Raw genomic sequence first — 230,686 nt, forward strand, 5'->3', positions numbered from 1 at the left:
CCCAACCTCCGATCGGGTACGGGAGGCGCTGTTCAGCGCCCTCGGCGCCCGGTTGGATCTGGCGGGTGCCCGCGTGCTCGATCTGTACGCGGGCTCCGGCGCGCTCGGATTGGAGGCGCTCTCGCGCGGCGCCGAGCACGCGCTGCTCATCGAAGCCGACCGCAAGGCAGCCGCGGTGGTGCGCGGCAATATCGCCGACCTCGGGCTGCCCGGCGCCGAGTTGCGGGTCGCGACCGTGGCGAGCGTGCTGCGACTGGGCGGAGCGGGCGACGTCGACGTGGTCTTCTCCGACCCGCCCTACGCGGTGGACAATTCCGCTGTGCTGGCGGACCTACGTGCCTTGGCCGAGCACGGCTGGCTGCGTCCCGGCGGCTCGGTCGTGCTGGAGCGTTCCGCGCGTTCGCCCGAAATAGCTTGGCCCGCATGTTTCGTCCCGGCCAAGTCGCGGCGGTACGGCGAAACGCGCATCGACATCGCGGAGTTCGAGCCGCAGGGGTAGACACGGCTGCGGCCACCGTGCCTTACCACGGTGGCCGGTGCTAGCGTCGGCTCATGGCAGGAGCACTGTGCCCCGGGTCCTTCGACCCCGTGACCTACGGACACCTCGACGTCTTCACCCGGGTAGCGGCCCAGTTCGACGAGGTCGTCATCACCGTCATGATCAACAAGAACAAGCAGGGCATGTTCACCGTCGAGGAGCGCATGGAGATGCTGCGCGAGGCGACCGCACACCTGAGCAACATTCGGGTGGAGTCGTGGCACGGCCTGCTCGTGGACTTCGCGCGGGAACAGGGAATCACCGCCATCGTGAAGGGTCTGCGTGACGCCGGCGACTTCGGCTATGAGCTGCAAATGGCGCAGATGAACAAGAAGCTCTCCGGTGTGGACACGTTTTTCATCGCTACCAATCCGTCCTTCAGCTACCTATCCAGCTCGCTGGTCAAGGAGGTAGCCGCATACGGTGGCGACGTCGCCGACATGCTTCCCCCGTCGGTCCACAAACGGCTCCTTGACCGCCTCGCTGAACGCAACAGCTGAGTTCGCTCGGCACCGAACTCTGCGTCCTGCGACCGGCCCCCGCAACCGCCGCCAGGCGTAACTGCTGATCGCACGTGCGTGCCTGGGCGCACCCGAACTCGAGTGGCAGCCGATGCGGGACCTGAACGCGGAGCCGGCGCCACCTGATCGGTACGGCCCAACGGCGCGGAGCGGGCGGGGGAGCTCAGAACACCAGGCGCAGCGCCAGGAAGCGCATGCCGCCGACCGCTGTGGTGACCGCCAGGATGGCGGCGGCCTGTGCGGTGTCCGCGAGGCCGGGCGCCCACGCGCCGAGTCCGGCCAGGGCCGCGGACGTGATGCCGAGACCGACCAGCGCCAGCCCGCCGCCTTCCCACTGCGCGGTGAACCAGCCCACCCGGCTCGCGGCGTGGAAGGTCAGTTGGCGGTGCAGCTCGTTGGCGATCACGGTGCTGACGATCGAGCCGACGACGTTCGCGATCAGCGGCCCGGCACCGTGTAGTGCCAAGAAAAGCAGCACGTAGGCGACGTTGCTGGATCCACCGACGAGCGCGAAGCGGATCAGCTGGGCGAAGGCGCGGTCGCCGCGAAGGTAGTGGATCAGCTGTCCGAACATGGCCGCGACCGGCTGTGTCCGCGGCGTCGGGTATGGACCGCCCCACGGCACGAAGAAGCTGGTGGCGCGCACTCCCGCCGGTCGCGGTAGTTCCAGAACAGTCATCGTCATTCCGATCGAACACGAGCCGTCGGAAGGGGTAACAGCGATGACCATCGCTTCCTTGCCCCGTCGACTCTCGGCAGGCTCCGTACGCAGGTCATATCGGGTAATCGCTGAACGGTCGGGGCCTATCGACATTGCGACGGGCAGGGGTCCATCCCTCGGGCTTCCTTGGGCCGCGATCCCGATGGCTTCGCGGTCCGGGCTGAAGATCCGGTCGATCTTCCAGAGGAACCTAACACGAAGCGGAGTCAACAGCTCCACTTGATTGTGTGGTGTGCAAGACACTGACGCGACACACCGGAAATGCATTCGGCACGAGCCGTGACGAGGGGCACACTGGGTTTCGCCGTGAGTCCGCAGGAGGGTAGTGAGCATGTATCGCGTATTCGAAGCGCTCGACGAACTGGTGGCCATCGTCGAAGAGGCGCGCGGCATCCCGCCGACGCGCAGCTGCATCGTGCCGCGCGGTGACGTACTCGAACTGCTCGACGACGTCCGTGACGCGCTGCCCGGCGAACTCGACGACGCCCAGGACGTGCTCGATCACCGGGACAAGATCGTTTCCGACGCCAGGTCATCGGCCGAGACCACGGTGCGCGGCGCCAACGAACAGGCCGACCGAACCATCGGCTCCGCCCGCGAGGAAGCCGACCGGATCCTGGCCGACGCCAAGGCCCACGCCGACCGCATGGTCGCGGAGGCGACCGCCCACGCCGACCACCTGGTCACCTCCGCGCAGGAGGCGGCCGAGCGTATGGTAGCCGATGGCAACGCCGAATTCGACGCGGTCACCGGCCGGGCGCGCATCGAGTCGGAGCGGATGATCGAGGCGGGGAAGGCGGCCTATGAGCGCTCGGTCGCGGACGGTCTCGCCGAACAGGAGCGCCTGGTCACCCAGACCGAGGTGGTGCGTGCCGCGCATGCCGAATCGGCCCGGGTGATCGATGCCGCGCACGCGGAGGCCGATCGGCTGCGCGAGGAATGCGACCACTACGTCGACTCCCGGTTGGCCGATTTCGAAGAGACGCTCACCAGCACGTTACGCACGGTCGGGCGCGGCCGTCAGCAGCTGCGGACCGGGGCGGGTGCCCCCGACTATGCCACCGAATTCCGCAGGTAGCGGCACGGACGATGATCAGCTGCGTTTGGGTGGGAACCGTGCGGTCGCGTATTGTTGAGTGGTTGCCCGTATCCCCCGATCGTGAGTGAGTTTCGTCATGCCCGCCGGTTCCGGTTCCGCGTCGCATTCCCGTTCGGCCAAGCGCCGGATGCCGGATGCGGCTTTCGTGCTGGATACCCGCAGCCTCGGCCGCAGGCCGGGGACGATGCGGGAACTGCGCCGCACGGTGACGACCGAGGAGCGGATCGGCCTGGATCTGATCGCCATCCCCGTGGGCGCGCAGGTGGAGCTCGACCTGCAATTGCAGGCGGTGTCCGAGGGCGTGCTGGTGACCGGAACGGTGACCGGCCCCACCGAGGGCGAGTGCTCGCGCTGTCTGGAGCCGTTCACCGGTGCGGTGAGCCTCCAGCTCACCGAGTTGTTCGCCTATCCGGATAGCACCACGGAGCAGACCACCGAAGACGACGAGATCTACCGCATGGTCGACGACACCATCGACCTGGAGCCCGTGGTGATCGACGCGTTCGGCCTGGAACTGCCGATCCAGCCGCTGTGCACACCGGATTGCGCCGGACTGTGCTCGGAATGCGGCGCGCGGATGGCGATTGCGGGATCTGGGCACACGCATGAGATACTTGACCCTCGCTGGGCCGGACTGGCTGGATTTGCCTCCGGATCGCCCGGCACCGGCAGCCCCGACGAGGGTGCGGCCGACCGAGACCGCTGAGCAAGACCGATCAGCCGAACCGGCAAAGCAATTAGGACAGAGGAGAAATAGTCGTGGCCGTTCCCAAGCGCCGGATGTCCCGTTCCAACACCAGGTCGCGGCGCAGTCAGTGGAAGGCTGCCGCGCCGACCCTGATCACCTGCCCGAACCGCGCCTGCGGCGAGAAGACCCTGCCGCACATCGCCTGCCCGTCCTGCGGTACGTACAAGGGCCGCCAGGTCACCGCCGCGGTCTGAGTTCGACCTTCCGTAGCGACGTGACCGACGAACCCGACTCGTCCGGTGCGCATGCGAGCCTGCTCGACGCGCTAGGTGTCGAGCTGCAGCCGGATCTGCTGCGTCTCGCGCTGACCCACCGGTCGTACGCGTATGAGAACGGCGGCCTGCCGACGAACGAACGTCTCGAGTTTCTCGGCGACTCCGTACTCGGGCTGAGCATCACCGAACGGCTGTATCGCGAACATCCCTCGAAGACCGAGGGTGAACTCGCGAAACTGCGGGCGAGCGTGGTGAACATGCGCGCGCTCGCCGAGGTCGCCCGTGGCCTCGGCGACGGCGGCCTCGGTGCGCACCTGCTGCTCGGCAAGGGCGAAGAGCTCACCGGCGGCCGGGACAAGGAGAGCATCCTCGCCGACGGCATGGAGTCGCTGCTCGGCGCCGTGCATTTGCAGCACGGCATCGAGGTGGCGCGCTCGGTGGTGCTGCGGCTGTTCGCCGAATTGCTCGAGCGGGGCCCACGGATGGGCGCCGGTTTGGACTGGAAGACCAGCCTGCAGGAACTGACCGCCGAGCGCGGTCTCGGGGTGCCCAGCTACGAGATCACCTCGACGGGACCCGACCACGACAAGGAGTTCACGGCCACCACGGTGGTCGGCGGTCGGGCCTACGGTCAGGGCATCGGCCGATCCAAGAAGGAAGCCGAACAGAAGGCCGCGGGGGCTGCCTACGAGGCGCTGACCGCCGAAGCCTGACGTGCCCGAGCTTCCTGAAGTCGAGGTCGTTCGACGTGGCCTCGCCGAGCATGTGGTCGGCCGCATCGTCGAATCGGTGGCGATCACCCATCCCCGCTCGGTGCGCCGCCATCTCGAAGGCGCTGCCGATCTCGCCGCGCGGCTGACCGGCCTGAAGGTCGCGTCGGCCGAGCGGCGCGGCAAGTTCCTCTGGCTGACCTTCGACGACCCGGAAACCGCCCTGGTAGTGCATCTCGGGATGAGTGGTCAGATGCTGATCCAGTCCGCGGACGCGCCACTGGAGAAGCACGCGCACATCCGCGCTACCTTCAGCGACGGCACGCAGCTGCGTTTCGTCGACCAGCGCACCTTCGGCGGTTGGGCGCTCGCCCCGTTGGTCGAGGTGGATGGCGCCCTGGTGCCCGAGCCCGTCGGGCACATCGCCCGCGACCCGTTGGACCCGGGTTTCGACGTCGAATCCGCGGTCGCCGCCATCCGGGCCAAGCGCAGTGAGATCAAGCGCGTCCTGCTCGATCAGGGTGTGGTCTCCGGCATCGGCAACATCTACGCCGACGAGGCGCTGTGGCGCGCCGGCCTGCACGGTGGACGGATCGCAGCGGGCTTGTCCCGGCCCGCTGTGGGCGATCTGCTGGCCCACGTGCGTGCTGTGCTGGGTGAAGCGCTCGACGCGGGCGGTACCTCCTTCGACGCGCTGTATGTGAACATCAACGGCCAGTCCGGGTATTTCGAACGGTCGCTCGCCGTCTACGGCCGGGAGGATGAGCCGTGCCGCCGCTGTGGCGCGCCGATCATCCGGGAACGGTTCATGAACCGTTCGTCGTATTCCTGCCCACGCTGCCAACCGAAGCCGCGCCGTCGCTGACCCGAGCGAGCTACCGTTTCCTCAGGGCGGTTCGGAGACTCACCCGGCCCGTGAGGAAGGAAGCATGCGAAAGCTCACCTATTACGTCGCCTCGACCATCGATGGATTCATCGCCACCGAGGAGGGTTCGGTCGACTTCTTCCCGGTCGGCGGCGATCATGGTCCCGCGATCAACGCGCAGTACCCGGAGACACTGCCGACCAAGGTGCGCGAGGCGATCGGAGTCGACCAGCGCAATCGCTATTTCGACACGGTGTTGATGGGCCGCAAGACGCACGATTTCGGCGTGCGCACCGGCACCTCGAGCCCGTACGCGCATCTGCGGCAGTTCGTGGTCTCGACCACCCTGCCGGAGAGCCCTGATCCAGCCGTCGAGCTGATCGCCGCGGACCCGGTCGAGAAGGTCAGGGCGCTCAAGCGGGAAAGCGGGCTGGGCGTCTGGCTGTGCGGGGGCGGCGAGCTGGCGCAGGTGCTGTTGCCGGAGATCGACCAGATCTTCCTCAAGTTGTATCCGATCGTGCTCGGCCGTGGCCGCCCCCTGTTCGGTGCGGGGCCACGACTACCGGAGCCGGCCAAGTTCCGGGTGATCACCAGTACCGTCTTCGAGGACGGCGTGGCCTTCGTCAAGTACAGCCGGATCGCCTAGCCCGGTGCTCGACCGGGATCCGAGCGGGACGCCGGACCGGGCCACGGTACCCGGCCCGGTGGCGGCGTTGCGGGAGATCGGCTTCTGGCTGGAACGCGCCCGAGCGCAAACCCATCGGGTCAAGGCGTACCGTCGCGCCGCCGACGTCGTCGCCGGGCTGACCGACGACGAGCGCGAGGCGCATCGGGCGGCGGGTAGCTGGCAGGAGATCGCCGGTATCGGCCCCAAGACCGCGGCGGTCATCGAGCAGGCGTACGCCGGTGCGGTACCCCACTATCTGGCTGAGCTGAGGATGGATGCGCAGCCGATCGGGGCGCCGGGCCGCCCACTGCGCGAGCGGTTGCGCGGCGATCTGCACACCCACTCGAACTGGTCGGACGGCGGCAGCCCGATCGAGGAGATGATGCGCGTCGCGGCGGCACTCGGCCACGAATATTGCGCCCTGACCGACCATTCGCCGCGCTTGACCGTGGCCAACGGCCTGTCCGCCGACCGGCTGCGCAAGCAATTGGACGTGGTCGCCGAACTCAACGAGCGGATGGCGCCGCTGCGCATCCTCACCGGCATCGAGGTCGACATCCTCGGCGACGGCACCCTCGATCAGCGGGCAGAGCTGCTCGCGCGGCTGGACATCGTGGTGGCCAGCGTGCATTCGCGGCTGCGCGACGACAGCGCGACGATGACCAAGCGCATGGCGTACGCGGTCGCCGATCCCGACGTCGACATCCTGGGACACTGCACCGGCCGCCTGATTACGGGTGGGCGCGGCACCAGACCCGAGTCGACGTTCGACGCCGAGGTGGTTTTCGAGGCATGTCGTACCTACGGCACCGCTGTCGAGATCAACAGCAGGCCCGAACGACTCGATCCCCCGTCGCGGCTGCTGCGCCTGGCTGTGGAGATGGGTTGTCATTTCGCCATCGACACCGACGCACACGCCCCGGGACAGCTCGACTGGCAGGGGTACGGATGCGAGCGCGCGCTCGCGAACGGTGTTGTGGCCGAACGGGTGATCAACACGTGGCCGCTGGAGGATCTGCTGGCGTGGACCCGTGCCGGCGCATGACCGGTGGGTTAACGGTTATCGAACAGTTCGAAGCTCGTCGTGCCGGAGCGTGATTGCCGCAGAGAATGAGTGTCACATTGCTTCTCGGGGAGTGGGATCAACTGGTGGGCGACATGCCGCTCGACACAGTTCTGACGCTGATAGGCACCGTTGCCGCGGTCATAGCTCTCGTCGTGGCGGTCGTCGGCCCGCTATGGGAATTCGTTCTGGCGGGCCGCAAACGGCTCGGCTATCGGGTGCAGATGGATACGCCGGTGACCGGCGAAATCGAGTCGAGGTTCCCCGGGGTGCTCACCCAGCTGCGTCCCTCGGTCGATGGCGCGAGCCCGGACTTGAAGGACATCTCGGTCGTCTTGGTGCGCATCGAAAACGCGGGCATCACCGGCATCGATACCGAGGACTACACAGCGCCGAGCCAACAGATCGGTCTGCACCTGCATTTTCCACAGCGCCGGGTGATCGGCATGGCGGTGAACGAACTGAGCGACCCTTCGTCGCTGGCCGACCACCTCGGTAACAACTCCGGCATCGACGTGCGCGAGGACACCGGCGGGCATATCGGCGTGATCGATCTGCCGAAAGTGCCGCTGCGCAAGGATGATCACTACAAGATCCTGGCCATCCTGCAGCGCTCCGACGGCGCGGGGGACTACCCGGAACCGGTGCTGCGTGGCGGTATCAAAGGCGGCCGGATCATCGAAACCCGCGCGGGCACTTCCCGGAGGCTTGTCGTGTTCACGATGTCTCTGGTGCTGGTGATCGGGTTGCTGCTCGTGGCGGTCTGGCGGGAGCCGTCGCCGCCGCCGCTGGAATGCGCGTCGGGGAAGCTGACCGTGACCGGGTCCTCGGCTTTCGGCCCGGTGCTCCAGGAGGCCGCCGGACAGTACCGGAAGCGCTGCACCGGAGCGGAATTCGGGTTCGACTTCGAGGGGACCGAGGCTGGTCTGGACCGCCTCGCCGAGCAGGGCGCGGGCAATCCCGGCCTGCTCGCGATCAGCGACGGCCCCAAAGGCAGCGGATACCAGGCCCTGGTGCACCGTCCACTCGCGCTGTCACTGTTCACCATGATCGCGCATCCCGACATCGGTGTCCGTGACCTGTCCCTCGCCCAGATCCGAGATCTCTACCGGGGCAAGATCGGTAACTGGCGCGAGGTGGGCGGTCCGGACCTGCCGGTGCTGCTGGTCAATCGCAATCCCGGTTCGGGTTCGCGAAACACCTTCGAGCGCAGGCTGCTCGATGGCGTACAACCGGATCGCCCGCACATCAGCTGCACGGCGCTGAAGGACACGGTCATCACCGCGCCCGCACACTGCGACGTGCAGGTCACCGCGGATATGCGCAAGGCGGTCGCGGAACTTCGTGGCGCTATCGGCTATATGGAGCTTTCGGAAGCGCTGGCCGCGGGCTCATCCACGGTCGCGATCGACGGCGTCAGCGCTGGCCGCGACGCCGCGGTGCAGCGCGCCTACCCGTTCTGGGGCGTCGAGTACGCCTACAGCAATGGGGATCTGCCGGGCGACTCGCTCGCCGCCGGCTTCCTGCACTTTCTGACCGATCAGATCGGCAAAGAGGTGCTGCGATCGCACGGCAACGCACCGTGCGCAGACCTGCCCGACCCGGGGCGCTGCCTGCCTGACCGGTGAATTTCCGTAGTCCGCTGTCGGCGACGGACGAGGCGCGGTATGCGCCGAAGCCAAGGGGGGACACAAACTGGGCCACCGGACTACCCACTGATTGCTGATTAATTGCTATTGCGCTGACTTTAGTCACCCCCGATTGGTTTGAAACGGCTCGTCTGAGGTACCTCCCAGTCGGCCCCCCTGATCATGTCGACAGCGTGACCAGGCCAACCAAGCCCCATGGACGGCGGTGCAGCAAGGTCTTCACCCCCGCCGCGGCGGCCACTTAGTTCAGTTCGGCGCCCGGTGCTCCGAGTGCTGGGTGGATGCGAGTGCTAATGGTTGTCCCTGGAAGGAGGGTCATGAGCGCGATTTCCGTGCCGATTTCCGGACAGAGGGTGTCCGATCTGCCGATGGCGTCGTCCGACTACCTGTCGGTAGACCGTTCCAGCGGTCCGTTCCGCATCGCGATGGTCGTACCACCGTATTTCGATGTGCCGCCCAAGGCCTACGGCGGTGTCGAGGCCGTGGTCGCCGATCTGGTCGACGCATTGGTGGCTCGCGGGCACGACGTGACTCTGTTCGGGGCGGGGGAGCCGGGCACCAAGGCCAAGTTCGTGCCGGTGTGGGATCGGATCATCCCCGAGCGTCTCGGCGAGCCGTTCCCCGAGGTCGTGCACGCGATCCGGGTTCGGCGCGCGATCGAGAAGGCCGTGGCCACATCGGGTATCGACCTGGTGCACGACCACACGTTCGCGGGCCCGCTCAACGCGTCCGTCTTCCAGCGTCTCGGCCTGCCCACGGTGCTGACCGTGCACGGACCGGTCGAGGACGACATCTACCGCTACTACCACGATTTGGGTGACGAGGTGGCGCTGGTCGCGATCAGCGACCGGCAGCGCGAACTCGCCGCGGGCCTGAACTGGTCCGGGCGCGTACACAATGCGCTGAACGTCGACGACTGGCCGTTCCGGGTCGAGAAGGACGACTACGCGCTGTTCCTCGGCCGGTTCAACGAGTGCAAGGCCCCGCACCTGGCGCTGGAAGCCGCGCACGCCGCCGGCATCCCGCTGGTGCTCGCGGGCAAGTGCAGCGAACGGGCCGAGCAGATCTATTTCGAGGAGAAGGTGCGGCCACTGCTGACCGACAACGACCATCTATTCGGCCTCGCCGACGCGGCGGCCAAGCGTAAGCTGCTTGCCAACGCGCGTTGCCTGTTGTTCCCGATTCGGTGGGAGGAACCGTTCGGCATGGTGATGATCGAATCCATGGTCTGTGGCACGCCGGTGGTCGCGCTGCGCGGCGGGGCGGTGTCCGAGGTGATCGTCGACGGTGTGACCGGCCGCATCTGTGCGGATCCCGCCGAGTTGCCCGCGGCTATCGAGGAGGTTCGAACGATGGACCCCTTCGCCTGCCGGGCACACGTGCAGGCGAAATTCGGCTCCGACACCCTCGGCCTCGGCTACGAGCAGGTGTATCGCCGGGTGCTGCGGTCCAAGAACCGGTTCGGCGCAGCGCCGATCGATGCGGCCGTGCCGGCCCCGGCGCCCGCCGGAATCGTGGCGAGCGGTTCGGCGTGACCGGTAGCCCACCATTGAATCCCGCCCCCCTGAATTCCGGTGAACCGACCGGGTTCGGGGGGTGCGGTTCGGTGACCCTGGTCGAGGGCGGCACGTTCTGCCTGTCGAACCGGCTCGGCGACGTGGAGCCGGGCAAGCCGCACGGGTTGTTCTTCCGCGACGCGCGCGTGCTGTCGCGCTGGGAGTTGCTGGTGAACGGTAAACCCGCCGAGCCGCTTTCGGTCCTGAGTCCCGAGGCGTTCGCCGCCAGGTTCGTGTTGCGCAGGCCGCCGCAGGCGGGCCTGGCCGACAGCACGTTGCTGGTGGTGCGCGAACGGATCGTAGCCGACGGCATGCACGAGTTGCTCACCCTGGAGAACATGGGACGCGAACCAACGGCGGTGCTGCTGGAATTGCATGTGGACGCCGATTTCGTCGACTTGTTCGCGGTGAAGGAGGGCCGTGCGGGACACGCGCGGGCGGATGTGACCGTCGCTGACGGCGAGCTGGTGCTGCACGACCATGCCGATCGCACACGCGGCATCTCGATTTCGGCGACGGTGGAACCCCAGGTGATGCCGGGCACGCTGGTGTGGCGGGTGATCGTGCCGGTCGGCGAGTGCTGGCAGACCGAGATCATTGCCCAGCCAACGGTGGGCAATCAGCGTTTCCAAGTGGTCGCCCCTGGCGAGCACTACGGCATCAGCGCGCCGGGCCGCAAGATCGAGGCGTGGCGGGACACCGCCACCGATATCATCGCGTCCGATCCGGTGCTCACCCGCGTGTTGCGCCGCACCGAAAGCGATTTGGGTGCGTTGCAGATTCATGACGAGTCCGGGGACGCCCGGCCGTTCGTCGCCGCGGGTGCGCCGTGGTTCATGACCCTGTTCGGTCGCGACAGTCTGCTCACCGCGTGGATGGCGCTGCCCTTGGAGGTCGATCTCGCGCTGGGCACACTGCATCAGCTGGCGGAACTGCAAGGGCAGGAGGTGAACCCGCTCACCGAGGAGGAGCCGGGCCGCATCATGCACGAAATGCGCCGCGGCCCGGCGGGTGGCCAGGTGCTCGGCGGCAACATCTACTACGGCAGCGCCGACGCCACACCCCTGTTCGTGATGCTGCTCGCCGAGTGCCATCGCTGGGGCGCGGATCCCGAGGCGATCCGGCAACTGCTGCCCGCCGCCGACGCCGCATTGCGCTGGATCACCGACTACGGCGATCGCGACGGCGACGGTTTCGTCGAGTACCGCCGCGCGACCGACCGCGGTCTGGTCAACCAGGGGTGGAAGGACAGCTTCGACGGAATCACCGACGCCACCGGGCATATCGCCGAGGCGCCCATCGCGCTGTGCGAGGTGCAGGGGTACGTGCACGCGGCGTTGCTGGCCCGGGCCGAGTTGGCCGACGCGTTCGACGACCCGCGGCTGTCCGGACAACTGCGGGAGCGCGCCGCGGAACTGCGCGGCAAGTTCGCCGAGCAGTTCTGGCTGCCCGAGCGCGGCTGGTACGCCGTGGCGCTGGACGGCGGCAAGCGGCAGGTCGACGCGCTGACCAGCAACGCGGCGCACTGCCTCTGGGCGGGGATCGCGAGTGACGAGCATGCGGCCGAACTGGTGCAACGCATGGCGGGCCCGGAGATGGACTCCGGATTCGGATTGCGCACGTTGGCGTCGAGTATGGGCGCCTACAATCCGATGAGTTACCACTGCGGCTCGGTCTGGCCGCACGACACGGCGATCGCGGTGGCGGGCCTGCTGCGCTACCAGCACGTGCCGGGCGCGGTGGAACTCGCGACGCAGCTGGCCGTCGGATTGCTGGACGCGGCAGCCGTGTTCGACGGGCGGTTGCCGGAGTTGTTCTGTGGTTTTCCCCGGTCGCGGTTCGCCACCCCGGTGCCCTATCCGACCTCCTGTTCACCGCAGGCGTGGGCGAGCGCGGCGCCGTTGCTGCTGGTGCGCGCGTTTCTCGGGCTCGACCCGGACGTCCCGACCCGAACCCTCACCGTGCGTCCGCACCTTCCGGACAGGTGGGGCAAGGTTTCGCTGCGCGCGTTGCGCCTCGGCGTGATCACCGTCGACCTGGAGGTGGAGGGTACCCAGATCACGGCGGCGCGCCTGCCTGACGACTGGCGATTGGTGACCCGATGACCCGGCCGGGTTGCCGAGAGCCACGAGCGGGTATGCCTGCGACGAAAGGATGTTGGCAAGCCTTCTCGCACTGACACGCAGGCATGGGAGGTGCACGATGCAGACATCGCTGGATATTCAGGACTTGTGGCGCACGCAGCACCGGGACTGTTCCGCGGAGCCCACGACCGACCTCGACCTGGATCGCGCGCTGTTTGTTCGCGGCGTGCACGCCGGTCACGGCCCGGAGTGCCGCCAATACCTCGCGGCGGCGGCGTATTGCCTCGATCATGTGGACGACCCCTGACCCGCGGCTACCCCCGGCGGATGCGTTGCGCCAGTACTTCCGCCTATCGGGGTGGTCGCTACAAGATCGCGAAGGCGACGACCAGCCCCAGCGCGAAGTGCGCGGCCGCCACGACGAGAACCTCGGCGGTGTAGGTCTCGGCGTGCAACGCCGCGCCGATGTCGATACCCAGCGCCCGCTCGATGACCCGCACCGAGACGACCTGCGCGACAATGCCCGCCAGGCCGAACACCAGCGCCGCGATCAGTCCTTCGGAGAGTTTGCCGCCACCGCCCACCGAGAAGATGGCGAGCACGACGATGAACGCCATGCTGATCATGCCCGCGGCGGCCACGATGATGGCGTTCGGCTTGCCCGACACCACCAGCTTGCGCAGCTTGCCCGGCGTGGTCAGGTCGATGGCGTAGAAGCCGACGAGCATGAGCACCAAACCGACAAGGGCGTAGAGGATGATCGCTCCCACACCCTCGCCCAGCGAGTTCCAGTACCCCGATTCGAGGGCGACCGATTCGAGGGCAACCGATTCGAGGGCGACTGCGGTCATCTTGATCCTTCCGAAATGAGTTGGCCTGCGGTCGAGCGGGATTCGTGTTCGTCTATCACGATGTTGTCTTGATCACGATGCTGTGCCGGTAACGATGCGGTGCGGGACGAAGGCGGAGCCGTCGTCGGTGATCAGGCCCGCGGTCTCCCGGATGCCGAGACCCGCGGCGGTATCGCCGACGATCCACGCCCCGAGCACCGGGCGCATGTCATCGAACTCCGGTAGCGGGTCGAGCAGTTGGTACACATAGCCCTCTTCGCCATAGACGCCGCCGGTCGCGGTTTCCAAGCCGGCGCCGACAATGGTCATGTTCGCGCCCTCGCGTCCGAGCTTCGGCTTGCGGATGTACTCGGTGAGCTCATGCGGCTCGTCGAGGTAGGCGGGCAACAGGTTCGGGTGACCGGGGTACATCTCCCACAGCACCGCGAGGATCGCCTTGTTGCTCAGCAGCGTCTTCCACAGCGGCTCGATCCACATGGTCTGCGGCAGGCTGTCCACGACGCGCTTGCCGAACTCGTCGTCGAGCGCCCATTCCCACGGGTAGAGCTTGAAGATCGACTCTATCGGCGCCTCGGCCAGGTCGACGAAACGCTCCAGCTCGGAATCGAATCCGATCTCCTCGATCGGCAGTGCGACGGTGTCGAACCCGGCCTCGGCCGCGGTCTCCTGCAGGTAGGCCGTGGTGACGTTGTCCTCGCCGGTGGCATCCGCACCGGACCAGGTGAAGTGCAGCTGCGCGGTGGGCAGCACGTCACGCAGCGCGCTCCACCGCTCGACGAGCTTCTCGTGCAGGGAGTTCCACTGGTCGCCGCCGGGATGCCGGTCGGTGAGCCAGTGCCACTGCACGATCGCGGCCTCCAGCAGCGAGGTCGGCGTATCCGCGTTGTACTCCAGCAGTTTCGCCGGCCGGCGCGCGTCGTAGCGCAGGTCGAAGCGTCCGTAGACGTGCGGGTCGGAGCGTTTCCAGGATTCGGCGATCGGGCCCCAACTCCACTCCGGCAGGCCGAAGTCGGCGAACCGCTCGGTGAGCACGATGTGTTCCACCGCGTTCAGGCACATCGAGTGCAGCAGTTCGACATCGGCCTCCAAGGCGAGGATCTCCGGCATCTCGAACTCGTAGTGGACCGATTCGTCCCAGTACGGCCGCGGCTGCCCGCTCGCGTCCCGCCCCGGGGAGCCGTAGACCAAGCCCTGGTTTTCGATGATCTGCTGCCAGCCCGGCCGCGGCGTATCCCGTACTCGACGCATCTACGACCCTCCGCCGGTGCTCTTGCTGCCCAGTCCACCACGCTGGATCGTGGTGCCGCTCTTGGTTGTGATCTCGGCGCTCTTCGGTTTGACCGTGGTGCCGCCGGTGGGGGGCTTGCCGATGGTGCCGGTGCCGCCGTAGTAGTAGCGGTACTGCGGTCCACCGCCGAGGATGATCAAGCCCGGTCCGCTGCTGTTGGTGAAGCCCGGGCGGCCGTCGCCGCAGTAAGAGTCATCGACCACGACCTCCTGACCGTTCTCGGTTTGCACGCAGTACGCCGTCACGCGATCCGGCGCGGCCAAGGCGCGATAGGCGAGGTATCCGCCGCCGACCAGACCCGCGACACCGACGATGGCGACACCGCCGATCATGACCCGCTTGCGCTTGCGCTTCTTGGCCTCTTCGGCCGCGGCGGCCGCGCGCTGTGCTTCTTCGGCACGCTTACGCGCTTTGTCTCTGGCGCGCGCCTCGGCCACCGTGGGCGGTCGTGGCTGCGTGACGCCTGGTTCTTGACGTTGCACGCTGCCGCGCCGGGGTGGGGGCGCGGTGGGCTCCTGGCCGGTCGGCGTGCCAGGCGGTACCGAGTCCGGCGTGGACCCGGTCTCCGACGGTTGCGCTGATCCGCTCGGCGCGGACGGCGGATTCGACCGGTCGGTGCCGCCGGCAGCGGGTGCCGGCCACGGATGCTGGTCGGTTGCTTCGGGCGGCGCGGTCGCAGGCGTCGGCCGGTCCTCGGACGGAAGCTCGGCGTCGTCTCGACGGTCGCCGTCACCTGGATTCCGCGAACTCACCGCTGCGCCCCCCTCCTCGCCGAATTACCACTACCGCTCCTCGAAACCCGTCAGATCACCCCGCGCGGGCTCCCAGCTTTCCACAACCAACCGCACACAACCAGGTGTATCTCCCGAACGCAAGAGTTCGAGCAAACGCTCGCACGTGGGATGCGGACCCTCCGCGACCACGTGCACCCGGCCATCGGGGGCGTTGGTCGCGCGCCCGACCAGCCCGAGTTCCAGCGCGCGCGAGCGGGTCCACCAGCGGAACCCCACGCCTTGGACCGCGCCGTGCACCCACGCGCTCAACCGGACGGCGTGGGTCATCAGGCCTCGATGTCGAACGACAGCGTTACCTTCGATCCTGCTTTCAGCGTCCGGCCCACCGTGCACACCTTGTCGATCGCGCGCTGCACGGTGACCAACAGCCGTTCGCGCTCCTGCTCGTCGAGTTCGCTGAGGTCGAGTTCGAACACCTCGTCCAGTTGCGGGTAGACCTCGTTCTCCCGGTCCGCGTCGCCGCCGACCCGGATGGTGGCATCGAAGGCGTCGCCGAGCTTGCGGGACAACGCGAAGTCGGCGCTGAGACCCGAGCAGGCGGCCAGAGCGATTTTCAGTAGCTCACCGGGGGTGAACACGCCCGGGACACCTTGCGAACCGATCAGGACCTCCGCGCCGCGGGAGCTGCGGCCGGTGTAGGCCCTGGTTCCGGTGCGCTCGACCCACAGCGTGGTCGGTTCCTGCGCGGTCGGCGCCACAGTGGCGGTGGCGGGTGTAGCGGTCTGTTCAGCCATGGGTTCGATCCTGCCATTCTCGTCGCAATCGGCTCGCGCCTGGCAACGCCGGACCCCGCCACGCCATTCCGCGGCGGTCGGTGGCCGGTGGTCGGTGGCCGGATCATTCCTGGAAGCGGTAACCCATGCCCGCCTCCGTGAGCAAGTGCTTCGGCTGGGACGGATCATCCTCCAGCTTGCGCCGCAGCTGGGCCAGGTACACCCGCAGATAGTGGGTCTCGGTCGCGTAAGCCGGGCCCCACACCTCCCGCAGCAGTTCCCGCCGCCCGACCAGCTTGCCGCGGTTGCGCACCAGCATCTCCAGCATGCCCCACTCGGTCGGGGTCAAGTGCACGACCGCACCGTGTTTGGTCACCTTCTTGGCGGCCAAGTCGACGGTGAACGACGAGGTCGCGACGACGGGCGCCGAGGAATCCCCGTCCGCGGCGCCGCGGCGGACCGCGGCACGCAGCCGCGCCAGCAGTTCGTCCATACCGAACGGCTTGGTCACGTAGTCGTCCGCGCCCGCGTCCAGTGCCTCGACCTTGTCGGCCGAGTCGGTGCGCGCGGACAGCACGATTACCGGCGCCGAAGTCCAGCCACGCAGCCCGGCGAGCACTTCGATGCCGTCTATGTCGGGCAGGCCCAGGTCGAGGATCACCACGTCGGGATGGCGGTCGGCGGCCGCGCGCAGGCCCGCGGCCCCGGTGGCCGCGGTGATCACCTCGTAGCCGCGGACCGACAGATTGATCCGCAACGCGCGCACGATCTGCGGTTCGTCATCGACTACGAGTACCTTCGTCGCGACTGCCTCGGGCGTTCTCGTCACAACCGCCGCCTCCTGTGTCGTCGGGGACACCTCATTCACCTGCGCTCGTCGTCTCGCGGGCGACCTCGCCGACCGTGTCGTCGGCCTTCGGCGCCGCGTCGGCGGGGAGGTCGACCAGCATGGTCAATCCTCCCCCGGGCGTCGGCTCGGCGTGCACCGTGCCGCCCATCGCCTCCACGAACCCACGCACCACCGAGAGGCCGAGCCCGACGCCGGTGGTGTTGTCCCGGTCGCCGAGGCGCTGAAACGGTTCGAAGAGCTGCTCCTCGGTACCGTCCGGCACGCCGGGGCCGGTGTCGACGACGGCGATCGTGACGCGGTCGCCGGCCCGGTCGCCACTGACCCGGACCGTGCTGTCGCGCGGCGCGTGCCGCAGCGCGTTGTCGATCAGGTTGGCCAGCACGCGTTCCAGCAGGCCGCTGTCGGCGCACACCGAGAGGTCGCCGACTTCGACCTCGACCCGGTTCATCGCCGCGCGCCGCAGCCCGCGGGCGCCCATTCCGACGCTCACCAGTGCGCGGTGCACCGCCTCGTCCAGGTACACCCGCCGCAGTTGCGGGGTCACCACGCCGACGGCCAGGCGTGACGAGTCGAGCAGATTGCCGACCAACGCGGTGAGCTGATCCACCGATTCCTCGATCGTCTCCAGCAGTTCGGTGGTGTCCTCCGCGGAGAATTCGATGTCGTCGCTGCGCAGGCTGGAGACCGCGGCCTTGGCTCCAGCCAGCGGGGTGCGCAGATCATGGCTGACCGCCGAGAGCAGCGCCCGCCGCAGTCGGTCGGCCTCCAGCAGCGCGGCGGCGGCGCCGGCCTCTTCGGCGAGGCGAGCTTGGCGCACCAGCGCGACGGCCTGGTTGGCCACCGCGTTGAGCACCGGGCGGTCGGCCGCCGCCAGCGGACGGCCCGTAAGCAGCAACCAGTGGTGGGCGTCGCCCGCCTCGACCACGGTGTCCGCCGCCGAGATCTGTCGCGGCGGATCGGTGCCGACCTCGGCCAGTACCCGGTCGCCCGCCACCAGCGCGACCGCACGCTGGGCGAATGTCTCCCGGATATGCTCGAGCAGCTTGGGTAGGTCCGCGCCGTACAGGATGGCGCCGGAGAACATGGTCAGCAGCTCGGCCTGCCGGGAGGCTTTGCGCGCCTGTCTGGTTCGCTTCGCGGCCAGGTCGACCAGGGCCGCCACCGCGACGGCGACGATGAGCAGCACCACCACGGTGATGAAGCTGTTCGGCTCGGCGATGGTCAGGCTGTAGCGCGGCGGTGCGAAGAACCAGTTCAACAGCACGCCGGACAGCAGCGCCGACAACGACGCGGGCACGACGCCGCCGAGCAGCGCCACCGCGACGACGCCGACCACGAAAACCGCGCTGATCGCACCGAGGTCCAGCACGCCGTCCAGGTATGTGATGCTGAACGCGCACACCAGAACCGGAACGAGCACCGCGGCCAGCCACGCGGAAACCGGTCGCCGCAGGTGCGGCGCCGGAAGCCGGAAGCCGCGGTGGGCCTGCTCGTGCGTCACCATGTGGACGTCGATCTTGCCGGACAGCTGCACCACTGTGGAGCCGATGCCCTCGTCGAACATCCGCGCCCAGCGCGAGCGCCGCGACGTGCCGAGGACCAGCTGGGTGGCATTCACCTCGCGGGCGAATTCGAGCAGGGTAGTGGGCACGTCGTCGCCGGTCACGGTGTGCAGCGAAGCGTCCAGGCTGGCCGCGAGTTCGCGCAGCCGGGTCATCCGCTCGGTGGACACCCCGGCCAGGCCGTCGCCGCGCACCACATGCACGACCACCAGGTCGGCGCTGGACTTGGTGGCGATGCGGCTGGCCCGGCGGACGATCGTCTCCGATTCCGGGCCGCCGGTCACCGCGACGACGACGCGCTCGCGTGCCTCCCAGAGTTCGGTGATCTGGTGATCGGCCCGGTACTTCGCCAGCGCGGCGTCCACCTGGTCGGCCAGCCACAGCAACGCCAGTTCGCGCAACGCGGTGAGGTTTCCCTGCCGGAAGTAGTTGCGCAAGGCCGCGTCGATTTTTTCGGCGGCGTATACGTTGCCGTGGGAAAGCCTGCGTCGCAGTGCTTCCGGCGTGATGTCGACCAGCTCCACCTGGTCTGCTTCGCGCACCACCGCGTCCGGCACGGTCTCGCGCTGCTGAATACCGGTGATCTGTTCCACGACGTCATTGAGGCTCTCCAGGTGCTGCACGTTGACCGTGGAGATCACGTCGATGCCCGCGGCGAGCAGGTCGGCCACGTCCTGCCAGCGTTTCTCGTGCGTGCTGCCGGGTGCGTTGGTGTGCGCCAGCTCATCGACCAGCACCACCGCGGGGGCCCGCCGCAGCACCGCCTCGACATCCAGTTCGGGGAAGGTGGCGCCGCGATAGGCGATCATCTTCGGCGGAATGCGCTCGATGCCCTCGAGCAGCCGCGCGGTCTTCTCCCTGCCATGCGTTTCGACCACCGCGGCCACCACGTCGCGGCCGCGTTCCAGTCGTCGGTGCGCCTCGCCCAGCATGGCGTAGGTCTTGCCGACTCCCGGCGCGGCGCCGAGGTAGATCCGCAATTGACCGCGCTTCACGCGTTCATCATCGCGCGTCGCGCCTCTCCAGCCCAGCGGCACTGCCCGGGTGCCGCGCCGGGCGCCGGCGCGGTGCGTCCGAGGTCGGCGCTCGGGTCACCGCCGCGCACCGTCCACTTCGATCGCGACGGGCTGCGAATACCGTGCCTGCTCGCGCATACCGAGAGCGCGGATGATCAGCGCGCAGCAGACGAATCCGACGACCAGCGTTATCGCCGACATGGTTGTCCTCTCTTCCCGCCCAGCGGATGACACCGGTCGCGCTGGAGTCCTCCGCCTGGCCGGCTCTCCACTTCTACCTTCGTTACGGGCGTCGACCTCGATCTTTACGGTGTGTTGACAGTTCGGTCGGCTACTTTGACGCGATACTTGCGGCATTGCCCGGTGCGTCAACGAATCGCAAATGCCGACCTCCGGCCCGTAAAGAAGTCGTCAGGAAACGGTCGAGACAGCCATGTGAACGCTTCACTCGCTCTGATGCGCCGAAGCGTGGCGCGCGGATGGAGGGTGACGAGTCATGTCGGTCGTGGTGTTCACAGTGCTCACCGTCGCGGTGTTCGCACTGTTGGGGCTCGTCCAGCGCGGGGTGGAGAAGCTGTGACCGCGAATCTGATCGGTCTGGTTCTCGCTGTGGGTGTCGCGATCTATCTGGTCGCGGCACTGCTGTTTCCCGAGAGGTTCTGAGTGAGCACGACTACCGCGGGGATCGCCTTCGTGGCCTCCCTGTTCCTGGCGCTCGCGCTGGCACACGTCCCACTGGGCGACTACATGTACCGGGTCTACAACGGCCGCAAGCATTCTCGTGCCGAGCGCCTCGTCTATCGCGCCATCGGCGCGCAGCCCGAAGTCGAGCAGACCTGGCCGGTGTACGCGCGCAGCGTGCTGGCCTTCTCGGCCGTGAGCATCCTCTTGCTGTTCTTCTTTCAGCTGGTCCAGGGCACACTGCCGCTGCACCTGAACGATCCGGCCACCGAGATGACCCCCGCGCTGGCCTGGAACACCGCGGTGAGCTTCGTGACGAACACGAACTGGCAGAACTATTCGGGTGAGACGACCCAGGGCCACCTGGTGCAGATGGCTGGGCTCGCGGTGCAGAATTTCGTCTCCGCGGCGGTCGGCATGGCGGTGGCGGTTGCGCTGGTGCGCGGGTTCGCCCGCAGGCACACCGGCGACCTCGGCAATTTCTGGGTGGACCTGGTGCGTGGCACGCTGCGCATCCTGCTGCCGATCGCGTTCGTCTTCGCCCTCGTGCTGGTGGCGGGCGGCGTGATCCAGAACTTCCACCTGCACGATCAGGTGGCGCAGACCCTGAACGGGACCCAGCAGACGATCACCGGCGGACCGGTCGCCAGTCAGGAAGCGATCAAGGAACTGGGCACCAACGGCGGCGGTTTCTACAACGCCAATTCCGCGCACCCCTTCGAGAACCCGACCAGCTGGACCAACTGGCTGGAGATCTTCCTGCTGCTGGTGATCAGCTTTTCGCTGCCGCGCACCTTCGGCCGGATGGTGGGCAGTCGCAAACAGGGCTATGCGATCGTCGCGGTGATGGGGACGATCGCACTGATCAGCGTGGCGCTGACCAACCTGTTCCAGTTGCAGCACCATGGCACCGTGCCGACGGCGATCGGTGCGTCGATGGAGGGTGTGGAACAGCGTTTCGGCGTGCCGGATTCCGCCACCTTCGCCGCCTCGACCACGCTGACCTCGACCGGGGCCGTCGACTCGTTCCACGACTCCTACACCAGCCTGGGCGGGCTGATGACGATGTTCAATATGCAGCTGGGCGAGGTCGCGCCGGGCGGCACCGGGTCGGGCCTGTACGGCATGCTGATCCTGGCGGTGATCACGGTGTTCGTGGCGGGCCTGATGGTCGGGCGCACACCGGAATACCTCGGCAAGAAGATCACGCCGCGCGAGATCAAGCTGGCCGCATCGTATTTCCTGATCAGCCCCCTGATCGTACTGGTCGGCACGGCCGCGGCGATGGCGCTGCCCGGGCAGCGGGCGAGCATGCTGAATTCCGGGCCGCACGGTCTGTCCGAAGTGCTGTACGCGTTCACTTCGGCGGCCAATAACAATGGCTCGGCGTTCGCCGGCCTGACCGGCAACACCGAGTGGTACAACACCGCGCTCGGCCTCGCGATGGTCTTCGGCCGCTTCCTGCCGATCATCTTCGTGCTCGCGCTCGCCGGTTCGCTGGCGCAGCAAGGCACCACCCCCGAATCGATCGGCACCTTGCCGACGCACCGGCCGCAATTCGTCGGCATGGTCGTCGGCGTGACGGTGATCCTGGTCGCGCTCACTTTCCTGCCCACGCTCGCGCTGGGGCCGCTCGCCGAAGGAATCCACTGACATGTCCAGTCCCGTCATCGACAACAACGCCTCCGCGGAGCCCGAATCCCAGCGGCCGCGACGGGGAAAAGGTGTCCAGGGCGGGGTCCTCGACCCCAAGATGTTGCTGACCTCGTTGCCGGACGCGGTCGGAAAGCTCGATCCACGCACCCTGTGGCGCAACCCCGTGATGCTGATCGTCGAACTGGGCGCAGTGTGGTCGACCATTCTCGCGTTGGTGGATCCGAGCTTCTTCGCCTGGGCGATCGTCGTGTGGCTGTGGCTCACGGTGATTTTCGCGAACCTTGCCGAGGCCGTCGCGGAAGGCCGGGGCAAGGCGCAGGCCGACACGCTGCGCAGAGCGAAGACCGACACGATCGCGCGGCGGCTGGTCGACTGGGCGCCGGGCGCGCGGGTGGTCGAGGAGCGGGTCGGCGCACCGCAGTTGCGTCCCGGTGATCACGTGGTGGTCGAGGCGGGCCAGGTCATCCCCGGTGACGGCGACGTGGTGGAGGGTATCGCCTCGGTGGACGAGTCGGCGATCACCGGCGAGTCGGCTCCCGTGATCCGGGAGTCCGGTGGTGACCGTTGCGCGGTCACCGGCGGCACCACCGTGCTGTCGGACCGGATCGTCGTGCGGATCACCCAGGAACCCGGCCGCAGCTTCATCGACAAGATGATCGCCCTGGTCGAGGGCGCGAGCAGGCAGAAGACGCCGAACGAGATCGCGCTGAACATCCTGCTGGCGGCGTTGACCATCATCTTCGTTTTCGCCGTCGCCACCGTGCAGCCGCTGGCGATCTTCAGCAAAGCGAACAACCCCGGGGTGGCCGACACCTCGGCACTGGACCTGCACGGCGTAACCGGCATCGTGCTGGTCGCACTGCTGGTGTGCCTGATCCCGACGACTATCGGCGCGCTGCTGTCGGCCATCGGCATCGCGGGCATGGATCGTCTGGTGCAACGCAACGTGCTCGCCATGTCCGGTCGCGCCGTCGAGGCCGCGGGCGATGTGAACACGCTGCTGCTGGACAAGACCGGCACCATCACGCTCGGCAACCGCCAGGCCGCGGACTTCGTTCCGGTCCCTGGCGTGCGCAAGGACGAGCTGGCCGACGCCGCACAACTTTCCAGCCTCGCCGACGAGACGCCGGAAGGCCGCTCCATCGTCGTCTACGCCAAGCAGGCCCACGGGCTGCGGGAGCGGACGCCGGGCGAGTTGACTCACGCGCAATGGGTCCAATTCACCGCGCAAACCCGGATGTCGGGCGTCGACCTGGACGGTCGCCAGTTGCGCAAGGGCGCGGCCAGCGCGGTCACCGAATGGGTGCGTGCCCAGGGGGGTGCGGTGCCCGAGGAACTCGGCGCGACCGTCGACGGCATCTCCGCCGCGGGCGGCACGCCGCTGGTTGTCGGCCAGGTCGTCGACGCAACGGCCAGGGTGCTCGGCGTGATCCACCTGAAGGACGTGGTGAAGCAGGGGATGCGCGAGCGGTTCGACGAGATGCGCCGGATGGGCATCCGCACCGTGATGATCACCGGCGACAACCCCTTGACCGCCAAGGCGATCGCGGACGAAGCCGGGGTAGACGACTTCCTCGCCGAGGCGACGCCGGAGGACAAGCTGGCGTTGATCAAGCAGGAGCAGGACGGTGGACGTCTGGTCGCGATGACCGGCGACGGCACCAACGACGCGCCCGCCCTGGCCCAGGCCGACGTGGGCGTGGCGATGAACACCGGCACTTCGGCGGCCAAAGAAGCGGGCAACATGGTCGATCTCGACTCCGATCCGACCAAATTGATCGAGATCGTGGAGATCGGCAAGCAGTTGCTCATCACCCGCGGCGCGCTCACCACGTTCTCCATCGCCAACGACATCGCCAAGTACTTCGCGATCATTCCCGCGTTGTTCGTGTCGCTGTTCCCGGGCCTGGACCTGCTCAACGTCATGCGTTTGGCCAGCCCGCAGTCGGCGATCCTGTCCGCGGTGATCTTCAATGCCGTCGTCATCGTCGCGCTGATCCCGCTGGCGCTGCGCGGCGTGCGCTATCGGCCGTCGAACGCCTCGAAGTTGTTGAGCCGCAATCTGACCCTGTACGGGCTCGGCGGCATCATCGCGCCGTTCCTCGGTATCAAACTCATCGACCTCGTGGTCCAATTCCTCCCTGGGATGTCCTGACATGCGTTTCTCGACTTTGATCCGGCAACATGTCGCCGCGCTGCGGGCGTTGCTCGTGCTCACGGCGATCACCGGAATCGTGTATCCGCTGGCGGTCTTCGCGGTCGCGCAGTTGCCCGGGCTTCGTACGAAGGCAGACGGCTCGCTGGTCGAGGCGAACGCCACGGCTGTGGGCTCGAGCCTGATCGGTCAGTCGTTCACCGACGTCGGCGGCACTGCTCTGGCGCAGTATTTCCAGAGTCGTCCGTCCGCCGCGGGTGACGGCTACGATCCACTGTCCACCGCAGCGAGCAACCTGGGCCCGGAGGACATCGTGGACACCGCGTCGCGCAAGAGCCTGCTGACCCAGGTGTGTGCCCGGAGCAGGGCGGTCGGCGACCGTGAGAGGGTCGACGGCAGCCGTCCGTTCTGTACGAAAGGCGGTGTGGGAGCAGTGCTCTCGGTGATCGGCCCACGTGACGCCGACGGCGAGGTTTCGCATCCGGTACAGGTGGTCACCGTGAACGAGGCGTGCCCGGCGCAGCCGTTCCTCGACACCTACCGCGGGGTGCGGGTCGAATGCGCCGAGCCCGGCCACGACTACTCGGTCGGCCGCATCGTGCCGATCCACGGCAATGCTTCCGCCCACCCGGCGGTGCCCGCCGACGCCGTCACGGCGAGCGGCAGCGGGCTGGATCCGCATATCTCCCCGGCGTATGCGGCCATCCAGGTGGCTCGTGTCGCCAGGGCGCGTAACGTTTCCGCGGAGCAGGTGCGCGCTGCGGTGGACGCACACACCACCGGCCGGACTCTGTGGTTCCTCGGCGAGCCGCGCGTCGATGTCCTTCAGCTGAACCTGGACCTGGATCACCGCTACCCGTACCGCGGCTGATCGCGGCCCTGCCGCCGCGGCCGGCGTGGGCGCTTTCACCTACTTCTGGCCCCTGTGGGTGATCGGCCCGTGGGGGGCCGTGCTCGCGTTCCGTGTGCTGGCCGGCTTCGAGAGCGGTCGTTGCGGCCGGCGCGCGAGCTGAGCTGGATTCGGCGCTGTCATTCGGAACATCCGGTGGCGAAGCGGAATTCGTTTCCTACCAGTCGCGCCGAATGGCCGGCTCAGGCGAGACCGAGGAGCGATCGTGCCACTGGTCACCGTTGCGACGCGAGGCGGAGGCCGGTCGTTCGGCGGCCTGGCTGAGTGATGTGAAGCGGTCTGGGCGTGGGCGCTCGGTCTGGGCGCGTCGCCCGGTCCTCGACTCCGAGTCCGGGGGTGCGTACAGGTTTCGCCGACGGTGCGATTCTCGAGGTGATGGCCGGGCGTCGGCGGCGTAGTCGGATCGTGGATGGGCGGGGCGGGCAGCTGCGGTTTCCGGCGCCGCCACGCCCGGATTCCTGGTTCGGGGTGCGCCCCGCGGCGCTTGTCGAGGCGGATTTCCGGACTGCTGCGGCGGATGGCCGGGCCGGAGTACCTGCAGCTCGCGGGTGATCTGGGAGGCGCTGACGCCCTTTTCGCGATAGGTCGCCGGAATATCGTGCGCCCGCAGCCAGGCGCCCGGGTCATAGCGGGCGTCGGCGTCCAGCCACGGAATGGTTTCCTCGAGCAGGTCGAGCAGATCACCGGACCCATTGCCCAGCACGGCACGGATGCTGGCGAAGACGTCGGGCTGGAAGGACCATCGCCATTCCGACGGCGGACGCGGATCGCCGATGGCGCGGCCGTGTAGGACGAGGTCCCCGGACCGGGCGATTTTGGCTCGGATCGTCCGCGTGCTGGATTCGACGAGGAGTTCGCCTGTTTCGGTGCGCGTGATCTGTTCGATCTCATCGTGGTCGTCGAGATCGGCGTCCGTATCCGGCTCGGCCCGACGCACCCACTTGGTCACGGTGTGCCAGGTGGACAGCAATGGCTGCTCGTCGGCGGCGTCGGAGCCGCCGCCCCGCAATGTCCGCGCTGTCCTGCCGGCAAGGCCGCGGTGCGCCGGGTGGTCGGCGGGTTCCGAGTGGCCGTCGGCCCCGAGTGCGGCCATCGGCACCGATCGCGTCGCCCGGCCGGTGCGCTCGTCCTGCTCATGCTCTGGGTAGTCCTCGATTTCGGATAGCCGGGATCGGCTGGGAGAATTCCCGCGAAAGGGAGCCTCGGCCCGCTCCGTGTCGTGTTCCGGATCCTGCGCCCGCAGCGTGATTTCGAACCACGCCGCGGCCAGAGCGCCGACCCCGAACGCGAGCGCGATGCCGACTTCCACCCACACATCGCTGAGCACCGCACTCTTGCTGCGCTCGCACGCGTAGAGAAACAGCAGGCTGCCCAGCACCAGCGCCGTGATGCGGGCAAGGCGGAACGCGGTGGGCTTCCCTGGTGAGGGGGCAGACATGGTGGTGCGCTCCCGAACATTCCGCTGGCGAATCAGGGGGCATCGTATGTGGCTGGGCCGCGCGGCGTCGGTGCCAATTCGAGACTGCTCGGCCTCGCCGCGGTGGTGTCGGCCGCGCACGCCCGAACGCGGACCACCGGTCGGTTCTCCCAGCGCGGTGCGCCGGACCGTTGGTGATCTGTCCTGCTCGCGTTGCGTGTGCTGACCGAGCACGGAAGACAGCGATCCGAGCCGTTCCGGCAAACTCGGGGCACATCGCAAGGCACCGGATCCCGTGCCGAGTCGATAACCTCGATAACCTATCGAGAGTGCCGAATCGCTACCCGGTCGCCGCCGTCGGCCGCAGGGACGTTGCGGCACGACCCAATAGCATGTTGGTCGCCGACGGCGCTGCCGAGCACAGGCAGGTCAACGGCCGGGCGGAATACGGAAAGGTCGTCGAATTTGCACTTGAAAAGCCTGACGTTGAAGGGCTTCAAGTCCTTTGCGTCCGCGACGACGCTGCGGTTGGAGCCCGGCATCACGTGCGTGGTCGGTCCGAACGGATCGGGCAAATCGAACGTCGTCGACGCGCTCACCTGGGTCATGGGCGAGCAGGGCGCGAAGGCGCTGCGGGGCGGCAAGATGCAGGACGTGATCTTCGCCGGCACCGCCGGACGCGCGCCGCTCGGCCGTGCCGAGGTCACGCTGACCATCGACAATTCCGACGGCGCGCTGCCGATCGACTATGCCGAGGTGTCCATCACCCGGCGGATGTTCCGCGACGGCGCCGGCGAATACGAGATCAACGGCAGTTCCTGCCGCCTGATGGACGTGCAGGAACTGCTCAGTGACTCGGGCATCGGCCGCGAGATGCATGTCATCGTCGGGCAGGGCCAGCTGTCGGCCATCCTGGAGTCGCGCCCGGAGGACCGCCGCGCGTTCGTCGAGGAGGCCGCCGGTGTGCTCAAGCACCGCAAGCGCAAGGAAAAGGCGGTCCGCAAGCTCGAGGCCATGCAGGCCAACCTGGCCCGGCTGACCGACCTCACCACAGAGTTGCGCCGCCAGCTCAAACCGCTGGGCAGACAGGCCGAGGTGGCCCGCCGGGCGCAGACCGTGCAGGCCGATCTGCGTGATGCCCGGCTGCGCCTGGCCGCAGACGACTTGGTCACCCGCCGCCGGGAACTGGAGAGCCAGCAGAGCAAAGAGGCCTACGCCCGCGAGCAGCAGATCACCGTGCAATCCGGCCTGGACGCCGCCAACGCGGCACTGGCGGAGCAGGAATTCCAGCTGTCTCGCCTGACCCCGAGCGCGGAGGCCGCCGCACAGATCTGGTTCCAGCTCTCCGCGCTGGCCGAGCGGGTCAACGCCACCATCCGGATCGCCGGCGACCGCGCGCGTCATCTGGACACGGCGATCCCGGTCGGTTCCGGTCGCGACCCCGAGCAGCTGGAAGCCGAGGCCGCCCGGGTGGAGGCCGATGAGGCCGAGCTGCGCGAAGCGGTGGAGATCGCCGTCGAGACACTGGAGGCGGCCAGGGACCAGCTGGCCGAACGCGAATACGGCGCCAAGGCCGCCGAGCAGGCGCATCTGGCCGCCGTGCGGGCGATCGCCGACCGACGCGAGGGCCTGGCCCGGCTGTCCGGCAAGGTCGACACGTTACGTGCCCGAGCCCAGTCGGTGGACGCGGAGATCGCCAGACTTTCCGCCGCCATCGCCGACGCCCGGCATCGAGGCCAGACCGCGCAGGCCGAATTCGACACGGTGCAGGCCGAACTCGCCGAACTGGACGCGGGCGAGGTGGGCTTGGACACGCAGCACGAGCACGCGGTGCAGGCACTGGAACTGGCCGATCATCGGGTCACCGAACTGCGCGAACAGGACCGCGACGCGGGCAAGCGGGTGGCGTCGCTGAGCGCGCGCATCGAAGCGCTCGGCATGAACCTGGCCCGCCGGGACGGCGTGGCCTGGCTGGTGGAGAACCGGGAACAAGGGTTGCTGGGTCCGCTCTCCGCGCTCGTGCACGTACAGGGTGGCTATGAGGCGGCGGTCGCCGCCGCCCTTGGGCCTCTCGCCGACGCCATCGCCGCCGATACCGGCACGTCCGCGCACGCCGCGATCAGCGCGCTCAAAAACGCCGACGGCGGACGCGCCGCCGTGGTATTCGGCACCGAGCAGGCCGATCGGCCGCGACTGGGCGCGCTGCCCGGCGACGCCCGATGGCTGATCGACGTGCTGGACTGCCCCGACGGCCTGCGCGGCGCGCTGACCGCGCTGACCGCGCAGATCGCCGTGGTCGATGATCTGCCCACCGCCGGTGCGGTGGTCGCGGCCCGGCCCGATGTCCGCGTCGTCACTCGCGACGGCGACCTCGCCGGAAACGGCTGGCTGCTGGGCGGTTCCGATCGCGCACCGAGCCAGCTGGAGATCCAGGCCGATATCGATGCGGCCAAGGGCGATCTGGTCGCCGCACAGCGGCGCGCCGAGGAACTCGAGGCCGCGCTGTCCGGTGCGCTGGACGAGCAGGCCGACCGCAAGGACGCCGTCGATCAGGCACTGCTCGCCCTGCACGAATCCGACCAGGCGCTGGTGGCGATCTACGAGCGGCTCGGCAGGCTCGGCCAGACCGCCCGCACCGCGCACACGGAGAGCGAGCGCCTGCTGACCCAGCGCACCGACGCGGAAACCGGCCGGGAGGAAGCGCTCACCGCACTCGCCGAGCTGGAAGATCGCCTGCGGCACGCGGAGCTCGAACAGTCCGAGGTCGATGCCGACGATGTGGGCGCGGCGGGCATCGAGTCCGCGGGTCGTGCGCGGGAGGAGGCCGCGGCCGCGCTGGCCGAGGTGCGCGCCATGGAAGTCGAAGCCAGGCTCGCCGTGCGCACCGCCGAGGAACGTGCGGAATCGGTGCGCGGTAAAGCGGATTCACTGCGACGGGCGGCGCACGCGGAACGGGAAACCCGGGCCCGCGCCGAACGCGCCCAGGCCGCGCGCAAGAAGGCTGCCGAGGTGGCCGCCGCGGTCGCGGAGTCCGGTGCGAAGATCGCCGCCGAACTGGAACAGGTGGTCGCCGAGGCAGGCACCCGCCGCGACGAGCTGGTGCGCAGGCGCTCCGAATGCGCCGCCCAGGTCGAGCAGGTCAAGGAGCGGGTGCGCGTGCTCGGAACGCAACTGGCGCAGCTCACCGACGCCGTACACCGCGACGAGGTGGCGAAGGCTCAGGCGGCGCTGCGCATCGAGCAACTGGAAGCGATCATCGCCGAACAATTCGGCATCGCGCTCGACGATCTGATCGCCGAGTACGGCCCCGATGTCCCGATGCCGCCCTCGGCGCTGGAATTGCACGAATACGAGCAGGCCACCGAGCGCGGCGAACAGGTCAGCCCGCCGGCGCCGATGCCCTTCGACCGGCAGTCCCAGGAGCGCCGCGCCAAGCGCGCCGAGAAGGACCTCGTCACCCTCGGCAAGGTGAATCCGCTTGCCCTGGAAGAGTTCGCCGCGCTGGAGGAACGCTACAACTTCCTGGCAACGCAGCTCGAGGACGTCAAGAGCGCGCGCAAAGACCTCCTGGACGTCGTCGCCGAGGTGGACGCGCGCATCCTGCAGGTGTTCACCGAGGCCTACGCCGACGTCGAGCGCGAATTCGTCGGGGTGTTCGCGAAGCTGTTTCCCGGCGGCGAGGGCAGGCTGCTGCTCACCGACCCCTCCGACATGCTCACCACCGGCATCGAGGTGGAGGCCAGGCCGCCGGGCAAGAAGGTCAAGCGGCTGTCGTTGCTGTCGGGCGGCGAGAAGTCGCTGACCGCGGTCGCGCTGCTGGTGGCCATCTTCCGTGCCCGGCCCTCGCCGTTCTACGTGATGGACGAGGTCGAGGCCGCGCTGGACGATACCAACCTGCGCCGCCTGATCGGCCTGTTCGAGCAGCTGCGCGAGAAGAGCCAGCTGATCGTCATCACCCACCAGAAGCCCACGATGGAGATCGCCGACGCCCTCTACGGCGTGAGTATGCGCGGCGACGGTATCACCCAGGTGATCTCGCAGCGGCTGCGCGGGGAGAACCTGGCTCCGGTCGGTGCGACGAGCTGATCCCGCACCTGGCCGTCGCGGCACGTACCGGGCGGGACGGTCACGGGGTAGCGGACAGCTGGGCCGACGGGCGGAAGGTCCGTGTTGTTCGGCGCATTTGCGCCACATCCGTCTCGCTTGCGCCATGAACCGATCGGGCGAGACGGCGTTGCCCGGTGCGGCGGCCGGGATGGCCACCGCACCGCACTGCTGGGCTAGAGCAGGTCGCTGACGTCGTCCGGCACGTCGACGGCGTACTTGCGCAGGATGTCCATCGAGATCACCTCGAGGGCGTTCTCGTGGGTGGCGGCCAGCACGACGGGCGCGGCGACGCCGTCTTCGTGTGCGTGCAACCACCGGACGGCGACCACGCACCAGCGGTCGCCCGGCTGCAGGCCCGGAAAATTGTTCGCCGGTCGCGGCGTGCTCAGATCGTTCCCGATGGACGCTTGATGGTCCAGGAACTCCGCCGTGACGACAGTGCAGACGGTATGACTGCCCAGATCCTCCGGCCCGGTACTGCAGCAGCCGTCCCGGTAGAAGCCGGTGAGAGGATCGGCGCCGCACTCTTCCAGCGGCCCCCCAAGCACGTTTCGATCGGTCACGTCGCCGATCCTATTGTCACTTCGCGAGAAGTTCCGCAGGACAAGAAATCTCATGGGCTGTGTCGGTGCGCCGACATCGGTCTCCGGCGCGAGCCGGGCGCTGTCGGCCGGGCGTGCGTCGTGCTCGCACGGGCGCGCCGCGACCATGCGGTGCGGCTCGGCGCCCGACCCGCGATGGTCGGTCTGCAAGGATGGTCGGCGTGAGTCCCGAAGTCTGGATCCTGATCGCTGCGGTCGCCACACTGCTGCTCGTGGTGCTGGTCGCCGGTTTCGTCCGGTACAAGCGCGGCCGCGTGACGCTGGCCCCGCCCGTGCGGGACAAGGAGGTGACCGACCGGTCCGGTGGTTACACCGCGTCCGGCGGATTCAACTTCAGCCGGGGCGGCACGGCCACCGCGCCGCCACCGGTCGAGCGCACCGACACCGAAGGCCAGCCGCACATCGGCGACGACGCCGCGATCCCGCGCGACGCGCCCAAACGGGGGATCACCAACGTTCCGCTGCCGGAGGCGGACGTCGCCGAAGCGCCTCCGGTGTCCGGCGGCGCCGCCGCCGCGACGGCGCCCGCCGAGAAGGAGGCCGGGCCCGAGGCGGAAGCGGCGCCAGAGGCGAAGGCCGAATCTCCGATAACCGAGGCGGCCCCGCCCGCGACGACCGACCAGGTGACGACACCGGAGAACGTCGCCGACACCGCCGCACCGATCATCGAACCCGGCGTCGCGGAGGCCCCCGCCGAGCCGGAGACCACCGCCGAGCCGGAGACCACCGCCGAGCCGGAGACCACCGCCGAGCCGGAGACCACCGCCGAGCCGGAGACCACCGCCGAGCCGGAGACCACCGCCGCGGACACCGGCGCTGCCGCCACGGCCGAAGTCCAGGCCCCGGACACGGCCGCGGGCGTCGAGACCGCGGCGGCGCTGGAGGAGATCGAACCCACCGAGGGCCGTCTGGTCCGCCTGCGTGGACGCCTGTCCCGGTCCCAGAACGCGGTCGGCAAGAGCCTGCTCGGCCTGCTCGGCGGTGGTGACCTCGACGACGACTCATGGGAGGAAGTCGAGGACACCCTCGTCCTGGCCGACCTCGGCACCGCGAGCACCACTGCGGTCGTCTCCCGCCTGCGCGCCGAGCTGGCGGCACGTAGTGTCCGCACCACCGAGCAGGCCCGTGCGGTCCTGCGCGACGTGCTGATCGAGCAGCTGCGGCCGGAGCTGGACCGCGCGGTGCACGCGCTGCCGCATCCGGATCACCCGTCCATCCTGCTGGTGGTCGGCGTGAACGGCACCGGGAAGACCACCACCACCGGCAAGCTCGCCCGGGTACTGGTCGCCGATGGTCGCCGGGTGCTGCTCGGCGCGGCCGACACCTTCCGCGCCGCGGCCGCCGACCAGCTGCAGACCTGGGGCGAGCGGGTCGGCGCCGACACCGTCCGTGGCCGGGAAGGCGCCGACCCCGCCGCGGTCGCGTTCGACGCGGTGGCCGCCGGTATCGAGCACGGTGTCGATGCGGTGCTCATCGACACCGCGGGCCGCTTGCACACCAAGACGGGTCTGATGGACGAGCTGGGCAAGGTCAAGCGCGTCGTGGAGAAGAAGGCCGCCGTCGACGAGGTCCTGCTGGTGCTGGACGCTACCGTCGGCCAGAACGGACTGACCCAGGCGCGGGTATTCGCCGAAGTGGTCGACATCACCGGCGTGGTGCTCACCAAGCTGGACGGGACCGCCAAGGGCGGCATCGTCTTCCAGGTGCAGCACGAATTGGGTGTGCCGGTGAAGCTGGTCGGTCTCGGTGAGGGCGCCGATGACCTGGCTCCGTTCGAGCCGGCCGCCTTCGTGGACGCGCTGTTGGGCTGATCCCGCTGATCCCCTGAAAACCTTGGCGCCCACGGCGTTCCGCGTAGTCGGCGCGCCGTGCGGCAGCAGTGCGCACCCCACCGATTCGGTGCGAGTTCTGTCACACTCCGGATGTTTGCCGACTGCTGCTCGGCGATCCCGAATTTTCCGATCGAGGACACGCTGCTCACAGGGCTGGCAAACATCCGGTGTACATCGCGAAACGTGGTAGCAACACAGCGGCGCCATGCGTTCACGCAGGCGAAACACGACAGCTCTACGGATGAAACACCGAGTGAGGAACCTTCTGTGCAGGTCCATTCGCCGGAATCGGCTGGGCCCGAGATGAGGAGGACATTAAGGTGGCATTTCCGCTTACCGGTGCGCCGGACACCGGTGATACCGCATGGATGCTGGCGAGTTCCGCGCTGGTGTTGCTGATGACACCGGGCTTGGCATTCTTCTACGGCGGCATGGTCCGATCGAAGAACGTACTCAACATGATGATGATGAGTGTCGGCGCGACGGGTCTGGTCGGCGTGCTGTGGTCGCTGTACGGATACTCGACGGCATTCGGCGACAACAAGTTCGGTGTGATCGGCGACCCCACGCAGTTCTTCGGCCTGAAGGGCTTGATCGGCGGTAACTCCGTCGCCGAAGTCAAGGACGCGGCCGGCGTGGTCACCACGCAGGCGGTGAACATTCCGCTCGCGGGCACGATCCCGGCGACGGTCTTCGTCGCCTTCCAGCTGATGTTCGCCATCATCACGGTCGCCCTCATCTCGGGTGCGGTCGCCGATCGCCTGAAGTTCAGCGCGTGGCTGCTGTTCGCCGGCATCTGGTCCACGGTGGTCTACTTCCCGGTCGCGCACTGGGTGTTCGACTTCGACGTGAAGGATGCCGAGGGCAACATCGTGCACGAGGGCGGTTGGATCGCCAACAAGCTGCTCGCGGTCGACTTCGCCGGCGGCACGGCGGTGCATATCAACGCTGGTGCGGCCGGTCTGGCGCTGGTGCTGGTGCTCGGCAAGCGCAAGGGCTGGCCGAAGACGCCGTTCCGCCCGCACAACCTGCCGTTCGTCATGCTCGGCGCCGGCCTGCTGTGGTTCGGCTGGTTCGGTTTCAACGCCGGCTCCGCGGTGACCTCCGGTGGCCTGGCCGGTTCGACCTTCCTGACCACCGCCCTCGCGACCTGCGCCGCGATGCTGGCCTGGCTGGTGGTGGAGAAGATCCGCGACGGCAAACCCACGTCGCTGGGCGCGGCCTCGGGCATCGTGGCCGGTCTGGTGGCCATCACCCCGTCGTGTTCGTCGGTGAATGTGTTCGGCGCGCTCGCCATCGGCGTGGTCGCGGGCGCCCTGTGCGCCCTCGCGGTCGGCTTGAAATTCAAGTTCGGCTTCGACGACTCGCTCGACGTGGTCGGCGTGCACCTAGTCGGCGGCGTCGTCGGCACCCTGATGGTCGGTTTCGTCGCGGCGCCCGAGACGGGTGCGGGCAAGACCGGTCTGTTGTACGGCGGCGGCATCGACCAGCTGTGGCGGCAAGCGGTGGGTGCCGGTGTGGTGCTTGCCTTCTCCTTCATCGCGACGTTGATCATTGCCTATATCGTGAAGTTCACCATTGGGCTGCGCGTGAGCGAGGAAGCAGAGTCGGTGGGCTTGGACGAGTCCGAGCACGCGGAAACCGCCTACGACTTCGCCGCTCTGGGTAGCACGGCACGTTCGGCCAAGGAGGCATGACGAACATGAAACTGATCACGGCAATCGTCAAACCGTTCACGCTCGAGGACGTCAAGTCCGGGCTCGAGCAGGCGGGCGTGTTGGGCATGACCGTCAGCGAAGTGCAGGGGTACGGCCGCCAGAAGGGGCACACCGAGGTGTACCGCGGCGCGGAGTACTCGGTCGATTTCGTGCCGAAGGTCCGGGTCGAGGTGGTAGTGGACGACGCGTCTGTCGACAAGGTCGTCGAGGTGATCGTGGAGGCCGCCCGCACCGGCAAGATCGGTGACGGCAAGGTCTGGGTCACCCCGGTGGAGTCGATCATCCGGGTGCGGACCGGCGAACGCGGCACCGACGCGCTGTAGGCGAATCTCGAGCACAGCGGCGGCCCCGCTCCCACCGGAGCTCCCGGTCGGGGCGGGGCCGCACGCGTGAAATGGGCGGTGGTTTGTGGGCAGTCAGTACGAGCGCAGTCAGTACGAGCGTGACGGTGACCCGAAGGTGACCGGAGAAGTCAACAGCAACATATCCAATGGGGCGGCGGCTCTGGTCCGCGCACGAACCCAACTGCTGCACGGCGGGCTGCCCCGCAATCCTCGGCTCGACGCGCAGTCGCTGCGACAGGCTCTGGTCGACCTCTTCGAACTCTGGCTCACCAGCAAGGGCGCGGAACTGGGCATCACCCCCGGCAGCGGTCTGGCGGTGGTGGCGGTCGGCGGTCTGGGCCGCGGCGAGATGCTGCCGTATTCGGATCTGGATCTGGTGCTGCTGCACGACGAGGTCGATCCGGCCCTGGTCGCCGCGGTCGCCGACCAGCTCTGGTACCCGCTGTGGGACGCGCACATCAAGCTCGACCACAGTGTGCGGACCGTGCCGCAGGCACTGCGCGTGGCCGCCGATGATCTCATCGCCGCGCTGGGCATGCTCGAAGCCAGGCACATCGTCGGCGACCAGGAATTGAGCAACCGGTTGATCGGTGGGGTGCGGCGGGAATGGCGCGCCGGAATCCGCACCCGCTTCGATGACCTCATCGCGCAAGCCAAGACCAGATGGGAGCGCAACGGCGACATCGCGCACCGCGCCGAGCCGGATCTGAAAAACGGGCGGGGCGGGCTGCGCGACATCCAGCTGCTCGACGCCCTGGCTATCGCTCAGCTGACCGACGCCATGCCGGGCCTCGGACCCGACGTGCCGGGCGGCGGATTGAAGCAGGCCCGCCGTCGCCTGCTGGACGTGCGCACCGAACTCCACCGGGTGGCGGGCCGTTCCCGCGATCAGCTGCGCGCGCAGGACGCCGACGAGATCGGCGCTGCCCTGCGCATCGGCGACCGCTTCGATCTGGCTCGGATGCTGAGCGATGCGGCACGCACCGTGAGCTATTCGGTGGACGTCGGGTTGCGCACCGCGGCCAACGCGCTGCCCCGGCGGGGCCTGGCGCGGCTGCGCCGGATGCCGGTGCGCAGGCCCCTCGACGAGGGTGTGGTGGAGCATGCCGGAGAGGTCGTGCTCGCTCGCGACGCGCGCCCCCAGCGCGACCCGGGACTGATCCTGCGGGTGGCGGCGGCCTCCGCGCAGACCGGGCTGCCGATGTCGGCCACGACTCTCAATCGCCTCTCGGAGGACGCGCCCGAGCTGCGCGAGCCGTGGCCCAAGGACGCGCTCAACGACCTGCTGGTCCTGCTGGGCGCGGGCCGTGGCGCCATCGCCGCGGTCGAGGCGCTGGACCGGACCGGCCTGTGGGGCAGGCTGCTGCCGGAGTGGGGTGCCGTACGCGACCTGCCACCCCGCGATGTACTGCACACCTGGACCGTCGACCGGCACCTCGTGGAGACAGTCGCCTACGCCGGCGCGATCAGCACCCGGGTGGCCCGCCCGGATCTGTTGGCCCTCGCCGCGCTGCTGCACGACATCGGCAAGGGGCGCTCGGGCGACCACAGCGTCGTCGGGGCGGAGCTGGCCACGCACATCGGCCGGCGACTGGGCCTGTGGCCCTCGGACGTACGCACGCTCAGCGCGGTCGTCCGCCACCATCTGCTGTTGCCGGATACCGCGACCCGGCGTGATCTGTCCGACCCGGAGACAGTCCGATCCGTGGTGCAGGCCCTCGACGGCGATCCCCAGCTGCTGGAACTGCTGCACACGCTGGCCGAGGCGGATTCGCTGGCCACCGGGCCCGGCGTGTGGGGTGACTGGAAGGCGTCGCTGATCGGCGAGCTGGTCCGGCGCTGCCGATTGGTCATGGCGGGCGACCAGCTGCCGACGCCGGAGCCGATCGCACCGGAACTGATCGAGAAGGCCCGTGCGGGTGGTGTGCACGTCGAGCTCGAGCCGGGGGACAGCAAATTCACCTATACGATCACCGTCATCGCGCCCGACGGTTCCGGGCTGCTCTCCGACGCCGCGGGCGTGCTGGCACTGCACTCGCTGCGCGTCCTGTCGGCCGCACTGGGGGGCGAAGGCGATTGCGCCGTCGACACTTTCGTCGTCTCGCCCAAATTCGGCGATCCGCCGGATCCAGGGCTGTTGCGGCAGGAACTGATCCGCGCCACGGCCGGAGACCTGGACGTGTCCGCGGCGCTGACCGAGCACGAGCGCGAGGCGAGCGGCGTCGGCCGGAGCCGGTACGCGCAAGCGCAGCCGCGGGTGATCTGGTCGGACACCTCGGTGCCCGGTCAAGTGATCTTGGAGTTGCGTGCCGAGGACCGGATCGGGTTGCTCAGCCGGCTGGCTGCCGAGCTGGCCCGCTGTGGTGCGGACGTCCGCTGGGCCAAGGTGGTCACGATGGGGTCGGCGGTGGTCGACAGTTTCTGCCTCGATTTGGGTCCGGAAGACAGTCCCGCGCGCCGGGAAGCGATCGAGAAGGCAATTCTCACGGTGGTGCCCAGACCTGCGCCGAAACCATCGGAAAGCGACGCTCTCAACGCCTGAAATCGGAACCGACCTGCACATAGATCCAGTGATCAATCTGTTGCTAGATATTTGCTGAATATCGGCTCCGGCTCGGAAACCGGCCCCTACGATCTAGAGCGTCCGGCTATCGCGAGCACGAGGGGAGCAGGTCGGTGGCAATTGAAGTCGTTTCGGCGTCGACGATGACAAGTGACGAGACCACGCATATGGCGCGCTGCGTCGGTGGCGATCGCTGGGTGGTTTCCTGGCTCCCCGGCCGGACAGTGACCGGACGGCAGGCGGTCACCGCCATGACGATCGCGTCCACGGTCGCCACCTCGCCCTTCCCGAGCGCGGCGGAGTGGGCCACGCTCGACGAGCTGGCGCTCGAGCTGGGGCTGACCGCCAACGAGGCGGTTTTCATGGTCGTCGAGGAGAATCACGACTATCGCAAAACGCCCAAACCGCGCCGTCGCGTGCTCGACCGGTAAGCCTCTTCGCCTCGAAGGACGCACCGCCTGCGCGATCACGCGGGCGATCCCATTACCCTGGGAGAGAATGTGACGTCCCCCGAGATCAGGAGCGCGATCGGTGTTCGAATCCCTGTCCGACCGGCTTACCGGTGCCCTCAAGGATCTGCGTGGTAAGGGGCGTCTGTCACCGGCCGATATCGACGCTACCTGTCGCGAGATCCGCCTCGCGCTGCTCGAGGCCGACGTCGCGTTGCCCGTGGTGCGCGGTTTCATCGGCCGGATCAAGGAGCGCGCCAAGGGCGCGGAGGTCTCCGCGGCGCTGAACCCGGCCCAGCAGGTCGTGAAGATCGTCAACGAGGAGCTCGTCGGCATCCTCGGTGGCGCGACCAGGCGGCTGCACCTGGCGAAGACCCCGCCGACGGTGGTCATGCTCGCCGGTCTGCAGGGTTCCGGTAAGACCACGCTCGCGGGCAAGCTGGCGAAGTTGCTCAAGGGGCAAGGCCATCAGCCGCTGCTGGTGGCCTGCGACCTGCAGCGTCCCGGCGCGGTCACCCAGCTGCAGGTGGTCGGCGAGCGCGCGGGCGTGCCCGTCTACGCGCCGCACCCCGGCACCTCGATCGGTGGCGGCGAGAACCCGCTGGGCATTTCGGCGGCAGATCCGGTGAGCGTGGCGCGCGACGGTGTCGAGCAGGCGCGGCAGAAGCAGTACGACGTCGTCATCGTCGACACCGCGGGCCGTCTCGGTATCGACGAAGAGCTGATGCGCCAGGCCGCGGGCATCCGCGACGCCGTGCAGCCGGACGAGACGCTGTTCGTGCTGGACGCGATGATCGGTCAGGACGCGGTCAACACGGCCGAGGCGTTCCGCGACGGTGTCGGCTTCACCGGCGTGGTGCTCACCAAGCTCGACGGTGACGCCCGCGGTGGCGCGGCGCTGAGCGTCCGCGAGGTCACCGGCGTGCCGATCCTGTTCGCGTCCACCGGTGAGAAGCTCGAAGACTTCGATGTCTTCCATCCGGACCGCATGGCCAGCCGCATCCTCGGCATGGGCGACGTGCTCACCCTGATCGAGCAGGCCGAACAAGTCTATGACGCCGAGCAGGCCGAGGAGGCCGCCCGGAAGATCGGCAGCGGCGAGCTCACTCTGGAAGACTTCCTCGACCAGATGCTGGCCATCCGCAAGCTGGGGCCGATCGGGAACCTGCTCGGCATGCTGCCCGGTGCGGGCCAGATGAAAGACGTGCTCGCCCAGGTCGACGACAAACAACTCGACCGCGTGCAGGCGATCATCCGCGGCATGACTCCGGCCGAACGGGAAAATCCCAAGATCATCAATGCTTCTCGTCGCCTGCGTATCGCCAACGGCTCCGGCGTTCAGGTCTCCGAGGTCAACCAGCTCGTCGACCGGTTCTTCGAGGCCAAGAAAATGATGGCGATGATGGGCCGCCAGATGGGCTTGCCCGGCTCCCGCCGCGGCAGCGCGAAGAAGGGCAAGAAAGGCAAGAAGGGCGGACGGGGCCCGACTCCGCCGAAGGTACGTGGCGGTTTCCCGGGCATGGGCGCGATGCCCGCCGGGATGCCCGACCTCTCCGGCATGCCGGCGGGGCTCGACCAGCTGCCGCCTGGTCTGGAGGGCTTCGACTTGTCGAAGCTGAAGTTCCCGAAGAATTAGACGTCGGACCGAGCGTGACCGTCGCGCGGATTCTGTGCTGCCCGCGTGCTGCGCTATCCGCGACGCGGTGACCTCGCGGTGCTCGGCCTGGCCCGATAGAGCCAGGCCGAGCACGAGGACTCGCCGCGCCTTCGCGGCGCCGGCGCAACGCCGGGTGACCGTCCCGCGGCGCGGACAGTAGGTTGGAAGCAGCCGACAATGTCCAGGAGGTTTGCTGTGCATTTGCGAGGTGTCGTTCTCCCTGGTGACGAGGTGCGTGATCTCTGGGTTCGCGATGGTCTCGTGTCTTTCGAGCCCGTGCCCGGCGCCGAAACCCTGTGCGCCTCCGGATGGATCGTGCCCGGACTGGTCGACGCGCACTGTCACGTCGGCATCCGGCACGGCGGCGGTCACGAGGACCGCGCGGGCGCCATCGCGCAGGCCGAAATCGAACGGGAGGCCGGTGCGCTGCTGCTGCGCGACGCGGGTTCGCCGATCGACACCCGGTTCATCGATGACCACGATGAACTGCCGCGCATCATCCGCGCGGGCCGCCACATCGCACGGCCGAAGCGCTACATCCGCGAGCTGGGCATCGAACTCGACGACGAACGCGACCTACCGGACATCGTCGCCGAACAGGCCCGGGTCGGCGACGGCTGGGTGAAGATCGTCGGCGACTGGATCGACCGCTCGGCCGGTGATCTGCGGCCGCTGTGGAGCGATTCGATCCTGAAAGAGGCCATCGACGCCGCGCACGCCCATGGCGCGCGCGTCACGGCGCACGTCTTCGGTGAGGACGCGCTGCCCGGGCTGATCAACGCGGGCATCGACTGCCTGGAGCACGGCACCGGCCTCACCGACGGCACCATCGAAATGATGGTCGAACGCGGCACCGCCTTGGTCCCCACCCTGGTCAATATCGACACCTTCCCCGAGATCGCCGACAGCGCGGGCAAATTCCCCGTCTACGCCGCGCATATGCGCGAGCTGCACCGTCGGGTGCGCGGCACGGTCGCCGCCGCGCACGAGGCGGGCGTGCCGATTTTCGCGGGCACCGACGCCGGCGGCTCCATCCGCCACGGGCGCATCGCCGACGAGATCGCCGCACTGGGCGCCGCGGGCCTGTCCCGGCACGACGCGCTCGGCGCGGCCTCCTGGGACGCGCGCAGCTGGCTCGGACGGCCGGCCGTCGAGCCGGGCGCATCCGCGGATTTCATTGTCTACCAGCAGGACCCACGCACCCATCCCGAAGCGCTCACCGCGCCGTACGCCGTCGTGCTGCGTGGGCGAGCGTATCGCGGGCGCGGTCCGGTCACCGGTCATCGGTAATTTGTTATCCCTGGCCTCACCTGTTCGTTCCCGAACGAGGCGTAAGGTCCAGCGTCGTGACCATTCGCCTCGGTTATCAGATACCCAACTTCAGCTACGGCAAGTCGGTACGTGAGCTGTTCCCGACAGTCATCGCGCAGGCCAGGGAGGCGGAAGCCGCCGGCTTCGACACGGCCTTCGTGATGGACCACTTCTATCAGCTGCCCGGGATCGGCACGCCCGATGAGCCGATGCTGGAGGCGTACACCGCGCTCGGCGGCCTCGCCACGGCGACGGAACGAATCCAATTGTCGGCCTTGGTAACCGGCAACACCTACCGTAATCCGGCCATGCTCGCCAAGACCGTCACCACGCTGGACGTGGTCAGCGGCGGCCGCGCGGTGCTCGGGATCGGCGCGGGCTGGTTCGAACTCGAGCACCGATCTCTCGGCTACGAATTCGGCACCTTCACCGACCGCTTCGAACGTCTCGAGGAGGCGCTGCAGATCATCCAGCCGATGCTGAACGGCCGCCGCCCCACCTTCGAGGGCAAGTGGTATCACGTCGAGAACGCGATGAACGAGCCGCGCGTGCGCGACGACGTGCCGATCCTGCTCGGTGGCAGCGGCGAGAAGAAGACCTTCCGGCTGGCCGCGCGCTTCGCGGACCATCTCAACCTCATCTGCAACGCCTCCGAGCTCCCGCGCAAGATCGACGTTCTGCGCGAGCGCTGCGCCGAAGTCGGCCGCGACCCGGGGACGTTGGAGACCAGCTACCTGTGCTTCCTGATGGTGGACGAAGACGGTGATCTGGTTCGCAAGCAGCAGCAGGACTACTTGAGCCGCATGGGTATCGACCTGTCGGCGTTGTCGCAGGCCGAGCGCAAGCAGTCCCCGGCCGACCGCCAGTTCGTCGGTACGCCGGACGAGGTTGCCGAGCAGTTGCGTACGCGCGTGCTCGACCAGGGTGTCGACGGTCTGATCGTCAACATGATCTTCCAGGGACACGAGCCGGGCGCGGTCGAACTCGCCGGACGCACGCTGGCGCCGCTGGTGGGCTGACGAGGGGGAAGCGGCCGTGAATGGCGGCGCGAGTGCTGCTGTTCCGGTGACTGCGGTTGTGGCGGGAGAGTCCGTGCTCGGGCTATAGCGCCTCGGGCGACGTGACGTGCCCGGGCGCGATTTCTGGTGCGATAGTGCCGTCTGGCAGAATGGACCATCGTCCTTCGGGGCAAGTGTCAGCCCGTCTCCGGTTCCGTACCGCGCGGCGGTCACACACTCCAAAGCGCAAAACCGGACTCGCAGACCATGCGGGTCGCCGAATTGCGTCGTGACCAACCAACGAAAGGTAGATCAGCAGTGGCTGTTCGCATCAAGCTCACCCGCCTCGGCAAGATCCGCAACCCGCAGTACCGCGTCGTCGTCGCGGACGCCCGCACCCGCCGGGACGGCCGGGCCATCGAGTCGATCGGCAAGTACCACCCGAAGGAAGAGCCCTCGCTCATCGAGATCGATTCCGAGCGCGCGCAGTACTGGCTGGGTGTCGGCGCGCAGCCGACCGAGCCGGTCCTGCAGCTGCTGAAGATCACCGGTGACTGGCAGAAGTTCAAGGGCATCGACGGCGCCGAGGGCACCCTGAAGGTCAAGCCGGCGAAGCCGTCCAAGCTGGACCTGTTCAACGCCGCGCTGGCCGCCGCCGACAACGAGCCGGTCGCCGAGGCGGTCACGCCGAAGAAGAAGGCCGCCAAGAAGGACGCCGAAGAGGGCGCCGAGGCCACCGAGGCCGCCGAGTAATGAGTCGGCGTTACCCGGCCGGTGGGTACCCGTCCCGAGCCGCCCGTGGGGCGGCCCCGACGGGGGAATCGCGTCTCGAGGTGAGGGAGCAGTGAGCGCCGTCGTCGCCGATGCCGTCGAGCATTTGGTGCGCGGTATCGTCGCCAACCCCGATGACGTCCGCGTCGAGCTGATCACCGGCCGCCGCGGGCGCACCGTCGAGGTGCACGTCCATCCCGATGACCTGGGTAAGGTGATCGGCCGCGGCGGGCGCACCGCGACCGCGCTGCGCACCCTCGTCGCCGGTATCGGCGGCCGGGGCATCCGGGTCGACGTGGTCGACACCGACCAGTAGATGGAACTCGTCGTCGGACGGGTCGCCAAAGCGCACGGTGTGCGCGGCGAGCTCGTCGTCGAGGTGCGCACCGACGAGCCCGAGGCGCGTTTCGTACCCGGTGCCACGCTGCGCGGTCGGCTGCCGCGGACCAATGACGTGCGCGACCTCACCGTGGAGTCGGCCCGGGAGCACTCGGGCCGGCTTCTGGTGTTTTTCGCCGGTGTCGCCGACCGCGCCACGGCGGACGCGCTGCGCGGCATGCTCCTGGTGATCGATAGTGCGGATCTGCCGCCGTCGGCGGACCCGGACGAGTACTACGACCACGAGCTGGAGGGGCTGGAGGTCCGGCTCACCGACGAGACCGTGGTCGGGTCGGTGCGCGAGGTATTGCACTCCGCGGCGGGCGAGCTGCTCGCCGTGCGCGCCGCCGATGACGGCCGGGAGATCCTGATCCCGTTCGTCACCGCGATCGTGCCCACCGTCTCGCTCGCCGATGGCGTGATCGTCGTCGATCCGCCCGAGGGCTTGCTCGACCCGGAATGAGCCGCTGGGAGACCCGATCGCGCGGCGCCCGCCCCGCTGGGCGCGGCGGTAGGAGACAGGCATGAAACTCGACGTCGTCACGATCTTCCCGGAATACCTGGAGCCGCTGCGTACCGCGCTGCTCGGGAAGGCGATCGACAAGGGGCTGATCTCCCTGACGGTGCACGACCTGCGGCGTTGGACGCACGACGTGCACAAGTCGGTCGATGACGCACCCTACGGGGGTGGGCCGGGCATGGTGATGAAGCCGACCGTCTGGGGAGACGCGCTCGACGAGGTCTGCCCCGACGACGCGCTGCTCGTCGTCCCTACCCCGGCCGGCGTGCCGTTCAGCCAGGCCACCGCGCACCGCTGGGCCGCCGAGCAGCATCTGGTCTTCGCCTGCGGTCGCTACGAAGGGATCGACCAGCGTGTCTTCGATGACGCCGCCCGCCGGGTGCGGGTGGCGGAGGTCAGCATCGGCGACTACGTGCTGATCGGCGGGGAGGCCGCGGTGCTGGTGATGGCCGAGGCCGTGGTCCGGCTGCTGCCCGGCGTGCTCGGCAATCAGCAGTCGCACCAAGAGGATTCGTTCTCCGACGGCCTGCTCGAGGGCCCCAGTTACACCCGGCCGGTCTCCTGGCGCGGACTCGAGGTGCCGCCGATCTTGCTCTCCGGCGATCACGCGAAGGTCGCGGCCTGGCGACGCGAGCAATCCCTCGCCCGCACGCGAGAGCGACGCCCGGACCTGCTGACCGAGCCGGACCCGGCGCGCGAACCCGGGCACTAGCTCGAAACCGCCCTGCGCGGCGCACCACATACCGACCTGAAACCGCCGCCGTTTCGAGTGCGGTCGCTGCGGTGCGTAGTCCCGCGGCCACAGGGCCGAGGTGTTCCCCGCGCACGCGCACTGTGCCTGCGTGTGTTCGATGATGTTGTGCCCAGTTGGGCGACGATGGCGTTGCGCAGTTGTGCGTTGGTTGGTGTCCGGACCGGTACGGCCGAGACCTGGAGAGGCGGGGGAGTGCGGCGCAACCGCGCGGTAGTGTCTCCGAACGTGACGACAGCGCCAGAGACTTCCAGTGCAGAGTCCGATACCGTGCTCCCGCCCGCACCGCCGCCTTCCCGCGCCGCGGCCGGAGCCAGCGTGACCCGTCGGATCGCCGACGAACTCGCGGTGCGCGAGACCCAGGTGCGTGCCGCCGTCGAGCTGCTCGACGCGGGCTCGACGGTGCCGTTCATCGCGCGCTACCGCAAGGAGGTCACCGACGGTCTGGACGACGCCCAGCTGCGCCTGCTCGATGAGCGCCTGCACTATCTGCGCGACCTCGACGAACGCCGGGCCACGATCATCGAATCGATCCGCGGCCAGGGCAAACTCGACGATGCCCTGCACCAGCAGATCCTGCTCGCTGAAACCAAGGCCCGGCTCGAGGACATCTACTTGCCCTACAAGCCGAAGCGGCGCACCAAAGCGCAGATCGCGCGCGAGGCGGGGCACGAGCCGGTGGCCGACGCGTTGATCGACGACCCGAACACCGATCCGGCGCAGTACAGCGCCGAACAGCTCGACGGGGCGCGCGCCATCCTGGTCGAGCGCTTCGCCGAGGACGCCGACCTGGTCGGCGAACTGCGTGAGCTGATGTGGACCCGCGGACAGGTCACCTCGACCGTGCGCGCGGGCAAGGAGGAGTCGGGCGCGAAGTTCGCCGACTACTTCGAATTCAGTGAGCCGTTCGGCAAGTTGCCGTCCCATCGCATTCTGGCGCTGCTGCGCGGGGAGAAGGAGGAGGTGCTCACCCTGCACCTCGAGCCGGACACCGAGGAGCCGGAGCCGGGCCTGCGCACGATCTACGAGGGCCGCATCGCCGCCCGCTTCGGCGTCGCCGACCGGGGCCGCCCCGCCGACTCCTGGCTGCTGGACACCGTGCGCTGGGCCTGGCGCACCAAATTGCAGGTGAGCCTCGGCATCGATACCCGGATGCGGCTGCGGCAGGCGGCGGAGCAGGATGCCGTCGACGTGTTCGCCGCCAACCTGCGTGATCTGCTGCTCGCCGCTCCCGCGGGCACTCGCACGACCATGGGCCTCGACCCCGGCTACCGCACCGGCGTCAAGGTCGCGGTGGTGGACGCCACCGGCAAGGTGGTCGCCACCGAGGTGATCTACCCGCACAAGCCGCAGGGGCAGACCGAGAAGTCGCTCGCGGTGCTGGGCGCGCTGGTCGCCCGGTTCGGGGTCGAGCTCATCGCGATCGGCAACGGCACCGCGTCACGGGAAACGGATGCTCTTGCCGCCGAATTGATTTCGCGAATCGCCGGATCGTCGGACCACGGGCCGAACAAGCCGACCAAAATCGTGGTGTCGGAGGCGGGCGCCTCGGTGTACTCCGCTTCGGCCTACGCCTCCCAGGAGTTGCCCGATCTGGACGTTTCGCTGCGCGGCGCGGTGTCGATCGCGCGGCGGCTGCAGGACCCACTGGCCGAGCTGGTGAAGATCGACCCGAAATCCATCGGCGTCGGCCAGTACCAGCACGACGTGTCCGAATCGCTGCTGGCCCGCTCCCTGGGCGCGGTTGTCGAGGACGCGGTGAACGCCGTCGGCGTCGACGTGAACACGGCCTCGGTGCCGCTGTTGTCGCGGGTGTCGGGGATCGCCGGTTCGGTGGCGGAAAGCATTGTGGCGCACCGGGACCGGAACGGCCCGTTCCGGAGCCGGACGGCGCTGCTCGACGTGCCGCGCTTGGGACCGAAGGCGTTCGAACAGTGCGCGGGCTTCCTGCGCATCCGCGGGGGTGATGATCCGTTGGACACCTCCGCGGTGCATCCCGAGGCGTACCCGGTGGTGCGGCGCATCCTCGAAACGACCGGCCGTCCGGTCGCGGAGATCATCGGCAACAGCCCGGTGCTGCGTGGGTTGCGCGCCGATGATTTCACCGACGACCGGTTCGGTGTCCCGACGGTCAGCGACATCATCGCGGAATTGGAGAAGCCGGGCCGCGACCCACGTCCGGAGTTCAAGACCGCGGAATTCGCCGCGGGCGTGGAGAAGGTCGCCGACCTGAAGCCGGGCATGGTGCTCGAGGGTGTTGTGACGAACGTGGCCGCGTTCGGCGCGTTCGTCGACGTGGGCGTGCACCAGGACGGGCTGGTGCATGTCTCGGCGATGTCGCACAACTTCGTCAAGGACCCGCGCGAGGTGGTCAAGTCCGGTGACGTGGTCAGAGTGAAGGTGCTCGAGGTGGACGTGGCGCGTCAGCGCATCGGCCTGTCGCTTCGCCTCGACGACGAACCAGGCGCTGCGGGCAAGGGCGGCGAGAAGCAGCGCGGCCCGAGCGGTCGATCCGGCGGCGACCAGCGGCAGAATGGCCAGAACAGGCAGCAGGGTCAAAACCGCAACCAGGGGCAGGGGCGCGGCGGAAACCAGCGCCGCAACGCGCCCCCGGCGAGCGGTGCGATGGCAGACGCGTTGCGCAGGGCGGGCTTCGGCCAGTAGTCCGGTGCGCGGTAGGGAGTAGGCGGGCATGCGACGGTGGCTGCATGAGGACGTGATCGCCCAAGGGCGGCTGCCGTTGCTGTGCCTGCTCCTCGGGTTCATCGTCGGCTTCCTGTTCATCCGGATCAGCGTGCGCCTGATCCGGGCGCGGGTGCGCTGGTGGCCGGGTAACTTGCGGGCCGGTGACACCCACATCCATCACATGGTTTTCGGGGTGATCCTGGTGCTCATGTCCGGAATCGGCATGGTCACGGTGTACCAGGACGCGGACACGGCAACGGCCGGTGGGCTCGCCGCCGCCTTCGGCGTCGGTGCCGCACTGGTGCTCGACGAATTCGCGCTGATCTTCTACCTGCGCGACGTGTACTGGGAGGAACAGGGGCGCACGTCGGTCGACGCGGTCTTCGTCGCACTGGCGGTGACCGGGTTGCTGCTGCTCGGCTTCCACCCGCTGTGGATGCTGGATATCAATGACCTTCGGCGCGATCCGAGCACCGAGGTGCGCGCCTTCGTCGTCGTGTTCGCGGTGGTGAACCTGGCGCTGGCCGCGATCGTCATCGCCAAAGGCAAGATCTGGACCGGCCTGTTCGGCATGTTCTTCCTGCCGCTACTGGTGGTCGGTGCGCTGCGGCTCAGCCGTCCGGGCGCGCCGTGGGCGCGTTGGCGTTACGCCGATCGCAGGCGGCTGATGTACCGGGCCATCGTCCGCGAACGGCGCTATCGCCGCCCGGTGATTCGCGCCAAAATCTTCGTGCAGGATCTGGTCGCCGGGAAACCGGACGTCGACCATGTCCGCAAGGCGGCGGAGGCGGAACTCACTCGCACTGTGGTACCGGCGCCACCGGCGCCACACCGCCATCACCCGCTCTGGCATGCCGACCACCACGCCACGGACTCGCCCGGTCCACCGGCTGCGCAGGATACGAATTCCGGCGAACCGAATCACTGACCGTGTGGTCGAGAACTCGCTGGACGGCGCTACCGATGCCGCATAGTGGATAGCGGCAACCGGTGCGAGACGGGGGCGGGATCGGAGCGCGGATCCCCGGCGAGGATGCGGTCATCTCAGCGTGCCTTGGCGTAGCGTGAAGAAAGCGCCGCCGCGTTTCGCTGGGCCGATTTTTCGGGGCCGCGCCGATCTGGCACAATGCTCAGGTTGCCCTGGGTGGTTGTCCGCCCGGCGCATCCCCTAATTCGGAGCATGAACCGGCCGAGCACGCGCAGTGCCGCCAGGGTCCTCTGTTCGCGCGAAACCAGAAGGATGGAAATGAACACCCTTGACTTCGTCGACGAAAAGTCGCTGCGCAGCGATATCCCCGACTTCCGGCCGGGTGACACGCTGAACGTGCATGTGAAGGTCATCGAAGGCTCGAAGGAGCGCATCCAGGTCTTCAAGGGCGTCGTGATCCGCCGCCAGGGTGGTGGCATCCGCGAGACCTTCACGGTCCGCAAGGTGTCGTTCGGTGTCGGCGTGGAGCGCACCTTCCCGGTGCACAGCCCGAACATCGACCACATCGATGTCGTGACCCGCGGTGACGTGCGCCGCGCCAAGCTCTACTACCTGCGTGAGCTGCGCGGCAAGGCCGCCAAGATCAAGGAAAAGCGCTGAATCGAGCACAAGCGCTGAGTTAGCTTTTCGGCACTACGGATTTCCTCAGGCCCGGCATCGAAGGTCAGTATCGGTGCCGGGCTAATCTGTTCGGCGTGGCAGACGAAAGTGGGTCGGTGTCGGTGTCCGAATCGGGCGACGAAGGAACGCGCGTTGGTCGGGCCAGCCGCGGGCAGAAGAAGAAGCAGCGGCCGTTCTGGCAAGAATTGCCGATCCTCATCGTGATCGCCGCGGTGATCGCCGCGCTGATGGTCACTTTCGTCGGCAGGCCGTACGTGATTCCGTCGGAGTCGATGGAGACCACGCTGCACGGGTGCGCCGGATGCACCGGTGACCGCATCTACGTGCAGAAGCTCAGCTACTACTGGGGTGATCCGCAGCCGGGTGACGTGGTCGTGTTCGTCGGCCCGCCCTCGTGGAACACCCACTACCAGTCGATCCGTTCGGACAATCCGGCCGTTCGTGGCGTGCAGAACTTCTTCTCCTTCTTCGGTCTTGTGCCGCCGGACGAGAACGACCTGGTGAAACGGGTGATCGCGGTCGGCGGCCAGACCGTACAGTGCTGCGACCCGCAGGGCCGGGTCATCGTGGACGGCAAGCCGCTCGATGAGCCGTATGCCCGATATCTCGCGCAGTACGTGCCGGGCCAGCCGTACGGCATCGGCGGTGGCCGCGAGTTCAAGCCCGTGAAGGTGCCCGAAGGGCATTTGTGGGTGATGGGTGACAACCGCAACCAGTCCGCCGACTCCCGCGCCCACATCGGCGACGAACTGCAGGGCACCATCCCCGTGGCGAACGTCCGTGGGAAGGCGGTGTTCAAGATCTGGCCGCCCGGCCGGATCGGCCCGGTGCGCTCGGAGAATCCCCAGACGAACTGATTTCCGAGTCGCTGGGTAAGAGGCGCTGGATAATTGGATTGTGGGGCAGGGTCGAGTGCCGGTGGGTAATGGTTGGCCGCCGCGCGTGGTGATGCGCAGGGCCGGTGGGCTGCGTACGCTCGAGGCGGCGTTGATCCGCAGTGGTCTCGGGCCCGTGGCCGGGGTGGACGAGGCGGGCCGCGGTCCGTGCGCGGGCCCGCTCGTGGTGGCCGCGTGCCTGCTCGCCCCGAAGGCCTATGACAAGCTGGCCGGCCTCGACGATTCCAAGAAGCTCACCGAGGCCACCCGTGAGCAGTTGTACCCGGTGATCATCCGCCTGGCGCTGGCCTACAAGGTCGTCGTCATCCCGGCCTGGGAGATCGACTCGATCGGCATCCACGTGGCGAATATCGAGGGCATGCGGCGTGCCGTCGCCGGGCTCGGCCAGGAACCCGGTTATGTGCTCACCGACGGGTTCCGGGTGCCCGGCATCCCGGTGCCCTCGCTGCCGGTGATCGGCGGCGACGGTTCAGCGGCGTGCATCGCCGCCGCCAGCATCCTGGCGAAGGTCACCCGCGATCGCATGATGGTCGAGCTGGACGCTCGATTCCCCGGCTACGGATTCGCGGTGCACAAGGGGTACAACACGCCCGAACACACGGCCGCGTTGCACCGCCTCGGGCCGAGCAGCGAGCATCGCCGCTCGTGGCGCAATGTGCGCGAGGCGGCGGGGTTGCGGCCGCTCGCGCTGGACGCCGACGAGGCGGACGCGGTGCTGGCGGGCGAGCTGGACCAGGTGCAGTCCGAGCAGCTTCAGAACGCCCGTACGGCTGGCCGAGTGGCTACCGATGCCGCGCATGCGCGATGATGTCATCACACGACGCGATGCGGCGAGAAGGAGGACGTCCCACCCGATGAGTGCCGAAGACCTCGAGAAGTACGAAACCGAGATGGAACTCTCGCTGTATCGCGAGTACAAGGACATCGTCGGTCAGTTTTCGTACGTGGTCGAGACCGAGCGCCGCTTCTACCTGGCCAATTCCGTGGAGCTGCGGCCGCAGAACGCCGATGGCGAGGTGTACTTCGAGGTGCGGATGAGCGACGCGTGGGTGTGGGACATGTACCGCCCGGCCCGGTTCGTCAAGCATGTCCGGGTGATCACCTTCAAGGATGTCAACATCGAGGAGTTGGAGAAGCCCGACCTGCGGTTGCCCGAGTAGAGCGTGGGTGGTTGTCCACAGCTGTCCGGTTATCAACAGCATTTCCGATCGGCCAGGTCGGCGGAGCTGACCCGATTCGGTCGCGGCGCACGCTGGGCGGGTGACTGATAGACAGGCGCTCGGCGCGCACGGGGAGGAATTGGCGGCGGCGTTCCTGCGCGCCGCGGGGATGGCGATTATCGCCCGTAATTGGCGGTGCCGGTACGGCGAGCTGGATCTGATCGCCCAGGACCGAGACGTGACCGCGTTCGTGGAGGTCAAAACGCGGTCGGGGCTGGGCTACGGCAGCCCGGCCGAGTCGGTCACGCTCGTCAAACAACAGCGGATCCGCCGCTTGGCGCTGTTGTGGCTGGCCGAGCAGGACGGGCCGTGGCGGCGCATTCGATTCGATGTCGTCTCTGTGCTGGTGGCGCGGGGGCGAGCACCGGTGATCGATCATCTCGAGGCGGTGTTCTGAATGGCGCTCGGCCGGGCGCATTCCGTGGCGGTCACCGGTGTGGACGGTCTGCTCGTCGAGATCGAGGCCGATATCGGCCAGGGCTTGCCGTCGGTCCACCTGGTCGGCTTGCCCGACACCGCGCTGCAGGAATCCCGCGACCGGGTGCGGTCCGCGGTAGCGAACTCGGGGGAGAAATGGCCGGACGGCCGGGTGGTCCTGGCGCTGTCTCCCGCGACGCTGCCCAAGCTCGGAAGCGTCTACGACCTCGCCCTGGCCGTCGCGGTGCTGGACGCGTCCGGCGCGGTCCCCTCCGAGCACCTCGCGAAGACGGTGCTGCTCGGCGAACTCGCGTTGGACGGGCGGGTGCGGCGGGTGCGCGGTGTCCTGCCCGCCGTGCTCGCGGCGCGCCGAGCGGGTTGGTCGACCATCGTGGTGCCGGCAGTCACCATGGCCGAGGCGGGGCTGGTGGAGGGCATCCAGGTCTTCGGGGCGAGCAGTCTGCGCGGGGTGGTGGCGTGGCTGCGCGGCGAGGGCACGCTCGCCGAGCCGGATGGCGATCTGCCCGATACGGTGCGCCAGGGTGGGGATCTCAGTGAGGTGGTCGGGCAGGACGAAGCGCGCTGGGCGCTGGAGGTGGCCGCGGCGGGCGGGCATCACTTGCTGCTCACCGGACCGCCGGGTATCGGCAAAACCATGCTGGCGCAACGTCTTCCGGGGCTGCTACCGCCGCTCACGGAGACCGAGGCGCTGGAGGTCACCGCGATCCATTCGATGGCGGGCACGCTGGCCGGCGACCACCCGCTGGTTACCGCGCCACCTTTCGTCGCCCCGCACCACTCGACCTCGGTGACCGCGATGATCGGTGGCGGCTCGGGGATCGCGCGGCCCGGTGCGGTGAGCCGGGCGCACCGCGGCGTGCTGTTTCTCGACGAGTGCGCTGAGCTCGGCACGAAGGTGCTCGAGGCGATGCGAACGCCGCTGGAGGAAGGAGAAGTGCGGATCGCCCGCCGCGACGGCGTGGCACGGTATCCGGCCCGATTCCAGCTGGTGCTGGCGGCGAACCCGTGCCCGTGCGCGCCGGCACGCGATGTCGACTGCATCTGCGCGCCGCTCGCGCGCCGCCGTTATCTGGGAAAATTGTCCGGGCCACTGATGGACCGGATCGACATCTGGGTGCGAATGCACGGCCAGTCCGGCGCCGCGTTCAGTACCGATGCCGCCGAGAGCAGCGAAGTGGTCCGCGGTCGGGTCGCTGTCGCCCGCCGCGCGGCGGCCGAGCGCTGGTGCGAAGACGGGTGGCTGACCAACGCGGAAGTTCCCGGTCACGCCTTACGCCAAAGGTTCCGCCTGCCTCGGGAATCCCTTGCTCCCGTCGAAGCTGCCCTGCGTGTCGGTCGCATGTCCGCGCGCGGGGCAGACCGAGCGATCCGGGTCGCGTGGACCATATGCGACCTGCGCGGCGCGGAAGTGCCGTCGGCGCAGGATGTGCTGGCGGCGCTGAATTTCCGTCAGCGAGGCACGCAATGAGCACCGCGCCGCGGGAGGACGGTGAGCGAAATCCTGCCCAGGCGAGTGGAGTGTCGGCGAACTTCCCTCATCCGGCCGATGGCGATTCTGATGGTCGGCGTTTGGCCTGGGTGTACCTATCACGAGTGGTGCAGGGGCCGTGTGCGCCGCTGTCGGCACTGATCGACTCCGTCGGTGTGGTGGAGGCGGCGCGTGCCGTGCGGGAGTGCGCGCTGCCCGAGCCGCTGCGTGGACCGACGGCGCAGCGGCGAGATATCGACATCGCAGCGCGGGATCTCGAGGTCATCGACCGAATCGGTGGACGCGTGGTGACGCCGGACGACCCGGAATGGCCGGCCTGGCGGATGCTCGGTCTCGCACAGCTCGAACCAGGCCGGGACCGCGACGGGGCCGTGCCACTCGTCCTGTGGGTGCGCGGTCCCCGTTCGCTGCTCGATTCCAGCGAACGCGCGGTGGCGGTGGTCGGCGCGCGGTGCAGCACCGGGTACGGCAGCCAGGTGACGGGCGAGATCGCCGGCGATCTCGCCGCGCAAGGATGGACGATCGTGTCCGGCGCGGCGTTCGGGATCGACAGCGTGGCGCATCGCGCGGCGCTGGCGGTGGCTGGCTCGACGATCGCCGTGCTGGCCTGCGGCATCGACCGGCCGTACCCGGCCCAGCATGAGCGCCTGCTGGCCGATATCGCCGAATCCGGACTGGTGGTCAGCGAATACCCGCCCGGTGTCACCGCACACAAGCACCAATTCCTCGCCCGCAATCGCCTGATCGCCGCCCTAGCCGACGGTGTACTGGTGGTGGAGGCGGGGCTGCGCAGCGGTGCCCGCAACACCGTCAAGTGGGCACGCCGCCTCGGCCGCCCCGCTCTGGCCGTCCCGGGCCCGGTGACCTCGGCGGCTTCGGTAGGTTGTCACCGGATGATCCGGGACGGCGAAGCACTCCTGGTGACTCGCGCCGAGGAAGTCGTCGACGACGCCGGTCCGCTCCGGCTGTCGCTTCCGGGGGCCGGGGGAGCGTCCGGCGATCCCGAAGATCGCCTGACCGGGGACGAAGCCTCGGTCTTCGCGGCGCTGCCGAGGATTGGCTCCCGGTTGCCGATCGAGCTCTCCCAGCAGTGCGGCCTGTCGCTCGCCACGGTCCGCGCGACGCTCCCGGCCCTCGAATTGGCGGGTCTGGTGGCCGCCGACGAGAGCGGCTGGCACCGAACGGTTCGGCGCACCTGAGCGCGCTCACCCCCGCAACTGCCGCCCGTCCGTCACGATTCGGCGCGGTGACTTGCCAACCCGGGAAGTGGTAGCGACCGTGGAGGAATGCAGGAATTGCCCGAGGATCTGGAAGCGTTGCTGGTGGAGTACGGCAGGCACCTGCGGCTCGGACGGAATCGCTCGGAGCACACGGTGCGGGCGTATCTGGGGGATGCCCGGTCGCTGCTGGAGCATCTGTATCTGCGATCGGCCGATTCGGCGCTGCGCGAACTGGACCTGTTGCTGTTGCGGTCCTGGCTGGCGCGGCAGGCGACGGCGGGCGCCGCGCGAACCACGCTGGCGCGGCGGGCGTCCTCGGCGCGTACCTTCACCGCGTGGCTCACTCGGATCGGGCGGCTGCCCGTCGACCCGGGGCTGCGGTTGGCCGCATCGAAGGCGCATCGGGTGCTCCCGGCCGTGCTCGGACCGCGGCAGGCGATCAGTGCCATGGACGCGGCGCGCTCCGGTGCCGCCCAGCACGATCCGATGGCGCTGCGAGATCGGGCTATCGTGGAATTGCTGTACGCCACCGGTATCCGGGTGAGCGAGCTGTGCGGTTTGGATATCGAGGATGTCGATCGGGAGCGCCGCGTGGTCCGCGTGCTCGGCAAGGGCAACAAGGAGCGATCCGCGCCGTTCGGCGGGCCCGCCGACGAGGCTGTCGGCGATTGGCTGCGTTATGGACGCTCAGCCTTCGCGACCGCCGAGTCGGGCCGCGCACTGCTGCTCGGCCGTCGTGGCAAGCGTCTGGATCAGCGCCAGGCCAGAACTGTTGTGCACGAGGTGGTTTCGGCTATTCCCGGCGCCCCCGATGTGGGCCCGCACGGCCTGCGGCATACGGCCGCGACTCACCTCCTCGAGGGCGGTGCCGACCTGCGTGTGGTCCAGGAACTGCTCGGCCACGCCAGCATGGCCACCACACAGCTCTACACCCACGTCTCCATCGAACGACTGCGGAAGGCACACGACCAAGCCCACCCGCGTGCCTGAGCAGGCATCGCGAGGGTGCGGCCATAGCCGATGGTGCGACTGGGGTGCGGGCTGACGTCGTGTCCTTGCCGGAGCGTCACAGCGTAGTCGTGCGCATCGGCAGCGGTTTCGTACTGCCTGCCGCCGGCCTGCCTCCTCTTGCGGTAATTTCCGACCAGCAGTCTGGTTCGGTGCATACCTGCGGAGCCGAAGTATTCGTTTATCCTCGTCTATGCACAAAACTCATTGAATTCCGCTGTGATCGGCGCGGAGAGGGCGCACCCTGGAGGCGCGAATCAGTGCCCGCAATCCACGACGTGCTCCGAGCGGGAAACAGGCGATGTCGATGTCAAGCGGACCACCGGCCCTGCATCGCGGACTGTACTCACTGGCAGGTCAGCCCGCGCGACTGCTGTCGGGCGCGGAGTCGACGCTGTCCCAGCCCACCGGCCGCGGAACGTGGCGCGAGATTCCCCTGAATGGTGACGCGCCCACCGTGACAATCGGGCGGGCGAGCGCGGCAGATATCACGGTGCCCGCCGACGCGACCGTTTCCCGTCTGCACGCCATCATCGAGCGAGTTTGCGGCTGCTGGGTCATCATCGACGACGGGCTGTCGAAAAACGGGACTTTCGTCAATGGCGAGCGTGTCGGCGGGCGCCGGAAACTCAGCTCCGGCGACAGAATTCGCTTGGGCCGATCGCTGCTCATTTTCCGAGATGGCACATCCGCCGAGGAGGAAATGACCATCGCCCTTTCTCCGCTGCTGATCCGGAATTCGCTGACCGACGCCCAAATCCAGGTTCTCGAGGCACTCTGCCGCCCATGCGGCGCGCGGAATTTGTATTCGTATCCTGCGTCGAACCGCCAGATCGCGAGCGATCTGTGCCTGACCGTCTCGACGGTCAAGACGCACCTGCGCGCACTGTTCCAAAAATTTCGCGTCCCGGCCCTGCCGCCGAATCAGAAGCGCGCCTTCTTGGTCGAACGCGCAATCGAAAGCGGCGTGATAGCAGATCACGAGCAGTAGGTGCTCCGGCTGGACGATCTCGGGCGGCACCTCCGGCCCGGCTAGATCGGGCGGAAACCCGCTCCAGCGTCGCCGCGCGCGTTCACATCGTTCAGGATGTCGGTGATGTTCACGCCGATCTCCGGACCGAGACACGGCACGCCCAAGTAGCCGTTGACCATGCCGACCAGCGTTGTCCCGACTACGACCGGCCCGCCGGAATCGCCCTCCGCGACACATGTTTGGGTCCAGGTCGCAGTGCCGTCCGTGAACGCGTCGCCATAGGCCAACCCGCAGGTCCGGCCAGTGGTCCGACCTTCTTTGCAGACGATGTCCGGGAATCGCGGGGGTCCGCCGACGCCGGTGATGGTCGTGCCACCCACAGTGTTCACCGGCGCGACCTTGCCCTGGTCGAACACGATCACGGCGTAGTCGAGATCGCTGTTGGTGTAGGCGAAGGTGCCGACCACGCCACCGTCGCGGTTGGCATCGGCGACGACCGTCGCGCCGGGGTCGCCACAGTGCCCCGCGGTGAATCCGACCAGCCGACCGCCGGAGTCGCGCCCGATCGTGGTGAGGGTGCAGATGTTCTGATTGCCGACGATGATGCCGGAGCCACCGCCCAGCACGGGCCCGGTCTCGGCGTGCGCGGCCCCTGATTGCGCCCCGAACAGCGTCGCGCCTGCGGCGAGCGCCGCGGCGGCGGCCGCGAGTTTCCTTAACATGGCCATTCGATTATTGAAGCGCACGCGTCCGTGCTTCAGGGATATATGTTCGTGCGTTTCACGAATAGATATGCACATGTCGTCCCGTGGCCGGCTCTGACGTTCGAGGGCGCTGTCGCGATCGGGCGCGCCTCGAACATAACCAGCGGGTCACGGGCGGGCTCGGAGCATGGACGGCCTCTGGAGCTCCGATTACGCTGACGAAGCGGATCGTTTGCCCACGCTACTTGCGATGGAGTGATGCCCGTGATGGCCGCCGAGCAGCGCAGTGTTGTCGGTCCGGGCTGGTCGCGCGAGGTAGTGCGGCAAATCGAGTGCGGCGCGCGCCGGTGGCTGGAAGGCCGTGGTCACCAGCGGCCGGGTTCCGGAAGCCGCGTGCGCGTCGATGCCCAGCCTGCCCGGACCCGAGCGGAGGCGGCGTGACGGTGCCGAATCCCGATTCGCCCGCCCCGTCGAAAGCGGGTAAGTCGGAAGTGGGTGAAGAGGAACTCGACTATCGCTTCACGCTCGCGAACGAACGCACCTTCTTGGCCTGGATGCGGACCTCGCTGGGTTTGGTTGCCGGTGGTGTCGCGGTGCACACGCTGGTGCAGTCGTTCCGGATCGGCGGGTTCCGGCGCGCGATCGCGTTGAGCTGTCTGGTTCTGGCAACGGTGGTCGCGGTCGGCGCGTACGTGCACTGGCGGCGCGTCGGCCTGGCCATGCGGCGGGGTGGACCTTTGCCGGACACAGTGCTGGTGCCGATCCTGTCGGCGGGTATCGCGATCGTGTCCGTGCTGGCCGGCCTGGCGGTTCTGCTGCGATGACCGCGCCACCTCTGGCCGCGGAACGGACCGCACTGGCGTGGCGGCGCACCGCGGTGGCGGCGATGGCGGTCGGCACGCTGTTTTTGCACTACGCCCTCGCCGGCGGATGGCGGCCCGCCGCAATCGCGCCCATCAGTGCCGCGTTCGCGATGCTCGTGCTGGCTGGGGCCTGCTACCTGCGCAATCGCACCTTGCGCCAAGGCCGGTACGCACACGGACACCGCTTCGTCGCCGCGTCGGCAGCGGCTGTCGTCGTCGCGGTCGCGGCGGTCGGTTTCCTCGATCCACATCCGTGAAGGGCAGGGACACAGCATGGTTGGACGACCCGTGAGGAGGACGACAATGAGCACAGCGAGTGAGCCGACCGGCTTCATCGTCGCGGACCATCGGCGTGCGGCCTGCGCGCTGCCATCAGCCGACACCGCCGAACTGGCCGATGCGGAACGCGGTTTCGTCGCTGCGCTGGATCCGGGCGTGGTCACCTCGGAAGACGGAACCGTCGTCTGGGACAACGACTCCTACGCGTTTCTCCAGGAACCCTGCCCGGCGTCGGTCCATCCCGGCCTGTGGCGACAGTCCGGGATGGTCGTGCAGCAGGGCCTGTTCGAGGTCACGGAGGGCATCTACCAGATCCGCGGGCTGGACATCTCCAATATGACACTGGTCGAAGGCAGCACCGGTGTCCTGGTGATCGATCCGCTGATCTCGGTGGAGACGGCGGCAGCGGGTCTCGCGCTCTACCGCGCACAGCGCGGCGACCGCCCGGTGACCGGCCTGATCTACACCCATTCACACGTCGACCATTTCGGCGGCGCGTGGGGGGTCACGACCGCTGACGATGTCGCGGCCGGCCGATGTCCGGTGCTGGCGCCTGCCGGTTTCCTGGAACACGCGGTGGCCGAAAACATTTACGCGGGCACCGCGATGGCGCGGCGTGCGGGGTACATGTACGGCGCGGTGCTGCCGCGCGGCCCGCTCGGCGCGGTGGGCTCGGGCCTCGGCCAGACCACCTCGGTCGGCACCGTCACGCTGATCACCCCGACGGTCGACATCACCAGGACCGGACAGGAGGAGACGGTCGACGGGATACGGATGGTCTTCCAGCTCACACCCGGCACCGAAGCGCCCGCCGAGATGAACGTCTACTTCCCCGACCGTCACGCCTTGTGTATGGCCGAGAACGCGACGCACACCATGCACAACGTGCTCACGCTGCGCGGCGCGCTGGTGCGCGACGCGCACGTCTGGGCGAAGTATCTGACCGAGGCGATCAACCTCTTCGCCCGCGAGTCCGATGTGGTCTTCGCGTCGCACCACTGGCCGACCTGGGGCACCGCGCGCCTGGTCGAGTTTCTCGCGCTGCAGCGTGATCTGTACGGGTACCTGCACGACCAAACCGTGCGGCTGCTGAACCAGGGGTACGTCGGCACGGAGATCGCCGAAATGCTGACGCTCCCACCGGCCGTCGAACAAGCGTGGCACACGCGTGGGTACTACGGATCGGTCAGTCACAACGTCAAGGCCATCTATCAGCGCTACATGGGTTGGTTCGATGGCAACCCGGCCCACCTCTGGGAGTATCCGCCGGTCGAATCCGCGCGGCGACACGTCGAATTCATGGGCGGCGCGGACGAAGTGCTGCGCAAGGCGCAGCTCTCCTACTACGAGGGGGACTTCCGGTGGGTGGCGCAGGTGCTCAACTATGTCATCTTCGCCGAGCCGGATAACGAGGCCGCGAAGGAATTGCAGGCCAGCACCTTCGAACAACTCGGGTATGGCGCGGAGAACGCGACCTGGCGCAACTTCTATCTCAGCGGAGCCTACGAGCTGCGCTACGGTTCGTTCGGCACGCCGACCAAGGCCGAATCGCCGACTGTGGCCGCGGCGCTGTCGGTCGAGCAGATCTTCGACGCCTTGGCGCTGCGCGTCGATGGTCCCAAGGCGTGGGACCATCGGCTGGTGACGGACTGGATCCTCACCGACGAGGACCGGACCCATCGGCTCGAACTGCGCAACGGATGCCTGACCCATTTCGACCGCACCCCCGGCATGACCCTTCCGGCGCCCGACGCCACGTTCACGCTGGCCAGGGCCACACTCATCCGAGTGCTGCTGGCGGGTGAGGACTTCGGCGTGGCGGCGGCCGCCGGCGACATCGTCATCGAGGGAGACGTCACCAAGCTCGCCGAACTGGTCGACATCTTCGACGCCCCGGACCCCGATTTCGCCATCGTCACGCCGTAGTAGTCCTGGCTCTTGGGCGGTGCGGTACCAAGCCCACGCCCGCTGCCGCGAGCGCGGTGGTACGCCGACCTCCACCGGCGGCAGGAGCGTCGTGCCGCGTAACCCGATCCCGCGGCGGTCCGCGTTCAGACGGATGTCGGCAACGCCGCGATGTATCTGCCCGCGACGAAGCGCTGGAGGAGCCGCACCACCGGTCCACCGAGTCGCGTGTACCAGACGGCCGGACGGGAGAACGCGATGATCAAGCCGTGCACGGTTTCGCTGTCGGAGTCGTATTCGACCGCGAACAGCTCCTCGCCGGACTCCGGATGCCCCGGCAACGTCCCATAGGCGAAACCTTGCCGGTCGGGTTCGTCCAGCACGTACACCACGCGGCACGGCGCGGCGATCCCGACCGGACCGACCCCCAGCCGCACGGTGATCGCGGTACCGGGCTCCGCCGTCGGCGTCTCGGCGAACTGGAAGATCCCGGTGCCCTTCTGCATCCGATAGGCCAGGATCTCGGTCCCCGCGTGCTCGAACAACGCGCGACCCCGGCCGATCGGACGCCGCCGCCGAAACCCGTGATACCCGCCTGGCAGCACACCCCTGGTCGCACCCACCTCGCGATAGGTGAACGGTGGCCCGTTGAGCGCATTCTCCATACGTCGATCTTCACCTCTCACGGTGCCGCCCGCCAGACGGATCGCCCTCCAGCGTCGCTGTGGGGGCTATCGGGGTGCGTTCACCGCCCGAATGCCGGATGAAAGGGGCGGTGGGGACCGACGCCGTCTCGCGCGCCTGACAGCGTCGAAGGAGCCTGACCCTGCACCTCCGCGAACAACCTCGGCTCGCGCGCCGCCGGGGAGAGTCTGCCCAGAATGTCGTCGACCATTCGTGGACGACGCGGACGCTCGCGGAAGGACCGGCTTCAGACGCACGGGAGTCAGATGGAGGAGTCCGAGCGGGTCCAGGTACTCGCGCCCGCGACGCCCGCTGCCCTCAGCACGCGCTCCCCAGTGCAGGCACGGGGTCGCGCAGCCCAGGTGACCGGACTGCAGCGTGCCGATCCGGGTGCCACGCCCGACTCGCCTGCCCACCGGAACGTCGGCGCTGACCGGCTCGTAGGTCGTGCGAAGGCCGCCGGGATGATCGATCGACACGACCGGTTTATCGGCCACGGTTGCGGCGAACACGACTATCCCGTCTCCTGCGGCCAGCACGGCCTGCCCCTCGTCTCCAGCCAGATCGACCCCACGATGCCCGGGCAGCCAGTTGTGCGCGGGTTTGTCGAAGCGTCGCACCACTGCGGGCCGCGGTTGTAGCGGCCAGCCGAACCGATTGTCGGGTGCCGCCATCGCCCTCGGCTCCATCGAGACGGCCGCGAGGATGCCGAGCCCCAGCACCGGCGCGAGACGCCGACATACCGGCATACCGTTCGACAGAGTCATCGCAGCCGAGTCGGGACTGCCGAGAAAGCTGCCCCGGTTATGGATGAGGATTCGGCCGGATGACGCGAGGAGACCTGCGATGACGGAGAGCCGGTACCAGGCTGGTCGGCTTCGGCACCGGTATCGGACTGCCGGAACCGGAGCGGCGCGCGGCGCAGCAGGCCCGGAACGGACGAAAGGCAGACCGATACCGCGCACACCCCGAGCGTGGGTTCCGCGAGGTACGAATCGGCTGCGACCGGCGGCGCCGAGACGACGCCGAGGAAGAACAACAGCGGGATGAGCAAGGTCGTCAACGCGGAGATCGGTTTCATGCCTCCTACTCTGGTGCGGCGCAGATTCCCGGGGCGGCTCGATGCGCAAAATGTGGATAACCTGACCGGCTGTGAAAATCCAGTGTTCCGCCTGGTCGAAGCCTTTGGATCGGACCGATTTAGATCTCGAGGCCCGCAGGCCGTAAACTTGGCGGGCGGTCTGTGCACGCACGGACCGACTTCGCGCGCCACCCGTGCCTGTTCGTGACGGCGCTGTCCGAGAGAGCTCAACCAGTTTTCGGGTTCTCGGCAGCGTATTCGCCGACAGGGAATCGCCGGCTGGTCCCACCCTCGCGGTCGGGTCCGACGATTTGGCGGCGCCAGGGCAGCGGATCGCCGATTCGCTGCGTCAACCGGCAAACGAAAGAGAGATACGAGAGCCATGGCTGTCGTAACCATGAAGCAGCTGCTCGACAGCGGCGCGCACTTCGGGCACCAGACGCGGCGCTGGAACCCGAAGATGAAGCGGTTCATCTTCACCGACCGCAACGGCATCTACATCATCGACCTGCAGCAGACGCTGACCTACATCGACAAGGCCTACGAGTTCGTCAAGGAGACCGTCGCCCACGGTGGCACCGTCCTGTTCGTCGGTACCAAGAAGCAGGCCCAGGAATCGATCGCGGCCGAGGCGACCCGGGTCGGGATGCCGTACGTCAACCAGCGCTGGCTCGGTGGCATGCTCACCAACTTCTCCACCGTGCACAAGCGCCTGCAGCGCCTCAAGGAGCTCGAGGCGATGGAGCAGACCGGTGGCTTCGAGGGTCGCACCAAGAAGGAAATCCTCATGCTGACGCGTGAGATGAACAAGCTGGAGCGCACCCTCGGCGGTATCCGCGACATGCAGAAGGTGCCCTCGGCCATCTGGGTCGTCGACACCAACAAGGAGCACATCGCCGTCGGCGAGGCGCGCAAGCTGAACATCCCGGTCATCGCGATCCTGGACACCAACTGCGACCCCGACCTGGTCGACTACCCCATCCCGGGTAACGACGACGCGATCCGCTCCGCTGCCTTGCTGACCAAGGTCGTCGCCTCCGCGGTGGCCGAGGGCGTGCAGGCACGCGCCGGTCTGTCCGCGGGCGACCAGAAGCCGGAAGCGGGTGCCGGCGAGCCGCTGGCCGAGTGGGAGCAGGAGCTGCTCGCGCAGGCCGCCCCCGATGCCGCCGAGACCGCGGCCGAGACCTCGGCCGAGGCCTGAGACTCGTAATCACGGTGGCGTGAGCGACGGTCCCGGAAGCGGCAGCGTGCGCGACCGCGGAGGGGGCCTGCGAAGGCCGCAATTCAGACAGTGTTTCGGCGGCGATCACGAGCGAGTGCCATCGTGGTCGCCGCTGTCAAGAACTCACACTTCCCAAAGGAGGCTCGCCGAGAATGGCGAACTACACCGCTGCCGATGTGAAGCGGCTCCGGGAGCTGACCGGCTCCGGCATGATGGACTGTAAGAACGCGCTGGCCGAGACCGACGGTGACTTCGACAAGGCCGTCGAGCTGCTGCGCATCAAGGGCGCCAAGGACGTCGGCAAGCGTGCCGAGCGGACCACCGCCGAAGGCCTCGTCGTCGCCAAGGACGGCGTCATGGTCGAGATCAACTCCGAGACCGACTTCGTTGCGAAGAACGCGGAGTTCCAGCAGTTGGCCGAGCAGGTCGTCGCCGCGGCGGCGACCGCAAAGCCCGCCGACTTGGCGACCCTGAAGGCCCTGGACCTGGGCGGCCGGACGGTCGACGAGGCCGTGCAGGCGCTCGCCGCGAAGATCGGCGAGAAGCTGGAGCTGCGCCGGGTGATCTCGCTGGACGGCCCGGTCGCCACCTACCTGCACAAGCGTGCTTCGGACCTGCCGCCCGCCGTCGGCGTGCTGGTCGAGTACACCGGTGAGGGCGACGCCGCCGCCGAGGCCGCCCGCGCCGCGGCCATGCAGGTCGCCGCGCTCAAGGCCAAGTACGTGACCCGCGACGAGGTTCCGGCCGACATCGTGGAGAACGAGCGCCGCATCGCCGAGCAGACCGCTCGCGAGGAGGGCAAGCCCGAGGCCGCGCTGCCGAAGATCACCGAAGGTCGCGTGAACGGCTTCTTCAAGGACGTCGTCCTGCTGGAGCAGTCGTCGGTCACCGATTCCAAGAAGACCGTCAAGGCTCTGCTGGACGAGGCGGGTGTCACCGTGACGCGCTTCGCTCGCTTCGAGGTCGGCGCGAACTAGTCGCCGCACCCCAGCGTGCAGGCCCCCCGACAACCGAGTGAACGCCGGTTGACGGGGGGCCTTCTGCTGCCGCTCGAACCGAATAAGGCAGGATAGGTGCCGCTCCGCCTTGTTCTACGTCGCAGGCGCTTGCCGTGAGCACCGAATCGCCGCAAGAACGACAATCCATCGCCGAAGGAGACTGCAGACCCATGATGGACCCGGGGACCGATCGCCCAGGATATCGGCGGGTGCTGCTCAAACTGGGCGGCGAGATGTTCGGCGGAGGCAAGGTCGGGCTGGATCCGGATGTCGTGCAGACGGTCGCTGAGCAGATCGCCGAGGTGGTCGCCACCGGAGTCCAGGTGGCCGTGGTGATCGGCGGCGGCAACTTCTTTCGGGGTGCCGAGCTGGAAGAGCGTGGCATGGAGCGCGCCCGCTCCGACTATATGGGCATGCTCGGCACAGTCATGAACAGCCTTGCGCTGCAAGACTTTCTGCAGCAGCAGGGGGTGGACACCCGGGTGCAGACGGCGATCACCATGGGGCAGGTCGCCGAGCCCTATCTCCCGCTGCGCGCCAAGCGGCATCTGGAGAAGGGGCGCGTGGTCATCTTCGGTGCGGGCATGGGCATGCCGTATTTCTCCACCGACACCACCGCCGCGCAACGTGCCTTGGAGATCGGCGCGGACGTGGTCCTGATGGCCAAAGCGGTCGACGGCGTGTTCACTGCCGACCCGCGCGTCGACGAGACCGCGACGATGTACTCCGAGATCACCCACAAGGAGGTCATCGAGCGCGACCTCAAGGTCGCCGACGCAACGGCCTTCAGCCTGTGCATGGACAACCAGATGCCCATTCTGGTGTTCAATTTGTTGACCAAGGGCAATATCGCCCGCGCGGTCGCCGGTGAGAAGATCGGGACATTGGTTAGGTCCTGATACCGCAGACCGCGGATCATGACATGACGACGCTGTGGAGGAAACGGTCGTGATTGAAGAAGCGCTCTTCGACGCCGAGGAGAAGATGGAAAAGGCCGTCTCGGTGGCGAAGGACGATCTCGGAACCATTCGCACGGGCCGGGCGAATCCGGGCATGTTCTCCCGGGTCGTCATCGACTACTACGGTTCGCCGACCCCGATCACCCAGGTGTCCAGCATCACGGTGCCGGAGCCGCGCATGGTCGTGATCAAGCCGTACGAGGCGAGTCAGCTCGGACCGATCGAGACCGCGATCCGCAACTCGGACCTCGGGGTCAACCCGACCAACAACGGGGACATCATCCGGATCTCGGTGCCACAGCTGACCGAGGAGCGCCGCCGCGAATTGGCCAAACAGGCCAAGGGCAAGGGGGAGGACGCCAAGGTCGCCATCCGCAACGTCCGCCGCAAGGCCATGGACGAGCTGGCGCGTATCCAGAAAGACGGCGAGGCGGGGGAGGACGAGGTGGGGCGCGCCGAGAAGGAACTCGACAAGACCACCGCCAAGTATGTCGGACAGATCGATGAACTGGTGAAGCACAAGGAAGCCGAACTGCTCGAGGTCTGACGCCGAGCGGCGGCACGAGGACCCGGTCGGAGTCCGGTTGGCGCGCGAAGCCGAGGGCCGGAGGGTGCCGCCAGGGAAACCGGCGGCATGAGCGGGCGGCTTGCGTAACCGCGCCGCGATCGTGGCCTGTGGCGCACAGCGGAGGGCCCGCCCGGGCGGGGGATGAACGGAACGACGAGTGAGCGACGGGACAATCGTGGCCGAGAACGCCGCCGCGACCGGTGCGGCCGAGGAGCCGCCGGTGAACGGTAGAGCCGATGCCAGGCAAGAGCACGCGCACCAGGCCGGCACGTCCGAACCTCTGGTCACGTCCGCGGGCGATACAGTGGCCGCCCATCCCGACCCGGCGCCGAACGGTTCGCGGGCGGGCCGCAATCTGCCGGCCGCGCTGAGCGTCGGCTTCGGACTCGGCTTATCCCTGATCGCGATCCTGCTGTTCGTGCCGAAGGTATTCATCGGCGTCGCGGCGGCCGCGGTGGGCGTGGCCACCTGGGAGGTTGCCAAGCGGCTGCGCGAAGCGGATGTGCTCGTTCCCCGGGTGCCGCTGATCGTCGGCGGACAGGCGGTGTTCTGGCTCGGCTGGCCGTACGGCGCGGGCGGCGTCACGGGTGCGTTCGCCGCCACCGCACTGATCTGCATGGCGTGGCGGTTGTTCGACCACGGTCTGCGAACCGCGCCGCGAAACTTCTTGCGCGACACCGCCATCACGGTCTTCACCCTGGCCTGGATCCCGCTGCTCGCCTCGTTCGCGACCCTGCTGCTGCTCGAGCCGGACGGCAACCTGCGAGTGCTGACGTTCATGATCCTGGTGGTCTGCTCGGATGTCGGCGGCTACGTGGCGGGCGTGCTGTTCGGCAAGCATCCGATGGTGCCCTCGATCAGCCCGAAGAAGTCCTGGGAAGGGTTCGGCGGCTCGCTGGTGTTCAGCGTGATCGGTGGTCTGCTGACGGTGACGTTGCTGCTGGACGCGAACTCGATGATCGGCGTGGTCCTCGGCGTGGGCTTGGTGCTGGTGGCGACCTGCGGTGATCTCATCGAATCGCAGATCAAGCGCGATCTCGGCATCAAGGACATGGGTACCCTGCTGCCTGGCCACGGCGGCATCATGGACCGCCTCGACTCCATGCTGCCTTCGGCGTTCTTTTCCTGGTTGGTGCTGTCCACCCTGCTCTGAGCGGTCAGCGTTGTTTGGCCCGGCGGCGCAGCTGCAGAATGCGTACACCGCCGACCGATGCCATGACCAGCGCGCCGCCGATCACCGACAGCAGCACCGTGACACCGAGCGGCAGCGAGAAGTCCCAAAAGAACAGGTGCACCTGCACCTGATCGAGATTCTGCAGGATGAAGATCAGCAACACGACCAGGATCAGGACGCCGACGACCAACCCCGTCCAGGCGTAGCCGGCCCGCGAGGACAGCGACTTCCCGGCGGCGGCCGGGCGCTCGGACGCACGGTCCGGCCGGCCTGTGCGTGGGTGCGCCAGGTCCGGGTCGGGCTCCGGCGTGTGGTCAGAGTGGGCGGACATGATTCGATCATTGCCGACCGCTATCACGGGCGCAGGGATTTCATCGCATCGAACCGGGCATGTCGGGCCGACGGCGCAGTGGTTCGCGTAGATGGGACAATGGAGCAACTATGACGGTCTCTCTGCCCCTCGTTTTCGATGCGCCGCGCCGCGGCATGCCGCCGCGTCACCTGGCCGACCTCGATGCCGACGGTAGGCGCGCGGCTGTCGAGGAGCTGGGCCTGCCGAAGTTCCGCGCCGATCAGATCGCCCGGCAGTACTACGCGCGATTGCAGGCGGATCCGGCGCGGATGACCGATCTGCCGGCCGCTGTGCGCGAGAAGATCGGCGAGGCGCTGTTCCCGCCGCTGCTGAGCGTGGTCAAGCACGTGGCATGCGATGCCGGGGAAACCCGGAAGACGTTGTGGCGCGCGGGCGATGGCACGCTCCTGGAGAGCGTTCTGATGCGCTATCCCGACCGCTCTACCCTGTGTATTTCCAGCCAGGCGGGTTGCGGCATGGCGTGCCCGTTCTGCGCCACCGGCCAGGGCGGACTGAATCGGAACCTGTCCACCGCCGAGATCGTCGACCAGGTACGCGCCGCCGCCGCCGCGCTGCGTGACGGGGAAGTGGCGGGCGGCCCGGGCCGGTTGTCCAACATCGTTTTCATGGGTATGGGCGAGCCGCTGGCCAACTACAAGCGTGTGGTCGCCGCGGTTCGCCGGATCACCTCACCCGCGCCGGACGGTCTCGGCATCTCCCAGCGCAACGTCGTGGTCTCCACGGTGGGCCTGGCCCCCGCCATCCGCAAGCTGGCCGACGAGGGATTGTCGGTCACACTGGCGGTCTCGCTGCACACCCCCGACGACGAACTTCGCGACACGCTTGTTCCGGTCAACAATCGCTGGCCGGTCGCCGAAGTGCTCGATGCCGCCCGCTACTACGCCGATACGACGGGCCGCCGCGTATCGGTCGAGTACGCGCTCATCCGCGACATCAACGACCAGCCGTGGCGCGCGGACCTGCTCGGCGCGAAGCTGCACAAGGCTCTCGGCTCCCGCGTGCACGTCAATGTCATCCCGCTCAACCCGACCCCGGGCTCGAAATGGGACGCCAGCCCCAAACCGGTCGAGCAGGAGTTCGTCCGGCGCGTGAACGCACAGGGCGTGCCCTGCACGGTCCGCGACACCCGCGGCCAGGAAATCGCCGCGGCCTGCGGGCAATTGGCCGCGGAGAACTGAATCGTTCTCCGGTCGGGAGCCGTGTGCCCTAGCCGCGGTTCTTCGCCGGACGGTTCGTGGCGGCGCGGCGTTCGGCTTTCTTCGCCTCGAGGCGCGCGTTCTCCGCGCGGACCGCGGCGTAGCTCTCGCGTTCGCGAAGCAACCACTCCGGGGGGTCGGCAAGCAGGACGCCGATCTCCTCGGCAGTGAGTGCGTCGGGCACCTGGGCGCGGGCCAGACCGGCGTTGGAGATGCCGAGTTTGCGGGACACCACATCACGGGGGAACGGTCCGTTGCGGCGCAGCTCGGTGAGCCATTCGGGCGGGTCGCTTTGCCATGCGTCGAGCTGTGTGCGGGAGATCGGCGCGCTGCGGAACTCCTCTGGCGCGGCCGGAAGATAGATGCCGAGTTTGTTCGCCGCCGTCAGCGGCTTCATTGTCTGCGGTTTCTTATCCGGGCTCACCGATACAGTCTAATGGGCGCCCGCAGCCGAATTCCGCGCGCGGTCTCGTGCCGGATCGAGCCGAGGCCAGGAAGCCGCGCGTGCGGTCCCGACGCCTGCGGTGGCATACGCTGGCACGAGTGAGCAGGTTGGAGTCGATCGATGTGGTGCGCCTGCGCTGGTTCGTCGCGGTTGCGCAGGAACTGCATTTCGCGCGCGCGGCGAAGTCGCTGCATATCTCCCGTCAGAAGTTGAGCCATGCCGTCATCGACTTGGAAAACGAGCTCGGGACCAAGCTTTTCGTGCCGGGTGCGCAGCCGACGCAGCTCACCGGCGACGGGCGGGACTTGCTGGAGCGGGCGCGGGTGATCATCGCGTGCGCGGAATCGGCGGCCGACGAGCGGACGGTGGCCCCGGCCGTTCTCCGGGTCGGCTTCGTGCCCGGTGTCACCGTCTCGAAGTGGACGAGGATCTGGGCCGAGCGGTTCCCCGAGACCCCACTCGAAGTCATCGCACTGGCCCAGGCCGACCAAGAAGCGGCACTGCGGGAGGGACGCGCCGACATGTGTTTCGTCCGGCTGCCGATCGACCGCACCGGCATGAGCGCCATTCCGCTCTACCGGGAGCTCCCGGTCGCGGTGGTGCAGAAGGACCATCCGATCTCGGTGTTCGACGAGGTGCGCCGGGCCGACCTGGCCGATGAACACCTCCAGGACACCTCGGACGTCGATGCTGTCGCCGGTGCGCTGGAACTGGTCGCCGCGGCCGGTGGGGCGGCCATCGTGCCGCATTCGCTCGCTCGATTGCACCACCGTCGCGACCTGGTCTACCGCACGCTGGTCGATGTCGCCGAGACGGAGATCGCCCTGGCCTGGCCCGCCGACCGCAACACGGACATGGTCGAGGATTTCATCGGCGTGGTGCGCGGCCGGTCCGAGCGCAGTTCGCGCGCTCCCGCGCGCGCCGGCAACGCGGAAGTTCCGCGAAAGTCGTCCACCGCCCGGTCAGGCGGCCGCTCGACTTCCGCGAAGAAGTCCGGCCGGCGACGCGGGCGGTAGTCGAGCGGTCAGCCTTTGCAGACCCGGTTGAGTTCGTCGGTCGCGGGGTCCAGGTTGGTGATCTTGTCGTCGGTGAGGGCGTGGGCGTAAGCGATGATGGCATCCTTCTCCGCGCCCCGGGCGTCGATTGCGGAGAGCTTGGCAGCGAGGGACTGCTGCACGGTCGGGTCCAGGTTGCCACCCGACTCGGCGATGGCGGCGTTGATCGCGTCGACAGCCGCGCCGCACGCCGGTGACTGTGCGTGGGCGGGCGCCGCGGGCAGCAGGAGCAGCGAGCCGATGGCGCCCACCGAGAGCAAGGCGGCCGAACAAGTCTTGATCATTACGTCCTAAAGATCGTGCGAACGGGACCGGGTCGGCGACCCGGCAGGGACGCGGACCCCGGACGCACACAGTACCGGGGGGAACGCCCGCGGTACAGGACGAATGAAATTGTGCGAGAAGACTTTTCGGACGGCGGATCTAGCGCGGCTTGTTCTGCAACCACGAATCGCGAACCAGGATGCCCACGATCGCGGCGGCGAAACCGACCAGGAAGAGGTCCTCGACCCGGCCGCTGTGGTTGCCGATCAGCATGGCCAACAGGATCAGCGCGACGATCCAGCCGGCGGTCCGGAAGGTGCGCCGCGACTCGCCGCTCCAACCCCAGGCGGCGGAGGGAACTTCGGCGGGGTCCACTCGAGTGACGATGCCGCGTTCGGTGTCGGCGTGTTCGAGTTCCGTGGCGGCCACGATCGCTCCTTAGCTGTCTCATACCGGGATCCCGGTACGCACTCGACGAGTTACTGCTGGATATCGTGACATACGACGGCGCGTCGTTGTAAGTCGGCATGAGTGCTCAGGTCCGGAAGGCGGCGGCGAAGTGCGACCACGGCGGGCTCCACTCATGTGCGTGCGGGCACAGCCAATGCGCATGGCGGGCACAGCCCGTGCGCGTCGGACGCGTTCTCGGCGGTAGGCCAGAATGAAGTCGTGTCCGACATCGTCAGAGTCCTGCTGCTGGGTAGCACCGGATCCATCGGTACCCAAGCCCTCGAGGTGATCGCCGCCAATCCGGATCGGTTCGAGGTGGTGGGACTCGCCGCGCGCGGCGGGAACACCGAGTTGCTCGCCGCCCAGATGGCTGCCACCGGAACGCGCAACGTCGCCGTCGCCGATCCGAACGCGGCACGCCGGCTGGACCTGCCCCTGGGAGGTCCAGGGGCCGTGACCGAGCTGGTGCGCCGCACCGACGCGGACGTCGTGCTGAACGCCCTGGTCGGCTCGCTCGGGCTGGAGCCGACGCTCGCCACCCTCGAGTCGGGCACACGACTGGCCCTGGCGAACAAGGAGTCATTGGTCGCGGGAGGTTCCCTGGTGACACGTGCGGCCGCTCCCGGCCAGATCGTGCCCGTCGACTCCGAGCATTCCGCGCTGGCGCAGTGTCTACGTGGCGGGCGCGCCGACGAGGTCGACCGACTGGTGCTGACCGCCTCCGGCGGCCCGTTCCGTGGCTGGACCGCGGACATGCTCGAATCCGTCGATCCTGCCGAGGCCAAGGCGCATCCCACCTGGTCGATGGGCCTGATGAACACGCTGAACTCGGCTTCGCTGGTGAACAAGGGACTCGAGCTGATCGAGACGCACCTGCTGTTCGGCATCCCCTACGACCGCATCGACGTCACCGTGCACCCGCAGTCGATCGTGCACTCGATGGTCACCTTCACCGACGGCTCGACACTCGCCCAGGCCAGCCCGCCGGACATGAAGCTCCCCATCGCACTGGCCCTCGGCTGGCCCGACCGCGTGCCCGGCGCTGCTTCGGCCTGCGATTTCGGTTCCGCGGCTACCTGGACGTTCGAGCCGGTCGACAATGAAGTCTTCCCGGCCGTCGAGCTGGCTCGCGCGGCCGGGCAGGCAGGCGGCAGCGTCACCGCGGTCTATAACGCCGCGAACGAGGTGGCGGTACAGGCTTTCCTGGACGGCGCCATTCGCTTCCCACAGATCGTGCGGACGGTCGCTGCCGCGGTCGAGGCGGCCGAGCGGTGGCACGCTGAACCGGATTCGCTCGACGAGGTCCTCGCCGCCGACTCCTGGGCGCGCGAATTCGCCGCCGCCCTGGTCCGTCGCTGAACGGGCGATCGGATCGGACTCGCGGGGCGACGGCGTCCTGGCACACTGAAGACATCGGGTCGACCGGTGTCCCATTAGGGTGATCAACGTGCTCGCGGCCAGGAGCGGACGCGTGCGTGCGGGATATTCGAGCTGCGCAAACGCAGGAGGGCTGTAGAGCAAATGGTGTTCACGTTGGGTTTCGTGTTGTTCGCGTTAGGCATCACGCTGTCGATCGCGCTGCACGAATGTGGGCACATGTGGACCGCCCAGGCGACCGGAATGAAGGTGCGGCGATACTTCATCGGCTTCGGACCGCGGGTCTTCTCGTTCCGTCGCGGCGAAACCGAATACGGCCTGAAGGCGCTCCCGCTCGGCGGCTTCTGCGACATCGCGGGCATGACCGCCATGGACGAGCTGCGCCCGGAGGAGCTCGATCGCGCCATGTACCGCCAGGCCACCTGGAAGCGGCTGCTGGTCATGTCCGGCGGTATCGCGATGAACTTCGTGCTCGGCTTCATCCTGATCGTGGTGCTCGCCGTCGGCTGGGGGCTGCCGAACCTGACCGAGCCGCCTGCCACGGCGCTGGGTGAGATGAGCTGCGTGCCGCGGCAGACTCCGGATGGCTCCACCGAGCCGTGCACCGGTACCGGTCCGGCGCAGCGCGCCGGATTACAGCGTGGTGACATCGTCAGGGCGGTCAACGGCGTCAAGGTGGACACCTGGCGGCAGTTCCAGGCCGAAACCCAGAAGCAGAATGGCCCGTTCGACTACCTTGTCGAACGGGCAGGCCGCACCCTCAGCATTTCGGTGACACCCGAGCGTGTGCTGCGCTATCCGGAGGGCGGCGGCGCGGGACGCGAAGTCGGCGCCGTCGGCGTGGCGCCGGATCGCTACGAGCCCGTGCAGTACAACGTTTTGACCGCGATCCCCGCCGCGGGTGCGTTCACCGGGGACATGTTCGTGCGCACCGTGGATTCGCTGACCCAGATGCCCGCCAAGGTGTCGTCGCTGTGGGTCGCGGTCACCGGCGGCGAGCGTGATCCGGAAACCCCGGTCAGCGTGTACGGCGCCAGCAAGATCGGCGGTGAGACCGCCGAACGCGGCTACTGGAACATCTTCATCCTGGTGCTGGCCAGCCTGAACTTCTTCCTCGGCGTGTTCAACTTGCTCCCGCTGCTGCCGTTGGACGGCGGCCATATCGCGGTGGTGGTCTACGAGAAGATCCGCAACACCATTCGCGGCTGGAAGGGTATGGCACCCGGCGCGCCGGTGAACTACCTGAAGTTGCTGCCCGTTACTTACGTTTTCGTGGTACTGGGCGGCGCATACATGCTGCTCACCCTGGCTGCCGACATCGTCAATCCGATCAAGCTGTTCTGAGCGGGGTCGTGCGCCGGGCGGCTGGGTTCGCGACGTAGTCTGGCGCGGTCGGCCGGGAAAGCGTTGTCGCTGCTGTCACAGGGTGGCCGTAGTGGGCCAAGGCTAGACTCGGCACCGAATGGGCCGAACACGAGGAAAGTAGGCAGCCGAAGGTGACCAGCACAATCGGACTGGGCATACCGACCGCCCCCGCGGCCGTGCTCGCGTCCCGGCGCAAGACCCGCCAGCTGATGGTGGGCAATGTCGGGGTGGGCAGCGATCACCCGATCTCGGTGCAGTCCATGACCACGACCAAGACGCACGATGTGAACGCCACCTTGCAGCAGATCGCGGAACTGACCGCGTCGGGCTGCGACATCGTGCGGGTGGCCTGCCCGCGTCAGGAGGACGCGGACGCGCTGGCCACGATCGCGCGGAAATCTCAGATCCCGGTGATCGCCGACATCCATTTCCAGCCCCGCTACATCTTCGCGGCGATCGACGCCGGGTGTGCGGCGGTCCGCGTCAACCCCGGCAATATCAAGGAGTTCGACGGCCGGGTCGCAGAGGTCGCCAAGGCCGCGGGCGCCGCGGGCATCCCGATCCGGATCGGCGTGAACGCCGGTTCGCTGGACAAGCGAATGATGGAGAAGTACGGCAAGGCCACGCCGGAGGCGCTGGTCGAGTCGGCGCTGTGGGAGGCGAGCCTGTTCGAGGAGCACGGGTTCGGCGATATCAAGATCTCGGTCAAGCACAACGACCCAGTGATCATGGTGGAGGCCTACCGTCAGTTGGCCGCGCAGTGCGACTACCCGCTGCACCTCGGTGTGACCGAGGCGGGTCCGGCGTTCCAGGGCACGATCAAGTCGGCGGTGGCGTTCGGTGCGCTGCTGGCCGAAGGCATCGGCGACACCATCCGGGTGTCGCTGTCCGCACCGCCCGCCGAGGAGGTCAAGGTCGGCGGGCAGATCCTGCAGTCGTTGAACCTGCGCCCGCGCAAGCTGGAGATCGTGTCCTGCCCGTCGTGTGGGCGCGCGCAGGTGGATGTGTACACCCTGGCCAACGAGGTGACGGCCGGTCTGGAGGGTATGGAGGTACCGCTGCGGGTGGCCGTGATGGGCTGCGTGGTGAACGGGCCCGGCGAGGCACGCGAAGCCGATCTCGGTGTGGCCTCCGGAAACGGCAAGGGCCAGATCTTCGTCAAGGGCGAGGTCATCAAGACCGTCCCGGAGGCGAAGATCGTCGAAACGCTCATCGAAGAGGCGATGCGGATCGCCGAGGATATGGGCGCGGACGCGGCCGCCGGCGAACCGGTCGTCACGGTCGGCTGAGCAAAACGAGCCGACCTGGGCTTTCGGCGTAGCCATACCGGATGGCGCCGGTTCGTGGCAGGCTGTCACCGTGCGGAGTCTGCTGGAGCCGGCGCGACGGGCTAAATATGTCCCTGCGCGGCAGCTCGCGAATCGAGACCTGGCGCAAGCGCTGCGGGTGCTGGATGCCGATCCGGTGGCGTCGTGCATGGTTGCCGCCCGACTGCAGGAGTTCGGCATCGATACCGCGCGTGGCCAGGGTGAGCTGTGGGCCAGGGGCCGTCCGTCCGAGTCGCTGTGCTTCTCGGGGGCGAATCTGGTGCCGTTGCTGGGTAATCGAGATGCGCTGCGCGCCTTCGCCGACCGGGCGCTGCGCTGGCCGCGCGTCTGTTCCTCGGTGGTGGGCCGCAGGGAGCTGGCGTTGCCGTTGTGGGAGATGCTGGCCGGTCATTGGGGTCCCGAACGGGAACTGCGCGGGGAACAACCGCTGCTCGCGCTCGCCCAGCCGCCGCTGGCCACGCCCGACTCGGCAGTTCGCCGGGTACGGCCAGCCGAAATCGATCGCTACCTCTCGGCCGCGATCGCCATGTTCATCGAGGAGGTCGGTGTCGATCCCCGCGCGGGCGATGGCGGGCGCGGCTACCGCCGCCGCATTCAGAGCCTGATCGAATCGGGTCGCGCGTGGGCCCGATTCGAGGACGGCGAAGTCGTTTTCAAGGCCGAAGTGGGCTCGCTGTCCCAGCGTACCGGCCAGATCCAGGGCGTTTGGGTGCATCCGGACCATCGGGGGAAGGGCCGCGGCACCGCGGGCACCGCGGCGGTCGCGAGCGCGGTGGTCGCCTCCGGCCGCATCGCCAGCCTGTACGTGAACGACTACAACGCCGTCGCCCGCCGCGCCTACAGCCGGGTCGGGTTCCGGCAGATCGCGACCTTCGCCACCGTCCTCGTCGACTGACCGCGCGTGCCCCTGCGGCGAATGCCGGAGTGCCGCAGGCATTTGCCGCCCGGGGACCACTACCATCGGTGCCGATGCCGACTCGGATGCTCCTCTCGCTCGCCCTCGCGGTGACCGCGGTGGCCGCCGTGGGCTGCGCGAGCCAGGCGCAGGGGCCGCTGCCGGCTGCGGACGCGTTCGTGAAAGCATTCGCCGAACGTCGGGTCGACGCCGCCGCCGAACTCACCAATTTGCCCGAGAAGGCAAGCGACGCATTGCGTTCCGCGTGGGGCCAGCTGCAGGCCGAGCAACTCGCCGCACGCACCGGCGCGGCACGAGTGACCGGTGACACGGCGACCGTCGACTACACCTACGAATGGCGTTTGCCCAAGAATCGAACCTGGAGCTACACGGGACAGTTGCAGATGGGCCGCAGCAATGGGCGGTGGATGGTCCGCTGGACCGCCGCCAACATCCATCCCCGGCTCGGCGACACCCAAACCATGGCGCTGCGCTCCAATCCGCCGCCGCGGGCGCGGGTCAACGAGCAGTCCGGTAGCGATGTGCTGGTGCCGGGCAAGGTGTCCCGGGTAGCCTTCGCCGCGGCGCAAGCACCCGACGCCGCCGCTGTGGCGACGACCCTGGCCGCGGCCCTGAACCGGTTCGACAAATCACTGACCCCGGATTCGATCCTCGGCGCGGCGAAGGCCGCTGCCGGAGGCTACACCGTCGCGCTGCTCGATCAGAACGAATCGAGTCAGGTGACCACCGATCTCATCGGACTGCCCGGCGTCACGCTGACCCAGCAGTGGGACCTGGTCGCCACCGACCGCTATTTCGCGCGGGATCTGCTCGCCCAGGTGCGCAAGACAGTGATCGCGGAGGTGGATGGCAGGGCGGGTTGGAGCGTGGTCAGTATGAACGCGAACGGCGCCGACACCGACGTACTCACCGAAGTGCCGTCACAACCTGCGCCGTCGTTCTCGCTCAGCATCGACCGCAATGTGCAGAATGCCGCACAGCGCGCCGTGGACGCGCCTACCGAGCAAACCATGATGGTGGTGCTGCGCCCGTCCACCGGCGCGATCCTGGCGGTGGCGCAGAACATGGCCGCCGACCGGGACGGTCCGATCGCGACGATCGGCCAGTACCCGCCCGGCTCGGTGTTCAAGACGGTCACCGCGGCCGCGGCGATGTCGACCGGTCTGGCCACCCCCGACACGGTGCTGCCGTGTCCGAGCCGAATCAACATCGGGGAGCGGACCATCCCCAACTACAACCTGTTCACGGTCGGCAACGTGCCGATGATCACCGCATACGAGCGGTCCTGCAATACGTCGTTCGCCAAACTCGCCAGCGATTTGCCCAGCTCCGCACTGCATGACGCCGCCGCGAAACTGGGTGTGGGGCCTGGCTATTCGGTGGTGGGTCTGCCGACCGCATCCGGTTCGGTGCCGCTGTCCACCGACCTGGTCCAGCGCACCGAAGACGGCATCGGCCAGGGCAAAGTCGTGGTCAGCCCGTTCGGTATGGCGCTCATGGCCGCGACCATCGCGCACGGCTCGGCGCCCGTGCCCTACCTGATCTCGGGTCGCCCCACGCGGATCGACGGCGACCGCCCAGCGCTCGCCCCCGAGGTGCTCGCAGGGTTGCGCTCGATGATGCGGAAGGTGGTCACGGGCGGCACGGCCGAGCGGATCGCCGACCAGGGTGCGGTGTACGGCAAGACGGGCGAGGCCGAAATCGACGGCGGGTCGCACTCCTGGTTCGTCGGCTTCCGCGGTGACATCGCGTTCGCCACACTGCTCGTCAATGGTGGTAGTTCCGACAATGCCGTCGCCGTGACACGGGACATGCTCGCCGCGTTGCCCGCCGGGTACTGAGGCCCGTGCGTTCCCACACCGGGACAACCCAGCACAGATGCTCGCGGTACCGGGAGCGGTCCAGTGGGTGCTGCGCCACGGCAACCATTTTCGACCGATACTTCACGGGTGCGCCCTCCTTCGTCGTAGCTGGTCCGCCGGGTGCGGTAGCGCTCAGTCCCGCGGTGCGATCAGCAGATGCTCCAGGCTGGTCGTCCGGTCGGAATACTCGTCGACGCCGATGACCGCGACGAATTCGCGATCACCGGCGCGCTGCTGGAGTGGACTCCATGACGTGGCGAGGTACCAACCCGCTCCAGCGGTGCCGTGCGGCCCCAGGCCGCCGCAAAAGATCCAGTATCGGTCGGGGTGCAGATGCGGGCTCGGGCGTACCCGAGCGATGACGCCGAAATTGCGGTCGCCCGTCGAGTCGTATTCGCTTCCGTCGATCAACCGCAGGCGTACCGGACGAGCGCCGTCTCCGGCGGCGTGGTCATGGATGGTGAAGAGCGGATGATCGACGGTCTCGAGGTACAGCAGGGTGCAGGCGTTGCCGATCAGCCCGAAGCTGATGTACGGCCGGTCGGAGCGGGCGACGATGTCACGATCGCTGCGGACGTCGGCTCGAATGCTGGTGTGTCGCTGAAGCAGCGAGAACATATACAGCAGTCCGCGCAGATCGTTCTCCGTCACAACCGATGGAACCTCGGCACCGGTCGGGTTCCCGAAGGGGAGGAGAATCCCCGCTGCTCTCAGTGCATCCGCGGACGGGCCGGTCAGCTCCAGTCGCGGGTACACCAGAGTCGTTCCCCGGGTAGTCATCTCGGTCCCGAGGAAGGCTTCGAGGTGAATGTCGGTGCCGGAAGAACTCACCCCGTGGGTTCGCGGGCCGGCTGGTGTGGAGTTGGCCATCTGAAACAATCCTTCAACGGTCCAGCCCGGGAACATTCTCTCCAGCACCCGGCAGTGATAGTCGCGCGGAAGCCCGATCATGCGACCTGACAACCACTGGTAGTACTGCGCCTTCGCCGGCCCATGACCCGGCGGAATGGGCGGGTCGAGCTGCGCCGCGCACCGGTCGTACGCGACGAGGAAATCCGGATGACTTTTGAGATGCCGCTCCGCCAGCAGCATCTTGAGTACGGTCGCCAACGAAAACCCCCTTAACCCCTGCAGCCTCCGTCCACGGTGTCGAAGGCTCTGTTGTATTCGCTCACCGCAACGAAACTGGGCCGCCGGCAAAAGCCTGCCGACGGCCCCAGCCGCATCAACCGTTGGACACAGGTGAAGTCGACTCCATTACTTATTCCTCCAGAGGTCGTGGCGATGTTCTGCACGGTGCCCGTCCCGGCGGGGAAGGCGGCCGCGATGTGTGGTGTCGGAGTCGACGGCGAGCGGGGCTGCCGGTGTGGCACTCGAGGTCGCTGCAGTAGCTGCGGTGAGTCCTGGACGGAGCCCATCGAAGAACCCCTTACCCTGCAGTGCCGCCTGTGTCCCGCGATTCCGCCGTCATCCCGTCAACCGCGACGCGGCTGGGCCGTCGGTAACAGCGCACCGACGGCCCAGCCAAATTATAGCCGTCAGACATAGGTGTAGTTGACGCCATTACTGGTGCCGGTCGCGGTGGTGGCGGTGACCTGGACGGTGCCCGTTCCCGCCGGGGATGTGGCCGTGACCTGCGTATCGGAGACGACGGTAACCCCGGTTGCCGGTGTGGCGCCGAAAGTGACCGCGGTGGTTCCGGTCAGTCCCTGTCCGGTGAGGGTGACCGCGGTCCCGCCTGCGCTGGTCCCGGAGGTCGGGCTGATCGAGGTCAGGTCCGGGACGTAGTCGAAGGAGACGCCATTGCTGGTGCCGGTGGGACCGGTGACGGTGACCTGGACGGTGCCGGTTCCCGCCGGGGATGTCGCCGTAATCTGCGTGTCGCTGACGACGGTGACTCCGGTTGCCGGTGTGGCGCCGAAGGTGATGGCGGTGGCTCCGGTGAAACCCTGGCCGGTGAGGGTGACCGAGGTCCCGCCCGAAGCAGGCCCGGACGTCGGGCTGATCGAGGTCAGGGCCGGGACGTAGTCGAAGGAGACGCCGCCGCTGGTGCCGCCCGGGGTGGTGACCGTGACCTGGACGGTGCCCGTTCCCGCTGGTGATGTGGCCGTTACCTGGGTGTCGGAGACCACGGTGACTCCGGTTGCGGGTGTGGCGCCGAAGGTGACGGCGGTGGCTCCGGTGAAACCCTGTCCGGTGAGGGTGACTGCGGTACCGCCGGAGGCGGGCCCGGACGTCGGGGTGATGGAGGTCAGCACCGGAACATAGGAGAAGGCCACGCCACCGCTGGTACCGGTCGGACCGGTGACCGTGACTTGGACGACGCCCGATCCTGCTGGTGATGTGGCGGTGATCTGGGTGTCGGAGACCACGGTGACTCCGGTTGCGGGTGTGCTGCCGAAGGTGACCGCGGTGGCTCCGGTGAAACCTTGGCCGGTGAGGGTGACCGCGGTCCCGCCGGAAGCGGACCCGGAGGTCGGAGCGATGGAAGTCAGGGCCGGGACGTAGTCGAAGGAGACGCCGCCGCTGGTCCCGCCCGGGGTGGTGACCGTGACTTGGACAGTGCCCGTTCCGGCCGGGGATGTGGCGGTGATCTGGGTGTCGGAGACGACGGTGACTCCGGTTGCCGGTGTGCTGCCGAAGGTGACCGCGGTGGCTCCGGTGAAACCTGCCCCGCTCAGGGTGACCGCGGTACCGCCGGAAGCGGACCCGGAGGTCGGGGCGATGGAGGTCAGGACCGGGACGTAGGCGAAGGCCACGCCGTTGCTGGTGCCGGTCGGACCGGTGACGGTGACCTGGACGACGCCCGATCCCGAAGGAGATGTGGCGGTGATCTGCGTATCGGAGACGACGACGACTCCCGTTGCCGGTGTGCTACCGAAGGTGACCGCGGTGGCTCCGGTGAAGCCTTGCCCGGTGAGGGTGACCGCGGTGCCGCCGGAGGCGGGCCCGGACGCCGGGCTGATCGAGGTCAGGACCGGGACGTAGGCGAAGGAGACGCCGCCGCTGGTACCGCCCGGGGTGGTGACGGTGACCTGGACGGTGCCGGTTCCGGCCGGGGATGTGGCGGTGATCTGGGTGTCGGAGACCACGACGACTCCGGTTGCCGGTGTGGCGCCGAAGGTGACGGCGGTGGCTCCGGTGAAGCCCTGGCCGGTGAGGGTGACCGCGGTCCCGCCGGAAGCAGGCCCGGAGGTCGGAGCGATGGAAGTCAGGACCGGGACGTAGGCGAAGGCCACGCCGTTGCTGGTGCCGGTCGGACCGGTAACGGTGACCTGGACGACACCCGCTCCCGAAGGAGATGTGGCCGTGATCTGCGTATCGGAGACGACGACGACTCCGGTTGCCGGTGTGGCGCCGAAGGTGACGGCGGTGGCTCCGGTGAAGCCCTGCCCGGTCAGGGTGACCGCGGTGCCTCCCGAAGCTGACCCGGACGCTGGGCTGATCGACGTCAGCACCGGAACATAGGCGAAGGCCACGCCGTTGCTGGTGCCGTTCGGACCGGTAACGGTGACTTGGACGGTGCCGGTTCCGGCCGGTGATGTGGCTGTTATCTGGGTGTCGGAGACGACGGTGACTCCCGTTGCGGGTGTGCTACCGAAGGTGACGGCGGTGGCTCCGGTGAAACCTTGGCCGGTGAGGATGACCGCAGTTCCGCCCGAAGCAGGCCCCGACGCCGGGCTGATCGAGGTCAGGGCCGGGACGTAGGCGAAGGCCACGCCGTTGCTGGTGCCGGTCGGACCGGTGACGGTGACCTGGACGGTGCCGGTTCCGGCCGGGGATGTGGCGGTGATCTGGGTGTCGGAGACGACGACGACTCCGGTTGCCGGTGTGGCGCCGAAGGTGACGGCGGTGGCTCCGGTGAAGCCTTGGCCGGTGAGGGTGACGGCGGTCCCGCCTGAAGCGGGCCCGGACGCTGGGACGATGGAGGTCAGGACCGGAACATAGGCGAAGGCCACGCCGTTGCTGGTGCCGGTCGGACCGGTAACGGTGACCTGGACGACACCCGATCCCGAAGGAGATGTGGCCGTGATCTGCGTATCGGAAACGACGGTGACCCCGGTTGCGGGTGTGCTACCGAAGGTGACGGCGGTGGCTCCGGTGAAGCCTTGGCCGGTGAGGGTGACGGCGGTCCCGCCGGAGGCGGGCCCGGACGCCGGGGCGATGGAGGTCAGCACCGGAACATAAGAGAAGGCCACGCCACCGCTGGTGCCGCCCGGGGTCGTGACGGTGACCTGGACGGTGCCCGTTCCAGCTGGTGATGTGGCCGTGATTTGCGTGTTGGAGACGACGGTGACCCCGGTTGCGGGTGTGCTACCGAAGGTGACGGCAGTGGCTCCAGTGAAGCCCTGGCCGGTGAGGGTGACCGCGGTCCCGCCTGAAGCAGGCCCCGACGCCGGGACGATGGAGGTCAGCACCGGGACGTAGGCGAAGGCCACACCATTGCTGGTACCGGTCGGACCGGTGACCGTGACCTGGACGACGCCCGATCCCGAGGGGGATGTGGCCGTGATCTGGGTATCGGAAACCACAATGACTCCGGTTGCCGGTGTGGCGCCGAAGGTGACGGCGGTGGCTCCGGTGAAACCCTGGCCGGTGAGGGTGACGGCGGTCCCGCCGGAAGCGGGCCCGGAGGCCGGGCTGATGGAGGTCAGAGCCGGGACGTAGGCGAAGGAGACGCCGCCGCTGGTGCCGGTCGGACCGGTAACGGTGACTTGGACGGTGCCGGTTCCGGCCGGGGATATGGCCGTGATCTGGGTATCGGAGACCACGACCACCCCGGTCGCGGGTGTGCTACCGAAGGTGACGGCGGTGGCTCCGGTGAAGCCCTGCCCGGTGAGGGTGACCGCGGTACCGCCGGAGGCGGGTCCCGAAGTCGGGGCTATGGAAGTCAGCACCGGAACATAGGCGAAGGCCACACCGTTGCTGGTGCCGGTCGGACCGGTGACCGTGACTTGGACGGTGCCCGTTCCAGCTGGGGATGTGGCTGTGATCTGGGTATCGGAGACGACGACGACTCCGGTCGCTGGTGTGCTACCGAAGGTGACCGTGGTGGCTCCGGTGAAGCCTTGGCCGGTGAGGGTGACCGCGGTCCCGCCGGAGGCGGGCCCGGTTGCTGGGGCGATGGAGGTCAGGACCGGGACGTAGGCGAAGGAGACGCCGTTGCTGGTGCCGCCCGGGGTGGTGACGGTGACCTGGACGACGCCCGATCCCGCTGGCGAGGTGGCGGTGATCTGGGTGTTGGAGACGACGACGACTCCGGTCGCGGGTGTGCTACCGAAGGTGACGGCGGTGGCTCCGGTGAAACCTTGGCCGGTCAGGGTGACCGCGGTCCCGCCTGAAGCAGGCCCGGAGGTCGGGGCGATGGAGGTCAGCACCGGAACATAAGAGAAGGCCACGCCACCGCTGGTGCCGGTCGGACCGGTAACGGTGACTTGGACGACGCTCGATCCTGCCGGGGATATGGCCGTGATCTGGGTATCGGAAACGACCACGACTCCGGTTGCCGGTGTGGCGCCGAAGGTGACGGCGGTGGCTCCGGTGAAACCTTGCCCGGTGAGGGTAACCGCGGTACCGCCGGAGGCGGGCCCGGACGCCGGGGCGATGGAGGTCAGGACCGGGACGTAGGCGAAGGAGACGCCATTGCTGGTACCGCCCGGGGTGGTGACGGTGACCTGGACGACGCCCGTTCCGGCCGGGGATGTGGCCGTGATTTGGGTGTTGGAGACGACGACGACTCCGGTTGCCGGTGTGCTACCGAAGGTGACGGCGGTGGCTCCGGTGAAGCCTTGCCCGGTGAGGGTGACTGCGGTACCGCCGGAGGCGGGCCCGGTTGCTGGGGCGATGGAGGTCAGGACCGGGACGTAGGCGAAGGAGACGCCATTGCTGGTGCCGCCCGGGGTGGTGACGGTGACCTGGACGACGCCCGATCCCGCTGGCGAGGTGGCGGTGATCTGGGTGTTGGAGACGACGACGACTCCGGTCGCGGGTGTGCTACCGAAGGTGACGGCGGTGGCTCCGGTGAAGCCCTGGCCGGTCAGGGTGACCGCAGTCCCGCCCGAAGCGGGCCCGGACGCCGGGGCGATGGAGGTCAGCACCGGAACATAGCTGTAGGCCACGCCATTGCTGGTGCCGATCGGGGTGGTGACGGTGACTTGGACGACGCCCGATCCCGCTGGTGCGGTGGCTGTGATCTGCGTAGCGGAGACGACGGTGAACGAGGTCGCCGGTGTGGCGCCGAAGGTGACCGCGGTGGCTCCGGTGAAGCCTGTCCCGGTGAGGGTGACCGTGGTACCACCGGTGGCGGGTCCGGACGTCGGGCTGATCGAGGTCAGGGTGGGCACCGCGGCATAGGTGTAGGGGACCCCGTTGCTGGTGCCACCCATGCCGGTGACGGTGACCTGCACTGTACCGGCCGACCCGGCGGGCGCGATGGCCGTGATCTGGGTAGACGAGTTGATGGTGAAGGTGGTTGCGGTGCTGCCGAATCGCACGGTCAAGGGGCCGGTGAACCCGGTGCCGGTGATCGTGACGCTGTTCCCTCCCGAAATGGGCCCTACCGTTGGGGAAATGGAGGTGATGGTCGGGACCACGACATAGGTGTAGGAGAGTGGGTTGCTGGTGCCACCAGGGCCGGTGACGGTGACCGACACGATGCCCGTTCCCGCCGGGCTGGTGGCCGTGATCTGAGTATTGGAGTTGACGATGAACGAAGTCGCCGGTGTGGCACCGAAATTGACCGCGGTGGCTCCGGTGAAGTTTGTCCCGGTGATGGTGACCGTCGTGCCGCCCGAGGTGGGTCCTTGGCTGGGGCTGAGGCTGCTCAGCGAGGGCACCGCGAGATAGGTGTAAGGCACCCCGTTGCTGGTTCCACCCAGTGTGGTCACGGTGACCTGCACTGTACCGACCGAACCGGAAGGGGCGATGGCCGTGATCTGGGTGGAGGAGTTTATGGTGAAGCTGGTCGCCGTACTGCCGAACCGCACGGTGGTGGGGCCGGCGAATCCGGTGCCGGTGATCGTGACGCTGTTGCCCCCGGTGCTGGGTCCTGATGTCGGGGAGATGGAAGTGATGGTAGGCACGGCGCTGCCTCCTTGTTGCTAGGGTGATTGATCCTCTGCACCGGGGGGTGCCCGACTCGCTCAGTGGCCCGGCTCTTTCCATTAACGCCCCTGGGCCGCTGCCTGGGCAACGAGTGTCCGAATCCGTTTTGGTCCGTTTTCGGATTATCACGCCGTGGTGACGGTGCCAGCTGCGGTGGTGAGTTCGGCTCCGTCAGGTGTTGCGGCGGAGCAATTTTCGTCGGACTGCGGCGCGGGGCGCGAAGGGTCGGCCGCCGAGGGCTGTCGGCGGCTGGGGGTAGGCGCGACGCGAGAATGGCTTCCGGCGGAGCCCACCCGGATGGGACCCCTCGCGTTACAGGAACAGCTCTGGCGGATCATCGAATTCGAGACCTGCCTGCCGTGCCCGGGTTACCATTCTCCTGTCCCACTCTCGGTGCACCCGCAGTGCCATACGGAACTCGCCCATCTGCTCGGACATCTGCTGTGTCTGCGAAATAGCAAGGTCGCTCAGCACTTTCGCGGCGTCGGCCTTCGTCTTGGTCATGGTGGCGTCGACATCGCCGCGCCTGAACCAGGCCGTCACGATCGCCGATAGCACCGAGGAGCTGGCGATCAGCACGAGCACTGCGAACACCGGCGACTGCTGGACTATGGTCATGGCTCCTCCCTGATCACCGCATGCAGGGCTCGCACGTCCTGCAGCACCTGCCGGCGCTTCCACAGAAACGCGAGACCCAGCGCGATGGGTAGCGGCCCGCCGAGAATCGTGGCCGGACCGACAGTTCGATACTGGAACTGCAGCGCCAGTAGCTGGGCGCCGAATGCCATCAGCGACCAGCCGAGCGCACCCAATCCGATCTGCTCGACCAGGTAACCCCATACGCGCCGAGCGAACACGCCGACCAGCGTCGCGACGCACCCGACCAGCAGGAGTACCAGCCACAGCCGCCGGAATCCCGTGGGCATGCTGGAGGTAGCGGAACCCGCAGGCGGACCGTAGAACGCCTGCAAGAGTGCTGACACCCCGAACACGGCGCACAGGACCACTTCGAAGGGATCGTGGCGTGTCGTCGCCTTCGGGCGTTTCATGCGGGTTCACCGCTGTCCGGCGGCGCTGGACTCACCCGGCGCCGCGCCGACTCGACGGCCGGAAGTCCCAGCGCCGCTGCGACAACGGCGACGATAAATCCGGACGCGTCCTCCGAGATGACCCCCTTGGTAACGCCGTACCCGATGGCGGCTACCAGTAGCGGGTACAGCAGGGTGCGTACGGGCTCGCTGCGCAGGGTCGTGAGTATCTTGTTCATCGGTTTCCCTTTCTCATTAGTGTGGAAGCTCGCCGATGCCGTCGGCGACCGGGTAGGGTCCAGTAGACGAGCCCGTCTTTGGAAGTTTGATATGTCCGATATCCCAGGGGTTTCGTCGGAGCCGGGCGGCCGAGGCAACCTTCTTCTGCCCGCTGGGTTTCGGTATCGTGCGGATCACCGCGTCTGGTTGGAAGTTCCGTGTAGTTGGGCGCCACCGCTCGGGGCTGAGGTTGTTCAGCACGGTGCGTTCGGCGCGTCGACGAACAGCGGAACCTAGTCGAACCCGTATGTGGAAGAGGAGGGTTCGGCATGCTGTTCGCCCGCGCCTGCCCAGGCGCAGCAGTCGGCTGCGGCGCGGCCCGCCTCCGTCGCGCAGGGACGCCGCGAGTGTTGCCCCGACGGCGGGGAGAGGAAAGTAGGCATGTGCTGCCTCCTAGTTTGCTGATTCCTCAGTACCGGGGTGTCCGACTGTGGTAGTGGCCCGGTCATATACCACCATTAACACCCCGGGACCTGCACTTGGGCAACGCGTCCCAGTATCCGTTTTTGTCCGTTTTCCGGATTGTTGCCAGAGGTTGACGATCTCGGGGCCGATCGGCGCGGATATGCCGTCTGGCATTGCAACAGCGGGGTATTGGCAACCGGGAGGGTGTCCCGACTCACTCACTTGCCCGGTACCCCAGCAACGTCCCGCCCCTGGTTCCGACGAGCTCGCTACCAGGTTTCGGGGTGGGTGGATTCGAGGTCGCGGAGGGCTTGCTCGATCCAGGTTGTGAAGTGGGTGGTGAGGTCGGCGGGGGTGGTGGGGCGGACGGTGACGTGGTGTGCGGTGTTCGGTGTAGCGGCCGTCGTCCGAGATGTCGTGCCATTGGCAGACTTTGGCCGGTTTGGCGCGGGCGTGCAGGGGAGAGGTGAGCGGGACGGCGGTGCCGAGCCCGAGCGAGGCGCGGTCGTGAGCCGAACGCCTTCTGACTTGGCTGCCGGGCTCCTTTCGGGCACCTCGCGCGGCTGTGCGCGTCTTCGCGGGTTCTGGTGCACAGACCTTCACCCCGTGGCGGCTGACCGAACCCCGGCTTCAGTCCCGGCGCAATGTCGCGGCGAGGTGATGTTGTAACGGCTCGCCGACCGCTGCCATGCGCAGGCTGTAGTCGATGGTGTCGCCGGAGAGGTGGATGGAGCGGCTGAGGGCGGCCACGAGTTTCGCGGTGCCGCTGCGGCCGATGCTGCTGGAGTCCAATTCGATGCGCAAGGCGTCGTCTTCGATGGTCAATGAACCCTCGCAGATTTCGGTTATTCCGGTGGGGTGGGCGAGGATCAATTCGACCTGGCCGGGATGCGGGCAGCGCAGGTAACCGGTTTCGGCGTGCAGCGATCTGCCGTCGTCGGTGGCGCGGGTCTTTTGTCGGTAGGTGAGGAACGGGCGGCCGAGATGGCCGAAGCGGATCTCCTCGACGTAGCCGAATGGCCGGATGGTCGGGTATTCGCCCTGGCCGTCGCCGCGCCACGTGCCGAGCAGTGCCGCGAGCGGGGCGATATCCGGATGCGGAGCGATGGAGGGCTGGGCTTCGACCACGGCGAACAGCCTAAACCTTGCTTCGTACGCCGTTCCGATGCTCCCCGAAATGTGTCGCGCTAAGGTTAGCGTCACCTTAGCGCCCCTGTGGTGTGTTGCAGGAAAGGAAACAGGAACTTGAACGGACGTTGGAATGAGTCGTGGCGCGGTGCTGCGCCCTGGTCACGGGGCAGAAGCGGTCTGCTGCGCGTGTCGGCGCTGGGCGCTGCGCTGGTCGTCGCGGCGGCCTGCTCGAACTCGAAGTCCGACGAGGTGCCCGCACTCGACGGAAACAAGTACGTCCAGACCAATCTGGCTGCCAACAACACGGAGTACAACGCGCAGTTCACCATCCCCGAGATGGTGAACGCGTGGGGTCTCGCCGACCGGCCCAAGGGGGCCGGAGGGCATTTCTGGGTCGGCGCGGGCGGCAGATCGTTCCAGTTCGTCGGTGACGTCACCGAGTCGTCGGACGACAAAGTGCACAAGCTCTTCCAGGACGGGCTGAAGATCGTCACCATTCCGGGCGCCGACGCCGACACCTCGGACAAGAGCGAGGGCAAGACCACGGGCGTCGTGTTCAACCCGGCACCGATCGCCTCCGATCTGTTCGTCGTGCGCGACCAGCCCGTCGAGGCGGAAGGCGGCCCGCTGAACGGCTCGGCCCGCTTCATCTTCGCCACCGACTCCGGCAAGATCTCGGCGTGGACCGAACAGGGCTTCGAGGGCCAGGTCGTGCGGCACGACGGGCCGGCCAACCTGGTCTTCGACGGTAAGCCGCAGGGCATGCAGTTCTTCGGGATCGCTCTGACCCCTTCCGGGGACAAGCTGCTCGCCGCCGATTTCGGCGCCGACCCGCAGGTCCGGACGTTCGACAAGAACTGGCAGCTGATTGCGACGACCGGCTTCGCCAACCCGTTCGCCACCGGTGACGCGATCGACCCGGCCGCACCGGAGAAGGGGAAGAAGGCCAAGCCGGGTGATCCCGCGCCGTTCAACGTTTCGACGGTCGGCAAACGCGTTTTCGTCTCCTACGCCACCACCCAGCCGGATGAGACCGACCCGAGCAAATTCGATGCGGGCGAAGAGGATTCGCTGGACAAGGATAAGGAGCAGGCGGCCGGCGGCAAACCGGACCGGGGCAAGCTCGCCGAGTTCGATGCCGACGGCAAGCTGGTGCGCATCCTCGACGACGGTAAGCGCCTGAACGCGCCGTGGGCGGTGACCGTCGCGCCGGAGGGTTTCGGCCCGCTCAGCGGCAAATTGCTGGTCGGCAACTTCGGCGGCGCCGGCCACCTGCTCGCCTACGACGACGCCACCGGCAAGTTCGCCGATTATCTGCGTGACGCCGACGGCAAGCCGGTCGCGATCGAAGGTCTGTGGGCGCTGATGTTCGGTAACGGCGAAAGCCTCGGCGACGCCGACTCGCTGTACTTCACCGCGGGACCCGACGATGAGAAGGACGGCCTGTTCGGCAAGCTCCGCTTGAAGTAACCGCTTGGCAGCGGCCCGCACTATCCGGTGCGGGCCGCTGCTGCGTTATCGACCGCCCGTAGGCGCCGATGCCCGGCGTTCGGTGCGCTGCGCACGAATGGCCGCCTCGACCTCCTGCACCGCAACGCGAATGGCGGCCCCGTAGCCGTCGTCGGCGAGCGCATGCAGATGGGCGCGGGCGGTGTCGATCTCGCGCTGAGCGGCAACGAATGAGCTGAGTCTGCGGTAATCGTCGGCGAGGTTGAGATGTAGTGACGGGTAGAAGCCCGCTACCCGCAGGGATGCGTCATAGCTCTGAACGCGATCGTCGGCGAGGGATCGGGTCGACCCTGTGCGGTCGTCAGGTCTGTGGCGGGACGACCGACACAACCGGATCGGCGTTTCGGCGGCTCCGAGCGCCCGGGTCTTATGCCGATCGTGCCGGTGCGACAGTGCTATCGCCCTCCTCGTCCGTTATCGACCGAACCCGATCCCGCGAACTCAGTTGACCGGCGGGTTGCTCTGAGGTGGTTGGGTGGCGGCATTCGCGGACCCGCGATCGACGTTGCCGTGAACGCTTGTTCCATCGGCGTGCGACCGCGGTCGAGTGGGAGGTCTTCCCGAGACCTGCTGTTCCCGAGGCGTTCCGCAGGAGCGGCGGCTGGATTCACGAGTCAGGTTGTGCCTGTGGCGAATCAGTGTCTATGGCGCGCCATGGTGTAGCTGCTCCGTATGGTGCTCAGCCGGAGCCGACACCTACGGTATGGCGCTGTCCGGCTCAATGATCAAGTCGCATACAGGTATCCACGCCGACGGCACATGTTCCAGCCGTCGGTAGGACATCGGTTCCTCGACGATGGTGGTGATAGCCGTCCCGCCATGGGCGGCGGTCGAAAACAGACAAAAACGGATCAGGGAATCCATTGCCAAAGTGTCGCTGAGGAGGGTTACTGGATAGAGCGAAGCCGGCACCGCTGCAGGAGAATCCCCTTTCACCTCATCACGGTTGGAGCTAGATCCATGCCTACAATCACTTCGATTTCACCAACTTTCGGGCCCACCTCGGGCGGGAACTCCGTAGTCATCACCGGTTCCGGATTCAGTGGTGTCGGTCCTTTGACCGTGCGGTTCGGTTCGAACGCGACCACTTTCACCATCGATTCCAACACCCAGATCACGGCGATCGCGCCTGCTGGGACCGGCACGGTGAACGTCACAGTGCAAGCGCACCTGGATGGCACGAGCAACCCGGTGCCCTACACCTACGGCGGCCCGGGCGTTGTCTACGTCACTGATTCCGGTGCAGGCACGGTGCTTTCGGTGCCGGCAGCCGGCGGCGCTCCCACCACCCTGGCAGTCGGCCTGAATTTCCCTGCGGGTCTGGCTCTCTCGGGTACCACCCTCTACGTTTGTGAATTCGGGGCAAACCGAGTGGTGACGGTGCCGACCGCCGGTGGCATGGCAGCTCCCCTGGTGACCGGCCTGAATGGTCCCACAGATATTGTCATCTCCGGCAGCACCCTCTTCATCACCAACAGCAACAGCCAAACGGTGGTGACGGCGCCGATAACCGGCGGTGCGCCCACGGTCATCTCCGGGCCGGCGGGCTTCACTACTCCATTCGGTATCACGATTTGAGATCGGGAGGCTGCTGAACAATTCGCGAGTTGTCCCCGGTCGGCCCATGGTTGGCCGGGGACACCGTGTGATGCGTGATGCGGCTTTCGATCCGCCGCCGGCGAGGTCTCCGCCAAGCGGTCTGGAACGGGTTCTCGGGTCGGTTCAGTCGGTGTGCGGGTCGGTCGGTGATACCCGCCAGCGGCGGGACCAGTCCCAGACCGCGCCCAGTGCGGCACCGAGTTCTATTCCCGCGGTGGTCAATTCATACGACTTGTCGGGATTCTTCGCGATCAGGCCCGCGGATTGCAGGTGTTGCAGGCGTACCGAGAGCATGCTCGATGAGCAGTTGCCCATGCGGCGGCGCAATTCGAGGAAGCCGAGGCGATCCGGTTCCAGTTCCCACAGGATGCGCAGCATCCAGCGTTGGCCGAGGAGGTCCATCGTGGCCAGCAGCGGCGCGTTCGCCGGGTCGTCTCGCCCGCGCGGCGGCTTGGGGTCGTTTGCGCTTCTCATTTAGAACCAGCATAGTGATTCTGAAATAGAAGCGTGGGTCGGGCTGCTCCGGCGCGATCGAAAGGGCGACGGTGGACGACATGACCGGACGGCGAATCGTTCTGATCACGGGCGCGTCCCGTGGTATCGGCGCGGAGACCGCGCGGGTGCTCGCAGAGCGAGGCGACCATGTGGTGATCAACTACCGGGAGAAGGTCAAGCGGGCTGAGCGGTTGGCCGACTCGATCCGGCGGGAAGGCGGCACCGCGTCCACAGCGGGCGCCGACATCGCCGACGCGGATTCCGCCCGCGCGCTGATCACCGGGGTCGCTGCGCAGTTCGGCCGACTGGACGTGCTGGTGCTCAACGCCTCCGGCGGTCTGGAACGGCACGCCGGGCCCGGCTACGCGATGGCACTCAATCGCGACGCGCAGGAACGGCTCGTGCGGCTTGCCGTGCCACATATGCCGCCCGGCTCCCGAATCGTCTTCGTGACCAGCCATCAAGCGGCGGCGAGGACTACTTCGACGAGCGAGAGCTGACCTGCTGACGGACGGTGCGGCCCAGGACATCGGCCGGGAAATACTGCGGTTACCAATGCAGCTGGCTGCGGGGCGGCGTGACAGCTCCGACGCAGCGGGCTACCGAAGGGGATTGGGTATGCTGGCCGCCTGTCACGTGACGGCTCCGCATATTAGGGCTTCCCGCAGCGCGCTAGTCGCATCTGCGCTTGCATCAAGCGGGCTTCACCCAACTCGCCGGAAGTTGTCTGGCATGTCTAATCGGCGGGGTGAAGCCGTCGGAAAATTTGGCTGTTTTCGGAAAATGTGAGATCACTGGATATTTGCCATAGGGTGGTTGCCGGGCAAGGGCGCCGGGAATCCGATTGATTGGCGTGTCGTGTGGGCGGAACGGCCTGAAACGGAGGTGAAAGAAGCGGGTCTGCGTCAGGCTACGTGCATGTGGATGTTCGGGCAGTGCCGGAACTTCGGCATGACAAGGCATCGAGGACGTGACCGAAATGCGTCCATCCTGGTCGGAATGGGGGTGCGGAGGATGAATCAGCTGCCCGAGGATCGGGCGATTCCCGGAAAAGAGCTGCTGCTGGCGGTATTTCAGGGACAGTCGCGGATGGATCACCCGATGTTGCAGTCGGCGGGCGAATTGGCTCAGCTGCACCAGACGCGCGAACGCACGTCGTCCGACCACTCGGACGATCTCGACCGGAGGCGGATGCAATTGGTGCGGAGTATCGACCGCTGGGTCACCTTGGCGTCGCCGATCGCGCCTGCCGCCGCGCCCGAACACTCCGAGACGGTGGGCAGCATGGTGGACCGATTGGCCATGCTTGCGGCGCAGGCATTCGCAGCTCGCGCCCATGCGCCCGAAACCGCTTTCCGTGACGCCTGGCTCCGAATCGACGAATTGGCCGACGATTACCAGGATCTCATCGATGCCCTGCGCGCCGGAGCCAGGCGAGTACCCGAGGGCCAGTACGACTGCTGGTAGCTACTTGCCCCATCGGAACAGCCGGAACGACCGAGAACGCCGTCGCGGCAAGGTCGCATACACCATGGTCATATCGGCGAACACTTCCGCTTCCCGCTCGCGGTCGACGCCGAATTCCGCGCGGCCGAGTACATGTTCGATGGACTGCGGCGAAATCGAGGGCAGGATCGCGGCCAGGGTGGGCGGTGCATCGCTTCGCTCTTCGTCTTCGTGGTGCCCCAGCAGCATGTGCCCGACTTCGTGCAGGATGACGTGATCGGCGTTGCGGCCGGTCGCCGCGGCGTCGTACACGATGATGTCGTCGTGCCTACGCGCTACCCACAGACCACCGCCGCCGCAACCTGTGTCGGCCAGCATCGCCTTCGGGACGGCATGCAGGCTGATCGAGCGGCCGCGGTGCGTGGCCACCGCGGCCAAATAGGCGGTCAGGTTCCACGGGTTGGGCAGCGGCACAATTCGGGTCGCGTCGCCGAAACGCGCTTCCATGCTGGTCATCGGCGCCAACCTTACCCACATCGCAGTCCCTGGTCATCCGCAGAACCGGACGTATCGGCGGTCGGTGGACCGCTGACGGAGAATGAGATCGGTCGATCCGCGGGCGGCTCGGTGGTCGGGGACTGCGCCCGCGCGGCACGGATGGCCAGGTAGTTCAGGCCCCACAGCGCGATCCCGATGGCCGGCAGGACACCCGCGCGATGGCGTGTCGCGCCGGATTGCGGTCGGTGCGCGGTGTGACGAGAAAGCCACAGCTCAGTGCCGAGGATCGGCAGCGGCGTCGGCGCGTGGAGTCGTTGGACGGGTCGTTCAATCTGTCCGACGTGCGGCGTCCACGATCATGGCCGCGGAGTCGCGCGGGCTCAGGGCCATGGCCCGCAGTTGGTCGAAGATGACACCGAAGCGCCGGATTTCGTTGTGGCCCTCGATCAGCTCGTCACCCGCGATGCCTTCGATATAGACCAGTTCGGGGTCGGCGGGTTCCGGGAAATCCAGCAGTGTGAAGGAGCCGGCCATGCCCGGGTGCGCGCCCGCGTCGAACGGCAGGATCTGCAGGATCACGTTCTTTCGCTTGGCTTCCTGAAGCAGCCGCTCGAGTTGACCGCGCATCACCGAGGGACCACCGACGCTGCGCCGGATCGCGGCCTCGTCCATCACCACCCACAGCTCGAGCGGGCCCTCCTTGGCGAGGTTGGCGGCGCGATCCATCCTGGCCTTCGCCCTGCTCTCCATGACCGCCGCCTCCAGCTTCGGCATCGAGGTGTCGATCACCGCCGTCGCGTACTCGTAGGTCTGTAAAAGACCCGGGACTATGGAGGTCTGGTAATGACGGGCCGACAGCGCCTCGGACTCGAAGTTGATGTAGGCGGCGTACACCTCCGACACGCTGCCCTCGTAGGCGCGCGACATGCCGGGCTTCAATGCGTCCGACAGCAACTCGAGAGCGTCGTCGCGTTGCTGGTCGCCGATGCCGTACAGATCGAGCATCGCCATGAGGGTGCGGCGCTGCGGACGGGCCTGCGCGGTCTCGATCCGGTACAGCGTGGTGACGTTGATCCCGGTCTTCGCGCTGACCTCTTCCTTGCTGAGCTGGGCGTTTTCGCGCATCTCGTGCAGCATGGCCGCCAGACGTCGCAACCGGACGGTCAGTACGGTGCGCTTGCCTGCCATCAGAACAACCCTTTCGGTCTTGCGCACTTGCTCCGAACGCGTCACCGCGCTCTTTCGTGAATACGGCCCGCACGCAGCGAATCTGCGACGAAGACGTGGCACAGCAACAGAGACTACCTCCAGTGATCCGCATCATGGTCAGTGTTTTCCGGACGCGGAGGATTGCGGGAAGGCCGGGTGACCAGCCTCGACGGCGGGCGGCGCCGCAGTGCCGATGCTCGGGGAATGTACGGCACGATACGTCCCGCAGCGGGGAGAGCCGGTTGGCGACACGGCGCGCGGTATCAGCTGTTGCTTCGGCCGGGGTCGTGACCCTGTGCCGCCGCGTGTGCCCGGTCGGGACCAAGACTATTGCGAAAAAGTTGCTGGATTGCCTACATGGTTTCATTGATGAGATTTTTAGGGGTATATGCGCATAAAAATGTGTATGCGGAAAGTTTGCTACAGTTCGATTTCGGATTGCGTTCCGCGCTGACGCGGGCGCGGGGCGGTTGCATAATGGCCCGCGTGACGAGGATGGATCACGTCGCGCCGACCAGCGCCCGCGCGGTGGAGAGCGTTGTCGCCGGCGCGCCGCAGCGCGCGGGCAGCTTCCGCTTCTGGTTCGAGGGTCAGCGCTGGGAGTGGTCGGATGAAGTCGCGGCCGTCTACGGCTACGCGCCCGGTAGCACGCAACCCAGCACCGAGCTGCTGTTGGCGCACAAGCACCCCGATGACCGCGCGCTGGTCGCCCGATCCATCGACGCCGCCGTATGCGCCGGCGAGCCGTTCTGCGGCCGACACCGGGTCATCGATACTTCCGGGCGGACCCATCACGTCATCGTCGTAGCCGACCGCATGCTCGACGACCGCGGCCTGGTGGTCGGCACGCGCGGCTATCTCATCGACCTGTCCGGCGCACTCGAAGAGAACCGGCAGGAGGTCCTCGACCGCACCCTGCCCGAGCTCGTCGCGTCACGGGCGGTGATCGAGCAGGCCAAAGGAGTGCTCATGGTGGTCTACGGCATCAACGCCGAACAGGCATTCCGGGTCCTGCAATGGCGTTCCCAGGAGACCAACGTCAAGCTGCGCACGCTGGCGCAGCGGCTGGTCACCGAGATTCCCGCCCTGGGGGGTGGGCCGGCGTCGCAACGGGCCCGCTTCGACCACCTACTGCTGACCATGCACGGCGACGTCGTGGCGGCGGAGTGAAGCCGTCCTCTCGGCGGACTCGGAGATCGACAACTGCGTGAGCGGATTTCTTTCCGCCGGGGGTGAATCCGGCGTACGTGCTCGCTGATGGCTTGTCGCGTGATGATCGCCGGTCGGATCGCGCGATCGTGCGCGGTTTGCGCGGCGCGACCGAACCGTGGGCGGCCAGCGGTCGATGCCGTCGCTCAGAAGGCAAGCGTGTCAATGCGACTGACCGCGAATTTCGGCGACTTCGATCAATTGACCAGTCCCACAGGAGGTAATTCGGAGACAATTCAGGAGAAGAACAACTGTGGGACGGAGTCGTTGTGGTCAGTGAGTACACATCGGCGCTCGAGCGGGACATCATCGACATGCGCGGGCAACACGAGCAGTTGCTGCGGTCCGGGCGAAAGTGGTCGCTACGCGCGATGTTCAGCACGCCCGACTGGGACATAGCCGACTACTGCCGCGACTTCCGGCCGAACCGGTTCGGGGTGCAGGCATGCGCGGAGGTCGAACGATTCTGCCGCGGTCGAAAGATCTGGCTCGAACCCGGTGGCAGCCACTACAACAGCATGACGCCCTATCTGCATCCCGGCGCCATCAGCGCCGAGCGAATGACCGTCATCGGCTTGTACAACGCAATCCTGTTCTGGCTCAACGACACTGTGGGCCGGGAAAAGTTCGGGCACCTGGACGACGACGAGCAGCGACGGGCGCGTGTCGCGGTCGATCGGTTGTGCTCGTTGTTGCGTACGCGCACAGCGCCCAGCGACGCGACCCCGGTCGAGGCCTCGACATCGGCCTTTCTCGCCATGCTGTCCGCCCTCGCCGACCCGGCATGGCTCGATCGGTTCATCGATGACACCATCGAGCACCTGCGGCCCGCGATCCAGGACCAGAATGCCCGCACCCGCGGTGGTCTGCTCAGCGTCGCCGAGTACATCGACCTGCGCGGCCGGGTGTCGGGCATGTACCCGGCCATCGCCCTGTGCGAATTCGGTCGCGACGACTACCTGCCCTGGGACCGGATCCGTCGCGCGGGGCTCGCCGCGGATCTGCGCCGGTTGCGGGTGCTGACTGTGGAGATAGGCGCGTTGATGAACGACGTGTTCTCTTTCGAAAAGGAGTGCATCGTCGATCTGGCGGACTTCAACCTGATCCCGGCGATTCTGCTGAACGAGCCCGGAACCTCTTTGGCGGACGCCGTGCACGGCGCCACCGAGATCGTTCGGGCGCGGCTCACGGAATTCCGGCAGATCGGTGCGGCCACGGCGCAACGATGCGACCGCTTCAGAGCGCATGATGCCGCTCTGGCCGCGACCGTCTCGACCCACGTCGCCGATCTGATCTCCTGTGTCCAGGCGAGCTGGACCTGGCAGATCAGGACATTGCGCTACAAAGGCGCCTCGATATTCACTGAGAACGGCTCGGGTTAGAACCGGGTATCCGCACCGGCGGTGCGGAAGCTCGGCGAGTCGCAGTACTCGACGGTACCGAGCAAATGTGGATACGATGCGTCGGGGGGTATCTCTGGCCCGAGCGGTGAGGGGGTTGCGGTGGAGCAGATCGATCTCGTCGTGCTGGCGAATTCGTGGTGGCGGGCGTTGCAGGATGTTACCGGTGACCCGGTGTCGGTGCCCGCCCCTGAGGCCCTGCTGCTCGATTTGGTCGGGGAACTGGTTTCCGGTCTCGAAGCCGAACCGTTCGACGCCGATGTGGGGGTTCGTGTGGGCGCGGCGCTGGCCTACGCCGGGTTGGTCGACCAGGCCGTACCCACTGTGTCCGCGCGGGTGCTGTTCGAATTGGCCGAACGCGCCACGGACCCGAGGTGCGGCCGACGGCTCGCGGCGCTGCTCGCCGCGGTCGGACAAGGGCACGAAGCGCACCTGCGCGCGAAGAAGGACGGGGACCTGGATGCGGTGGGGGAGGCGACCCGAGCCGCCGACGAACGGTTCCGCGTCGTCTTCGACAACGCCGCGATCGCCATCGCCATCGGCGATACCAACGGGACGTTGCTGGACGCCAACCGCGGGCTGTGCGACATGATCGGAGTCCCGGTCGAAACCCTGCGCGGGGTGTCGGTCTACGACTTCGCGCACCCCAGTGACCGGGAGGGTATCCGCACACTGGTCTATGAGCATCTGGTCCCGGCGGGGCACGGCACGGTGCGGCTGGAGCAGCGGATTCGTCGCGCCGACAACAGCTATGGGTGGGCGGCGTTCGCGATTACCTTTGTCAAGGGCGTCGACGGGCGCAGCGACTATCTGCTTGCCGTCGGCGAAGACGTCACCGAGCAGCACCTGATGCGCGAAGAGCTGCACCGGCAGGCCCGCCACGACCCGCTCACGGGGCTGCCGAACCGGCGGCACCTCGTCGAGCGGATCGACGAGATGATCGCGAGCGCCGGCAATGGGGACCGCGCGGGGTTGTGTTTCGTCGACATCGATCGCTTCAAGCACGTCAACGACCGCTACGGACACGGAACGGGCGACCAGATCCTCACCGCGATCGCCGCGCGTTTGCAGGACAGCGTGCGCGACGCCGGTTGCCTGATCTCGCGTATCGGTGGTGACGAGTTCGTGGCGCTGATCCCGCCACCCGCCAGCGACCAGCGGGTGACGGCCGTGGCGAACAACCTGCTCGAGGCGTTGGTCGATCCGATCATCGCGGGCGACCGGCGACTACGCATGTCCATCAGCATCGGCGCGGTCGTCACCCCGGTCGCGGGCGCGGACGCCGAATCGCTGCTGGACGCCGCCGACACCGGCCTCTACCGCGCCAAAGCCGACGGCAAGGGCCGGTGGGTGCTGCACATTCTCGACACGGCTACCTCCTGTGGCCCCCAGCACGTACTGTGAGCGCGGCGCGGAAGATCTGTCAGCGCTCCACCAAACTCTGCAGAAAAGCCGGGTGGATGGTCGGCCACTCCGCTTTCCAGAGTCCTTCGCGTAGATCGTGATTCAGGGCGTGCAAAAGCGACGTGATCCACTCGCCTTCATCGAGTAGCGGCCGGATCAGCCCCACCTCGCCGTACTCGGCCACTACCGGTACCAGGGTGTCTTTCGCGGCGCCGGTCTTCCCGGTCGCCGCGAGGCAGGAGGCGAGCAGCAGCTGTGCCTGCGCGGCGGCCCGTCGACGTCGAGTCGGGTCGATGGCATCGCGCAATTGCTCGGCGCGCGCGACCGCGGCGGCGGCCCGTTTCGCCGCTCCGGACCGCAGTAGCATCCGGATCGCGGAATCTTCGCGCAGGTCCGCGGCCATTCTCGCCACGCCGTCGTCGCCGTCCGGAGGTTCGGTGACGTGGGTGGCGGTGAGTCCGAGCCGGACCTGCTCGTTGGCGATTCGGGTGGCCAGGCGCGGCAGATGCACGGCACGGGCGGCCGCGGCACCTTCGTCCAAGCGGCGTGCGGCCGCGGCGAGGTCACCGCGCAGGGCCTTGATGCGGGCACCGGTGGCGTAGACGGCCATCATGAATTCGACCGGCCCGCCCTCGGTGCCGAGCCGGCCCGCCTCGTCCAGCAGCCGTTCGGCGGCGGCGAGCTGGTCGCGTTCGTAGAGCAAATCGCCGAGCAGAGCGCCGGCCAGCCGTGCCGCGTAGGACTGTGGGCCCGAGGAGGTGGTGGCGATGTGCAGGGCGGTGCGGAAGCGGCGTTCCGCCGCGGCGATATCGAGCTGCTCCCGCGCCGCGATGCCGATCAGGCTATTGCTGTACAGCAGGCTGAACGTGTTGCCGCTCTCCCGGTAGTAGGGGGCTGCCCAGTCGTGCCATTCACGTGCCCGCGCGTAGTCGAACCGGCAGCTCGCGGCGAACGCGGCGAGGTTCGCGGCGACGCCCAGCGCCCACGGCCCCAAGGTGCCGGTTCTGGCCAGGCATGCGGTGACCACGGCGTCCACCTGTTCCGGGTGGTCGGCGAACACCTGCTCCATGCACTCGATGAGGTCGGCCTCGACCGCGACATCGGGGTCGGGGTCCAAGGACTTCTCCAGTGCCGCCCGGACCGTTCCCAGGGCGGCGTGCACGGCGCTGGGCCGCCGCAGCAGGGCATTCGTCCACGCGACCCCGATCTGTAATCGCGCGCGGGCGCAGGCCGCCGCCGGTGGCAGTTTCGCCACCAAGCCCAGGAACGTCGCGAGCCGGCCGTCTTGTACCAGCGCGCGGGCCCTCGCCTCGACGATGTCGCCGGCCTTCTCGGTGTCGCCGCAGGTCAGCGCGTGATCGACGGATTCGCTGAGCATGCCCTGCTCGGCGAACCAGGAGGCCGCCGCACGATGCAGTTCGCGTGCCTGATCGGGATGGTCGCGTTCGAGCCGCTGCCGCAGGATCCCGGCGAACAACGGGTGGTAGCGGAACCATTCACCGCCTGCATCGATCCGGCGCAGGAACAGGTTGCGGCGTTCGAGGTTCTCCAGCACCGATCGCCCCTGTGGACTGCCGGTGAGGGTGCCGGCCAGACGGCCGCAGATACGTTCGGGCAGCGAGGTTTTGAGCAGAACATCAAGTAAGTCCGGCTCGACGGCGTCGAGCAGGCGCTCGGCCAGATACTCGATGATGTGATCGCGCCCGGAAAGCTCGGCGATCAGCATCGCGGGGGCCGGATGCTCGCGCAGCCAGAGCGCGGCCAGCTGCAAGGCGGCAGCCTGCCCGTCCGTGCGGTCGCGCAGTTCGACGCTCTCCTTGTCCGTCAGCGCGACACCGCTCTGCTCGGCAATCAGGGAACGTGCTTCCTGTGCTTCGAAACGTAGTGCAGCGGTGCCTATTTCGACGATCTCGTGGCGAACGGGCATGGTGTCGAGCGGTGAACTCTCGACCGATCGAGTGGTCAGAATGATTTGTAAGTGCTGACGGCCCTGCTCGACCAGCGAATGCAATACGTCGACGGCGGCCGGATCGGTGACCCGATCCCAGTCATCGATGACCAGCGCGAACCGCTCGGTGCGTTCGTGAATGGTGTTGATCAGCGTGGTGAGCACGTAGCGGGTGGCGCTTTCGTCACCGTGTTCGAGAATCCGGGACAGCTCTGGCACCAGCTCCGGAGTTGCCCGGTTGAACGTCTCGATCAGGTGGGTGAGCAACCACGCGACATTGTTGTCGTCTCGGTCGGCGCTCAACCACGCCACCGTGACACCGTCGGTTTCGGCAAGACGCTCGGCCCATTGGGCTGCCAACGTGCTCTTACCGAACCCTGCGGGGGCATGGATGACGGCAAGCCGCGGTCGCGGCTCGGTGTGCCACCCGCCCATCAGCCGGTCGCGCCGGACCAGCGGCCGGTCGGAGATCGCCGGGCGGAACTTCGTCTCCGGTGTGCGAGGCGTCGCGAGTGGGGATGAGGGGTGTCTTGCCGTGGCGGCGATGGGCCGCGTGTTGAGGTCTTCCTGGACGGTGATCGCGGTAGGCAGGCTCATGTTCTCGACCGGCAAGCCATTCTGGCGCTGAACAACTCGCAGCGATTCACCGAAAGCGGCGGCCGAGGGAGGACGGTCGCCCGGTTCCCGCGACATGCCGGCTTCGATGGCGGCGCATACGTCGTCGGGGATACCACCGGGGCGCAGATCCGGCAGCGGATCGGCGGTGATTCGACGGAACTGGTCGACGATCCGCTCGCCGGAGCGTCGTTCGTATGCCGCGTGGCCGGCGATCATGGCGAACAGTGTCGCGCCGAGCCCATAGATATCGGAAGCCACCGACTCGACCTCCGAGCGCAGGACCTCCGGTGCGGTGAACGCCGGGGAACCGGTCACCGTTCCCGTGGCGGTCTCGAAACCGCCTTCGACACGGGCGATCCCGAAGTCGGTCAGCTGCGGCTGGCCGTAATCGTTGAGCAGGACGTTGTCCGGTGTGATGTCGCGATGCAGAATCCCGGCGCGGTGCGCGGTCTCCAGAGCTCCGGCCAGCTTGACGGTGATGCCGATCGCCTCGTGCCACGGCAGGAAATTCTCACGGCGGATCCGGCCGGCCAATGAGCCCTGCGAGTGATAGGGCATCACCAGATAGAGCCGTCCGCCGGCGGTGGTGCCGACGTGCAGGATCGGCACGATGTTCGGGTGCCCGGACAGCGCTCCTATCGCCTGCTGCTCGCGGATGAACCGCTCGACGTTCTCCGGCTCCAGATCCGGCCGAGCGGTGAGGACCTTGACCGCGACGCTGCGATTCAGCGCGCGCTGGCGGCAGCGGTAGACCACGCCGATACCGCCCTTGCCGATCACCTGCGCGTCGTCGAGACCTGCGCCCTCCAGTTCTTGCTCGATACCTGGAGGCCGATCGCTCTGTGGGGCGAACGGGTCCGAACCGGCCATGACCTGCTCTGTGTCGGGTGTCTATGGTCCTGCGAGTAGATACCCAGTTTATGCCCGGCGAACCTTCCGGTTCGTTACCTGCGACTGCTATAGCTGGGAGCGATCCAACCCGATGCGACGAACAGGATCACGCACATGACCATCGACGTCTGGGCGCAACACCCCACTCGGCGCTTCCTCACCCACGACATGTTCGCCTCGCTGCGCCGGTGGATCGGTGACATCCCGGCCGGCGACATCCCGCTGACCGTCACCCTGGCGGCGATGGATGCCGCGGCCGTCGACCAAGCGCTGATCTCGGCCTGGTACGCGCCGGAGGGTGTCCTCATTTCCAACGATGAGGTCGCGGCATGGGCCGCCGCGGCGCCGCAGCGCCTGTTTCCCCTCGCGTCGGTGGATCTGCGCAGACCGATGGACGCGGTGCGGGAATTGCGCCGCCGCGCGGAACAAGGATTCAAGGGGTTGCGGGTGCTGCCGTGGCTGTGGGAGCTTCCGCCGACCGATCGGCGCTTCTACCCGCTCTTCGCGGCCTGTGTCGACCTGGGGCTCCCGTTCTGCACACAGGTGGGGCACACCGGTCCGCTGCGGCCGTCGGAGACCGGCCGCCCCATCCCTTATATCGATCAGGTCGCGCTCGATTTCCCGGAACTGACCATCGTCTGCGGACATATCGGCTATCCCTGGACGGAGGAGATGATCGCCGTCGCGCGCAAGCACGAGAACGTCGTCATCGATACCTCGGCATATACGACGAAACGTCTTCCAGCAGAGCTGGTCTCGTACCTGAAGTCCGGCAGTGGCCGTCGCAAGGTGTTGTTCGGTACGAACTACCCGATGATCTTCCCGCAGCATGCGCTGGAGGGCATCGACGCGCTCGGCCTCGATGACGAAACACGCGAGCTGTATCTGGATGGCAACGCTCGTCGTGTGTTCGGGCTGACCAGGTGACCTGGGCTGTGGTGTGTCGGCGGTGTGTCGGCGGCGTTTTTCCCGAGGGCGACGCGAGCCGCGCCATAGGATGCGCGTCTGCGTACCGGAGTCGCCCAGGCCGTCCGCGTCGGCTCGCCGCATGACCGCGATCGCCGCCGACGCTGTCCGGGCGATTCATTCCGCATTGAAATCGACTGGGGTCGACGCTTTCTGAGCATCCGAGCGATCAGGGCCCCTTGACTGCAGAAGGGCGGACGCAATCTTGCGTTCTTGCACCTGTGCGTGCATGATCCAGCTAACCTAGTTGTGACAACCGATCCGATGACCGGGATAACCGAATCGAGAGCCAATTATGTTGGTACAAAGAGCGTTGGTGTCGGGTGAACTCGGAGTGCGGCGGTGAGCGCGCCGACGGTTGGCGTATTGCCGACCGCACCACAGTTATTATGTGCTTTCCAAGGACGCCGTTTCGAAGATCGGGAACTGCTGCGGTCCGCACACGCACTTGCCGAGCTACATGAGCGCCGAGCCCAGCTGAAAGACGTCGCTTTGATCGCCGAAATCGACTGTAGGCGTATCGAACTCGTCGACGACATCAATGAATGGGTGGCGCAGGAGATGCCGCAGCACCGCAACGGGGCGTCGTTGCACACCGAGAGCCTCGGCGCGGTGGTGGACCGGATGGCGCGTAGCTGGGTGGATGCGAATCAGGTCATCGATTCCGAGGGCGCGGGCAGCGGCAATACCCATAGACATTGGTATCAGCTGGCCGAACTCGTCGACGGGTACACCGATCTGGTAATCGACGTCGCCGGTGGCCGCCGCCGTCTGCCCGAGCAGTGATGCCGTCTCGATCTCGTCGTCGGCGGTGCTCTCGCCCGCGACAGTGACACTCACTCCCAGTGACACCGCCGCACACCGGTACTTCCGCACAGTGGCACTTGTCCGGATCGCGACGGCTCCGGCGCCTGGTCATCCGACCGGGAACTTCACCCGGGACGATTCCGGCGCAGTGACGGCGGGCGCAACGGGGCGTGCTGTCCGGCGTGCCGCGTGGTCGACCGGCGCGGCACGCCGGCCCTGAATACCGCTGCGGGGCAATCACTCCGCTGAGGTAGAGAGCCGGCACTGTCGCCTACCCGATTGGTCGGCACGACGGCGTCGGTCACCTGCGGTGCGATCTGGGGTCAGCGCAGCTGCGGCGCGACCTTTGCGCCGAGCAGGTCGATGGTATGCAGAACCTTTTCGTGCGGCAGTGTGCCCACGCTGGTGTGCAGCGTGAAGCGGTCCAGCCCGAGTGTTTCGCCAAGCGTGGCGATCTTGTCGGCGACGTAGTCGGGTGCACCGACGAACAGCGACCCATCCGGTGCGCGCAGGGCGTCGAACTGGGCGCGGGTCATGGGCCCCCAGCCGCGTTCACGCCCGAGGGTGCTCATCGCCAGCGCGTACGGCTCATAGAAGTCGGCAACGGATTGCTCGTCGGTGTCCGCGACATATCCGTGGGCGTGCACCGCGACCGCCTGCTTCGGGTGGCCTGCCTGTTCCAGCGCGCGGTGGTAAAGGTCCACCAGCGGCTTGAAACGGGCGGGCTGTCCACCAATGATCGCGATGGCCAGCGGAAGGCCGAGCAACCCGGCGCGAATAGCCGACTCGGGGCTTCCGCCCACCGCGATCCAGACCGGTAGCGGCCGATGATCGGTGCGCGGGTAGACGACGGTATCGCGCAGCGGCGGACGGAACTTGCCACTCCAGGTGACCGGCTCGGGCTGGCGAATGCGCAGCAGCAGCCCCAGCTTCTCGTCGAACAGTTCGTCGTAGTCGGCCAGGTCGTAGCCGAACAGCGGGAATGACTCGGTGAACGAGCCGCGCCCGGCCATCAGCTCCGCGCGGCCCGCGGACAGGCCGTCCAGCGTAGCGAAGTCCTGGTACACCCGGACCGGATCGTCCGAGCTCAACACGCTGACCGCGCTGGTCAGCCGGATCCGCTCGGTGCGGGCCGCGATCGCCGCGAGCACCACCGCGGGGGCGGACGCGGCGAAGTCCTTGCGGTGGTGTTCACCGACGCCGTAGACGTCGAGTCCGGCCCGTTCGGTCGCGACGGCCTCCTCGACCACTTCGCGCAGTCGCTCGGCCGCCGTCGGTGCGCGCCGCCCGTCGACGGGATAGAGCTCGGCGAACGTCGTGATTCCGAGTTCCACGTTCGAGCCTCTTTCCGGGTTGTTTCGATGTCAACCGATCTTCTCTGTCAACAGATGATAAAACGGACCGTGGTCCGATACTATTCCGGTTGGCTGTCGGCATCGCTGCGGTCATCCGATTACGCTGTTCGCTATGTCTGTCCGCACCCGTAAGCCGCTCGTCCCGGGCACGCTGTCGCCCACCCGTGAAGTCCCGCGCGCCATCGAGCGCCCGGAGTACGCGTGGAAGAAGACCGCCAACGAGGGGAGCGAGCCCTGGGTGCAGACCGCGGAGACGATCGAGCAGATGCGGATCGCGGGCCGGATCGCCGCGCAGGCCCTCCAGGAAGCGGGCAATGCCGTCGCGCCGGGCGTCACCACCGACGAACTCGATCGCATCGCGCACGAATACCTGTGCGACCATGGGGCGTACCCGTCGCCCCTGGGCTACAAGGGATTCCCGAAGTCGTGCTGCACTTCGCTGAACGAGGTGATCTGCCACGGTATCCCGGATTCCACCGTGATCGAAGACGGCGACATCGTCAACATCGACGTCACAGCCTTCATCCACGGTGTGCACGGTGACACCAACAAGACCTTCCTCGCCGGTGACGTCGACGAGGAGGTGCGCCTGCTCGTGCAGCGGACCGAGGAGGCCACGATGCGGGCCATCAAGGCGGTCCGACCCGGCCGTGCGCTCAACGTGATCGGGCGGGTCATCGAGTCCTACGCCAACCGGTTCGGCTACGGCGTCGTGCGCGACTTCACCGGCCATGGTGTCGGTCCCACGTTTCACAGCGGCTTGGTCGTCCTGCACTACGACCAGCCCGCGGTGGAGACCGTCATCGAACCCGGCATGACGTTCACCATCGAGCCGATGATCAATCTCGGCGGCATCGAGTACGAGATCTGGGACGACGGCTGGACCGTGGTCACCAAGGACCGCAAATGGACCGCGCAGTTCGAGCACACCCTGGTGGTCACCGAATCGGGGACCGAGATCCTGACCCTGCCGTGACCCGCGGCGCGGTCCAGCTGTGCACGAGGTGCGCTGTTCCGCCCGGGGATCCGGCCGCGCACGCGATCGGATCCGCGGCGGATCGGGCGCTCGGCCGCGGTGCGGCGCGATGAGAGGCGCGCTGCTGGTCGCGGGTACGACCTCCGACGCCGGTAAGAGCGTGGTCGTGGCCGGGATCTGCCGGATGCTGGCCCGGCGCGGTGTGCGGGTCGCGCCGTTCAAGGCGCAGAACATGTCCAACAATTCGGTGGTCACCCTCGACGGCGGGGAGATCGGCCGGGCGCAGGCGTTGCAGGCGCAGGCATGCGGACTGGAGCCGAGCGTCCGATTCAATCCCGTCCTGCTCAAGCCCGGCAGCGACCGGCGCTCGCAGTTGGTGGTGCGGGGCACGGCGGTCGGTACGGTCGGCGCCGAGGACTACTTCCGGTACCGGCGCGACCTGCGGGCCGTCGTCGCCGCCGAACTCGCCGCGCTGCGCGCCGAGTTCGACGTGGTGATCTGTGAGGGCGCCGGATCACCCGCCGAAATCAATTTGCGCGCAACGGATCTGGCGAATATGGGGCTCGCGCGCGCTGCGCGGCTTCCGGTGCTGCTCGTCGGCGACATCGATCGCGGTGGCGTGCTGGCCCACCTGTTCGGCACACTCGCGATCCTGGACGCCGAAGACCAGCAGTTGATCTCGGGTTTCGTCGTCAACAAGTTCCGCGGCACGCGGGCCCTGCTGCAGCCCGGTCTGGACCGCCTCACCGAGCTCACCGGCCGCCCCACCCTCGGCGTGCTCCCCTACGCCGAGGACCTCTGGATCGACGCCGAAGACTCGCTCGGCACCGTCGCCGACGCGCCGGTGGGCCGTCCGCGGCCGCCGGTGGGCGCCGAATGGCTGACCGTTGCGGCCATCCGGTTGCCGCGCGTCTCCAACTCCACCGACGTCGAGGCGCTGGCCTGCGAACCGGGCGTCGCGGTGCGCTGGGTGAGTGAGCCGTCGCGGCTGGCGGGCGCGGACCTGGTGATCGTTCCCGGCAGCAAGGCGACAGTGTCGGACCTGGGGTGGTTGCGGCGCACCGGCATCGCCGAGGCGCTGCGCGCACGCGCCGCCGCGGGCGGCGCGATCCTGGGGGTCTGCGGTGGATATCAGATGCTCGGAACCCGCATCATCGACCAGGTGGAGTCCGGCGAAGGTGTGGTCGAGGGGCTCGGTTTGCTCGACCTCACCGTCGAATTCGCCGAGTCGAAAGTGCTGCGCCGCAGCGCGGGACACGCCGCCGGGATCCCGGTGCGCGGCTACGAGATCCACCACGGCCGCGTGACGCACCGGGGTGACCCGGCCTGGCTCACCGTCGACGGCGAGCCGGAAGGCAGCGTGCGCGGCGCGGTGTGGGGCACCCATCTGCACGGACTGCTGGAGTCGGATGAACTGCGGCGCAGTTGGCTGCGCGCGGTCGCCGCGGCCGCGGGGCGGACGGGTTTCGTGGTGGCCGACGATGTTTCGGTGGCCGCGGTGCGGACTGCGCAACTCGATCTCGTGGCCGGGTTGGTCGAAGACCATCTCGACATCGCGGCGATCGAGCGCCTCCTCGCCGAGGGCGCGCCCGCCGCTCTGCCGACCTTGTCCACCGGCGCCGTACTCGCTGGGGACCCGCCTGGTTGACGAGGCGACACCCAATCGACGTGCGCGTCGCGATGGGGCTGCGTACCGGTGTGCGGGTCGCCTTCATGCCCACCCCCACCGGCACCTACGAGCTGGTGCCGGAGACGCGCACGATCAAGTCGCTGAGGGGCATCGTCGGCTGGTCCGGCTCGCCCATCGGCCTCGCCGCGATGAACGAGGCGATCGCGGGTAACGTCGTGGCGGGCAAGCGGTGATCGGCCTGGACGCGAACGTCCTCTCAGCCAGGAAGCCGGGTGTGAGCTGACCGTCAGGTTCGACCCCAACGCAGGTGAGCGTGCCGGAATGCGGCTGCTCGCCTGAATACCGCCCGCAGCGCCCCGGCCATCCGTGTAGCGTGATTCGGCATGGAATCACGGCAGATCACGGTCGGTGACCGGGTGTGGACCGTGCGGATCGACGGGCCGCAGTCCCGGCACAGCATCCTGCTGCTGCCCGACTCGGGTGATCCGGCGGACGTTTACGACCAGGTATGCGCCCGCCTGCACACCTCGGACCTACGTACCTTCGCCGTGGAGTCGATCGAAGGCCTCGACGCGGCCGGTGTGACCGCGATCCTGGACGAGCTCGGGCTGCCGTGGGTGAATGTCGCCGGACGCGGTGCGGGCGCCGTGCTGGCCTGGCAGGCGTGCGCCCGTGGCTTCGGCCGGTTCCAGAGCCTGGTGGTCGCCGACCGCGGCCATCCGGCCGCTCCCGGTCCCGACGATGTGGTGCTGGACGCGACCACCGGCCCGGTGGAGGTGCCGACCACGCTGCTGGTCACCAAGAACCTGCCGCGCTCGGTGGCCGAGCTGTCCGGTCGGCTCGTCTACGGCGAGTTCCGGGTGACCGAGGTCGACGTCGCCAACGTGGCCACCGAGGCCGACCATGAGCTGGCCACCGAGATCGTGCTACGCACCAGCCTCTGGTGACCGCCCGCGGGCCGCGGCCTGATAGCCGGCCAGCCAGTCCAGCCAGCTGTCCAGCTCGGCGAACGCCTGGGCCAGCGCCGCGGGGCCGGACAGGAACACGTCGTGCTTGGCGCCGTCGATCGGCACCATGTTGGTGCGGTCGCCCAGACAGCCCGACCAGCGCTGGATCTGCGTGACATCGAGCACCGCGTCGGCCACGTCCACCGCGGGACCGTACCGCCGGGCGAACTTGGTCATCCTGGAACGCAGGATCAGCGAGGGAACGCCGATGTCCAGGCCCTCGTGCAGCCGCGCGTGGCCGTTGCGGATCGCGCGCAACCATCCGAACCGAACCGGGAAACCCTCCAGCGGTTTCCAATCGAGGTTGTAGTCCCATTCGCCGGACACCGATTGGTGCAGGCTGTCGCCGTAGGTGCTGACCTTGCCCCCGGGCAGCTGGACCCGCTTCCGGAATCGGCCCACGGTCTTGATGACCGACGTGCCGATGGTCCGGTAGTACGCCGGCCCTTGCAGGTCGAACCACGGGCTGTTGAGCACCAGCCCGGTGATTCCCGCGGCGGCCGTCCCCCGGCTGCGGTTGAGCCGGTCCAGCCACAACGAGGCGACCAGACCGCCGGTGGAATGCGCGGTGATGACCACCGGCGCGCCGGTCTCGGCGCGCACGATCCGCAGCGACTCGTCCAGCTCCCGGTCGTAGAAAGCGAGATCCGTCACATAGTGCGGCGTTTGCCCATCCCGTCGTGAGCGGCCGCACTTGCGCAGATCGAGCGCGTAGAACTGGAACCCGCGCTCGGCGTAGTGCTCGGCCAGGTGCTCCTGGAAGAAGTAATCGGTGAATCCGTGGACGTAGAGCACCGCACCCGCGGTCTGCGCGACGGCGCCGGAAGGCGTGTAGCGCACCAGCGTGGCGACCACGTCGCCTTCGCCGTCGGGATCGGGACCCAGCGCGAGCGTGCGCTGCTGGTAGTGCGGGCCAAGGACGTCGGGATGCCAGCCTCCGCCATCCGGAGAGGTGCTGACCGGCTCGGCAAGCGACTGTTCGTTCGTCACGCGACCAATGTATTGGACCGCGCCGCGGACCGACAGATCCCGCGGTCGTGCCGGCGCGGAAGTGACGACCATCTCTGTCGCATTCCGCACATTCGGTAGCTGGTCGCGTGTCATGAGGGAGATGAGGTGCACAATTGGGCCTAGGTGAACGGCGGGTAACCTGACCCCGCCACACTGTTCGGGAACGGTGGAGCCGGACCCGAGTGGCAACCACACACTTTGCCCGAGCAGGTCCAGCCGCCCGGTAGGACCGCGCAGAAAGACAAGGAAGTCGATCTACCCGTGCCGAACGCTGCCCTGACTGAAAAGACCGATGTAGTACTCATCGGTGCCGGCATCATGAGCGCTACCCTCGGCGCGCTGCTGCGGCAGCTGCAGCCGGACTGGTCGATCTCCCTGTTCGAGCGGCTCGACGCGGCCGCCGCGGAGAGCAGCGACCCGTGGAACAACGCGGGCACCGGACACTCCGCGCTCTGCGAGCTGAACTACAGCCCGCAGAACCCGGACGGCTCGGTGGACATCACCAAGGCCGTCGACATCAACGAGCGTTTCCAGGTCTCCCGCCAGTTCTGGTCCTACGGCGTGGAGAACGGCATCCTCGGCGATCCGTCCACCTTCATCAACCCGATCCCGCACGTCAGCTTCGTGCACGGCGCCGAGAGCGTGCAGTACCTGCGTAAGCGGTACGAGGCACTGGCGCCGCACCCGCTGTTCGAGGGCATGGAGTACATCGACAGCTCCGATGAGTTCGCCCGGCGGCTGCCGCTGATGGCCCGTGGCCGGGACTTCGCCGATCCGGTCGCGCTGAACTGGTCCGACGGCGGCACCGACATCGACTTCGGCGCGCTCACCCAGGAGTTGCTCGCCTATCTGGGCAGCACTGGCGCCGACCTGGCGTTCGGTCACGAGGTGCGCGAGCTCTCCCAGCAGTCCGACGGGTCCTGGCTGGTCACCGTGCGCAACCTTCGCACCCGCGAAACCCGCAGGCTGATCAGCAAGTTCGTCTTCGTCGGCGCGGGCGGCGGCGCGCTGCCGCTGCTGCAGAAGGCGAACATCAAGGAGGCCAAGGGATTCGGCGGGTTCCCGGTCAGCGGCCAGTTCTTCCGCTGCGTCAACCCGGCGCTGATCCACCAGCACGAGGCCAAGGTCTACGGCAAGGCCGCCGTCGGCGCGCCGCCGATGTCGGTGCCGCATCTGGACACTCGGGTGATCAAGGGCCGGCCCGGCCTGCTGTTCGGGCCGTACGCGGGCTGGACGCCGAAGTTCCTCAAGGACGGCAAGAACACCGACCTGTTCAAATCGGTGCGGCCGAACAATATCCTCTCGCTGCTCGGTGTCGGCGCCACCGAGCTGGGGCTGACCAAGTACCTGATCAGCGAGCTGCTGAAATCCGAGGCGGGCAAGGTGATCACGCTGTCGGAGTTCATCCCGCGCGCCGAGGCCAGGGATTGGGAGCTGATCAATGCGGGCCAGCGCGTGCAAGTTATCCGGCGCAAGGGCCTCGGCGGGGTGCTCGAGTTCGGCACCGCCGTCATCGCCGCACAGGACGGCACCATCGCCGGACTGCTCGGCGCGTCGCCGGGCGCGTCGACCTGCGTCACCGCCATGCTCGACGTGCTGCAGCGCTGCTTCCCGCGGGAGTTCGCCGAGTGGACCCCGAAACTGAAGGAAATGGTGCCCTCCCTGGGCGTGAAACTCTCGGAGAACCCGGCGCTGTTCCACGAAGTGTGGGATTGGACCGCGAAGGCACTGAACCTCGTCGACGGTGGCGACAACACGCCGAGGCACGCGGGGGTCGCGGCGAACGCCTGAGTTGTGATAGCAAGGCGCGATGATGTCAACGGTTGCTCTCAAACGGTCCTGGGCACAGGATCTCGATACCGCCACGCTCTACCAGCTGTTGAAACTTCGCGTCGAAGTTTTCGTCGTCGAACAGAAATGCGCGTACCTGGAACTGGACGGCAAGGATCTGCTGCCCGAGACCAGGCACTTCTGGCTCGATGACGAGGGCGAGGTGATCGCGACGCTGCGTCTGTGCGAGGAGCACCAGGACGGGGTGAAGAGCTTCCGCATCGGCAGGCTCTGCGTCGCCGCGCCCGCGCGCGGGCACGGCTACCCCACGCGGCTGCTGCAGGCGGCTCTGGCCGAGGTCGGCTCGGCGACGGTGCGGTTGTCCGCGCAGAGCGACCTGGTCGAGCTGTACAGCAAACACGGCTTCGAAATCGACGGCGAGGAATTCGACGAGGACGGCATCGCGCACGTGCCGATGCGACGGGGCTCGGTCTGATCTGCAGCGCTGTGTTTGATTTGCAGCGCCTGCGGCGCTGCGTGTTCGCGGCCCTGGGGAGTCTCGCGTCCGAGCGGGCGAGACTCGCGCCTTCGGCGCATGCGTTTCGCCCGCTCGGACGCGAGACGGGCCGCGAACGGTGCTCGTAAGACTCGCACCGGGCGGAGGTGGGTGGGTTCGGTTGTTGCGTGGTTGTTCGGTGTGATCGGCTGAGGTGTTTGGGCGAGTCTCGGCGCGTTCGGCGCATGCGCTTCGTCCCCTTGGGCGCGAGACGGGCCGTGAGCGGTGCTCGTGAGACGAGCACACTTAGGGTTGGTGCGTGGTACGCGCGGTCGGGGTGCGGGCGACGCGGCCGGGTGGGGCGGGTGGAGGGCACTGGTCCGTGTTCGTCGGGCCGCGCCTAGAGTTTGGGCGTGTCTGTGTCCCGTTCTGATGCCGCGCCGTTGTCCGACCAGCACGCCCGAACTCGCCCGGGTTCGGGCAACGAGGTCGGGTTTCCTTTCTCGGCCGTTGTCGGCCAGGAACGGCTGCAACTGGCGCTGATTCTGTGCGCGGTGCACCCGGGCATCGGCGGCGTACTGGTCCGGGGCGAGAAGGGCACCGCCAAGTCGACCGTGGTGCGTGCGCTGGCTCAGTTGTTGCCGCCGGTCCTGGAGGGGAACGGGTCCCGGCCCGCGCGGCTGGTGGAACTGCCGGTGGGCGCGACCGAGGACCGCGTGGTCGGTTCCCTGGACTTGGAGCGGGTTCTGCGCGACGGGGAACAGGCGTTCCGTCCTGGCCTGCTGGCCGCCGCACATCACGGCGTGCTCTACGTGGACGAGGTCAACCTACTGCACGACCACCTGGTGGACGTGCTGCTCGACGCCGCGGCGATGGGTCGGGTGCATATCGAACGCGACGGGGTCTCACATTCGCATCCGGCGCGTTTCGTGCTGGTCGGGACGATGAACCCCGAAGAAGGCGAGCTGCGCCCGCAGCTGCTGGACCGGTTCGGCCTGACGGTGGACGTCGCCGCCTCGCGGGAGGTGGACGTGCGGATGGCGGTGGTGCGCCGCAGGCTGGATTACGAGGCCGATCCGGCCGGGTTCGCGCTGCGCTACACCGAGGCGGATCGTGCGGTGGCCGAGCAGATCCGCACCGCCAGAGAACGGATCGGCCGGGTGGTGCTCGACGATATCGAGTTACGCCGGATCGCCGCGCTGTGCGCGGCGTTCGACGTCGACGGGATGCGCGCCGATCTGGTCATCGCGCGGACCGCGACGGCGCATGCCGCGTGGCGCGGCGGTGACGCGGTGACCGAGGACGACGTGCGGGTCGCCGCCGAACTGGCGCTGCCGCACCGGCGCAGGCGTGATCCGTTCGACGAGCCCGGCGTCAGCGAACAGCAACTCGACGACGCCATGCGCGACGCCGCGGCGCAGGCGCAGCGCGACGAGCAATCGTCCACGCCGAGTGCGGAATCAGCGCTGCCGGGAACAGAACCCGGCGACGACCCCGATGACGGACCCGAGGACCCGTCGCCGCCGGACGGACCGGGCGGTGGATCCGGCGAAGGCCGCAGTGGCGCACCGGTTTCCGCGACGCGGCCGCCCCGCTGGGAGGTGCCTGGCGTCGGCGAAGGGGCGCCGGGGAGGCGGTCGCGCGCGCAATCGCGGCACGGGCGCGTCGTACGTTCCAGCGTCGATACGTCTTCGGGGCTGCATCTGCTCGGCACGATTTTCGCCGCAGCACCGCACCAGTGGTCGCGTGGACGTGGCGAAGGTCCGTTGCGGCTGGCCGCCGGCGACCTGCGCGGCGCGTACCGGGAAGGGCGAGAAGGCAATCTGATCGTCTTCGTCGTCGACGCATCCGGGTCCATGGCCGCCAGGGACCGGCTATCGGCCGTCACCGGCGCGGTGGTCAGCCTGTTGCGGGACGCCTACCAGCGCCGCGACAAGGTCGCCGTCGTCACGGTGCGTGGCGCGGACGCCGAACTCGTGTTGCCGCCGACCTCGTCGGTCGACATCGCGGTGCGTCGGCTGTCCGGCATGCGTACCGGTGGGAAGACCCCGCTCGCGGCGGGGCTGCTGAAGGCGCGCGAGGTGATACGGCGCGAACGCGTACGCGATCCGCGCCGCAGGCCGATGCTGGTGCTGCTGACCGACGGCCGCGCCACGGGCGGCGCCGCTCCGGTTCCGCGCGCCCGAGCGGCTGCGGCCTTGCTCGCCAGGGACACGGTGGCGTCGATCGTGGTCGACTGCGAACGCGGCATGATCCGTCTCGGCCTCGCCCTGGACCTGGCCCGCGATCTGCGCGGCGGCTACCTGCGACTGGACGAGCTGACCGGAGACTCGGTGGCCGACCTCGTCCGCGCGAACGCCCCGAGCACGCGCGGCGCGTCGGTGCGGGCCGCTTGAACGGGTGGGCGTCGCATGGAGGGTACTCGGCCGCTGCGGGGTTTCCTACATGGTCGAGCTGGTTGGTGGCGGTGCCGGACCGGCCGGCCGATGTCGGGCGCGCCGGCGGAGGCGGCATCGAACGCGTGCGAGCCTATTCGCGATCTACCAGCTCGGTCGACGGTGTCCGCGCCGGATGTGTGGGTCGCGATTGCCGTACACGATTCGTCCGGACACGCGCACGCGACGTCGGCCGCAAGCGGCGGAAACGGCTTCGCAGTGAGACGAGTACAGCAGTGAGACGAGAACAGCAAGGAGACTTCGATGCCCAAGGGTGTTCCGGAGATAGTTCCCGACGACGGGCTGACCACGCGGCAGCGACGTAATCAGCCGGTGCTGGCGGTCCACACCGGGCCGGGCAAGGGGAAGTCGACGGCCGCGTTCGGGATGGCGCTGCGGGCCTGGAACCAAGGCTTCGACGTGGCGGTATTCCAGTTCGTGAAGAGTGCCAAGTGGAAAGTGGGCGAGGAGGTGGCCTTCCGCGCCCTCGGTGCGCTGCATGAGCAGACCGGTGCCGGCGGGCCGGTCGAGTGGCACAAAATGGGCGAAGGCTGGTCCTGGACCCGCAAACAGGGCACCGAGCAGGACCACGCCGCGGCTGCGCTCGCCGGTTGGCAGGAGATCGCCCGGCGCCTGCAAGCCCAGCAGCACCGGTTCTACGTCCTCGACGAATTCACCTATCCGCTGAAGTGGGGGTGGGTGGACGTGGCCGAAGTGGTCGAGACCCTGCACGATCGTCCCGGCCACCAACATGTCGTGATCACGGGTCGTGACGCACCCGCCGCCCTGATCGAAGCCGCCGACCTCGTCACCGAGATGACCAAACTCAAACACCCCATGGACGCGGGACGCAAAGGCCAACGAGGCATCGAATGGTGACCCACGAACAAGGATCGCGATGAGGGCCGTGGTAGTGGCGGCGCCGGCGTCGGGGAGTGGTAAGACCACGGTCGCTACGGGGTTGGTCGGGGCGCTTCGGCGAGCAGGTCATCGGGTCGCGCCGTTCAAGGTTGGGCCCGACTACATCGATCCCGGGTATCACGGACTGGCCGCGGGGCGGCCGGGCCGAAATCTGGATCCTGTGCTGGTGGGGGTGGAACGTATCGCGCCGCTGTACCGGCACGGTGCGCAGGGGTGCGATGTGGCGGTGGTCGAGGGCGTGATGGGCCTGTTCGACGGACGGATCGACGAGCACCATGCCGGCCCGGTCGCGGAGGGGTCGACGGCGCAGGTCGCGAGCCTGCTCGGCGCGCCGGTGCTGCTGGTGGTGGATGCGCGCGGACACAGCCAGAGCCTGGCCGCGTTGCTGCACGGCTTCGCCACCTTCGACAGCGGTATCCGGCTCGGCGGGGTGATCCTGAACCGGGTCGGCAGCGAACGGCACGACCACGTGCTGCGGGCGGCCTGTGCCCGGGTCGGACTGCCGGTACTCGGATCGCTGCCGCGCTCGGCCGAATTGGAGGTCCCATCCCGCCACCTCGGCCTGATTCCCGCCGTCGAGCACGGTATGGCGGCGAGGGAAGCGGTGACCGCGATGACCGACCTCGTTGCCGCCCACGTGGACCTGCACGCGATCGCCGCGCTGGCCCGTACGTCGGTCACCGGGCCGTCCTGGGACCCCGCTGCGGCCGTGCGGGGCGACGGGAGTGCACACCCTGCCGAGGCATCCGGGCGGCCCTGCGCTTCGTCGGTGCACGTCGATCGCGAGCCGCCACTGATCGCCGTGGCAGGCGGTGCGGCGTTCACCTTCGGGTACGCCGAGCACCGCGAGTTGCTGCTCGCGGCGGGTGCGCAGGTGGTCGTGTTCGACCCGTTGCACGACGAATTGCCCAGGGGAACAGCCGGATTGGTGTTGCCGGGCGGCTTTCCCGAAGAGCACGCCGCGCGGTTGGCCGCCAACACCGGGCTGCTGCGCGCGGTGGCGGAAGCGTCCAGGCAGGGAATGCCGATGCACGCCGAGTGCGCGGGGCTGTTGTATCTCACCCGGTCGCTCGACGGGCACCCGATGGCCGGGGTGATCGACGCCGAGGCCGAATTCGGTCCGCGCCTGGTGCTCGGCTACCGCGATGCCGTAGCGCTCGGCGATTCGCCGCTGTGGCGGGCGGGGGAACGAGTCCGCGGGCACGAGTTCCATCGAACCCGTCTGGTGTCATCGCCCTGCGCGGAGCCCGCGTGGGGCTGGCACGGCAGCGACGGCGAACGGGTTCGCGAGGGCGCGCTCGTCGGCAACCTGCACGCGTCCTACCTGCATACCCATCCAGCCGGGAACCCCGAGGCGGTGCGCCGTTTCGTGGCGGGCGCAACGGCCTATGCCAGAGCCCGTGTCACGACCTGACCTCGCCGTCGGCATCGGTGTGCGCCCCGGCACCGACCAGGCCAGAATTCGCGCGGCCTTGCGCGCGGGGCTGGGCGACAACGTCATCGCCTGCTTGGCGACCATCGACCGGCGTGCCGCCGAACCCGGTTTGCGAGCGGCCGCGTCAGCCTTGGGCGTGCCCGTGCGCGCCTACACCGCTACCGAGCTCGCCGTCGTCCGCGTACCGAATCCGTCCACCCGCACCGCGAGCGCGCTGGGTACGGCGAGCGTCGCCGAAGCCGCCGCCCTGCTGGCCGGACACGGCCCGCTGCTGTTGCCGAAGACCACCATCGACGGCGTCGTAATCGCCGCGACCGCGGCGCGCTGAGCGTTGCGGCGCGCGGATGGTGGTCCTCACGCCTCGAGTTCGTCGGCGACCCCGATGTCCTCGTACCACAGCGCGGGATGTTCGGCGATGAATCGGGCCATCAATTCGACGCAGCGCCGGTCCTGCAGGACGGTCACCGCGACGCCGTGGTCGGCGAGCCAGTCGTGCCCGCCGGAAAACGTCTGCGATTCCCCCACGATCACCGTCCCGATGCCGAACTGCCGAATCAGGCCGCTGCAGTACCAGCACGGCGAGAGCGTGGTGACCATGATGGTCCGGCGGTAGTCGCGGCGGCGCCCGGCCGCGCGGAAAGCGTCGGTTTCGGCGTGCGCGCTCGGATCGCCGGACTGCACCCGGCGGTTGCGGCCCCGCCCGAGCAGGGTGCCATCCGCGTCGAAAAGCGCCGCGCCGATCGGGATCCCGCCTTCGGTCAGCCCGTGGAGTGCTTCCTCGTAGGCCACGTCTAGTAGGTCCTGTGCCGGTGTCACCGGTGTCATATGTCCACCTTCCAAGCCGGTCGGTCCCGGCCACGACAGCGAGTTCGGTTGAGCCGGGTGGGGTAAAGGACAAGCCGACCGTATGCCAGCCGAGGACTGTGAGCCACCCGCCGCACCCTCTGCTGGAGGTGTGTCGTCGCAGGTCACGTCGGGTTGAGCCGGACGGGCTGCGCGGCCTGCCGCGGGGCTGGCGCTCGGCGCAGGTGGCCGGGCGATTGCCGGTGGCGGGTGGTCAAGCCGTAGGCTCGAAACTTGTGCCGTACACGTCAGACGCAACGCCAGTTCAGCCCGCCGGCGACCCGAACTACCTGGTCGGACTAGATCTGGGCGGGCGGCGCGTCGTCGTGGTCGGCGGCGGCACGGTAGCGCAGCGCAGGCTGGGCCTGCTGATCGCCGCCGGCGCGGATGTGCATGTGGTGAGTCGCGCGGTGACGCCCGCGGTCGAGGGGATGGCCACGTCGGGGCAGCTCACTGTCGCGCTACGTGCTTACGCCGATGGCGATCTCGACGGTGCCTGGTATGCGATCGCGTGCACCGACGAGCCGGAGACCAACGCTGCGGTGGTCGCCGAGGCGACCCGGCGGAGGATTTTCTGCGTGCGGGCCGACACCGCGCGGCTGGGCACGGCGGTCACCCCGGCGACCGCGCGCTACGACGGACTGACTCTCGGCGTGCTGGCCAGTGGCGAGCACCGGCGCTCGGCGACCGTCCGCACCGCGCTGCTCGAGGCCCTGCAATCCGGTGTGGTGGGCGCTGACTCGACACCGATCGCGCCCGGTGTCGCCCTGGTCGGCGGCGGACCGGGTGATCCCGATCTGATCACCGTCCGCGGTCGGCGGCTGCTGGCCAGGGCGGATCTGGTGGTCGCCGATCGGCTCGCTCCGCCGGAACTGCTCGCCGAACTCGGACCCGAGGTCGAGGTGGTCGACGCGGCGAAGATCCCGTACGGGCGAGCGATGGCGCAGGACGCGATCAACACCGCGCTGATCGAAGGCGCGCGGGCAGGCAAGTTCGTGGTGCGGCTCAAGGGCGGCGACCCGTACGTGTTCGGGCGCGGCTACGAGGAGCTGGAAGCCTGCGTGGCGGCCGGGGTCCCGGTGACCGTGGTGCCCGGCGTCACCAGTCCCATCGCGGTGCCCGCCGCCGCGGGGATTCCGGTGACGCATCGCGGCGTCACCCACGAGTTCGTGGTGGTGAGCGGGCATGTCGCGCCGGATCATCCGGACTCGCTGGTCGACTGGCCCGCGCTGGCCCGGCTGCGCGGCACGCTGGTGCTGATGATGGCCGTGGAGCGGATCGAACAGTTCGCCACCGCGCTACTGGAGGGCGGTCGCCCGGCGGGCACGCCCGCCACCGTCATCCAGGAGGGCACGCTGCGCACGCAGCGCGTGCTGCGCACCGATCTCGGCACGGTAGCCACCCGGGTGCGCGCCGAAGGTATCCGCCCACCCGCGATCGTGGTGATCGGCCCGACCGCCGGGTTTTCCGCCGACGCGATCGTCCCGAACGCCGACTCCGCGGCGGGATAGCGTTCGCCGCTGCCGCGGCGATCCGAGTGCGCGCGGAGGTCGCAGACCCCTCGGCCTGCCGGATCGCCGGGACAGCTTCCGTCATGGACCCGGCCGGGTCGGTGGGCGGACAAATGCGGCAACGGCATCAATTACAGTGACTCACTGTGCTTCGGAACCCCGCTGCGACGATGCAGTATCCAGTGACGCAGCGGGCCTTCGGGCTCGCGATCCTAGTCCTGAGCGGATTGCAGCTCATGGTCGTGCTCGACGGCACGGTGGTGATCTTCGCGCTACCGCGGCTGCAAGAGGAGATGGGGTTGTCCAGCGCGGGCAGCGCGTGGACGGTGACGTCGTACGGGCTCACCTTCGCGGGCCTGATGCTGCTCGGCGGCAGGCTCGGCGACGCGTTCGGCCGCAAGCGCATGCTTGTGGTCGGTGTCGCGCTGTTCACAATGGCCTCGCTCTTGTGCGGGCTGGCGCAGAACCAGGCGATGCTGCTCGCGGCACGGGCTTTCCAGGGCGCGGGCGCGGCGGTCGCGGCTCCGACGGCGTTCGCGCTCGTGGCGACGACCTTCGCGCCGGGCAAGGCACGCAACCAGGCGATCGCGATCCTCGGCTCGATGGTCGGCATCGGCTCCGTCGGCGGGCTCGTGGTCGGCGGCGCGCTGACCCAGCTGTCCTGGCGGTGGATCTTTCTGATCAACGTCCCGATCGGCGCACTGATCATCCTCGGCGCGGCCTACAAACTCGCCGATACCGAACACCACCGTTCGGCCCTCGACCTTCCCGGCGCGGTGCTCGGCACCATCGCCTGCGCGTCGATCGTGTTCGGCGCCACCGAAGGGCCGGAGATGGGGTGGGGGCACCCCGCGATCATCGGTTCGCTGATCGCGGGCGTCGTGCTACTGATCGTGTTCGTGGCGCTGGAACGACGGGTGGACCACCCGCTGCTGCCGTGGTCGCTGTTCGACAGCCGTGACCGCGTCGCCACCTTTCTGCTGATCTTCCTGGCCGGTGGCGTGCTGGGCGCGATGACCTTCTTCGTCGCCCAGTTCATTCAGAACGTCATCGGGTACGGGCCGCTGAAGGCGGGCGTCGCGGCGATTCCGTTCACCGTCGGCATCGGCATCGGCGGTGCGGTGGCCTCCAAGGCGGCACTGTACATCGCGCCGCGCTGGCTGCTCGCGGGCGCGGCCGTGGTGCTCGGCGTCGGACTGCTGTTCGGCTCCACCCTCGACGGCGAGGTCCTGTACTTCGCCACCCTGCTGCCGCTGCTGGTGGTGATCGGCTTCGGCGTCGGCATCGCCATGGTGCTCACACCGCTGTGTGTGCTGGTCGGCGTGCCGCCCGCCAATATCGGCCCGCTGGCCGCGGTCGGGCAGATGTTCATGAATCTGGCCACTCCGGTGGCCATCGGCCTGCTCAGCCCGATCGCTGCCTCCCGCACCTTGTCGCTCGGCGGCCGCACCGAGAAAGTGGCCGGCATGACGCCCGCGGAGATCGCCGCGCTCGGCAACGGCTACACCCTGGTGCTGTTCGTCTGCGCCTTCGCCGCGTTCGCGGCCGGACTGGTCGCCCTGACCCTGCGTTTCACCCCGCAGCAACTGGCCATGGCCCAGCACGCCCAGGAAGAAGCCCAACAAGGCAGTGTTTGATTTGCCTGGTCAGGTGTGCCGGTCGCTCGTGGTGCTGACTTGTGGCGAATTCAAAACCGGCCGGCGACTCGCCTGGGTGTCACGCGCACGATGACGCGCGGACTGTCGTCGACCGAGGCGGGGTTGAAGTCCGCGTCCATTTGTCCGGTGTACTTCGCCGACAGTTCGTCGGGCAGCGTCTTCTCCGGATCGGGCGTGATCGTCGCGCTGCCCCGGATCTCCGCGTAGACGTACGGGTTGTCCGGCGGGTTGATCAGCACGGTGATGCGCGGGTCGCGCGCGAGGTTCTTGCCCTGCTGACGATCGGTCGTGGTGGAGAAAAGCAGGTGTCATGCGCGGTCGACGATGGCCGCCGCGGTCATCGCCGGCCCGGCGTCGCCCGCCCGGGTGCCCCGGTCCCGGTCCGGCAACATGCCGAGGCATCGAGGCGGGCTGATCACCACTCGGGGTCGGCGCGATAGATCTCGCGGTACTCCTTGGCGAAGGCGCGGCGCCCGAGCAGACGCCAGGCCAGCCGTGCCGGAAGCGGCATCTCCGCCAGGACCTTCCGACGGTCGGTGTCGGACACTCCCTGCAGGATGAAGCCGAGGAAGACGAGCTGGCGGTCCTTGGGCAGGTGCTCGCGGCCGCGTTCGCCGAGCCCCTGCCATTCCGTGGCGGTCATGACGTGCTCGACGACGGGCAGGACGTGCCGTTCCTCCTCGGTCATGTGCTCGTCGAGGGCTGTGGCGAGCGCGCCCACTGTGGCGGCGAGCCGGTCGCGGACCGCAGGGGCGGCGGCAGTGGCGAATTCGGCCGCCTCGCGGTGTGCGCGTTCGGTGAGTTCGGCGATCCGCTCGTGCTGTTCTTCCATGCGCAGTACCAGGGCCGCGTCGGCGGGAGCGCGCTCGAGCAAGAGCGGCCACATGAGCTCGTCCTCGCCGGTGTGATGCTCGTGCACGCCGCTACCCAGCTCGTCCAGGAACGCGACGAGGCGCCGGGCGCGGTCGACGTCACCGGCGGCGACTGCGGTGACGAGGTCGGGCAGAGCCCGGAAGTGCCTGCGAAAGGCGTTGTGCACGGCGACCATGTCGTAGGTGTCGGGACGTGCGGGCGTGGTGGTGTTCACGGGCTGCTCCTGTCGGTGTGGGGACCTCGGCGAGCATGCTGTCCGTCTCTTGTAGCCGGCTCGAGACGCGCTAAAGAGCCGGCATCCCTAGACTTGGCGAGTCATGGTTCGAATCCGGGTACTCGGCGCGCTGACCGCGGCGGACGAGCGCGGTGAACTCGATCTCGGCGGCCCGCGGCAACGCGGTGTGCTGGCACGGCTGCTGGTCGCGCGGGGCGAGGTGGTTTCGGTCGATCGCCTGATCGATGACCTTTGGCGCGGTGAGCCGCCACCGCGGGCACTGGGTGCGCTACAGGCCTATGTGTCCAACCTGCGGCGGCTGCTCGAGCCGCAGCGGCCCCCGCGCGCGCCCGCGACCGTGTTGATCAGCCGTGCTCCCGGGTATGCGGTGCGGCTGGACACCGAGGCGGTGGACGCGTGGGTCTTCGGCGCCGACCTGGATGCCGCGGCGCGGCAGCTCGATCCGCGTGCGCGGCGGCCCGCCCTGGAGCGGGCGCTGGCCCGCTGGCAGGGACCGGCGTATGCGGCCTACGCGGAGGAATCGTGGGCGAGCACGGAGGCGGCGCGGCTCGAAGAATTGCGCGCGAGCGCGCGGGAACAGCTCGCAGCCACTCTGCTCGAGCTGGATCAACCAGCGCTGGCCGCGGCCCAGGCCGAGGTGCTGAGCCGGGAACATCCGCTGCGGGAGGAAGCGTGGCGGCTCACGGCGCTGGCGCGCTACCTGGCCGGGCGCCAGGCGGAAGCGCTCGCCGCGCTGCGGCAGGCCCGCGAGGTACTCGCCGAAGAGCTCGGCATCGATCCAGGACCGGCACTGACCCGGTTGGAAACCGACATCCTGGCCCAGCGGATTCCGGTGCGCGAGAAAACCGTCTTCGTCTCCGATCAGACGCCGAAGGCACCCGCCGCCGAGTCGAGCGCGGGGCTGCTCGGACGTGCCGCGGAACTTGCCGCCCTGTACGCCGCCGCCCAGGGCGACGGGCCAAGGACAGCGACCCTGGTGGGCGAGGCGGGCAGCGGGAAATCGACAGTGCTGCACCATGTTCGCGACGCACTGGAGGACTCCGGGTATCGTGTGGCGCTCGGTCGTTGCCCGGAGGACGAGGCCGCGCCGTCCGCGTGGCCCTGGGTCGAGATGTTGCGCATCCTGGTCGGCGAGCACGATCCCGGTGACCTCGCGCCCGGACTCGCCCCGCTGCTCACCGACAGCGCGGACCCGCCGCGGGCGGATCACGCGCACGGCCGTTTCCTGCTGCACCGGGCGGTGTGCGGCTATCTGACCGCGGTCGCCGCCGACCGTCCGCTCGCGATCCTGCTCGATGACGCGCACCGCAGCGACGCCGAAACCGCCGCGTTGCTCGCCGCGGTGGCCACCAGGGTGCCCGCGCTGGTCGTGATCGGCTACCGCCCGGACGAAGTGCCGCCCGCACTCGCCGATGCCCTCGCGACGCTGGCGACCACCGTCCGCGCCCGGGTCCGCCTGCACGGCCTCGGTATCGAGGACAGCCGTCGGCTCATCGCCGCACTGGCCGGGAACCCACCGGCGGACTCCGTGGTCGAGACGCTGCACGAGCGCACCGGCGGCAACCCGTTCTACCTCATCGAGATCGCGCGCCTGCTGCGCAGCGAGGGCGAACTGGTGGCCGCCTCCGAAGTCCCGCAGGGTGTGCGGGATGTCTTGCGCCGCAGGTTGTCCCGCTTGCCCGAGACGGTGGTGGCGCTGCTTCGCCTTGCCGCGGTGATCGGCCGGGAGTTCGACCTCGAGGTGCTGGTGCGGGCCGCGGAGGTGGGTGAGGACGACGTGCTGGACGCGGTGGAGGCCGGCGTGCTGGCCGGGTTGCTGGACGAACCGGCCAGTGGCCGCGGCCGTTTCACCCACATTCTGGTTCGCGAAACACTGCTCGGGGATTTGCCGAGGGTCCGCCGCGACCGGTGGCACCGGCGGGTGGCTGCCGCGATCGAAGAGATCGATCCGGTGGATTTCGCCGCCCTGGCACACCACTACGGCGAATCGGTGACCCCGCAGACGGCACGGCGGGCCGCCGACTGCGCGGTGGCCGCGGCCGAACGGGCCGAGCGGCGCTACGCCCACGACGCCGCCGCCGCCGGATACGAACGCGCCGTCGCGGCCCTGGAGCGCCAGGCCGGCACGGACACCGTCGCAGAACGGGTTGCGCTGCTGGGCCGGGCCGGTCGCAGTCACCTCGCCGATGGCGCCGGCCTCGCCGCGCGCGCCGCCCGCAACCGCGCCACCACATCGGCCGAGGAAGCAGGCCGACCCGACCTGCTGGTGCGGGCGTTCAGCGCCTGGGACACCCCGACACCGTGGCTGAACCGGTTCTACGGTGTGGTCGAACACCAGGTCGTCGCCCGGCTGGAGGGCGCACTGCGCTTTCCCGGCCTCACTCCCGCCGACCGGTGCCGGTTGCTGATCACCCTGGTCGACGAGATCGGCGGCGTGTCCGGCGAACGGGCCGGCCACGCCGCCGCCGAAGCCGAGGCGATCGCCCGCGAACTAGGCGACGACACCCTGCTCGCTCTGGCACTGCAAGCCCGAGCTTCGCTCTACGACACCCCGGAGCGGGGATCGCTCGGGGCCGAGCTGATCGAGATCGGTCGGCGCAACGACCACAGCGCCTACCTGGTGCTCGGCCACACCATCGCGATCCAGGCGGCCGCTTTCGCCGCGGACCTCGCCGCGGCGGGCGAGCACCTCGAGGCGGCCGCCGGGCCGGCCGACCGCTACCAGTGGCGCCAAGCGCAGGTGGCCAACGCCATGGCGCGCGGGCTGCTGGCGCTGGCGGCCGGGGACCCGACCGCGGCCGAGCAGCACTACGCACAGGCCGCGGAACTGCTGACCCGCGCGGGAATTGTCAACGCGGGCGGGATTCTGGCCATGGCGCTGTTCGCAGTGCGGTTGTATCAGGGACGGGTCGGGGAACTGGTCGAGATGATCGGCGAATTCATCGAGAGCGCCGCCCCGGAAACCGTGGACACCACCGTGGATTTCCAGGTTCTGGCCCTGCTCGCCACCGGCGATCGCGCGGCGGCCGAGCGGGTCCGGCGGCGTGCTCGACCGATCCGGCGCGACCTGTTCCGCTCGTTGTTCCTCACCCTGCGCGGCATGACGGTCGCGGCACTGGGCACGCCGCAGGAAGCCGGCGCACTCTACCGTGAGCTGCTGCCCTATCGAGATCGCCTCGGCGGCGCCGACACCGGCTCCTACGTCGTGGGTCCGGTCGACACGGTGCTCGGTGACCTGGCCGCGCTACACGGCGAGCCGGGCCCGGCCGCCGAGCACTACCGGGCCGCCCTGCGCGTCGCCCGCCGCTGCGGCAACCCCGCCTGGATCGCCGCCGCCCGCGAGCGACTCGACCGCTGATCGGCTACTGGTCGTTCACAAGCCGGATCCGGACCGTTGTCCTCGACCGTCCCAGCCGACCGAGGAGCACCCATGCCGGACGCCCGCCGCACCGTCACCGACCTGTACCTGAAGACCGTGACCACCCTGCACCGCAAGCTGCTGGACGGCACCGGCGGCCGGGTCGGCACCCGCTTCAAGAACATGCCCACCCTGACGCTCACCACCACAGGTAGGCGCAGCGGGCTGCCGCGCACCGTCGTTCTCACCGTCCCGGTGGTGGACGGCGACAGTTACCTGATCGTGGCCTCCCGAGGCGGGGACGACATCTCTCCCGACTGGTTCCACAACCTGAGCGCCCATCCCGAGGTCGAGGTGTCGTTCCAGCACGGCCCCACCCGATCGATGACCGCACACGTCCTCACCGCGGCCGAACGCGGGCGGCGGTGGCCGGAGGTGGTCGCGGCCTACCCGGGCTACGAGACCTACCAGAAGCAAACGACCCGCCGTATCCCTCTCGTCTTGTTGCTGCCGCACGGCAGGTGAGACTGCGGCCGCAAGCGTGCGGTGCGCACCGGCAGCGCACCCATGATGCGCCTCGCAGCCGGTGAACCGGAGTCGTCGGCCGGCAGACCGCTGCCCGGCCGGTGCGTGGGGTGCTCGTGAGCGAGGTGGCGAATGTGGCGCAGTCGCTGTCCGCGCGACATGCCTCCGCTTCGGAGCCGGCCGAACAGCCGCAGCCGTTCCGGACGCCGACGGCGCGGCGCCGGTACGAGGCGGCGGCCCGGGGCCGACCTCGAGGCCGAACGCGCCGCGCTCACCACCGAACAGCCGGAAGCACTCAGGTGAGGATCAAAAGCTCGGTGGACGAGGCGATCTCGGCCCGCAACCCGGCTTTGGTCGCTACCCGCGCCACGGCGCGCACGTCGGTCGGCTCCGCCCGGGTGAGCACCAGGGCGCGAGCGAGCAGGCCTTTGTGGTGCTTGTTGAAGTGACTGACCACGGTGCGCGAGCCGTCCGGATGCTCGGTCAGCACATTCGCGGTAATCGCGCCCGGAACCCGGCCCAGCTGCTGATAGGTGCCCGAGCGCAGATCGACTACGAGCTCGCCCGCGGCCTCGGCGTGCAGCGCGGGGCCCAGCTCGTCGCGCCAGAGGGCCGAAAGAGTGGGCAGGCCGGGAAGTTTGGACCCACCGGAGAGCCGATAGGCGGGAATCGGGTCACCCGCGCGGACCGCGCCGAACAGGGCCGAGCCGATGCCGAGCCGGGTGTATGCCTTGGCGCGCTGGATTTTCGTGAACGATCGCGCGTCGAGCGCGTCGTAGAGGACGCCGGTGTAGCGCTCCAGCGCCGGCCGGGTCGGCGAAGTGTGCAGCGTCGCGTTCCGGGCGATCTCGCCGTCGGCCCCCTTGCCGAGCCCCAGCGCGGCTCGGGAGCGGACCGGGTCGGCCGCTAACCGCACCACTTCCCCGATCAGCCGCGCGCGCAGCGCGGTGAGCTGCGGCATCGCCAACGTGTCCAGGGCGAGCGGCGCTCCGGCGCCGCCGTCGGACTTGGTTTCGGAAGGAGGCAGCAGCACCAGCACGAACGAATACGGTAATGCGCTGGGACCAGCGACCGGCCAGCGACTACCCTGTGCTTCCGTGATCACCCGCCTCTCCCGCCTCTTCCTGCGAACCCTGCGCGACGATCCCGCCGACGCGGAGGTGCCCAGCCACAAACTCTTGGTTCGTGCCGGCTACGTGCGCCGCATCGCCCCGGGTGTCTACTCGTGGCTGCCGCTCGGCCTGCGCGTGCTGCGCAAGGTCGAGGACGTGGTCCGCGCGGAGATGGACGCGATCGGCGCTCAGGAGATCTCGCTTCCCGCGCTGTTGCCGCGCGACCCGTACGAGACCACCAATCGGTGGACCGAGTACGGCGACGGCCTGTTCCGGCTGCGCGACCGCAAGGGCGCCGACTACCTGCTCGGCCCGACCCACGAAGAACTCTTCGCGCTCACCGTCAAGGGCGAGTACAGCTCCTACAAGGACCTTCCGGTCACCCTTTACCAGATCCAGACCAAATACCGCGACGAGGAGCGTCCCCGCGCGGGCATCCTGCGCGGGCGTGAGTTCGTCATGAAGGACTCCTACTCGTTCGATCTGGACGAGGACGGGCTCAAAGCCAGCTACGACGCGCACCGGCAGGCCTACCAGCGCATCTTCGACCGGCTGCGGGTCAAGTACGTCATCGTCGCCGCGACCTCGGGCGCGATGGGCGGTAGCGCGTCGGAGGAATTCCTCGCCGACAGCCCGGTCGGCGAGGACACCTATGTGCGCTGTCCGGAATCCGGCTACGCGGCCAACGTGGAAGCCGTGGTCACACCCGCTCCCGATCCGCTGCCGATCGAGGGCAGGCCCGCCGCCCTGGTGCACGACACCCCGGACACTCCGACCATCGCGACACTGGTCGACTGGGCCAATAGCGTAGGTCTCGCCGAGTACTACGGCCGTCCGGTCACCGCGGCCGACACCCTGAAGAACGTCATGGTCAAGCTGCGTCACCCGGACGGGAAGACCGAGATCGTCGGCATCGGCGTCCCTGGTGACCGCGAGGTGGACGACAAGCGTCTCGGCGCCTCGGTCGAACCTGCCGAGGTGGAGCTGCTCACCGACGCCGATTTCGCCGAGAATCCCTTCCTGGTGAAGGGCTACATCGGACCGAAGGGATTGCAGGCCGGCGGTGTTCGCTATCTGGTCGATCCCCGTGTGGTGACCGGGACCAGCTGGATCACCGGCGCCGACGAGCCGGGCAAGCACGTCGTCGGCCTGGTCGCCGGACGGGATTTCACACCCGACGGCACCATCGAGGCGGCCGAGGTCCGCGACGGTGACCCCTCGCCGGACGGGCGCGGAGCGCTGGTGTCGGCGCGCGGCATCGAAATCGGCCACATCTTCCAGCTCGGTAACAAGTACACCGACGCGTTCGAGGTCGACGTGCTCGGTGAGAACGGCAAGCCGGTCCGGCTGACCATGGGCTCCTACGGTATCGGGGTCTCGCGGATGGTCGCGGTCATCGCCGAACAGCAGCACGACGAGAAAGGGCTGCGCTGGCCCGCCGCGGTCGCGCCCTACGATGTGCACGTCGTCATCGCGAACAAGGACGATGCCGCTCGCGCGGGCGCCGAAGAGGTGGTGGCCGGGCTGCACGCCCAAGGCCTGGACGTGCTCTTCGACGACCGCACCGCCTCGCCGGGCGTGAAGTTCAAGGACGCCGAACTGCTCGGCATGCCGCTGGTTTTGGTGATCGGTCGCGGCTGGGCCGAGGGCAAGGTCGAACTGCGCGACCGCTTCACCGGCGAAGCCGAAGAACTCCCCGCCACCGCGGCGGTGGATGTGGTAGTGGCGAAAGTCCGCCGCTGACGCCGCCGGCGGATTAGCCAGCCCGTACCGGTCGGGCCCGGGCTTCGCGGTCGGAGCCCGGGTCAGACGTTGCCAGGGAACGCGACAGTCGGAGGGGTGGCGCCGAGGATCGACCGCCACGTGGCCAGCCGGACGGCCGCCTCGGTGAGCGCGTCGACGCCGGTGCGGCGCACGGTCGCGGACGCGCCGTGCTCGACCACCGCTCGCCACGCGACGGCCGTATCGGACTCGACCGTCGTGGCCAGCCGGGCCGCCGAGATCGGGTCGGTGACCGGGAACGGCACGGTATAGGCAGCGCCCGGCGGCGGCACTGTCGCGCCGTCGGCGGCGAGCGCGTCGGCAGTGGTGTCGCGTCGGACACGGTGTGCGGCGGTGTGCTCGGCGATCAGTCCGGTGCGCTCGGGTGAGCCATACGCGGCGATCACGCCGTAGGCGTAGACCGCGCCGTATTCGGCGTTCAACGCCTGCAGGAGCGCCTGGCGCTCGGCCTCGGTCATACCAGCAACACTCCCGCCTGGGCCGCGCAGGCGGCGCTGATCGAGGCGAGCAGACCGGCGCGGTACCCGGACAAGGCGTGGGCCAGATCGGCGGACGATTTCTGGGACGCGGCGAGTTGGGTGCGCAGCGCATCGATGCTCGGTGGCGCGGTGGGCGCAACGGTGCTGCCGGAAGCCACGGCGGACGGCCCTGGTCCATTGGCGCGGGTACGGTGCGCCGGGGTGGTGCCGTCCGCATAGGCGCCGATCGCGCGGCCGATCTCGGTGCGCAAAGCATCGGCGTGCGCGTTGCGCTCAGCCGCTATGGCGCTCAGCGCGGCATGGCGCTCCGGCGCCATAGCGATGGCCGCGGTCGCCGCGGCGGCATCGGCACGGGCCAGGACTTCCTGCGCGGCAAGCGGATCCGGATCGTGGATCGCGTCGTTTTCGGCGCAGCTCACCAGCGCGCCGAGGGTGAGAATGCCGGCCGTTCCCGCGCCCGCGAGGCGTAGTGCGCTGCGCCGATCCAGGGCGGCCAGGCGAGGCTGGTGCCGGTCGGAGGGAATGCCGGAAGTACACCCGGTACGCGGCGGGGCGGGGAGGCGGATGGGCACGGCACCATCGTGCCAGATTCATGGCAGGCCACCCGACGAGGCGTCAGCCGTGGCGCGTGAACTCTTCTACCGCCGGTCCTTTACACTCTCGTGGCGCGTTACGCTAGACCTTCGGTAGAGAAATTTCCCGCCACGTCACAACTGAACCAGGAGCCGCCCCATGCCGATGCCGACCGAGGAACGGGTGAGCCAGCTTGTCGCTGGACTCGTCGAACGCCGAGGATTCGACCTCGAGGGCGTCGAGATCGCGACGGCGGGCAAGCGTGCGGACACGCAGGCTCGAGTGCAAGTGATCGTGGACAGCGACGCCTCCGACCTGGACTCGATCGCGACGCTCAGCACGGAGCTGTCGACGCTGCTGGACGACGCGGGAGATTTCGGCGAGACGCCGTACCTGCTGGAAGTGACGACGCCGGGCATCGATCGCCCGCTGACCGCCGACCGGCACTGGCGACGGGCCCAGGGACGGAAGGTGCGCGTCGCACTGCGCGACGGCGTGCAGCCACCGGAGGGCGCGGCGAGTTTCGAAGCCCGGGTCGGTGTGCTCATCGGCGATTCGGTGGCGCTGGTGCTCGGCGGCAAACGTGCCCCGCACCGGGTGACGGTCCCACTCACAGACATCGCCTCCGCCGTTGTCCAAGTCGAGTTCTCCCCCCCAGGCGCCGGGGAGCTGGAACTCGCCGGCGGAGTCGTTCCGGGGCGACCCGCTCCGGGCCGGGAAGAGGCGGTAGCGATCGCCGACACGTCTTCGAGCGGCCCCGCTCGAAGAACACTGAATGCCCCACACGAATCAGCAACAGCGTCCGATTCGCCGACCGAAGGGATCGTGGAATGAACATCGAAATCGAAGCCCTGCGCGCGATCGTCGCCGACAAGGGGATCTCGATCGAGACCGTGATCTCCGCGATCGAGTCGGCGCTGCTCACCGCGTACCGCCACACCGAGGGCCACCAGCCCAACGCCTACATCGACATCAACCAGAAGACCGGCGTGGTCCGGGTGATGGCGCGCGAACTGGATGCCGACGGCAACGTCCTGTCCGAATGGGACGACACCCCAGAGGGATTCGGCCGGATCGCGGCGACCACAGCCAGACAGGTCGTGCTGCAGCGTCTGCGGGATGCGGAGAACGAGAAGTCCTTCGGTGAGTTCTCCACCCACGAGGGTGACATCGTGGGTGGCGTGGTGCAGCGCGACGCGCGCGCCAACGCGCGTGGCACCGTCGTCGTGCGCATCGGCAGCGAGTTGCACGGCACAGAGGGACTGATCCCGCCCGCCGAACAGGTGCCGGGCGAGACCTACGAACACGGCGACCGGATCAAGTGCTACGTCGTCGGCGTCTCGCGTGGTCAACGCGGACCGCAGATCACCTTGTCGCGCACCCATCCGAACCTGGTGCGGCGGCTGTTCGCGCTGGAGGTGCCCGAGATCGCCGACGGCTCGGTGGAAATCGTCGCCGTGGCGCGGGAGGCGGGACACCGCTCCAAGATCGCCGTGCGCAGCACCGTGCCGGGCGTCAACGCGAAGGGCGCCTGTATCGGCCCCATGGGCCAACGGGTGCGCAACGTGATGAGCGAGCTGGCCGGGGAGAAGATCGACATCATCGACTATGCCGAGGACCCGGCGACGTTCGTCGGCAATGCCCTCTCGCCGTCGAAAGTGGTATCTGTCACAGTGGTCGACGCGGAGGCCCGGGCGGCCCGCGTCGTGGTGCCCGATTTCCAGCTTTCGCTGGCCATCGGCAAGGAGGGGCAGAACGCTCGGTTGGCCGCGCGGCTGACCGGCTGGCGCATCGATATCCGCAGCGATGCCGCCCCTGACATGGGCGGATCGGTCCGGACGGAGGCCCACCGGAATTGACCGGACCCCGCCCGCGGAGTGCTCGGGATGACATGTTGGTAACTTCCGCGGGGGAGGGGTTCGGCGTTCCGAGCGCGGCAGCGGTAGAGTGGTCGGAGGTTCAGTCCGAGCCTTCGGCACCAATGCCCGATCGCACCACCGAGCAGTACCCGGCGCCCCGGCGCCGAGCGGCTCCGGTGCGAACGTGTATCGGGTGCCGGAAGCGCGAACTGGCCGTCGATCTGTTGCGGATCGTGGCTCGGGACCGTGTGACCGGAAACGGCTCCCACGTCATCGAGATCATCCCCGATCCGCGGCGCAGACTTCCCGGACGGGGTGCCTGGCTGCACCCCCTTTACGCTTGTCTGAGCACGGCAGAGCGGCGCCGAGCCATCGGCAGAGCACTACGAGTGTCCGGACATCTGGATATCTCAGCCCTGGAGCGTTACCTCGAGAACAGGCACGAGCACTCATGAGCACACCGTGAAGAACCAACGATGAACGTCCATCGGAGATAACCCGAGGTCGTGCGGGCCCCCGTCGCCGAGACGGCGGTGCTGCTCGACCTCTCAGTGAGGAGAGCAGTGGCAGGCAAGGCCCGCGTGCACGAGTTGGCCAAAGAACTCGGTGTCACGAGCAAGGAACTACTCGCAACGCTCAAGGAGCAGGGCGAGTTCGTGAAGTCGGCGTCGTCGACGGTGGAAGCACCCGTCGCACGCAGGCTGCGTGAGTCGTTCGCGGCGAAATCCGCCCCCTCGAACGGCACCAAGCCGGGTGCACGCCCCGGTCCGTCGTCGTCGGCCCGTCCGGCCGCGAAGCCCGCGGGCGGTGGCCCGCGTCCCGGCCCGCGTCCGTCGGCTCCGGCGCCTACTCCGGCGCCTGCCGCGCAGCAGACGCCCCGTACCGGCGAGTCCCCGGCTGTGAAGCCGGGCCCGGTCGTCCGTCTTGGGCCGGCTCCCGCGCCGAAGCCCGCCGCACGGGAATCGGTTCCGCCGCCCGCCGCGGCGGGCGCGCCGGCTCCGGCCGGTCCGCGCCCGGCTCCGGCCGGTCCGCGTCCGACGCCGGGCGGCCCGCGTCCCGGTCAGCAGCAGCGTCCCGGCGCTCCCACACAGGGTGGCCCGCGTCCGGGCGGCGCTACGCCCGGTCCCCGTCCTGGACCGAAGACCCCGCGCGTCGGTAACAACCCCTATTCGTCGGCTCCCGAGCGTCCTGCGCCGCGCCCGGCGCACGGTGGTGGCCCGCGCCCGGGTCCGTCCCAGGGCGGTCCGCGTCCGGGGCCTGCGCAGGGCGGTCCCCGTCCCGGCCCGGCCCAGGGTGCTCGTCCGGCCCCGGGTCAGGGCGGTCCGCGTCCCGGTGGTCCGCGGCCGAGCCCCGGCTCGATGCCCCCGCGGCCGAACCCCGGTGCGATGCCGTCGCGTGCGGCGCGTCCGGGTGGTGCGGGCGGTCCGGGCGCAGGTCGTCCAGCGCGTCCCGGTGGTGCGGGTGCCGGTCGTCCCGGTGGCGGTGGCGGCGGTTACCGCGGTGGTGGCGGCGGCGGTGCGCCCGGCGCGGGTACCGGTGCGCCCGGTGCCGGCGGCGCGGCCGGTGGCTTCCGCGGTCGTCCCGGTGGCGGCGGCGGCGGCGGTCGTCCGGGTGGTCCCGGCGGCCGCGGTGGTGCGGCCGGCGCGTTCGGGCGCCCCGGTGGCGCACCCCGACGCGGCCGTAAGTCGAAGCGGCAGAAGCGGCAAGAGTACGACTCGATGCAGGCGCCCGCCGTCGGTGGCGTGCGGCTGCCGCGCGGTAACGGCGAGATCATCCGGCTCGCCCGCGGCGCGTCGCTGTCGGACTTCGCGGAGAAGATCGACGCGAACCCGGCCGCGCTGGTGCAGGCCCTGTTCAACCTGGGCGAGATGGTCACCGCGACCCAATCGGTGAACGACGAGACCCTCGAGCTGCTCGGCAGCGAGATGAACTACGTCGTGCACGTGGTCAGCCCCGAGGACGAGGACCGCGAGCTGCTGGAGTCCTTCGACCTCACCTACGGCGAGGACGAGGGCGGCGAGGAAGACCTCGAACAGCGTCCGCCGGTGGTGACCGTCATGGGTCACGTCGACCACGGTAAGACCCGACTGCTGGACACCATCCGGAAGGCGAACGTCCGCGAGGGCGAGGCCGGTGGCATCACCCAGCACATCGGCGCCTACCAGGTGCTCACCCACCTCGGTGACGAAGACCGTCTGATCACCTTCATCGACACCCCGGGTCACGAGGCGTTCACCGCCATGCGTGCCCGCGGCGCGAAGGCCACCGACATCGCGATCCTGGTGGTCGCCGCCGACGACGGCGTCATGCCGCAGACGGTGGAGGCGATCAACCACGCGCAGGCGGCTGACGTGCCGATCGTGGTGGCGGTCAACAAGATCGACAAGGAAGGCGCCAACCCGCAGAAGATCCGCCAGCAGCTCACCGAATACGGCCTGGTCGCCGAGGAGTACGGCGGCGACACGATGTTCGTCGACATCTCGGCGAAACAGGGCACCAATATCGAGGCGCTGCTCGAAGCGGTGCTGCTCACCGCGGACGCCGCACTGGACCTGCGGGCGAATCCGGACATGGACGCGCAGGGTGTGGCCATCGAGGCGCACCTCGACCGCGGTCGCGGCCCGGTGGCCACGGTGCTGGTGCAGCGCGGCACGCTGCGCGTCGGCGACTCGATCGTCGCGGGCGACGCCTACGGTCGCGTGCGGCGCATGGTCGACGAGCACGGCGAGGATGTCGACGCGGCGCTGCCGTCGCGGCCGGTCCAGGTCATCGGCTTCACGTCGGTGCCGGGCGCCGGTGACAACCTCCTGGTGGTCGACGAGGACCGGATCGCACGGCAGATCGCCGACCGGCGTAATGCGCGTAAGCGCAATGCGCTGGCCGCACGCAGCCGCAAGCGGATCAGCCTGGAAGATCTGGATGCCGCGCTGAAGGAGACCAGCGAGCTGAACCTGATCCTCAAGGGCGACAACTCCGGTACCGTCGAGGCCCTCGAAGAGGCGCTGCTCGGAATCGAGGTGGACGACGAGGTGCGGCTGCGGGTCATCGACCGCGGTGTCGGTGGCGTCACCGAGACCAATGTCAACCTGGCGTCGGCATCGAACGCGATCATCATCGGGTTCAACGTTCGCGCCGAGGGCAAGGCGACCGAGCTGGCCAACCGCGAGGGCGTCGACATCCGGTACTACTCGGTGATCTACCAGGCCATCGACGAGATCGAGAAGGCCCTCAAGGGCATGCTCAAGCCGATCTACGAAGAGGTCGAGCTGGGACGTGCCGAGATCAGGGCGATCTTCCGCTCATCGAAGATCGGCAACATCGCCGGTTGCATGGTCACCTCGGGTTCGGTCAAGCGCAACGCCAAGGCGCGCCTGCTCCGCGACAACGTGGTGGTCGCCGAGACGATGACGATCTCGTCGCTGCGCCGCGAGAAGGACGACGTCACCGAAGTCCGCGATGGCTACGAATGCGGTATGACGGTCACCTACTCCGACATCAAGGAAGGCGACATCATCGAGGCCTACGAGCTGCGCGAGAAGCCGCGCGACTAATAGACCGAGACGAAGTCCGGACGCCGAGACCTGTCGGTCTCGGCGTCCGGGCTGGTCGTCGCGATTAATGGAGGGGTATCGGTGTACCTGGGTGCACTGGAGTTCGACCTGCTGCTCGGCGATGTGCATTCACTGAAACAGAAGCGCTCGGTGATCCGGCCGATCCTGGCCGAATTGCAGCGCTTCGGTGTGAGTGCCGCCGAAGGCGGGGACCATGATCTCTATCGTCGCTCACTGCTGGGCGTCGCCATGGTCAGCGCGGGAATGGACCACCTGAACGAGGTGCTGGACAGATGTGAACGGCACGTCGCGGGCCGTCCGGAGTTACAGTTGCTGGCAGTGCGCCGCCGGATCTTCGGACCCGAGGACTGACCATGCGGGAGCGTGTGCGGCTATCCAGCGCCGTTCCCGCGCCGGACACAGCGCGAGCGATGGGCACGGCGGTCTGCGGCCGCTATCGAACACAATTAGTAGTGAGGAGGAAACGGCCATGGTGGATCAAGCCAGGGCACGCCGACTCGCCAAGCGGATCGCCTCGATCGTGGCCACCGCGATCGAATACGAGGTGAAGGATCCGCGGCTGCGTTTCGTGACCGTCACCGACGCCAAGGTGACCGGCGATCTCCGCGAGGCGACGGTGTACTACACCGTGATGGGTGAAACCCTCGATGCCGAACCGGATTTCGAGGGCGCGGCCGCCGGTCTGGAGAAGGCCAAAGGTGTGCTGCGTTCCAAAGTGGGTGCGGGCACGGGGGTGAAGTTCACCCCGACGCTGGCGTTCGTGCTGGACACCGTGCCCGACGCGGCCCGGCAGATGGAGGAGCTGCTCGCCAAGGCCCGGGCCGCGGACGACGCGGTCGCCAAGGTGGCCGCCACCGCCAGGCACGCGGGCGACGCCGACCCTTACAAGGCCGAACGCGACGCCGACGAGTGACATGCGGTAGTGAATGACGACGATGCGGGAAACGGCCGATCTGGACGCGGCCGTCGCGGCGCTGGACGTGGCGCGCTCGGTGACCATCCTCTGCCATGTACAGCCCGATGCGGACACCATCGGAAGCGGTCTCGCGCTGGCGTTGGTCCTGCATCGGCGCGGGATACCAGTACAGGTGTCGTTCGCCGAACCCGCCGAGTTGCCCGTCTCGATTCGGTCGCTGCCGGGTGTGTGGCATCTGGTGGCGCCCGTCGAGGTGCGCGACAAGGTGGACCTGCTCGTCGCGGTCGACTGCGGTAGCGCGGGGCGCCTCGGCGCGCTCGCCGACCGATTGTCCGGTGCCGCAACGACGATGGTGATCGATCACCATCGGTCGAATACCCGGTTCGGTGCGATCAACGTGGTCGATCCCGGCGCCGAGTCCACGACGAGCCTGGTCGCGCGGCTACTCGACGCCTGGGGTGTGCCGATCGAACCGGATGTGGCCCATTGCCTCTACGCCGGTCTGGTCACCGACACCGGATCGTTCCGATGGGTGCGGCCGGGTACCCACGAGTTGGCCGAGCGTTTGTTGTCGACCGGAATCGACGGCGCGAAGATCGCCCGCACTTTGCTGGATACGCACCCGTTCGGGTGGCTGCCGATGCTGGCGCGAGTGCTGGGGACCGCGCGGCTCGTGCCGGAGGTGCGCGGTGGCATCGGGCTGGTGTATGCGTTCGTGCACCGTCACGATCTCGACGGGGTGCGCTCGGAGGAGGTCGAGAGCGTCATCGATATCGTGCGCACGACCGCGGAAGCGGGAGTCGCGGCGGTGTTCAAGCAATCCCACGCCGTGCCCGATCGCTGGACGGTGTCGCTGCGCTCGCGCGACACCGGCGTCGTGGTGGGTGATGGTGTGGACGTGGCGGAGGTGGCCACGGCGCTGGGCGGCGGCGGGCACCGGTTCGCCGCTGGGTACACCGCGTACGGTTCGCCGGACGATCTGGTCGCGGAGCTGTTGGCCGCGCTCGGGTGACGGTGTTCGCGGCTCGCGGTCGGCACGACGTGTGGCGCCACCGCTTGCGCGCCGACCCGTGGCGGCGGGATCGCGATTGTCCGCGGACTGTCGATGGGCCGTGCGATGGTGAGACATCAGCTGGACCGAAGGTCGCGGCGGGGCAGGAGAGGTATCCGGGAACATGACGAGTTTCGACGAGGCGGTCACCGATTCGGCACGGGAGCCCGAGGCGCAGCAGTACGTCGACCGGGCCGCTGCGGCCGGGCCGAAACGCATCCTCGGGCTGGCGTTGCCGACGCTCGGTGTGCTGGTTGCCGAGCCGCTCTATCTGCTGTTCGATCTCGCCGTCGTCGGTCGGCTCGGTGCGCTCGCGCTGGCCGGTCTCGCGGTCGGCGGGTTGATTCTGGCGCAGACGAGTTCGCAGCTGACTTTCCTGTCCTACGGAACGACCGCGCGTTCGGCACGACGCCACGGTGCGGGCGATCACCGCGGTGCCGTCGCCGAAGGTGTGCAGGCGACCTGGATCGCGATCGTGGTCGGCGCCGCGATCCTGCTGCTGGCCCAGTCGTTCGCCGTCCCGCTGACGAACGCCATCGCGGGCGGCGCCGACATCGCGGGTGCGGCGCTGGGCTGGCTGCGGATAGCCCTGTTCGGCGTACCGTTGATCCTGATCTCCATGGCCGGCAACGGCTGGCTGCGCGGTATCCAGGAGACCCGCAGACCACTGGTCTATGTGGTTGTGGGACTGGCGATTTCGGCTGTCTTGTGTCCGGTGCTGGTGCACGGGCTGTGCGGTGCGCCGCGCATGGGGTTGCCCGGTTCCGCGGTGGCGAATGTGGCCGGGCAGGCGGTGATGGCAGCGCTGTTCCTGAACGCGCTGATCCGTGAACGGGTTTCGCTGGTCGCGCACTGGTCGGTCATGCGTGCGCAACTCGTGCTCGGTCGCGACCTGATTGTGCGCAGCTTCGCCTTCCAAGCCTGTTTCGTCTCGGCCGCGGCGGTCGCTGCCCGCTTCGGCGCTGCCTCGGTAGCTGCTCACCAGCTGGTTCTGCAACTGTGGAACTTCCTGGCTCTCGCCTTGGATGCCCTGGCCATCGCCGCGCAAACCCTCACCGGCGCCGCGCTCGGCGCGGGTGATGCCCCGGGCGCTCGCGGCATCGCTCGCCGCGTCACCTGGTGGTCGGAGATTTTCAGCCTCGTTCTCGCCGCCATTTTCGCGGCGGGCGCGGCGGTGCTGCCCAGACTGTTCACCGCAGACCCGCAGGTACTCGATCGCACCCATGTGGTGTGGTGGTTCTTCGTCGCCCTGATTCCGTTGGCGGGCATCGTCTTCGCCCTCGACGGTGTCCTGCTCGGCGCGGGCGATGCCGCCTACCTGCGCACCACCACGCTCGGAGCGGCCCTGGTGGGCTTTCTGCCCGCTATCTGGCTGTCGCTGGCGTTCGGCTGGGGCGTGGCCGGAATCTGGTCCGGCTTGGCGGTGTTCATGGTGTTGCGGCTGGTCGCCGTCACCTGGCGGGCGCTGGGGGGCCGATGGGTCCGCGTCGGCGCCGAAGTGCCGACGTGATCGAGCGCGAGTGAACCGGTGATACAGCACGCCGGCGCGCTCGACGGAGCGCAGCGCAGGCAAAACGACACCCAGCGCGGCCGGTGCGCGCGAATCGGAACGGATGTGCCAAGGTAGGTGTGGTGATACCCAAGTTGATGGCGGTGAGCGACATTCACGTCGGGCACCAGGGGAATCGGCCGGTCGTCGAGCAGATCACGGCGGATTCGCCGCAGGACTGGCTCATCGTGGCCGGCGACGTGGGGGAGAAGACCGAGGACATCCGGTGGGCGCTGGAGTTGCTGCGCGGCCGGTTCGCCAAGGTGATCTGGGTGCCGGGCAATCACGAACTGTGGACCACGGCGAAGGATTCCGTACAGATATCCGGGGCGGCGCGCTACGACTACTTGGTCTCGCTGTGCCGTGACTTGGACGTGCTGACGCCGGAGGACCCGTTCCCGGTATGGGACGGCGCGGGATGCGAGGAATACGGCGGGCCGGTGATCTTGGCGCCGATGTTTCTGCTGTACGACTACTCGTTCTTGCCGGAGGGCGCCACCACGAAGGCGGAGGGTCTCGCGATCGCCAGGGAGCGCAACGTGGTGGCGACCGACGAGTTTCTGCTCTCACCGGAGCCGTACCTGACCCGGGACGCGTGGTGTCATGCCCGCGTGCAGGTGACCAAGCGCAAACTCGACGCGCTCGAGACCGGCACCCCAGTTGTTCTGATCAATCATTTTCCGCTGGTGCGGCAGCCGACCGACGTGCTGTTCTACCCAGAGTTCGCACTGTGGTGCGGCACCGAATCGACCGCGGACTGGCACACCCGCTACAACGTCGTCTGCTCGGTCTACGGCCACCTGCACATCCCGCGCACCTCGCACTACGACGGTGTCCGGTTCGAGGAGGTCTCGCTGGGCTACCCCCGGGAATGGCAACGTCGCGGCCTTCCTGACCGGCTGCTGCGCCAGATCCTGCCGACCCCGCAGTACCCGCCGGGGACACTGAACAAGTGGGGCGGCCACTTCCAGGTGACGCCGGAAATGGAAGCTGCCGCTGCGGAAATGCGCAGCAAAGCGCAGCAGCGGCGGGGACTGGCATAGCTTCCGCACACAGCGACCGGAGCTGGCTCATGGCGCTGTGCTACCGGCCGTAGCGGCTCGGCTAGGCTCGGCGGTGATGATCGAGAACATTCTGCCCGCGGGTGTGGCCTCGGCCGAGTTGCTGGCCTACCCGGAGGAGCTGCGGCCGCATCCGGCGGAGGAGCATCTCATCGCCAAGTCGGTGGAGAAGCGGCGCCGGGATTTCATCGGCGCACGGCATTGCGCCCGGTTGGCGCTGGCCCAGCTGGGCGAGCCGCAGGTTCCGATCGGCAAGGGGGAGCGCGGCGCTCCGGTGTGGCCGCGTGGGATCGTCGGCAGCCTGACCCACTGCGACGGCTACCAGGCCGCCGCGCTGGGCCACAAGTTGCGGTTCCGTTCCCTCGGCATCGACGCCGAGCCACATGCCACCCTGCCCGATGGTGTGCTGGATTCGGTCAGCCTGCCGCAGGAGCGGGAGTGGCTGAAGAGCACCGACTCCGCGCTGCACCTGGACCGGTTGCTGTTCTGCGCCAAAGAGGCCACGTACAAGGCGTGGTTTCCGCTGACATCGCGCTGGCTCGGCTTCGAGGACGCGCATATCACGTTCGAGATCGAGGACAGCTCCGCCGATTCCGGGCACGGCGGTTTCCATACCGAATTGCTGGTGCCGGGGCAGACCACCGACGGCGGCGTGCCGCTGCGCTCGTTCGAGGGCCGTTGGCTGATCACCGACGGGTACATCCTGACCGCGATCGCACACGTCTGATGGACGGTCTCGGCGGGCTGCTGATCATTGACAAAGCCGGTGGGTGGACCAGTCACGACGTGGTCGCGAAGTGCCGGAAACTGCTGCGTACCAAGAAGATCGGGCACGCTGGCACACTGGACCCGATGGCCACCGGCGTGCTGGTGCTCGGCGTGCAACGCGCGACCAAACTGCTCGGCCTGCTCACCCTGACGACCAAGGCGTACACCGCGACGATCCGGCTCGGGCAGGCGACCGACACCGACGACGCCGAAGGCGAGGCGCTGGCCACGACCCCGGCCAGTCACATCACCGATGCCGACATCGCCGCGTGCACGGCCGCACTGACCGGCGACATCGACCAGGTCCCGGCCACGGTGAGCGCGATCAAGGTGGGCGGCGAACGCGCCTACGCCCGCCACCGCGCGGGTGAGGACGTGCGGCTGGCCGCCCGCCCGGTCACGGTGTCGCGCTTCGACGTGCTGGCCCGTCGCGACGTCGGCGATTTCGTCGACCTGGACGTGGCGGTCGAGTGCTCCTCGGGCACCTACGTGCGTGCGCTGGCCCGTGACCTGGGCTCCGCGCTCGGCGTCGGGGGCCACCTCACCGTGTTGCGCCGCACCAGGGTAGGTCCGTTCACCCTCGACCACGCTCGCACCCTGGACGACCTGGCCGCCGCCGAATCGGACACCCCGCCACTGAGCCTCGACATCGACGCCGCGGTTCGAACCGCGTTCCCGCACCGGGACATCGACCGGAAACAAGCCGACGACCTGCGTAACGGCCGCTGGCTCGAACCCGCCGGAATCCCCGGCGTCTACGCCGCCATCGACGCCGAGGGCCGAGCCATCGCCCTGCTGCGGGAGTCCGGCACACGCGCGTCCTCAGTGCTGGTCGTCCGCCCGGCGAACCTCTGACCCGTTCGCGCGCATCGACGAGGCATCTCCCCGGATCTCGATCGAGGCCATCCCATCCCGGTGTCACCGGCATGGCCGCAGGCATCGATATCCGCAAGCTCGGCGCCCCGCGCCGACAAAGCCGCAGCTTCCCGATAGCAGGGGTACTCGCTGAACCGCCACGGAAAAGGTTCGGTCCGGCATTGCCCGAAGTGAATCGGACTCCCAGCATCCAACGGAATCCGTACAGTGTGCGGTGGTTGCCGCGCGCGGAGTTCAGTGGCGGCCACGGGTAAGCAGCGGCGGCGAAGGTGGTGGCGATGAGTGAACGACCGGTCGATACGTTCGAATTGTGGGATCGGGACGGCGACGGACTGGTTTCGGTGGCGGACATCACGACAGGTATCCGGGCGCTCGGTGTGGAGGTTGATGAGGAAGCGGTCGAGCGGATGGTCGCTGCCGCTGATACCGACGGCGACTTCTTGGTCTCCCGTGCGGAATTCGACGCCGCGCTGATCGGCGGCCGCATCGAGGTAACCGACGCCGACGCAGCGTTCCGTGTCTTCGACGTCAACGGCGACGGCCGTATCTCGGTCGAGGAACTCGAATCGCTCATACGCCACGTCGGAGCGGGCCGCATAGACGAACCGGCCGACACGTTGCTGTCCGCCGCCGACCGTGATGGCGACGGCTATCTGTCGCCGCAGGAATTTCGCATGCTGCTCGATTTTCTCTCTCGCTTGTAAGCCCGTTCCGCGCCTGGCAATTCATCTATGCAGGGCGCTCAACAGGTCACCAGCTCTGCTCAGGATGCGAAGCAGATGCCTACGACCGACTGATCTGCCTGGCGCATGGGCACCTGCGTGGCAGGGGCGCCGAGCACGAGTTGATGGAGCTGTTCCGTGACGAGTAGCGGTCCGTTGCGGGCGGTCCCGGAACGCACGACCACATTGGTGGACTCGTGTGTGCTGCTCGATGTGCTCACCGACGATCCGAAGTGGGCGGATTGGTCGGACGATGCCCTCGCCGAAGCTCGAGATCTCGGGCCATCAGGTGGCATCGCCGCGAGTTGTCCTGCACCCCGGTCACATTCGGCGACGGTAAAGAGGGAGTGTCACATCAACGCGCAACCGGCGTAGTCCGGTCCGCGACCCGTGCTGGGCGAGCGATGGCGACGTAGCCGCTCAGGCGCCGATCTGCTGGCGCAGGCGCGCTACCGCGTCGTCCATGTGCTCGATGAGCAGAGCCCGCGCTCGGGCGGGCGTGGCGGAGGCGATCGCTTCGCGTAGGTCGACGTGTTCGCGGGCCTGTTCGCGAAGGTCGGGGTAGGTGGTCTGCAAGGCGCCCAGGCACATTCGGGTCTCGATCAGCAGGGTGCGGGCCGCGCGCGCGAGGCGGGGGCTGGCCGCGCTCTGCACGAGAGCTTCGTGGAAGGCGTGGTCGGCGTCGGAGACCCCGACTGCGTCACCGTACTCGGCGCGCGCGACCATCTCTTCGACGCTGGGGCCCAGAGTCTCGTAGGCGATCGGGCGGCGACCGTCCAGGATCAGCTCCAGCGCACCGCCTTCCAGGGCCGTTCTGGCTCGGTAGATGTCGATGACGTCGTCGAGGCTCAGTTCGATGACGAAGATCCCGCGGTGGCGGATGCTGTGCAGCAGGCCCTCGGACACCAGGCGCTGCATGGCCTCACGTACCGGCCCCCGGGAAACCGCGAACTGCGCGGCGAGGTCGGCTTCGCCCAGCTGTGCCCCGGGCGCGAGGTTGCCACGCATGATCGCCTCGCGGAGTCGATCGGCGATCATCTCCGCGGTCGATTGCCGGTTCACCGGCTCGAAATCAACGACGGACATCGGTCTGCCTTTCCGCGAACAAGCTGCCGAGTCCGGGAACTGCCGGTTCGGCGCCGGCCAGCCGCAGGCCCGCCCAGATTGTCACCTGATTGGCCGTCAGCACCGGTTTGCCCAGCGTAGCTTCCAGGTCGGGCAGCACTGTCATGGTGTGCATGGCGGTGTCGGGAATGAGCAGTGCTTGTGCGTCGGGGTGGTCGTTGTCGGCCGCGAGCTGTAGTACGTGGGCTGAGGTGAGGGCGCCGACCTGTGCGGCGGTGTCGATGCCCGCGCTGGATAGGGAGACGACGTCGATGCTCGCGTCGGCGAGGAAGTCCACGAACAGCCGGGCGACCTGGTCGGGATAGCTCGCCGCCACCGCGACGGCGCGCAACCCGAGTGCGTGCACAGCGTCGACGAAGGCGAGACTGGTGCTGGTCGCGGGCACGCCCGCCGCTTCGGCCAATGCGCGCACCTGCTCGCGAGCGCCCGCGGGTCCGTAGACGAAACTGCCGGAGGTACAGGCCCAGACGATCGCGTCGGGCCGGTGCGGGGCGAGCAGGGCGGCGCCGAGGCGCAACTTCTCCGGGCCGCCCAGTTCGAGAAGTTCGGGGATGGCATGCAGGTCGGTGCCGTGGATGTGGACCACTGGAAGCTGCGCGCCGAGCGCCGCCGCCGCGAGCGGGTAGTCGTCCTCGGCCGCGTGGCCGGGGTAGATGAAGCCGACGGTGGGTGCCTGCATGCGATGTTCTTTCTTTCGGGAAACGCTCTCTCTTTCGGGAAACGCTCTCTCTTTCAGAAAACATTGAGTAGCCACTTGCCCGGACCCATCATCGGCAGTTTCATCCGGCCGAGGCAGGCCCACATGGTGAGCTGGTTGGCAGTGAGCACGGGTTTGCCGAGCGCCTTTTCGAGCGGCTCGATGACGTCGTAGGTGGGCAGGTTGGTACAGCTGACGAAGATGGCCTGGGCGGCGGGATCGTCGGCGCCGACGATGCGTTCGGCGACGGTGCGGTAGCTGACCTTCCAGATGCCGCCGCCGAGCCCGAGGTGATCCGAGCGCACTACCACGCACTCGGCCTCGCCGAGGAATTCGTGCAGTTTGCGCGTGAGGATCTGGTCGTAGGGGGTGAGTACCGAGATCCGGCTGAGCTCCAGATGGCGGAGCGCCTCCAGCAGCGCGCCCGAGGTGGTGACCGCGTCCTGGGCGCCGGCCCGGCAGATGGTCTCGCGCAGCGATTTCTCGTAGGCGAGGCCCTTGATGAAGCTGCCCGAGGTGCACAGATATGCCACCACCTCGGGCTCCACATGCAGCACGTTGCGGGTGGCCGCGGTCAAGTGGGCGGCATCGGATACCAGCTCGGCCATTTCCAGTGATACCGGTACCGGTTCATAGGGAGTACGCGCCAGATGCAGGCTCACCTCCAAGGGTGCCCAGCGCCACAGCTCCCGTTCGAGCGCGAGGTCGAACGGAGCGATGATCCCGATGCCCCGCTGTGCCACGGGGCCCTCGATGTCGGGGAAGCTCAGATCCACTGGAGCCCCTCTCGCGCTCAGCCGGGACGACCTCCGAACACGATCGGATTGTTGACAATCATACGATGTGATCATAGTGTGTCAACGTGGATCAGGGCCCGATTGTCACCGTCCTGCACGGTGACAGTGTGCCCGACGTCGAATGCATGGCCCCGGTGGCAGACCGTGCCACCGTCCGGTACACCAGAGCCGCCGGCCTGGCGGATGCCCTGCGGGGGGCGGACGTGTTGTTCGTCTACGACTTTCGCACTCGCGCCCTGCCCGGCGCGTGGCACGCCGCCGACCGGGTGCGCTGGGTGCACATGGGGTCGACCGGCGTCGACCCGGCGATGTTCCCCGAGTTGCGGTCCAGCGAGGTGGTGGTGACCAATACCCGCGGCGTCTTCGACTCGGCGATCGCCGAATACGTGCTCGGCCAGATTCTCGCCTTCGCCAAGGACTTGTCCGGTTCGCTGCTGTTGCAGCAGCGGCACGAGTGGCGTCATCGGGAATCCGAACGGGTCGCCGGAACGAGCGCGCTGATCGTGGGCACCGGGTCCATCGGACGTCATATCGCACGCTTGCTGCGCGCGGTCGGGATGACGGTGCGGGCGGTCGGCAGACGGGAGCGCATCGCGGACGCGGATTTCGGCGTCGTCGCCACCGATCTGCACGCCGAGCTGGGCCGGGCCGACTACGTCATCGCCATCGCCCCGCTGACCGAACAGACCACGAATATGTTCGACGCCACCGCTTTCGGCGCGATGCGGCCGCATGCCAGGTTTGTCAACGTGGGTCGTGGGGAACTCGTTGTGACCGACGATCTCGTCGCCGCGTTGCGCACCGGATCGATCGCCGCGGCGGCGCTCGATGTGGTGAACCCCGAGCCGCTCCCGGCCGATCACCCCCTGTGGGAACTGCCGAATGTCCGGATCACCCCGCACAACTGCGGCGATGTCGTCGGATGGCGCACCGAGATCGTCAACAGATTCGCCGCGAACTTCGACAAATGGATCACCGGACGCCCGCTGGACAACGTGGTCGACAAAAGGCTGGGGTACGTGCCCGGCTGAAGGAGCCCATCCATGGACTACCCCGAGATGAACACTCCCACCGACCCGACCGCGATGACGGCGGTCGAACTGGTCTCCGCCTACGCGGCAGGCGCGCTGTCGCCGGTCGAGGCGACCGAGGCGATCCTACGGGCGATCACCGACCGCGACGGTGCGCTCAACGCGTTCTGTCTCGTCGATCCCGATCGTGCCCTGGTGCAGGCGAAGGATTCCGAGGCGCGCTGGCAGTCCGGCCACGCCCGCGGACTGCTGGACGGCGTGCCGATCTCGATCAAGGACGTCTTCCTGACCGAGGGCTGGCCCACCCGGCGCGGGTCCACCTCGATCGATCCGGCCGGTCCGTGGTCGGTGGACAGCCCGGTGGCGGCACGGCTGCGCGAGGACGGCATGGTTTTCCTGGGTAAGACCACTACCCCGGAGATCGCGTGGAAGGCGGTGACCGACAGCCCGCTGACCGGGATCACCCGCAACCCGGCCGACCCGTCCAGAACGGCGGGCGGCTCCTCCGGCGGTAGCGCCGCGGCCGTCGCCGCCGGCATGGGGGCCGTGTCGGTGGGAACCGACGGCGGTGGCAGCGTGCGCATTCCGGCCGCCTTCTGCGGCATCGTCGGGTTCAAGCCCACCTACGGCCGGATTCCGCTGTATCCGGCCAGCCCCTTCGGTCCGCTGGCGCATGCGGGCCCGATGACCCGCACCGTGGAGGACGCGGCGCTGCTGATGGACATCCTGTCGCTCCCCGATCCGCGCGACCCGACCGCGCTGGCGCCGACGGTCACCGCGTTCCGCGCCGAGATGCAGCGCGACGTGCGCGGACTGCGCGTGGCGTACTCGCCGACACTCGGCTACGCCGAGGTGGATGCCGACGTCGCCGCGATCGTCGACGCGGCGGTGACCCGACTCGCCGAGGCCGAATTGCTCGTCAACGCGGCAGATCCCGGTTTCGCCGACCCGCGCGAGGCCTTCGAACTGCTCTGGGCGGCGGGGGCGGCCACCATGCTGTCCGGCTTTCCGGCGGGGACGCGCGAGCGGGTCGACCCAGGACTGCGCGCGGTATGGGAGCGCGGCGAAACCGTACGCGCCGTCGACTATCTCGCCGCGCGCAATGTCGCAGCGCAACTCGGCATCACCATGGGCGCGTTCCATACCGACTACGACGTCCTGATCACGCCGACCGTCCCGATTCCCGCGTTCGCGGCGGGCCACGACGTGCCGCCGGGTAGCGGGCTGCGCAGCTGGGCGGAGTGGACTCCGTTCAGCTACCCGTTCAACCTGACCCAGCAGCCCGCGATCAGCATCCCGGCGGGCAGGACGCCCGCGGGCCTTCCGGTTGGGCTGCAGATCGTCGGTCCGCGTCACTCCGACGACCTGGTGCTGGCGCTGGCCCGCTACGCCGAATTCGTGCTGGCATCCTGACGGGCCGGGTGGCGTCGTTGGGCCGCCCGGCGTGTTCGGTCAGGCACGAGCGAAGGCGAGTGTCTCGCCATGAACCCCGTTCAGCCACAGGGCATTACATGCGGCAGCCAACTCGGCGAGGCCCTCCTCGATGGTGGCGAAGACATTGCCGGGCACCCAACCGAGATCGCCGTTGATCAGCAAATTGTTGCGGCCGTAGAAGAGTGCGAGGTCGGTGGCGCCGCGCTCGTGCTCGGCCGCGGAACCGGGTTCGTATCCGTAGGCCGGATTCCCGATCTCCCACGGCTCGAAATCGAACAGGCACACGTCGCCGGGAATCGGCGTTACGGTCGGGTTCTCCCGATGCGGGGCCGCGCCGATCCGCGGCAGCAGGGTGTATACCTCGTTGCGGGCATACTTGGCATGAAACGCGTCGCCCTCCTGTGGCAGCGCGTGCCATACTGCCGCGCAGGTGCGCGGCGCCTCCATGTCGAGCAAACGGGCACGGCATGTCACCGCGGCGTTGGTGAGGGTGATCGTGATGTAGCGGGCCATGCGGTCCTGCTTCCTGATCGGTGCTCGCCGGGCGGGCACAACGGTTCGCCGGGTACCGGCGCTGGTCGCCGGGCTACAACTCGGCGAGGACCCCCGACCAGATCGCGAGCGCGTCCTCGATTTGCGCATCGCTGACGATCAGCGGCGGAATCATCCGCACCACGTTCATGTGCGGCCCGCAGGTCAGCAGCAGCAGTCCCGCGGCCACCGCGGCGCGCTGTGCGGCCGCGGCGGTGACCGGATCGGGTTCGCCGGTGGACGTGGTGAATTCGGCACCCGTCATAAGTCCGAGACCGCGAACGTCGCCGATCGACTTGGTGGCGCTGTCGCGCAGACCGCGCAGCAACTGGGCGCCCCTGGCCGCCGCATTATCCACCAGTCCTTCGGATTCGATGACATCGAGCGTGGCGATCGCCGCGGCGCACGCTACCGCGTTGCCGCCGTAGGTGCCGCCCTGCGAGCCGGGCCATGCCCGCGCCATCAGCTCGCGCGGCGCCGCGATACCCGACAGCGGAAATCCGCTGGCCAGCCCTTTCGCGATGGTGATCACATCCGGCCGCACGCCGAAGTGCTGATGGCCGAAAAACTTTCCGGTGCGCCCGAAACCGGTCTGGATCTCATCGAAGACCAACAGGATGCCGTGCCGGTCCGCACGTTCGCGCAGTCCGTGGAAGAACTCGGTGTTGCCGGGAATGTAGCCGCCCTCGCCGAGCACGGGCTCCACGACAAACGCGGCCGTGTCGGCGGGCGAGGTGAGCGTGGTGAACAGATAGTCGAGTTCGCGCAGCGCGAAGGCGGTGGCCTCCGGCTCGCTCCAGCCGTAGCGGAACGCCGTGGGGAACGGTGCGACGTGCACCCCCGACATGAGTGGGCTGAATCCGGCGGAGAATCGGGTGCCGGAGGTCGTCATCGTCGCGGCGGCGACGGTTCGGCCGTGGAAGCCGCCGTGGAAGACGATGACGTTCGGCCGTCCGGTCGCCTGGCGCACCAGTCGCAGCGCGGCCTCGACCGCCTCGCTCCCCGAATTGGCGAAGAACAGTGCGTCCAACCCCTCCGGTAGTACCGTGCCGAGCCGGTCGGTGAGATCCAGCAGCGGCCGGTGCAGGACCGTCGTGTACTGGCCGTGGATCAGCTTGGCGACTTGCGCCTGTGCGGCCGCGACCACACGCGGGTGGCAATGACCGGTGCTGGTCACGCCGATACCGGCGGTGAAGTCCAGGTAGCGGCGTCCGTCGGTGCTGTAGAGATAGCACCCCGCGCCGTGGTCGGCGGTCACCGGAGTGGCCTGTTTCAGGACGGGCGATAGCTCGGTCATGGTGATTCGCCTCCCGGAGCGGAATGCGTGACGTGTTATGCCTATTGTCGGATTGTCGACAATAGGCATAACACGGCCGCGCAGGTCGCAGCAATGGCCGAACGCCGCGCGGCGTGAGGAGCTAGCGACGATGTCATCGGCGCCCCTCCGGGCACAGCCGAACCGCCGCCGTCGACACGGTGGCGCGTGCTGTTCATCAACAACGGGGCCGCGGTGGACGGGCAGTGCTGGAATACCCTCTCGCCCCATCTCGGGCGATGGCATCGGGGTCGACGTCACCACCGCCATGGTCGACCGAGCGGTACTCGCCGCGGCCGCCAGGCGCAGTTCCCGCAAGCCGAGGTTGTACAGACGGACTAGAGCGATCGCGCATCTCTCGAGGTGGCGGTGCGCGATATCGAGGGAATTTTCCGCACCCTGACCTTGGCGGCACCGAAACAAGCACCGAACCCGGCGATGTCATCGCCTCCCGCGCGGTCGAACTGTCAGGCCTTCGCCGGCCGCGGGTGATCCCTCGTCGGTCGCGGGCCGACTCGGGCGGTCAGGTCGTGAGCCAGATGGCCTCGGCCGCGGGGCGGCCCAAGTCGATCGGTGACTCCATCGCGCCGACGCGGATGGCGACCGTACCCGCGAAGTCGCGCCGTTCGACCACCGCGATGGTGGTGTCCAGGGCGATGCCGACCGAGTCGAAGTAGCGCAGCATATCCGGGTCCGAATCGGAGATCCGGGCCACGCGGCCGGATTCGCCCGCGGCGAATTCGCTGAGCTGGCGGGCGGGCGGGGTGGGTACCGCGCCGTCCACCGACGGGATCGGGTCGCCGTGCGGATCGCGATCGGGGTAGCCCAGCTTGGCGTCGATGCGCGCCATGAGCAGTTCGGAGACCGCGTGTTCGAGCACCTCGGCCTCGTCGTGCACCTCGTCCCAGCCGTAGCCGAGCTCGTTCACCAGGAAAGTCTCGAGCAACCGGTGCCTGCGCACCATAGCGACGGCGGCGCGGCGGCCTTCCCCGGTCAATGCGATCGCGCCGTAGCGGGCATGCTCGACCAGCCCTTGGTCGGCCAGCTTGCGCACCGCTTCGGAGACCGTCGAAGCCGATACTCCGATTCGCTCCGCGAGCAACTTGGTGGACACCTTCTCCTGCGTCCACTCCTGCGCCGTCCAGATCACCTTCAGATAATCCTGGGCGACCGACGAGATCACCGGCGCGATCGTGGCGGTGCGACCTCGGGCTCGGTCCGGCGCAGCGGCGTCGGCCAGCTCGCGTCGCGTGGCGACATCTCGTTTACCGGGCACACATCCGAGCTTAGGCGGGGTGATCCCGATATACACATTCAGTCATTCCGCCGGCGCGAACAGCTGTCCCGGGCGAACGTGGTCGAATCCCGGGCCGGTGTGGTCCGCCGACCCCTCGGCGGCGCACCGGTGAGCTCGCAGAGCCGAGAACCCGGGGTAGCTCGTCGGTTACCGGCATCGGAAGCGTTGTGCGACATCAGCACGCCCGGATATCGTTCGACACCTGATGTGCGTAGGCTGCGCACTGTGCAGAGATGGCGAAGTCTCGACGAAGTGCCCGCGGACTGGGGACGCTGTGTCCTCACGATCGGTGTGTTCGACGGTGTGCACCGCGGCCACGCGCAGCTGATCAGTCGGGCGGTGAAGTCCGCTGCCGCGCGTGGCGTTCCCGCGGTACTGATGACCTTCGACCCGCATCCGATGGAAGTGGTCCGTCCCGGCTCGCATCCGGCCCAGCTGACCACACTGACCCGTCGTGCGGAACTGGCCGAGGAACTGGGCGTCGATGTGTTCTGCGTCATCCCGTTCACCCAGGAATTCATGAAGCTGACCCCCGCCCGTTACGTCCACGATCTGCTGGTCGAGCGTCTGCACGTGGTCGAGGTCGTGATCGGGGACAACTTCACCTTCGGTAAGAAGGCCGCCGGCACGGTCGAGACCATGCGCGAGCTCGGTCGGCGCTTCGGGTTCGAGGTCGATGGTGTGACGCTGCTCGCCGAACACGCGGTGACCTTTTCCTCGACCTATATCCGCGCCTGCGTCGACGCGGGCGACATGGCGGCCGCGGCCGAGGCGCTGGGCCGCGCGCACCGAGTCGAGGGCGTCGTGGTGCACGGCGACGGCCGCGGCAAGCTGCTCGGCTTCCCGACCGCGAACGTCGCGCCGCCGATGCACGCCGCGATTCCCGCCGACGGGGTGTACGCGGGATGGTTCACCGTGCTCGGACCCGGCCCCACCATCGGCACCGTTACCCCGGGTGAGCGGGCCATGGCCGCGATATCGGTGGGCACCAACCCGACCTTCTCCGGGCGTGCCCGCACGGTCGAGGCGTACGTGCTCGACGGCGAGGCAGACCTCTACGGCCAGCACGTCGCGGTCGATTTCGTGGAGCACGTCCGCGGCCAGCGCAAGTTCGACGCGGTGAACGAGCTCATCGAGACCATGGGCCGCGACGTGGAGACCGCGCGCAAGATCCTGATCGCCGTCGACGATCGGTGAACATCAGGACTTCATGATGTCGCGCAGATCGTTGATCTCCGCGTATTCAGCGCTACGAGAAGAAGATTCACACCCTTGATGTAGCCAGTCGATTACTCGCGTCAGTGTTTCCCGGTGCGACGGTGTCGAGGACCGTGCGATCCCGTGGCCGTGCGGGTGGGCATGCCCGCGATTCGGCGCAGACGTGCCGGTCGGGTAGGGTGATCGCTCGGGTTTGCTGCGGTCCGCGGCGGCGCCCGCACCGGGTAACCGGATCTTCGAGCGCGGAACTGAGAACGAGGAGTGGATGCCCCATGGCACTGACCACCGAGCAGAAGTCGGCGATTCTCGCCGAGTACGGCCTGCACGAGAAGGACACCGGTTCGCCGGAGGCGCAGATCGCGCTGCTGTCCAAGCGGATCGCCGACATCACCGAGCACCTGAAGAAGCACAAGCACGACCACCACACCCGCCACGGCCTGATGGCGCTGATCGGTCGTCGCAAGCGGTTGTCGAAGTACCTGCAGGACAACGACATCAACCGCTACCGTTCGCTGATCGAGCGCCTCGGGCTGCGCAGGTAGTCGCAGCGCCCGCGGCGCTGGATAAGTAATTGCAGCGCCCGCGGCGCTGGATAGGTAATCGCAGCGCCTGCGGCGCTGTGTGTTCGCGGCCCCTTCGGGCTCGCGTGCGAGCGACCGTTGCCGGCGACTTCGTCGCGGAGGCAGCGATCACTCGGACGCGAGCCGGGCCGCGAACGGGATGCTCGGTCTCGCCTCGTTCGTCAAGGAGAGCGGGGCCGACGGGTCGCGGTGAGGGAGCCGCGCCACTGGATGTTCACCCGAGTGTTCGTTCGATCCGTGCCGTAGCCGAGGCGCTCGATAGCCCGGCGAACCGGCAGACGTACAATCTTTTCGTTGGCTATTTGTGTATCAGGGGCGGAGCTGTCCCGTCGCACGACAACATTGCACCGCCGTATGCACCCGCGCGCGTGGCGTCGGTCTTCGGTAGTGGCCTTTCGGCTGCGTTTTCACGCCGTCGGGCTTCGATCGATGACCGCCTCCGCGTCCGCCGTATCCAAGGGGATTCGGCCGGGTGTGCGCGTCGCAGCCAGTAGGGCTGTCGCGCGCCCGTGTCCGGTACGGCTGACGACAGCCGGATCGCGCCCGTAAGGCGCTCGAGCCGGCGAAGACGAGAGGTTGAGAGAAGAATGACCGAAACAACTGAACGCAGGACCTCGGCCGTCGAGGTCGAGCCCGGCGTTTTCGAATCCGTCGCGCTGATCGACAACGGCAGCTTCGGCACCCGCACCGTCCGGTTCGAGACCGGGCGCCTGGCCCGGCAGGCCGCCGGTTCGGTCGCCGCCTACCTGGACGACGAGACCATGCTGTTGTCGGCCACCACCGCGGGCAAGCACCCCAAGGACCAGTTCGACTTCTTCCCGCTGACGGTCGACGTCGAGGAGCGGATGTACGCCGCGGGTCGTATCCCCGGATCGTTCTTCCGCCGCGAGGGCCGTCCCTCCACCGACGCGATCCTCACCTGCCGCCTGATCGACCGCCCGCTGCGTCCGTCGTTCGTCGACGGCCTGCGCAATGAGATCCAGGTCGTGGTCACCGTGCTGAGCCTGGACCCGAAAGACCTGTACGACGTGGTGGCGATCAACGCGGCGTCCGCGTCCACCCAGATCGCGGGCCTGCCCTTCTCCGGGCCGGTCGGCGGTGTGCGCGTCGCGCTGATCCAGAACGGGGCCGAGCCGCAATGGGTGGCATTCCCGACCACCGAGCAGCTCGAGGCCGCCGTGTTCGACATGGTCGTCGCCGGTCGTGTGGTCGAGTCCGGTGACGTCGCCATCATGATGGTCGAGGCAGAGGCCACCGAGAACGTCATCGCGCTGGTCGAGGGCGGCGCGCAGGCTCCCACCGAGGCCGTTGTGGCCCAGGGGCTCGAGGCCGCGAAGCCGTTCATCGCCCGCCTCTGCCGCGCGCAGCAGGACCTGGCCGAACTCGCCGCCAAGCCCACCGAAGAGTTTCCGCTCTTCCCGCCGTACGGCCAAGACGTCTACGAGGCCGTCGAGGGCACCGCGAAGCGCGAGCTGGGCGAGGCGCTGAGCATCGCGGGCAAGCAGGAGCGCGAAGAGAAGATCGACGAGATCAAGCTCGCTGTGCTCGATCGCCTGGGCGACGACTTCGCCGGGCGCGAGAAGGAGCTGGGCGCGGCGTTCCGCTCGGTCACCAAGAAGCTGGTGCGCCAGCGCATCCTGTCCGACGGCTTCCGCATCGATGGCCGTGGTCTGGCGGACATTCGCGCACTGTCGGCCGAGGTCGCGGTGGTGCCGCGGGCGCACGGCTCGGCGCTGTTCGAGCGCGGCGAGACGCAGATCCTCGGCGTCACGACGCTCGACATGGTGAAGATGGCCCAGCAGGTCGACTCGCTCGGCCCGGAGACCAGCAAGCGTTACATGCACCACTACAACTTCCCGCCGTTCTCCACCGGTGAGACCGGCCGCGTGGGTTCGCCCAAGCGCCGCGAGATCGGCCACGGCGCGCTGGCCGAGCGGGCGCTGATCCCGGTGCTGCCCAGCCAGGAGGAGTTCCCCTACGCCATCCGGCAGGTCTCCGAGGCGCTCGGGTCCAACGGTTCCACCTCGATGGGCTCGGTGTGCGCCTCCACACTGGCACTGCTGAACGCCGGTGTGCCGTTGAAGGCGCCGGTCGCCGGCATCGCCATGGGTCTGGTGTCCGACACCATCACCAATGACCAAGGCGAGGACGAGGTCCGTTACGTCGCGCTGACGGATATCCTCGGCGCCGAAGACGCCTTCGGCGATATGGACTTCAAGGTCGCGGGCACCCGTGATTTCGTCACCGCGCTGCAGTTGGACACCAAGCTGGACGGCATCCCCTCGCAGGTGCTGGCCGGTGCGCTGAGCCAGGCGCACGACGCGCGCACCACGATTCTGGACGTGATGGCCGAGGCCATCGCCACCCCGGACGAGATGAGCCCGTACGCGCCGCGGGTCACCGCGATCAAGATCCCGGTCGACAAGATCGGTGAGGTGATCGGCCCCAAGGGCAAGGTGATCAACCAGATCACCGAGGACACCGGCGCCAACATCTCGATCGAGGACGACGGCACCGTGTTCGTCGGCGCGACCGACGGCCCGTCGGCGCAGGCCGCGATCGACGCGATCAACGCCATCGCCAACCCGCAGTTGCCCAAGGTCGGCGAGCGTTTCCTCGGCACGGTCGTCAAGACGACCGCCTTCGGCGCGTTCGTTTCGCTGCTGCCCGGCCGCGACGGCCTGGTCCATATCTCCAAGCTGGGCAATGGCAAGCGGGTGGCCAAGGTCGAGGACGTGGTGAACGTCGGTGACAAGCTGCGCGTGGAAATCGCCGACATCGACAACCGCGGCAAGATCTCGCTGGTGCCGGTCGACGAGACCGCCGACGAGCCCGGCGACGACGCCGCTGATGCGGGCCAGGCCGGAACCGAGTAGTACTTGCCTCTGTGACGAAGAAGAAGACGACAACCCCTCTGCTCAGCACCGGGCAGGGGGGTTCGTCACTCGAGCTGCGGCTGGACTCGGACAGCGGAGTGCGGCGCACCGTGTTGCCCGGTGGATTGCGTGTGGTGACCGAGCACCTGCCCGGGGTGCGCTCGGCGTCCATCGGCGTCTGGGTCGGGGTCGGGTCGCGCGACGAAGGACCGACCGTCGCGGGTGCGGCGCACTTCCTGGAGCACTTACTGTTCAAAGCGACACCGACGCGGTCGGCGCTCGACATCGCCGAGGCGATGGACGCGGTCGGCGGCGAGCTCAACGCGTTCACCGCCAAGGAGCAGACCTGCTACTACGCGCATGTCCTCGACGAGGATCTGCCGTTGGCCGTCGACATGGTCTCCGACGTCGTGCTCAATGGTTTGTGCCGGTCGGTGGACGTCGATGTGGAGCGTCAGGTGGTGCTCGAGGAGATCGCGATGCGCGACGACGACCCCGAGGACCTGGTCGGCGACTCGTTCTTGACGGCGTTGTTCGGCGATCACCCGATCGGGCGTCCGGTGATCGGCTCGGTCGAATCCATCGAGGGGATGCGGGTGGCCCAGCTGCGTTCTTTCCACCTGCGTCGCTACCGTCCGGACCGGATGGTGGTCGCGGTCGCGGGCAACGTGGAGCACGACCACACCGTGGAATTGGTGCATCGTGCTTTCGAGAATCGGCTCGACCCTGCGGCGCTGCCCGCGCGGCGGCGCGAGGGCCGGTTCCGTCCGCACGGCGCTCCGCAACTGCACTGGAGTCAGCGCGACAGCGAACAGGCGCATCTGGTGTTCGGCGTGCGTGCCTTCGGACGCCACGAAGGGGAGCGACGCTGGCCGCTGTCGGTACTCAACACGGTGGTCGGCGGTGGGCTGAGCTCGCGACTGTTCCAACGCATTCGGGAAGAGCGCGGGCTGGCGTACTCGGTGTATTCCAGCATCGACACCTTCGCCGACACCGGTGCCTTCTCGGTGTACATCGGCTGCCAACCGGAGAACCTCGGCAACGTGGCGGCGCTGGCCCGCGGCGTGCTGGAAGAGGTGGCGGCAGACGGGATCAGCGACGCCGAGTGCGCACGCGCCAAGGGCTCGCTGCGCGGCGGTTTGGTACTCGGCCTGGAGGACTCGGCCTCGCGCATGAACCGGCTCGGGCGCAGCGAACTCAGCTATGGTAGCCACCGCAGTGTGTCCGAGACCCTCGCCCGCATCGACGCCGTCACCACCGACCAGGTCTCCGCTATCGCGCGTACCCTGCTGGCGCGGCCTTTCGCGGCCTCGGTCGCGGGACCGTACCAGCGCACCCGTGAGCTGCCCGCCGCCGTTCGGCGACTGGTTCCCAACTGATCGGGGCGGTTCCGCTGTACCCGCGGATCGGCGCGCAATCCGTTGCGGCGATACTGTTTCGGCCGCCGCCGATCCGCGTCAGTGCTGAAATGGCTCGTCCGGTCGGCGAATCCCGGAAGTGGCGAGGAGCCGAGATGAACCGAACGTATGGTGACCGGCGGGTGCTGGCCGCGATCTCTATGTCGATCCTGGCGCTGTCCGGGTGTGGTGGCGAGAACGCCGCCGCGGGCAAGCCGGGCGAGCCGACCGCTGCCGCGCTGCGCCAAGAGGCCACCGCGATGAACGCCGCACTGGCCGGTCACGACTACGCAGCGGCGTACCAGTTCCGTTCTGCGCGGTGCAGGCTCACCCTGAACCAGGACGACTACATGATGTCCATGGCACAGCTCTACGACGGCAGGGACCTGAAGACCAAGCCGTCCGAGATCAGTGTCACGACATCGGGAACGACCGGGTCGGTCACGGTCAAGAACTTCGACGCCCGCGCGGCCCAGGACGACGCGAAGCCGAAGACCTGGACGTTCATCGACGGGCAGTGGCGCTTCGACAACTGCTGAGTGCGCTCGCATCGCCCCGCGCCCGGACGACGTCCGAGCAGCCGGCGTGAGCGGCGATTGGCATTTCCCATCGAGTGTCGGCTAATGTTCAGTGTCGCGTCACGGAAATCGCGATGCGAATGCGGATGTAGCGCAGCTGGTAGCGCATCACCTTGCCAAGGTGAGGGTCGCGGGTTCGAATCCCGTCATCCGCTCCACGTGTATCGCAGAGCGCGCCGACCATGGGCATGTCCCCGGGACGGCCGCCTGAAAGCCATATCCTGCCGGTGTGACAACCAGCGAAGCGGCATCCCGGACGCCCCCTTTCCGGCGACGCCTGGTGCCGCTGGCCGTTGGCGTCGTGCTGGCGGTGGGCGGGGCCGCCACCCGGCCGTTCAGTTGGTCGGCGACCGCGCTGGTGCTCGTGTCGGTGGTCGTTGCTCTCGTGCTTGCCTGGCGTAGGCGGCCCGCACGGACTCCATTTACTACCCGGTTGCGGCGCGGCGTGGCCCTGTGGGCGACGCTGCTGGCCGTGGCGGCGATCTGGGAGGGTTATGCCTTTGTGCGACAACCGGATTGGACGCAGCCGAGCAGCGAGCACCCGACTTTGTCGACCCTGCTGGATCCGGCGCTCGAGCAGGGCCCGCTGCGGTTCGCCGGCTGGTTGATCTGGCTGGGTGCCGGCTGGTGGCTGTGCCGAGATGAGTGATCGAGCGATCGTCATCGTCGGGTTCGCGCTGGTGCTGGTGGCGACGTCAGGCGCGGTGGTGGTCACGCGTGTGCGCCGGGATCTCGTCGCGCCGTTGGGTGAGACTATCGCGTACCTCATCCGCACTCGGGCGGCGCGTGTTGTCGCTGTTCTCGTATGGGCGTGGCTCGGCTGGCACTTTCTCGCGCGGTAGGGAGTCGGCGACCAGCCGTCGGGCCGCCGATGCGCAAGTGGACATTCGGCCGGATCGACATAAGCACTGCGATCGCTGAGTTGTGGGAGGCCGCACATCAGGTGGCGGTCGGCGATGGCGACCCACCGCTGCAGCCCGCTGCCGCGCCTGGCTGCTGCCACTCGACAACACGTCGACGCTCTAGCAGGGTCTCGCCGGAAAATCCGTTGTCCGGGCCCGGACAGGACCGTAACGTCGCTTCGGTTTGTCCACCGATCAACCGAAGGAGAACGGTCATGGAACCCGTCACCGAACGCGACATCCGGTCGTCGTTCGTCAACTGTTCGAAAGGCGATGCCCAGCGGCTGCCCGTACCCAGGAACCTGGGCGAGCGGCCATGGGATGATCTGGACTTTCTCGGCTGGAGCGATCCGTCGTTGCCCGGTCGGGGATATCTCGTGGTCCCACGGGACGACCGTCTGGTCGGTGTCGCGCTGCGCTATGCCACCGGCGGCACCGGCCGGGCACAGATGTGCGCGATCTGCCTGACCACGCACACCGGTGGCGGCGTTTCGCTGATGACCGCGCACAAGGCGGGGGAATCCGGGCGTCGGGGCAATTCGGTCGGCACCTACATGTGCACCGATCTCGCCTGCTCGCTCTACGCGCGGAACAAGAAACGGCCCGCGCTCGGGAGCCGCTATCGAGAAGATCTCACGCCCGAGGAGAAGGTCGAGCGAGTGCGCGACAACATGACCACGTTCCTCGCCAAGCTCTACGCCTGATCGACCTTTCGATGTCTGGACACCGTGCAGCCGATGAGCTGCCCGCGCGAACGGAGGTAGATGCCATGTGCCGACACTCGACGACCACTCGGCGCAGCCACCCCGAGTTGAGCTATACCGCAACGGAACTCGGGGTGGCGCACAGTTCCTCGCCGGTTGGGTCTGCCCGGCCCGCCCGGACCGTCCCATCCGGCGAGGAATTCACCCTGCGAGAGCCGTTGTACCCGAATCGAATCAGCGGTGGTGATCGGTTCGGCTTCGGCCGAGCCACTGCGGCGAGATCATCCCTGTGACGGGAGGACGGCCGGGCACTGCACGATGGCGGTCTGCCGGCAGTGCTGCGCGGAGCGAACCGCTCGAGCGATATCAAACGCCGCCGTACGGGACGGTGATCAATTCGAGGAAATGACCACTGGGGTCGCGGAAATACACGCCTCGGCCGCCGTCGTTGTGGTTGATCTCGCCGGGCCGCTGGCGGCGCGGATCGGCCCAATGATCGACTCGGTAGCGCTGGATCTTGTCGTAGGCCGCGTCGAACTCGGCCTCGGAGATAAGGAAAGCGTAATGCTGGGGCTGGATATCGCCGAGGTCCGGCGGCACGTTCGCGAAGTCGAAGGTGACGCCCTCGGCCAGGGAAAGCGGAATGAACGGTCCCCAGGGCGATCCGATTTCCAGCCCCAGGATCTCGGCCCAGAATTCGGCGGACTCACGGTTGTTGTGGCAACCGACAATGGTGTGGTTGAACTGCACAGACAGTGGATTGCTCCTCTGATTCGTGACGATCCCGACCCCGGGCTCGGTACAAGGCGGCCAACGGGAGCACCGTCACTGCAGAACAAGCTAACACCTGACCAGCGGTGTCGCCAGTGCCCGACCGAGTGGTAGGCGCGTCCACGGCCGAGTCGCCGGCGTGATCCCGTCTAGGTCGGCTGTCGGCATGCGGCAACGAAACGGGCCGGGTGCCCGGCTTCGCTTCGAGCGAAGTTGAACCGAGCGTCGCCGGTATGCGGTTCGGCTTGTGCCAGGGCGGCGCAGGCGGTTGCGGGCGCGGTGAGCAGCGGCGGTCGCGCCGGCAGCGTTCATATAGCGGTGACGAACGGCGGTGCCGCGAATCGAACACCGGTAGCGTGGCGAGATGAAGATTCGTGGCGCGGTACTGGAACGAATCGCGGCGCCGGCGCCGTTCGCTGAATCGGCGCCGATCACGGTCTGCGAGCTGGAGCTGCGCGAACCGGGCCCTGGGGAGCTGCTGGTTCGGATCGAAGCGGCGGGGTTGTGTCATTCCGACCTGTCCGTGGTGGACGGCAACCGGGTGCGGCCGCTGCCGATGCTGCTCGGACACGAGGCCGCGGGACGAGTCGAGTCGGTCGGGCCTGGGGGCGGCGATATCGCGCCCGGGCAACGCGTCGTGATGACCTTCTTACCCCGCTGCGGCGAATGCGCGGGCTGTGCGACCGAGGGCCGCACGCCCTGTGTTCCCGGCAGCATCGCCAACAACGCGGGTGAACTGCTCGGCGGTGGGCGCCGGTTGCTCCGCGACGGCGCCGAAATACACCACCATCTGGGCGTGTCCGCCTTCGCCACACATGCGGTGGTGGATCGCAGGTCGGTGGTCCCGGTCGACGACGGCGTGCCGCCCGAGGTCGCGGCCGTACTCGGCTGCGCCGTGCTGACCGGTGGTGGCGCCCTGGTGAATTCGGCGCAGCCGCGCATCGGCGACCGGATCATGATCGTCGGTCTCGGTGGTGTCGGCATGGCGGCCCTTCTGGTGGCGGTGTCGTTGGCAGCGGCGGGCCACGAGGTCACAGCGGTGGACACTGTCCCCGAGAAACTCGCTCTCGCAAGGCAATTCGGCGCGGATGCGGTGTACACCCCGACCGAAGTCGCCGAGCGCGGTGCACAGGCCGAAATCGTGGTCGAGGCCGCGGGCAACATCCGCGCCTTCGAGACCGCGGTGGGAGCGACCGCGCCCGGTGGCACCACGGTCACCGTCGGGCTGCCCGCTCCCGATGCCCGTGCGAGCATCTCGCCGCTGGCGTTGGTCGCGCAGGGGCGTTCGATCGTCGGCAGTTATCTCGGTTCCGCCGTGCCCTCGCGCGATATTCCCGAGTACGTCCGCATGTGGCGGTCGGGCCGGCTGCCGGTGGAGCGGCTCATCTCGGCGCATGTGGGTCTCGAGGACATCAACGGCGCCATGGACGAACTGGCCGCGGGTCACGCCCTACGCCAGGTGATCGTCTTCGACTGACGCGTTCTCCCCGGTATGCCGCTTGTTCGGCGGGGCCCATCGCGTCGACGAATCGCTCGAGCAGCCGTGCGAAGTCGGCGCGTTCGGTGGGAGTCGGTCCGCCATCGCGGCGGCCATGGCCGCAGCGCGCGTTCAGGCGGCGGCGTCGCGTCCGGCGGGGGCAGGCGCGGAACCGCGCGGCGGCCGACGCGCTGATCGGCGACCCTGCTGCTGCCTCGCCTGCGCTCGGCCCGGCGCGGTCTGTGAGGCGGACTTCGTCGGGCTGCGTCTGTGCTGCGGTCGGGTGTCCGGTCCTGCCCGGCGTGGGTGTGCGGACCGGCTGCGCTCGCTTTGCGGATGGCTGAGCGGCACGCGGCCCGGCGTGGGTGTACGGACCGGCTGGTCCCGCGTACACGCTCGTCGGCGGCTGCCGGCGGCTTCGATCGGGCCGGTGCGGGGCCGCAGACGGATTCGTCCGGCGGCGCCGATTAGGCTGGCACCGACCGAGGCGGAACGAGGAGGTGCGGTGACCATTCGAGTCGGAGTGCTCGGGGCGCGTGGCAAAGTCGGGCAGGCTATCTGCGCGGCGGTGACGGCGGCGGATGACCTGGAATTGGTCGCGGAAGTCGGCAAGGGCGATTCGCTCGACCTGTTCACCGCGGCGAACACCCAGGTTGTTGTCGACTTCACCCACCCCGACGTGGTGATGGGGAACCTGGAATTCCTGGTGGAGCACGGCATTCACGCGGTGGTCGGCACCACCGGGTTCGACGAGTCCCGGCTCGCGGAGGTGCGCGGCCGGCTGGCCGGCCGACCGGAGGTCGGCGTGCTGATCGCACCGAACTTCGCTATCGGCGCGGTGCTGTCCATGCGTTTCGCCGAGCAGGCCGCCCGGTTCTTCGAGTCGGTCGAAGTCATCGAACTGCACCACCCGAACAAGGCGGACGCACCCTCGGGCACCGCCTACCGCACCGCGGGCCTGATCGCCGCGGCCAGGGACAAGGCGGGTGTGGGCGGCAGCCCCGATGCGACGACGACCGAACTCGAGGGCGCGCGCGGCGCGGACGTGGACGGGGTCCGGGTGCACTCGGTGCGGCTGACCGGTCTCGTCGCCCACCAAGAGGTGCTGTTCGGCACTCAGGGTGAGACCCTGACCATCCGGCACGACTCGATCGACCGCTCGTCTTTCGCGCCTGGTGTACTGCTCGCGGTGCGCGATATCGCGAACCGTCCGGGCCTGACCGTCGGACTCGATCCGTTCTTGGACCTGTGAGCGAGCATCTGCGCGGGAACGGTGGACGCCGCCGAGCCTTCGCTTGTGACGGAGGCGATCGTGGGCGCGCGACCCGAGGAGAGTGCGCGCAGGTGCGCGCGATGAAGCCGAGTCCCGGCGAGGCGCGGTCGTGAGCAGCGCGCAACCGGCCGATCCGAAAGGCGGCGCCGAAGTCGTCAAGGTCGTCGCCTTGATCGGGGCGCTCGTGCTGGTCCTGGGCTTCTATTTCCTGCTGCTCGGCCGAATCGCGTTGAGCCTGATCGGTTCCGGCGACGTGGCGGCGATCGTGATCGGCGTCGGTGTGCTGATCCTGCCCCTACTGGGTGTCTGGATCGTCGTGGCCACCGTGCGCGCGGCGCTGGCGCATCAGCATCTGGCGCGGCGCATTCACGACGAGGGTCTCGAGCTGGACACTGCCCAGTTGCCGCGGCTTCCCTCCGGTCGCATCGAACGTGCGGCCGCCGACGAGCTGTTCGCGACGGTCAAGGCCGAATGGGAAGCCGACCCGGACAACTGGCGGGTCTCCTATCGCCTCGCGCGTGCCTACGATTACGCGGGCGATCGGACCAGAGCCCGCGAGACCATGCGCCGCGCGGTCGCGCTGGAACGGCACGAGCGCGACACCACCTGATCGCCGATACCATCGCAAGATGGCCCGGTTGCTGATCATCCATCACACGCCGTCGCCGTTCCTGCAGGCGATGTTCGAGGCCGTCGTCTCCGGGGCCACCGACCCCGAGATCGAAGGTGTGCAGGTGGTGCGCCGCGCAGCCCTGTCGCTGTCGCCGACCGACGTGCTGGAGGCCGACGGGTACGTGCTCGGCACCCCGGCCAACCTCGGGTACATGAGCGGCGGCCTGAAACATGGGCTGGATGTCATTTACTACCCCTGCCTCGATTCGACCCGAGGGCGGCCGTTCGGGGCGTACTTCCACGGCAACGAGGGCACCGAGGGTGCGGAGAAGGGCGTCACCTCGATCACCACCGGGCTCGGGTGGGTGAAGGCGGCCGAGTACGTGGTGGTGTCCGGCAAGCCGTCCAAGGACGACCTCGAAGCGTGCTGGGAACTCGGCGCGACCATCGCGGCGCAGTTGATGGGGGATTAGCTGTGGGTGATGTGAGGAAGCTGCACCACACGGTGCCGAAGTTCTACCTGCGAGGGTTCGCAGACCATCGTGCGTGGATTACAACAGTCCGGCTGCCGGGTGAAAAGACCTACACGCAGTCCATCGACAAATCCGCAGCTATCAACCACTTCTACTCAATCGATGGCCATCCTGACGGGTCGGATGTGTTCGAGAAGGCGCTGTCAGATCTGGAGGGAAGCGACTGTTTCCGGGCGATCGAAGCTGGCGATTGGCCGTTGTCGGAGGAACAGCGCGTGACTCTCGCCATGTTCTTGGCGGTGCAGTATTTGCGCGGACCAGACCATCGCCGGTCGATGGAATACCTTGCGGCCCATATCGCGCGCTTGAAGGTCGAGGTAACCGGGCGTGACAACGTCGCGGATGGAACCTGGGAGGTGGTCGGCGCGGACGGCTGGCCGGTCCCGATGGCCGAGTTCGTGGAGCTCCACGCCGACGTGGTTGCCGCTCTCGTAGCCGTGGAGCAAACCCCGGTGGACGAGCGCCTGTTGATCGCTGTCTGTCGCGGCCTGCTGTGTCTCTGGGGACCTCGTAGGGCGGCGCGGTGATCGCGGTGCTGTGGGTGGTTGCGGTCGGCCTGCCGCTGGCGGTGTGGCTCTGGGCGATGTTGTGGCCGGAGCGAATCCCGCGTGACCGATCAGTGGACGGCATTCGCGAGCGCATCGAGGACGAGGAGCGGCGGCTCTACGGCTGCCGCTGGCACGGCTGACTCGAATCTTTGCTTGTCGGTGACTTGCGGCATCATGGCGACCATGCCGTTCCCGTTGGTGGGGTTCACCGGATTCGTTCCATTCGCCGAGCTACCAGCGAGCGAGGTTCCTGCCGGGCCTGGGGTCTATGTGATCACACGGCCAGCGCTCACACCGCCCGCCTTCCGGGCCGAAAGCCCCGCCGGTTGGTTCAAGGGCAAAGATCCATCGGTGCCGCTCGCCGAGCTTCAATCATCCTGGGTAGCAAACGAACCCGTGGTCTACATCGGGAAGGCAAACGTGGGTGCCTCCGGTCGTCGGGGCCTGCGTAAGCGGCTGGACGAATACCGGCGGCACGGAGCCGGGCAGCCGGTCGGGCATTGGGGCGGCCGGTTGATCTGGCAGCTCACCGACAGCGCGGAGTTGCTGGTCGGCCGGCGCGAGGAGTCCGACGCCCGTGCGCTGGGCTCGACCATCGGGGTGGTAGGACCGTAGCTACGCGAGGCCGGACAGGTGCTACCGGAAGCGCAGCCGAAAGACTCTGTCGGTGTCCGATGGCATGGTTCGTTTCATGCGAAAGATGGGTGCGGCGGCGGCACGCCGAACGGCGTTGGCGGCACAGGGTTTCGGGGGACGTAAGCCCGGGCGGGCTACGCGCCGGTCGGTATTGGGGGTGCTGGACAGAACGCGGCTGCTGCAGCTGGATTCGGTGTCGGCGGTGGTGCGAGCACATTACGCACCGGTGTTCAGCCGAATCGGGCCGTACGATCGCACCCTGCTGGATCAAGCCGCGTGGAGTAACGGCGGGCGGCGGGCGCGGGCGCTCGTCGAGTACTGGGCGCATGAGGCCGCGCTCATCCCGGTCGAGGACTGGCCGCTGCTGCGCTGGCGGATGCGGCGGTACGAATACGGGCGCTGGTCGGGCATGCGCAAGGTGGTGGAACGCAATCCCACCTTGGGCAAGGACATCCTGGACGTGCTCACCGAGGTGGGGGCGGCCACCGCCGGCGAGATCGAGCGTCATCTCGAGCTGGACGAACCGCGGGCCAAGGGATCCTGGTGGAATCACAGCGACACCAAGATGATCTGTGAACAGCTCTTCGCCGCCGGCGCGTTGTCGGTGGCGACTCGTGTCGGGTTCACCAGGCATTACGACCTCACGGAGCGGGTGATCCCGCCGGATGTGCTGGCGCGCGACGTTTCCGAGCAGGACGCGGTCCGCGAGCTGGTGCTTCGGGCGGCCACGGCGCACGGCATCGGCACCGAGGCGGACCTGCGCGACTACTACCGTCTGCAACGCAGCCAGACCGAGCCGGCCATCGCCGATCTGGTGGACGCGGGCGAGTTGATCCCGGTGCAGGTGGCGGGCTGGGATAGACCGGCCTATCTGCGGGCCGGGGCGCCCACCCCGCGCCGCGTCGACGGCGCCGCCCTGTTGTGCCCGTTCGATCCGCTGATCTTCTTCCGCGCCCGCACCGAACGGATCTTCGACTTCCACTACCGCATCGAGATCTACACGCCGGAACACAAACGGGTGCACGGCTATTACGTCTTCCCGTTCCTGCTCGACGGGGAGCTCGTCGGCCGTGTCGACCTGCGCGCGGAACGCGCCACCGGTCGGCTGTGGGTACCGGCCGCGTTCGCCGAACCCGGGTACGGCACCGCGGCCACCGCCGGTGCGCTCACCGGCGTGCTGCAGGAACTGGCCGACTGGCTCGAACTCGACGACGTGGTGATCGGCGACCGGGGCGATCTCGCCGCATTGCTGTAGCGAGTCGGGCCGCGGTGTGGCCGGATTCAGGCGTCGCGCTTCGGCCCGTAGCCGCGCATCTGGTCGCGCAGCGCGCCGTGCACGGCACTCGACAGCCAGGAGTTCAGTGACTGACCGCTCTGTGCGGCAGCCTCTTCGGCACGCGCCTTCATCTGCTCGACGAGCCGCAGCGTGACCCGGCTGATGTCTCCGGTCATCTCCTCGAATGTCGGCGGCTCGTCGGTCGCCGTGGTTTTGCGCACATCGACGCAGGCGTCGGTACCGTCGACCGACACGTGCACGGTGCGATCCCCGAGTGCCGAGCTGACCTCCGCGGCGAGCTCGGACAGGGCGGCGAGCAACACCAACCGAGCCGAACTGTCGGTCGCGGCGGCCAGCGCTGCCGCGGTGGCCTGCGTCTTCTCGTCGCCGAGCGTCGCGGCGGCGAGCAGGTTCTCGCGCAGCTGTCCGGTGTATTTGTCCAAATCCATGACACCAGTGTGACGTCATTCGCGATGTCAGGCAAGGGTGAAGGTGACATCACCCTGCGGTGGTCGAGGAGCGAACGCGCTACCGTTGCGGCCCGATCGCCGACGAGGGTGTCGAGGGTGTGTCTGCGACCGGGTAGCCTTTTTGACCATGACGAACGGTGAATCGACGCCAACGGAGCTGCGTGCGTCCGGCACGGTAGGTGTCGCGATGGTGACCCCCTTCAGCGCCGACGGCAAGCTCGACGTCGATGCTGGGGTCGCGCTCGCGGTCCACCTGGTCGAGCGCGGCGTCGACCTGCTCGCGATCTCCGGAACCACCGGCGAATCGCCGACCACCACCGAGTCCGAGAAGGCCGATCTGCTGCGTGCCGTCGTCGACGCGGTCGGCGAGCGCGCGACCGTGATCGCGGGCGCGGGCACCTACGACACCGCGCACTCGATCGAACTCGCGCGCAGCGCGCAACGCGCGGGTGCGCACGGATTGCTCGTGGTGACGCCGTACTACTCCCGGCCGACCCAAGCGGGCCTGATCGCCCACTTCACCGCGGTCGCCGACGCCACCGATCTGCCGGTCACCCTGTACGACATCCCGGGCCGGTCGGTGGTGCCGATCGCCGCGGACACCATCCGTAAGCTCGCCGAGCACCCGCGCATCGTCGCGGTCAAGGACGCCAAGGGCGACCTGAACATGGGTGCGGAGCTCATCGCGAGCACTGGCCTGACCTTCTACTCCGGCGACGACGCGCTCAACCTCCCGTGGTTGTCGGTCGGCGCTGCCGGATTCATCAGTGTCATCGGGCATCTCGTCCCGGACCGGCTGCGTGCGCTGCTGGCGGCGTATACCGCGGGTGAGGTGGTGCGCGCCCGCGAGATCAACGCCACGCTGCTGCCGTTGCACGCCGCGATGGCCCGGCTGGGTGGTGTCGCGATGTGCAAGGGCGGACTGCGCCTGCTCGGGGTAGAGGTCGGCGAGCCGCGGCTACCGCAGTTGATGCCCACTACCGAGGAGTTGGACGTATTGGCTACCGATCTACGGACAGTCGGGGTGGTGTCGTGAGTGAGCCTCTGGCCCGTCGTCCCCGCCGCAGCGCAGCCCGCCCGGCGGGGGCGCCCGCCCCGGCCGAGCCGACGCCGCCGCCCGCACCACAGAAACCGGTCGAACCGCGCGCGGCCGAGCCCGTCGAGGTGACGGGGGAGCCCGAAACGATCGTCCAGGCGGAGCCGACCAAGCCCGCGCAGGCGAGATCGGAACCCCGGGCCCGGGAAGCGGCGTCCCGGCGTCGTGGACGTGCTTCCGCCGGCGGGCGGCGGGCCGAGGCGCCGCCACCACCGGCGGCTCCGATCGCCACGCACGACCGTCTCGGCGTTCCGCCCGCCCTGCCCCAGAACGGCCTGCGCGTGTTCGCGCTCGGCGGCATCGGCGAGATCGGCCGCAACATGACGGTTTTCGAGTACGGCGGCAAGCTGCTGATCGTCGACTGCGGCGTGCTGTTCCCGGAGGACCAGCAACCCGGCGTCGACCTGATCCTGCCCGACTTCCGTCCCATCGAGCACCGGGTGGACGACGTGGTCGCGGTCGTGCTCACCCACGGTCACGAAGACCACATCGGCGCGGTGCCGTTCCTGCTGCGGCTGCGGCCGGATATTCCGGTCGTCGGCTCGAAGTTCACTCTCGCGTTGGTCGCCGCGAAATGCCGGGAGCATCGCCAGCACCCGAAGCTGGTCGAGGTGGAAGAGGGCCAGCACACCACGCACGGCCCGTTCGGCTGCGAGTACTTCGCGGTCAATCACTCCATTCCCGACGCGATCGCCGTCGCGATCCGCACGCCCGCCGGCGTCGCCCTGCACACCGGCGATATCAAGCTCGATCAGCTGCCCCTGGACGGACGGCTCACCGACCTGGCCGGATTCTCCCGGCTCGGCGACGAAGGCGTCGACCTGTTCCTGGTGGACTCGACCAACGCGGAGGTCCCCGGGTTCGTCACGCCGGAACGCGAGATCGGCGGCGTACTGGACACGGTGATCGGCAAGGCCGCCAGCCGGGTGATCGTCGCGTCGTTCGCCAGCCACGTGCATCGCATCCAGCAGGTCGTCGATGTGGCTCAGAAGTATGGGCGGCGTGTGTGCTTCATCGGGCGCTCGATGGTCCGCAACATGCAGATCGCGCAGGACCTCGGCTACTTGACTGTGCCGGACGGCGTTGTCGTCGATCTCGACGTCGCCGCGACGCTGCCCGCGCATCGCCTGGTGTTGATCTCGACCGGGTCGCAGGGCGAGCCCCTGTCGGCGCTGTCGCGGATGGCGCGGGGTGAACATCGGCAGATCAACATTCGTGCCGACGATCTGGTGGTGCTGGCCTCCTCGCTCATCCCCGGTAACGAGAACTCCGTGTATGCCGTAGTGAACGGCCTGGCCCGGTTGGGTGCCACGGTGATCACCCAGCAGAACGCCAAGGTGCACGTCTCCGGGCACGCGTCCGCGGGTGAGCTGCTGTACCTGTACAACGCGGTGCGGCCGACCAATGCGATGCCGGTGCACGGTGAGTGGCGCCATCTGCGTGCGAACGCCGCGTTGGCGGTCGCGACCGGTGTCCCCGAGGATCGGGTGGTGCTCGCGGAAGACGGCGTAGTGGTGGATCTGGTCGACGGCATCGCCTCGATCGTCGGCCGCGTGCCGGTCGGGCACGTGTACGTCGACGGGCTGTCGGTGGGCGATGTCGGTGAGTCGACGCTGTCGGACCGCCTGGTGCTCGGCGAGGGCGGTTTCATCGCGATCACCGTCGCGATCGACGAGACCACCGGCAAGGCGGTCAGCACGCCCGAACTCAGCGGGCGCGGCTTCTCCGATGATCCGACCGCGCTGCGGGACGCGGCAGAACTGGTGGAGGTCGAGTTGCTGCGGCTGGCGGGCGAGGGCGTCACCGACACCCATCGGATCGCGCAGAGCGTGCGGCGTGTGGTCGGGCGCTGGGTGGCCGAGACCTATCGGCGTCGTCCGATGATCGTGCCGACGGTGATCGGCGTCTGATCCGGCGAAAACTGCGAATGCGCCGGATAGCCCAGCTATCCGGCGCATTCGTTCACTCGCGCGGGGTCACTCCTGGCAGGCCGCGGACTCGATCTTCGCGCTCTTGACGATATTGCAGGCGAAGGTGTGATCAACTTTCCACTGGCCGCCCTCGGAGACGAACTGGATGAACGCGTTGTCCACCGGGGTGTTATCGATGGTGACCTTGGCGTCGGCCTTGAGCTTGCCGTCCTTCGGGTCACCCACGTTGGTGACCTCGACGGTGACCTTCTGCTTCTTCGCGGCGTCGACGAGGTTGGCGACCAGATAGGGATCCTGCTCGGCGGCCTGGATCCAGCTGATCTTCTCCGCGTCGGGCACGTTGGGATCGAACGCCTTCTGCAGCCGCTCGTTCAGTTGCTGCGCGGAGGGCTTGGCCAGTGCGGGCGAGGAGGGCGTGGTCGGCGCCGAGCCGGCCTCCTTGTCGCCCTTGTCCGAGCCACCTTCCAAGGCGCCGGCCGCGTGGCTCGGGTTGGCGCTGGTACTCGGGGACGAGGAGTCCTTGCCCGAGGCGCAGGCAGTCAGCGAGCAGGCCGCTGCGGTGAGGACGACGGCCACGGCAGTCCGGAAAATGCGATGCTTCACGATGGTTCCTTCGACTCGAATACCGGGCGTCAGCCGTGGTTGGACGTGCAGTTCCAATGCACGATGTAGGCGTCGGAATCGTTGCGCAACAGGGCTTGGCCCTGCGCACTGCGCCGCGACGACGCGTACCCCCAGCTCCAGGTGCCGGTGCCGGAGGAGTACGCCACGGCGCCGCAGCCGTTGCGGAACCACACCACTGTGCTGCAGTCGCCGACGCCGCAGGAACTCACGGCACGCCGCCGGGCGCTGGCCGAATCCGGATAGTCGTAGGAGTACCCGATCAATCCGGTGGAGGTGGACAGTGCGATGGCACCGTAGTTGTCGGTGTAGGCGTGCGCCGCGGGCGCGCTGACGGCCAGCGCGGTACCCGCCGCCGCCAGTGCGGCAACACCGGTAGCAAACTTCTTCACGGAGGTTTTGCCCCTTCTTGTCATTAGGTCCACGACCCGATGGACCGAAAGACAAGGTACCGAGCCGACTCTCGTTGCGCCAACTAGCGATTTCCCGGCATGGGGGTAAACGGACCGTGCGGTCTGTGCCATGTGGTACGCAGACCGTGCGTCTCGAGCGCTGGATACTCGAGCGACGCCACAGTAGCGACGGTCGGCAGGTCCCCCACTTGTCCTGATCCACACACTGCGGCTCGCCGTGAGATAGCGTCTGAACGCGAATCCCGCGCCACCGGACTCGTCCGGCCTGAAGACCGGAAGGGTCAGAACAAGCTAGCCTGGGGCCATGGCAGGTAAGTCCCGCAGCACCACGACGACTCGGGCGCGGGCGGGATCGGCCCGGGGGAGGACCACTACGCCGCGGTCTCGCACGGCCACGCCGCGCGGGGCGGCGACCCGCACGCCCGCGGCGTCCCGCCGCACCACACGGACCCGGCGTCCGGTCCGCGCCACCTCGAACACGGCGCCGCTGACGGTGATCGGTCGCGGTATCAGTAGCGGCTGGACCATGCTGGCCCGCGGCCTCGGCGCGACCACCCGGACGTTGAGCCGGGCCGGGGAGATCGAACACGGACATCGGCGCGACGGCATCGCGCTGGCCCTGATCGCGTTGAGCGCCGTGATCGCGGCGGCGGTGTGGCTGACGGCGGGCGGGCCGGTCGGTCGCTGGACCGAGGACGTCATCCGGGCGATCTGTGGATCGGTCTCGGCCGCAGTGCCGTTCGTGGCCTCCGGAATCGCCGTTGTCTTGATGCGTACCGAACCGCGACCGGAGATCCGGCCGCGACTGGTCCTCGGTGGGCTGCTGATCGGTCTGCCGATGCTGGGTTTGTGGCACGTCGCGGCGGGCGCGCCCACCGACGCGCACGGGCGTTCCCGCGCAGCGGGTTTCGTCGGCTTCGTCGTAGGCGGGCCGTTGACCAACGGCTTGACCGCCTGGCTCGCGGTGCCGATCCTGTTGCTGGCCATAATCTTCGGCCTGCTGCTGGTGACGGGTACGACGGTGCGCGAGGTCCCCGACAAACTGCGTGGATACTTCGGCGCCGAGCGCGGGGACGACGAACCCGGCGACTTCCGTGACTACGATCCGGCCCACTACGACGCCGACGGTTTCCCGGTGCACCGCTCCGGCACGAAGCGGCGTGGGCGCACGCCCGCCGAGAACTATCCGCCCGATGAGTTCGGCGATCCCGAAGCGGTCACCGAGATGCTCGGCGAACCGCCGCTGCGCGACGCCAAGCCGATCGCGGTCGAGGAACCGGCGCCGAAGCCGAAGCCGAAGAAGCAGCGTCCGGCCGCGGCAGTCGAGGACCAGACCCCACCGCCGCCGCAACAACTGGAATTCGTCGCCGACCGCGAAGTCGAAGGCGACTACATGCTTCCGCCGCTGTCGCTGCTGACCGACGGCGACCCGCCCAAGAAGCGCAGCGCCGCCAACGAATCGATGATCGAGGCGATCACCGAGGTGCTGGTGCAGTTCAAGATCGACGCGGCGGTCACCGGTTTTGTGCGCGGCCCGACCGTCACCCGCTACGAGGTCGAACTAGGGCCCGGCGTGAAGGTCGAGAAGATCACCGCGCTGGCCCGCAACATCGCCTACGCCGTCGCGACGGAGAATGTCCGGCTGCTCGCGCCGATCCCGGGTAAGTCGGCCGTCGGCATCGAGGTGCCCAATGCCGATCGCGAGCTGGTCCGGCTGGCCGACGTGCTCAAGTCACCGGCCACTCGCACCGACCACCACCCGCTGGTGATCGGTCTCGGCAAGAACATCGAGGGTGAGTTCGTCTCGGCGAACCTGGCCAAGATGCCGCATCTGCTGGTCGCGGGCTCGACCGGTTCCGGCAAGTCGAGTTTTGTGAACTCGATGCTGGTGTCGCTGCTGCAACGGGCGACGCCGGATGAGGTCAGGATGATCCTGATCGATCCGAAGATGGTGGAACTGACCCCCTACGAGGGCATTCCACACCTGATCACGCCCATCATCACCCAGCCGAAGAAGGCCGCCGCCGCGCTGGCCTGGCTGGTCGAGGAGATGGAGCAGCGCTATCAGGACATGCAGGCCAACAAAGTTCGCCATATCGACGACTTCAACAAGAAGGTCAAGTCGGGCGCGATCACCGCGCCGCTGGGCAGCGAGCGGGTCTACCGGCCCTACCCATACATCCTCGCCATCGTCGACGAACTGGCCGACCTGATGATGACCGCACCGCGCGACGTGGAAGACGCGATCGTGCGCATCACGCAGAAGGCCCGTGCGGCAGGCATCCATCTCGTGCTCGCCACGCAGCGTCCGTCCGTGGACGTGGTGACCGGTCTGATCAAGACCAACGTGCCCTCGCGGCTGGCGTTCGCGACCTCGTCGCTGACCGACTCGCGGGTTATCCTCGACCAGCCCGGCGCCGAGAAGCTGATCGGCATGGGTGACGGATTGTTCCTGCCGATGGGCGCGGGCAAGCCGACTCGTCTGCAGGGTGCGTTCATCAGCGACGAGGAGATCCACGGTGTCGTCGACTTCACCAAGAACCAGGCCGAGCCCGATTACCAAGAGGGCGTGACCGCGGCCAAGGCGGGCGAGAAGAAGGATGTCGACCCCGATATCGGCGACGACCTCGACGTCTTCCTGCAGGCTGTGGAACTGGTGGTCACCTCTCAGTTCGGGTCGACCTCCATGCTCCAGCGCAAGCTGCGTGTCGGCTTCGCCAAAGCCGGGCGGCTGATGGATCTCATGGAGACCCGGGGCGTGGTCGGCCCGAGCGAAGGTTCCAAGGCGCGTGACGTGCTGGTCAAACCCGATGAGCTGGAAGGGTTGCTCTGGTCGATCCGCGGCGGTGGCGCGCCGTCCGAGCCGCAGGAGTGATCCGGCGCACGATGGTTCCCTCGGCGAGATTCGAACTCGCATCTACCGGAATCTAGATCCGGCGCCTCTGCCTGTTGGGCCACGAGGGATCGGCGGTCGGGCGCGGATCACCCCGCCCTACCAACCGAGCTACGTCCGGGTGCACGAAAAAGGGCCAACCCTCGGCGATTTGCCGCCGGGTGGCCCCTGTCCGCACGGGTCGTTGTGAAAGACACGTTCAGGGGCCGCTCCGCACGATCATCCGCCAACCCGGGACGGGCGAGGCGGATAGCGCAGTACGGGCGCGCGGACGCCGGGCAGCGCTCGGTGACACCTGTCGCCGAACCGCCTCGATCATCGTCGTCGCCTTTCCTGTGATCTTCGTCGCTATCGAAAGGTAACATCCGTTCTGCTCTTGTGAACCGCTTTCGGCGGCGCCCCGCGCGCCGTTCAGTTCGTGGGGCCTACCGGGAAGCGGCTCACCGCGTACCGGATTGTCCAGCGTGCGCACGGGCTCGCCCGTTTCGGTTCGCCTGCTTCAGGGGTGCAGTTCGGCATCGAGGGCTCGACGAGCTGTGCCATGACCAGCCGCGGTAGCCGATGTGGAATCATGTTCCGCAACCACCCCGTTAACTAGATGTAACGGACAAATCGGGCATTATGGACGTCATGACTTTCCCTGCCGATCGGCGCGCCGCATGCACGTAACCGCACTCGAATGGGTGATCACCATCGCGGTGATCCTCGGACTGTTCGTCTTCGACTTCTTCGCACACGTCCGCACTCCGCACGAGCCGACGTTCCGGGAATCCGGGTTCTGGTCCGCGGTCTACATCGGACTGGCGCTGGCCTTCGGCGGCGTAGTCGCCTGGCAGTGGGGCTCGACCTACGCGGGGGAGTACTACGCCGGCTTCGTCACCGAGAAGGCGCTCTCGGTGGACAACCTGTTCGTGTTCCTGATCATCATGTCCAGTTTCGCGGTGCCGCGCATCTACCAGCAGAAGGCACTGCTGATCGGCATCGTGATCGCGTTGGTGATGCGCGGTATCTTCATCGGCGTCGGTGCGGCCGCGATCAGCGCCTTCAGCTGGGTCTTCTATCTTTTCGGGTTCTTCCTCGTCTACACCGCGGTCAAGCTGATGCGGGAGACCGGCCACGAAGTCGAGGCCGAGGAGAAGCGCGACAGCCGAATCGTCGCGCTGACCAAGCGGATCCTGCCGACCACCGACGAATACGACGGCGACAAGCTGGTGACCAGGATCGACGGACGTCGCGCGGGTACGCCGCTGCTGCTGGCGCTGCTGGCCATCGGATTCGCCGACCTGCTGTTCGCGCTGGACTCCATCCCGGCCATCTACGGCCTGACCGAGCAGCCCTACCTCGTGTTCACCGCGAACGCTTTCGCGCTCATGGGGTTGCGGCAGCTGTACTTCCTGATCGGCGGGCTGCTCGACCGGCTGGTTTACCTGTCCTACGGCTTGGCGGCCATCCTCGCGTTCATCGGTGCGAAGCTGGTGCTGCACGCACTGCACGAGAACACGTTGCCGTTCATCAACGGTGGCGAGCACGTCACGGTACCGGAGATCTCTACGCCGGTCTCGCTGGGCGTCATCCTCGCCATCCTGATCATCGCCACGGTCGCGAGCCTGCTCCGGACGCGCGCCCGCGTCGGCCGCTAGCGGATCAGGACGTGAAGGGTCCGGACGTCGGTGCCCATTCCACCGCGCGAACGTCGTCGATCAGGCTCTCTCGAGCGAACGGATCCTGCGTGAGCAGGTCTTTCAACGCCGCCGCGTCCTCCGCCCGGAAGATCAGCAGCGCGCCGGACCCGTTGGGGTACGGCCCGCTGCTGAGCACGATGCCGGACTCCCGCAGACCCGCCAGCCAGGCGCGGTGCTCGGGACGGTAGGTGTCGCGACCGGCGGCGGCCTGTTCGGAATAGGCGTAGTCGACGGCAAAGATCGGCATGGGTAGCGCTTTCTGTGGGACGGGCTCAGAGGGTTAGCAGCATGCGAGTATTGCCGAGGGTGTTCGGCTTTACATAGCTGAGATCGAGGAACTCCGCGACGCCGGTGTCGTACGAGCGGCACATCTCCGCGTACACCTCGGCGGTGACCGGCGTGCCGTCGATCTCGACGAAACCGTGCCTGCCGAAGAACTCCACCTCGAAGGTCAGCACGAACAGCCGCTGCAGCTCGAGTTCGCGTGCCACCGCGATCAGCCGCCGCACGATGAGCTTGCCCACACCGCTGCCTTTCACCTCCGGGTGCACCGCGACTGTGCGCACCTCACCGAGGTCGGCCCACAGCACGTGCAGCGCACCGCAGCCGACGACGCGGCCGTCCAGTTCGGCGACCCAGAACTCCTGCACCGCTTCGTAGAGCGTGACCAGGTTCTTCTCCAGCAGGATACGGCCGGCGTACGCGTCGACCAGGCGCTTGATCTCGGGCACATCGGAGGTTCGGGCGCGTCGGACGACCGGGACGGAGGTCTGCGCGGCCGAAGCCGCGCCCGGGTGCGCGTCGCTTGTCGAACCACCTAGTGGTCCCCGAGAGGTCATGGGGTGCACAGTAGTCGGCCCGGCTACCGATACTCTGAATGTGTGCCGCAGATCCAGCCGTCCCGCTCGCCGCGTCGCGCCGGGTTGCGCGACGGGATGACGAGGCGGCCATGACGCGGCAGGCCGCGGGCGAGGCGGCGATATGAGCGTGCAACCCGAGGAGACGGATCGCCCCTGGGGGGCGCCCGATCCGGTCCGGCCCGGTTTCGCCGGCACCCAGGCCGAGGCGGTAGCACCGCTGCTCAACATCGCGAATGTGCTCACCATGCTGCGCATCGCGATCGTGCCGCTGTTCGTCGTGGCCCTGTTCGTCGGCGGCGGGCACCAGACCGGCTGGCGGATCGCCGCCGCCGCACTGTTCGGGCTGGCCGCGATCACCGACCGGTTCGATGGGCAACTGGCGCGCAAATACGGTTTGGTCACGGATTTCGGTAAGCTCGCCGACCCTATCGCCGACAAGGCGCTCATCGGGTCCGCGGTGATCGGCCTGTCCCTGCTCGGTGACCTGGCCTGGTGGATCACGATCGTCATCTGCGGTCGGGAGTTGGGTGTGACGCTGCTGCGGCTGGTGGTGGTGCGGCGCGGGGTGATTCCGGCCGGACGCGGCGGCAAGCTCAAGACCCTGGTGCAGTCGCTGGCGATCGCTCTGCTGCTGTTGCCGCTGTCGGGCTGGTTCGCCGCATTCGGGATGGTTCTGATGTACCTGGCCGTCGCGCTGACCGTGCTCACCGGGCTGGATTACGTCGGCCAGGCGGCCAGGGTGTGGTTCGCGGGCGGACCGGGCCGAACGCGTAAGCCATGACCGATCCGCTCGTCGCCCTGGTGCCCGCTGCCGATCTGGTGAGTGCGCTGGTGACAGCGCGGCAAACTGTCGCGACCGCCGAATCGCTGACCGCCGGACTTCTTGCCGCCACCATCGCCGGGGTTCCCGGTGCCAGCGCCGTACTGCGCGGCGGGTTGGTGGTGTACGCCACGGATCTCAAACAGAGTCTCGGCGGTGTCGACGCGGACCTGCTCGCGACCGAAGGTCCGGTGGCAGCCGCAACCGCCGAACAACTGGCGGTGGGGGCACGCACGAGATGCGGTGCGGACTGGGGTGTGGGCCTGACCGGGGTCGCGGGTCCCGATTCGCAGGACGATCACCCGGTAGGCACGGTGTTCCTCGCCATCGCGGGCCCGGCGCATACCGAAGTCGTGCGGTTGAAACTCCCCGGCGACCGGTGGACGATCAGAATCGGCGCAACGCGCACGGCGGTATCCGAATTGCTGCGTTGCGTGCAGGAAACGGGTTCGGCCGGCTGGGCCGGGCGCAACCGTTAGCCCGGCGGGAACCATCCGGCCGTGCTCAGACGTTGTGCGAGAAAGAACGGCATGCGTGGGGTCGCGAACGCGTCGGCCCGGCGACCGGGAGCGAAGGAGAACGAGATGACGCTGCTGCGAGAGGCGATCGGTGACAGTTTGCGGCGTGCTCGTCTCGCCCAGAATCGGACCCTGCGCGAGGTGTCCTCATCGGCGCGGGTGAGCCTGGGCTACCTCTCCGAGGTCGAGCGCGGCCGCAAGGAGGCGTCGAGTGAACTGCTCGCCGCCATCTGCGAGGCGCTGGACGTGCCGTTGTCGCGGGTGCTGTGGGATGTGAGCACGATCATGGCGGGCGTCGACGGCCTGCCGGTCGGCGCGCCCGCGGATGGCGCCGCCGAGCCAGCCGCGGCCGAGCCGGAGCGGACCGACGCCGAGCCCGCGGCGACCGCCGAGCCCGCACCGGCCTCCGCCGCCATGTCGGCGGCCGGAGCGTGCCCGCTGCCGCTCGCCGAAGACACCAGGATCGTTATTCCCGCACCGAGATCGGACACGCTGGTCCTGGTGAAGGGTATGTGACCCGGAATGAGCTGCAGCCGTTGCGGCAACGCTGCGGGCCGAGGTGAAAAGCGGATAGATTCTCTATGAGGCGTCGTTCGGGCCGGGCACGCCCGGCCCGGGTGCCACATGGTGGAGGATAGGCACATACCGGGTGCGTGACGGTCGCGCACTGGAGTCGCGCTGCGGTGCGGCATGTCAGATGGAGGCGGGATCAATCGATGGCTAATCCGTTCGTCAAGGCCTGGAAATACCTGATGGCCCTCTTCGACGCCAAAATCGAGGAGCACGCGGATCCGAAGGTCCAGATTCAGCAGGCTATCGAGGAAGCCCAGCGGCAGCACCAGGCCCTTTCCCAGCAGGCCGCGTCGGTCATCGGCAATCAGCGTCAGCTGGAGATGAAGCTGAACCGGCAGTTGGACGAGGTCGAGAAGCTCAACGCCAACGCGCGCCAGGCCGTGTTGCTGGCCGATCAGGCCACCGCGGCGGGCGACACCGGGAAGGCGATCCAGTACACGAACGCCGCCGAAGCGTTCGCCGCGCAGCTGGTTACCGCCGAACAGTCCGTCGAGGACCTGAAGGTCCTGCACGATCAGTCGTTGCAGGCCGCGGCTCAGGCCAAGAAGGCCGTGGAGCAGAACGCGATGCTGCTGCAGCAGAAAGTCGCCGAGCGCACCAAGCTGCTCAGCCAACTGGAGCAGGCCAAGATGCAGGAGCAGGTCTCCGCGTCGCTGCAGCAGATGGATTCGACGCTGTCGGCTCCGGGCAGCACGCCGAGCCTGGACGCGGTGCGCGAGAAGATCGAGCGCCGTTACGCCAACGCGCTCGGCGCCGCCGAACTCGCGCAGAACTCGGTGCAGGGCCGCATGCTCGAGGTACAGCAGGCCAGCGTTCAGATGGCTGGGCACAGCAAGCTCGAACAGATCCGTGCCTCCATGCGCGGCGAGCAGCTGCCCGCCGGGGGCGCCCAGACCGCGATCACCCCCGCGCAGCCGCAGATGGACAAGGGGCAAGCCGCCCAGCAGTAGCCAGCGGACGGACATTCCGCGAGGAGTGTCGGTGGGGGCTGCTTCACTGAAGGACATGGCATGGGTACCCGACCAGCCGGCCGTCGGCCAGGTCGCACCCGAGCCGGTCCGATGCGCACAACCGTTGGGAGAGTTGGCATGAGCGGTCAGGCCTGGAGGCGGGAGCGAAGCGTGTCCACGCAGGGCCCCGTTCATGCCGGGATGGATACGGCATGAGCGGTCAGGCCTGGAGGCGGGAGCGGAGCGTGTCCACGCAGGGCCCCGCGCGTGCCGGGATGGATACGGCATGAGCGGCAGTGCGTTTCGGGAGCGGCGGATCGAAGCGCGGCGTCCGCGTGGGTCGGCGATGATCCGGGCCCAGGCCGCACTCGCGCCGCAGCCGGGCAGTCTGCCGGATAGCATTCGCGAAGTCGGGGAGAATGCCTTGGTCGCGGTGCGACGCTGGGCCGATCCGCGGGAGCGGGAGTTGCGCCGCCGCCGCAGAGCCCGCCGCCGTAGCCTTCAGCTCGGCACCGTCTCCGGCCTCACCACAGCGGGAGCCGTTGGGCTCGTGGTTATTTCGGCACCAGTCTGGGCCGTGGTGGTGCTCGGCGGCGGTGCGGTCGCCCTGGTGACCGGGGCGGCACTGAGCACTCGCCGCTATCTGCGGCTGCGGGCCGCGCCGCTACCGCAGGCGGCGTTCATTCCGCGTAAGCAGCCGCCGCTGTGGTCGAATGCCCGGCAGTCGATCATGCGACTGGGTCGGGCGGAGAAGGCATTACACGGGCTCGGCACGCAGATCGCCCGCTCGAAGCGGCTGCCCCGAGAGGAGTTGGCCGACCTGTTGGAGACAGCCGAATCGGGGGCTTCGGCGTTGCACGCGCTCGCCGCCGACATCACGGCGATGGAGCAGGGGCTCGCCGCGATGGGGCACGCGAATTCGCCTGCGGCCGTGGCGCTCACCGAGCACCTGCGACTGACGCTGGGCAGGCTCGATGCCGGGATAGCGGAATACGAACAGATCGTCGCCGCCGCGGGCCGGATTCTGGCGATCCCGGACAACACCGTGGTGCGGCACAACTTCGATACCATCGTCGCGGATCTCCGGCATGCCTCCGACCGGATGGATGGATGGGCGCAGGCGCTCACCGAGATCGCCGACCGATCGGCGCCCACGTCGCCGCAACCACCGACCTGATCGAATCGGTTCAGTGCGTCCGGTCCCGACCGCGCAACTCGTCCGCCCTGGTGCGGAGCGGTATCCATTGCGCACCGGAACTCGGAGATCATCCGGGTACTGAATCGGGTACCCGGCTGATCGTGGGCGGCCGATGCCGCCGGTCGCGGTAATTGCGCACGCCGACCAGTATGGGTAGCACAAAAATTGCTGAACGAGCGATTTTGTCCATCGGCATGGGATTTCCGGTTGAATTCGGTTTGATTGGCGGGATGCCGGGTAGTTGCCACCCTGTAGCTGATCGACCCGACCCGGGCCGGGCCGGGACCGTGCACTAACTGGGCAGGAGCACGTCATGCTCGATGTTTCGCACTGGCAATCGCTGCTCGACGAGGATACCCAACGGCTGGCCATCAGCCGCTATCCGGCGTATGCGTTCGCCGACGACGCGGTGCACCAGGCGCGCAGGTCACAGCGCGTCGCTGCCGGTCTCGGCGTTATCGAACGATCCACAAGCGACTGAACCCTTTCTCGGTACGCGCGGTGTACGGCCGCGTTCTGTCGGGCTGCGCATCGCACCGAACGAACTGCGGAGGAACCCATGACCGAAATGCTGGAAACGCTCATCGGCAGCTCTGTGTACGACCCCGGCGGCGCCAAGATCGGCAAGGTCAAACGGGTCTATGTGGACAACGAGTCCGGTTCGCCCACCTGGGTCGCGGTGTCCACCGGGCTGTTCAGCCCCGATGCCTTGGTCCCGTTGGCCGGAGCCGAGCATCGCGCCGACTCGGCCGTCTTGCAGGTGCAGGTCGAGAAGGAGGCCGTGAAGGCGGCGCCCCAACTGGACCGCGACGGGCAGATCAGTCCGCAGGCCGAGCAGGAACTGTTCGACCACTATCAGATCGACCCGGACGGCGCCGCCTGGGACGTCTACGGCAGGCAGCCGCTTGCGAACCGGCAGCGTGCCGAGAACCGGGGATTGCGCCAGGAAGAACGCTGCGGTAGCGGTGCGGAGCCGGAGGATGTCGGCATGGAACGGATGCGCACGTACCTGGACAGCGAAGAGGAGACATTGCACATGCCGGTCACCGCCGATCCGATGCGGATCGAACGCGAGCCGGCCGCCGACCCGTATGCCGTCGACTCGGCCGATCTCGGTATGCAGGCCGATCTCGGCATGCAGGAGCCTCCGTACGGCGATCGGCTCACCGACGGGATGGAGGACCCGGAGCGTCCCACGCGCTGACTGCGGCGCCCGGATCGGTCGCGCCGAGTGTCGACCCGGCGAGTCGAAGTCCGATGGACCGCCTGTTGACATCCACGACGGTGTACGCGTCCGACGACGCGTGCACCGTCGTCGTCTGTGGTGTGATCCCCTGGCGCGCAGCGCGACATCCAGAGTCGTGGCGTCTGATTCGCATGCGGCCTTCCCCCGACGCGGACGCGGCACCCAGAGTGTGCGGCGCTGAGCGCGAGACCCGGTCGACTCCCGAAGCGACCGCCTCCGGTCTCGGGGTGAACCCTGATTTACACCCCGATATCCCTTCTCACCTGCTGATTTCCGCCGTTCCAGGTGTCATGCTCGAAGCGGAATCGACTTCTGGGAGGCAGCAAATGTTGTGGAAAATCATCGGCATCGTCGCGGTGGCCTGGATCGCGCTGGCCATCATCGGCGCGCTGATCAAAGGACTGTTCCCGATCCTCGTGATCAGCGCGATCGTGTTCGGCCTGTACCTGCTGTACAAGGCGGTGTCGGGCTCGGACGATTCGACGGTGAGCAAGCTGTAACGGATACCGGGCCGGCAATGCTTGAATGATCTCTCGTGGATCAGGTTCCGGAGGACTGGCAGCGCGGCTTGGTGATCGTCGCGCACCCTGACGATATCGAATACGGCGCGGCCGCTGCGGTCGCGCGGTGGACCCGGCAGGGCAAGGACATTCGCTACCTGCTGGTCACCAGCGGAGAATCAGGTATCGCCGGTGTGCCGCCGGCCTCCGCCGGGCCCCTCCGGGAGGTCGAGCAGATCGCGGCGGCCGAGGTGGTGGGCGTGCGCGAGGTGGAGTTCCTGCGCTACCCGGACGGGCGAGTCCAGCAGAGCCTGGAATTGCGCCGCGACCTCGCCGCCGCGATTCGCAGGCAGCAGCCGGAGATGGTGGTGCTGTTCAATTTCGGCGATATCTGGGCGCCGGGCTACGCCAACAGTGCCGATCATCGCGCCGTCGGCCGGGCTGCCCTGGACGCCGTCGCCGATGCGGGCAACGAGTGGATCTTTCCGGAAATCGCCGGGTGGAAGCCGTGGTCGGCGCGTTGGGCGGCGGTCGTGGGACCGGTCGCAACGCACGCCGTCGACGTCACGGAGAATCTTGTCGAGGCGGCGGCATCGCTCGCCGAACATCGCCGCTACCTCGAGGCGCTGAGCCCCGAGCCCGTCGCCGACCAGGTGCGCGCCGTCGTGGATCGGGCGACCGGTCCTATCGAGGGGTTCCCCGCCGAGCACGCGGTCGGATTCGAGCTGTTCTACTTCGGCAGTTGATCCGTATTCGAAGCTGGTCGCCCCGCGCAACGGCGGTGGTTGTGGCGGGGCTCGCCGCCGGTCTCCGGCATCGGACGCGCTCCGAGGCGGGTGCCCGATGCCCCGATGGTCGTGTGGCAGGCTGAGCGGATGCGAGTAGCTGTCGTCGCAGGTCCCGATCCCGGGCATGCGTTTCCCGCTATCGCGTTGTGCTTGCGGTTTCTGGCCGCCGGTGACGAGCCGGTGCTGTTCACCGGCCCGCGCTGGTTCGACTCTGCGTTGGCTGCCGGAATCGGCGTGCGTCGGCTCAAAGGTCTGGCCCCGCGGCCGGTGGACGATGACGCCGACGCGGGCCGGCGCATTCACGAGCGGGCCGCGCATGTCTCCACCGAGATCCTGCCCGAGTTGAGCGCCATGCTGCCCGAGCTGGTCGTCTCCGATGTGCTGACCGCAGGTGGCGGGATGGCCGCGGAACGACTCGGCGTGCCGTGGGTGGAACTGTCGCCCCATCCGCTGTATCTGCCGTCGAAGGCGTTGCCGCCCATCGGGAGTGGCCTTGCTCCCGGCGCGGGCCTGCATGGGCGGATGCGGGACGGGCTGTTGCGCGGTATGACCTCACGCGCACTTCGCCACGGCCGTCGTCAGCGGGAGCGGGCACGCGAGAGCGTCGGTCTGTCGTCCGCCGACCCGGGGCCGGCCGCCCGGCTGATCGCCACCTTGCCCGCGCTCGAGGTGCCGCGACCGGACTGGCCGCAAGCGGCTCATGTCATCGGTCCACTGCTGTGGGAGCCGACCGATGCGATCCTGGATCTTCCAGCTGGCGATGGGCCGCTGGTGATGGTCGCTCCGTCCACCGCGCACACCGGGGTCGCGGGCATGGCCGAAACCGTCCTCGAGGCATTGGACGGCACCGGGGTTCGCGTGGCGATCTCGACGCTGGATACGCCACCGGCCGATCTTCCCCCGTGGGCTACGGCGGGGCTGGGTCGCCAAGACGAACTCCTGACCCACGCGTCGGTCGTGGTGGGTGGTGGCGGTCACGGCCTGCTCACCAAGTCCTTGTCCGCCGGCGTTCCGATCGTCACCGTTCCCGGTGGCGGCGATCAATGGGAGCTGGCCAACCGCGCTGCCCGCCAAGGTAGTTCGATTGTCGTACGCCCGTTGTCGCCCGGAGCTCTGCGTGCCGCTGTCGCGGAAATCCTCGCCGACCCCGGCTACACCAAGGCCGCGGAAGCGGCCAGCGTGCACGCCCCGCTCCCGGACCCTGTAGCCCTCTGCCACCGGATTGCGCAACCTGCCCATCCCTGACCGGTGCCGGCCGGGCGCGCCGCTGTCCTGGTGGTCTGTGCGGTGCGAGTAAGTTCGGTACGGTGCGGTTGACCGAGTTTCAGGAACTGTTGCACGACGAGTTCGGTGTGGCCCGGGGCGACGCCTTGCTGACCGACCATGTGGTACCCGCCCTGGGGGGACGCACCGGAGCCGACGCCATCGAGGCCGGCGTCGATCCTCGGGAGGTGTGGCGCGCGCTGTGCGCGGAGTTCGACGTGCCCAAGGCACGCTGGTGAACGCGCCCGGCCGGGTCGGGTGGGACGAGCCGCTCTACCGGTTCGATGAGCGGCACCGGATGATCCCGCACGACCCGCAGCGTCTCGCCGCCAGGGTGGCGCAGGCCCGCCCCGTCGATTTCGCGGGATTCCGGCAGACCGGAATCGAGCTGATGCTGCTCGGCCGCTATGACGAGGCGCTCGATCATCTCGATCGCGCGCTGGAATTGGTGGACACCGAGCGACGCAGGATCACCGTGTGGATCAACCTCGGCGATGTCTACCGCTACAGCGGCGACGCGGGCACGGCGGAGACGCTGTACCGCCGCGCCGTCGAGCACGCGCGTGTGGCCGCGCCGGACGTACTCTCGTTCGCCCTCCAGCATTTGGGCAAGGCGCTCGCCGAACGGAATCAGCTGACGCAGGCGCATGAGCTCTTGACGGATGCGATGCGGCTGCGTCTCACCGAAGGCGAACCCGAGGAGATCGAATCCACCCGCGCCGCCCTGGATACCCTGGGCGAGCTGCCGATTCCATTGCCGCCCAGGGTCGCCGCGCTGCTCGGCGAGCTGCCGACCTGGTCGGATGAGCACGAAGGCAGCAGCGGCGACGTCGTGTTCGTGCACGGCGGCTATTGGCTCAAACGCGGACCGAAGGCGGTCGCCGAGTACGAACGCCTGACCTGGTTGCGCGGCCATGGGATTCGGGTGCCGGAGGTGGCGGCGTTCGACGCCGACGTATTGCTGCTCGCCGACGCAAGCGCGCGGAGCCTGGCCGCTCGAGCGGACTCCGACGGCCGGTATCCGACCTCGATCGGCACCGTGCTCGGCTCGGTTCTGCGGCGGCTGCACAGCATTCCGATCGATGAGTGCCCGTTCGATGGACGGCTCGATGTGGTCTTGGCGCGGGCGCGCCGCCACGTGATCGAAGACCTCGTTGATCCGGACGACTTCGACGACGACCACCGCGGGTCGGTTCCGGCGGAGATCTTCGCGCGGCTGCTGGCGCAGCGCCCGGGCCAGGAGGATCTGGTGGTTGCGCACGGTGATTTCACCCCCTCGAACGTGCTGGAGGGCGAGATCCTGCTCGATCTGGGTGCGCTCGGCGTCGCCGATCGATACCGCGATCTGGCGCCGGCCGCGCGCGATCTGCGCGCGGGCTTCGGCGCGGCGGAGGTAGCCGCCTTCTTCGCGGCCTACGGCCTGGCCGAGCCGGACGAGAGCCGCCTGCGGTACTACCGTCTGCTCGACGAATTGTTCTGAGCCTCGCGCGCTTCAAACCTTCCGCGCGTAGTGCCGGGCCGCTTTGGTGCGGTTGCCGCAGGTGGCCATCGAGTGCCAGCGGCGGGTTCCGTTCTTCGAGGTGTCGTAGAAGAACAGCACGCATTCCGGGTGCGCGCACTGACGGATTCGGTCGGGCGCGGCACGCAGCAGTTCCAGCAGATTGTCTGCGGCCAGCCAGGCGGGCAGCCAGGGTTTCTCGGGGACGTCGACCAGATCGGTGGGCCTGGATTCGGTGAGTACGCGCCGGATCCGGCCGTGTGCGAGCACCTCGTTGATCCCGGCGTGCGAGGCGTGCACGACCACGTCGTAGACGGCTGTGCGGGCGGCCAGCACCGCGGCCAGCGTGGCCTCGTCGGCGCTCGCTCGATCGGCGAGGCCCGCCGATGCCAGCCAGATGCGCAGTCCGGCTACGCCGGTGAGCAGATCCCGCGGTCCGTTCTGGATCCACCGCGTGTTCAGCAGATCGAGTGCCAAAGGTTCACCGAGGTGGGGGCGTGGATCGGGCATGCCCGAGGGTATCGAGTCCGCGTCGGTGGGCACGGTGACCACCTCCCTCTAACTAGTCATATCTATTTCAGCGGTTGACACGATTGCTGTCACCTCATTATCTTCTAACCAGTCAACAGATAAAGAAGGTTAAATCTTCGGAGCGGCGTGGGGGAGCGCTGCGCTGGGGAGTCGCTGAACTCTCGCCCGTCAATCCATGAAGTCTGTCTACGAGAAAGGGAGTAGTCCCATGCGACCTCCGCTACCACCGTTCGACGCGGCATCGGCCAAGCTCAAAGTGCAGGCAGCCGAAGACGCCTGGAATACCCGCGATCCCGAGCGCGTCGCCGCCGCGTACACCGAGGATTCGGTGTGGCGCAACCGCGACGAGTTCTTCACCGGGCGCAGCGCGATCGTCGAGTTCTTGACCAGGAAGTGGTCCATCGAGAACGGATACGCACTGCGCAAAGATCTGTGGGCATTCGAAGGAAACCGCATCGCCGTGCGCTTCCAGTACGAATGGCACGACGATGCGGGCCAGTGGTGGCGCAGCTACGGCAATGAGCTGTGGGAGTTCGCGCCGGACGGCCTGATGTCCCGGCGGGAAGCCAGCATCAACGATGTCCGGATCGAGGAGGCCGACCGGCGCATCCTCGGGCCGCGCGATCCGGGCGACGAGTCGGTGCTGCCTCAGCAGTAGGGGACGCAGGACGCCACCGCCGCGTCGTGTGCTGCGGCGGTGGCGCACCACCTTCGGTCGCGTCGGCAGACGGCGATCAGACGGCGACGACGTGTTGCTCGGTTGCGGCCGGCTCGACCTCGGCCCGCGGGCGGTGGAGCAGCCCGAACGCGCCCGCTACGAACCCGGTCACGGCCATCGGAAGCATCGCCGGAACCGCGTGCGGCACCGACATGTGCAGGTGCTGCTGCAACCACAGCCGTGCGGGGTGTCGCAGGGCGCGTCGCTTGACTCGAACACCTGTTCGTCTAATCTGGTCCACGGAACTTGTCGGTGCCGCGCTCTACTGTAGGCGCCAACCACAGAACGAGAGATACCCGTCGAAAAGGGGAATCAGCACATGGCACCACAGGCGTACGACCGCGACAAGGCGCTCGAGCTCGCGCTGGCCCAGGTGGAGAAGAGCTTCGGCAAGGGTGCCGTCATGCGCCTCGGCGAGGAGGCTCGCCAGCCCGTCTCGGTGATCCCGACGGGTTCGATCGCGCTCGACGTGGCGCTGGGCATCGGCGGTCTGCCGCGTGGTCGCATCGTCGAGATCTACGGTCCGGAATCCTCGGGTAAGACCACCGTCGCGCTGCACGCGGTAGCCAATGCGCAGGCCGCCGGCGGTGTGGCGGCGTTCATCGACGCCGAGCACGCGCTCGACCCCGACTATGCCCGCAAGCTCGGCGTCGATACCGACGCCCTGCTGGTTTCCCAGCCCGACACCGGTGAGCAGGCGCTGGAGATCGCCGACATGCTGGTGCGTTCCGGCGCCATCGACATCATCGTCATCGACTCGGTGGCCGCGCTGGTGCCGCGCGCCGAGATCGAAGGCGAGATGGGTGACAGCCACGTCGGTCTGCAGGCTCGCCTGATGAGCCAGGCGCTGCGGAAGATGACCGGCGCGCTGAACACCTCCGGCACGACCGCGATCTTCATCAATCAGCTGCGCGAGAAGATCGGCGTGATGTTCGGATGCTTCAACTATCACACTCGGGTTCAGCTGGCCGACGGCACCACCGAGAAGATCGGCAAGATCGTCAACCAGAAGATGGATGTCGAGGTGCTCTCTTACGACCCTGACGCGAATATGATCGTGCCTCGCCGCGTTGTGAACTGGTTCGACAACGGTCCAGCCGATTACTTCCTGCAGTTCACTGTCGAGAAGTCGAGCGGCAACGGCCGCTCACAGTTTGCCGCTACCGCCAATCACCTCATCCGCACTCCAGGTGGTTGGACCGAGGCGGGAGAAATCATCGCGGGTGACCGTGTGCTCTCTACTGAGACATTCCGCCTGAGCGATCAGCAGTTGCAGGTTGTTCTCGGTTCGCTGATGGGAGATGGCAACCTGTCGCCGAACCGCTTCGACCGCAATGGGGTTCGCTTTCGGATCGGGCATGGCGCCAAGCAGCACGAGTACCTGGATTGGAAAGTCTCGCTGCTGGGCAATATCGAGCATTCGGTGCGCGTGAACGACAAGGGCGCCAAGTTCGTCGACTTCACCCCGTTGCCCGAACTCGGCGAATTGCAGCGCGCGGTATACCTGGGTGACGGCAAGAAGTTCCTCTCCGAGGAGTTTCTCAAAACCCTTACCCCACTCGCCTTGGCGATCTGGTACATGGATGATGGCTCCTTCGCGCTGCGGTCCAAGGGAGTGCAAGAGCGGACAGCGGGCGGCAGCGGTCGCATCGAGATCTGCGTCGAGGCGATGAGCGAGGGTTCGCGCGTTCGGGTGCGTGATTATCTGCGCGACACCTATCAACTCGACGTGCGGTTGCGTTCTGCTGGAACTGCGGGCAAAGCGGTGCTGGTGTTTTCGACGAAGGCCACCGCCGAATTCCAGGAACTGGTTGCGCCCTACGTGACGCCGTCGATGGAATACAAGCTGCTGCCACGATTCCGGGGCATGGGGAATGTCGTGCCCGAATTCACGGAACCGGTTCAGAAGCTGGTGCCGGCGCGGGTGCTGGATGTGCACGCGAAGCTGGAAACCCGGTCGATGCATCGGTTCGACATCGAAGTCGAGGGCAATCACAACTACTTCGTCGACGGTGTGATGGTGCACAATTCGCCGGAGACCACCACCGGTGGTAAAGCATTGAAGTTCTACGCATCGGTGCGCCTGGACGTGCGTCGTATCGAGACGCTCAAGGACGGCAGCGACGCGGTGGGCAACCGCACCCGCGTGAAGGTGGTGAAGAACAAGGTCTCGCCGCCGTTCAAGCAGGCCGAGTTCGACATCCTCTACGGGCACGGCATCTCCAAGGAAGGCTCGCTCATCGACATGGGCGTCGAACAGGGCTTCATCCGCAAGTCCGGCTCCTGGTACACCTACGAAGGCGATCAGCTCGGCCAGGGCAAGGAGAACTCCCGCAAGTTCCTGCTGGAGAATGTCGACATCCGCGACGAGATCGAGAAGAAGATCAAAGAGAAACTCGGCATCGGCGCCGACGTGACGGCCGACGATGCCGCCGAGGTGCCCGCCGATTTCTGAGCCGATGCGCGACCGACGCTCGCCCGGACCGGGACCGAACGAGCCTGGGCAGCCGCGGTCGGACGCGATGCAGGATATGCGGCGTCGGCTGGAGGAACTTTTGTCCGCCTCCGGCCGGTCCGCCTACGTTGTGCCCGGCGAGCAAGAACCCGAGCCGGTCCGGAGAGCCGACGATGGTTCGGTTTCGCCGGACACCATGGGAACTCGGTCGAACGCGTCCGATCCGCAGCGGGCGCGTTCGACCGGGTCCCGTCGCGGTCGCCGGGCCGGGAGAGGACGCACGGATCATCCGGGGCCGGCCGACTCCGTACGATCCGAAGATCCCCCGTCCGATCCGGTGGCGGCCGGATCCGGCGGCGGGACGGTCGAGCAGGCGAAAGAGGTGTGTCTGCGCCTGCTTGCTGTCCGTGCTCGTAGCCGAGCCGAGCTGGCCGGGCGCCTGGCCGCCAAGGGATACTCGCCCGAGGTCAGCGAACGGGCGCTCGATCGCTTGACCGACGTGGGCCTCGTCGACGATGCCGCCTTCGCTGAGCAGTGGGTGCACTCCCGCCACACCTTCTCCGGCAAGGGCAAGCAGGCGCTGGCTCAGGAACTCCGGCGCAAAGGCGTCGCGCAGTCGGACGCCGCATCTGCCCTCGCGGGGATCACCACCGACGACGAGGAATCCCGCGCCGCCGAGTTGGTTCGCCGCAAGATGCGCTCGCTGCCGCGAGACCTGGACCGCGACAAGGCAATTCGCCGCCTCGTCGGCATGCTCGCCCGCCGCGGCTACGGCCAGTCCACGGCCTACCGCGTGGTCAAGGCGGCGCTGGCCGACCAGGACGTCGAGAGCGATCTCCTCGACCCCATCGACTGATGCTGGAGCGGCGAGCGGCCCGGCATCATCTCGTACTGCGGCATGGGTGTCCCCATGCCGCAGCGAGCGCCGGGTCGAAGTCGGTGCGCTGGAGCGGATCACCGTATCCAGCGCACGCGACTCCACGGCCCGATCGCCCACCGCGGCAAGCTAGCGCTCGAACTCCCGCTCGCCGATGGTCACGGTTTGGCGCCGATGTCGAGGCCGGGCGCCGCGTCGGTGATGACGGAGTCCGCGGCGACGACGGCGCCGCCGCCCTTGCCGCGCTTGCGCGCCCGCAGCCGCCGCTCCAGTGTGGTCGCCACCAGGGTCAGCGCGCTGTTGAGCGCGATCATGATGACCGCGATGATCATCAGTGCCGGGACGGTGTTCTGCTCGGCCGCGCCCAGCTGCTGGCCCGACCGCACGATTTCGACATAGGTGATCTGATAACCGAGCGCCGAGTCCTTGAGCGCGACCACCATCTGCGAGACCAGCGCGGGCAGCATCGCCGTGATCGCCTGCGGCAACAGCACCAAGCGCATCAGCTGGCCCTTGCGCATGCCCAGCGCGACGGCCGCCTCGGTCTGCCCCTTCGGCAACGACCGGATGCCCGCGCGCACGATCTCCGCGATGACCGAGCCGTTGTAGATGGTCAGCGCGGTGACCACCGCGGCGAGCGCGAGATCATCGGACTTGAACAGGTCGTATTGGGAGTACACCGCGAACAGGAAGATCATCAGGATCAGCACCGGAATCGCGCGCGACACCTCGACGATCGTGCCCGCCACCCAGCGCACCGTCCGATGGTCCGACACCCGCAGCACGCCGAAGACCATGCCGAGGAGCAACGCGAGCACGATCGACAGCAGTGCGGCGACGATCGTGCCCCGCAGGCCGGGCAGCAGGTAGGTCGACCAGACCTCGGCCTCCAGGAACGGCTTCCATTTCTCGGCGGTGAACTGACCCTTGTCGGCGAACCCGCGGTAGAGCACCCAGACCACTGCGGCCACGGCGACCACCACCGAGACCGAGTAGATGTTGTTGCGCAGCCTCGCCTTCGGGCCCGGCGCGTCGAACAGAACCGAAGCACCTACGCTCATCGGGCAACCTCGTAACGCTTGGCGAGCCAGCCGAAGAACAGGCCGGTCGGCAGGGTAAGGATCACGAAGCCGAGCGCGAAGATCGCGCCGACCGCCAGCACCGCGGCCTCGGTCTCGGTCATCTCCGCCATCAGGGTTGCGGCCTCGGCGACGCCGATGGCCGAGGCGATGGTGGAGTTCTTGGTCAGCGCGATCAGCACGCTGCCCAGCGGCGCGATGACCGAGCGATAGGCCTGCGGCAACACGATCAGGCGCAGGTTCTGCAGGAAGCCGAAGCCGAGCGAGCGGCCCGCCTCGGACTGACCCATCGGCACGGTGTTGATACCCGCGCGCAGCGACTCACAGACGAAGGCGGCGGTGTAAATGCTCAAGCCTACGACCGCGAAGCGGAAGTTGTTCTGCGCCAGTGAATCCGGACCCTCACCCGCGAGGCGCCAGCCCATCGTGGTGTACAGGCCCAGCGACATGAACACGATGATCAGCGTGAGCGGGGTGTTGCGGAAGATGGTGACGTAGGCGGTGCCGACCCAGCGCGCGACCGGCACGGGAGATACGCGCAGCGCGGCGACGACAGTGCCCAGGATGAGCGCGCCGATCGCGGACAGCACGGTCAACTGGATGGTCACCCAGAAGGCTTCGAGGATTTCGGTGTCGTACCTCGAGATCAGGTCGAACACGGCGGACGCGTCCCTCCGATCGGGTCTCGATGGTCAGGGGAAGTGACACGGGCGGCCCGGTCGGGGCCGGGCCACCCGTGCTCGGAAGGCAGCGGAACTCAGTAGCGATTCACCGTCGGCGGCTGGGGCGCCTGGTAGCCCGAAGTGCCGACGGTCGAGTCGAACGCCTTCTTCCAGGAGCCGTCGGCGATCATCGCCTCGATCGCGTCGTTGATCTTGTCGCGCAGTTCCTGGTCGCCCTTCTTCAACCCGATGCCGTAGTTCTCCGTGGTGAACGGCTTGCCGACTACCTTGAACGCGCCGGTGCTCTGTGCGGCGTAGCCGGCCAGGATGATGTCGTCGGTGGTCACCGCGTCCCACGAACCCGCGCGCAGGCCTTCCAGGCACAACGAATAGGTGTCGTTGGCCTGCAGTTGGGTGTCGGGGAAGTTCTTGCTGATGTTCTGGGCCGGAGTGGAGCCCTTCACCGAGCAGACCTTCTTGCCCTTCAGATCGTCGGGGCCGTTGATAGCGGTGTTGTCGGCACGCACCAGCAGCGACTGGCCCGCGACGTAGTACGGACCGGCGAAGTCGACCTTCTCCTTGCGCTGGTCATTGATCGAGTAGGTGGCGACGATGTAATCGACCTGGCCGTTCTCGATCAGCGTCTCCCGCTGGCCGGAGGGCGATTCCTTGAAGGTGATGCCCTCGGGCTGCACGCCGAGCTTGCCCGCGACGTACTTGGCCACCTCGACGTCGAAACCGCTGTAGGAGCCATCCTTGTTCCGCAGGCCCAGACCTGGCTGGTCGAACTTGATGCCGATCGTGAGCTTGCCGTCCTTGGCGTGGTCAAGGGCGGATTTGTCGTTGCCGCCGCCACAGCCGGTGGCGGTCGCGGCGGCGAGTGCCAAGGCGATCGCCCCGACACCGAATCGCAGGGCACGGTTGATCCTCATCGAGTTCCTTCTCCCTCTCGTGGGTGTTGCTCGCCGCTGTGTCCAGCAGGTCAGTGGCTCAAGATCTTGCCCAGGAAGTCCTTGGCGCGCTCGGATTTCGGGGCGGTGAAGAAGACGTCCGGCGGCGTGTCCTCCACCACCTGGCCGTCGGCCATGAACAGGACCCGGTTTCCGGCGCGGCGTGCGAACCCCATCTCGTGGGTGACGACCAGCATGGTCATCCCGTCCTTGGCCAGTGACACCATCACCTCGAGCACCTCGTTGACCATCTCCGGGTCCAGCGCCGAGGTCGGCTCGTCGAAGAGCATCACCTTCGGGTTCATCGCCAGGGCGCGGGCGATCGCGACACGCTGCTGCTGCCCGCCGGAGAGCTGAGCCGGGTACTTGTCGGCCTGATCGGCGATGCCCACCCGGTCGAGCAGCTCCATGGCGCGGGTGCGGGCGGTGTCCTTCTTGATCTTGCGGACCTTGATCGGCGCGAGCATGACGTTCTCCACGATCGTCTTGTGCGCGAACAAGTTGAACGACTGGAACACCATGCCGACATCGGCGCGCAGCGCGGCCAGCGCGCGGCCTTCGGCGGGCAGCGGAATACCGTCGATGGCGATGTCGCCGGAGTCGATCGGTTCCAGCCGGTTGATGGTGCGGCACAGCGTCGATTTGCCGGAACCCGACGGGCCCAGCACGATGACGACCTGCCCTTTGGGGACCTCGAGGTTGATGTCCTCGAGTACGTGCAGGTCGCCGAAGTACTTGTCCACACTGCGCATCGAGATCATCGGCGGCGCGCTGGTGGCGGCGCTGACCGCCCCGGCGGGAGCGTCCCCGGTCGTGTCGGGGATAGCGGCGTCATCGGTCATGCAGACGACCTTAAGCAAAAATCGGGGATTTGCCCGGGTTTCGGCGACACGCCGTCTCGCCACGCCGATTCGACACATCGGCGCGATCTGTCCGTCCCCCGCCCGGGTGGCCCGCGGATGCGCCCGGAGCCTGCGCCGATGCCCGCGAAACCCGCCGGCGGCCGACCCGTACCCTGGATGGGTGGATTCGATCGGACAGGCAGTGGTGACTCCCACGACGTTGACTCCCACGACGTTGACTCCCACGACGTCGACTCCCGCGCCCGTCGAGGGCTCAGCACGCAGTTACGAGGTCCGCACCTTCGGTTGCCAGATGAACGTGCACGATTCCGAACGCTTGTCGGGTCTGCTGGAGGACGCGGGATACGTGCAGGCCGCGCCCGGGGCGACGGCTGATCTTGTCGTGTTCAACACCTGCGCGGTGCGTGAGAACGCCGACAACAAGCTCTACGGCACGCTCGGCCACCTGGCGCCGATCAAGGCGAGCCGTCCCGGTATGCAGATCGCCGTCGGCGGCTGTCTGGCGCAGAAGGACCGCGACGTCGTGGTGCGTAAGGCGCCGTGGGTGGACGTGGTGTTCGGCACGCACAACATCGGCTCGTTGCCGGTGCTGCTGGAGCGCGCGCGGCACAACCAGGAAGCCCAGGTGGAGATCCTGGAGTCGCTGGAAGCGTTCCCGTCCACGCTGCCCGCCAAGCGCGAATCAGCCTACGCGGGCTGGGTTTCCATTTCGGTCGGCTGCAACAACACGTGCACCTTCTGCATCGTGCCCGCGCTGCGCGGCAAAGAGGTCGACCGCCGCCCCGGCGATGTGCTCGCCGAGGTACAGGCGTTGGTCGGCCAGGGCGTGCTCGAGGTGACCCTGCTCGGCCAGAACGTGAATTCCTATGGCGCGTCGTTCTCCGACCCGGCCGAGCCGCGCGACCGCGGCGCGTTCGCCAAGCTGCTGCGCGCGTGCGGCACCATCGACGGCTTGGAGCGGGTGCGCTTCACGTCGCCGCACCCGGCCGAGTTCACCGATGACGTGATCGAGGCGATGGCCGCGACCCCGAACATCTGCCCGCAGCTGCACATGCCCCTGCAATCGGGTTCGGATCGGGTGCTCAAGGCCATGCGGCGCTCCTACCGCAAAGCCCGCTATCTCGGGATCATCGACAAGGTGCGGGCCGCGATGCCGCACGCGGCGATCACCACCGACATCATCGTCGGCTTCCCCGGCGAGACCGAGGAGGACTTCCAGGAAACCCTGGACGTGGTCCGGCGGGCGCGCTTCACCAGCGCATACACCTTCCAGTACTCCAAGCGGCCCGGCACGCCCGCCGCCGACATGCCCGATCAGCTGCCCAAAGCCGTCGTGCAGGAGCGCTACGACCGGCTGATCGCGGTGCAGGAGGAGATCTCCCTGGCCGCCAACCGTGAGCTGGTCGGTACCGAGGTGGAGTTGCTCGTCGCCGCGGGGGCGGGCAAGAAGAACGCCGCGACAGCGAGAATGAGCGGACGCGCTCGTGACGGCAGACTGGTGCACTTCCGCCCCGGCGGCACCGCTGAGCCGATCCGCCCCGGCGACCTGGTCACCGTCGATATCACCGGTGCGGCCCCGCATCATTTGATCGCCGACGCCGCGATCAGGACCCACCGGCGCACCCGCGCCGGTGACGCACACGAGCGCGGTGTCATGCCGAAGACCGAGCCCATCGGCGTGGGTCTGGGGCTGCCTCGGGTCGGTGCCCCCGCCCCGGAGCCGGCGGTTGTGGGCTGCTCGACCGGCTGCGGCGCATGACCACCAGGCCGGACGATGGCGACGACGCCGCCCGCGGCGCCGATCGAGCTGAACCCGCGTCCGGCGACAACGAGCGTGCCGCGTCCGCGCAGGCCCCGCAGCAGGCGGGGGAATCAGCAGCCGCCCGAGACGACGAACGAAACGAGGACTCAGTGAGCTCGGTCGAGAGCACCAGCGATTTCGAGGAATTCCGGGACGATCTCGACGCCGTGGAACGCAGGATCGCGGGGGAGATCGATCCGGGTGTGCGGGCCATGGTCGTGGCGGGAGCGGTGTTCCTGCTGCTGCTGTCGCTGGTCCTGCCGCATGCGGGCACGGCACGTGGTTTCGACGTGCTGTTGAACACCGAGGTGGCGCGCGTCGAGCACATCGGGCTGCCCTCGCGGGTCTTCGTCTGGTTCGTCGTGATCTTCGGCATCGGAGCCTCGACGCTGGCGTTGATGACCCGCCGCTGGGCACTGGCCTGGGTCGCCGTCGCCGGCAGCGCTGTCGCCAGCGTGTTCGGCGTCCTCTCGATCTGGCACCGCCAGACTCCCGGGCTGGGCAACTACGTCGCCGCGGGCCCCGGTATCGGCCTGATTCTCGGCGCGATCGTCGCGATCGTGCTCACCTTCCATTGGGTGCGCGTGGTGTGGAGCCGCACCGCCCTGCACCTGGCCGCCGAAGAGCAGCGCCGCAATGCCGCCGCTGCCGCGGAGGAACGCGACCGCCGGCGCCGTACCGGCGACTCCTGACCAGAATTCGCACCGACAGCTGTGGCCCCCACTGATCAGTGGGGGCCACAGCTGTCGGTCATGCCGAGATCCCGCCTAGCGGTTGCTGACGGCGCCTTCGGCGGCGTCGGCCCATTCGCGCCACTGTTTGGCTTGCTCCAGCGCTTTTTCGGCGTCGCGGGCGTTCCCCGCGGCCTGCGCCTTGGCGGCCTGTTCCTCGAATTGCGCCACACGCTCACGGAACTGGGCCGCACGTGCCATCGCCTCCGGGTCGGTGCGCCGCCACTGTGCGTCCGCGGCGTCGCGGACGCGCTTCTCGATACCGCGCAGCCTCCCCTCCAGTTCCTGCATGCGATCGCGCGGTACCTTGCCGATGGCATCCCACTTGTCCTGGAGTTCCCGCAGTTCGCTGCGGGCGGTCTCGAGGTCGGCGGCCGGGTCGATGTGGGCGTAGGCGCTCAGCAGTTCCTCCTTGGCCGTCGCGTTCTGCTCGAACTCGGCGTCGCGCTCGGAGACCGCGGCGTTGCGCGCGGCGAAGAAGACGTCCTGCGCGCTCTTGAAGCGCCGCCACAGCGCCTCGTCGGCCTCGCGGGGCGCGCGGCCGGCGGCCTTCCACTCGGCGAGCAGGTCACGGAAGACGCCCGCGGTGTTCACCCAGTCGGTGGAGCTGGACAGCTCCTCGGCTCGCACGCACAGTTCCTCTTTGTGTGTCTTCGCGGCGGCGCGTTCACGATCCAGTTCGGCGAAGTGCGCGCCGCGGCGGCGGTTGAAGGCTTCGCGGGCCTTGGAGTACCGCTTCCACAGCGCGTCGTCGACCTTGCGGTCCACCCCACGGATGGACTTCCATTCCTCGAGGATCTCGCGCAGCCGATCGCCCGCGGCCTTCCACTGGGTGGACTCGGCGGCGATCTGCTCCGCCTCGGCGGCCAGCGCCTCCTTGCGCTCGGTGTGCTCGTGGCGGGCGCGCTCCTTCTCTTCCTTGGCGTGCGCGGCCGCTTCCTCGGAGTGCTCGGCGATAGCCTGCAGGCGTCGGGCCAGGCCGTCGACATCGCCGATGACGGCGGCGGTCGGCAGCGATTCGGCCAGCGCCTCGGCGGCGGCCTTGGTCTTGCGGGCGTCCGCGCCCGCGGCCAGCCTGGCCTCCAGCAGGGCGACCTCGGTGGCCAGATCGTCGAACCGGCGGCCGAAGTGGGCCAGGCCCTCGGCGGCGTCACCGGCCTGCCAGGAACCGATCTGGTGCTCGCCCTCGGCGGTCTTCACCCACGCGGTGCCATCCTCGTCGACCCGGCCCCACCGGCTGGGGTCGGAGACGGTGGGCACTACGACGGGATGTGGGTGTTGCTGGGCCGGGCCCGGGGCGGGTTTGACCGCGTGCGGCTTGGGCGGTTGAGTCGAGCTACCGGGTTTCGGGGCACCGGAAGTGCGCGGCATCTTGCCGGGGCCAGCTTTCGCGGTTCCGTTGCTGTCGGTCATTTTTCCTCGTCCCTGCCGCGCGTCACGGCTGCCTGGTTACGCCCTAGCTCATCCCATTCAACCCGGTCCGAGCCGCTGTGACCATCGATCCTCGTCTTCCCATGGAGGAAATCCCGGGGATTCCACACGCTGATGACCTGGGTTGTAGCTCCTCGAACACTATCAATCCCGGGCGCGTTTGCGGGAGAGACACTCGAAGGCGGGCGGGGCCGGTGGTCGGGACAACGACTACGGTTACGACGTGTTCTCCGTCGCTGCGCTGGTTCCCTCGCCACCCGTCCTGGTGCCCGAGCTGTGCGGCGGCGTGGTGGAGGCGACGGGCACAGGCGAACCGGACCCGCGCGTCGTGCTGCGCGCCACCGTGCTCGACGCTGTGCGTGCTTTCGCGTCGGTGACCGACCAGTGGATGGTGGTCGGTGCCAGCGGCGTCGAGGGCGCGTTCGGTCCGGAAACCGTCGGCACGTTCCGCGGGTTCGGCGCCGACGTCCGAGTCGGCTTTTCCGCCGCGGCGGTCGCCGGAGCACAGCGCGCCGATCCGCAGCTACCGCTGGCCGCGCTGATCGCCGGGTGGTTGCGCGGGCAGGTCGCGCCGTGCGCCGTCGCCGAGGCGAGCATAGTCGCGGCGGACGCGCCGCCGCAGGACTGCGCCGAACTCGGTGCGAAGCTGCGCGCCGACCTCGACGGCGCCGCCGCCCGGCACGGCGTGCTGGTGGTCGCGGACGGAGCGGCCACCCTGTCCGCCAAGGCGCCCGGTTACCTCGACGACCGTGCCCGCCCGGTGCAGGACGAACTCGATCGTGCTCTGACCGCGGGTGACCGCGCCGCGCTGCGGGCGCTCGATCCGCAGTTGTGCGCCGAACTGGCTCTCGCGGGACGCCCCGCCTACCAGGTACTGGCCGGGCTGTTTCGCGCCGATCCGGTGGTCGAGACGCGCTACCGCGCCGCTCCGTTCGGCGTTGGCTACCACGTGAGTATCTGGCATCCGGTAGGAGACGATGCCGCATGACGGATTCCGGCATCACGCCCATCGCCGTCGTCGGCCCCACCGCCACCGGCAAATCCGACCTCGCCCTGGACCTGGCCGAACGACTCGGCGGCGAGATCGTGAACATCGACGCGATGCAGCTCTACCGCGGGATGGACGTCGGTACCGCCAAACTGCCCCTCGCGCAGCGGCGCGGCATCCCGCATCACCAGCTCGACGTCCTCGAGGTGACCGATACCGCCTCGGTGGCCGCCTACCAGGCGGCGGCGAGCGCGGACGTCGCCGCGATCATGGCGCGCGGGCAGGTGCCGGTGATCGTGGGCGGTTCGATGATGTACGTCCAGTCGCTGCTGGACCAGTGGGACTTCCCGGCCACCGATCCGGTCGTGCGGGCGCGCTGGGAGGCGGTGCTCGCCGAGCAGGGAGTCGCGGCGGTGCACGCGGCACTGCACAAGGCCGATCCGGCGGCCGCGGCGACCATCCTGCCCACTGACGGGCGGCGCATGGTGCGAGCGCTCGAGGTAGTAGAGCTCACCGGGCTGCCGTTCGCCGCCTCGGCGCCGACGATCGGGCAGCCGCGCTGGGGCACGGTCATCGTCGGGGTGGACCGGGAGACCGCGGCACTGGACGCACGCATCGAGCAGCGTACTGCCGCGATGTTCACCGGCGGGCTGGTCGAGGAGGTGCGCGGCTTGATCGAGCACGGTCTGCGCGAGGGCGTCACAGCCCGGCGCGCGATCGGCTACGCACAAGTCCTGGCCTATCTGGACAACGAATACGACCTGAGCCACGCGCGGGAGCGCACGCTGATCGGCACCCGGCGCTACGTGCGCAGGCAACGCTCCTGGTTCCGGCGCGATCCCCGGGTGCGGTGGGTGGACGGCGCCGCTCCCGATCTGCCGGCCACGGTGCTGGCCTTGCTCGAAGCGAAAGAACGGACTCCGCAGTGACCCGACATGTGAGCACGCGCAACGCCTCCGTCCAAGTGTGGCAGGCCTATCTGAACAATCGGACCAAACGTCATCGGGACGGCCGGTTCCTGGTGCAGGGAGTTCGCCCGATCACCCAGGCCGTGGCCAACGACTGGCCACTGGAGACCCTGCTGTACCGGCTCGGCGGCCCGGAGCTGTCGAACTGGGCGCGCGAGTTGCTGGACACCAGCGGGGTGCCGCAGGTCGGCCTGGTGCCGGAGCTGATGGCCGAGCTCGGCGAAAAGGCCGGCGGCACACCGGAACTGGTGGCCGTCGCGATGTCGCGGCAACTGGAGCTGGAGACTTTCGAGCCGGGCGAGCCGGGGGAGGACGCGCCGGTGGTGGTGGTGTTCGACCGGCCCAACTCGCCCGGCAATCTGGGGACGTTGATCCGCTCGGCCGACGCCTTCGGCGCCAGTGGCGTCATCGTCACCGGGCACGGGGCCGATCAGTACGATCCGCAGGCCGTGCGCGCCTCGACGGGTTCGCTGTTCGCCATGCCGGTGATCCGCGCCGCCGGGCCCGGGCAGGTGCTCGAGTTCCGCAACCGGCAGGTGCGTCGTGGCATTCCGACCCGGATCGTCGGCACCGACGAGCAGAGTCACCGCGCCGCCTACGACTACGACTTCACCGAAGCGACAATCCTGGTCGTGGGCAATGAGACCAGTGGGATGAGTGCGGCCTGGCAGGTGGCCTGCGACGATATGGTGCACATTCCGATGGGTGGCACGGCCAGTTCGCTGGGTGCGCCGTCGGCGGCGGCGGTGGCGCTCTACGAAATTTCCCGGCAGCGGCGCACGTTTGCCAAATGACGACGAGAGAGGGAGACCGCGCACGTGCCGGATATCGAGTTCACCAAGGGGCACGGGACCCAGAACGACTTCGTGGTCCTGCCGGACCCGCATGCCGAGCTGGCACTGACTGCGGCGCAGGTCGGCGCGCTGTGTGATCGTCAGCGTGGGCTCGGCGCGGACGGCGTGCTGCGGGTGGCGCGCGCTGGTGCGCTGGAAGCCGCGGGCGTACTCGCGCGGATCCCGGAGGGCGTGGGCCCGGACGACTGGTTCATGGACTATCGCAACGCCGACGGGTCGGTCGCCGAGATGTGCGGCAATGGCGTGCGCGTCTTCGCTCACTACTTGGCGGCCTCGGGCCTGGAGACCCGGGACAGCTATGTTGTCGGCAGCCGAGCCGGGGCGCGTCCGGTCACCGTGCATGCTGGGGACGCGGTCACCGGCGACGTCACGGTCGGTATGGGGCCGGTGCGTGAACTCGGCGAGTCCACCGCGACCATCGCGGGCTGGGCGCTGTCCGGGATCGGCATCGACGTCGGCAACCCGCACCTGGCCTGCGTCGACCCCGGGATATCCGCGGACGCGCTGCGCAAGCTGGACCTGACCGTGCCGCCCGGCTTCGATCCCGATCTGTTCCCCCAGGGGGTGAACGTCGAAATCGTCACCGCGCTGGACGCCGAGAGCTCGGTCGACATGCGGGTCTACGAGCGCGGGGTCGGCGAAACGCGCTCCTGCGGCACCGGCACCGTCGCCGCGGCCGCCGCGGCGCTGGCGGCGGACGGTTTCCGGATCGCCGAGGACACCGGCCAGGTGAACGTCCGGGTGCCCGGGGGCGAGCTGACCGTCGGATTGGAGCGTGGCTCGGCCTGGCTGCGCGGGCCATCGGTCCTCGTGGCCACCGGCCGCCTCGCCCGGTCCTGGTGGGATGCTTTGTGAGCTCGAGCTGCCCGCCCTGCGGATAACCGGGTGCGTGCCACGGTGATGTCGTGGCAGCATGGATGGTGTATGAGGAAATCAGAGACGTATGAATTCACCCCGGCGGCCCCGGATGAGCGCTCCGCCGACACTTCCGACGACGCTGTGACCCGTTCGGACGCGGCGAACGGCGACGTCGTCGCCGAGCACGCCGCCCGGATGCGGCGCTCGGGCTGGTCGGCCGATCCGACCGTGGGTGAGCTCCAGCTCGAGGACCGCAGCTCGCTGCGCCGCGTGGCGGGCCTGTCCACCGAGCTCACCGACATCACCGAGGTCGAGTACCGGCAGCTGCGCCTGGAGCGCGTCGTGCTGGTCGGCGTCTGGACCGCGGGAACCGCCGCGCAGGCGGACGCGAGCATGACGGAACTCGCCGCGCTGGCCGAGACCGCCGGCTCACAGGTGCTGGAGGCGCTGATCCAGCGCCGCGATCGGCCGGACCCGGCCACCTACATCGGCTCCGGCAAGGCCGACGAGCTGCGCGGGGTGGTGCTGGAAACCGGCGCCGACACCGTGATCTGCGACGGTGAGCTGACCCCGGCTCAGCTGAACGCGCTGGAGAAGGTCGTCAAAGTGAAGGTGGTCGACCGGACCGCGCTGATCCTGGACATCTTCGCCCAGCACGCCACCTCCCGGGAGGGCAAGGCGCAGGTCTCGCTGGCTCAGATGGAGTACATGCTGCCGCGGCTGCGCGGCTGGGGTGAGTCCATGTCCCGGCAGGCCGGTGGTCGCGCGGGCAGCAACGGCGGTGTGGGTCTGCGTGGTCCCGGTGAGACCAAGATCGAAACCGATCGCCGGCGCATCCGCGAGCGGATGGCGAAACTGCGCCGCGAGATCCGGGAGATGAAAACCGCGCGCGACACCATGCGGGCGCGGCGCACGGCCAGTGGCATCCCGTCGGTGGCGATCGTCGGGTACACCAACGCGGGCAAGTCGAGCCTGATGAACGCTCTCACCGGCGCCGGGCTGCTGGTGCAGGACGCGCTGTTCGCCACCCTCGACCCGACCACCCGCCGGGCCGAGCTCGACGACGGCCGGGAGGTCGTCTTCACCGACACCGTGGGTTTCGTTCGCCACCTGCCGACCCAACTGGTCGAGGCGTTCCGCTCCACCCTGGAAGAGGTGACCGGCGCCGACCTGCTGCTGCACGTGGTGGACGGCTCCGACGCGCTGCCCGCCGAGCAGATCAAGGCGGTGCGCGAGGTGATCACGGACGTGATCAAGGAATCCGGCACGCCACCCCCGCCGGAACTGTTGGTGGTCAACAAGATCGACGCGATTGGTCCGACGGACCTCACCCATCTGCGCGGGCTGTTGCCGGACGCGTCGTTCGTCTCGGCGCACAGCCGGCTCGGCATCGATGCGTTGGGGCAGCGGCTGGCCGAGCTGCTCGGCGGGCTGGACGTGGAGATCAGTGTCCTGCTGCCCTACACACGCGGCGACCTGCTGGCCCGCATCCACGCCGACGGTCGCATCCAGAGTTCCCAGCATGAGGAGGGCGGCACCCGGGTTCGTGCGCGCGTCCCGCACGCCCTGGCCGCGGCGTTGTCCGAATACGCGCACGCCGGTGGGACCGGGACGCGGGAGAATGGTCAGCACGCCTCCGCGTAGGCGTGCTGGTTCGCTGATGTCGCGCGGTGCCGCCGATCGCTGATTCCGCTGTGGTGTGAGCGTATTCACATCCCATCGCCGGTGCGGCGGCAGTGTTGCTGCCGCACCGGCGATGACGTGCGAGTTCACGGTGGGCTTACGCGCACGAGCGGTGCGCCGGTCGATTGCCTTGCTCGGGCATATTTCGTCGTGATGCGCATATCCGGTGCGACGCAGTCGATTTCGTTACACTGTCGGCGCCGAACTGACATCAGGAGGGTTCATGTCCGACGCCCGCTCCGCTTCGGGTACTCGCCATTGCGGCACCGCGGACAGCGCTGATCCGGTGCTCAGCGACGGTGCGCCGCTGTCGGTTTCGCTGACCGACACCGATCTCAGGCTGATCGACACTCTGCTCGCGCCACTGCGTGTGTGGACCAGCCCGCGCTTCTACGGCTTGGAGAACATCCCTGCCGACGGGCCGGTGTTGCTGGTCGGCAACCACAATCTGCTGGGCGGCATCGACGCCCCACTGCTGCTGCCCGAGGTGCTGCGCCGCCGCGGCCGCCTCATCCGCGGGCTTGCCGAGAACGTGCTGATGAATGTCCCCGGGGTGCGTCACCTCCTGCACTATTTCGGCACGGTGCGCGGGACCAGATCCAATTGCCTGGCTCTGCTCCAGCGTGGCGAGGCGGTCTTGGTGTTCCCCGGCGGCGCTCGCGAGGCGGTGCGCCGTAAGAACGAGAAATATCTGCTGAAGTGGGAGGGGCGCAGCGGCTTCGCGCACATGGCGATCGAAGCGGGTGCCCCGATCGTTCCGGTCGCGATGATCGGCGTCGACGACGCCTACGACATCGTGGTCGACGGCGACCACCCGCTCCTGCGCCCGCTGCGCTGGACCGTGGGGGCGCTCGGGCTCAGCCGCGATCTCACCCCTCCGTTGATCCGCGGCGTCGGTCCCACCGTCATCCCGCGGCCAGAGCGTTTCTACTTCTCCGCCGGCGCGCCGATCGACCCGGCCCCCTGGCGCGGAGCCGGCGATAAGCACGCGGCCGCAACGGAATTCCGCGACGTGGTGCGCAAGGCGTTGGAAGAGGAGATGAATTTCCTCTTCGCCGAACGGGAGCGAGACGAAGGCCGCACTCTGGTGGGGCGTCTGCGCAGTTGGCTGAAAGGCTAATGACTGCTGTGCTTTTCGGGAGTTGGCGTGCGGCTATCTCTCCCGCAGTGCGAGCGGTCACCCGTGCGTGATCGTCCGCGCAGGGTAGGTCTCGTCAATCGCGTTGGAGTCGCCCTCGAGTTCGCAATGCACACCAACTCGTGATGTGGACGGTCCGATCGTGACTTCCTCGCATCGGCCGTCTCGTGCCACTACCGGTTCGCCCGACACGCCGTGAGCGCGCACGCAGTGCGGAAACGATCCTCGGCACACGCGACAGTCGGCCGCGAATGAACCCGCCCGTTTGCCGGGAATCCCGCCAGTTGTTTCCAGGTCACGTCGCCGGTCCAGGTGAGACCATATGTTCGGTACAGAAGTGAACAAGGATTCTCAATCCGGGTACGGTATGAGGCAGCGGCTGGTCGGTGTGGACCGGCCGGTGCGGTCACTAGGAGGTCGGCGTGGAGCGCACACTGTTCGAACCGGAACACGAACTGTTCCGGGAGTCGTTCCGCGGGTTTCTGGATCAGCACGTCGCGCCGAACCACGCGCAATGGGAACAGCAGGGCATCGTCGACCGGGCGGTCTGGCTCGAGGCGGGTAAGCAAGGCTTCCTCGGCATGGCCATGCCGGAGCAGTACGGCGGCGGTGGTGTGCCGGATTTCCGCTACAACGCCATCCTCGCCGAGGAGTCGGTACGCGGCCAGTACTCCGGTCTGGGCTTCTCGCTGCACAACGATGTCATCGCCCCCTATCTGCTGGACCTGACCACCGACGAGCAGAAGCAGCGCTGGTTGCCCGGCTTCTGTTCCGGCGAGATCATCACCGCCATCGCGATGACCGAGCCGGGCACCGGTTCGGACCTCCAGGGCATCAAGACCCGCGCGGTGCGCGATGGTGACGATTGGATTCTCAACGGCGCCAAGACCTTCATCACCAACGGGATCAACTCCGACCTCGTGATCGTGGTCGCGCAGACCGCGCCGGACAAAGGTCCGATGGGTTTCAGCCTGTTCGTGGTCGAGCGGGGCATGCCCGGCTTCGAGCGCGGCCGCAATCTGGACAAGATCGGCCTCAAAGCCCAGGACACCGCCGAGTTGAGCTTCAGCGACGTGCGCGTCCCCGGTAGGAACCTGCTCGGTACCGAGGGGATGGGTTTCCTGCATCTGATGCACAACCTGCCGCAGGAACGGCTGTCGATCGCCGTCATGGCGGCCGCGGCGATGGAATCCTGCCTGCAGATGACCATCCAGTACGTCCGCGACCGCAAGGCGTTCGGCAAACCCATCGGCGCTCAGCAGAACACCCGCTTCGTGCTCGCCGAACTGGCCACCAAGACCACCGCGGTCCGGCTGATGGTGGATAAGTTCATCGAACTGCTCAACGAGGGCAAGCTCACCGCCGAGGACGCGGCCATGGCCAAGTGGTGGAGCACCGAGGAACAACTCGACCTGATCAACCGCTGCCTGCAATTGCACGGCGGATACGGCTACATGAAGGAATACCCGATCGCCAAGGCTTACCTGGATGCCCGCGTCCAAACCGTTTACGGCGGCACCACCGAGATCATGAAAGAGATCATCGGCCGCAGTTTGAAACTGTCCTGACAGCGACGGTTCGCGACCCTGTCCGGTGGCGATAACCACGTCGGCGGCCGGGATATCGGGAGCATCGACGATTCCGCCCGCGTCCGGTTTGCCCGGGAGTAGCCTCAAAAGGGTCAGCTCGAGGAATCGAGGTCGCGATGCACGAAATGGCGATTACCCGGAGTGTCATCGACGCCGTCTGCGAGCACGCGGCGGGGCGACGGGTGTACTCCGTCACCGTCGAGGTGGGCGCGCTGTGCGCCATCGTGCCCGAGGCCATGCGGTTCTGCTTCGAAGTCGCGGCCGAGGACACGGTGGCCGAGGAGGCGGACCTGATCCTGGTGGAGGTTCCGGGTGTCGCCGCCTGTCGGGCTTGCGGAGCCGAATTCCGGCTCGCCGATCCGATCCTGCTCTGTTCCTGCGGCAGCGCCGATGTCGAGATCCGGTCCGGGCGCGAACTGCGAATCCGATCGATGGAGGTGAGTGAGGCATGTGCGCAACCTGCGGGTGCGGCGACGACGCCACTGCGGTAATTCACGTCCCGCACGACCATCACCACGACCACGGGCACGACGAGACCCACCAGAACACGCATGACCACCACCACGGCCCTGCCGCCGACCACGTGCACCCGCCTGCCACTGAGACGGTCAGCCTGGAGCTGAGGGTCCTGGCCAAGAACGACGAACTGGCGCAGCGCAACCGCGCGTGGCTGGCCGAGCGCGACATCGTCGCGCTGAACCTGACCAGTTCTCCGGGCGCGGGCAAGACCGCGTTGCTGGAGCGCACCATTCGCGAGTCCGGTCAGTCCCCGATCGCGGTGATCGAGGGCGATCAAGCGACCTTGCTGGACGCCGAACGGATCACCGCGACCGGTTGCCGGGTCGTGCAGGTCAACACCGGCGCGGGATGCCACCTGGATGCCGAGATGGCCTACCGCGCGCTGACGACGCTGGATCCCGCGCCGGGCACGCTGCTGCTGGTGGAGAACGTCGGAAACCTGGTCTGCCCGGCGCTGTTCGATCTGGGGGAGCGCGCGAAAGTGGTGATCGTCTCGGTCACCGAGGGGACGGACAAACCCCTCAAATACCCGCACATGTTCCAGGCAGCGGGACTGGTGCTGGTGAACAAGATCGACCTGCTGCCCTACGTCGACTTCGACCTGGACCGATGCCGGGAGTACATCGCCTCGATACACCCCGGCGTCGAGGTCCTACCGCTGTCGGTGACCAGCGGTGCAGGCCTATCGCACTGGTACGACTGGCTGGCCACGCAACGCCGCGTGGCAGGTCCGGCGGCTCTCGATCGAGCCGCGGAGAGAGCTAATATATAGCGAACAGGATCACATTTCCGGGTGACCCCTTCTTCGAGAAAGGTGAGATTCGGCCCCCGGTGGTCCGCTGCGGAAGGTGGCGAGGTATGCCCACTCAGGAAGCAGTACAAGCCGAAGACACATTGATCCACGTCCTGTGGATCAACGCAGGACTCAGCTGTGACGGCGACTCGGTCGCCTTGACAGCGGCCACCCAGCCGAGCATCGAAGAAATCGCCCTCGGCGCTCTGCCCGGTCTGCCGAAGATCGCCGTGCACTGGCCGCTGATCGACTACGAATGCGGCCCCAATGGCGGCGCCGACGATTTCCTGGAGTGGTTCTTCAAGGCCGACCGCGGCGAACTCGAGCCGTTCGTCCTGGTGGTGGAGGGCTCGATCCCGAACGAACAGCTCAAGGAGGAAGGCTACTGGTGCGGGTTCGGGAACAACCCGGCGACCGGTCAGCCCATGACGACCAGCGAATGGCTGGACCGTCTCGCGCCGAAGGCCACCGCGATCGTCGCGGCCGGCACCTGCGCGACCTACGGCGGTATCCACGCGATGGCGGGCAATCCGACCGGCGCGATGGGCGTCCCCGACTATCTCGGCTGGCAGTGGAAGAGCAAGGCGGGCATCCCCATCATCTGTGTGCCGGGCTGCCCTATCCAGCCGGACAACCTGTCGGAGACGCTCACCTATCTGCTCTACATGGCGACCGGGCAGGCGCCGATGATCCCGCTCGACGAAGCGCTGCGACCGAAGTGGCTGTTCGGCGCGACCGTGCACGAGGGTTGCGACCGCGCCGGCTACTACGAGCAGGGTGAATTCGCCACCGAGTACGGCTCGCCGACCTGCCTGGTGAAACTGGGCTGCTGGGGGCCGGTGGTCAAGTGCAACGTCCCCAAGCGGGGCTGGATGAACGGGCTGGGTGGTTGCCCGAACGTGGGCGGCATCTGCATCGGCTGCACGATGCCGGGCTTCCCGGACAAATTCATGCCGTTCATGGACGAACCGCCCGGCGGCAAGTTCTCGTCGACCATTTCGGGGTTGTACGGATCGGTGATCCGCAGCCTCCGGCACATCACTGAACACACGGTCGACGAGGAGCCGCACTGGCGGCACAGGGGCCGGAAGCTGGAGACCGGCGCGATCCGCACCTGGTAGGAGGAGCTCTGATGACGCAGATCATCCCGGAGCCGTCGCACCGAACGATCGAACCGGACCGTCTCGTCGAGATGGCCTGGGACCCGATCACTCGCATCGTCGGCAGTCTCGGTATCTACACCAAGATCGACTTCGAGAATCGGGAAGTAGTCGAGTGCCACAGCACCTCGTCCATCTTCCGTGGCTATTCGATCTTCATGCGCGGCAAGGACCCGCGCGACGCGCATTTCATCACCAGCCGCATCTGCGGCATCTGCGGCGACAACCACGCGACCTGTTCGTGCTACTGCCAGAACATGGCCTACGGCGTGCGTCCGCCGCATCTGGGGGAGTGGATTGTCAACTTGGGCGAGGCCGCCGAATACATGTTCGACCACAACATCTTCCAGGAGAACCTGGTCGGTGTGGACTACTGCGAGAAGATGGTCTCCGAGACCAATCCCGGCGTGCTGGCCCGGGCGGAGAACACCGCGGCGCCGCACGCGGGGGAGCACGGCTATCGCACGATTGCCGACATCATGCGGGCGCTCAACCCGTTCACCGGTGATTTCTATCGGGAAGCACTGCAGGTCAGCCGCATCACCCGCGAGATGTTCTGCCTGATGGAAGGCCGCCACGTGCACCCGTCGACGCTGTACCCCGGCGGCGTCGGCACGGTGGCGACGATCCAGCTGATGACCGACTACATGTCCCGGCTGATGCGCTACGTGGAGTTCATGAAGAAGGTCGTGCCGATGCACGACGACCTGTTCGACTTCTTCTACGAGGCGCTGCCGGGTTACGAGCAGGTCGGCCTGCGGCGCACGCTGCTGGGTTGCTGGGGCTCGTTCCAAGACCCGGAGGTCTGCAACTTCGAGTACAAGGACATGGTGGACTGGGGCCGAAAGATGTTCGTGACCCCGGGCGTTGTGGTCGACGGCAAGCTTGTCACGACGTCTTTGCTCGACATCAATCTGGGCCTGCGGATCCTGTTGGGCAGCTCGTATTACGAGGACTGGACCGATCAGGACATGTTCGTCCGGACCGATCCGCTCGGCAATCCGGTGGACCGGCGCCACCCCTGGAACCAGCACACCAACCCCAAGCCGCAGAAACGCGACCTGGAGGACAAGTACAGCTGGGTGATGTCGCCACGCTGGTTCGACGGCAGTGAACATCTCGCGTTGGACACCGGCGGCGGCCCGCTGGCACGACTGTGGTCGACAGCGCTGGCCGGCCTGGTCGATATCGGTTACGTGCGGGCGACCGGGAACAGCGTGCAGATCAACCTGCCCAAGACCGCGCTCAAAGGCCCGGTGACGCTGGAATGGAAGATCCCCGCCCACGGCAGCAACACCATCGAGCGCAACCGCGCGCGCACCTACTTCCAGGCATACGCGGCGGCGTGTGCGCTGCATTTCGCGGAGAAGGCGATGGCCGAGATCCGCGCGGGTCACACCAAGACCTGGGAGGAGTTCGAGGTCCCCGACGAGAGCATCGGCTGCGGCTTCACCGAGGCGGTGCGAGGCGTGTTGTCGCACCACATGGTGATCCGGGACGGGAAGATCGCCAATTACCACCCGTATCCGCCGACACCGTGGAACGCCAGCCCACGCGACAGCTTCGGCACCCCGGGCCCCTACGAGGACGCGGTGCAGGGCCAGCCGATCTTCGAGGAGAACGACCGCGAGAACTTCAAGGGCATCGACATCATGCGCACGGTGCGCAGTTTCGACCCCTGCTTGCCGTGCGGCGTGCACATGTATCTCGGCAAGGGACAGACCTTGGAGAAGCTGCACTCACCGACGCAGACGGTCACCCCGGAGTGAGCCCGCGTCGGGCGAAGCGGAGGTGACGGTGGACGACCTGGACGACGCAACGCTCGGTGAAACCCGTTGGCGGGAAGCCGGCGAGCGCATCGAGACTTTGCTGGAGGCGAGTTCGGCGGGCGGCGCGCTCGCGCGCGAGCGCGCCGAGCAACTCGTGCGCGAGATCGTCGAACTGTACGGTGCGGGGCTGACCCGTATGCTGCGGCTGCTGGACGCCGAGGCGATCGAGCGACTGGCGCGCGACGACCTGGTCGCGAGTCTGCTGCTCGTGCACGGGCTGCACCCACACGACGTGCACACCCGAGTACGGACGGCGCTGGACAGTGTGCGCCCCTATCTGGGTTCGCACGGCGGCGATGTCCACCTTGTCGGCATCACCGACGGTGTCGTCCGGCTGGATCTGGCGGGCAGCTGCCGCAGTTGCCCGTCGTCGGCGGTGACGCTGGAACTGGCCGTCGAGGACGCGGTGCGCGCGGCGGCACCGGAAATCGAGTCGATCGAAGTCGTCGCCGCTGCGCCGGAGTCGGCCGGGGTGATCCCCGCCGACTCGCTGTTGTCCCGAGTGCGTTCCGGCGGCCACCGGTCCGGCAGCTGGGTCGCGGTTCCCGAGCTGGCCGAGCTGCGCGCCGGCGAAGTCGGCGGTTTCACTGTTGCCGGACTGGCCGTTCTGGCCTGTCGGGTGGGTGCAGACGTCTACGTCTACCTGGACCACTGCCCGGGATGCGACAACTCGCTCGCGGGCGCCGCGCTGCAGCGTCGCGTCGGATTCCCGGTCGGCGACGCGGTGTTGCGGTGTCCGACCTGTCGGGCGCGCTACGACGTCGTGCACGCGGGGGCGCGCGTCGACGGTGACGGACACCTGGAGCCGCTGCCGGTGCTCCTGCGCTCCGGCGAGCTGTCCGTGGCGGTGCCGGTGGGGGTGCACGGGTGAGCATGCCGTTGCGCGCGTTGCGGCGGATCGCCGCCGATTCCACGCCGCCGCCTCGGGCGGGTGAGCGGTGCGAGATGTGCGCGGAGCCGATCGCCGGCGAGCACCAGCATGTGGTGAACGTCGAAGGCAGGCAGCTGATGTGCGTGTGCCGCAGCTGTTATCTGCTGTTCGTCGACCAGAACGCGCAGCTGCGCTATCGGGCGGTTCCGGATCGCTACCTCGCGTTTCCCGATGTCACGATCAGCCAGGCGGAGTGGGACGCGCTGGAGATCCCGGTGGGTCTCGCGTTCTTCTTCCGCAACACCCCGCTGGGACGGACGGTCGCGTTCTATCCCGGCCCGGCGGGCGCCACCGAATCGGAATTGCCGCTCGAGGCGTGGGACGCGGTTGTCCAGCGCCATCCCGCACTGGACGTTCTGGCACCCGACGTGGAGGCGCTGCTGATCCGGATGCCTGAACGCGGAACCGGGCAGACCGGGTGCCTGCTGCTGCCGATCGACGCCTGCTACGAGTTCGTCGGCCGGATGCGGTTGCTGTGGCGCGGGTTCGACGGCGGCCAGGACGTGCGGCGCTACCTGGAGGAGTTCTTCGCCGCCGCGTCGTCGCGCGCGAAACCCGGCGGTGCGGCATGAGCCCGGTGTATTCCACGACGTTCGCCGTGCTGGGGATCAAGCCGGAGCCGTATTCGGTGGCGCCGATTCTGTCCGCGCGCGTCGGCATCGCCGCGCTTGCGGAAGAACCGGTGCACGCCATCGCCCTGCGCGCGCAGGTGCGCGTCGAGCCGTTCCGCCGCGGTTACTCCGATGCGGAAGCCGCAGGACTGGTCGACATGTTCGGTCCGCGCGAGCGGTGGCACCAGACGCAGCGCTCGTTCCTGTGGATGCACTGCACCACCATGGTCCCCGGGTTCACCGGCGGCGCCGAGATCGATTTGCCGATGCCGTGTACCTACGACTTCGAGGTGACCGGATCGAAGTATCTGCACGCGCTGCGCGAGGGCGTGGTTCCGCTGCTGTTCCTGTTCAGCGGGACGGTCTTCATCAGGGGCAGCGGAGGCTTCGCCATCCAGCAGATTCCCTGGGATCGCGAGGACAAGTTCGACATGCCGGTTTCGACCTGGCACGACCTGATGGCGGCGCATTACCCCAACTCGGGCTGGTTACGGCTGCACCGCGACACCCTGGAGGCATTGTCCGCCTACAAATCCGGCCACGGACTGCTCGGTTTCGACGACGCGGTGACCAAGCTGCTGGCGCACTCCGGGGAGCTGCCGTGACCACCGCCGAATCCCGTGCCCGGGCCCGCGCCGTGGCCGACGCGGTGCTCTACGAGGGGTACCTGCTGTACCCCTACCGCGCCGACGCGCGCAAGAACCAGTCGCGGTGGCAGTTCGGCGTACTGGGACCTGAAGGGGCCGCCGCGACCGGACTCGGCGAGGAGCCGGCGCTCTCGGCGCAGTGCCTGATCGATCCGGGCGAAAATCCCCAGCTCACTTTGGCGGTCCGTTTCCTGCAGCTGCAGCGCAGACAAGTGGTGGATGCCGACGGTACGCCGGTCGCCGAGCTGGCCGATGGGCAGCGATCGTGGCTGTCCTGGGACGAGGCGGTCGAGCAGGAAATCGTCATCGGACCGGTCGCGCCCGCGAATATCGTTCGGCCACTCCGTATCCCGGGCGGAACCGACACCGAGCCGATCGCCGGGCGATCCGGTTCGACGGGCGGGGCGCTGGTGCGGACCCGTCTTCCACTTGCGGGCGAACTCGCGCTCGCGACTGACCAGGACGACGGCTACCTGCGGCTGACCGTCGTGCTGCGCAACGAAGGCGCGCCCGCGACCGACCAGCGCGACGCCATCGCCCGCTCGCTGATCGGCGCGCATGTGATCGCTGAGATCACCGGCGGACAGTTCGTCTCCCTGTTGGACCCGCCGCCCGCCGCCGCGGCCGCGGCTGGACGCTGCGAGCGCCGCCGCTGTTTTCCCGTGCTCGCCGCAGCGCCCGGCGATTACAGCACGCTGCTGATCTCGCCGATCATCCTCTACGACCATCCGGAGATCGCCGAGCAGAGCGCAGGCGCGCTGTTCGACTCCACCGAGATCGACGAGATCCTGACCCTGCGGGTGCTGACGATGACCGACGCGGAGAAAGCGCAGGCACGGGCCACCGACCCGCGCGCAGCGGACATCATCGACCGCTGCGAGGCGATGACCCCCGAGGCCATGCGGCAGCTGCACGGCGTCCTCCGCGACCCGCACCCCGAGCCTGCGCGGTTGATCCCCGCGGTCCCGGAGGGCTTCGATTGGTGGGATCCGCTGGCCGACAGCATCGTTCGTCCGGAGGTCGACGCGGTGTCGGTCGCGGGCGTGCTGGTGCGTCAGGGCAGCCGGGTTCGGTTGCATCCGTCCCGGCGGGCCGACGCGCAGGACCTGTTCTTCGCCGGCAAGTGCGCGCGGGTCGTCTCGGTGCACGAGGACGTGGACGGGCAGGCGCACGTCGGGGTGGTCCTGGACGACGACCCGGCGGCAGATCTGCACGAATGGTACGGCCGCTACCTGTATTTCGCGCCCGACGAAGTGGAGCCACTCGAAGGCCCCGAGAAGTGAAAGGAAGTCCGCTATGGAAACGGTGGGAGTGATCTCGACGGGCATCGTCGCCGCGCTGGCGGCGGTGGGGGTGTATGTAGGTCTGCGGGCGATACCGGACCTGCGGCGATATCTGAAGATCCGGCACATGTAGTGGACGACCGGAAAGGAACAATCATGGGTGAGCAACGCGAAGAGCCGCAGTCGGCTCGCGGCGCGCCGGGTTCGCGCGACACCGGCGCAAGCACCGCCGCCGCAGGAGCGACCGAACGGGAACCGGGTGACATCGGTCATGAGGAGACGACTTCCGCGCACGGCACCGACGCCGAAGCGGGGGGCGAATTCACGACAGCGGCCCCCGCCGGCGCCGAGCCGGCGACCCCGCCCTACGAAGGACGGAAGCAGACCGCCGACGCGCCGGACGAAACGGCAACAGGCGAGGTCGACGACGCGGACGTCGGCGGCGCGGCGGCGCCGACCGAGCGGAAGGGGTGATCCGACGGCCACGGTGCTGGTCGCCGGGATCGGCAACGTCTTTCTCGGCGACGACGGATTCGGACCTGAAGTGGTGCGGCGGCTGCCGCGCCATCCTGGCGTGCGCGTGGTGGACTACGGCATCCGCGGCATGCACCTCGCCTACGACCTGCTCGATACCTGGGACGCGCTGGTGCTGGTCGACGCGGTGCCGGATCGCGGAGCGCCCGGCCGGATCGAGGTCTTCCACGCCGCGACCGAGAACGACGACACCGCGCAGCTCGACGCGCACGCGATGACCCCGTCCGCCGTGTTCGCCGGAGTGCGTGCACTGGGCGGTGCACTGCCGCCGACCGTGGTGGTCGGCTGTCAGATCGCTTGTGTGGACGAGGGCATCGGCTTGTCCGCACCGGTCGCCGCGGCCGTCGACGACGCGGTCGCCGCCATCGACGGTGTGCTCGCCGAACTGCTCGCGCTACCCGCCGCACGTCCCGGTGCTGCAGGGGTGCCTGTACGCCCCGGCGGGGTCGGTTCGCTGCCCCCGAACGCAGTGCGAGAGGAGGACTGAACCGATGTGTCTGGGCATTCCCGGTCGGGTGGTGGCAATCCCCGACGGCTACCACGACCAGATCGCGCTGGTCGAGGTGTCCGGCGAGCAGCGGAAGGTCAATATCGGCCTGCTCGACGACGATCCGGCACGACCGGGTGACTGGGTGATCATCCACATGGGTTTCGCGGTGGAGAAAACCGACGAGGCGGGGGCCGCGCTGGCACTGGACGGGCTGCGTCTGCTGCAACGTGGAGACCGGCCATGACCACCGCGCGGGTGCGGCGGCGACTGCTCGTGCGCGGCGTGGTCCAAGGCGTCGGGTTCCGTCCGTTCGTCTACACGACCGCCGCCGAGTTCGCCCTGACCGGCAGCGTGGGCAACGACAGCGACGGCGTCGTCATCGAAATCGAGGGCGCACCGGCGGATCTGGACGCGTTCACCGAGCGGCTGCGCCTGCGGCCGCCGCCGCTGGCGATGATCGAGTCGGTCGAGCAGGCCGATATCGCCGTGCGCGGCGGCACCGGCTTCCACATCGCCGGGACCACCAGCGACCACAGCGGTCGCACACTGGCCTCACCCGATGTCGCGATCTGCGCCGACTGCGAACGTGAGCTGCGCGACCCGGGCAACCGGCGCTACCGCCATCCGTTCGTCAACTGCACCAACTGCGGTCCGCGGTTCACCATTATCGCGAGCCTGCCCTACGACCGTGAGCGGACGTCGATGGCGAATTTCACCATGTGCGACCGATGCGCGCGGGAATACGCCGATCCCACCGACCGGCGCTTCCACGCTCAGCCGATCGCCTGCCCCGACTGCGGCCCGACGCTGGCCTACTCGGGGCCCGGCACTGGTGCGCCGCTGGCGGCGGCGCGGGAACTGCTGCGTGCGGGCGGCGTTCTGGCGGTCAAGGGGATCGGCGGATACCACCTCGCTTGCGACGCGACGAACGAGGCGACCGTCGCCGAGCTGCGCCGCCGGAAACGCCGCGGCGACAAGCCCTTCGCCGTGATGGTGCCCGACCTCGCCACCGCTCGCGCCATCGTCGCCGTCGACGACGCGGGCGCGGCGCTGCTGACCAGCCCGGCCCGGCCGATCGTCCTGCTCGCTCGACAGACCCCGCCCGGGCAACCGGCCGGTACCGTGGGTGATTCGGGGACATCCGCTTCCGGCTCGGGCGCCGCCGTCGGTCGCTCGACGGCAACGGGATGTGTCGCCACCGGCGATGCCGCGGACGAAGCGAACCACTTCCCCCTCCCGGCCGCATCGGTCGCGCCGCACAACCCCGATTTGGGGGTCATGCTCGCCTACACTCCGCTGCATCTGCTGCTGTTCGGTCTGCCCGGCGATCGGCCCGGCCCACGGGTGCTGGTGATGACCTCGGGCAACCTCGGTGGCGAGCCGATCTGCTACGAGGACGACGACGCCCGCACCCGCCTGGCCGGGCTGGCCGACGGCTGGCTCACGCACGACCGGCGCATTCTGGTGCCCTGCGACGACTCGGTCGTGCGCCCACTGGACGGACATGAGCTGCCCATCCGGCGCTCCCGCGGCTATGCGCCGCTGCCGCTGATGCTGCCGGTGCCGCTGCCGCCGACGCTCGCGGTCGGCGCCGACCTGAAGAACACCTGCGCCGTGGCCGACGGCCGCTACGCCTGGCTGAGCCAGCACATCGGCGACATGGACGATCTGGCCACGCTGCGGTCGTTCGACGCGGCGCAACGCCACCTCGGATCGCTGACCGGGGTACGCCCGGTGCAGCTGGTCGCCGACGCGCATCCCGGTTATCGCTCCACCGCCTGGGCGCACAGACACGCGGGCGAGCGAGCCGTGTACACCGTGCAGCACCACCATGCGCACATCGCCGCCGTGATGGGTGAGCACGGACTCGGCCCCACCGAGCAGGTGGTCGGCATCGCCTTCGACGGCACCGGGTTCGGTCCCGACGGCGCGGTGTGGGGCGGCGAGGTGCTGCTCGCCGGCTACAAGGGCTACCGCCGCCTCGCACATCTGCGGTACGTGCCGCTGGCGGGCGGCGACCTCGCGGTGCGCCGACCCTACCGGATGGCGCTGGCGCACTTGTGGGCCGCCGGGATCGACTGGCGGGAAGACATTCCCGCCGTCGCCGCCTGCCCGGCCGACGAGCGATCGGTGCTGGCCCATCAGTTCCGGACCGGGCTCGGCTGCGCGCCCACCTCGAGCATGGGCCGGCTGTTCGATGCCGTGTCCTCGCTGTGCGGGGTGCGGCATGTCGTCGACTACGAAGCCCAAGCGGCGATCGAGTTGGAAGGGTTGTCGCGCCGCGGCGCGACCGGCGCCACCGAATACCGGTTCCCGATCGAGGAGGGCGATCCCGCCGTCATCGATCCCACACCGGTACTGGCGGAGCTGGTGGCCGACGTGCGCGCGGGCGAGGCGGCTGCGGTAGTGGGCGCGCGGTTCCACGCGGCCCTCGCCCGGCTGGTGCTCGAACTCGTGCTCCGCTTCGCCACTTCCACGACAGCTGTCGCGCTGTCCGGCGGCGTCTTCCAGAACTCCCTGCTGCTCGCGCGATCGTGTGCGTTGCTGCGGGACAACGGTTTCACCGCGATCACCCATCGCAGGCTGCCGCCCAACGACGGCGGTCTCGCGTTCGGGCAACTCCTCGCCTGCAGCGAGGGATGAGCGAAGGAGAACAACGATGTGTCTTGCGGTACCAGGCAAAGTGCTCAGCCTGCACGAGCGGGATGGCGCGTTGATGTCTGTCGTCGATTTCGGGGGTGTGCACAAGGACGTATGCCTGCAGTACATCCCGGATGCGGCGGTCGGTGACTACGTCGTAGTCCACGTCGGCTTCGCGATCCAGCGGCTGGATGAGGAGTCCGCGCTGCGGACCCTGGCCGAGTTCGAGCACCTCGGCGTACTGAACGAGGAATTCGGCGACGGATTCGCCCGCGCCGCCGAACAGGCGGGGATGGACAATCCCGTTGCCGAGCCACCACGCGAGCGACCGGAGGCGACGTCATGAAGTACCTGGACGAATTCAGCAACCCCGAGCTGGCCGCGCGCCTGCTCGATCGAATCCGCGCCGCGACCAGCCGTCGCTGGGCGATCATGGAAGTCTGTGGCGGACAGACCCATTCGATCATCCGGCACGGTATCGACCAGCTGCTGCCCGACCAGATCGAGATGATCCACGGCCCCGGCTGCCCGGTCTGTGTCACCCCGCTCGAGGTGATCGACAAGGCACTGGAGATCGCCGCGCGGCCGGGAGTCATCTTCTGTTCCTTCGGGGACATGCTGCGGGTGCCCGGCAGTGCCAAGGACCTGTTCCGAGTCAAGAGCGAAGGCGGCGACGTCCGGGTGGTCTACTCCCCGCTGGACGCGCTCAACCTCGCCAAGGACAATCCCGACCGCGAAGTCGTGTTCTTCGGCATCGGTTTCGAGACCACCGCCCCGGCCAACGCCATGACGGTGTATCAGGCGAAGCGGCTCGGCATCCGGAACTTCTCGCTGCTGGTGTCGCACGTGCTGGTCCCGCCGGCCATCGCCGCGATCATGGAGTCGCCGACCTGCCGGGTGCAGGGTTTCCTCGCGGCCGGGCACGTCTGCACCGTGATGGGCACCGACGAATACCCGCCACTGGCCGAGCGGTACCGGGTCCCGATGGTGGTTACCGGCTTCGAGCCACTGGACATCCTGGAGGGGATCCGGCGCACCGTGCTGCAGCTGGAGTCGGGCAGGCACGAACTCGAGAACGCTTACCCGCGCGCGGTGGCCGCGGCGGGCAATCCTGCGGCGAAGGCGATGCTGCAGGACGTCTTCGAGGTCACCGACCGGGCCTGGCGCGGAATCGGCATGATCCCGCGCAGCGGCTGGCGGCTGTCGCAACGCTACCGGGAATTCGACGCCGAACAGCGGTTCGCCGTCGGGGACCTGCACACCGCCGAGTCGACGGTCTGCCGCTCCGGTGAAGTGTTGCAGGGGTTGATCAAACCGAATGAATGCGCGGCCTTCGGTAAGCAGTGCACACCGCGAAACCCCTTGGGCGCCACCATGGTTTCCTCCGAAGGCGCGTGCGCCGCCTACTATCTGTACCGGCGGCTGGATCTGCCCGCGGAGGTGGCCCATGCGTGAGGAGACCACGGCCCCCGCCACGATCGACATGGCGGGCTGGGTCTGCCCGATGCCGCTGCGGGACTCGCCGAACATCGTGATGGGCCACGGCGGCGGCGGTGCCATGTCCGGCGAACTGATCGAGCATCTGTTCCTGCCGGCGTTCGGCGCGGCCGCGCACGCGGAACTGGGTGACTCGGCGGTGGTCACGCTCGGCGGCGCTCGGCTGGCTTTCTCCACCGATTCGTTCGTGGTCAAGCCGATGGTGTTCCCCGGCGGCTCGATCGGCGAACTCGCGGTCAACGGCACGGTGAACGACCTGGCCATGGCGGGCGCGCGCCCGATGGTGCTGTCGACCGCGTTCATCTTGGAAGAGGGCACCGCGCTGGCCGACATCGCCCGCATCGCACAGGACGTGGGCACCGCGGCGCTGGCCGCGCAGGTGCGGCTGGTCACCGGCGACACCAAGGTGGTCGACGCCGGGCACGGCGACGGGATCTATCTCAACACCACCGGAATCGGTCTGGTCGACCCGGGTGTCGACATCCGGCCGCAGCGCGCGACTGCGGGTGACGTGGTGCTGGTCAGCGGGGATATCGGCGTGCACGGCGTGGCGGTGCTCAGCTGCCGAGAAGGACTGGAGTTCGGCACCACCGTCCTCAGCGACACTGCGCCGCTGCACGGGTTGGTCGCCGCGATGCTGGCCACGGGTGCCGACGTGCACGTGCTGCGCGATCCCACCCGCGGCGGCGTCGCGGCATCGCTGAACGAGATCGCGCGCGCCGCGAATATCGGTGTGGCGCTGGATGAACGGTGTCTTCCGGTGCCCGACGCGGTGCGTGACGCCTGTGGCTTGCTCGGGCTGGACCCGATGTATGTGGCCAACGAAGGCAAGCTGCTGGCGTTCGTCGCGCCGGAGGACGCCGACCGGGTGCTCGCGGCAATGCGGGAACACCCGCTGGGTGCGCACGCCGCGGCCATCGGCCGGTGCGTCGCCGAACATCCCGGGATGGTGGTGGCCCGCACGGCGCTCGGCGGCACGCGCGTGGTGGACCTGCCTGCGGGCGAACAGCTTCCGCGCATCTGCTGAACCCGGTGGACGCGGAGCGAGAAGGTGAGGTGGGTCATCGTTCGGGTCCCGCGGTGTCGTCGGACGGACCGGCGGTCGCGGCGCGCCGATGCGCCCGCCTCGATCAGCAGCCGCACGGTTGCGCTGAAAGGGTCTGCTGATGCCCAATAGCGGAGCGGAGATGTTCGCCCGGTACGCCTATGCGCCCAATCGGCTCGGCTACTGCGGGCCACCCGACGCGGTCGCACTGCGGGACGGGTCGGACGAGCAAGTGCGTGCGGTGGCGCGGCGGTTCAGCGGCGCGTGGCCCTATCTCCAGGTGATGGCGACGATGACCGGCATCGCCGATCCGCTGGATCGCCGCCTCGTCGAGTCCTATTGGCTGGGCGGTGGGGTCGGGGCGACGCTGGACCCCGCCGAGTTCACCGCCGAGCTCCTGGCCCTGCTCGGGCCGGTCGCGGGTGGATACTGGACGCATCTCACCGCGCAGCTGGCCGACGAAGCCGCGGCCAACCACTGCTTCCACGTTTTCGGCGTGTACCCGTGGTCCCGCCTGCTCGGTCACGACAGTCGGCATCCCCTGCACGTGCTCGACAGCTGTCGGATCACCTGGGCAACGGTGCTCGACCGCACCGATGGCGAGGTCGTGCTGAGTTACCGCAGACTGGACTGGGACGGGCAGCGCTTGGCGTTGGCGCCGGAAACGGTGCAGCCCATGCCGATTCGAGTGGACGGCTACGCGGCGGTGCCGGATGTTTCGGTGGGGGAGCGGGTCGCGGTGCACTGGGGGCGATTATGCGGACGCCTCGACGAAATCCAGGTACGCGACCTGGCGGCGGTGACGGTGCGTCAGCTCGAGGCCACCAATCGGCGGCTGGCCCGCTCGACGGCGCGGCCTGTGCCGCGGTGAGCGCGCAGCGACCCGACTGCGGCGCGGTCCGGTCGGTCGATGGCCGCGCGGATCACTGCGCGGCCACCGGTCTTGCACCGCGACGGTGGTCAGACCTTGCGGATGACCGTGACGACCTTGCCGAGGATCTGAGCGTCATGGCCCGGGATCGGCTCGAAGACCGGGTTGTGCGGCATCAGCCAGACGTCCTTGCCGGTGCGCTTGAAGGTTTTCACCGTGGCCTCGCCATCGATCATCGCCGCGACGATATCGCCGTTGTCGGCGACGTTCTGCTGCCGCACGACGACCCAGTCGCCATCGCAGATCGCGGCGTCGATCATGGACTGGCCGACCACCTTCAGCAGGAACAGCGAACCGTCGCCGACGAGTTCGCGCGGCAGCGGGAAGACGTCCTCGACGGCCTGCTCGGCCAGAATCGGGCCACCGGCGGCGATGCGGCCGAGCACCGGGACGAACGTGGGCACCGGACGATCGGCGTCGGCGGCGACCTCCGCGTCCTGCCCCGCGGTGACCGGCAGACTGGTCACCGACCGCACCACTTCGTCCAGGCCCCGGACGTCCACCGCGCGTGGCCGATTCGGATCACGGCGCAGGTAGCCTTTGCGCTCCAAGGCCCGCAGCTGGTGCGCCACCGACGAAGTGGACGTGAGCCCCACGGCGTCGCCGATCTCCCGGATACTCGGAGGGTAGCCGCGCTCGCTCACCGAAGTCCGGATCACCTCGAGCACCTTGCGCTGACGCACGGTGAGATCCGTCCCGGCCCCCGTCGAATCGGCGCCGATTTCGGTCTCGTCTCCCGTGTCGTCTGTCTGCCTCACCGCAACCGCCCTTCCTGCTGTGCCCGGCCGGTCCGCCCGGCGCGGGTGTTCCTGGCCTGTCAAGTCCTCGGTCCTTCGAATCTAGTCCGGCAACCCCGATGGATCAAACATCTGTTCGACGCATGTCGGCGTTTCTGCTGACTTCGTCGGTGGAGCATGGTAGAAATCGAACATCGGTTCTTCGAACATTTGATCGAATACCTGCTCGAGGTGTGCGCGAACAGCGGTATTCGAGCAGTGAATATTCGAACAGCGAGTATTCGAACAGCGTGTATTCGAACAGCGAGTATCGGCTCGAACGACGGCGGAGTACCTACTACGGAGGTTTGTCCGATGAGCACTGCGATCAGCGAGATCACCCCATTTGTCCGCGGGACGGCCACGGCGCTCGATCATCGCGGCGTCCCCCTCGATCCTGCGCAGGACGATCTCGGTTATCACACGGCGCGGCGAGTGCTGCGTGGCGGTGCGCGCTCCCGGGCGCAGGTGTCCACGCATCGGTCGTCGATCGACCGTCGCCCGCGCGATTCGCGGCCCGGCGGCGGTGTGGCCGGATATGGCGACGGCACAAGGGCTTCCGTGCCGCGACGGGCCGCTGGAGCGCATCCGATGCGGCGCGTCGAGCAGGCACAGATCGGGTTCGCCGCGCTCGCCGTCGCGGCGCTGCTGACCGCCTTGGTGGTGGCGGGTCTGATCGTGTTGGCGCACGCGCGGGCGGGCGAAGCGGGGGACGTGTCCGGTGGAGCGGTCCCGGCGGCGGTGGACGGCGCCGATGGGGACGGTGGCGGGTACCCCCGCTGACCGGAGCAAGAGAACCATTCGGACGCCATCGTCGGTGATGTGGCGTCGCGCTGTATCGACATGGGAATACCCCTGTCGGCGGGAGTGGTCCTCCGCGAGCCGTTCTGGAGCAACTCGTCCGCGGCCGCGTGGCGGGAGCGGTCGCGGCCTCCTCGATGACGGGCTCCGGCAGATCGCCCGGATGAGCGAGTGCAGGGGGACAGTACGCAGAGTACGCACAGCCGGGCACTCGCCAGTGCCGGCGTCGAGCGTCGGCGGTAGGCCGGCATGAAAGGAGAAGACCCGGCGTCGGTCGGGGTGAGTGAAATGATCCGGGCACCCGGGCGGGTATTCTCGAAGTGTTATGCAGGTATTCCGCGTGTCGAACGGGGAATACCTGGTGCCGAGGTATAGACCTCTGTACACGTGCTCGCCGGAACGATCACCGCGATCGGTGGCGGTCCGGACGCGAGCACGCGCATCGACGAAGGATTTTTCGGATGCATTGCCCGTACTGCCGACACCCGGACTCCCGGGTCGTGGACTCGCGCGAGGCCGACGAAGGCGCGGCTATTCGCCGCCGCCGTGCCTGCCCGCAGTGCGGGCGGCGGTTCACCACGGTGGAAACCGCAATCCTGTCGGTGGTCAAGCGCAGCGGGGTCACCGAGCCGTTCAGTCGCGAGAAGGTCATCCGTGGGGTGCGCCGTGCGTGCCAGGGCCGCGAAGTCGACGACGACGCGCTGAACCTGCTCGCGCAGCAGGTGGAAGACACGGTGCGCGCCAAGGGTTCTCCAGAGGTGCCCAGCCACGAGGTGGGCTTGGCCATTCTGGGTCCGCTCCGTGACTTGGACGAGGTGGCCTACCTCCGGTTCGCGTCGGTCTACCGGTCGTTCACCTCGGCCGCGGACTTCGAACGCGAGATCCACGAGATGCGCCAGGCGCGCGCCGAGGCGCTCTCGGCCGCAGACTGACTCAGCCCCGTATCGCGGCGATGGCCTTGTCGATTCGCTTGGCGGACACCGGGAACGGGGTGCCGAGCTTTTGCGCGAACAGGCTGACGCGCAATTCCTCGATCATCCACCAGATATCGGTGACCGCGGGCGCATGTCTGCGGTGCTCCGGCAGCGACCCGACCAGACGGTCGTAGGCGGCCAGCACCCGATCGATGTCGGCCATGCCCTGACGATCGCGAACCGCCGAGCCGGGCAACGCTTCCAGGCGCAGCACCGCCGCCGTCAGGTAGCGGGGCAGTTCGCGCAGCCTGGCGCTGCCCCACTCGGCGACGAACCCACGGAATACCAGGTTGTCGAGTTGGTCGCGCACATCGTCGGCGATGTCGCGCTCGCTGGTCCGCGCGAGCGCCACCGAAACCTCATGGGCGCCGGCGAGAATCGGCACGACCAGGCGAACGTAGCGCGCCACGGCGGAGGCGAAGCCCGAACGAACCCGGGCGACGAGCGCATCGAACTCCGCCGGGCCACGGACCGGACCGCCCGCAGCGGCCAGCAGTTCGTCGGCGGCGGCCGCGCGGCAGTCCTCGATCAGCGCTTCCAGCGAGCCGTACGGGTTCTGGCTCAGTGCGAGCCGATCCGTGGGTGACAGGCCCGCGGTGGCGGTGCGGACCGATGCGGGCAGCGCATGCAGCAGCAGCGCCCTGGTGCCCAGTCGCATCGCGGCGGCCTGCTCGGCGGGGGAACTCAGCACCCGGACCGCTACGCCGTCGCCTTCGGCGACCAGCGCGGGATATCCCGTCACGGTCTGGCCGGCCACCTCCCGGCGGACCGTCGGGGCGACGGTGCCGAGCGACTCGGCGGTCCACACCGTGGCGGGCGGGCGTTCCGCGCCTGCCGTTGCCCGGGCGACGGAGGCGGAAACCTGTTCGGCCAGTTCGATTTTCAGTGCGGACAGGCTCTTGCTGCGCGCAATCGTCCGGCCTTCGCCGCCGACGGCGGCGAAGGTCATCCGCAGGTGGTCGGGCAGTGCGGCGGGATCGAGATCCGAGGCAGCGATCGAGACCGAACCCAAGCGGGACAGTTCACGCGCCAGGCCGGTGCGCAGTGGTTCCGCGCGCGGAGTCAGCGCGGCCAGGGCGGCGGCGGCGAAATCCGGCGCGGGAACAACGCTGCGGCGTAACGTCTTCGGCAGCGTCTTGATCAGCGCCGCGGCCAGCTCGTCGCGCATCCCCGGCACCAGCCAGTCGAAACCTACGGCACGGACGTGGGCGAGCTGTTCCACTGGAATACGCACCGTGACGCCGTCGTCGTCGTTGCCCGGCTCGAACTGGTAGGTGAGTGGGAAGCTGAGCTCGCCTTGACGCCAGGAGTCGGGGAAGTCCGCCGGGTCGAGCGCGCCGGCGCCCGCGTTGGTCACCGTGGCGGTCGAGAAGTCCAGCAGCGCGGCGTCCGTGCGCCGTGCGGTGCGCCACCAACTGTCGAAGTGACGCACCGAGATGACATCGCCGGGCAGGCGTTGGTCGTAGAACTCGTACAGCACCTCGTCGTCGACGAGGATGTCGCGGCGGCGAGCACGGTGCTCGAGGTCGGCGACGTCGTCGAGCAGAGCGCGATTACGGTGGAAGAACTCGTGCCGGGTCTGCCACTCGCCTTGGACCAGCGCGTGCCGGATGAACAGCTCACGCGACAACTCGGGATCGATCCGGCCGTAATCGACGGCTCTGCCGGTGACCAGCGGGATGCCATACAGCGTGACGCGTTCGTAGGCGCGGGCCGCCCCACGCTTGGCCGACCAGTGCGGCTCGGAGTAGGTGCGTTTGACCAGATCGCCCGCAAGCCGTTCGGCCCATTCGGGCTCGATCTTCGCGGTCATCCGGCCCCATAGCCGCGATGTTTCGACCAGTTCGGCGGCCATGACCCAGCGCGGCGGCTTCTTCGCCAGCGACGAGCCGGGGAAGATCATGAACTTGGCGTTGCGCGCGCCGAGGAACTCCCTGGACTCCGCCTCCCGCACCCCGATGTGGGACAGCATGCCCGCCAACAGCGCCTGATGGATGGCGGTGGCATCCCACCGGACACCGTCATGGTCGACCGCTACCGCGGCGGCGGAACGGCCACGGTCGGTGCCGGATCTACCGTCGCCGCCCGAACGTGCCGACTCGCCCCGGCGTGCTCGGCTGGCGGACGTGCGCTCCGGCGCCGCTGCGCCGGCACGGGGCTGCGCCGGATCGGCCGATGGGTCCGCGTGCACCGACCATCCGAGGCCCTTGGTGATGGTGCGCAGTTGCCCATGCAGGTCCTGCCACTCGCGGATCCGCAGGTAGTGCAGGAACTCCTCCCGGCACATGCGCCGGAACTGGTTGGACGACAACGTCTTGCGCTGCCCGCCGAGATACTCCCACAGGCGCAGGTAGGCCAGGAAGTCCGACCCTTCGACGGTGAACCGTGCGTGTTTGGTATCCGCGGCCTGCTGATGTTCGGCGGGGCGCTCCCGTACGTCTTGGATCGACAGCGCCGCGACGATGACCAGCACGTCGGCCAGGCAGCCGTTGCGGTGCGCCTGCACCAGCATCCGTGCCATCCTGGGATCGACGGGCAGCTGGGCCATCTCGCGCCCGATCGGTGTCAGCGACAAAGCCGCATCGCCGTCGCGGCCACTCGCTTTCGCATGGCGGTCGCCGTCCGCTTGTTGTTGTGCCGCAGCGGTATCCGTCCGGGATGCGCCCAGCCCGTCGTCGCGCGCCAGCGCCCCGAGCTCTTCGAGCAGGGCGATGCCGTCGCGAATCGCGCGACGATCCGGCGCCTCCACGAACGGGAAGTTCTCGATGTCGCCGAGTCCGAGGGCGGTCATCTGCAGGATGACGGCGGCCAAGTTGGTGCGGAGGATCTCGGGTTCGGTGAAGGCCGGCCGGGACTGGAAATCGTCTTCGGAGTACAGCCGGATGCAGATACCGTCGGCGACGCGTCCGCACCGTCCGGACCGTTGCCGTGCCGACGCCTGCGACACCGGTTCGATCGGCAACCGCTGCACTTTGGTCCGCATCGAATACCGCGAGATCCGTGCGGTGCCCGGGTCGATGACATACCGGATGCCCGGCACCGTCAGCGAGGTCTCGGCGACGTTGGTCGCCAGTACCACCCGCCGCCCGGGGTGCGGGGCGAACACCCGGTGCTGCTCGGCGGCGGACAGCCGGGCGTACAGCGGGAGAATCTCGGTGCGCGGCAGTCGCAGATCGCGCAGCGCGTCGGCGGTGTCGCGGATCTCCCGTTCGCCGGACAGGAATACCAGCACGTCACCGTCCCCCGCGGCGAACAGTTCGGTGACGGCCTCGCCGATCGCGTCCACCGGGTCCCGGTCGACGAAGCGGGTGTCCTCGTCGTCGTCGGCGACGACCGGAATCTCCAGCGCGAGCGGTCGATAGCGAATCTCCACCGGGTACGAGCGACCGGAGACTTCGACGATCGGTGCGGGAGTGCCCTTTTCGTCCGCGAAATGTCTGGCGAACAGCTCCGGATCAATCGTCGCCGAGGTGATGATCACCTTGAGGTCGGGCCGGCGGGGCAGCAACTGCGCGAGATAGCCCAGCAAGAAGTCGATATTGAGGCTGCGTTCATGCGCCTCGTCGATGATGATCGTGTCGTAGCGGCGCAGCAGCCGGTCGCGCTGGATCTCGGCGAGCAGGATGCCGTCGGTCATCAGCTTGATCAGGGTGTGCTCGGAGGCCTGGTCGGTGAACCGGACCGTGTAGCCGACCACGTCGCCGAGTTCGGTGCCGAGTTCCTCCGCGATGCGCTCGGCGACGGTGCGTGCGGCCAGCCTGCGCGGCTGGGTGTGTCCGATGGTGCCGCGGATGCCGCGCCCGAGCTCGAGACAGATCTTGGGGATCTGGGTGGTCTTGCCCGAACCGGTCTCGCCGGCGACGATCACCACCTGATGCGCCGCGATGGCCGCTGCGATGTCTTCGCGGCGGGCGGTGACCGGCAACTGCTCCGGATAGCGGATCTGCGGCACCGCGGCGCGGCGCGCCTGCACCCGCAGTTCGGCCGCCGCGATCTCGGCTTCGACCGCGCTCAGGTCGCCACCGCGCACCCGATCGAGCCTGCGCCGCAGCCGGTGCTCGTCACGAAGGGAGAGATTGGCCAGGCGGGTGCGAAGGTCGCGGGAGTCGGTGGCGGCTGTCCTGGTCATTGCCCGACCAGCCTAGCGAAACCCGCCACCGGATATTTTTCGCAGGCATCGGACGCGGTTGCCGAGCGGGTGCCAGCGGTTCGCTCGACCCCGGTTGATCGTCGATGATTTGCGAAGAGACGATATGCGAAGATCGGCCGAGGAACACGGATGCGGGTACGGCTCGTCGCGACGCAGCAAAGGTGGAGGACATGAGCGCGCTATGGCACGGCTTTGCCGACATGGGTGCCATCGAACGAGACGGTGCGTTCGTTGTCGCCCGCGGCGACGGCGCTTACATCTTCGATCAGGCGGGCAACCGCTACCTGGACGCGACCGCCGGCCTGTGGTTCACCAACGTCGGACACGGCCGCGGCGAGATCGCCGACGCTGTCGCCGCGCAGTTGCGCACGATCGCGCACTACTCCAATTTCGGCGACATCGCCGAACCTGCCACGCAGGAACTGGCCGAGCGGCTCGCAAACCTGGCTCCGGTGCCGAACAGCAAGATCTTCTTCACCTCCGGCGGCTCCGACTCGGTGGACACCGCCGCCAAACTCGCCCGGCGCTATTGGCACGAACTCGGACGCTCCGGCAAGACGATCGTCGTCGGGCGGCAGCGGGCCTACCACGGCATGCACGTCGCGGGGACGGCCCTGGCGGGCATACCGGGGAATCGCGCGGGTTATGGCGAACTGATGCCCGCGGCGCGGACCGTGGCATGGGACGATGCGAAAGCCCTGCTCGCGCTGATCGAGGAGGTCGGCGCCGAGCGGATCGCCGCGTTCTTCTGCGAACCCGTGATCGGCGCGGGCGGCGTCTACCTCCCGCCGGAGGGCTACCTCACCGAGGTGCGCCGCATCTGCCGCGAGCACGACATCCTGTTCGTCGCCGACGAAGTGGTCACCGGTTTCGGCCGCATCGGCGGAGCGTGGTTCGCCTCGTCCCGTTTCGCGCTCGAGCCGGATCTGATGACCACCGCGAAAGGCCTGACCTCCGGCTACCTGCCCATGGGCGCGGTCTTCGTCGCACCGCACGTGGCGGAGCCGTTCTTCGCGGGCGGCGTCTGGTGGCGGCACGGTTACACCTACGGCGGACACGCCGGCGCCGCGGCGGCCGCGCTGGCGAACCTCGACATCATCGAGCGCGAAAACCTCCTCGATGCCGCCCTGCGCCTGGAATCCAGTCTCCACGATCGGCTTTCGGTGCTCGCCGAGCATCCCCGGGTGGCCGAGGTCCGCAGCGGCCTCGGCGCTGTCGCCGCGATCCAGCTGGCGGACCCCGCGGAAGCGCTGCCGATGGTGAAAACCCTTCGCGCGCACGGTATCTCCGGTCGCGCGGCCGGTCAAGGCGCCATGCAGATCTCCCCGGCGTTCGTCATGACCGACGACCAGATCTGCGAACTCGTCGAGGGATTCACCCGCGCGCTCGGTCCTGGCTAGCGCACCGTGCGGTTGCGCCGGTCGGGATGCCGGGACTTTCGGCACGATTCGGCAATCGTTCGCTCGACCCTGCGCCACTCATTCGCGGGTCAGATCATGCGGGTCATGAACACGCTGCTGGGGTCGGGGCGGTAGTCGCCGAATGGTGCGCAGTAGTCGAAGCCGTGGGTCGCATAGAGCCGACGAGCGGGCCGGAAGAAGTCCGAGGCGCCGGTTTCCAGGCTGAGACGCCGGTAGCCGCGGTCGGTGGCTTCGGCGATGAGATGGCGCAGCAGAGTGGCGGCCACGCCGCGGCGCTGGTGCGTTTTCGCGGTGCGCATGGATTTGACCTCGGCATGCGCGGCGTCGAGGCGCTTCAGCGCGGCGCAGCCCGCGAGAGTCCGTCCGTCCCACCCGGTCCAGACCGTGATGCCGGGGTGGCGTAGCGCCGCGAGGTCCAACGCGTGCATGCTCTCCGCGCGCGAGTGCTCCGCCATCTCGGCGAGGTGCTCGGTGAGCAGGGCGGTGACGGCGGGGCCGGTCAGGTCGCCCGTGAGGCGCAGCTCGCAGTGCTCCGTAGCGGCGGTGCACTGCTCGATCTCGCGGGACACTCGTCCATCATGGCGCACCGCACTGGTGGGCGCCCAGCCGTAGCCGCTCGACGCTGTCGATGCCGGATCTGGCCGGCAGAGTCGCCCACGGTCGGTGCAGCTGCCGCCGCCGAAGGGCAAGTCGGCCATGCGTACCCAGCTCGAGGGGCTTCACGCCACGGCGGGCGCGGCGCTGGCAACGGTCGATCCGCAGACCGGACCGGTGATCCTGGACCGGCTCCCGTATGCGCGGAAGTGCTCGACGAGCCGGGTGGTCCCGGCGGTTGTCCAGAGGACGCATTTACCAGGCTGGAAATCTTTGTCGTCCAAGAACATCGGCCCTACCTCGGAGGCGTCCGGATCGTCCGCGACGTGTTGTTCGTCGGCGAGCCGTCGTGAACTGCCGGCACGGCGCCCAGCCGTATCGAGCACTGATTGATGGCGGGCGTTCGAGGTTGATGCGGCGCAACCGAAATGGGCACCCTGCCCGTTTCGGGATGCGAGCATGAAAGGGCGGCGAACGGCGGTCGCCGTGCCGAGAGGTGGTGGGTGTGGCGCAGTTTGTGCAGGAGTATGCCGTATTGCGGTGGCTGGTGGTGGCGGCGTTCCTGATCGCGGCGGTGATCGTGCTAGCGCGGGCGACGGCGGTCGCGCTTCCCGGTCACCAGGTCGCTGCTGTGCCCGAGGATGTTTCAACCCATGCCGAATCCGATGGCGCCCACGTGATGATGTGCCTGGTGATGCTCGCAATGTTGCTGTTTCCGTCGGGTGCGAGCCCGCACGCGCTGCGCGGCGTGCTGACGGCGATGGCGGTGGTGTTCGCCGCGCTGCTGGTCACCCGCGCCGCGGAATATGCCGGGCCGGGCCGGCCCTTGCCGATCGACCGGTTGGTTCCGATCGCGTACCACATGGTGGCCACCGCCGTGATGCTGTACGCGATGTCCGGCCACACCACCGCCGGGCACGGGGGCGGGCCGGCCGCAGGCCCGGCGCTCGGTATCGCCGTGCTGTTCCTGCTCGACGCGCTGCTCGTAGCCTCCGCCGCTTGCAGCGGATGGACGCTCGCGCACCAGCGGGGACCGCTCGGGGTGCTCATTCGTTCCGGTGGCTGCGTCGCCGGTCTCACCGGACCGGCGCGGCCGTGGGCGGTGGTGCCGCACGTAGTGATGGACGCTGGCACCGCCTACATGATGGTCGCCGCGATCTCGGGTTGACCTGCCGGACCAATCCGGTTCCCCCTGCATACCGAACCCTGTTTATGCAGGCAGGGGATTCGGCGATGAGCAACGAACACGGTTCTGCTTCACCTCGACGGTCTGGCTGTCCGGCACGCGAGCGGGACGAACCCGACGACCCGAGGTCCGTGGGCCCCGCGCCTGCCGCGGGTGAACAGGCGCGCGCCGGTCTGGCGACCCGTGAACTGGCCGCGCTGCTCGCGGCGGCGGGCGCGGGCGACCGGGGCGCGTTCACCGAGTTCTACCAGCTGACCAGTCCTCGGGTGTACGGGCTGACGGCGCGGATCTTGCGCAGTCACGCCGCCGCGGAGGAGGTGACCCAGGAGGTCTATCTCCAGGTGTGGTCGATGGCCGACCGCTACGATCCCACATTGGCCAGCCCGGTCGGTTGGCTCATGATGCTCGCGCACCGGCGGGCGGTGGACCGCGTCCGTGCGGAGAGTTCGGCCAGCAACCGCGAGCTGATCTACGCGCACGAGCAGTTGGGCCGCGCCCACGACGTCGTCGCCGAATCGGTAGCGCAGCGCATCGAAGAACAGCAGGTGGCAGAGTGCTTGGACCGGCTGACCCCCACCCAGCGCGAGGCGATCGTGCTGGCGTATTACAGCGGGCAAACCTACCGTGAGGTCGCCGACCACCTGTCGGTCCCCTTGCCCACGATCAAGACTCGTATCCGCGACGGGCTGAAACGGCTGGAGAAGTGTTTGTCCGGGGATGACAGCGATGGTTGACACCTCGCCGCGACTGGACGCGGACCTCATCGACCTCGCCTATCCGTGCGCGTTGGACGCGGTCGCCGACATCGAACGCAGGCATATCGATGCTCGGTTGGCAGCCGCCGACCCGGCCGTGCGGCGAGCATTCTCCGACACGATCTGGCAGGTGCGCGAGATCATGGGACGGCTGGCCGTGCTCGATGAGCACGCGCCGCCGCCGGAACTGGAACGCCGTATTCTGGCGGCGCTGCCCGATCGTGGCGCCAGACGATCGACCGCACAGATCTCGTCGTGGCGGCGCCCGCCGCGGCGGGCTGTGGCGATCGCCGCCGCCGTGTGCCTTGTGCTCGGCGCAACCGTGGTGACCATGCGATTCGTCGGCTCGCCGGCATCCCCGACCGCCGCGAACCAGGTGGAACTCCGGCCGGACGCGCGGACAGTCCAGGGACCGGTTGCCGGTGGCGGCCTACTGGTCGTGGATGTTTCGCCCGGGCTCGGGCGTGCGGTCGTCGTCTTCGACCAGGTCGCGCCGCCGCCGCTGGGCCAGGTGTATCAAATGTGGCTGGTCGGTTCCGACGGGCAGCCACGGTCGGCCGGGGTGCTGAAAGAGCTGCCGTCAGCCGATCGGCCGTTCGTCACGGGCATCCAGTCCGGCGAGCTGCTCGCGGTGAGTGTCGAACCGGCCGGGGGTTCGGACGCGCCGAGCACCGAGCCGATCGTCGGCGTGCCGCTCCCGTGAACGGGTGCTAGATCTCGACCGGCTGGTCGGCGACGACCCGCCCGCCGAGGCGTACCCAGCCGTCGGAGTC

221 protein-coding genes, 2 tRNA genes and 2 pseudogenes (1 of these 225 cut by a window edge) are annotated in these 230,686 nt (G+C 68.2%); 163 read left to right on the forward strand and 62 right to left on the reverse strand.

From position 1 onward, the window contains the following. The coding region (gene rsmD, locus ACT86A_RS05935) for a 16S rRNA (guanine(966)-N(2))-methyltransferase RsmD (RefSeq protein ID WP_445090986.1) at nt 1-499 on the forward strand (499 nt) is incomplete at its 5' end. Between the two features lie 53 nt (nt 500-552). After that, nucleotides 553-1,038, forward strand: a complete 486-nt coding sequence (gene coaD / locus ACT86A_RS05940) for a pantetheine-phosphate adenylyltransferase (RefSeq protein WP_445090987.1) — start codon at nt 553-555, stop codon at nt 1,036-1,038. Nucleotides 1,039-1,222: 184 nt separating this feature from the next. Here coaD and ACT86A_RS05945 read toward each other — a convergent pair whose 3' ends face one another. Further along, the gene (locus ACT86A_RS05945) at nt 1,223-1,738 is read right to left on the reverse strand and encodes a GtrA family protein (RefSeq protein ID WP_445090988.1); all 516 of its coding nucleotides are present in this window, start codon (nt 1,736-1,738) and stop codon (nt 1,223-1,225) included. Between the two features lie 373 nt (nt 1,739-2,111). On the opposite strand from ACT86A_RS05945, the gene ACT86A_RS05950 reads away from it, so the two are divergent. From ACT86A_RS05950 to ACT86A_RS06000, 11 genes are all read left to right on the forward strand, one after another. Next, nucleotides 2,112-2,858 carry a DivIVA domain-containing protein gene (locus ACT86A_RS05950; RefSeq protein WP_445090989.1) on the forward strand — a complete coding sequence of 249 codons (747 nt, stop codon included), beginning with the start codon at nt 2,112-2,114 and terminating at the stop codon, nt 2,856-2,858. Between the two features lie 97 nt (nt 2,859-2,955). Then, nucleotides 2,956-3,585, forward strand: coding sequence for a YceD family protein (locus tag ACT86A_RS05955; protein ID WP_445090990.1), 630 nt, complete (start codon nt 2,956-2,958; stop codon nt 3,583-3,585). 53 nt (nt 3,586-3,638) lie between these two features. Next, nucleotides 3,639-3,821: a 50S ribosomal protein L32 gene (rpmF, locus tag ACT86A_RS05960; RefSeq protein ID WP_039799574.1), complete on the forward strand. Its 183-nt coding sequence runs from the start codon at nt 3,639-3,641 to the stop codon at nt 3,819-3,821. Nucleotides 3,822-3,841: 20 nt separating this feature from the next. Continuing rightward, on the forward strand, nt 3,842-4,555 hold the full coding sequence (rnc, locus tag ACT86A_RS05965; protein ID WP_445090991.1) for a ribonuclease III: 714 nt from the start codon (nt 3,842-3,844) through the stop codon (nt 4,553-4,555). A 1-nt stretch (nt 4,556) separates the two neighbouring features. Further along, nucleotides 4,557-5,417, forward strand: a complete 861-nt coding sequence (gene mutM / locus ACT86A_RS05970; protein WP_445090992.1) for a bifunctional DNA-formamidopyrimidine glycosylase/DNA-(apurinic or apyrimidinic site) lyase — start codon at nt 4,557-4,559, stop codon at nt 5,415-5,417. Between the two features lie 64 nt (nt 5,418-5,481). Next, the gene (locus ACT86A_RS05975) at nt 5,482-6,063 is read left to right on the forward strand and encodes a dihydrofolate reductase family protein (RefSeq protein ID WP_445090993.1); all 582 of its coding nucleotides are present in this window, start codon (nt 5,482-5,484) and stop codon (nt 6,061-6,063) included. Between the two features lie 4 nt (nt 6,064-6,067). Next, the gene (locus ACT86A_RS05980; RefSeq protein WP_445090994.1) at nt 6,068-7,129 is read left to right on the forward strand and encodes a PHP domain-containing protein; all 1,062 of its coding nucleotides are present in this window, start codon (nt 6,068-6,070) and stop codon (nt 7,127-7,129) included. Nucleotides 7,130-7,194: 65 nt separating this feature from the next. Then, nucleotides 7,195-8,775, forward strand: a complete 1,581-nt coding sequence (locus ACT86A_RS05985; protein ID WP_445090995.1) for a PstS family phosphate ABC transporter substrate-binding protein — start codon at nt 7,195-7,197, stop codon at nt 8,773-8,775. 389 nt (nt 8,776-9,164) lie between these two features. Beyond that, complete coding sequence (locus ACT86A_RS05990; RefSeq protein ID WP_445091309.1) at nt 9,165-10,331, forward strand: glycosyltransferase family 4 protein; 1,167 nt, start codon at nt 9,165-9,167, stop codon at nt 10,329-10,331. A 14-nt stretch (nt 10,332-10,345) separates the two neighbouring features. After that, nucleotides 10,346-12,457, forward strand: a complete 2,112-nt coding sequence (locus ACT86A_RS05995; RefSeq protein ID WP_445091310.1) for an amylo-alpha-1,6-glucosidase — start codon at nt 10,346-10,348, stop codon at nt 12,455-12,457. 97 nt (nt 12,458-12,554) lie between these two features. After that, nucleotides 12,555-12,743: a hypothetical protein gene (locus ACT86A_RS06000; protein ID WP_445090996.1), complete on the forward strand. Its 189-nt coding sequence runs from the start codon at nt 12,555-12,557 to the stop codon at nt 12,741-12,743. Nucleotides 12,744-12,801: 58 nt separating this feature from the next. On the opposite strand, the gene ACT86A_RS06005 is transcribed toward ACT86A_RS06000, so the two are convergent. The 8 genes from ACT86A_RS06005 to ACT86A_RS06040 form a co-directional block, all read right to left on the reverse strand. Continuing rightward, nucleotides 12,802-13,287: a DUF350 domain-containing protein gene (locus ACT86A_RS06005; protein WP_445090997.1), complete on the reverse strand. Its 486-nt coding sequence runs from the start codon at nt 13,285-13,287 to the stop codon at nt 12,802-12,804. Between the two features lie 72 nt (nt 13,288-13,359). After that, the gene (locus tag ACT86A_RS06010; protein ID WP_445090998.1) at nt 13,360-14,535 is read right to left on the reverse strand and encodes a glutathionylspermidine synthase family protein; all 1,176 of its coding nucleotides are present in this window, start codon (nt 14,533-14,535) and stop codon (nt 13,360-13,362) included. Beyond that, on the reverse strand, nt 14,536-15,327 hold the full coding sequence (locus ACT86A_RS06015) for a hypothetical protein (RefSeq protein WP_445090999.1): 792 nt from the start codon (nt 15,325-15,327) through the stop codon (nt 14,536-14,538). 30 nt (nt 15,328-15,357) lie between these two features. Beyond that, nucleotides 15,358-15,636, reverse strand: coding sequence for an acylphosphatase (locus ACT86A_RS06020; RefSeq protein ID WP_445091000.1), 279 nt, complete (start codon nt 15,634-15,636; stop codon nt 15,358-15,360). Beyond that, nucleotides 15,636-16,103, reverse strand: a complete 468-nt coding sequence (locus tag ACT86A_RS06025; protein ID WP_445091001.1) for an OsmC family protein — start codon at nt 16,101-16,103, stop codon at nt 15,636-15,638. Before ACT86A_RS06025 ends, ACT86A_RS06020 begins: the two co-directional genes overlap by 1 nt. 103 nt (nt 16,104-16,206) lie before the next feature. Continuing rightward, a complete protein-coding gene (locus tag ACT86A_RS06030; RefSeq protein ID WP_445091002.1) occupies nt 16,207-16,911 on the reverse strand; it encodes a response regulator in 705 nt (234 codons plus the stop codon). A gap of 31 nt (nt 16,912-16,942) precedes the next feature. Continuing rightward, nucleotides 16,943-19,489, reverse strand: a complete 2,547-nt coding sequence (locus ACT86A_RS06035; RefSeq protein ID WP_445091003.1) for an ATP-binding protein — start codon at nt 19,487-19,489, stop codon at nt 16,943-16,945. 96 nt (nt 19,490-19,585) lie between these two features. Further along, nucleotides 19,586-19,711, reverse strand: coding sequence for a hypothetical protein (locus ACT86A_RS06040; protein WP_445091004.1), 126 nt, complete (start codon nt 19,709-19,711; stop codon nt 19,586-19,588). Nucleotides 19,712-19,966: 255 nt separating this feature from the next. On the opposite strand from ACT86A_RS06040, the gene kdpF reads away from it, so the two are divergent. From kdpF to ACT86A_RS06060, 4 genes are all read left to right on the forward strand, one after another. Then, complete coding sequence (gene kdpF / locus ACT86A_RS06045) at nt 19,967-20,173, forward strand: K(+)-transporting ATPase subunit F (protein ID WP_445091311.1); 207 nt, start codon at nt 19,967-19,969, stop codon at nt 20,171-20,173. Next, complete coding sequence (gene kdpA, locus ACT86A_RS06050; RefSeq protein ID WP_445091005.1) at nt 20,174-21,844, forward strand: potassium-transporting ATPase subunit KdpA; 1,671 nt, start codon at nt 20,174-20,176, stop codon at nt 21,842-21,844. 100 nt (nt 21,845-21,944) lie between these two features. Beyond that, nucleotides 21,945-24,002, forward strand: a complete 2,058-nt coding sequence (kdpB, locus tag ACT86A_RS06055) for a potassium-transporting ATPase subunit KdpB (RefSeq protein WP_445091312.1) — start codon at nt 21,945-21,947, stop codon at nt 24,000-24,002. Between the two features lies 1 nt (nt 24,003). Beyond that, nucleotides 24,004-24,873, forward strand: coding sequence for a potassium-transporting ATPase subunit C (locus tag ACT86A_RS06060; protein WP_445091006.1), 870 nt, complete (start codon nt 24,004-24,006; stop codon nt 24,871-24,873). A gap of 196 nt (nt 24,874-25,069) precedes the next feature. Here ACT86A_RS06060 and ACT86A_RS06065 read toward each other — a convergent pair whose 3' ends face one another. Then, entirely contained in the window at nt 25,070-26,350 is a 1,281-nt protein-coding gene (locus ACT86A_RS06065; RefSeq protein WP_445091007.1) for a hypothetical protein, read from the reverse strand. Nucleotides 26,351-26,794: 444 nt separating this feature from the next. On the opposite strand from ACT86A_RS06065, the gene smc reads away from it, so the two are divergent. Then, nucleotides 26,795-30,415 carry a chromosome segregation protein SMC gene (gene smc / locus ACT86A_RS06070; protein WP_445091008.1) on the forward strand — a complete coding sequence of 1,207 codons (3,621 nt, stop codon included), beginning with the start codon at nt 26,795-26,797 and terminating at the stop codon, nt 30,413-30,415. A gap of 194 nt (nt 30,416-30,609) precedes the next feature. On the opposite strand, the gene ACT86A_RS06075 is transcribed toward smc, so the two are convergent. Then, the gene (locus ACT86A_RS06075; RefSeq protein WP_445091009.1) at nt 30,610-30,999 is read right to left on the reverse strand and encodes a DUF2237 family protein; all 390 of its coding nucleotides are present in this window, start codon (nt 30,997-30,999) and stop codon (nt 30,610-30,612) included. A 191-nt stretch (nt 31,000-31,190) separates the two neighbouring features. Here ACT86A_RS06075 and ftsY point away from each other — a divergent pair, with 191 nt between their 5' ends. From ftsY to ACT86A_RS06190, 23 genes are all read left to right on the forward strand, one after another. Continuing rightward, entirely contained in the window at nt 31,191-32,849 is a 1,659-nt protein-coding gene (gene ftsY / locus ACT86A_RS06080) for a signal recognition particle-docking protein FtsY (RefSeq protein WP_445091010.1), read from the forward strand. Nucleotides 32,850-33,238: 389 nt separating this feature from the next. Beyond that, entirely contained in the window at nt 33,239-34,567 is a 1,329-nt protein-coding gene (locus tag ACT86A_RS06085; protein ID WP_445091313.1) for an ammonium transporter, read from the forward strand. Between the two features lie 5 nt (nt 34,568-34,572). After that, nucleotides 34,573-34,911: a P-II family nitrogen regulator gene (locus ACT86A_RS06090; protein WP_067782130.1), complete on the forward strand. Its 339-nt coding sequence runs from the start codon at nt 34,573-34,575 to the stop codon at nt 34,909-34,911. A gap of 136 nt (nt 34,912-35,047) precedes the next feature. After that, the gene (locus ACT86A_RS06095; protein ID WP_445091314.1) at nt 35,048-37,474 is read left to right on the forward strand and encodes a [protein-PII] uridylyltransferase; all 2,427 of its coding nucleotides are present in this window, start codon (nt 35,048-35,050) and stop codon (nt 37,472-37,474) included. Nucleotides 37,475-37,608: 134 nt separating this feature from the next. Continuing rightward, nucleotides 37,609-37,926 (forward strand): hypothetical protein, encoded by a 318-nt coding sequence (locus ACT86A_RS06100; RefSeq protein WP_445091011.1) that lies wholly within the window; start codon nt 37,609-37,611, stop codon nt 37,924-37,926. 100 nt (nt 37,927-38,026) lie between these two features. After that, on the forward strand, nt 38,027-39,580 hold the full coding sequence (ffh, locus tag ACT86A_RS06105; RefSeq protein WP_445091012.1) for a signal recognition particle protein: 1,554 nt from the start codon (nt 38,027-38,029) through the stop codon (nt 39,578-39,580). 198 nt (nt 39,581-39,778) lie between these two features. Next, the gene (locus tag ACT86A_RS06110) at nt 39,779-40,891 is read left to right on the forward strand and encodes an amidohydrolase family protein (RefSeq protein ID WP_445091013.1); all 1,113 of its coding nucleotides are present in this window, start codon (nt 39,779-39,781) and stop codon (nt 40,889-40,891) included. A gap of 56 nt (nt 40,892-40,947) precedes the next feature. After that, nucleotides 40,948-41,931 (forward strand): LLM class F420-dependent oxidoreductase, encoded by a 984-nt coding sequence (locus ACT86A_RS06115; protein WP_445091014.1) that lies wholly within the window; start codon nt 40,948-40,950, stop codon nt 41,929-41,931. Between the two features lie 297 nt (nt 41,932-42,228). Further along, entirely contained in the window at nt 42,229-42,663 is a 435-nt protein-coding gene (gene rpsP / locus ACT86A_RS06120) for a 30S ribosomal protein S16 (RefSeq protein ID WP_445091015.1), read from the forward strand. Nucleotides 42,664-42,754: 91 nt separating this feature from the next. Next, a complete protein-coding gene (locus ACT86A_RS06125; RefSeq protein ID WP_011210690.1) occupies nt 42,755-42,997 on the forward strand; it encodes an RNA-binding protein in 243 nt (80 codons plus the stop codon). Further along, complete coding sequence (rimM, locus tag ACT86A_RS06130; RefSeq protein ID WP_445091016.1) at nt 42,998-43,522, forward strand: ribosome maturation factor RimM; 525 nt, start codon at nt 42,998-43,000, stop codon at nt 43,520-43,522. Between the two features lie 61 nt (nt 43,523-43,583). Continuing rightward, on the forward strand, nt 43,584-44,291 hold the full coding sequence (gene trmD, locus ACT86A_RS06135) for a tRNA (guanosine(37)-N1)-methyltransferase TrmD (RefSeq protein ID WP_445091017.1): 708 nt from the start codon (nt 43,584-43,586) through the stop codon (nt 44,289-44,291). Nucleotides 44,292-44,600: 309 nt separating this feature from the next. Continuing rightward, complete coding sequence (locus tag ACT86A_RS06140; RefSeq protein WP_445091315.1) at nt 44,601-46,994, forward strand: Tex family protein; 2,394 nt, start codon at nt 44,601-44,603, stop codon at nt 46,992-46,994. Nucleotides 46,995-47,022: 28 nt separating this feature from the next. Next, nucleotides 47,023-47,943 carry a hypothetical protein gene (locus tag ACT86A_RS06145; protein ID WP_445091018.1) on the forward strand — a complete coding sequence of 307 codons (921 nt, stop codon included), beginning with the start codon at nt 47,023-47,025 and terminating at the stop codon, nt 47,941-47,943. Nucleotides 47,944-48,261: 318 nt separating this feature from the next. Next, a complete protein-coding gene (gene rplS / locus ACT86A_RS06150) occupies nt 48,262-48,603 on the forward strand; it encodes a 50S ribosomal protein L19 (RefSeq protein WP_445091019.1) in 342 nt (113 codons plus the stop codon). Nucleotides 48,604-48,719: 116 nt separating this feature from the next. Beyond that, a complete protein-coding gene (gene lepB, locus ACT86A_RS06155) occupies nt 48,720-49,481 on the forward strand; it encodes a signal peptidase I (RefSeq protein ID WP_445091316.1) in 762 nt (253 codons plus the stop codon). A 91-nt stretch (nt 49,482-49,572) separates the two neighbouring features. Then, nucleotides 49,573-50,328, forward strand: a complete 756-nt coding sequence (locus ACT86A_RS06160) for a ribonuclease HII (protein WP_445091317.1) — start codon at nt 49,573-49,575, stop codon at nt 50,326-50,328. Nucleotides 50,329-50,374: 46 nt separating this feature from the next. Then, nucleotides 50,375-50,680: a DUF2469 domain-containing protein gene (locus ACT86A_RS06165; protein ID WP_011210678.1), complete on the forward strand. Its 306-nt coding sequence runs from the start codon at nt 50,375-50,377 to the stop codon at nt 50,678-50,680. Nucleotides 50,681-50,780: 100 nt separating this feature from the next. Further along, entirely contained in the window at nt 50,781-51,137 is a 357-nt protein-coding gene (locus tag ACT86A_RS06170; RefSeq protein WP_445091020.1) for a YraN family protein, read from the forward strand. Next, a complete protein-coding gene (locus ACT86A_RS06175) occupies nt 51,138-52,646 on the forward strand; it encodes a YifB family Mg chelatase-like AAA ATPase (protein WP_445091021.1) in 1,509 nt (502 codons plus the stop codon). Then, nucleotides 52,643-53,866 (forward strand): DNA-processing protein DprA, encoded by a 1,224-nt coding sequence (gene dprA, locus ACT86A_RS06180; RefSeq protein WP_445091022.1) that lies wholly within the window; start codon nt 52,643-52,645, stop codon nt 53,864-53,866. The genes ACT86A_RS06175 and dprA overlap by 4 nt, the downstream gene beginning before the upstream one ends. 87 nt (nt 53,867-53,953) lie before the next feature. Beyond that, entirely contained in the window at nt 53,954-54,877 is a 924-nt protein-coding gene (locus tag ACT86A_RS06185) for a tyrosine recombinase XerC (RefSeq protein WP_445091023.1), read from the forward strand. A gap of 454 nt (nt 54,878-55,331) precedes the next feature. Beyond that, entirely contained in the window at nt 55,332-55,886 is a 555-nt protein-coding gene (locus ACT86A_RS06190) for an FHA domain-containing protein (RefSeq protein ID WP_445091318.1), read from the forward strand. Between the two features lie 41 nt (nt 55,887-55,927). Here the strand turns inward: ACT86A_RS06190 and ACT86A_RS06195 are convergent, their stop codons facing one another. After that, complete coding sequence (locus tag ACT86A_RS06195; RefSeq protein ID WP_445091024.1) at nt 55,928-56,590, reverse strand: chymotrypsin family serine protease; 663 nt, start codon at nt 56,588-56,590, stop codon at nt 55,928-55,930. Nucleotides 56,591-57,015: 425 nt separating this feature from the next. On the opposite strand from ACT86A_RS06195, the gene ACT86A_RS06200 reads away from it, so the two are divergent. From ACT86A_RS06200 to ACT86A_RS06210, 3 genes are read left to right on the forward strand one after another with little or no spacing between them, the layout of a single operon-like run. Beyond that, entirely contained in the window at nt 57,016-57,396 is a 381-nt protein-coding gene (locus ACT86A_RS06200; RefSeq protein ID WP_445091319.1) for a YidH family protein, read from the forward strand. After that, nucleotides 57,393-57,692, forward strand: coding sequence for a DUF202 domain-containing protein (locus tag ACT86A_RS06205; RefSeq protein ID WP_445091025.1), 300 nt, complete (start codon nt 57,393-57,395; stop codon nt 57,690-57,692). Before ACT86A_RS06200 ends, ACT86A_RS06205 begins: the two co-directional genes overlap by 4 nt. Before the next feature lie 46 nt (nt 57,693-57,738). Continuing rightward, nucleotides 57,739-59,640 carry an alkyl/aryl-sulfatase gene (locus tag ACT86A_RS06210; RefSeq protein ID WP_445091026.1) on the forward strand — a complete coding sequence of 634 codons (1,902 nt, stop codon included), beginning with the start codon at nt 57,739-57,741 and terminating at the stop codon, nt 59,638-59,640. A gap of 125 nt (nt 59,641-59,765) precedes the next feature. Here ACT86A_RS06210 and ACT86A_RS06215 read toward each other — a convergent pair whose 3' ends face one another. Next, nucleotides 59,766-60,284, reverse strand: a complete 519-nt coding sequence (locus tag ACT86A_RS06215; protein ID WP_445091027.1) for a DUF1990 domain-containing protein — start codon at nt 60,282-60,284, stop codon at nt 59,766-59,768. A gap of 258 nt (nt 60,285-60,542) precedes the next feature. Next, nucleotides 60,543-60,992: pseudogene (locus ACT86A_RS06220) on the reverse strand (M23 family metallopeptidase); the annotation flags it as partial. 774 nt (nt 60,993-61,766) lie between these two features. Between ACT86A_RS06220 and rpsB the strand changes: the two are divergent. The 5 genes from rpsB to ACT86A_RS06245 all read left to right on the forward strand — a co-directional run bounded on the left by rpsB (nt 61,767) and on the right by ACT86A_RS06245 (nt 66,284). Continuing rightward, the gene (gene rpsB, locus ACT86A_RS06225; RefSeq protein WP_445091028.1) at nt 61,767-62,585 is read left to right on the forward strand and encodes a 30S ribosomal protein S2; all 819 of its coding nucleotides are present in this window, start codon (nt 61,767-61,769) and stop codon (nt 62,583-62,585) included. A gap of 173 nt (nt 62,586-62,758) precedes the next feature. Next, entirely contained in the window at nt 62,759-63,583 is an 825-nt protein-coding gene (gene tsf / locus ACT86A_RS06230; RefSeq protein ID WP_445091029.1) for a translation elongation factor Ts, read from the forward strand. Nucleotides 63,584-63,774: 191 nt separating this feature from the next. Next, entirely contained in the window at nt 63,775-64,503 is a 729-nt protein-coding gene (gene pyrH, locus ACT86A_RS06235) for a UMP kinase (protein WP_445091030.1), read from the forward strand. Between the two features lie 49 nt (nt 64,504-64,552). Beyond that, nucleotides 64,553-65,110 (forward strand): ribosome recycling factor, encoded by a 558-nt coding sequence (gene frr / locus ACT86A_RS06240; RefSeq protein WP_445091031.1) that lies wholly within the window; start codon nt 64,553-64,555, stop codon nt 65,108-65,110. A 301-nt stretch (nt 65,111-65,411) separates the two neighbouring features. Continuing rightward, a complete protein-coding gene (locus ACT86A_RS06245; RefSeq protein ID WP_445091320.1) occupies nt 65,412-66,284 on the forward strand; it encodes a phosphatidate cytidylyltransferase in 873 nt (290 codons plus the stop codon). Between the two features lie 4 nt (nt 66,285-66,288). On the opposite strand, the gene ACT86A_RS06250 is transcribed toward ACT86A_RS06245, so the two are convergent. After that, nucleotides 66,289-66,636, reverse strand: coding sequence for a LapA family protein (locus ACT86A_RS06250; RefSeq protein WP_445091032.1), 348 nt, complete (start codon nt 66,634-66,636; stop codon nt 66,289-66,291). A gap of 110 nt (nt 66,637-66,746) precedes the next feature. On the opposite strand from ACT86A_RS06250, the gene rlmN reads away from it, so the two are divergent. Further along, on the forward strand, nt 66,747-67,856 hold the full coding sequence (rlmN, locus tag ACT86A_RS06255; protein ID WP_445091033.1) for a dual-specificity RNA methyltransferase RlmN: 1,110 nt from the start codon (nt 66,747-66,749) through the stop codon (nt 67,854-67,856). 28 nt (nt 67,857-67,884) lie between these two features. Here rlmN and ACT86A_RS06260 read toward each other — a convergent pair whose 3' ends face one another. Beyond that, the gene (locus ACT86A_RS06260; RefSeq protein WP_445091034.1) at nt 67,885-68,271 is read right to left on the reverse strand and encodes a DUF5997 family protein; all 387 of its coding nucleotides are present in this window, start codon (nt 68,269-68,271) and stop codon (nt 67,885-67,887) included. Between the two features lie 146 nt (nt 68,272-68,417). Here ACT86A_RS06260 and ACT86A_RS06265 point away from each other — a divergent pair, with 146 nt between their 5' ends. After that, nucleotides 68,418-69,335: a LysR family transcriptional regulator gene (locus ACT86A_RS06265; RefSeq protein ID WP_445091035.1), complete on the forward strand. Its 918-nt coding sequence runs from the start codon at nt 68,418-68,420 to the stop codon at nt 69,333-69,335. A gap of 8 nt (nt 69,336-69,343) precedes the next feature. Here ACT86A_RS06265 and ACT86A_RS06270 read toward each other — a convergent pair whose 3' ends face one another. Together ACT86A_RS06270 and ACT86A_RS06275 are read right to left on the reverse strand one after the other, a co-directional pair. Continuing rightward, complete coding sequence (locus tag ACT86A_RS06270) at nt 69,344-69,658, reverse strand: hypothetical protein (RefSeq protein WP_445091036.1); 315 nt, start codon at nt 69,656-69,658, stop codon at nt 69,344-69,346. Between the two features lie 139 nt (nt 69,659-69,797). Then, nucleotides 69,798-70,067 carry a DUF2631 domain-containing protein gene (locus ACT86A_RS06275; RefSeq protein ID WP_445091037.1) on the reverse strand — a complete coding sequence of 90 codons (270 nt, stop codon included), beginning with the start codon at nt 70,065-70,067 and terminating at the stop codon, nt 69,798-69,800. Between the two features lie 240 nt (nt 70,068-70,307). Here ACT86A_RS06275 and dxr point away from each other — a divergent pair, with 240 nt between their 5' ends. The 5 genes from dxr (at nt 70,308) to ACT86A_RS06300 (ending at nt 76,915) form a co-directional block, all read left to right on the forward strand. Beyond that, the gene (gene dxr / locus ACT86A_RS06280) at nt 70,308-71,447 is read left to right on the forward strand and encodes a 1-deoxy-D-xylulose-5-phosphate reductoisomerase (RefSeq protein ID WP_445091038.1); all 1,140 of its coding nucleotides are present in this window, start codon (nt 70,308-70,310) and stop codon (nt 71,445-71,447) included. 162 nt (nt 71,448-71,609) lie between these two features. Next, a complete protein-coding gene (locus tag ACT86A_RS06285; RefSeq protein ID WP_445091039.1) occupies nt 71,610-72,809 on the forward strand; it encodes a M50 family metallopeptidase in 1,200 nt (399 codons plus the stop codon). A 152-nt stretch (nt 72,810-72,961) separates the two neighbouring features. Next, the gene (gene ispG / locus ACT86A_RS06290; protein WP_445091040.1) at nt 72,962-74,119 is read left to right on the forward strand and encodes a flavodoxin-dependent (E)-4-hydroxy-3-methylbut-2-enyl-diphosphate synthase; all 1,158 of its coding nucleotides are present in this window, start codon (nt 72,962-72,964) and stop codon (nt 74,117-74,119) included. Nucleotides 74,120-74,189: 70 nt separating this feature from the next. Then, on the forward strand, nt 74,190-75,053 hold the full coding sequence (locus tag ACT86A_RS06295; RefSeq protein ID WP_445091041.1) for a GNAT family N-acetyltransferase: 864 nt from the start codon (nt 74,190-74,192) through the stop codon (nt 75,051-75,053). A gap of 74 nt (nt 75,054-75,127) precedes the next feature. Beyond that, a complete protein-coding gene (locus ACT86A_RS06300) occupies nt 75,128-76,915 on the forward strand; it encodes a penicillin-binding transpeptidase domain-containing protein (protein WP_445091042.1) in 1,788 nt (595 codons plus the stop codon). A 153-nt stretch (nt 76,916-77,068) separates the two neighbouring features. On the opposite strand, the gene ACT86A_RS06305 is transcribed toward ACT86A_RS06300, so the two are convergent. The 6 genes from ACT86A_RS06305 to ACT86A_RS06330 all read right to left on the reverse strand — a co-directional run bounded on the left by ACT86A_RS06305 (nt 77,069) and on the right by ACT86A_RS06330 (nt 86,880). Next, on the reverse strand, nt 77,069-78,046 hold the full coding sequence (locus ACT86A_RS06305; RefSeq protein WP_445091043.1) for a hypothetical protein: 978 nt from the start codon (nt 78,044-78,046) through the stop codon (nt 77,069-77,071). Nucleotides 78,047-78,474: 428 nt separating this feature from the next. Next, nucleotides 78,475-84,018: an IPT/TIG domain-containing protein gene (locus tag ACT86A_RS06310; RefSeq protein WP_445091044.1), complete on the reverse strand. Its 5,544-nt coding sequence runs from the start codon at nt 84,016-84,018 to the stop codon at nt 78,475-78,477. A gap of 334 nt (nt 84,019-84,352) precedes the next feature. After that, nucleotides 84,353-84,658 (reverse strand): hypothetical protein, encoded by a 306-nt coding sequence (locus ACT86A_RS06315; RefSeq protein ID WP_445091045.1) that lies wholly within the window; start codon nt 84,656-84,658, stop codon nt 84,353-84,355. After that, the gene (locus ACT86A_RS06320) at nt 84,655-85,089 is read right to left on the reverse strand and encodes a hypothetical protein (protein WP_445091046.1); all 435 of its coding nucleotides are present in this window, start codon (nt 85,087-85,089) and stop codon (nt 84,655-84,657) included. Before ACT86A_RS06320 ends, ACT86A_RS06315 begins: the two co-directional genes overlap by 4 nt. Further along, entirely contained in the window at nt 85,086-85,307 is a 222-nt protein-coding gene (locus ACT86A_RS06325) for a hypothetical protein (RefSeq protein ID WP_445091047.1), read from the reverse strand. The genes ACT86A_RS06320 and ACT86A_RS06325 overlap by 4 nt, the downstream gene beginning before the upstream one ends. Before the next feature lie 1,075 nt (nt 85,308-86,382). Then, a complete protein-coding gene (locus ACT86A_RS06330; protein WP_445091048.1) occupies nt 86,383-86,880 on the reverse strand; it encodes a peroxynitrite isomerase in 498 nt (165 codons plus the stop codon). A 180-nt stretch (nt 86,881-87,060) separates the two neighbouring features. Between ACT86A_RS06330 and ACT86A_RS06335 the strand changes: the two genes are divergently transcribed. Then, nucleotides 87,061-88,353, forward strand: a complete 1,293-nt coding sequence (locus tag ACT86A_RS06335; RefSeq protein ID WP_445091321.1) for a TIGR03118 family protein — start codon at nt 87,061-87,063, stop codon at nt 88,351-88,353. 735 nt (nt 88,354-89,088) lie between these two features. On the opposite strand, the gene ACT86A_RS06340 is transcribed toward ACT86A_RS06335, so the two are convergent. After that, nucleotides 89,089-89,328, reverse strand: a complete 240-nt coding sequence (locus ACT86A_RS06340; RefSeq protein WP_445091344.1) for a hypothetical protein — start codon at nt 89,326-89,328, stop codon at nt 89,089-89,091. Between the two features lie 24 nt (nt 89,329-89,352). Between ACT86A_RS06340 and ACT86A_RS06345 the strand changes: the two are divergent. After that, nucleotides 89,353-89,538 (forward strand): annotated as a pseudogene (locus ACT86A_RS06345) (IPT/TIG domain-containing protein); the annotation flags it as partial. Between the two features lie 45 nt (nt 89,539-89,583). Further along, nucleotides 89,584-89,970, forward strand: a complete 387-nt coding sequence (locus ACT86A_RS06350) for an NHL repeat-containing protein (RefSeq protein ID WP_445091345.1) — start codon at nt 89,584-89,586, stop codon at nt 89,968-89,970. Between the two features lie 144 nt (nt 89,971-90,114). Here ACT86A_RS06350 and ACT86A_RS06355 read toward each other — a convergent pair whose 3' ends face one another. Further along, nucleotides 90,115-90,465, reverse strand: coding sequence for a winged helix-turn-helix transcriptional regulator (locus tag ACT86A_RS06355; RefSeq protein WP_445091049.1), 351 nt, complete (start codon nt 90,463-90,465; stop codon nt 90,115-90,117). An 80-nt stretch (nt 90,466-90,545) separates the two neighbouring features. Here ACT86A_RS06355 and ACT86A_RS06360 point away from each other — a divergent pair, with 80 nt between their 5' ends. Beyond that, nucleotides 90,546-90,986, forward strand: a complete 441-nt coding sequence (locus ACT86A_RS06360; protein WP_445091050.1) for an SDR family oxidoreductase — start codon at nt 90,546-90,548, stop codon at nt 90,984-90,986. A gap of 514 nt (nt 90,987-91,500) precedes the next feature. Continuing rightward, the gene (locus tag ACT86A_RS06365) at nt 91,501-91,953 is read left to right on the forward strand and encodes a DUF4254 domain-containing protein (RefSeq protein WP_445091051.1); all 453 of its coding nucleotides are present in this window, start codon (nt 91,501-91,503) and stop codon (nt 91,951-91,953) included. Here the strand turns inward: ACT86A_RS06365 and ACT86A_RS06370 are convergent, their stop codons facing one another. Together ACT86A_RS06370 and ACT86A_RS06375 are read right to left on the reverse strand one after the other, a co-directional pair. Next, on the reverse strand, nt 91,954-92,448 hold the full coding sequence (locus tag ACT86A_RS06370; RefSeq protein WP_445091052.1) for a hypothetical protein: 495 nt from the start codon (nt 92,446-92,448) through the stop codon (nt 91,954-91,956). A 309-nt stretch (nt 92,449-92,757) separates the two neighbouring features. After that, a complete protein-coding gene (locus tag ACT86A_RS06375; protein WP_445091053.1) occupies nt 92,758-93,618 on the reverse strand; it encodes a helix-turn-helix domain-containing protein in 861 nt (286 codons plus the stop codon). Nucleotides 93,619-94,134: 516 nt separating this feature from the next. Here ACT86A_RS06375 and ACT86A_RS06380 point away from each other — a divergent pair. The 3 genes from ACT86A_RS06380 to ACT86A_RS06390 all read left to right on the forward strand — a co-directional run bounded on the left by ACT86A_RS06380 (nt 94,135) and on the right by ACT86A_RS06390 (nt 97,652). Continuing rightward, complete coding sequence (locus tag ACT86A_RS06380) at nt 94,135-94,809, forward strand: PAS and ANTAR domain-containing protein (protein ID WP_445091322.1); 675 nt, start codon at nt 94,135-94,137, stop codon at nt 94,807-94,809. Between the two features lie 308 nt (nt 94,810-95,117). After that, the gene (locus tag ACT86A_RS06385) at nt 95,118-96,230 is read left to right on the forward strand and encodes a terpene synthase family protein (RefSeq protein WP_445091054.1); all 1,113 of its coding nucleotides are present in this window, start codon (nt 95,118-95,120) and stop codon (nt 96,228-96,230) included. A gap of 120 nt (nt 96,231-96,350) precedes the next feature. Then, entirely contained in the window at nt 96,351-97,652 is a 1,302-nt protein-coding gene (locus tag ACT86A_RS06390; protein WP_445091055.1) for a diguanylate cyclase domain-containing protein, read from the forward strand. Between the two features lie 19 nt (nt 97,653-97,671). Here the strand turns inward: ACT86A_RS06390 and ACT86A_RS06395 are convergent, their stop codons facing one another. Beyond that, nucleotides 97,672-101,088: a protein kinase domain-containing protein gene (locus tag ACT86A_RS06395; RefSeq protein ID WP_445091056.1), complete on the reverse strand. Its 3,417-nt coding sequence runs from the start codon at nt 101,086-101,088 to the stop codon at nt 97,672-97,674. A 135-nt stretch (nt 101,089-101,223) separates the two neighbouring features. On the opposite strand from ACT86A_RS06395, the gene ACT86A_RS06400 reads away from it, so the two are divergent. Together ACT86A_RS06400 and ACT86A_RS06405 are read left to right on the forward strand one after the other, a co-directional pair. Next, nucleotides 101,224-102,036: an amidohydrolase family protein gene (locus ACT86A_RS06400; protein ID WP_445091057.1), complete on the forward strand. Its 813-nt coding sequence runs from the start codon at nt 101,224-101,226 to the stop codon at nt 102,034-102,036. A gap of 465 nt (nt 102,037-102,501) precedes the next feature. After that, on the forward strand, nt 102,502-102,861 hold the full coding sequence (locus tag ACT86A_RS06405) for a DUF4254 domain-containing protein (protein ID WP_445091323.1): 360 nt from the start codon (nt 102,502-102,504) through the stop codon (nt 102,859-102,861). Nucleotides 102,862-103,205: 344 nt separating this feature from the next. Here the strand turns inward: ACT86A_RS06405 and ACT86A_RS06410 are convergent, their stop codons facing one another. Next, entirely contained in the window at nt 103,206-104,216 is a 1,011-nt protein-coding gene (locus ACT86A_RS06410; RefSeq protein ID WP_445091058.1) for an LLM class flavin-dependent oxidoreductase, read from the reverse strand. A 133-nt stretch (nt 104,217-104,349) separates the two neighbouring features. Between ACT86A_RS06410 and map the strand changes: the two genes are divergently transcribed. The 4 genes from map to ACT86A_RS06430 all read left to right on the forward strand — a co-directional run bounded on the left by map (nt 104,350) and on the right by ACT86A_RS06430 (nt 107,790). Then, entirely contained in the window at nt 104,350-105,213 is an 864-nt protein-coding gene (gene map, locus ACT86A_RS06415; RefSeq protein WP_445091059.1) for a type I methionyl aminopeptidase, read from the forward strand. A gap of 109 nt (nt 105,214-105,322) precedes the next feature. Further along, nucleotides 105,323-106,861: a cobyric acid synthase gene (locus ACT86A_RS06420; RefSeq protein WP_445091060.1), complete on the forward strand. Its 1,539-nt coding sequence runs from the start codon at nt 105,323-105,325 to the stop codon at nt 106,859-106,861. Nucleotides 106,862-106,893: 32 nt separating this feature from the next. Further along, nucleotides 106,894-107,076: an AbrB/MazE/SpoVT family DNA-binding domain-containing protein gene (locus ACT86A_RS06425; protein ID WP_445091061.1), complete on the forward strand. Its 183-nt coding sequence runs from the start codon at nt 106,894-106,896 to the stop codon at nt 107,074-107,076. Between the two features lie 150 nt (nt 107,077-107,226). Beyond that, nucleotides 107,227-107,790, forward strand: coding sequence for an alpha/beta hydrolase (locus ACT86A_RS06430; RefSeq protein ID WP_445091062.1), 564 nt, complete (start codon nt 107,227-107,229; stop codon nt 107,788-107,790). Here ACT86A_RS06430 and ACT86A_RS06435 read toward each other — a convergent pair. After that, entirely contained in the window at nt 107,770-108,840 is a 1,071-nt protein-coding gene (locus ACT86A_RS06435) for an alpha/beta hydrolase (protein ID WP_445091063.1), read from the reverse strand. The two genes, ACT86A_RS06430 and ACT86A_RS06435, sit on opposite strands and share 21 nt — an antisense overlap. Nucleotides 108,841-109,122: 282 nt before the next feature. Here ACT86A_RS06435 and mqo point away from each other — a divergent pair, with 282 nt between their 5' ends. The 6 genes from mqo to ACT86A_RS06465 all read left to right on the forward strand — a co-directional run bounded on the left by mqo (nt 109,123) and on the right by ACT86A_RS06465 (nt 116,246). After that, the gene (gene mqo, locus ACT86A_RS06440) at nt 109,123-110,652 is read left to right on the forward strand and encodes a malate dehydrogenase (quinone) (RefSeq protein WP_445091064.1); all 1,530 of its coding nucleotides are present in this window, start codon (nt 109,123-109,125) and stop codon (nt 110,650-110,652) included. A 19-nt stretch (nt 110,653-110,671) separates the two neighbouring features. Then, a complete protein-coding gene (locus ACT86A_RS06445; RefSeq protein ID WP_445091065.1) occupies nt 110,672-111,127 on the forward strand; it encodes a GNAT family N-acetyltransferase in 456 nt (151 codons plus the stop codon). Between the two features lie 443 nt (nt 111,128-111,570). After that, nucleotides 111,571-113,523, forward strand: coding sequence for a VWA domain-containing protein (locus ACT86A_RS06450; protein ID WP_445091324.1), 1,953 nt, complete (start codon nt 111,571-111,573; stop codon nt 113,521-113,523). Nucleotides 113,524-113,826: 303 nt separating this feature from the next. Then, nucleotides 113,827-114,441, forward strand: coding sequence for a cob(I)yrinic acid a,c-diamide adenosyltransferase (cobO, locus tag ACT86A_RS06455; protein WP_445091066.1), 615 nt, complete (start codon nt 113,827-113,829; stop codon nt 114,439-114,441). A gap of 19 nt (nt 114,442-114,460) precedes the next feature. Continuing rightward, nucleotides 114,461-115,897, forward strand: a complete 1,437-nt coding sequence (locus ACT86A_RS06460) for a cobyrinic acid a,c-diamide synthase CobB (RefSeq protein WP_445091067.1) — start codon at nt 114,461-114,463, stop codon at nt 115,895-115,897. Further along, entirely contained in the window at nt 115,884-116,246 is a 363-nt protein-coding gene (locus tag ACT86A_RS06465; RefSeq protein ID WP_445091068.1) for a cobalamin biosynthesis protein, read from the forward strand. The genes ACT86A_RS06460 and ACT86A_RS06465 overlap by 14 nt, the downstream gene beginning before the upstream one ends. Nucleotides 116,247-116,272: 26 nt before the next feature. Here ACT86A_RS06465 and ACT86A_RS06470 read toward each other — a convergent pair whose 3' ends face one another. After that, nucleotides 116,273-116,743, reverse strand: coding sequence for a nucleoside deaminase (locus ACT86A_RS06470; protein WP_445091069.1), 471 nt, complete (start codon nt 116,741-116,743; stop codon nt 116,273-116,275). Nucleotides 116,744-116,997: 254 nt separating this feature from the next. On the opposite strand from ACT86A_RS06470, the gene cobA reads away from it, so the two are divergent. Together cobA and ACT86A_RS06480 are read left to right on the forward strand one after the other, a co-directional pair. Next, nucleotides 116,998-118,272 carry a uroporphyrinogen-III C-methyltransferase gene (gene cobA / locus ACT86A_RS06475; RefSeq protein WP_445091070.1) on the forward strand — a complete coding sequence of 425 codons (1,275 nt, stop codon included), beginning with the start codon at nt 116,998-117,000 and terminating at the stop codon, nt 118,270-118,272. Nucleotides 118,273-118,442: 170 nt separating this feature from the next. Next, entirely contained in the window at nt 118,443-119,909 is a 1,467-nt protein-coding gene (locus tag ACT86A_RS06480) for an MFS transporter (protein ID WP_445091071.1), read from the forward strand. 50 nt (nt 119,910-119,959) lie between these two features. Here ACT86A_RS06480 and ACT86A_RS06485 read toward each other — a convergent pair whose 3' ends face one another. Both ACT86A_RS06485 and ACT86A_RS06490 read right to left on the reverse strand, forming a co-directional pair. Further along, on the reverse strand, nt 119,960-120,235 hold the full coding sequence (locus tag ACT86A_RS06485) for a PPOX class F420-dependent oxidoreductase (protein ID WP_445091325.1): 276 nt from the start codon (nt 120,233-120,235) through the stop codon (nt 119,960-119,962). Nucleotides 120,236-120,345: 110 nt separating this feature from the next. Further along, on the reverse strand, nt 120,346-121,017 hold the full coding sequence (locus ACT86A_RS06490) for a hemerythrin domain-containing protein (protein ID WP_445091072.1): 672 nt from the start codon (nt 121,015-121,017) through the stop codon (nt 120,346-120,348). Nucleotides 121,018-121,120: 103 nt separating this feature from the next. Between ACT86A_RS06490 and ACT86A_RS06495 the strand changes: the two genes are divergently transcribed. Both ACT86A_RS06495 and ACT86A_RS06500 read left to right on the forward strand, forming a co-directional pair. Further along, nucleotides 121,121-124,396, forward strand: coding sequence for an ATP-binding protein (locus ACT86A_RS06495; protein WP_445091073.1), 3,276 nt, complete (start codon nt 121,121-121,123; stop codon nt 124,394-124,396). A 72-nt stretch (nt 124,397-124,468) separates the two neighbouring features. After that, on the forward strand, nt 124,469-124,921 hold the full coding sequence (locus ACT86A_RS06500; protein WP_445091074.1) for a nitroreductase/quinone reductase family protein: 453 nt from the start codon (nt 124,469-124,471) through the stop codon (nt 124,919-124,921). 295 nt (nt 124,922-125,216) lie between these two features. Here ACT86A_RS06500 and yaaA read toward each other — a convergent pair whose 3' ends face one another. Further along, a complete protein-coding gene (yaaA, locus tag ACT86A_RS06505) occupies nt 125,217-125,960 on the reverse strand; it encodes a peroxide stress protein YaaA (RefSeq protein WP_445091326.1) in 744 nt (247 codons plus the stop codon). A 58-nt stretch (nt 125,961-126,018) separates the two neighbouring features. On the opposite strand from yaaA, the gene ACT86A_RS06510 reads away from it, so the two are divergent. Further along, nucleotides 126,019-127,776 carry a proline--tRNA ligase gene (locus ACT86A_RS06510; RefSeq protein WP_445091075.1) on the forward strand — a complete coding sequence of 586 codons (1,758 nt, stop codon included), beginning with the start codon at nt 126,019-126,021 and terminating at the stop codon, nt 127,774-127,776. A gap of 62 nt (nt 127,777-127,838) precedes the next feature. Here ACT86A_RS06510 and ACT86A_RS06515 read toward each other — a convergent pair whose 3' ends face one another. Both ACT86A_RS06515 and ACT86A_RS06520 read right to left on the reverse strand, forming a co-directional pair. Continuing rightward, nucleotides 127,839-128,273 carry a ferritin-like domain-containing protein gene (locus tag ACT86A_RS06515; protein WP_445091076.1) on the reverse strand — a complete coding sequence of 145 codons (435 nt, stop codon included), beginning with the start codon at nt 128,271-128,273 and terminating at the stop codon, nt 127,839-127,841. Beyond that, nucleotides 128,270-128,866, reverse strand: coding sequence for a hypothetical protein (locus ACT86A_RS06520; RefSeq protein ID WP_445091077.1), 597 nt, complete (start codon nt 128,864-128,866; stop codon nt 128,270-128,272). The genes ACT86A_RS06515 and ACT86A_RS06520 overlap by 4 nt, the downstream gene beginning before the upstream one ends. 160 nt (nt 128,867-129,026) lie before the next feature. On the opposite strand from ACT86A_RS06520, the gene rimP reads away from it, so the two are divergent. The 12 genes from rimP (at nt 129,027) to ACT86A_RS06580 (ending at nt 141,223) form a co-directional block, all read left to right on the forward strand. Further along, on the forward strand, nt 129,027-129,701 hold the full coding sequence (gene rimP, locus ACT86A_RS06525; RefSeq protein ID WP_445091078.1) for a ribosome maturation factor RimP: 675 nt from the start codon (nt 129,027-129,029) through the stop codon (nt 129,699-129,701). Further along, complete coding sequence (gene nusA / locus ACT86A_RS06530; RefSeq protein WP_445091079.1) at nt 129,698-130,726, forward strand: transcription termination factor NusA; 1,029 nt, start codon at nt 129,698-129,700, stop codon at nt 130,724-130,726. Before rimP ends, nusA begins: the two co-directional genes overlap by 4 nt. Nucleotides 130,727-130,848: 122 nt before the next feature. Continuing rightward, nucleotides 130,849-131,181 carry a YlxR family protein gene (locus ACT86A_RS06535; protein ID WP_445091080.1) on the forward strand — a complete coding sequence of 111 codons (333 nt, stop codon included), beginning with the start codon at nt 130,849-130,851 and terminating at the stop codon, nt 131,179-131,181. A gap of 108 nt (nt 131,182-131,289) precedes the next feature. After that, nucleotides 131,290-134,277 carry a translation initiation factor IF-2 gene (infB, locus tag ACT86A_RS06540; protein ID WP_445091081.1) on the forward strand — a complete coding sequence of 996 codons (2,988 nt, stop codon included), beginning with the start codon at nt 131,290-131,292 and terminating at the stop codon, nt 134,275-134,277. An 81-nt stretch (nt 134,278-134,358) separates the two neighbouring features. Further along, a complete protein-coding gene (locus ACT86A_RS06545) occupies nt 134,359-134,649 on the forward strand; it encodes a DUF503 domain-containing protein (RefSeq protein WP_445091082.1) in 291 nt (96 codons plus the stop codon). A 118-nt stretch (nt 134,650-134,767) separates the two neighbouring features. After that, a complete protein-coding gene (gene rbfA, locus ACT86A_RS06550; RefSeq protein WP_445091083.1) occupies nt 134,768-135,211 on the forward strand; it encodes a 30S ribosome-binding factor RbfA in 444 nt (147 codons plus the stop codon). A 13-nt stretch (nt 135,212-135,224) separates the two neighbouring features. After that, nucleotides 135,225-136,226, forward strand: a complete 1,002-nt coding sequence (locus tag ACT86A_RS06555) for a DHH family phosphoesterase (RefSeq protein WP_445091084.1) — start codon at nt 135,225-135,227, stop codon at nt 136,224-136,226. A 163-nt stretch (nt 136,227-136,389) separates the two neighbouring features. Continuing rightward, on the forward strand, nt 136,390-137,775 hold the full coding sequence (locus tag ACT86A_RS06560) for an MATE family efflux transporter (protein WP_445091085.1): 1,386 nt from the start codon (nt 136,390-136,392) through the stop codon (nt 137,773-137,775). A gap of 122 nt (nt 137,776-137,897) precedes the next feature. Continuing rightward, on the forward strand, nt 137,898-138,857 hold the full coding sequence (locus tag ACT86A_RS06565; protein WP_445091086.1) for a metallophosphoesterase family protein: 960 nt from the start codon (nt 137,898-137,900) through the stop codon (nt 138,855-138,857). Nucleotides 138,858-138,933: 76 nt separating this feature from the next. After that, nucleotides 138,934-139,602, forward strand: coding sequence for a 4'-phosphopantetheinyl transferase Npt (gene npt, locus ACT86A_RS06570; RefSeq protein ID WP_445091087.1), 669 nt, complete (start codon nt 138,934-138,936; stop codon nt 139,600-139,602). After that, complete coding sequence (gene truB, locus ACT86A_RS06575) at nt 139,602-140,498, forward strand: tRNA pseudouridine(55) synthase TruB (protein ID WP_445091088.1); 897 nt, start codon at nt 139,602-139,604, stop codon at nt 140,496-140,498. Before npt ends, truB begins: the two co-directional genes overlap by 1 nt. A 299-nt stretch (nt 140,499-140,797) precedes the next feature. Further along, on the forward strand, nt 140,798-141,223 hold the full coding sequence (locus ACT86A_RS06580) for an EF-hand domain-containing protein (RefSeq protein ID WP_445091089.1): 426 nt from the start codon (nt 140,798-140,800) through the stop codon (nt 141,221-141,223). Nucleotides 141,224-141,282: 59 nt separating this feature from the next. On the opposite strand, the gene ACT86A_RS06585 is transcribed toward ACT86A_RS06580, so the two are convergent. The 4 genes from ACT86A_RS06585 to ACT86A_RS06600 form a co-directional block, all read right to left on the reverse strand. Continuing rightward, complete coding sequence (locus ACT86A_RS06585) at nt 141,283-141,462, reverse strand: hypothetical protein (RefSeq protein ID WP_445091090.1); 180 nt, start codon at nt 141,460-141,462, stop codon at nt 141,283-141,285. A 199-nt stretch (nt 141,463-141,661) separates the two neighbouring features. Then, nucleotides 141,662-142,327: a GntR family transcriptional regulator gene (locus tag ACT86A_RS06590; RefSeq protein WP_445091091.1), complete on the reverse strand. Its 666-nt coding sequence runs from the start codon at nt 142,325-142,327 to the stop codon at nt 141,662-141,664. Continuing rightward, nucleotides 142,314-143,045 carry a maleate cis-trans isomerase family protein gene (locus tag ACT86A_RS06595; protein ID WP_445091092.1) on the reverse strand — a complete coding sequence of 244 codons (732 nt, stop codon included), beginning with the start codon at nt 143,043-143,045 and terminating at the stop codon, nt 142,314-142,316. Before ACT86A_RS06595 ends, ACT86A_RS06590 begins: the two co-directional genes overlap by 14 nt. Nucleotides 143,046-143,098: 53 nt before the next feature. Further along, nucleotides 143,099-143,839: a maleate cis-trans isomerase family protein gene (locus ACT86A_RS06600; protein WP_445091093.1), complete on the reverse strand. Its 741-nt coding sequence runs from the start codon at nt 143,837-143,839 to the stop codon at nt 143,099-143,101. A gap of 86 nt (nt 143,840-143,925) precedes the next feature. On the opposite strand from ACT86A_RS06600, the gene ACT86A_RS06605 reads away from it, so the two are divergent. Together ACT86A_RS06605 and ACT86A_RS06610 are read left to right on the forward strand one after the other, a co-directional pair. After that, entirely contained in the window at nt 143,926-144,891 is a 966-nt protein-coding gene (locus tag ACT86A_RS06605; RefSeq protein ID WP_445091094.1) for a D-2-hydroxyacid dehydrogenase, read from the forward strand. Nucleotides 144,892-144,918: 27 nt separating this feature from the next. Continuing rightward, the gene (locus ACT86A_RS06610) at nt 144,919-146,304 is read left to right on the forward strand and encodes an amidase (RefSeq protein WP_445091327.1); all 1,386 of its coding nucleotides are present in this window, start codon (nt 144,919-144,921) and stop codon (nt 146,302-146,304) included. 39 nt (nt 146,305-146,343) lie between these two features. Here ACT86A_RS06610 and ACT86A_RS06615 read toward each other — a convergent pair whose 3' ends face one another. The 3 genes from ACT86A_RS06615 to ACT86A_RS06625 all read right to left on the reverse strand — a co-directional run bounded on the left by ACT86A_RS06615 (nt 146,344) and on the right by ACT86A_RS06625 (nt 149,411). Continuing rightward, nucleotides 146,344-146,838 (reverse strand): DUF3830 family protein, encoded by a 495-nt coding sequence (locus ACT86A_RS06615; RefSeq protein ID WP_445091095.1) that lies wholly within the window; start codon nt 146,836-146,838, stop codon nt 146,344-146,346. 73 nt (nt 146,839-146,911) lie between these two features. Next, nucleotides 146,912-148,153 (reverse strand): aspartate aminotransferase family protein, encoded by a 1,242-nt coding sequence (locus ACT86A_RS06620; RefSeq protein WP_445091096.1) that lies wholly within the window; start codon nt 148,151-148,153, stop codon nt 146,912-146,914. A gap of 541 nt (nt 148,154-148,694) precedes the next feature. Continuing rightward, the gene (locus ACT86A_RS06625) at nt 148,695-149,411 is read right to left on the reverse strand and encodes a metal-dependent transcriptional regulator (RefSeq protein WP_445091328.1); all 717 of its coding nucleotides are present in this window, start codon (nt 149,409-149,411) and stop codon (nt 148,695-148,697) included. A 282-nt stretch (nt 149,412-149,693) separates the two neighbouring features. Between ACT86A_RS06625 and ACT86A_RS06630 the strand changes: the two genes are divergently transcribed. The 9 genes from ACT86A_RS06630 (at nt 149,694) to ACT86A_RS06670 (ending at nt 157,724) form a co-directional block, all read left to right on the forward strand. After that, nucleotides 149,694-150,665, forward strand: a complete 972-nt coding sequence (locus ACT86A_RS06630; RefSeq protein ID WP_445091097.1) for a bifunctional riboflavin kinase/FAD synthetase — start codon at nt 149,694-149,696, stop codon at nt 150,663-150,665. 293 nt (nt 150,666-150,958) lie between these two features. Continuing rightward, nucleotides 150,959-151,228, forward strand: a complete 270-nt coding sequence (rpsO, locus tag ACT86A_RS06635; protein WP_039799352.1) for a 30S ribosomal protein S15 — start codon at nt 150,959-150,961, stop codon at nt 151,226-151,228. A gap of 626 nt (nt 151,229-151,854) precedes the next feature. Further along, nucleotides 151,855-154,143 carry a polyribonucleotide nucleotidyltransferase gene (locus ACT86A_RS06640; protein ID WP_445091098.1) on the forward strand — a complete coding sequence of 763 codons (2,289 nt, stop codon included), beginning with the start codon at nt 151,855-151,857 and terminating at the stop codon, nt 154,141-154,143. Nucleotides 154,144-154,181: 38 nt separating this feature from the next. Beyond that, nucleotides 154,182-155,522, forward strand: a complete 1,341-nt coding sequence (locus tag ACT86A_RS06645) for a M16 family metallopeptidase (protein ID WP_445091329.1) — start codon at nt 154,182-154,184, stop codon at nt 155,520-155,522. A 134-nt stretch (nt 155,523-155,656) separates the two neighbouring features. Then, nucleotides 155,657-156,079 carry a hypothetical protein gene (locus ACT86A_RS06650; protein WP_445091099.1) on the forward strand — a complete coding sequence of 141 codons (423 nt, stop codon included), beginning with the start codon at nt 155,657-155,659 and terminating at the stop codon, nt 156,077-156,079. 121 nt (nt 156,080-156,200) lie between these two features. Then, nucleotides 156,201-156,276, forward strand: a tRNA-Gly gene (locus ACT86A_RS06655). A 71-nt stretch (nt 156,277-156,347) separates the two neighbouring features. After that, nucleotides 156,348-156,767, forward strand: coding sequence for a hypothetical protein (locus tag ACT86A_RS06660; RefSeq protein ID WP_445091100.1), 420 nt, complete (start codon nt 156,348-156,350; stop codon nt 156,765-156,767). Beyond that, nucleotides 156,760-156,960: a DUF6186 family protein gene (locus tag ACT86A_RS06665; RefSeq protein WP_445091101.1), complete on the forward strand. Its 201-nt coding sequence runs from the start codon at nt 156,760-156,762 to the stop codon at nt 156,958-156,960. The genes ACT86A_RS06660 and ACT86A_RS06665 overlap by 8 nt, the downstream gene beginning before the upstream one ends. 275 nt (nt 156,961-157,235) lie before the next feature. After that, nucleotides 157,236-157,724: an FBP domain-containing protein gene (locus ACT86A_RS06670; protein WP_445091102.1), complete on the forward strand. Its 489-nt coding sequence runs from the start codon at nt 157,236-157,238 to the stop codon at nt 157,722-157,724. 366 nt (nt 157,725-158,090) lie between these two features. On the opposite strand, the gene ACT86A_RS06675 is transcribed toward ACT86A_RS06670, so the two are convergent. After that, the gene (locus ACT86A_RS06675) at nt 158,091-158,480 is read right to left on the reverse strand and encodes a VOC family protein (protein WP_445091330.1); all 390 of its coding nucleotides are present in this window, start codon (nt 158,478-158,480) and stop codon (nt 158,091-158,093) included. A gap of 379 nt (nt 158,481-158,859) precedes the next feature. Here ACT86A_RS06675 and ACT86A_RS06680 point away from each other — a divergent pair, with 379 nt between their 5' ends. From ACT86A_RS06680 to ACT86A_RS06715, 8 genes are all read left to right on the forward strand, one after another. After that, a complete protein-coding gene (locus ACT86A_RS06680) occupies nt 158,860-159,972 on the forward strand; it encodes an alcohol dehydrogenase catalytic domain-containing protein (RefSeq protein ID WP_445091103.1) in 1,113 nt (370 codons plus the stop codon). A 505-nt stretch (nt 159,973-160,477) separates the two neighbouring features. Then, complete coding sequence (gene dapB / locus ACT86A_RS06685) at nt 160,478-161,224, forward strand: 4-hydroxy-tetrahydrodipicolinate reductase (RefSeq protein WP_445091104.1); 747 nt, start codon at nt 160,478-160,480, stop codon at nt 161,222-161,224. A 130-nt stretch (nt 161,225-161,354) separates the two neighbouring features. Then, on the forward strand, nt 161,355-161,855 hold the full coding sequence (locus tag ACT86A_RS06690; RefSeq protein WP_445091105.1) for a hypothetical protein: 501 nt from the start codon (nt 161,355-161,357) through the stop codon (nt 161,853-161,855). A gap of 19 nt (nt 161,856-161,874) precedes the next feature. After that, nucleotides 161,875-162,330, forward strand: a complete 456-nt coding sequence (locus ACT86A_RS06695) for a flavodoxin family protein (RefSeq protein WP_445091106.1) — start codon at nt 161,875-161,877, stop codon at nt 162,328-162,330. 32 nt (nt 162,331-162,362) lie between these two features. Beyond that, nucleotides 162,363-162,917, forward strand: coding sequence for a DUF4238 domain-containing protein (locus ACT86A_RS06700; protein ID WP_445091107.1), 555 nt, complete (start codon nt 162,363-162,365; stop codon nt 162,915-162,917). Next, the gene (locus ACT86A_RS06705) at nt 162,914-163,078 is read left to right on the forward strand and encodes a hypothetical protein (protein WP_445091108.1); all 165 of its coding nucleotides are present in this window, start codon (nt 162,914-162,916) and stop codon (nt 163,076-163,078) included. The genes ACT86A_RS06700 and ACT86A_RS06705 overlap by 4 nt, the downstream gene beginning before the upstream one ends. Nucleotides 163,079-163,097: 19 nt before the next feature. Further along, the gene (locus tag ACT86A_RS06710) at nt 163,098-163,553 is read left to right on the forward strand and encodes a hypothetical protein (protein ID WP_445091331.1); all 456 of its coding nucleotides are present in this window, start codon (nt 163,098-163,100) and stop codon (nt 163,551-163,553) included. Between the two features lie 76 nt (nt 163,554-163,629). After that, a complete protein-coding gene (locus ACT86A_RS06715) occupies nt 163,630-164,829 on the forward strand; it encodes a winged helix-turn-helix domain-containing protein (RefSeq protein ID WP_445091109.1) in 1,200 nt (399 codons plus the stop codon). Nucleotides 164,830-164,855: 26 nt separating this feature from the next. Here the strand turns inward: ACT86A_RS06715 and ACT86A_RS06720 are convergent, their stop codons facing one another. Then, complete coding sequence (locus tag ACT86A_RS06720) at nt 164,856-165,299, reverse strand: hypothetical protein (RefSeq protein WP_445091110.1); 444 nt, start codon at nt 165,297-165,299, stop codon at nt 164,856-164,858. Nucleotides 165,300-165,447: 148 nt separating this feature from the next. On the opposite strand from ACT86A_RS06720, the gene dapA reads away from it, so the two are divergent. Then, a complete protein-coding gene (gene dapA / locus ACT86A_RS06725) occupies nt 165,448-166,356 on the forward strand; it encodes a 4-hydroxy-tetrahydrodipicolinate synthase (protein ID WP_445091111.1) in 909 nt (302 codons plus the stop codon). Next, nucleotides 166,353-168,326, forward strand: a complete 1,974-nt coding sequence (locus tag ACT86A_RS06730; RefSeq protein ID WP_445091112.1) for a ribonuclease J — start codon at nt 166,353-166,355, stop codon at nt 168,324-168,326. Before dapA ends, ACT86A_RS06730 begins: the two co-directional genes overlap by 4 nt. Nucleotides 168,327-168,392: 66 nt before the next feature. Here ACT86A_RS06730 and ACT86A_RS06735 read toward each other — a convergent pair whose 3' ends face one another. Continuing rightward, complete coding sequence (locus ACT86A_RS06735; protein WP_445091113.1) at nt 168,393-168,950, reverse strand: WKL family lipoprotein; 558 nt, start codon at nt 168,948-168,950, stop codon at nt 168,393-168,395. Between the two features lie 29 nt (nt 168,951-168,979). Further along, nucleotides 168,980-169,360, reverse strand: coding sequence for a DUF4189 domain-containing protein (locus ACT86A_RS06740; protein WP_445091114.1), 381 nt, complete (start codon nt 169,358-169,360; stop codon nt 168,980-168,982). Between the two features lie 325 nt (nt 169,361-169,685). Between ACT86A_RS06740 and ACT86A_RS06745 the strand changes: the two genes are divergently transcribed. Beyond that, nucleotides 169,686-172,256, forward strand: coding sequence for a DNA translocase FtsK (locus ACT86A_RS06745; RefSeq protein WP_445091115.1), 2,571 nt, complete (start codon nt 169,686-169,688; stop codon nt 172,254-172,256). A 12-nt stretch (nt 172,257-172,268) separates the two neighbouring features. On the opposite strand, the gene ACT86A_RS06750 is transcribed toward ACT86A_RS06745, so the two are convergent. Further along, nucleotides 172,269-172,345 (reverse strand) — tRNA-Leu (locus ACT86A_RS06750). A gap of 588 nt (nt 172,346-172,933) precedes the next feature. On the opposite strand from ACT86A_RS06750, the gene ACT86A_RS06755 reads away from it, so the two are divergent. Next, on the forward strand, nt 172,934-173,914 hold the full coding sequence (locus ACT86A_RS06755) for a TerC family protein (protein WP_445091116.1): 981 nt from the start codon (nt 172,934-172,936) through the stop codon (nt 173,912-173,914). A 4-nt stretch (nt 173,915-173,918) separates the two neighbouring features. Here the strand turns inward: ACT86A_RS06755 and ACT86A_RS06760 are convergent, their stop codons facing one another. Beyond that, nucleotides 173,919-174,203 (reverse strand): YciI family protein, encoded by a 285-nt coding sequence (locus tag ACT86A_RS06760; protein WP_445091117.1) that lies wholly within the window; start codon nt 174,201-174,203, stop codon nt 173,919-173,921. 25 nt (nt 174,204-174,228) lie between these two features. Then, on the reverse strand, nt 174,229-174,795 hold the full coding sequence (locus tag ACT86A_RS06765; protein WP_445091118.1) for an amino-acid N-acetyltransferase: 567 nt from the start codon (nt 174,793-174,795) through the stop codon (nt 174,229-174,231). Nucleotides 174,796-174,937: 142 nt separating this feature from the next. Between ACT86A_RS06765 and pgsA the strand changes: the two genes are divergently transcribed. The 12 genes from pgsA (at nt 174,938) to ACT86A_RS06825 (ending at nt 184,152) form a co-directional block, all read left to right on the forward strand. Beyond that, on the forward strand, nt 174,938-175,597 hold the full coding sequence (pgsA, locus tag ACT86A_RS06770; protein WP_445091119.1) for a CDP-diacylglycerol--glycerol-3-phosphate 3-phosphatidyltransferase: 660 nt from the start codon (nt 174,938-174,940) through the stop codon (nt 175,595-175,597). Beyond that, the gene (locus tag ACT86A_RS06775; RefSeq protein WP_445091120.1) at nt 175,594-176,115 is read left to right on the forward strand and encodes a CinA family protein; all 522 of its coding nucleotides are present in this window, start codon (nt 175,594-175,596) and stop codon (nt 176,113-176,115) included. The genes pgsA and ACT86A_RS06775 overlap by 4 nt, the downstream gene beginning before the upstream one ends. 105 nt (nt 176,116-176,220) lie before the next feature. After that, nucleotides 176,221-176,670 carry a helix-turn-helix domain-containing protein gene (locus tag ACT86A_RS06780; RefSeq protein WP_445091121.1) on the forward strand — a complete coding sequence of 150 codons (450 nt, stop codon included), beginning with the start codon at nt 176,221-176,223 and terminating at the stop codon, nt 176,668-176,670. A 200-nt stretch (nt 176,671-176,870) separates the two neighbouring features. Continuing rightward, nucleotides 176,871-177,677 carry a PspA/IM30 family protein gene (locus ACT86A_RS06785; RefSeq protein WP_445091122.1) on the forward strand — a complete coding sequence of 269 codons (807 nt, stop codon included), beginning with the start codon at nt 176,871-176,873 and terminating at the stop codon, nt 177,675-177,677. Nucleotides 177,678-177,963: 286 nt separating this feature from the next. Beyond that, a complete protein-coding gene (gene pspM / locus ACT86A_RS06790) occupies nt 177,964-178,854 on the forward strand; it encodes a phage shock envelope stress response protein PspM (RefSeq protein ID WP_445091123.1) in 891 nt (296 codons plus the stop codon). A gap of 334 nt (nt 178,855-179,188) precedes the next feature. Further along, nucleotides 179,189-179,356 carry a hypothetical protein gene (locus ACT86A_RS06795; protein ID WP_445091124.1) on the forward strand — a complete coding sequence of 56 codons (168 nt, stop codon included), beginning with the start codon at nt 179,189-179,191 and terminating at the stop codon, nt 179,354-179,356. Between the two features lie 78 nt (nt 179,357-179,434). After that, on the forward strand, nt 179,435-180,079 hold the full coding sequence (locus ACT86A_RS06800) for a PRC-barrel domain-containing protein (RefSeq protein ID WP_445091125.1): 645 nt from the start codon (nt 179,435-179,437) through the stop codon (nt 180,077-180,079). 209 nt (nt 180,080-180,288) lie between these two features. Next, nucleotides 180,289-180,621, forward strand: coding sequence for a hypothetical protein (locus tag ACT86A_RS06805; RefSeq protein ID WP_445091346.1), 333 nt, complete (start codon nt 180,289-180,291; stop codon nt 180,619-180,621). A 35-nt stretch (nt 180,622-180,656) separates the two neighbouring features. Continuing rightward, the gene (locus tag ACT86A_RS06810) at nt 180,657-181,367 is read left to right on the forward strand and encodes a PIG-L deacetylase family protein (protein WP_445091126.1); all 711 of its coding nucleotides are present in this window, start codon (nt 180,657-180,659) and stop codon (nt 181,365-181,367) included. 129 nt (nt 181,368-181,496) lie between these two features. Continuing rightward, nucleotides 181,497-182,654 (forward strand): glycosyltransferase, encoded by a 1,158-nt coding sequence (locus ACT86A_RS06815; protein WP_445091127.1) that lies wholly within the window; start codon nt 181,497-181,499, stop codon nt 182,652-182,654. Between the two features lie 62 nt (nt 182,655-182,716). After that, the gene (locus ACT86A_RS06820; protein ID WP_445091128.1) at nt 182,717-182,911 is read left to right on the forward strand and encodes a DUF3046 domain-containing protein; all 195 of its coding nucleotides are present in this window, start codon (nt 182,717-182,719) and stop codon (nt 182,909-182,911) included. After that, on the forward strand, nt 182,908-184,152 hold the full coding sequence (locus ACT86A_RS06825; protein ID WP_445091129.1) for a phosphotransferase: 1,245 nt from the start codon (nt 182,908-182,910) through the stop codon (nt 184,150-184,152). Before ACT86A_RS06820 ends, ACT86A_RS06825 begins: the two co-directional genes overlap by 4 nt. A gap of 12 nt (nt 184,153-184,164) precedes the next feature. Here ACT86A_RS06825 and ACT86A_RS06830 read toward each other — a convergent pair whose 3' ends face one another. Continuing rightward, nucleotides 184,165-184,680, reverse strand: a complete 516-nt coding sequence (locus tag ACT86A_RS06830; protein ID WP_445091332.1) for a CGNR zinc finger domain-containing protein — start codon at nt 184,678-184,680, stop codon at nt 184,165-184,167. Nucleotides 184,681-184,909: 229 nt separating this feature from the next. On the opposite strand from ACT86A_RS06830, the gene ACT86A_RS06835 reads away from it, so the two are divergent. Then, complete coding sequence (locus ACT86A_RS06835; protein ID WP_445091130.1) at nt 184,910-185,359, forward strand: nuclear transport factor 2 family protein; 450 nt, start codon at nt 184,910-184,912, stop codon at nt 185,357-185,359. A 76-nt stretch (nt 185,360-185,435) separates the two neighbouring features. On the opposite strand, the gene ACT86A_RS06840 is transcribed toward ACT86A_RS06835, so the two are convergent. After that, nucleotides 185,436-185,573 (reverse strand): hypothetical protein, encoded by a 138-nt coding sequence (locus ACT86A_RS06840; protein ID WP_445091131.1) that lies wholly within the window; start codon nt 185,571-185,573, stop codon nt 185,436-185,438. A gap of 165 nt (nt 185,574-185,738) precedes the next feature. Here ACT86A_RS06840 and recA point away from each other — a divergent pair, with 165 nt between their 5' ends. After that, on the forward strand, nt 185,739-187,874 hold the full coding sequence (gene recA, locus ACT86A_RS06845; RefSeq protein ID WP_445091132.1) for an intein-containing recombinase RecA: 2,136 nt from the start codon (nt 185,739-185,741) through the stop codon (nt 187,872-187,874). A gap of 196 nt (nt 187,875-188,070) precedes the next feature. After that, on the forward strand, nt 188,071-188,730 hold the full coding sequence (gene recX / locus ACT86A_RS06850) for a recombination regulator RecX (protein ID WP_445091133.1): 660 nt from the start codon (nt 188,071-188,073) through the stop codon (nt 188,728-188,730). A 179-nt stretch (nt 188,731-188,909) separates the two neighbouring features. Here recX and ACT86A_RS06855 read toward each other — a convergent pair whose 3' ends face one another. From ACT86A_RS06855 to ACT86A_RS06870, 4 genes are all read right to left on the reverse strand, one after another. Continuing rightward, nucleotides 188,910-189,812, reverse strand: a complete 903-nt coding sequence (locus ACT86A_RS06855) for an amino acid ABC transporter permease (RefSeq protein ID WP_445091134.1) — start codon at nt 189,810-189,812, stop codon at nt 188,910-188,912. Continuing rightward, the gene (locus ACT86A_RS06860) at nt 189,809-190,489 is read right to left on the reverse strand and encodes an amino acid ABC transporter permease (RefSeq protein WP_445091135.1); all 681 of its coding nucleotides are present in this window, start codon (nt 190,487-190,489) and stop codon (nt 189,809-189,811) included. Before ACT86A_RS06860 ends, ACT86A_RS06855 begins: the two co-directional genes overlap by 4 nt. 98 nt (nt 190,490-190,587) lie before the next feature. Then, on the reverse strand, nt 190,588-191,424 hold the full coding sequence (locus ACT86A_RS06865; protein WP_445091136.1) for a glutamate ABC transporter substrate-binding protein: 837 nt from the start codon (nt 191,422-191,424) through the stop codon (nt 190,588-190,590). A 50-nt stretch (nt 191,425-191,474) separates the two neighbouring features. Further along, nucleotides 191,475-192,203 (reverse strand): amino acid ABC transporter ATP-binding protein, encoded by a 729-nt coding sequence (locus ACT86A_RS06870; RefSeq protein ID WP_445091333.1) that lies wholly within the window; start codon nt 192,201-192,203, stop codon nt 191,475-191,477. Nucleotides 192,204-192,519: 316 nt separating this feature from the next. Between ACT86A_RS06870 and miaB the strand changes: the two genes are divergently transcribed. Together miaB and ACT86A_RS06880 are read left to right on the forward strand one after the other, a co-directional pair. After that, nucleotides 192,520-194,064, forward strand: coding sequence for a tRNA (N6-isopentenyl adenosine(37)-C2)-methylthiotransferase MiaB (gene miaB / locus ACT86A_RS06875; RefSeq protein WP_445091334.1), 1,545 nt, complete (start codon nt 192,520-192,522; stop codon nt 194,062-194,064). Next, on the forward strand, nt 194,061-194,798 hold the full coding sequence (locus ACT86A_RS06880; protein ID WP_445091137.1) for an Rv2732c family membrane protein: 738 nt from the start codon (nt 194,061-194,063) through the stop codon (nt 194,796-194,798). The genes miaB and ACT86A_RS06880 overlap by 4 nt, the downstream gene beginning before the upstream one ends. 75 nt (nt 194,799-194,873) lie before the next feature. Here ACT86A_RS06880 and ACT86A_RS06885 read toward each other — a convergent pair whose 3' ends face one another. Then, complete coding sequence (locus tag ACT86A_RS06885; RefSeq protein WP_445091138.1) at nt 194,874-196,250, reverse strand: DUF349 domain-containing protein; 1,377 nt, start codon at nt 196,248-196,250, stop codon at nt 194,874-194,876. A gap of 241 nt (nt 196,251-196,491) precedes the next feature. Between ACT86A_RS06885 and ACT86A_RS06890 the strand changes: the two genes are divergently transcribed. From ACT86A_RS06890 to ACT86A_RS07005, 24 genes are all read left to right on the forward strand, one after another. After that, nucleotides 196,492-197,256, forward strand: a complete 765-nt coding sequence (locus ACT86A_RS06890; RefSeq protein ID WP_445091139.1) for a class III extradiol ring-cleavage dioxygenase family protein — start codon at nt 196,492-196,494, stop codon at nt 197,254-197,256. Next, complete coding sequence (gene miaA / locus ACT86A_RS06895; RefSeq protein WP_445091140.1) at nt 197,253-198,185, forward strand: tRNA (adenosine(37)-N6)-dimethylallyltransferase MiaA; 933 nt, start codon at nt 197,253-197,255, stop codon at nt 198,183-198,185. Before ACT86A_RS06890 ends, miaA begins: the two co-directional genes overlap by 4 nt. Next, the gene (locus ACT86A_RS06900; protein ID WP_445091141.1) at nt 198,182-199,018 is read left to right on the forward strand and encodes a TrmH family RNA methyltransferase; all 837 of its coding nucleotides are present in this window, start codon (nt 198,182-198,184) and stop codon (nt 199,016-199,018) included. Before miaA ends, ACT86A_RS06900 begins: the two co-directional genes overlap by 4 nt. Nucleotides 199,019-199,051: 33 nt before the next feature. After that, the gene (dapF, locus tag ACT86A_RS06905) at nt 199,052-199,933 is read left to right on the forward strand and encodes a diaminopimelate epimerase (RefSeq protein ID WP_445091335.1); all 882 of its coding nucleotides are present in this window, start codon (nt 199,052-199,054) and stop codon (nt 199,931-199,933) included. Nucleotides 199,934-200,131: 198 nt separating this feature from the next. After that, the gene (gene hflX / locus ACT86A_RS06910) at nt 200,132-201,580 is read left to right on the forward strand and encodes a GTPase HflX (RefSeq protein WP_445091336.1); all 1,449 of its coding nucleotides are present in this window, start codon (nt 200,132-200,134) and stop codon (nt 201,578-201,580) included. A 262-nt stretch (nt 201,581-201,842) separates the two neighbouring features. Further along, complete coding sequence (locus ACT86A_RS06915; RefSeq protein WP_445091142.1) at nt 201,843-202,739, forward strand: lysophospholipid acyltransferase family protein; 897 nt, start codon at nt 201,843-201,845, stop codon at nt 202,737-202,739. Nucleotides 202,740-203,179: 440 nt separating this feature from the next. Continuing rightward, complete coding sequence (locus tag ACT86A_RS06920) at nt 203,180-204,325, forward strand: acyl-CoA dehydrogenase family protein (RefSeq protein ID WP_445091143.1); 1,146 nt, start codon at nt 203,180-203,182, stop codon at nt 204,323-204,325. A gap of 137 nt (nt 204,326-204,462) precedes the next feature. Next, on the forward strand, nt 204,463-204,837 hold the full coding sequence (locus ACT86A_RS06925) for a hydrogenase maturation nickel metallochaperone HypA/HybF (protein WP_445091144.1): 375 nt from the start codon (nt 204,463-204,465) through the stop codon (nt 204,835-204,837). After that, a complete protein-coding gene (gene hypB, locus ACT86A_RS06930) occupies nt 204,795-205,637 on the forward strand; it encodes a hydrogenase nickel incorporation protein HypB (RefSeq protein WP_445091145.1) in 843 nt (280 codons plus the stop codon). The genes ACT86A_RS06925 and hypB overlap by 43 nt, the downstream gene beginning before the upstream one ends. Nucleotides 205,638-205,723: 86 nt before the next feature. Beyond that, nucleotides 205,724-206,779 (forward strand): NADH-quinone oxidoreductase subunit B family protein, encoded by a 1,056-nt coding sequence (locus tag ACT86A_RS06935; RefSeq protein ID WP_445091146.1) that lies wholly within the window; start codon nt 205,724-205,726, stop codon nt 206,777-206,779. Nucleotides 206,780-206,790: 11 nt separating this feature from the next. Then, on the forward strand, nt 206,791-208,587 hold the full coding sequence (locus ACT86A_RS06940) for a nickel-dependent hydrogenase large subunit (RefSeq protein ID WP_445091147.1): 1,797 nt from the start codon (nt 206,791-206,793) through the stop codon (nt 208,585-208,587). A gap of 28 nt (nt 208,588-208,615) precedes the next feature. Beyond that, nucleotides 208,616-209,518, forward strand: coding sequence for a NifU family protein (locus tag ACT86A_RS06945; protein WP_445091337.1), 903 nt, complete (start codon nt 208,616-208,618; stop codon nt 209,516-209,518). Between the two features lie 2 nt (nt 209,519-209,520). Next, entirely contained in the window at nt 209,521-210,150 is a 630-nt protein-coding gene (locus ACT86A_RS06950) for a DUF5947 family protein (RefSeq protein WP_445091338.1), read from the forward strand. After that, complete coding sequence (locus ACT86A_RS06955; protein WP_445091148.1) at nt 210,147-210,794, forward strand: DUF6084 family protein; 648 nt, start codon at nt 210,147-210,149, stop codon at nt 210,792-210,794. Before ACT86A_RS06950 ends, ACT86A_RS06955 begins: the two co-directional genes overlap by 4 nt. Next, nucleotides 210,791-212,119, forward strand: coding sequence for a hypothetical protein (locus ACT86A_RS06960; RefSeq protein ID WP_445091149.1), 1,329 nt, complete (start codon nt 210,791-210,793; stop codon nt 212,117-212,119). The genes ACT86A_RS06955 and ACT86A_RS06960 overlap by 4 nt, the downstream gene beginning before the upstream one ends. Nucleotides 212,120-212,132: 13 nt before the next feature. Beyond that, on the forward strand, nt 212,133-212,252 hold the full coding sequence (locus tag ACT86A_RS06965) for a DUF6893 family small protein (RefSeq protein WP_445091150.1): 120 nt from the start codon (nt 212,133-212,135) through the stop codon (nt 212,250-212,252). Between the two features lie 23 nt (nt 212,253-212,275). Next, entirely contained in the window at nt 212,276-212,593 is a 318-nt protein-coding gene (locus ACT86A_RS06970; protein ID WP_445091151.1) for a hypothetical protein, read from the forward strand. 13 nt (nt 212,594-212,606) lie between these two features. After that, entirely contained in the window at nt 212,607-213,140 is a 534-nt protein-coding gene (locus tag ACT86A_RS06975; RefSeq protein ID WP_445091152.1) for a hydrogenase maturation protease, read from the forward strand. A gap of 4 nt (nt 213,141-213,144) precedes the next feature. Next, nucleotides 213,145-213,387, forward strand: coding sequence for a HypC/HybG/HupF family hydrogenase formation chaperone (locus ACT86A_RS06980; RefSeq protein WP_445091153.1), 243 nt, complete (start codon nt 213,145-213,147; stop codon nt 213,385-213,387). After that, nucleotides 213,384-215,786 (forward strand): carbamoyltransferase HypF, encoded by a 2,403-nt coding sequence (locus ACT86A_RS06985; RefSeq protein ID WP_445091154.1) that lies wholly within the window; start codon nt 213,384-213,386, stop codon nt 215,784-215,786. The genes ACT86A_RS06980 and ACT86A_RS06985 overlap by 4 nt, the downstream gene beginning before the upstream one ends. A gap of 16 nt (nt 215,787-215,802) precedes the next feature. Beyond that, on the forward strand, nt 215,803-216,129 hold the full coding sequence (locus ACT86A_RS06990) for a HypC/HybG/HupF family hydrogenase formation chaperone (protein ID WP_445091155.1): 327 nt from the start codon (nt 215,803-215,805) through the stop codon (nt 216,127-216,129). Next, entirely contained in the window at nt 216,126-217,238 is a 1,113-nt protein-coding gene (hypD, locus tag ACT86A_RS06995; RefSeq protein ID WP_445091156.1) for a hydrogenase formation protein HypD, read from the forward strand. The genes ACT86A_RS06990 and hypD overlap by 4 nt, the downstream gene beginning before the upstream one ends. Next, entirely contained in the window at nt 217,231-218,307 is a 1,077-nt protein-coding gene (gene hypE / locus ACT86A_RS07000) for a hydrogenase expression/formation protein HypE (RefSeq protein ID WP_445091157.1), read from the forward strand. The genes hypD and hypE overlap by 8 nt, the downstream gene beginning before the upstream one ends. Before the next feature lie 139 nt (nt 218,308-218,446). Then, the gene (locus ACT86A_RS07005) at nt 218,447-219,196 is read left to right on the forward strand and encodes a DUF6390 family protein (RefSeq protein WP_445091158.1); all 750 of its coding nucleotides are present in this window, start codon (nt 218,447-218,449) and stop codon (nt 219,194-219,196) included. An 89-nt stretch (nt 219,197-219,285) separates the two neighbouring features. On the opposite strand, the gene lexA is transcribed toward ACT86A_RS07005, so the two are convergent. Next, nucleotides 219,286-220,014 carry a transcriptional repressor LexA gene (gene lexA / locus ACT86A_RS07010; protein ID WP_445091159.1) on the reverse strand — a complete coding sequence of 243 codons (729 nt, stop codon included), beginning with the start codon at nt 220,012-220,014 and terminating at the stop codon, nt 219,286-219,288. 333 nt (nt 220,015-220,347) lie between these two features. Here lexA and ACT86A_RS07015 point away from each other — a divergent pair, with 333 nt between their 5' ends. Then, nucleotides 220,348-220,815 carry a hypothetical protein gene (locus ACT86A_RS07015; protein ID WP_445091160.1) on the forward strand — a complete coding sequence of 156 codons (468 nt, stop codon included), beginning with the start codon at nt 220,348-220,350 and terminating at the stop codon, nt 220,813-220,815. Between the two features lie 479 nt (nt 220,816-221,294). Then, nucleotides 221,295-221,765: a transcriptional regulator NrdR gene (gene nrdR, locus ACT86A_RS07020; protein WP_445091161.1), complete on the forward strand. Its 471-nt coding sequence runs from the start codon at nt 221,295-221,297 to the stop codon at nt 221,763-221,765. Nucleotide 221,766: 1 nt separating this feature from the next. On the opposite strand, the gene hrpA is transcribed toward nrdR, so the two are convergent. Further along, nucleotides 221,767-225,936 (reverse strand): ATP-dependent RNA helicase HrpA, encoded by a 4,170-nt coding sequence (hrpA, locus tag ACT86A_RS07025; protein ID WP_445091162.1) that lies wholly within the window; start codon nt 225,934-225,936, stop codon nt 221,767-221,769. Between the two features lie 191 nt (nt 225,937-226,127). Between hrpA and ACT86A_RS07030 the strand changes: the two genes are divergently transcribed. Next, nucleotides 226,128-227,357 (forward strand): aminotransferase family protein, encoded by a 1,230-nt coding sequence (locus tag ACT86A_RS07030; RefSeq protein ID WP_445091163.1) that lies wholly within the window; start codon nt 226,128-226,130, stop codon nt 227,355-227,357. An 89-nt stretch (nt 227,358-227,446) separates the two neighbouring features. On the opposite strand, the gene ACT86A_RS07035 is transcribed toward ACT86A_RS07030, so the two are convergent. Further along, entirely contained in the window at nt 227,447-227,947 is a 501-nt protein-coding gene (locus tag ACT86A_RS07035; protein WP_445091164.1) for a GNAT family N-acetyltransferase, read from the reverse strand. A gap of 530 nt (nt 227,948-228,477) precedes the next feature. On the opposite strand from ACT86A_RS07035, the gene ACT86A_RS07040 reads away from it, so the two are divergent. The 3 genes from ACT86A_RS07040 to ACT86A_RS07050 all read left to right on the forward strand — a co-directional run bounded on the left by ACT86A_RS07040 (nt 228,478) and on the right by ACT86A_RS07050 (nt 230,616). Further along, nucleotides 228,478-229,140: a DUF5134 domain-containing protein gene (locus tag ACT86A_RS07040; RefSeq protein WP_445091165.1), complete on the forward strand. Its 663-nt coding sequence runs from the start codon at nt 228,478-228,480 to the stop codon at nt 229,138-229,140. 149 nt (nt 229,141-229,289) lie between these two features. After that, entirely contained in the window at nt 229,290-229,892 is a 603-nt protein-coding gene (gene sigK / locus ACT86A_RS07045; RefSeq protein ID WP_445091166.1) for an ECF RNA polymerase sigma factor SigK, read from the forward strand. After that, a complete protein-coding gene (locus tag ACT86A_RS07050; RefSeq protein WP_445091167.1) occupies nt 229,885-230,616 on the forward strand; it encodes an anti-sigma factor in 732 nt (243 codons plus the stop codon). The genes sigK and ACT86A_RS07050 overlap by 8 nt, the downstream gene beginning before the upstream one ends. A 7-nt stretch (nt 230,617-230,623) precedes the next feature. Here the strand turns inward: ACT86A_RS07050 and ACT86A_RS07055 are convergent, their stop codons facing one another. Beyond that, nucleotides 230,624-230,686: the 3' end of a PhzF family phenazine biosynthesis protein gene (locus ACT86A_RS07055; protein ID WP_445091168.1), read on the reverse strand. 612 nt of this gene lie beyond the right edge of the window; 63 of the gene's 675 nt are visible here — the last part of the coding sequence; its start codon lies beyond the right edge, outside the window — the gene reads right to left on this strand; its stop codon occupies nt 230,624-230,626.

It is taken from the genome of Nocardia glycosmidis, assembly GCF_052545115.1.

Coding starts and splice junctions, on each gene's coding strand:
- ACT86A_RS05945 (WP_445090988.1), bottom strand. CDS start 1,738: ATGACTGTTCTGGAACTACCGCGACCGGCGGGAGTGCGCGCCACCAGC.
- ACT86A_RS05955 (WP_445090990.1), top strand. CDS start 2,956: ATGCCCGCCGGTTCCGGTTCCGCGTCGCATTCCCGTTCGGCCAAGCGC.
- ACT86A_RS06495 (WP_445091073.1), top strand. CDS start 121,121: ATGGTTCGAATCCGGGTACTCGGCGCGCTGACCGCGGCGGACGAGCGC.
- ACT86A_RS06815 (WP_445091127.1), top strand. CDS start 181,497: ATGCGAGTAGCTGTCGTCGCAGGTCCCGATCCCGGGCATGCGTTTCCC.
- ACT86A_RS06355 (WP_445091049.1), bottom strand. CDS start 90,465: ATGAGAAGCGCAAACGACCCCAAGCCGCCGCGCGGGCGAGACGACCCG.
- ACT86A_RS06175 (WP_445091021.1), top strand. CDS start 51,138: ATGGCGCTCGGCCGGGCGCATTCCGTGGCGGTCACCGGTGTGGACGGT.
- ACT86A_RS06665 (WP_445091101.1), top strand. CDS start 156,760: ATGAGTGATCGAGCGATCGTCATCGTCGGGTTCGCGCTGGTGCTGGTG.
- ACT86A_RS05990 (WP_445091309.1), top strand. CDS start 9,165: ATGGCGTCGTCCGACTACCTGTCGGTAGACCGTTCCAGCGGTCCGTTC.
- ACT86A_RS06620 (WP_445091096.1), bottom strand. CDS start 148,153: ATGACCGAGCTATCGCCCGTCCTGAAACAGGCCACTCCGGTGACCGCC.
- ACT86A_RS06460 (WP_445091067.1), top strand. CDS start 114,461: ATGAGGGCCGTGGTAGTGGCGGCGCCGGCGTCGGGGAGTGGTAAGACC.
- ACT86A_RS06955 (WP_445091148.1), top strand. CDS start 210,147: ATGAGCCCGGTGTATTCCACGACGTTCGCCGTGCTGGGGATCAAGCCG.
- ACT86A_RS06615 (WP_445091095.1), bottom strand. CDS start 146,838: ATGGCCCGCTACATCACGATCACCCTCACCAACGCCGCGGTGACATGC.
- ACT86A_RS06865 (WP_445091136.1), bottom strand. CDS start 191,424: ATGAGGATCAACCGTGCCCTGCGATTCGGTGTCGGGGCGATCGCCTTG.
- ACT86A_RS06880 (WP_445091137.1), top strand. CDS start 194,061: ATGACCACCAGGCCGGACGATGGCGACGACGCCGCCCGCGGCGCCGAT.
- ACT86A_RS06185 (WP_445091023.1), top strand. CDS start 53,954: ATGCAGGAATTGCCCGAGGATCTGGAAGCGTTGCTGGTGGAGTACGGC.
- ACT86A_RS06715 (WP_445091109.1), top strand. CDS start 163,630: ATGCGAAAGATGGGTGCGGCGGCGGCACGCCGAACGGCGTTGGCGGCA.
- ACT86A_RS06640 (WP_445091098.1), top strand. CDS start 151,855: ATGACCGAAACAACTGAACGCAGGACCTCGGCCGTCGAGGTCGAGCCC.
- ACT86A_RS06965 (WP_445091150.1), top strand. CDS start 212,133: ATGGAAACGGTGGGAGTGATCTCGACGGGCATCGTCGCCGCGCTGGCG.
- ACT86A_RS06555 (WP_445091084.1), top strand. CDS start 135,225: ATGACGACGATGCGGGAAACGGCCGATCTGGACGCGGCCGTCGCGGCG.
- hypE (WP_445091157.1), top strand. CDS start 217,231: ATGCGTGAGGAGACCACGGCCCCCGCCACGATCGACATGGCGGGCTGG.
- ACT86A_RS06325 (WP_445091047.1), bottom strand. CDS start 85,307: ATGAACAAGATACTCACGACCCTGCGCAGCGAGCCCGTACGCACCCTG.
- ACT86A_RS06250 (WP_445091032.1), bottom strand. CDS start 66,636: ATGTCCGCCCACTCTGACCACACGCCGGAGCCCGACCCGGACCTGGCG.
- ACT86A_RS05975 (WP_445090993.1), top strand. CDS start 5,482: ATGCGAAAGCTCACCTATTACGTCGCCTCGACCATCGATGGATTCATC.
- ACT86A_RS06365 (WP_445091051.1), top strand. CDS start 91,501: ATGAATCAGCTGCCCGAGGATCGGGCGATTCCCGGAAAAGAGCTGCTG.
- npt (WP_445091087.1), top strand. CDS start 138,934: ATGATCGAGAACATTCTGCCCGCGGGTGTGGCCTCGGCCGAGTTGCTG.
- ACT86A_RS06830 (WP_445091332.1), bottom strand. CDS start 184,680: ATGCCCGATCCACGCCCCCACCTCGGTGAACCTTTGGCACTCGATCTG.
- nrdR (WP_445091161.1), top strand. CDS start 221,295: ATGCATTGCCCGTACTGCCGACACCCGGACTCCCGGGTCGTGGACTCG.
- ACT86A_RS06925 (WP_445091144.1), top strand. CDS start 204,463: ATGCACGAAATGGCGATTACCCGGAGTGTCATCGACGCCGTCTGCGAG.
- ACT86A_RS06500 (WP_445091074.1), top strand. CDS start 124,469: ATGCCGGACGCCCGCCGCACCGTCACCGACCTGTACCTGAAGACCGTG.
- recA (WP_445091132.1), top strand. CDS start 185,739: ATGGCACCACAGGCGTACGACCGCGACAAGGCGCTCGAGCTCGCGCTG.
- coaD (WP_445090987.1), top strand. CDS start 553: ATGGCAGGAGCACTGTGCCCCGGGTCCTTCGACCCCGTGACCTACGGA.
- ACT86A_RS06145 (WP_445091018.1), top strand. CDS start 47,023: ATGCGACGGTGGCTGCATGAGGACGTGATCGCCCAAGGGCGGCTGCCG.
- ACT86A_RS06195 (WP_445091024.1), bottom strand. CDS start 56,590: ATGTTAAGGAAACTCGCGGCCGCCGCCGCGGCGCTCGCCGCAGGCGCG.
- dprA (WP_445091022.1), top strand. CDS start 52,643: ATGAGCACCGCGCCGCGGGAGGACGGTGAGCGAAATCCTGCCCAGGCG.
- pspM (WP_445091123.1), top strand. CDS start 177,964: ATGAGCGGCAGTGCGTTTCGGGAGCGGCGGATCGAAGCGCGGCGTCCG.
- ACT86A_RS06040 (WP_445091004.1), bottom strand. CDS start 19,711: ATGTCGGCGATAACGCTGGTCGTCGGATTCGTCTGCTGCGCGCTGATC.
- miaA (WP_445091140.1), top strand. CDS start 197,253: ATGACGGATTCCGGCATCACGCCCATCGCCGTCGTCGGCCCCACCGCC.
- ACT86A_RS06970 (WP_445091151.1), top strand. CDS start 212,276: ATGGGTGAGCAACGCGAAGAGCCGCAGTCGGCTCGCGGCGCGCCGGGT.
- ACT86A_RS06780 (WP_445091121.1), top strand. CDS start 176,221: ATGACGCTGCTGCGAGAGGCGATCGGTGACAGTTTGCGGCGTGCTCGT.
- rimP (WP_445091078.1), top strand. CDS start 129,027: ATGCCGATGCCGACCGAGGAACGGGTGAGCCAGCTTGTCGCTGGACTC.
- ACT86A_RS06785 (WP_445091122.1), top strand. CDS start 176,871: ATGGCTAATCCGTTCGTCAAGGCCTGGAAATACCTGATGGCCCTCTTC.
- ACT86A_RS06885 (WP_445091138.1), bottom strand. CDS start 196,250: ATGACCGACAGCAACGGAACCGCGAAAGCTGGCCCCGGCAAGATGCCG.
- ACT86A_RS06425 (WP_445091061.1), top strand. CDS start 106,894: ATGGGGCTGCGTACCGGTGTGCGGGTCGCCTTCATGCCCACCCCCACC.
- ACT86A_RS06165 (WP_011210678.1), top strand. CDS start 50,375: ATGAGTGCCGAAGACCTCGAGAAGTACGAAACCGAGATGGAACTCTCG.
- ACT86A_RS06795 (WP_445091124.1), top strand. CDS start 179,189: ATGCTCGATGTTTCGCACTGGCAATCGCTGCTCGACGAGGATACCCAA.
- ACT86A_RS06480 (WP_445091071.1), top strand. CDS start 118,443: ATGCAGTATCCAGTGACGCAGCGGGCCTTCGGGCTCGCGATCCTAGTC.
- ACT86A_RS06535 (WP_445091080.1), top strand. CDS start 130,849: ATGCCCGATCGCACCACCGAGCAGTACCCGGCGCCCCGGCGCCGAGCG.
- ACT86A_RS06210 (WP_445091026.1), top strand. CDS start 57,739: ATGAGCACAGCGAGTGAGCCGACCGGCTTCATCGTCGCGGACCATCGG.
- hypB (WP_445091145.1), top strand. CDS start 204,795: ATGTGCGCAACCTGCGGGTGCGGCGACGACGCCACTGCGGTAATTCAC.
- ACT86A_RS06005 (WP_445090997.1), bottom strand. CDS start 13,287: ATGACCGCAGTCGCCCTCGAATCGGTTGCCCTCGAATCGGTCGCCCTC.
- tsf (WP_445091029.1), top strand. CDS start 62,759: ATGGCGAACTACACCGCTGCCGATGTGAAGCGGCTCCGGGAGCTGACC.
- ACT86A_RS06680 (WP_445091103.1), top strand. CDS start 158,860: ATGAAGATTCGTGGCGCGGTACTGGAACGAATCGCGGCGCCGGCGCCG.
- rplS (WP_445091019.1), top strand. CDS start 48,262: ATGAACACCCTTGACTTCGTCGACGAAAAGTCGCTGCGCAGCGATATC.
- trmD (WP_445091017.1), top strand. CDS start 43,584: ATGAAACTCGACGTCGTCACGATCTTCCCGGAATACCTGGAGCCGCTG.
- ftsY (WP_445091010.1), top strand. CDS start 31,191: ATGGTCGGCGTGAGTCCCGAAGTCTGGATCCTGATCGCTGCGGTCGCC.
- ACT86A_RS06375 (WP_445091053.1), bottom strand. CDS start 93,618: ATGGCAGGCAAGCGCACCGTACTGACCGTCCGGTTGCGACGTCTGGCG.
- ACT86A_RS06420 (WP_445091060.1), top strand. CDS start 105,323: ATGAGAGGCGCGCTGCTGGTCGCGGGTACGACCTCCGACGCCGGTAAG.
- ACT86A_RS06065 (WP_445091007.1), bottom strand. CDS start 26,350: ATGTCTGCCCCCTCACCAGGGAAGCCCACCGCGTTCCGCCTTGCCCGC.
- ACT86A_RS06515 (WP_445091076.1), bottom strand. CDS start 128,273: ATGACCGAGGCCGAGCGCCAGGCGCTCCTGCAGGCGTTGAACGCCGAA.
- ACT86A_RS06775 (WP_445091120.1), top strand. CDS start 175,594: ATGACCGATCCGCTCGTCGCCCTGGTGCCCGCTGCCGATCTGGTGAGT.
- recX (WP_445091133.1), top strand. CDS start 188,071: ATGGGAACTCGGTCGAACGCGTCCGATCCGCAGCGGGCGCGTTCGACC.
- ACT86A_RS06800 (WP_445091125.1), top strand. CDS start 179,435: ATGACCGAAATGCTGGAAACGCTCATCGGCAGCTCTGTGTACGACCCC.
- ACT86A_RS06950 (WP_445091338.1), top strand. CDS start 209,521: ATGCCGTTGCGCGCGTTGCGGCGGATCGCCGCCGATTCCACGCCGCCG.
- rpsB (WP_445091028.1), top strand. CDS start 61,767: ATGGCTGTCGTAACCATGAAGCAGCTGCTCGACAGCGGCGCGCACTTC.
- ACT86A_RS06160 (WP_445091317.1), top strand. CDS start 49,573: ATGCGCAGGGCCGGTGGGCTGCGTACGCTCGAGGCGGCGTTGATCCGC.
- ACT86A_RS06260 (WP_445091034.1), bottom strand. CDS start 68,271: ATGAAGCCGCTGACGGCGGCGAACAAACTCGGCATCTATCTTCCGGCC.
- ACT86A_RS06215 (WP_445091027.1), bottom strand. CDS start 60,284: ATGGAGAATGCGCTCAACGGGCCACCGTTCACCTATCGCGAGGTGGGT.
- ACT86A_RS06320 (WP_445091046.1), bottom strand. CDS start 85,089: ATGAAACGCCCGAAGGCGACGACACGCCACGATCCCTTCGAAGTGGTC.
- ACT86A_RS06985 (WP_445091154.1), top strand. CDS start 213,384: ATGACCACCGCGCGGGTGCGGCGGCGACTGCTCGTGCGCGGCGTGGTC.
- ACT86A_RS06695 (WP_445091106.1), top strand. CDS start 161,875: ATGGCCCGGTTGCTGATCATCCATCACACGCCGTCGCCGTTCCTGCAG.
- ACT86A_RS06580 (WP_445091089.1), top strand. CDS start 140,798: ATGAGTGAACGACCGGTCGATACGTTCGAATTGTGGGATCGGGACGGC.
- ACT86A_RS06745 (WP_445091115.1), top strand. CDS start 169,686: ATGGCAGGTAAGTCCCGCAGCACCACGACGACTCGGGCGCGGGCGGGA.
- ACT86A_RS06400 (WP_445091057.1), top strand. CDS start 101,224: ATGACCATCGACGTCTGGGCGCAACACCCCACTCGGCGCTTCCTCACC.
- ACT86A_RS06590 (WP_445091091.1), bottom strand. CDS start 142,327: ATGTCCGTCGTTGATTTCGAGCCGGTGAACCGGCAATCGACCGCGGAG.
- ACT86A_RS06760 (WP_445091117.1), bottom strand. CDS start 174,203: ATGCCGATCTTTGCCGTCGACTACGCCTATTCCGAACAGGCCGCCGCC.
- dapA (WP_445091111.1), top strand. CDS start 165,448: ATGACGAACGGTGAATCGACGCCAACGGAGCTGCGTGCGTCCGGCACG.
- ACT86A_RS06090 (WP_067782130.1), top strand. CDS start 34,573: ATGAAACTGATCACGGCAATCGTCAAACCGTTCACGCTCGAGGACGTC.
- kdpB (WP_445091312.1), top strand. CDS start 21,945: ATGTTGCTGACCTCGTTGCCGGACGCGGTCGGAAAGCTCGATCCACGC.
- nusA (WP_445091079.1), top strand. CDS start 129,698: ATGAACATCGAAATCGAAGCCCTGCGCGCGATCGTCGCCGACAAGGGG.
- ACT86A_RS06915 (WP_445091142.1), top strand. CDS start 201,843: ATGTCCGACGCCCGCTCCGCTTCGGGTACTCGCCATTGCGGCACCGCG.
- ACT86A_RS06855 (WP_445091134.1), bottom strand. CDS start 189,812: ATGAGCGTAGGTGCTTCGGTTCTGTTCGACGCGCCGGGCCCGAAGGCG.
- ACT86A_RS06380 (WP_445091322.1), top strand. CDS start 94,135: ATGGATCACGTCGCGCCGACCAGCGCCCGCGCGGTGGAGAGCGTTGTC.
- ACT86A_RS06755 (WP_445091116.1), top strand. CDS start 172,934: ATGCACGTAACCGCACTCGAATGGGTGATCACCATCGCGGTGATCCTC.
- ACT86A_RS06560 (WP_445091085.1), top strand. CDS start 136,390: ATGACGAGTTTCGACGAGGCGGTCACCGATTCGGCACGGGAGCCCGAG.
- ACT86A_RS06610 (WP_445091327.1), top strand. CDS start 144,919: ATGAACACTCCCACCGACCCGACCGCGATGACGGCGGTCGAACTGGTC.
- ACT86A_RS06935 (WP_445091146.1), top strand. CDS start 205,724: ATGCCCACTCAGGAAGCAGTACAAGCCGAAGACACATTGATCCACGTC.
- ACT86A_RS06835 (WP_445091130.1), top strand. CDS start 184,910: ATGCGACCTCCGCTACCACCGTTCGACGCGGCATCGGCCAAGCTCAAA.
- ACT86A_RS06315 (WP_445091045.1), bottom strand. CDS start 84,658: ATGACCATAGTCCAGCAGTCGCCGGTGTTCGCAGTGCTCGTGCTGATC.
- ACT86A_RS07030 (WP_445091163.1), top strand. CDS start 226,128: ATGAGCGCGCTATGGCACGGCTTTGCCGACATGGGTGCCATCGAACGA.
- ACT86A_RS06395 (WP_445091056.1), bottom strand. CDS start 101,088: ATGGCCGGTTCGGACCCGTTCGCCCCACAGAGCGATCGGCCTCCAGGT.
- ACT86A_RS06370 (WP_445091052.1), bottom strand. CDS start 92,448: ATGACCAGCATGGAAGCGCGTTTCGGCGACGCGACCCGAATTGTGCCG.
- ACT86A_RS06980 (WP_445091153.1), top strand. CDS start 213,145: ATGTGTCTGGGCATTCCCGGTCGGGTGGTGGCAATCCCCGACGGCTAC.
- rlmN (WP_445091033.1), top strand. CDS start 66,747: ATGACGGTCTCTCTGCCCCTCGTTTTCGATGCGCCGCGCCGCGGCATG.
- ACT86A_RS06595 (WP_445091092.1), bottom strand. CDS start 143,045: ATGCAGGCACCCACCGTCGGCTTCATCTACCCCGGCCACGCGGCCGAG.
- hypD (WP_445091156.1), top strand. CDS start 216,126: ATGAAGTACCTGGACGAATTCAGCAACCCCGAGCTGGCCGCGCGCCTG.
- ACT86A_RS06720 (WP_445091110.1), bottom strand. CDS start 165,299: ATGGATTTGGACAAATACACCGGACAGCTGCGCGAGAACCTGCTCGCC.
- ACT86A_RS06940 (WP_445091147.1), top strand. CDS start 206,791: ATGACGCAGATCATCCCGGAGCCGTCGCACCGAACGATCGAACCGGAC.
- ACT86A_RS06020 (WP_445091000.1), bottom strand. CDS start 15,636: ATGACCCACGCCGTCCGGTTGAGCGCGTGGGTGCACGGCGCGGTCCAA.
- ACT86A_RS06205 (WP_445091025.1), top strand. CDS start 57,393: ATGACCGCGCCACCTCTGGCCGCGGAACGGACCGCACTGGCGTGGCGG.
- ACT86A_RS05950 (WP_445090989.1), top strand. CDS start 2,112: ATGTATCGCGTATTCGAAGCGCTCGACGAACTGGTGGCCATCGTCGAA.
- ACT86A_RS06085 (WP_445091313.1), top strand. CDS start 33,239: ATGCTGGCGAGTTCCGCGCTGGTGTTGCTGATGACACCGGGCTTGGCA.
- rpsO (WP_039799352.1), top strand. CDS start 150,959: ATGGCACTGACCACCGAGCAGAAGTCGGCGATTCTCGCCGAGTACGGC.
- ACT86A_RS06300 (WP_445091042.1), top strand. CDS start 75,128: ATGCCGACTCGGATGCTCCTCTCGCTCGCCCTCGCGGTGACCGCGGTG.
- ACT86A_RS06430 (WP_445091062.1), top strand. CDS start 107,227: ATGGAATCACGGCAGATCACGGTCGGTGACCGGGTGTGGACCGTGCGG.
- ACT86A_RS06360 (WP_445091050.1), top strand. CDS start 90,546: ATGACCGGACGGCGAATCGTTCTGATCACGGGCGCGTCCCGTGGTATC.
- rbfA (WP_445091083.1), top strand. CDS start 134,768: ATGGTGGATCAAGCCAGGGCACGCCGACTCGCCAAGCGGATCGCCTCG.
- ACT86A_RS05985 (WP_445090995.1), top strand. CDS start 7,195: ATGAGTGTCACATTGCTTCTCGGGGAGTGGGATCAACTGGTGGGCGAC.
- ACT86A_RS07015 (WP_445091160.1), top strand. CDS start 220,348: ATGAGCACTGCGATCAGCGAGATCACCCCATTTGTCCGCGGGACGGCC.
- ACT86A_RS06110 (WP_445091013.1), top strand. CDS start 39,779: ATGTCCAGGAGGTTTGCTGTGCATTTGCGAGGTGTCGTTCTCCCTGGT.
- hrpA (WP_445091162.1), bottom strand. CDS start 225,936: ATGACCAGGACAGCCGCCACCGACTCCCGCGACCTTCGCACCCGCCTG.
- pyrH (WP_445091030.1), top strand. CDS start 63,775: ATGATGGACCCGGGGACCGATCGCCCAGGATATCGGCGGGTGCTGCTC.
- map (WP_445091059.1), top strand. CDS start 104,350: ATGTCTGTCCGCACCCGTAAGCCGCTCGTCCCGGGCACGCTGTCGCCC.
- truB (WP_445091088.1), top strand. CDS start 139,602: ATGGACGGTCTCGGCGGGCTGCTGATCATTGACAAAGCCGGTGGGTGG.
- ACT86A_RS07005 (WP_445091158.1), top strand. CDS start 218,447: ATGCCCAATAGCGGAGCGGAGATGTTCGCCCGGTACGCCTATGCGCCC.
- kdpF (WP_445091311.1), top strand. CDS start 19,967: ATGCGCCGAAGCGTGGCGCGCGGATGGAGGGTGACGAGTCATGTCGGT.
- ACT86A_RS06870 (WP_445091333.1), bottom strand. CDS start 192,203: ATGATCTCGATGCGCAGTGTGGACAAGTACTTCGGCGACCTGCACGTA.
- ACT86A_RS06445 (WP_445091065.1), top strand. CDS start 110,672: ATGATGTCAACGGTTGCTCTCAAACGGTCCTGGGCACAGGATCTCGAT.
- ACT86A_RS06000 (WP_445090996.1), top strand. CDS start 12,555: ATGCAGACATCGCTGGATATTCAGGACTTGTGGCGCACGCAGCACCGG.
- rimM (WP_445091016.1), top strand. CDS start 42,998: ATGGAACTCGTCGTCGGACGGGTCGCCAAAGCGCACGGTGTGCGCGGC.
- pgsA (WP_445091119.1), top strand. CDS start 174,938: ATGAGCGTGCAACCCGAGGAGACGGATCGCCCCTGGGGGGCGCCCGAT.
- hflX (WP_445091336.1), top strand. CDS start 200,132: ATGCGGCGCTCGGGCTGGTCGGCCGATCCGACCGTGGGTGAGCTCCAG.
- ACT86A_RS06060 (WP_445091006.1), top strand. CDS start 24,004: ATGCGTTTCTCGACTTTGATCCGGCAACATGTCGCCGCGCTGCGGGCG.
- cobO (WP_445091066.1), top strand. CDS start 113,827: ATGCCCAAGGGTGTTCCGGAGATAGTTCCCGACGACGGGCTGACCACG.
- ACT86A_RS06285 (WP_445091039.1), top strand. CDS start 71,610: ATGGTGTTCACGTTGGGTTTCGTGTTGTTCGCGTTAGGCATCACGCTG.
- ACT86A_RS07050 (WP_445091167.1), top strand. CDS start 229,885: ATGGTTGACACCTCGCCGCGACTGGACGCGGACCTCATCGACCTCGCC.
- ACT86A_RS06270 (WP_445091036.1), bottom strand. CDS start 69,658: ATGATCAAGACTTGTTCGGCCGCCTTGCTCTCGGTGGGCGCCATCGGC.
- ACT86A_RS06670 (WP_445091102.1), top strand. CDS start 157,236: ATGGAACCCGTCACCGAACGCGACATCCGGTCGTCGTTCGTCAACTGT.
- ACT86A_RS06990 (WP_445091155.1), top strand. CDS start 215,803: ATGTGTCTTGCGGTACCAGGCAAAGTGCTCAGCCTGCACGAGCGGGAT.
- ACT86A_RS06765 (WP_445091118.1), bottom strand. CDS start 174,795: ATGACCTCTCGGGGACCACTAGGTGGTTCGACAAGCGACGCGCACCCG.
- ACT86A_RS06840 (WP_445091131.1), bottom strand. CDS start 185,573: ATGTCGGTGCCGCACGCGGTTCCGGCGATGCTTCCGATGGCCGTGACC.
- ACT86A_RS06010 (WP_445090998.1), bottom strand. CDS start 14,535: ATGCGTCGAGTACGGGATACGCCGCGGCCGGGCTGGCAGCAGATCATC.
- ACT86A_RS06025 (WP_445091001.1), bottom strand. CDS start 16,103: ATGGCTGAACAGACCGCTACACCCGCCACCGCCACTGTGGCGCCGACC.
- ACT86A_RS06650 (WP_445091099.1), top strand. CDS start 155,657: ATGAACCGAACGTATGGTGACCGGCGGGTGCTGGCCGCGATCTCTATG.
- ACT86A_RS06470 (WP_445091069.1), bottom strand. CDS start 116,743: ATGACACCGGTGACACCGGCACAGGACCTACTAGACGTGGCCTACGAG.